The sequence below is a fragment of the Streptomyces sp. NPDC025273 genome, from assembly GCF_040638585.1.
In the GTDB taxonomy this organism is placed as follows: domain Bacteria; phylum Actinomycetota; class Actinomycetes; order Streptomycetales; family Streptomycetaceae; genus Streptomyces; species Streptomyces cinereorectus.
Map to the genome: position 1 here is coordinate 167,073 of NZ_JBEZYP010000005.1, position 182,347 is coordinate 349,419.

The 182,347-nt window shown below is 72.1% G+C and carries 174 protein-coding genes, 1 tRNA gene, 4 pseudogenes and 1 riboswitch; of the genes and pseudogenes, 87 read left to right on the top strand and 92 right to left on the bottom strand.

Annotated features, from left to right (window positions below):
- Positions 1-57 precede the first annotated feature (57 nt).
- Together AB0F38_RS11495 and AB0F38_RS11500 are read left to right on the top strand one after the other, a co-directional pair.
- Entirely contained in the window at positions 58-3,012 is a 2,955-nt protein-coding gene (locus AB0F38_RS11495; protein WP_361890241.1) for a BTAD domain-containing putative transcriptional regulator, read from the top strand.
- Between the two features lie 202 nt (positions 3,013-3,214).
- Positions 3,215-3,400: a hypothetical protein gene (locus tag AB0F38_RS11500; RefSeq protein ID WP_361890244.1), complete on the top strand. Its 186-nt coding sequence runs from the start codon at positions 3,215-3,217 to the stop codon at positions 3,398-3,400.
- A gap of 106 nt (positions 3,401-3,506) precedes the next feature.
- On the opposite strand, the gene AB0F38_RS11505 is transcribed toward AB0F38_RS11500, so the two are convergent.
- A complete protein-coding gene (locus AB0F38_RS11505) occupies positions 3,507-4,031 on the bottom strand; it encodes a hypothetical protein (RefSeq protein ID WP_361890247.1) in 525 nt (174 codons plus the stop codon).
- A 217-nt stretch (positions 4,032-4,248) separates the two neighbouring features.
- On the opposite strand from AB0F38_RS11505, the gene AB0F38_RS11510 reads away from it, so the two are divergent.
- A complete protein-coding gene (locus tag AB0F38_RS11510) occupies positions 4,249-4,902 on the top strand; it encodes a hypothetical protein (RefSeq protein WP_361890250.1) in 654 nt (217 codons plus the stop codon).
- Between the two features lie 30 nt (positions 4,903-4,932).
- Here the strand turns inward: AB0F38_RS11510 and AB0F38_RS11515 are convergent, their stop codons facing one another.
- Positions 4,933-7,293, bottom strand: coding sequence for a PQQ-binding-like beta-propeller repeat protein (locus AB0F38_RS11515; protein WP_361890253.1), 2,361 nt, complete (start codon positions 7,291-7,293; stop codon positions 4,933-4,935).
- Positions 7,294-7,486: 193 nt separating this feature from the next.
- Positions 7,487-8,302, bottom strand: a complete 816-nt coding sequence (locus tag AB0F38_RS11520; protein ID WP_361890256.1) for a VOC family protein — start codon at positions 8,300-8,302, stop codon at positions 7,487-7,489.
- Positions 8,303-8,681: 379 nt separating this feature from the next.
- On the opposite strand from AB0F38_RS11520, the gene AB0F38_RS11525 reads away from it, so the two are divergent.
- The 5 genes from AB0F38_RS11525 to AB0F38_RS11545 all read left to right on the top strand — a co-directional run bounded on the left by AB0F38_RS11525 (position 8,682) and on the right by AB0F38_RS11545 (position 13,056).
- Entirely contained in the window at positions 8,682-9,329 is a 648-nt protein-coding gene (locus tag AB0F38_RS11525) for a TetR family transcriptional regulator (RefSeq protein ID WP_361890259.1), read from the top strand.
- A gap of 155 nt (positions 9,330-9,484) precedes the next feature.
- Entirely contained in the window at positions 9,485-10,153 is a 669-nt protein-coding gene (locus AB0F38_RS11530; protein WP_361890262.1) for a pyridoxal 5'-phosphate synthase, read from the top strand.
- Positions 10,154-10,231: 78 nt separating this feature from the next.
- Positions 10,232-11,143, top strand: coding sequence for a zinc metalloprotease HtpX (gene htpX / locus AB0F38_RS11535; RefSeq protein WP_361890265.1), 912 nt, complete (start codon positions 10,232-10,234; stop codon positions 11,141-11,143).
- A 9-nt stretch (positions 11,144-11,152) separates the two neighbouring features.
- Positions 11,153-11,737, top strand: coding sequence for a hypothetical protein (locus AB0F38_RS11540; protein WP_361890268.1), 585 nt, complete (start codon positions 11,153-11,155; stop codon positions 11,735-11,737).
- 128 nt (positions 11,738-11,865) lie between these two features.
- Positions 11,866-13,056, top strand: coding sequence for an NAD(P)/FAD-dependent oxidoreductase (locus AB0F38_RS11545; protein WP_361890271.1), 1,191 nt, complete (start codon positions 11,866-11,868; stop codon positions 13,054-13,056).
- A gap of 214 nt (positions 13,057-13,270) precedes the next feature.
- On the opposite strand, the gene AB0F38_RS11550 is transcribed toward AB0F38_RS11545, so the two are convergent.
- The gene (locus AB0F38_RS11550) at positions 13,271-13,648 is read right to left on the bottom strand and encodes a DUF2809 domain-containing protein (RefSeq protein WP_361890274.1); all 378 of its coding nucleotides are present in this window, start codon (positions 13,646-13,648) and stop codon (positions 13,271-13,273) included.
- A gap of 99 nt (positions 13,649-13,747) precedes the next feature.
- Here AB0F38_RS11550 and AB0F38_RS11555 point away from each other — a divergent pair, with 99 nt between their 5' ends.
- A complete protein-coding gene (locus AB0F38_RS11555) occupies positions 13,748-13,882 on the top strand; it encodes a hypothetical protein (protein WP_361890724.1) in 135 nt (44 codons plus the stop codon).
- Here the strand turns inward: AB0F38_RS11555 and AB0F38_RS11560 are convergent.
- The 3 genes from AB0F38_RS11560 to AB0F38_RS11570 form a co-directional block, all read right to left on the bottom strand.
- Positions 13,879-14,394 carry an ATP-binding protein gene (locus tag AB0F38_RS11560; protein ID WP_361890276.1) on the bottom strand — a complete coding sequence of 172 codons (516 nt, stop codon included), beginning with the start codon at positions 14,392-14,394 and terminating at the stop codon, positions 13,879-13,881. The two genes, AB0F38_RS11555 and AB0F38_RS11560, sit on opposite strands and share 4 nt — an antisense overlap.
- A 561-nt stretch (positions 14,395-14,955) precedes the next feature.
- On the bottom strand, positions 14,956-15,486 hold the full coding sequence (locus AB0F38_RS11565; protein ID WP_361890279.1) for an EF-hand domain-containing protein: 531 nt from the start codon (positions 15,484-15,486) through the stop codon (positions 14,956-14,958).
- Positions 15,487-15,570: 84 nt separating this feature from the next.
- Positions 15,571-15,945, bottom strand: a complete 375-nt coding sequence (locus AB0F38_RS11570; protein ID WP_361890282.1) for an STAS domain-containing protein — start codon at positions 15,943-15,945, stop codon at positions 15,571-15,573.
- A gap of 287 nt (positions 15,946-16,232) precedes the next feature.
- On the opposite strand from AB0F38_RS11570, the gene AB0F38_RS11575 reads away from it, so the two are divergent.
- On the top strand, positions 16,233-16,853 hold the full coding sequence (locus AB0F38_RS11575) for a sigma-70 family RNA polymerase sigma factor (RefSeq protein ID WP_361890285.1): 621 nt from the start codon (positions 16,233-16,235) through the stop codon (positions 16,851-16,853).
- Entirely contained in the window at positions 16,850-18,070 is a 1,221-nt protein-coding gene (locus AB0F38_RS11580) for a zf-HC2 domain-containing protein (protein ID WP_361890288.1), read from the top strand. The genes AB0F38_RS11575 and AB0F38_RS11580 overlap by 4 nt, the downstream gene beginning before the upstream one ends.
- Positions 18,071-18,076: 6 nt before the next feature.
- Here AB0F38_RS11580 and purU read toward each other — a convergent pair whose 3' ends face one another.
- Together purU and AB0F38_RS11590 are read right to left on the bottom strand one after the other, a co-directional pair.
- On the bottom strand, positions 18,077-18,979 hold the full coding sequence (gene purU, locus AB0F38_RS11585) for a formyltetrahydrofolate deformylase (RefSeq protein WP_361890291.1): 903 nt from the start codon (positions 18,977-18,979) through the stop codon (positions 18,077-18,079).
- Positions 18,980-19,007: 28 nt separating this feature from the next.
- Positions 19,008-19,454 carry a hypothetical protein gene (locus AB0F38_RS11590; protein ID WP_361890691.1) on the bottom strand — a complete coding sequence of 149 codons (447 nt, stop codon included), beginning with the start codon at positions 19,452-19,454 and terminating at the stop codon, positions 19,008-19,010.
- Positions 19,455-19,628: 174 nt separating this feature from the next.
- Between AB0F38_RS11590 and AB0F38_RS11595 the strand changes: the two genes are divergently transcribed.
- Entirely contained in the window at positions 19,629-20,897 is a 1,269-nt protein-coding gene (locus AB0F38_RS11595) for an ABC transporter substrate-binding protein (RefSeq protein WP_361890294.1), read from the top strand.
- Between the two features lie 55 nt (positions 20,898-20,952).
- On the opposite strand, the gene AB0F38_RS11600 is transcribed toward AB0F38_RS11595, so the two are convergent.
- Positions 20,953-22,416, bottom strand: coding sequence for a hypothetical protein (locus AB0F38_RS11600; RefSeq protein WP_361890297.1), 1,464 nt, complete (start codon positions 22,414-22,416; stop codon positions 20,953-20,955).
- Between the two features lie 160 nt (positions 22,417-22,576).
- Entirely contained in the window at positions 22,577-23,959 is a 1,383-nt protein-coding gene (locus tag AB0F38_RS11605; protein ID WP_361890300.1) for a transcriptional regulator, read from the bottom strand.
- Between the two features lie 246 nt (positions 23,960-24,205).
- On the opposite strand from AB0F38_RS11605, the gene AB0F38_RS11610 reads away from it, so the two are divergent.
- Genes AB0F38_RS11610 through AB0F38_RS11620 form a run of 3 tightly spaced genes read left to right on the top strand, consistent with a single transcriptional unit; the run spans position 24,206 to position 27,404 of the window.
- The gene (locus AB0F38_RS11610; RefSeq protein WP_361890694.1) at positions 24,206-24,901 is read left to right on the top strand and encodes a bifunctional DNA primase/polymerase; all 696 of its coding nucleotides are present in this window, start codon (positions 24,206-24,208) and stop codon (positions 24,899-24,901) included.
- A gap of 38 nt (positions 24,902-24,939) precedes the next feature.
- Positions 24,940-25,770, top strand: a complete 831-nt coding sequence (locus AB0F38_RS11615) for an ABC transporter ATP-binding protein (RefSeq protein ID WP_361890303.1) — start codon at positions 24,940-24,942, stop codon at positions 25,768-25,770.
- Entirely contained in the window at positions 25,767-27,404 is a 1,638-nt protein-coding gene (locus AB0F38_RS11620; protein ID WP_361890305.1) for a transporter, read from the top strand. Before AB0F38_RS11615 ends, AB0F38_RS11620 begins: the two co-directional genes overlap by 4 nt.
- 29 nt (positions 27,405-27,433) lie before the next feature.
- Here AB0F38_RS11620 and AB0F38_RS11625 read toward each other — a convergent pair whose 3' ends face one another.
- Entirely contained in the window at positions 27,434-28,357 is a 924-nt protein-coding gene (locus AB0F38_RS11625; protein WP_361890308.1) for an alpha/beta hydrolase, read from the bottom strand.
- A gap of 605 nt (positions 28,358-28,962) precedes the next feature.
- Positions 28,963-29,655 (bottom strand): metal-dependent transcriptional regulator, encoded by a 693-nt coding sequence (locus tag AB0F38_RS11630; RefSeq protein ID WP_361890311.1) that lies wholly within the window; start codon positions 29,653-29,655, stop codon positions 28,963-28,965.
- Positions 29,656-29,853: 198 nt separating this feature from the next.
- Here AB0F38_RS11630 and AB0F38_RS11635 point away from each other — a divergent pair, with 198 nt between their 5' ends.
- Complete coding sequence (locus AB0F38_RS11635) at positions 29,854-30,609, top strand: SIS domain-containing protein (RefSeq protein ID WP_361890314.1); 756 nt, start codon at positions 29,854-29,856, stop codon at positions 30,607-30,609.
- Between the two features lie 61 nt (positions 30,610-30,670).
- On the opposite strand, the gene AB0F38_RS11640 is transcribed toward AB0F38_RS11635, so the two are convergent.
- Together AB0F38_RS11640 and AB0F38_RS11645 are read right to left on the bottom strand one after the other, a co-directional pair.
- Positions 30,671-32,065, bottom strand: coding sequence for a PAS domain-containing protein (locus AB0F38_RS11640; protein ID WP_361890317.1), 1,395 nt, complete (start codon positions 32,063-32,065; stop codon positions 30,671-30,673).
- A gap of 419 nt (positions 32,066-32,484) precedes the next feature.
- Positions 32,485-33,270: an SDR family oxidoreductase gene (locus AB0F38_RS11645; protein WP_361890320.1), complete on the bottom strand. Its 786-nt coding sequence runs from the start codon at positions 33,268-33,270 to the stop codon at positions 32,485-32,487.
- Between the two features lie 100 nt (positions 33,271-33,370).
- Here AB0F38_RS11645 and AB0F38_RS11650 point away from each other — a divergent pair, with 100 nt between their 5' ends.
- Entirely contained in the window at positions 33,371-33,976 is a 606-nt protein-coding gene (locus tag AB0F38_RS11650) for a TetR/AcrR family transcriptional regulator (protein WP_361890323.1), read from the top strand.
- Positions 33,977-33,980: 4 nt separating this feature from the next.
- Here AB0F38_RS11650 and pdxH read toward each other — a convergent pair whose 3' ends face one another.
- Positions 33,981-34,613 (bottom strand): pyridoxamine 5'-phosphate oxidase, encoded by a 633-nt coding sequence (gene pdxH / locus AB0F38_RS11655; RefSeq protein WP_361890326.1) that lies wholly within the window; start codon positions 34,611-34,613, stop codon positions 33,981-33,983.
- Positions 34,614-34,875: 262 nt separating this feature from the next.
- Here pdxH and AB0F38_RS11660 point away from each other — a divergent pair, with 262 nt between their 5' ends.
- Complete coding sequence (locus AB0F38_RS11660) at positions 34,876-35,985, top strand: citrate synthase 2 (protein WP_361890329.1); 1,110 nt, start codon at positions 34,876-34,878, stop codon at positions 35,983-35,985.
- Positions 35,986-36,146: 161 nt separating this feature from the next.
- On the opposite strand, the gene AB0F38_RS11665 is transcribed toward AB0F38_RS11660, so the two are convergent.
- From AB0F38_RS11665 to AB0F38_RS11675, 3 genes are all read right to left on the bottom strand, one after another.
- A complete protein-coding gene (locus AB0F38_RS11665) occupies positions 36,147-36,566 on the bottom strand; it encodes a GNAT family N-acetyltransferase (RefSeq protein ID WP_361890332.1) in 420 nt (139 codons plus the stop codon).
- 166 nt (positions 36,567-36,732) lie between these two features.
- Positions 36,733-37,047, bottom strand: a complete 315-nt coding sequence (locus AB0F38_RS11670) for a hypothetical protein (RefSeq protein ID WP_361890334.1) — start codon at positions 37,045-37,047, stop codon at positions 36,733-36,735.
- Positions 37,044-37,325: a hypothetical protein gene (locus AB0F38_RS11675; protein WP_361890337.1), complete on the bottom strand. Its 282-nt coding sequence runs from the start codon at positions 37,323-37,325 to the stop codon at positions 37,044-37,046. The genes AB0F38_RS11670 and AB0F38_RS11675 overlap by 4 nt, the downstream gene beginning before the upstream one ends.
- Before the next feature lie 197 nt (positions 37,326-37,522).
- On the opposite strand from AB0F38_RS11675, the gene AB0F38_RS11680 reads away from it, so the two are divergent.
- The 4 genes from AB0F38_RS11680 (at position 37,523) to AB0F38_RS11695 (ending at position 42,193) form a co-directional block, all read left to right on the top strand.
- Positions 37,523-38,347 (top strand): helix-turn-helix transcriptional regulator, encoded by an 825-nt coding sequence (locus AB0F38_RS11680; protein WP_361890339.1) that lies wholly within the window; start codon positions 37,523-37,525, stop codon positions 38,345-38,347.
- Positions 38,334-38,558 carry a DUF397 domain-containing protein gene (locus tag AB0F38_RS11685; protein WP_361890342.1) on the top strand — a complete coding sequence of 75 codons (225 nt, stop codon included), beginning with the start codon at positions 38,334-38,336 and terminating at the stop codon, positions 38,556-38,558. The genes AB0F38_RS11680 and AB0F38_RS11685 overlap by 14 nt, the downstream gene beginning before the upstream one ends.
- A gap of 593 nt (positions 38,559-39,151) precedes the next feature.
- Positions 39,152-40,138 carry a MarR family transcriptional regulator gene (locus AB0F38_RS11690; protein ID WP_361890345.1) on the top strand — a complete coding sequence of 329 codons (987 nt, stop codon included), beginning with the start codon at positions 39,152-39,154 and terminating at the stop codon, positions 40,136-40,138.
- Positions 40,139-40,414: 276 nt separating this feature from the next.
- The gene (locus tag AB0F38_RS11695; RefSeq protein WP_361890348.1) at positions 40,415-42,193 is read left to right on the top strand and encodes an acyl-CoA dehydrogenase; all 1,779 of its coding nucleotides are present in this window, start codon (positions 40,415-40,417) and stop codon (positions 42,191-42,193) included.
- A gap of 75 nt (positions 42,194-42,268) precedes the next feature.
- On the opposite strand, the gene AB0F38_RS11700 is transcribed toward AB0F38_RS11695, so the two are convergent.
- The 11 genes and pseudogenes from AB0F38_RS11700 to AB0F38_RS11750 all read right to left on the bottom strand — a co-directional run.
- The gene (locus AB0F38_RS11700; protein ID WP_361890351.1) at positions 42,269-42,862 is read right to left on the bottom strand and encodes a hypothetical protein; all 594 of its coding nucleotides are present in this window, start codon (positions 42,860-42,862) and stop codon (positions 42,269-42,271) included.
- 491 nt (positions 42,863-43,353) lie between these two features.
- Positions 43,354-43,947: a TetR/AcrR family transcriptional regulator gene (locus AB0F38_RS11705; RefSeq protein ID WP_361890353.1), complete on the bottom strand. Its 594-nt coding sequence runs from the start codon at positions 43,945-43,947 to the stop codon at positions 43,354-43,356.
- Positions 43,935-44,669: an enoyl-CoA hydratase family protein gene (locus AB0F38_RS11710; protein ID WP_361890355.1), complete on the bottom strand. Its 735-nt coding sequence runs from the start codon at positions 44,667-44,669 to the stop codon at positions 43,935-43,937. Before AB0F38_RS11710 ends, AB0F38_RS11705 begins: the two co-directional genes overlap by 13 nt.
- Positions 44,666-46,243, bottom strand: coding sequence for an AMP-binding protein (locus AB0F38_RS11715; RefSeq protein ID WP_361890358.1), 1,578 nt, complete (start codon positions 46,241-46,243; stop codon positions 44,666-44,668). Before AB0F38_RS11715 ends, AB0F38_RS11710 begins: the two co-directional genes overlap by 4 nt.
- Before the next feature lie 126 nt (positions 46,244-46,369).
- The gene (locus AB0F38_RS11720; RefSeq protein ID WP_361890361.1) at positions 46,370-47,536 is read right to left on the bottom strand and encodes an acyl-CoA dehydrogenase family protein; all 1,167 of its coding nucleotides are present in this window, start codon (positions 47,534-47,536) and stop codon (positions 46,370-46,372) included.
- Complete coding sequence (locus tag AB0F38_RS11725) at positions 47,533-49,479, bottom strand: biotin carboxylase N-terminal domain-containing protein (RefSeq protein ID WP_361890364.1); 1,947 nt, start codon at positions 49,477-49,479, stop codon at positions 47,533-47,535. Before AB0F38_RS11725 ends, AB0F38_RS11720 begins: the two co-directional genes overlap by 4 nt.
- Before the next feature lie 109 nt (positions 49,480-49,588).
- Positions 49,589-51,187: a carboxyl transferase domain-containing protein gene (locus AB0F38_RS11730; protein WP_361890367.1), complete on the bottom strand. Its 1,599-nt coding sequence runs from the start codon at positions 51,185-51,187 to the stop codon at positions 49,589-49,591.
- Positions 51,184-52,887, bottom strand: coding sequence for an acyclic terpene utilization AtuA family protein (locus AB0F38_RS11735; protein ID WP_361890370.1), 1,704 nt, complete (start codon positions 52,885-52,887; stop codon positions 51,184-51,186). The genes AB0F38_RS11730 and AB0F38_RS11735 overlap by 4 nt, the downstream gene beginning before the upstream one ends.
- Positions 52,884-53,690: a TIGR03084 family metal-binding protein gene (locus AB0F38_RS11740; protein WP_361890373.1), complete on the bottom strand. Its 807-nt coding sequence runs from the start codon at positions 53,688-53,690 to the stop codon at positions 52,884-52,886. Before AB0F38_RS11740 ends, AB0F38_RS11735 begins: the two co-directional genes overlap by 4 nt.
- 109 nt (positions 53,691-53,799) lie before the next feature.
- Complete coding sequence (locus AB0F38_RS11745; protein ID WP_361890376.1) at positions 53,800-54,195, bottom strand: cupin domain-containing protein; 396 nt, start codon at positions 54,193-54,195, stop codon at positions 53,800-53,802.
- 185 nt (positions 54,196-54,380) lie between these two features.
- A pseudogene (locus AB0F38_RS11750) lies at positions 54,381-54,516 on the bottom strand (signal peptidase I); the annotation flags it as partial.
- Between AB0F38_RS11750 and AB0F38_RS11755 the strand changes: the two are divergent.
- Positions 54,476-54,856, top strand: coding sequence for a VapC toxin family PIN domain ribonuclease (locus AB0F38_RS11755; RefSeq protein ID WP_361890379.1), 381 nt, complete (start codon positions 54,476-54,478; stop codon positions 54,854-54,856). The pseudogene AB0F38_RS11750 and the gene AB0F38_RS11755 sit on opposite strands and share 41 nt — an antisense overlap.
- A 7-nt stretch (positions 54,857-54,863) precedes the next feature.
- Here the strand turns inward: AB0F38_RS11755 and AB0F38_RS11760 are convergent, their stop codons facing one another.
- Both AB0F38_RS11760 and AB0F38_RS11765 read right to left on the bottom strand, forming a co-directional pair.
- Positions 54,864-55,031: a hypothetical protein gene (locus AB0F38_RS11760; protein WP_361890382.1), complete on the bottom strand. Its 168-nt coding sequence runs from the start codon at positions 55,029-55,031 to the stop codon at positions 54,864-54,866.
- A 16-nt stretch (positions 55,032-55,047) separates the two neighbouring features.
- Complete coding sequence (locus tag AB0F38_RS11765; RefSeq protein WP_361890385.1) at positions 55,048-56,013, bottom strand: EamA family transporter; 966 nt, start codon at positions 56,011-56,013, stop codon at positions 55,048-55,050.
- A 141-nt stretch (positions 56,014-56,154) separates the two neighbouring features.
- Between AB0F38_RS11765 and AB0F38_RS11770 the strand changes: the two genes are divergently transcribed.
- Entirely contained in the window at positions 56,155-57,048 is an 894-nt protein-coding gene (locus AB0F38_RS11770; RefSeq protein WP_361890388.1) for a LysR family transcriptional regulator, read from the top strand.
- A gap of 43 nt (positions 57,049-57,091) precedes the next feature.
- Here AB0F38_RS11770 and AB0F38_RS11775 read toward each other — a convergent pair whose 3' ends face one another.
- Entirely contained in the window at positions 57,092-58,891 is a 1,800-nt protein-coding gene (locus tag AB0F38_RS11775; RefSeq protein ID WP_361890391.1) for an LCP family protein, read from the bottom strand.
- A 435-nt stretch (positions 58,892-59,326) separates the two neighbouring features.
- Between AB0F38_RS11775 and AB0F38_RS11780 the strand changes: the two genes are divergently transcribed.
- The 7 genes from AB0F38_RS11780 (at position 59,327) to serC (ending at position 65,937) form a co-directional block, all read left to right on the top strand.
- Entirely contained in the window at positions 59,327-60,832 is a 1,506-nt protein-coding gene (locus AB0F38_RS11780) for an ATP-binding protein (protein ID WP_361890394.1), read from the top strand.
- On the top strand, positions 60,829-61,278 hold the full coding sequence (locus AB0F38_RS11785) for a roadblock/LC7 domain-containing protein (protein WP_361890397.1): 450 nt from the start codon (positions 60,829-60,831) through the stop codon (positions 61,276-61,278). The genes AB0F38_RS11780 and AB0F38_RS11785 overlap by 4 nt, the downstream gene beginning before the upstream one ends.
- Positions 61,275-61,646, top strand: coding sequence for a DUF742 domain-containing protein (locus AB0F38_RS11790; RefSeq protein ID WP_361890400.1), 372 nt, complete (start codon positions 61,275-61,277; stop codon positions 61,644-61,646). Before AB0F38_RS11785 ends, AB0F38_RS11790 begins: the two co-directional genes overlap by 4 nt.
- Positions 61,627-62,286: an ATP/GTP-binding protein gene (locus AB0F38_RS11795; protein ID WP_361890403.1), complete on the top strand. Its 660-nt coding sequence runs from the start codon at positions 61,627-61,629 to the stop codon at positions 62,284-62,286. The genes AB0F38_RS11790 and AB0F38_RS11795 overlap by 20 nt, the downstream gene beginning before the upstream one ends.
- Complete coding sequence (locus tag AB0F38_RS11800; protein ID WP_361890406.1) at positions 62,283-63,518, top strand: cytochrome P450; 1,236 nt, start codon at positions 62,283-62,285, stop codon at positions 63,516-63,518. The genes AB0F38_RS11795 and AB0F38_RS11800 overlap by 4 nt, the downstream gene beginning before the upstream one ends.
- Positions 63,515-64,723 carry a cytochrome P450 gene (locus tag AB0F38_RS11805; protein ID WP_361890408.1) on the top strand — a complete coding sequence of 403 codons (1,209 nt, stop codon included), beginning with the start codon at positions 63,515-63,517 and terminating at the stop codon, positions 64,721-64,723. Before AB0F38_RS11800 ends, AB0F38_RS11805 begins: the two co-directional genes overlap by 4 nt.
- 95 nt (positions 64,724-64,818) lie before the next feature.
- Positions 64,819-65,937: a phosphoserine transaminase gene (serC, locus tag AB0F38_RS11810; RefSeq protein WP_361890411.1), complete on the top strand. Its 1,119-nt coding sequence runs from the start codon at positions 64,819-64,821 to the stop codon at positions 65,935-65,937.
- A gap of 152 nt (positions 65,938-66,089) precedes the next feature.
- On the opposite strand, the gene AB0F38_RS11815 is transcribed toward serC, so the two are convergent.
- The 3 genes from AB0F38_RS11815 to AB0F38_RS11825 form a co-directional block, all read right to left on the bottom strand.
- Complete coding sequence (locus AB0F38_RS11815) at positions 66,090-66,524, bottom strand: DUF4259 domain-containing protein (protein ID WP_361890413.1); 435 nt, start codon at positions 66,522-66,524, stop codon at positions 66,090-66,092.
- Between the two features lie 10 nt (positions 66,525-66,534).
- The gene (locus AB0F38_RS11820) at positions 66,535-67,227 is read right to left on the bottom strand and encodes a class I SAM-dependent methyltransferase (protein ID WP_361890416.1); all 693 of its coding nucleotides are present in this window, start codon (positions 67,225-67,227) and stop codon (positions 66,535-66,537) included.
- Positions 67,228-67,382: 155 nt separating this feature from the next.
- Positions 67,383-67,916, bottom strand: a complete 534-nt coding sequence (locus tag AB0F38_RS11825) for a GNAT family N-acetyltransferase (protein WP_361890418.1) — start codon at positions 67,914-67,916, stop codon at positions 67,383-67,385.
- A gap of 195 nt (positions 67,917-68,111) precedes the next feature.
- Here AB0F38_RS11825 and AB0F38_RS11830 point away from each other — a divergent pair, with 195 nt between their 5' ends.
- Positions 68,112-68,513, top strand: a complete 402-nt coding sequence (locus AB0F38_RS11830) for a PPOX class F420-dependent oxidoreductase (protein WP_361890420.1) — start codon at positions 68,112-68,114, stop codon at positions 68,511-68,513.
- 49 nt (positions 68,514-68,562) lie between these two features.
- Here AB0F38_RS11830 and AB0F38_RS11835 read toward each other — a convergent pair whose 3' ends face one another.
- Positions 68,563-69,549, bottom strand: a complete 987-nt coding sequence (locus tag AB0F38_RS11835) for a WD40 repeat domain-containing protein (protein ID WP_361890423.1) — start codon at positions 69,547-69,549, stop codon at positions 68,563-68,565.
- Between AB0F38_RS11835 and AB0F38_RS11840 the strand changes: the two genes are divergently transcribed.
- Both AB0F38_RS11840 and AB0F38_RS11845 read left to right on the top strand, forming a co-directional pair.
- Entirely contained in the window at positions 69,548-70,306 is a 759-nt protein-coding gene (locus AB0F38_RS11840; RefSeq protein WP_361890426.1) for a GDSL-type esterase/lipase family protein, read from the top strand. The two genes, AB0F38_RS11835 and AB0F38_RS11840, sit on opposite strands and share 2 nt — an antisense overlap.
- Positions 70,307-70,410: 104 nt before the next feature.
- A pseudogene (locus AB0F38_RS11845) lies at positions 70,411-71,339 on the top strand (endonuclease/exonuclease/phosphatase family protein).
- Positions 71,340-71,475: 136 nt separating this feature from the next.
- On the opposite strand, the gene AB0F38_RS11850 reads toward AB0F38_RS11845, so the two are convergent.
- The gene (locus AB0F38_RS11850; RefSeq protein ID WP_361890428.1) at positions 71,476-72,705 is read right to left on the bottom strand and encodes a SpoIIE family protein phosphatase; all 1,230 of its coding nucleotides are present in this window, start codon (positions 72,703-72,705) and stop codon (positions 71,476-71,478) included.
- A gap of 125 nt (positions 72,706-72,830) precedes the next feature.
- Positions 72,831-73,532, bottom strand: coding sequence for a TetR/AcrR family transcriptional regulator (locus tag AB0F38_RS11855; protein WP_361890696.1), 702 nt, complete (start codon positions 73,530-73,532; stop codon positions 72,831-72,833).
- A gap of 264 nt (positions 73,533-73,796) precedes the next feature.
- Between AB0F38_RS11855 and AB0F38_RS11860 the strand changes: the two genes are divergently transcribed.
- Entirely contained in the window at positions 73,797-74,660 is an 864-nt protein-coding gene (locus AB0F38_RS11860) for an alpha/beta hydrolase (protein ID WP_361890431.1), read from the top strand.
- A 38-nt stretch (positions 74,661-74,698) separates the two neighbouring features.
- On the opposite strand, the gene AB0F38_RS11865 is transcribed toward AB0F38_RS11860, so the two are convergent.
- Positions 74,699-75,196: a hypothetical protein gene (locus AB0F38_RS11865; protein ID WP_361890433.1), complete on the bottom strand. Its 498-nt coding sequence runs from the start codon at positions 75,194-75,196 to the stop codon at positions 74,699-74,701.
- Complete coding sequence (locus AB0F38_RS11870; RefSeq protein ID WP_361890436.1) at positions 75,193-75,597, bottom strand: helix-turn-helix domain-containing protein; 405 nt, start codon at positions 75,595-75,597, stop codon at positions 75,193-75,195. The genes AB0F38_RS11865 and AB0F38_RS11870 overlap by 4 nt, the downstream gene beginning before the upstream one ends.
- Before the next feature lie 133 nt (positions 75,598-75,730).
- Here AB0F38_RS11870 and AB0F38_RS11875 point away from each other — a divergent pair, with 133 nt between their 5' ends.
- The 3 genes from AB0F38_RS11875 to AB0F38_RS11885 all read left to right on the top strand — a co-directional run bounded on the left by AB0F38_RS11875 (position 75,731) and on the right by AB0F38_RS11885 (position 78,710).
- Complete coding sequence (locus AB0F38_RS11875) at positions 75,731-76,624, top strand: NADP-dependent oxidoreductase (protein WP_361890439.1); 894 nt, start codon at positions 75,731-75,733, stop codon at positions 76,622-76,624.
- 68 nt (positions 76,625-76,692) lie between these two features.
- Positions 76,693-77,667 (top strand): prolyl aminopeptidase, encoded by a 975-nt coding sequence (gene pip, locus AB0F38_RS11880; protein WP_361890442.1) that lies wholly within the window; start codon positions 76,693-76,695, stop codon positions 77,665-77,667.
- 47 nt (positions 77,668-77,714) lie between these two features.
- Complete coding sequence (locus AB0F38_RS11885; RefSeq protein ID WP_361890445.1) at positions 77,715-78,710, top strand: aldo/keto reductase; 996 nt, start codon at positions 77,715-77,717, stop codon at positions 78,708-78,710.
- Positions 78,711-78,852: 142 nt separating this feature from the next.
- Here the strand turns inward: AB0F38_RS11885 and thpR are convergent, their stop codons facing one another.
- The 3 genes from thpR to AB0F38_RS11900 form a co-directional block, all read right to left on the bottom strand.
- Complete coding sequence (thpR, locus tag AB0F38_RS11890; protein ID WP_361890447.1) at positions 78,853-79,425, bottom strand: RNA 2',3'-cyclic phosphodiesterase; 573 nt, start codon at positions 79,423-79,425, stop codon at positions 78,853-78,855.
- Positions 79,426-79,560: 135 nt separating this feature from the next.
- Complete coding sequence (locus AB0F38_RS11895; protein WP_361890450.1) at positions 79,561-80,895, bottom strand: MFS transporter; 1,335 nt, start codon at positions 80,893-80,895, stop codon at positions 79,561-79,563.
- Positions 80,896-80,995: 100 nt separating this feature from the next.
- Positions 80,996-81,436: a MarR family transcriptional regulator gene (locus AB0F38_RS11900; protein ID WP_361890453.1), complete on the bottom strand. Its 441-nt coding sequence runs from the start codon at positions 81,434-81,436 to the stop codon at positions 80,996-80,998.
- Positions 81,437-81,570: 134 nt separating this feature from the next.
- Here AB0F38_RS11900 and AB0F38_RS11905 point away from each other — a divergent pair, with 134 nt between their 5' ends.
- Positions 81,571-81,786, top strand: coding sequence for a hypothetical protein (locus AB0F38_RS11905; protein ID WP_361890455.1), 216 nt, complete (start codon positions 81,571-81,573; stop codon positions 81,784-81,786).
- Between the two features lie 36 nt (positions 81,787-81,822).
- Here AB0F38_RS11905 and AB0F38_RS11910 read toward each other — a convergent pair whose 3' ends face one another.
- A complete protein-coding gene (locus AB0F38_RS11910; protein ID WP_361890457.1) occupies positions 81,823-83,283 on the bottom strand; it encodes an NCS2 family permease in 1,461 nt (486 codons plus the stop codon).
- 186 nt (positions 83,284-83,469) lie between these two features.
- Here AB0F38_RS11910 and AB0F38_RS11915 point away from each other — a divergent pair, with 186 nt between their 5' ends.
- A complete protein-coding gene (locus AB0F38_RS11915) occupies positions 83,470-83,760 on the top strand; it encodes a DUF2530 domain-containing protein (protein ID WP_361890459.1) in 291 nt (96 codons plus the stop codon).
- A 92-nt stretch (positions 83,761-83,852) separates the two neighbouring features.
- Complete coding sequence (locus AB0F38_RS11920; RefSeq protein ID WP_361890462.1) at positions 83,853-86,264, top strand: HAD-IC family P-type ATPase; 2,412 nt, start codon at positions 83,853-83,855, stop codon at positions 86,262-86,264.
- Positions 86,265-86,299: 35 nt separating this feature from the next.
- Here the strand turns inward: AB0F38_RS11920 and AB0F38_RS11925 are convergent, their stop codons facing one another.
- The 3 genes from AB0F38_RS11925 to AB0F38_RS11935 form a co-directional block, all read right to left on the bottom strand.
- The gene (locus tag AB0F38_RS11925) at positions 86,300-87,151 is read right to left on the bottom strand and encodes a DUF5707 domain-containing protein (RefSeq protein WP_361890465.1); all 852 of its coding nucleotides are present in this window, start codon (positions 87,149-87,151) and stop codon (positions 86,300-86,302) included.
- Positions 87,152-87,300: 149 nt separating this feature from the next.
- Positions 87,301-90,486 carry a molecular chaperone Hsp90 gene (locus AB0F38_RS11930; RefSeq protein ID WP_361890467.1) on the bottom strand — a complete coding sequence of 1,062 codons (3,186 nt, stop codon included), beginning with the start codon at positions 90,484-90,486 and terminating at the stop codon, positions 87,301-87,303.
- Between the two features lie 325 nt (positions 90,487-90,811).
- On the bottom strand, positions 90,812-91,744 hold the full coding sequence (locus tag AB0F38_RS11935; protein WP_361890470.1) for a DUF3027 domain-containing protein: 933 nt from the start codon (positions 91,742-91,744) through the stop codon (positions 90,812-90,814).
- Between the two features lie 451 nt (positions 91,745-92,195).
- Here AB0F38_RS11935 and AB0F38_RS11940 point away from each other — a divergent pair, with 451 nt between their 5' ends.
- The 4 genes from AB0F38_RS11940 to AB0F38_RS11955 are packed head-to-tail and all read left to right on the top strand — an operon-like array spanning position 92,196 to position 95,755.
- Positions 92,196-93,641, top strand: coding sequence for an MFS transporter (locus AB0F38_RS11940; RefSeq protein ID WP_361890473.1), 1,446 nt, complete (start codon positions 92,196-92,198; stop codon positions 93,639-93,641).
- A gap of 27 nt (positions 93,642-93,668) precedes the next feature.
- Positions 93,669-94,151, top strand: coding sequence for a DUF2771 domain-containing protein (locus AB0F38_RS11945; protein WP_361890476.1), 483 nt, complete (start codon positions 93,669-93,671; stop codon positions 94,149-94,151).
- Positions 94,152-94,179: 28 nt separating this feature from the next.
- The gene (locus tag AB0F38_RS11950; protein ID WP_361890479.1) at positions 94,180-94,890 is read left to right on the top strand and encodes a futalosine hydrolase; all 711 of its coding nucleotides are present in this window, start codon (positions 94,180-94,182) and stop codon (positions 94,888-94,890) included.
- The gene (locus AB0F38_RS11955) at positions 94,871-95,755 is read left to right on the top strand and encodes a 1,4-dihydroxy-6-naphthoate synthase (RefSeq protein WP_361890482.1); all 885 of its coding nucleotides are present in this window, start codon (positions 94,871-94,873) and stop codon (positions 95,753-95,755) included. Before AB0F38_RS11950 ends, AB0F38_RS11955 begins: the two co-directional genes overlap by 20 nt.
- A gap of 62 nt (positions 95,756-95,817) precedes the next feature.
- Here the strand turns inward: AB0F38_RS11955 and AB0F38_RS11960 are convergent, their stop codons facing one another.
- Positions 95,818-96,201 carry a cold-shock protein gene (locus AB0F38_RS11960; RefSeq protein ID WP_056797121.1) on the bottom strand — a complete coding sequence of 128 codons (384 nt, stop codon included), beginning with the start codon at positions 96,199-96,201 and terminating at the stop codon, positions 95,818-95,820.
- Between the two features lie 168 nt (positions 96,202-96,369).
- On the opposite strand from AB0F38_RS11960, the gene AB0F38_RS11965 reads away from it, so the two are divergent.
- Positions 96,370-96,606, top strand: coding sequence for a hypothetical protein (locus AB0F38_RS11965; protein ID WP_361890484.1), 237 nt, complete (start codon positions 96,370-96,372; stop codon positions 96,604-96,606).
- A gap of 9 nt (positions 96,607-96,615) precedes the next feature.
- Here the strand turns inward: AB0F38_RS11965 and AB0F38_RS11970 are convergent, their stop codons facing one another.
- Together AB0F38_RS11970 and AB0F38_RS11975 are read right to left on the bottom strand one after the other, a co-directional pair.
- Positions 96,616-97,236 carry a haloacid dehalogenase-like hydrolase gene (locus AB0F38_RS11970; protein WP_361890486.1) on the bottom strand — a complete coding sequence of 207 codons (621 nt, stop codon included), beginning with the start codon at positions 97,234-97,236 and terminating at the stop codon, positions 96,616-96,618.
- A 55-nt stretch (positions 97,237-97,291) separates the two neighbouring features.
- Positions 97,292-98,392 carry a hypothetical protein gene (locus AB0F38_RS11975; RefSeq protein WP_361890489.1) on the bottom strand — a complete coding sequence of 367 codons (1,101 nt, stop codon included), beginning with the start codon at positions 98,390-98,392 and terminating at the stop codon, positions 97,292-97,294.
- 64 nt (positions 98,393-98,456) lie between these two features.
- On the opposite strand from AB0F38_RS11975, the gene AB0F38_RS11980 reads away from it, so the two are divergent.
- Together AB0F38_RS11980 and AB0F38_RS11985 are read left to right on the top strand one after the other, a co-directional pair.
- Complete coding sequence (locus AB0F38_RS11980; protein WP_361890492.1) at positions 98,457-100,922, top strand: helicase C-terminal domain-containing protein; 2,466 nt, start codon at positions 98,457-98,459, stop codon at positions 100,920-100,922.
- Positions 100,923-101,056: 134 nt separating this feature from the next.
- Positions 101,057-102,700, top strand: a complete 1,644-nt coding sequence (locus AB0F38_RS11985) for a DNA repair helicase XPB (RefSeq protein WP_361890495.1) — start codon at positions 101,057-101,059, stop codon at positions 102,698-102,700.
- Positions 102,701-102,753: 53 nt separating this feature from the next.
- Here the strand turns inward: AB0F38_RS11985 and AB0F38_RS11990 are convergent, their stop codons facing one another.
- Entirely contained in the window at positions 102,754-102,945 is a 192-nt protein-coding gene (locus tag AB0F38_RS11990) for a hypothetical protein (protein WP_361890497.1), read from the bottom strand.
- Between the two features lie 360 nt (positions 102,946-103,305).
- On the opposite strand from AB0F38_RS11990, the gene AB0F38_RS11995 reads away from it, so the two are divergent.
- The gene (locus AB0F38_RS11995) at positions 103,306-105,390 is read left to right on the top strand and encodes a UvrD-helicase domain-containing protein (RefSeq protein ID WP_361890500.1); all 2,085 of its coding nucleotides are present in this window, start codon (positions 103,306-103,308) and stop codon (positions 105,388-105,390) included.
- Between the two features lie 43 nt (positions 105,391-105,433).
- On the opposite strand, the gene AB0F38_RS12000 is transcribed toward AB0F38_RS11995, so the two are convergent.
- The 5 genes from AB0F38_RS12000 to AB0F38_RS12020 form a co-directional block, all read right to left on the bottom strand.
- Positions 105,434-106,129, bottom strand: a complete 696-nt coding sequence (locus AB0F38_RS12000) for a copper homeostasis protein CutC (protein ID WP_361890503.1) — start codon at positions 106,127-106,129, stop codon at positions 105,434-105,436.
- A 171-nt stretch (positions 106,130-106,300) separates the two neighbouring features.
- The gene (locus tag AB0F38_RS12005; RefSeq protein WP_361890506.1) at positions 106,301-107,674 is read right to left on the bottom strand and encodes a lipase family protein; all 1,374 of its coding nucleotides are present in this window, start codon (positions 107,672-107,674) and stop codon (positions 106,301-106,303) included.
- Between the two features lie 91 nt (positions 107,675-107,765).
- Entirely contained in the window at positions 107,766-108,719 is a 954-nt protein-coding gene (locus tag AB0F38_RS12010) for a biotin-dependent carboxyltransferase family protein (RefSeq protein ID WP_361890509.1), read from the bottom strand.
- Positions 108,716-109,351 carry an allophanate hydrolase subunit 1 gene (locus tag AB0F38_RS12015; RefSeq protein ID WP_361890512.1) on the bottom strand — a complete coding sequence of 212 codons (636 nt, stop codon included), beginning with the start codon at positions 109,349-109,351 and terminating at the stop codon, positions 108,716-108,718. Before AB0F38_RS12015 ends, AB0F38_RS12010 begins: the two co-directional genes overlap by 4 nt.
- Positions 109,348-110,097, bottom strand: a complete 750-nt coding sequence (locus tag AB0F38_RS12020; protein ID WP_361890700.1) for a 5-oxoprolinase subunit PxpA — start codon at positions 110,095-110,097, stop codon at positions 109,348-109,350. Before AB0F38_RS12020 ends, AB0F38_RS12015 begins: the two co-directional genes overlap by 4 nt.
- An 89-nt stretch (positions 110,098-110,186) precedes the next feature.
- Here AB0F38_RS12020 and AB0F38_RS12025 point away from each other — a divergent pair, with 89 nt between their 5' ends.
- Positions 110,187-110,849 carry a hypothetical protein gene (locus AB0F38_RS12025; protein ID WP_361890515.1) on the top strand — a complete coding sequence of 221 codons (663 nt, stop codon included), beginning with the start codon at positions 110,187-110,189 and terminating at the stop codon, positions 110,847-110,849.
- Between the two features lie 92 nt (positions 110,850-110,941).
- A complete protein-coding gene (locus AB0F38_RS12030) occupies positions 110,942-112,228 on the top strand; it encodes a Cmx/CmrA family chloramphenicol efflux MFS transporter (RefSeq protein WP_361890703.1) in 1,287 nt (428 codons plus the stop codon).
- Here AB0F38_RS12030 and AB0F38_RS12035 read toward each other — a convergent pair.
- Together AB0F38_RS12035 and AB0F38_RS12040 are read right to left on the bottom strand one after the other, a co-directional pair.
- Entirely contained in the window at positions 112,170-112,451 is a 282-nt protein-coding gene (locus AB0F38_RS12035) for a DUF4031 domain-containing protein (RefSeq protein WP_361890518.1), read from the bottom strand. The genes AB0F38_RS12030 and AB0F38_RS12035 overlap by 59 nt on opposite strands.
- On the bottom strand, positions 112,448-112,816 hold the full coding sequence (locus AB0F38_RS12040) for a hypothetical protein (protein ID WP_361890521.1): 369 nt from the start codon (positions 112,814-112,816) through the stop codon (positions 112,448-112,450). The genes AB0F38_RS12035 and AB0F38_RS12040 overlap by 4 nt, the downstream gene beginning before the upstream one ends.
- A gap of 102 nt (positions 112,817-112,918) precedes the next feature.
- Between AB0F38_RS12040 and AB0F38_RS12045 the strand changes: the two genes are divergently transcribed.
- The 3 genes from AB0F38_RS12045 (at position 112,919) to AB0F38_RS12055 (ending at position 116,462) form a co-directional block, all read left to right on the top strand.
- Entirely contained in the window at positions 112,919-113,836 is a 918-nt protein-coding gene (locus AB0F38_RS12045; RefSeq protein WP_361890523.1) for a MurR/RpiR family transcriptional regulator, read from the top strand.
- Between the two features lie 84 nt (positions 113,837-113,920).
- Entirely contained in the window at positions 113,921-114,886 is a 966-nt protein-coding gene (murQ, locus tag AB0F38_RS12050; RefSeq protein WP_361890526.1) for an N-acetylmuramic acid 6-phosphate etherase, read from the top strand.
- A gap of 43 nt (positions 114,887-114,929) precedes the next feature.
- A complete protein-coding gene (locus AB0F38_RS12055) occupies positions 114,930-116,462 on the top strand; it encodes a PTS transporter subunit EIIC (RefSeq protein ID WP_361890529.1) in 1,533 nt (510 codons plus the stop codon).
- A gap of 115 nt (positions 116,463-116,577) precedes the next feature.
- On the opposite strand, the gene AB0F38_RS12060 is transcribed toward AB0F38_RS12055, so the two are convergent.
- Positions 116,578-117,183, bottom strand: coding sequence for a Uma2 family endonuclease (locus tag AB0F38_RS12060; protein ID WP_361890531.1), 606 nt, complete (start codon positions 117,181-117,183; stop codon positions 116,578-116,580).
- A 305-nt stretch (positions 117,184-117,488) separates the two neighbouring features.
- Here AB0F38_RS12060 and AB0F38_RS12065 point away from each other — a divergent pair, with 305 nt between their 5' ends.
- The 5 genes from AB0F38_RS12065 to AB0F38_RS12085 all read left to right on the top strand — a co-directional run bounded on the left by AB0F38_RS12065 (position 117,489) and on the right by AB0F38_RS12085 (position 121,402).
- A complete protein-coding gene (locus tag AB0F38_RS12065) occupies positions 117,489-118,262 on the top strand; it encodes a hypothetical protein (RefSeq protein ID WP_361890533.1) in 774 nt (257 codons plus the stop codon).
- 58 nt (positions 118,263-118,320) lie between these two features.
- The gene (locus AB0F38_RS12070; RefSeq protein ID WP_361890534.1) at positions 118,321-120,237 is read left to right on the top strand and encodes a hypothetical protein; all 1,917 of its coding nucleotides are present in this window, start codon (positions 118,321-118,323) and stop codon (positions 120,235-120,237) included.
- Positions 120,238-120,241: 4 nt separating this feature from the next.
- Positions 120,242-120,646 carry a DUF5955 family protein gene (locus AB0F38_RS12075; RefSeq protein WP_361890537.1) on the top strand — a complete coding sequence of 135 codons (405 nt, stop codon included), beginning with the start codon at positions 120,242-120,244 and terminating at the stop codon, positions 120,644-120,646.
- Positions 120,647-120,724: 78 nt separating this feature from the next.
- Positions 120,725-120,895, top strand: coding sequence for a hydrophobic protein (locus AB0F38_RS12080; RefSeq protein ID WP_361890540.1), 171 nt, complete (start codon positions 120,725-120,727; stop codon positions 120,893-120,895).
- 153 nt (positions 120,896-121,048) lie between these two features.
- Positions 121,049-121,402, top strand: a complete 354-nt coding sequence (locus AB0F38_RS12085) for a PRC-barrel domain-containing protein (protein WP_361890543.1) — start codon at positions 121,049-121,051, stop codon at positions 121,400-121,402.
- Positions 121,403-121,526: 124 nt separating this feature from the next.
- On the opposite strand, the gene AB0F38_RS12090 is transcribed toward AB0F38_RS12085, so the two are convergent.
- Together AB0F38_RS12090 and AB0F38_RS12095 are read right to left on the bottom strand one after the other, a co-directional pair.
- Positions 121,527-121,763 (bottom strand): hypothetical protein, encoded by a 237-nt coding sequence (locus tag AB0F38_RS12090; protein ID WP_361890546.1) that lies wholly within the window; start codon positions 121,761-121,763, stop codon positions 121,527-121,529.
- Positions 121,753-122,007, bottom strand: a complete 255-nt coding sequence (locus AB0F38_RS12095; RefSeq protein WP_361890706.1) for a hypothetical protein — start codon at positions 122,005-122,007, stop codon at positions 121,753-121,755. The genes AB0F38_RS12090 and AB0F38_RS12095 overlap by 11 nt, the downstream gene beginning before the upstream one ends.
- A 118-nt stretch (positions 122,008-122,125) precedes the next feature.
- On the opposite strand from AB0F38_RS12095, the gene AB0F38_RS12100 reads away from it, so the two are divergent.
- The 5 genes from AB0F38_RS12100 (at position 122,126) to AB0F38_RS12120 (ending at position 126,092) form a co-directional block, all read left to right on the top strand.
- Positions 122,126-122,968, top strand: coding sequence for a helix-turn-helix transcriptional regulator (locus AB0F38_RS12100; RefSeq protein ID WP_361890549.1), 843 nt, complete (start codon positions 122,126-122,128; stop codon positions 122,966-122,968).
- The gene (locus AB0F38_RS12105) at positions 122,949-123,212 is read left to right on the top strand and encodes a DUF397 domain-containing protein (RefSeq protein ID WP_361890551.1); all 264 of its coding nucleotides are present in this window, start codon (positions 122,949-122,951) and stop codon (positions 123,210-123,212) included. The genes AB0F38_RS12100 and AB0F38_RS12105 overlap by 20 nt, the downstream gene beginning before the upstream one ends.
- Before the next feature lie 191 nt (positions 123,213-123,403).
- Entirely contained in the window at positions 123,404-125,098 is a 1,695-nt protein-coding gene (locus AB0F38_RS12110) for a histidine kinase (protein ID WP_361890709.1), read from the top strand.
- A 93-nt stretch (positions 125,099-125,191) separates the two neighbouring features.
- Positions 125,192-125,845: a response regulator transcription factor gene (locus tag AB0F38_RS12115; RefSeq protein ID WP_361890553.1), complete on the top strand. Its 654-nt coding sequence runs from the start codon at positions 125,192-125,194 to the stop codon at positions 125,843-125,845.
- 19 nt (positions 125,846-125,864) lie between these two features.
- Complete coding sequence (locus AB0F38_RS12120) at positions 125,865-126,092, top strand: hypothetical protein (protein WP_361890556.1); 228 nt, start codon at positions 125,865-125,867, stop codon at positions 126,090-126,092.
- A gap of 139 nt (positions 126,093-126,231) precedes the next feature.
- Here AB0F38_RS12120 and AB0F38_RS12125 read toward each other — a convergent pair whose 3' ends face one another.
- The gene (locus AB0F38_RS12125; RefSeq protein WP_361890558.1) at positions 126,232-127,383 is read right to left on the bottom strand and encodes a DUF3103 family protein; all 1,152 of its coding nucleotides are present in this window, start codon (positions 127,381-127,383) and stop codon (positions 126,232-126,234) included.
- A 245-nt stretch (positions 127,384-127,628) separates the two neighbouring features.
- Positions 127,629-130,217 (bottom strand): glycoside hydrolase family 9 protein, encoded by a 2,589-nt coding sequence (locus AB0F38_RS12130; protein ID WP_361890561.1) that lies wholly within the window; start codon positions 130,215-130,217, stop codon positions 127,629-127,631.
- Between the two features lie 387 nt (positions 130,218-130,604).
- Here AB0F38_RS12130 and AB0F38_RS12135 point away from each other — a divergent pair, with 387 nt between their 5' ends.
- On the top strand, positions 130,605-131,645 hold the full coding sequence (locus AB0F38_RS12135) for a LacI family DNA-binding transcriptional regulator (RefSeq protein WP_361890563.1): 1,041 nt from the start codon (positions 130,605-130,607) through the stop codon (positions 131,643-131,645).
- Between the two features lie 28 nt (positions 131,646-131,673).
- Here the strand turns inward: AB0F38_RS12135 and AB0F38_RS12140 are convergent, their stop codons facing one another.
- Complete coding sequence (locus AB0F38_RS12140; RefSeq protein ID WP_361890566.1) at positions 131,674-134,460, bottom strand: glycosyl hydrolase; 2,787 nt, start codon at positions 134,458-134,460, stop codon at positions 131,674-131,676.
- 239 nt (positions 134,461-134,699) lie between these two features.
- On the opposite strand from AB0F38_RS12140, the gene AB0F38_RS12145 reads away from it, so the two are divergent.
- From AB0F38_RS12145 to AB0F38_RS12160, 4 genes are all read left to right on the top strand, one after another.
- The gene (locus AB0F38_RS12145) at positions 134,700-136,001 is read left to right on the top strand and encodes an extracellular solute-binding protein (protein ID WP_361890569.1); all 1,302 of its coding nucleotides are present in this window, start codon (positions 134,700-134,702) and stop codon (positions 135,999-136,001) included.
- Positions 136,002-136,157: 156 nt separating this feature from the next.
- The gene (locus tag AB0F38_RS12150) at positions 136,158-137,129 is read left to right on the top strand and encodes a sugar ABC transporter permease (protein WP_361890572.1); all 972 of its coding nucleotides are present in this window, start codon (positions 136,158-136,160) and stop codon (positions 137,127-137,129) included.
- Positions 137,126-138,031 carry a carbohydrate ABC transporter permease gene (locus AB0F38_RS12155; RefSeq protein ID WP_361890575.1) on the top strand — a complete coding sequence of 302 codons (906 nt, stop codon included), beginning with the start codon at positions 137,126-137,128 and terminating at the stop codon, positions 138,029-138,031. The genes AB0F38_RS12150 and AB0F38_RS12155 overlap by 4 nt, the downstream gene beginning before the upstream one ends.
- A gap of 45 nt (positions 138,032-138,076) precedes the next feature.
- Positions 138,077-139,480: a GH1 family beta-glucosidase gene (locus AB0F38_RS12160; protein WP_361890578.1), complete on the top strand. Its 1,404-nt coding sequence runs from the start codon at positions 138,077-138,079 to the stop codon at positions 139,478-139,480.
- Positions 139,481-139,592: 112 nt separating this feature from the next.
- Here the strand turns inward: AB0F38_RS12160 and AB0F38_RS12165 are convergent, their stop codons facing one another.
- From AB0F38_RS12165 to thrC, 5 genes are all read right to left on the bottom strand, one after another.
- Positions 139,593-140,102, bottom strand: a complete 510-nt coding sequence (locus AB0F38_RS12165) for a DinB family protein (protein WP_361890580.1) — start codon at positions 140,100-140,102, stop codon at positions 139,593-139,595.
- A 141-nt stretch (positions 140,103-140,243) separates the two neighbouring features.
- Entirely contained in the window at positions 140,244-141,866 is a 1,623-nt protein-coding gene (gene groL, locus AB0F38_RS12170) for a chaperonin GroEL (RefSeq protein WP_361890583.1), read from the bottom strand.
- A gap of 311 nt (positions 141,867-142,177) precedes the next feature.
- Positions 142,178-142,384, bottom strand: coding sequence for a cold-shock protein (locus AB0F38_RS12175; protein WP_003967346.1), 207 nt, complete (start codon positions 142,382-142,384; stop codon positions 142,178-142,180).
- Between the two features lie 449 nt (positions 142,385-142,833).
- Positions 142,834-143,109: a MoaD/ThiS family protein gene (locus tag AB0F38_RS12180; protein ID WP_361890585.1), complete on the bottom strand. Its 276-nt coding sequence runs from the start codon at positions 143,107-143,109 to the stop codon at positions 142,834-142,836.
- 28 nt (positions 143,110-143,137) lie between these two features.
- On the bottom strand, positions 143,138-144,436 hold the full coding sequence (gene thrC / locus AB0F38_RS12185) for a threonine synthase (protein ID WP_361890588.1): 1,299 nt from the start codon (positions 144,434-144,436) through the stop codon (positions 143,138-143,140).
- An 18-nt stretch (positions 144,437-144,454) separates the two neighbouring features.
- Positions 144,455-144,582: riboswitch (SAM riboswitch) on the bottom strand.
- A gap of 153 nt (positions 144,583-144,735) precedes the next feature.
- On the opposite strand from thrC, the gene AB0F38_RS12190 reads away from it, so the two are divergent.
- Both AB0F38_RS12190 and AB0F38_RS12195 read left to right on the top strand, forming a co-directional pair.
- Positions 144,736-145,686 carry a glucosyl-3-phosphoglycerate synthase gene (locus AB0F38_RS12190; RefSeq protein ID WP_361890591.1) on the top strand — a complete coding sequence of 317 codons (951 nt, stop codon included), beginning with the start codon at positions 144,736-144,738 and terminating at the stop codon, positions 145,684-145,686.
- 54 nt (positions 145,687-145,740) lie between these two features.
- Positions 145,741-147,117: a trehalose-6-phosphate synthase gene (locus AB0F38_RS12195; protein WP_361890593.1), complete on the top strand. Its 1,377-nt coding sequence runs from the start codon at positions 145,741-145,743 to the stop codon at positions 147,115-147,117.
- Between the two features lie 58 nt (positions 147,118-147,175).
- Here the strand turns inward: AB0F38_RS12195 and otsB are convergent, their stop codons facing one another.
- From otsB to AB0F38_RS12210, 3 genes are all read right to left on the bottom strand, one after another.
- A complete protein-coding gene (gene otsB, locus AB0F38_RS12200) occupies positions 147,176-148,024 on the bottom strand; it encodes a trehalose-phosphatase (protein ID WP_361890595.1) in 849 nt (282 codons plus the stop codon).
- A gap of 91 nt (positions 148,025-148,115) precedes the next feature.
- Entirely contained in the window at positions 148,116-148,358 is a 243-nt protein-coding gene (locus tag AB0F38_RS12205; protein ID WP_361890598.1) for a DUF3263 domain-containing protein, read from the bottom strand.
- Positions 148,359-148,368: 10 nt separating this feature from the next.
- Entirely contained in the window at positions 148,369-149,646 is a 1,278-nt protein-coding gene (locus tag AB0F38_RS12210; protein ID WP_361890600.1) for an extracellular solute-binding protein, read from the bottom strand.
- A gap of 181 nt (positions 149,647-149,827) precedes the next feature.
- On the opposite strand from AB0F38_RS12210, the gene AB0F38_RS12215 reads away from it, so the two are divergent.
- The 3 genes from AB0F38_RS12215 to AB0F38_RS12225 all read left to right on the top strand — a co-directional run bounded on the left by AB0F38_RS12215 (position 149,828) and on the right by AB0F38_RS12225 (position 153,032).
- Positions 149,828-150,760, top strand: a complete 933-nt coding sequence (locus AB0F38_RS12215; RefSeq protein WP_361890603.1) for an ROK family protein — start codon at positions 149,828-149,830, stop codon at positions 150,758-150,760.
- Positions 150,760-151,923: an N-acetylglucosamine-6-phosphate deacetylase gene (gene nagA / locus AB0F38_RS12220; protein WP_361890606.1), complete on the top strand. Its 1,164-nt coding sequence runs from the start codon at positions 150,760-150,762 to the stop codon at positions 151,921-151,923. Before AB0F38_RS12215 ends, nagA begins: the two co-directional genes overlap by 1 nt.
- 161 nt (positions 151,924-152,084) lie before the next feature.
- Positions 152,085-153,032 carry a 1-phosphofructokinase family hexose kinase gene (locus AB0F38_RS12225; RefSeq protein WP_361890712.1) on the top strand — a complete coding sequence of 316 codons (948 nt, stop codon included), beginning with the start codon at positions 152,085-152,087 and terminating at the stop codon, positions 153,030-153,032.
- A gap of 85 nt (positions 153,033-153,117) precedes the next feature.
- Here the strand turns inward: AB0F38_RS12225 and AB0F38_RS12230 are convergent, their stop codons facing one another.
- Both AB0F38_RS12230 and cdgB read right to left on the bottom strand, forming a co-directional pair.
- Positions 153,118-154,101: a carbohydrate-binding protein gene (locus AB0F38_RS12230; protein ID WP_361890609.1), complete on the bottom strand. Its 984-nt coding sequence runs from the start codon at positions 154,099-154,101 to the stop codon at positions 153,118-153,120.
- Positions 154,102-154,233: 132 nt separating this feature from the next.
- Positions 154,234-155,889: a diguanylate cyclase CdgB gene (cdgB, locus tag AB0F38_RS12235; RefSeq protein ID WP_361890612.1), complete on the bottom strand. Its 1,656-nt coding sequence runs from the start codon at positions 155,887-155,889 to the stop codon at positions 154,234-154,236.
- Between the two features lie 369 nt (positions 155,890-156,258).
- On the opposite strand from cdgB, the gene AB0F38_RS12240 reads away from it, so the two are divergent.
- Positions 156,259-156,765, top strand: a complete 507-nt coding sequence (locus AB0F38_RS12240) for a flavin reductase family protein (RefSeq protein WP_361890615.1) — start codon at positions 156,259-156,261, stop codon at positions 156,763-156,765.
- 11 nt (positions 156,766-156,776) lie between these two features.
- Positions 156,777-157,065: pseudogene (locus tag AB0F38_RS12245) on the top strand (TetR family transcriptional regulator); the annotation flags it as partial.
- 208 nt (positions 157,066-157,273) lie between these two features.
- Here the strand turns inward: AB0F38_RS12245 and arfB are convergent.
- Positions 157,274-157,708, bottom strand: coding sequence for an alternative ribosome rescue aminoacyl-tRNA hydrolase ArfB (gene arfB, locus AB0F38_RS12250; protein ID WP_361890618.1), 435 nt, complete (start codon positions 157,706-157,708; stop codon positions 157,274-157,276).
- A 172-nt stretch (positions 157,709-157,880) separates the two neighbouring features.
- Between arfB and AB0F38_RS12255 the strand changes: the two genes are divergently transcribed.
- Positions 157,881-158,456, top strand: coding sequence for a TerD family protein (locus tag AB0F38_RS12255; protein ID WP_361890621.1), 576 nt, complete (start codon positions 157,881-157,883; stop codon positions 158,454-158,456).
- A 279-nt stretch (positions 158,457-158,735) separates the two neighbouring features.
- Here the strand turns inward: AB0F38_RS12255 and AB0F38_RS12260 are convergent, their stop codons facing one another.
- The gene (locus AB0F38_RS12260; protein WP_361890715.1) at positions 158,736-160,094 is read right to left on the bottom strand and encodes a M1 family metallopeptidase; all 1,359 of its coding nucleotides are present in this window, start codon (positions 160,092-160,094) and stop codon (positions 158,736-158,738) included.
- Positions 160,095-160,387: 293 nt separating this feature from the next.
- Here AB0F38_RS12260 and AB0F38_RS12265 point away from each other — a divergent pair, with 293 nt between their 5' ends.
- On the top strand, positions 160,388-160,885 hold the full coding sequence (locus tag AB0F38_RS12265; RefSeq protein ID WP_033297163.1) for a hypothetical protein: 498 nt from the start codon (positions 160,388-160,390) through the stop codon (positions 160,883-160,885).
- 27 nt (positions 160,886-160,912) lie between these two features.
- Here AB0F38_RS12265 and AB0F38_RS12270 read toward each other — a convergent pair whose 3' ends face one another.
- Positions 160,913-161,614, bottom strand: a complete 702-nt coding sequence (locus tag AB0F38_RS12270) for a pentapeptide repeat-containing protein (RefSeq protein ID WP_361890624.1) — start codon at positions 161,612-161,614, stop codon at positions 160,913-160,915.
- Between the two features lie 99 nt (positions 161,615-161,713).
- On the opposite strand from AB0F38_RS12270, the gene AB0F38_RS12275 reads away from it, so the two are divergent.
- Positions 161,714-162,916 (top strand): NAD(P)-binding protein, encoded by a 1,203-nt coding sequence (locus AB0F38_RS12275; RefSeq protein WP_361890627.1) that lies wholly within the window; start codon positions 161,714-161,716, stop codon positions 162,914-162,916.
- A gap of 14 nt (positions 162,917-162,930) precedes the next feature.
- Here AB0F38_RS12275 and AB0F38_RS12280 read toward each other — a convergent pair whose 3' ends face one another.
- Together AB0F38_RS12280 and AB0F38_RS12285 are read right to left on the bottom strand one after the other, a co-directional pair.
- Positions 162,931-163,407: a GNAT family N-acetyltransferase gene (locus AB0F38_RS12280; protein WP_361890629.1), complete on the bottom strand. Its 477-nt coding sequence runs from the start codon at positions 163,405-163,407 to the stop codon at positions 162,931-162,933.
- 40 nt (positions 163,408-163,447) lie between these two features.
- Positions 163,448-164,356 carry an aminoglycoside phosphotransferase family protein gene (locus tag AB0F38_RS12285; protein WP_361890632.1) on the bottom strand — a complete coding sequence of 303 codons (909 nt, stop codon included), beginning with the start codon at positions 164,354-164,356 and terminating at the stop codon, positions 163,448-163,450.
- A gap of 95 nt (positions 164,357-164,451) precedes the next feature.
- On the opposite strand from AB0F38_RS12285, the gene AB0F38_RS12290 reads away from it, so the two are divergent.
- Entirely contained in the window at positions 164,452-165,852 is a 1,401-nt protein-coding gene (locus AB0F38_RS12290; RefSeq protein ID WP_361890635.1) for an FAD-dependent oxidoreductase, read from the top strand.
- A gap of 63 nt (positions 165,853-165,915) precedes the next feature.
- Here the strand turns inward: AB0F38_RS12290 and AB0F38_RS12295 are convergent.
- A tRNA-Thr gene (locus AB0F38_RS12295) sits at positions 165,916-165,990 on the bottom strand.
- A gap of 178 nt (positions 165,991-166,168) precedes the next feature.
- On the opposite strand from AB0F38_RS12295, the gene ugpC reads away from it, so the two are divergent.
- The 3 genes from ugpC (at position 166,169) to AB0F38_RS12310 (ending at position 168,710) form a co-directional block, all read left to right on the top strand.
- Positions 166,169-167,305, top strand: a complete 1,137-nt coding sequence (gene ugpC, locus AB0F38_RS12300) for a sn-glycerol-3-phosphate ABC transporter ATP-binding protein UgpC (protein WP_361890638.1) — start codon at positions 166,169-166,171, stop codon at positions 167,303-167,305.
- Positions 167,306-167,538: 233 nt separating this feature from the next.
- Positions 167,539-167,958 carry a hypothetical protein gene (locus tag AB0F38_RS12305; RefSeq protein ID WP_361890640.1) on the top strand — a complete coding sequence of 140 codons (420 nt, stop codon included), beginning with the start codon at positions 167,539-167,541 and terminating at the stop codon, positions 167,956-167,958.
- 32 nt (positions 167,959-167,990) lie between these two features.
- Positions 167,991-168,710: a nucleotidyltransferase family protein gene (locus AB0F38_RS12310; protein ID WP_361890643.1), complete on the top strand. Its 720-nt coding sequence runs from the start codon at positions 167,991-167,993 to the stop codon at positions 168,708-168,710.
- A gap of 69 nt (positions 168,711-168,779) precedes the next feature.
- On the opposite strand, the gene AB0F38_RS12315 is transcribed toward AB0F38_RS12310, so the two are convergent.
- From AB0F38_RS12315 to AB0F38_RS12355, 9 genes and pseudogenes are all read right to left on the bottom strand, one after another.
- Positions 168,780-170,378: a DoxX family membrane protein gene (locus tag AB0F38_RS12315; protein WP_361890646.1), complete on the bottom strand. Its 1,599-nt coding sequence runs from the start codon at positions 170,376-170,378 to the stop codon at positions 168,780-168,782.
- 182 nt (positions 170,379-170,560) lie between these two features.
- A complete protein-coding gene (gene rlmB, locus AB0F38_RS12320) occupies positions 170,561-171,517 on the bottom strand; it encodes a 23S rRNA (guanosine(2251)-2'-O)-methyltransferase RlmB (RefSeq protein ID WP_361890649.1) in 957 nt (318 codons plus the stop codon).
- 109 nt (positions 171,518-171,626) lie between these two features.
- Positions 171,627-173,027, bottom strand: coding sequence for a cysteine--tRNA ligase (gene cysS, locus AB0F38_RS12325; RefSeq protein ID WP_361890652.1), 1,401 nt, complete (start codon positions 173,025-173,027; stop codon positions 171,627-171,629).
- 54 nt (positions 173,028-173,081) lie between these two features.
- Positions 173,082-174,350 (bottom strand): MFS transporter, encoded by a 1,269-nt coding sequence (locus AB0F38_RS12330; protein WP_361890655.1) that lies wholly within the window; start codon positions 174,348-174,350, stop codon positions 173,082-173,084.
- A gap of 170 nt (positions 174,351-174,520) precedes the next feature.
- Positions 174,521-174,793: pseudogene (locus tag AB0F38_RS12335) on the bottom strand (ABC transporter substrate-binding protein); the annotation flags it as partial.
- Positions 174,794-174,834: 41 nt separating this feature from the next.
- Positions 174,835-175,317 (bottom strand): GNAT family N-acetyltransferase, encoded by a 483-nt coding sequence (locus AB0F38_RS12340; protein ID WP_361890718.1) that lies wholly within the window; start codon positions 175,315-175,317, stop codon positions 174,835-174,837.
- 237 nt (positions 175,318-175,554) lie between these two features.
- Positions 175,555-176,070, bottom strand: coding sequence for a 2-C-methyl-D-erythritol 2,4-cyclodiphosphate synthase (gene ispF, locus AB0F38_RS12345; protein ID WP_361890658.1), 516 nt, complete (start codon positions 176,068-176,070; stop codon positions 175,555-175,557).
- Positions 176,060-176,824: a 2-C-methyl-D-erythritol 4-phosphate cytidylyltransferase gene (ispD, locus tag AB0F38_RS12350; RefSeq protein WP_361890660.1), complete on the bottom strand. Its 765-nt coding sequence runs from the start codon at positions 176,822-176,824 to the stop codon at positions 176,060-176,062. The genes ispF and ispD overlap by 11 nt, the downstream gene beginning before the upstream one ends.
- A gap of 362 nt (positions 176,825-177,186) precedes the next feature.
- Positions 177,187-177,669 carry a CarD family transcriptional regulator gene (locus AB0F38_RS12355; protein ID WP_006380568.1) on the bottom strand — a complete coding sequence of 161 codons (483 nt, stop codon included), beginning with the start codon at positions 177,667-177,669 and terminating at the stop codon, positions 177,187-177,189.
- A gap of 620 nt (positions 177,670-178,289) precedes the next feature.
- On the opposite strand from AB0F38_RS12355, the gene AB0F38_RS12360 reads away from it, so the two are divergent.
- Positions 178,290-178,958: a DUF461 domain-containing protein gene (locus tag AB0F38_RS12360; protein ID WP_361890663.1), complete on the top strand. Its 669-nt coding sequence runs from the start codon at positions 178,290-178,292 to the stop codon at positions 178,956-178,958.
- 125 nt (positions 178,959-179,083) lie between these two features.
- On the opposite strand, the gene AB0F38_RS12365 is transcribed toward AB0F38_RS12360, so the two are convergent.
- Both AB0F38_RS12365 and AB0F38_RS12370 read right to left on the bottom strand, forming a co-directional pair.
- Positions 179,084-179,764 (bottom strand): response regulator transcription factor, encoded by a 681-nt coding sequence (locus AB0F38_RS12365; protein ID WP_014047499.1) that lies wholly within the window; start codon positions 179,762-179,764, stop codon positions 179,084-179,086.
- Positions 179,761-181,029: an ATP-binding protein gene (locus AB0F38_RS12370; protein ID WP_361890667.1), complete on the bottom strand. Its 1,269-nt coding sequence runs from the start codon at positions 181,027-181,029 to the stop codon at positions 179,761-179,763. The genes AB0F38_RS12365 and AB0F38_RS12370 overlap by 4 nt, the downstream gene beginning before the upstream one ends.
- Before the next feature lie 199 nt (positions 181,030-181,228).
- Between AB0F38_RS12370 and phoU the strand changes: the two genes are divergently transcribed.
- The 3 genes from phoU to AB0F38_RS12385 form a co-directional block, all read left to right on the top strand.
- Positions 181,229-181,906 (top strand): phosphate signaling complex protein PhoU, encoded by a 678-nt coding sequence (phoU, locus tag AB0F38_RS12375; RefSeq protein WP_267074430.1) that lies wholly within the window; start codon positions 181,229-181,231, stop codon positions 181,904-181,906.
- 167 nt (positions 181,907-182,073) lie between these two features.
- Positions 182,074-182,223 (top strand): hypothetical protein, encoded by a 150-nt coding sequence (locus tag AB0F38_RS12380; RefSeq protein ID WP_164494140.1) that lies wholly within the window; start codon positions 182,074-182,076, stop codon positions 182,221-182,223.
- A 51-nt stretch (positions 182,224-182,274) separates the two neighbouring features.
- Positions 182,275-182,347: hypothetical protein (locus AB0F38_RS12385; protein ID WP_361890721.1), on the top strand; the 73-nt coding region annotated here is incomplete at its 3' end.

A 182,347-nucleotide genomic window follows, 5' to 3' on the forward strand; every position in this document is an offset into this window, starting at 1 on the left:
GCAGGGCACAGAGCGGGTTCAGCAGCACCGGCGGGGCAAGCAGGACAGGGGGCATCAATGGACGGCGACAACGGACCTGTGCGCGTGCCGGACCAGCGCGCACCACGGGAACGCGCGGCCGGCGGCGAACTGCGCTTCGAGGTGCTCGGACCGGTACGCGCCCGGCGCGGCGGCCAGGTGCTCCCGTCCGGGTCGCCGCAGCAACGGGCCCTGCTGGCCGCCCTGCTCCTGCGCGACGGCCGCACGGCCACCGCGGCCGAGCTCATCGACGCCCTCTGGGGCGACGACCCTCCGTCCCAGGCCCTGGCGACGGTCCGCACGTACGCCTCCCGGCTCCGCAAGATCCTCGGCCAGGACACCCTGGTCAGCGAGTCCGGCGGCTACGCGGTCCGTATCCACCGCGAGGCCCTCGACCTCACCCACGCCCAGGACCTCGCCGCCGAGGCGGAGAAGGCACGCAGCGGCGGGGACCGCTGCCAGGCCCGCACCCTGATCAACAAGCTCCTCGGGCTGTGGGACGGCCCGGCGCTCGCCTCCGTCCCCGGCCCGTACGCGGACAACCAGCGCAGCAGCCTGGAGGAGTGGCGCCTGCAGCTCACGGAGACCCGGCTCGACCTCGACCTGGAGGTCGGCTGTCACGCGGAGGCGGTCTCCGAACTGACCGCGCTCACCGCGGCGCACCCCCTGCGCGAACGGCTGCGCGAGCTGCTGATGGTCGCCCTGTACCGCAGCGGCCGGCAGGCCGAGGCGCTCGCGGTGTACGCGGACACCCGCAGGCTGCTCGCCGAGGAGCTGGGGGTCGACCCGCGTCCCCAACTGGCCCAGCTCCAGCAGCGGATCCTGCAGGCCGACGAGGATCTGGCGCGCCCCGCCGACGAGCCCGCCCCGGCGCCCGCGCCGCTGCGCCCCGCCCAGCTCCCCGCCACCGTGCCGGACTTCACGGGCCGTGCCTCCTTCGTGCGCGAGCTGGGCGACCGGCTGGCGGCCTCCGAGGGCTCCGTCATGGCGGTCTCCGCACTGGCCGGCATCGGCGGCGTCGGCAAGACGACCCTCGCGGTGCACGTCGCCCACCAGGCCCGCCCGCACTTCCCGGACGGCCAGCTGTACGTGGACCTCCAGGGCGCGGGCGCCAGGGCAGCGGAGGCGGAGACCGTCCTCGGCTCGTTCCTGCGTGCCCTGGGCACCCCTGACTCCGCGATCCCGGACTCCCTCGACGAACGGGCCGCGCTCTACCGCTCCACCCTGGACGGCCGCCGCGTCCTGGTCCTCCTGGACAACGCCCACGACGCGGCCCAGATCCGCCCGCTGCTGCCCGGTACGACGGGCTGTGCGGCGCTGGTGACCAGCCGGATCCGCATGGTCGACCTGGCGGGCGCGCACCTGGTGGACCTGGACGTCATGTCCCCCGAGGAGGCCCTCCGGCTCTTCACCCGGATCGTCGGCGCGGAACGCGTCACCTCCGAGCGCGAGGCGGCCCTGGACGTGGTGGCCGCCTGCGGCTTCCTGCCGCTGGCCATCCGTATCGCCGCCTCCCGGCTGGCCGCTCGCCGGACCTGGACGGTCTCGGTCCTGGCCGCGAAGCTCGCCGACGAGCGCCGCCGGCTGGACGAGCTCCAGGCGGGCGACCTCGCGGTGAAGGCCACCTTCGAGCTCGGCTACGGCCAGCTGGAGCCCCAGCAGGCCCGTGCCTTCCGCCTCCTGGGCCTGGCGGACGGACCGGACATCTCCCTCGCCGCGGCGGCCGCCCTCCTGGATCTGGAGCCCCACACGGCGGAGGACCTGCTGGAGGCCCTGGTCGACACCTCCCTCCTGGAGTCGGCCGCGCCCGGCCGCTACCGCTACCACGACCTGGTGCGCCTCTACGCGCGTGCGTGCGCGGAACGGGACGAACAGCTGCCGGGGGAGCGGGAGACGGCCCTGTCGCGTCTGCTGGACTTCTATCTGGCGACCGCGGCGGGGGTGTACGCGCTGGAGCGGCCGGGGGACCGGCTCGCGGACCACCGGGAACCCACTCAATACGCCGGTCTCACCTTCGCCGACCGGCACGACGCGCAGGACTGGCTCTACACCGAGGCCAACTCCCTGCTGGCCTGCGTGCGTCAGTCCTCCGGCCGGGCCACGCTCCGCCGCGCGGTCGATCTGCTCTGGGCGGCCAAGGACCTGGCGGAGTCCGGGGCGAACTCCAAGCAGTACGAGACCGCGGCGACCGCCGTGCGTGAGCTGGCGCGCGAGATGGGCGACGACCGGGCGGAAGGGCGTGCCCTCACCACCTTGACCAATGTGCGGCTCGTGGCAGGCCGGTTCGACCAGGCCGAGCGGGACGCCCAGCGTGCCATGGTGCTCGCACGAGCCGCCGACGATCCGCTGCCGAACTGCTGGGCCCCCAACGACCTGGGGATCATCGCGCTCTATCAGAACCGCCACTCCGACGGGGAGGCGTACCTCCGGCAGGCCATCACGAACTTCCGGGCCGACGAGAACCGGCCCGGCGAGGCCAGCGCCCTGTGCAACCTCTCGCGTATCCATCTCGCGATGGGCCGTACCTCCAGCGCGGTGACCCTGGCCCAGCAGGGCATCGACATCTACGACGGCATGGGCCACGCCCTGCGCGGTGCCAACGGCCGGTACGCGCTGGGGCTGGCTCTCACCCAGCTCGGGCATCTCGCCGACGCCGCGGAGCGGCTCGCGGAAGCCCTGGCGGTCTTCCGTGACAGCAGGCAGCGGCTCTGGGAAGGCATGACGCTCTTCCGTCTGGCCGAGGTGGACCTGGCGGCACGCGTACCGGCGCAGGCGGCGGTCAAGGCCGAGCAGGCGCTCGCGGTCCTGCGGGGGATCGGCGGGGAGTGGCGGCGGGGCAACGTGCTCACGGTGCTCGGGAAGGCTCTGCGCGACATCGGCCAAGCGGGCCGGGCCCAGGTCTGCTGGCACGAGGCTCTGGTGATATACGAGGGCCTCGGCTCACCCGAGGCAGCAGAGGTGCGCACGCTGCTGACGCCCGCGGCCGCCGCCTGACGGTGCCGCGCGAGGCGTTCATCGTTCGTTTATCACGACCCGGCACTCTCGTCCTTGTCGATCCGTCGCGTCGGGGGGCAGGCGGGCCGGCACACGCCGCAGGGATAGGTTGAGCGGCCATGAAGGCCCGCCCGGGGACCCACGGGGGAGTTGCCGGGCGGGCCCGCCGAACGCAGATCAGCAATTCAGGGAGCTGAAGACGATGACTGACGCAAAGAAGAAGACCGTCGACGCCAAGCCGCTCGACAACCACGCCACCGGCGAAGAGGTGACGACGCTGGGCGACAACCACGCGACGGGTGGCGAGGTCAGGCTGCTGGACAACCACGCGACCGGTGGCGAGGCCAGGCTGCTGGACAACCACGCGACGAGCGAGCCGGCCAACTAGACCTCACCCGCGGGGGAACGGCCGCGGCGGCGCGGAGGGGGCGCCGTCGCGGCCGCCGCATGTCCGCGCGGGCTCGGGCCCCGCTGCCGCACCGCGGCCGGACCTGTCAGTAGCTGAGTTCCGCCGTGACCAGGCAGCGCTTCACACGGGACACCGAGCGCGGGCTGTCCATGCGGACCACCACGGTCTTCGCCTCGTCGTGGTCGAGCTCGACCGTGGCCTCGCCCGTGTCGACGGTCAGGCCGCTCGCGTCGACGAACGTCACGTCCACGTCGTAGGTGTGCGTGCCCGACGCGGTCGAGCGGATCTCCACCGTCGACGAGGTCACCGCCTTGCGCTTGCCCTTGCGGGGCTGGGCGCAGCGGATGACACGGGCGACGGGTGCGGCCGAGGCGGTCGTGCCGGGTGTCGCGTACGTGTCGCCGCCCGAGGAACTCGACGAGCTGTCGTAGTCGTCGTTGTCGTAGTCGTGGTAGCTGCCGTTGCTCTTCTCCGAGTTGGAGCAGCCGCCGCCCGAGCCGCTGCTCTTCCCGCTGCGGCCCTTGCCTCCGCTGCTGGAGGTCGAGAATCCGGTGAGCGCGAGCACCGCCACGACCAGAACCGCTGCGAACCTGATCCGTCGCCGCATCATCGTTGCAGCCCCCTTGTCGTTGTCGGCTCTCCTCGGCCCTCGCGCGGCCGCGCGGCACCGTGACGCACAGTTTCTCCCGTCCTGACCCCCGGCCCGGTCATGACCCTGTCACAGTCTGGTCATGGTCTCCGGATGGCAGGGGAGATCGGCCCGGCGTAGCGTCGGACCGGGGAGCGGTGCAGTTCCGTGCGTGGCGCGCAGGCCCGGGAGGCCGACCATGATCCGCAATGTCCTCGGCTCCGTCGTCGCTCTGCTGGGTGCGGCGGCAGCCGTACAGAGCCCCTTCCGCGGCTGGTACGACGACCGCCTCGGGCGGGACTACCGCGTCCAGGACCTGTTCGAGGGCATCAGCGACGCGTCGGCCGCCGTGCTGGGCTCCATCCTGCTGCCGTTCCTGTTCGCCGCCCTGGTGGCCCTGGTGGGCGTGGTGCTGCGTGCGCGCTGGGTGGTGGCCGTGGCGGGGCTGATCGTGCTCGGGTTCACCGGGCTGTGGATGGTCCGGCAGGGTCAGGCCGCCGGCGGCCTGACCGTCGACGGCGACGGTTCGGGGCTCGGGTGGGGCGTGGCGCAGGCGCTGGCGGGCGGGGTGCTGCTCCTGCTGGGAGCGCTGCTGATGTCCGGGCGGGGCGTACGGAGGAGGCACGGGGCCGATCCGTACCCCGTGCCGACCGACGCCCATCCCGACACCTGGCCCCCGACGCAGGAGCCGGGGCCGTCGGCGCAGACTTCGCCGCTGCCGGAGCCGGAGGCAGATCCGTACACGGGTCCGGGTCCGGGACAGCACCGGGCCCCGCGGTCCGACGAGGACACGGCCCCGTACCCGGTGGTGCCGGACGAGGACCGCGACCGCTACCACCCGCCGCACCCCTGAGGCGCTCCCCCGCCCGGGCGGGCGCGCCGGTCAGGTCCGGGCGCGGCCCCCCGTACCCGTCCCCTTCAGCGCGTCCAGCGCGTAGACGCACCGGTCTTTGCTGCACGCGTACACGACCCCCGCCTGTGCCACCGGAGAGCCCGTGATCTCGCCGCCCGTGGCGAGCTTCCAGCGCAGCTGGCCGCCTGCCGCGTCCAGCGTGTACAGCACGTGGTCCGCCGAGCCGAAGTGGACCCGGCCGTCCGCGACCACCGGTGCTCCCACCACGTCGCCGCCCGCCGCGAAGCGCCACTTGGGCGTGCCGGTCACCGCGTCCAGCGTGTACAGCGCACTGCCGCTGCCGACGTGCACATTGCCCGCCGTGACCAGCACCGGCTCGATGGTCTGCCGGGACTCCGTCGCGATCCGCCACCGGTCCTTGCCGGTCGACGCGTCCAGCGCGTACACGGTGCCGAGGTAGTCGGCGAGATACACCCCGCCCCCCGTGACCGCGGGTCCGGGCGCGAAGGCGGGCGGCGAGAGGAAGACGGCCGGCGACTCGAAATGCCAGCGCACCCGGCCCGAGACCGTGTCCACGGCCAGCACCCGGGTCCCCGCGGCGACGTACACGAAGCCGTCCGGAGCCGGCGTCACCCGTACCGGCACCCCGCCGCAGGAGGCCGCGTCGCCGATCGGGTACGACCACCGCTCCAAGCCGGTGCGGGCGTCGACGGCCCGCAGCCGCGCGTCCTGCCACAGGTACACCGTGCCGTCGTGGAGGACGGGCCCGGCCTCCGGGGTCTCGAAGTCCGTCTGGACGCCCCTGGCCTCCCACAGCTTCTCGCCGCTGGACGCCTCCCACGCCTGTACGCCGCCGCCCCGCGTCCCGGTCAGGACGGTGCCGCGGCCGGCCTTCAGGGAGTACACCCACGCGTCGGTCTGCAGCCGCCACCGCTCGGCCCCCGTCGCCGCGTCCAGCGCGTACAGGGACGGCCCGTCCGAGGCGTGGATCCTGCCCCCGTCGACGGCCATCGCCCAGGCCACGTCCCGGGTCTTGAACTGGCGCCGCCCGTTGCCCACGTCCAGGGCGTGGACCTCGAAGGACGTCACGTACAGCAGGTCGCCGACGACGACGGGCGTGCCCCACACGTCGTTCGACATGCGGAAACGCCAGGGCCGCCAGCGCTCCGGCGCGGCGGGCGACGTGTCGGGGGACGGCATGGGGGCGGGCACCGGAGCCGTCGGGTGACCGGCCGTGCCGTTCAGCCCGGCGGGCGGGCGGACCCAGCCGGTGGCCGGGTCCGCGTGCGCGGCGGCGGCGCCCCGTACGTCCACCGGGCGCGGGCCGGGACCGATGGGCACCTTCGCCCCGGGCAGCCGTACCGGACCGCCGTCGGGCGCCGGGGCGGGCGCGGTCCGCACGTCGCCGCGCCAGGACCCGTCCAGGTCGGCGCCCGGGGGCGGCTGCGAGGGGGGCGGCGGTACGACCACCGGAGCGGGCGGGGCTGCGATCGCGCGCCCGCCGCCCCGCCGCTGCTCGATCATCGCGGTCGCGACGGCCGGCAGCCACGCCGAGGCCGTACCGCTGTCGTCGCCGCCGGAGGCGAACAGGTGCGGAGCCAGCTGGGCCTGCAGGTCCGCCGGGCTGGGCCGCCGGGTCGCGTCCATCTGCATGCAGGACTCGATCAGCGGTCTCAGGTCGTCGGGCAGCCCCTCCGTGTCGGGTCCTTCCCGCAGCAGCATGAACACGGTCTCGACCGGGTTCGCCCCGTGGAACGGCGCGTGGCCGGTCGCCGCGAAGACCAGCGTCGAGCCGAGCGAGAAGATGTCGCTGGCCCCCGTCACGCTGCGCGAGTCGCGGGCCTGCTCGGGAGACATGTACGCGGGCGTGCCCACCGCGACGTTCGTCATGGTCAGCCGGGTGTTGGAGACACCGGAGGCGATACCGAAGTCGATCACCCGCGGCCCGTCCTCGACCACGAGCACGTTGGACGGCTTCAGGTCACGGTGGACGAGGCCGGCCCCGTGGATCGACTGCAGGGCCTCGGCGATGCCGGCGGCCAGCCAGCGCACGGCCTGGGTCGGCATCGGCCCGCACTCACTCACTATCTCCTCGAGCGAGGGGGCGGGGACATAGGCGGTCGCCAGCCACGGCACGGCCGCCCGGGGGTCGGCGTCCACCACGGCGGCGGTGTAGAACCCGCTGATGGCCCGCGCGGCCTCCACCTCACGTGTGAAGCGGACGCGGAACAGCTGGTCCTCGGCCAGTTCCGTACGGACCGTCTTGATCGCCACCCGCCGGCCGGAGGCCGATCGTGCGAGATAGACCAGCCCCATGCCGCCGGCGCCGAGTCGTCCCAGCACCTCGAACGGGCCGATCCGCCTCGGGTCATGCTGCGTCAGCTGCTCCACTTGCCTGCCACCTCCCCGTACGGGCCTCAGGAAAAGAGGCCCGCGAAATCCCGCCCTGTGCAGCGTCTCACCACTCGGCACCACCTGGCGGTGCGCACCCCGATTGTTCCTGGCTCGGGGCACGGTTGCGAACCCGGGTGCGGATCGGGGTGTCTTGTGGCACTCCATCCCTTTCAGGACAGCGCCCGGCCGGCTACGGAAGCAGTTCGGTCGGCTGCAGCACGGCGAAGACGGCACCCTGATCGTCCTGGAGGACCGCCATGCGCCCGTACGGGATGTCGAACGGCGGAGCCGAGATCCGGCCACCGAGACGTGCGGCGGTCTCGGCCGCCCTGACGCAGTCGGCCACGGCGAAGTAGCTGAGGAAGTAGCTGGGGAGCATCTCGGGGGACGCGTCCGTGATGACGCTGCGCCCGCCGACCGCGGTGTCGGGCCCCGGCTCGGTCCCCGCGGGGGACCACATGCGGAAGTCGGCCCCGGCCCCCGCCGCGCCCGGGTCGCCGCCCGACGCCTCGCCGAGGTCGAGATCCGTCCCCAGGAAGCCGAAGACCTCCTCGTAGAAGGGGTCGACGCGTTCCGGCTGCCGGGTGTAGACCTCGGTCCAGCAGAAGGCGCCCGGCTCGTTCTGCTTCTCGAAGCCGGCGCGGTCGCCCGCCTGCCAGAGGCCGAAGACCGCCCCGCCGGGGTCGGCCGCCTGGGCGAGGATGCCCGCCCTGCCCGCCCGCACCGGATCGGTGATCACCTGGCCGCCCGCCTTCCGGATCAGGGCGACGGTGGCGCGGATGTCGTCGGTGGAGAAGTAGACGCCCCAGGTGGTCGGCATGCGGCCGTCCTGCTTCGCGGCGAGCGCGGCGACGAGCTTGCCGTCGCTGTACGCGTCGGCGAACGGCATGCCGTCCCCGGCCCGGAAGGTCCAGCCGAAGAGCCCGCCGTAGAAGCGCTTGCCCGCTTCGAGGTCGGAGAGCTGCACATCCACCCAGCACGGCGCGGATTGCGCGAATGCGGCCATGACCCGGGTCCTTCCGTAGCGGTGACGCCCGTCACAGTCAACGTAACGTCGCACGCCGCGCGGCGCGCCCCGAGGCACTTCTCCCCACCGAAATAGAACATTCGCCCGAATCGTGAAGATTCCTCGCCCTCATGGACGGAAGTTGTCCACCGAAGTTATCCACAGGCTGTTGATAAGACCATCGCACCGGGATCGGCCGCCGAGGACGTCTCGCGGACCCCGCGGGGCCCCGGAGCGGGCCCCGGCTTCTGCCGGTAGCCGTCGTGAAGCCCACCCGCGCGCCACCGCGAAAACCGCTGCTCACCCCGCCCTCACTGGGGCGTTCCCCATTTGCAGTCGGCCAGATCGCGCTCCGATCCGCCCTCGGTAAGCTGACGGCATGACAGGACAAGTGCGCACCGTCGACGGCCGCGTGGCCGGTCGGCGAGGTCAGGCGACGCGGCAGAAGCTGCTCGACTGCCTCAGCGAAATGCTCAGCGCCTCTCCCTACCGGGACGTCAAAGTCATCGACGTGGCCCGGAAGGCAGGGACTTCACCCGCGACGTTTTACCAGTATTTCCCCGATGTCGAGGGCGCCGTCCTCGAACTCGCCGAGGAAATGGCCAAGGAGGGCACCGGGCTGACCGAACTGGTCGCCGGACGCTCCTGGGTCGGCAAGGCCGGCTGGCAGAGCGCCGAAGAACTCGTCGAGGGATTCCTCGACTTCTGGCGGCGCCACGACGCGATCCTCCGCGTCGTCGACCTCGGCGCGGCCGAGGGCGACAAGCGGTTCTACAAGATCCGCATGAAGATCCTCAGTTCGGTCACCGGTTCCCTGACGGAGTCGATCAAGGAGCTCCAGGCCAGGGGCAAGGTCGACAAGGACGTCAGCCCGGCGGCGGTGGCCGGTTCCCTCGTCGTCATGCTGTCCGGGGTCGCCTCGCACCAGAAGGGCTTCACCACCTGGGGCGTGAAGCAGGCCGAACTCCGCCCCAATCTGGCCCTGTTGGTACACCTGGGCATCACCGGCAAGAAGCCGGTCAGGTAGGCGCCTGCCAGGACTCCCGCATACGCCGGGCGCCGCAGGGACGTCCCGCGGTTCCCCTCGTCCTGTCTCACCGACGGCGGACCACCCGCGTGGTCCGCCGTCGGCGTTCCCGCACACACCGGGCGAACGGCCGCGCGACACGGTGGAATGGGTCCATGAGCGATGCACAGAAGGCCTTCCGCGACCTGCTCCACACCCAGCGGGTCTGGGACGTCCCCCTCCCCCGGTTCGATCCGTCCGACGCGCCCGCCACCCCGCTCGCCCTCTTCCACACCTGGTTCGCCGAGGCGGTGGCCGCCGGGCAGACGGAGCCGCACACCCTGACCCTGGCGACCGTGGACGCCGAGGGCAGGCCCGATGTGCGGACGCTGATCCTGCATGACGCGGACGAGCGCGGCTGGCACTTCGCCACCCACGCCACCAGCGAGAAGGGACGCCAGCTCGCGGCCCGCCCGCACGCGGCCCTCAACTTCTACTGGCCCGCCCAGGGCCGCCAGATCCGGGTACGGGGCACGGTCACGCCCGTGGGCCGCGCGGAGAGCCTGGCCGATCTGCACGCCCGGTCCACCGGCGCGCTGGCCGCCGCCCTGACCGGCTCGCAGAGCGAGGTGCTGCCCTCCTACGAGGACCTCGTCAGCGCCTCCGGAGCCGCCTGGGAACGGGCGCGGGCCGAGCCGGACGCCGAGGTGGCGAGCTGGACACGGTACGTGGTCGAGCCGCGGGAGGCGGAGTTCTTCCAGGGCGAGGCACAGCGACGGCACGTCCGGCTGCGCTACCGGCGGGAGGCCGGCGGCACCTGGACGCGCGAACTGCTCTGGCCGTAGTCACCGGCACGGAGCGCCTGACCGGTTCCGGCCGGGAAGGAGCACTATGGGAGGCAGGTGAGCTGTTGGGAGGCACCCATGGCACGAACCCGCTCCCGTTACGCCCCGGACCGCGGCCTGACCACCCGCATGGTGAGCACCATGTTCTTCATCGGTCTGCTGTACGTGGTCCTGGTGGGCGTCCTCCTCGCGGTCCTGCGCGGCGCCTGGCCGGTCGTCCTGGTGATCATGGGCGGCCTCTTCGTCGCGCAGTTCTGGTTCAGCGACCGCATCGCGGCCTACGGCATGGGCGCGCGCGTGGTCACCCCGCGGGAGGCGCCCGAACTGCACGGTGCCATCGACCGGATCTGCGCCCTGGCCGACATGCCCAAGCCCCGGGTGGCCCTCGCGCGGAGCGACGTACCGAACGCGTTCGCCACCGGCCGCAGCGAGAGGACGGCGCTGGTCTGCGCCACGACCGGGCTGCTGCGCAGACTGGAGCCCGAGGAACTCGAAGGGGTCCTGGCCCACGAGATGTCGCACGTCGCGCACCGCGATGTCGCCGTCATGACGATCGCCTCGTTCCTCGGGGTCCTGGCCGGCATCGTCACCCGGGTCGCCCTGTGGGGCGGTTTCTCCCGCAACAGCCGGGGCAGCGACCCGGCGGGCGTCATCATCATGCTCATCCCGTTGATCAGCGCGGTGGTCTACGCCCTGAGCTTCCTGCTGACCCGGCTGTTGTCCCGCTACCGCGAGCTGTCCGCCGACCGCACGGCCGCGCTGCTCACCGGCCGCCCCTCGTCGCTGGCCTCCGCCCTGACGAAGGTGACCGGCCAGATGGCCAGGATCCCCACGGAGGACCTGCGGAAGGCTCAGCCGTACAACGCCTTCTACTTCGTGCCCGCCTTCGCTGCCGGGGAGACCCTGGGCCGGCTGCTCTCCTCCCACCCGACGCTCGAACAGCGCCTGGACCAGCTGGCCCGGATCTCCGCCGGCCTGTCCCGTCCGTGAGGAGTTCCCGTGGGCCTGCTCGACAGCATCCTGGGCCGCAGGAAGCCGGCCCGCCCCGACCTCGACCAGCTCTTCGCCGTCCCGTCCGCGGCCCTCACCCTCCAGGCGGGCACCGGCCTCGCCCCCACCGGCGTGGGCTCGGTGTGCTTCGCGGGGGTGGAGGGCGGCACGTTCGCCCGTATCCAGCAGGACGTGCGGGATCTGCTCGACGCCGACACGGGGCGGGGCGGGGTCCCGGTGGAGTTCGGCCGGGACGCGTACGGCTACACCTGGCTGACCGCCCGCCAGCCCGCCGAGGACACGGCCTCCCTGGTCAACGACCTGCACGCGGTCAACACCCTGCTCCAGGACGGCGGCTTCGGCCCGCATCTGCTGTGCTCACTGATCGGCTTCCGCGACGCGGAGGGGCGGACACTGGCCCTCGTCTACCTCTACAAGCGCGGCACGTTCTATCCGTTCGCCCCGGTTCCGGGCGGCGGGGAACGGCGCGACAACCAACTGGAGCTCCGGGTCCGGGCGGTGCTGGGGGACGACCTCCGGGTGGAGAAGGACCTGGCCCGGTGGTTCCCGGTGTGGGGCGCGCCTGGGATGTGAACGGTCGCGTGCGGGTGCGGCCGGAAGCGGCCCCGGGCACACGGCAACCACGCATCCGTGATCAATTCGCAACCGATTCCGGCCTTGACCGAGACCCATCAACTGAACGCCGGATTACGCTCCGAACCATGTCAGACAGCACCTCCACCCCCGGTGGCCCCGTTCTTCCCGCTTCCATCGACCGCACCGACGACCGACCGGTGTACGTGATCGGCGGCGGTCCGGGCGGACTCGCCGCCGCAGCGGCCCTGCGCGAGCGGGGAGTACGGGCGGTGGTGCTGGAGAAGTCCGACGGCGTCGCGGCGTCCTGGCGCGGCCACTACGACCGGCTGCACCTCCACACGATCCGGCGCTGGTCGTCGCTGCCGGGGCTGCCCATGCCCCGTAGGTTCGGGCGCTGGGTGTCGCGCGACGACATGGTGCGCTACCTGGAGAAGTACGCCGAGCACCATGAGCTGGAGGTGGTGACGGGCGTCGAGGTGTCCCGGATCGACCGGGCCGCCGACGGGTCCGGCTGGCAGCTGAGCGCGACCGGGGGCCGGGTGCTGACGGGCCGCGCGGTCGTCGTGGCCACCGGCTTCAACCACACCCCGCGGATCCCCGACTGGTCCGGCCGCGACGGCTTCACGGGCGAGCTGGTGCACGCCGCGGCGTACCGCGCCCCGGCCCCGTACGCCGGCAAGGACGTCCTCGTGGCCGGCATCGGCAACACGGGGGCGGAGATCGCCGTGGACCTGGTCGAGGGCGGCGCCTCCAGGGTGCGGATCGCGGTGCGCACCACGCCGCACATCGTGCGCCGCTCGACGGCCGGCTGGCCCGCGCAGGCGACCGCCGTCCTGGTCCGCAGGCTGCCGGTCCGGCTCGTCGACCGTGCCGGGGACCTGATGTGCCGCGTCTCCGTCCCCGACCTCTCCGCGCAGGGCCTGCCCCGCCCGGACACGGGCCTGTACTCCCGGGTCAGGGAGGGTGCGATCCCGGTCCAGGACGTCGGGCTGATCGACGCCGTGAAGCGCGGCCGGGTGGTCCCCGTGGCGGCCGTCGAGTCCTTCGACCAGGACACGGTGGTGCTGGCCGACGGAACCCGGATCACCCCGGACGTGGTGATAGCGGCGACCGGGTACCGGCGCGCCCTGGAGGACCTGGTGGGGCACCTCGGCGTACTGGACGCGCGTGGCCGCCCGGTGGTGCACGGCGCCCGTGCGCCGGAGCAGGCACCCGGCCTGTACTTCACCGGGTTCACCAACCCGATCAGCGGCATGCTCCGCGAGATGGCCCTGGACGCCCGGAGGATAGCCAGGCGGCTGGCCGCGAAGGGCTGACGGCGGGAGCGCCGTCCGTCCGGGGATCAGGCGCGAGCGGTCAGGGTCTCGGGCCCGGGTGGCCGCGCCCACCGCGGGTGCCGGCTTCTCCACGGGCGTCGACGGGGACGGCGGCGGCATCGGTCGTCGGGTTCACGCGGACCAGCATCCCGGCGGCCGCGACCCCCTGCGAGTGGCTGGACAAACCCCTTCGCAGGGATCGGGCCAGGTGCGGTCAGCTGCGGGACCGCGACAGGACCGCCGTGTGGACCGCCCAGGCGAGGGCCGCTCCCCCCACGTACCAGAACAGGTCCGGGGCGTTGAACGTCGAGCCCAGGACGAGCCGTGCCACCGTGCTCTGCCGGGACAGGTCCGCGGGTATCCCCGTGAGCTGGGCCAGCTCGACCGCCCAGCTGAACGCCAGCGCGGCCCCGGCGGCCGTCAGCGGGCGCACCCGGGGAGCCAGCAGGACCACCACCGTGTGGATCAGCACGGTGTAGCAGGCGTCCCCGGCGTACTTGGCGAAGTCCCCGCCCGCCGCCGACCGGACGCCCAGCCCGGCCGCCACGGTCACGAGGGCCGCTACGGCCGCCACCGCCCGGGTGCGGGTCACGGAGGGAATGGATGCGCGGGCTGCCGGCTTCTCGTTCACAGCAGTGACATGTATCAGCTTCGAGTCGGTGGCAGCCAACCCGGGTGAACAGGAGTCCACATGCCGCACCTCGTCGTCGTCCTCACCCTCGACGGGCTGCTCCCCTTCGAACTGGGCATTCCGCAAAGGATCTTCGGCCGTTCGCCGAGCTCCGGTCCGGTCTACGGTCGCAGGCCGGGGGTGCTGGACGGCTAGGACGACGGGCCGGGGAAGGCCGGGGCGGCCCCGGACCGGACCCGGGGGGCCGCCGGCCTCGGGACGGGCCCGGTCTTCGGGTCGCCCGGCTGCTCCTCGACCAGCGGGACCAGCACCGGGCCGGTCCTGTCGATCTCGCACCAGATCCGTTTCCCGGCGCCCTCCGGCTGCCAGCCCCAGCGGTCCGCCAGGCCGTCCACCAGCTCCAGGCCGCGGCCGTTGGTGTCCCCGCCCTCCGCGTGACGCGGCCGGGGCGGGCGGCAGCTGGTGTCGGCCACCTCGACCCGTACCGTCCCCGACCCCGTCGGGCCGAACAGCATCCGCAGCACGGCCGGGCATCCCGTGTGGACCACCGCGTTGGTGACGAGCTCCGAGATCAGCAGGACGACCGTCTCGGCGAGCGGCTCGTCCTCCATCCCGGACCCGGTCAGCCGCGACCGCGCCCATCTGCGGGCCCGCCCCACTTCCGCGGGATCCGCCCCGACCTCCAGCTGAACCTGAAGCACCTGCACCGCTCACACCATCCGAACCGGCGGACACATCGCCTAGCGCCTCCTCAGGGTCACGGAACGTGACTCCCCTACGGGACAGCATGGTTGACGTACAGTCACCGCAACAAGCGCTTCGGGCATATTCCATCGCGAAGGAGTACGCGTGATGCATACTGTGCGACGCGCGCTGCGGAGAGTCGAACAGGAATCCGCCGAAGCCCCGGGGATCGACCTCCCGGCAGGCCCTGCGCAGCTCCGTGCGCCACGAGCGAGGCACCGCCTCCGGTCCGGAGCAGCCCCACGGACCACATCCGGAACCTCCGGTTCCAGAACCACTCGCATCCCACGGAGCGTACCCGAGCAGGGCCTCCGACTCCGCCCGGTGACGGGTCACTCCGGGGACACCGCCGGGCATCCGCGCCGCCCGGCTGCGCTGCGTCACCCCGCGCCGGCACCGCCCGCATGCCTCCGGTCAGCCATGACGCCGTGCGGGCAGCCGTGCGGGCCGGTCCGGGAGAGACCCCGGCCGGCCCGCACGGCGGCACGAACCGCCGGTGCCGCCGGTCGTGTTGCGCGCCGGGGCTACGCGTCCGGTTCGATCACGGTGACGTACGCGGCGAACGCCGCGACCGCGTCCGCTTCGGCGACCGTGCCGTCGCCGTCGGTGTCCAGACTCCGGGCCGCGATGCTCGCCACGTCGTCCCCGGCCCCGAGAACCCGCAGCGCCCGCTTCACCGCGGCGACCGGGGCCGTTGCGGACCCGTCGGCCTCCCCGCCGCCCGCCACGGCGATCGCCGCGCGCAGGAAGGGCCTGGCGATCTCCGCGAAGCGCCCGGGGTTGTCGCGCAGCCGCTTCACGGCTCCGCCCACGAACTCCTCACGGGTGACCCGCTGGTCCCCGTCCACGTCGGCGATGCCCGCCATGCCCTGCCAGAAGGCCTCGGCACCCGTGTAGAGGGCCTGGCCCTTGTCGCAGCGGGCCGTCGTACCGAATTCGGTGAGCAGACGGGCTGCCGCGGCGTTGAAATCGGCGCGATCGATGTAGCCGTTGCCGTCCTGGTCGAAGGCGGCGAAACGATGTGCGATCTTGCGCTCGTACTCTGCGCTGTCCATGCGGGGAGCGTACGACGCCGAAGGGCGTCACGTGTCACTAACCCCCGTCGCGGCATCCGAACCGGGTACCGGCCCGAGGTGTGTTCAGGCGGAGAGCGGCCGGGATTCCTCGTCGGTGGCCGACGCCGCGTCGGCGTACACCTCGAAGAGTCTGCGCACCCCCAGGGCGCCGAGCACCTTGTTGACGTGGGAGCCGTCCACCGCGCCGCGGGCCGGGAGGATCAGCCGCAGCCGGCCACCGCAGGACTTCATGAGGCGGCGGGAGGCGATCAGGACGCCCACGCCGCTGGAGTCGCAGAAGAGGACACCGGAGAGGTCCAGGACCACGTCGTGCTGCCCCTCGGCCACCGCCCCGTGGACGGACTGGCGCACGACGGGTGAGGTCACCAGATCGAGTTCACCGCGTATCCGCAGCACGGTCCACGCGCCCTGCTCGGTCTCGTCCACCTTCAGCGTCACGCGACTGGAACCTCTCGTCCGGGGATCCGGAGGATCCGGAAGTTTCCGTTCCCCCTCGCGGCTGCCCCTCTCGCAGGTCCGTGAAACTCCGGCCCGCTCATCGGCGCGGCGGGATTCATCCGGGATTGACCGCTCGAGACCCGTTTACCCGGCCAGGAATCGGCAAGGCGCACCCTGTTCCCTATCATCCAGCGCCGCACGGGGGACGTACTTGGCGCAAAGGTGCGTGCCCGGCGGACCTCGCCCACTACATTCGAGGTGACGAGGGGCACAGGGCTGGGGGCTGGATGGCGAAGGACGCACCACCGCGCTGGGACCGCCGGATGCAGCAGCGACTGACGCGCGGCGAGGCGGCGGCACTCGGCGAGCTCTACGACCGTTTCGCGCCGCTCGTGCACAGTCAGGCCCACCGCATGCTCGACGACGAGGACGCCGCGGACCTGGTGACCCGCGAGGTCTTCGGCTTCATCTGGGAGAACCCGGGCGCGTACGACCCAAGGCGGGGCTCGATGAGGTCCTGGGTGGCGTGGCTCACCCACCGCCGGTCCGTGCAGCGGCTCCGCGGGACGCACGGCGGGGACGCGGACGATCCCGCCACGGACCTCCGGGACGAGCCCGGCTCCGGCACACACGCTCGTGAGCAGGAGCAGGAGCTGGAGCACCTGGTGCGCAGGGCCACCGCCGCCGCCCGCGCCGACTACATCGTCGCCTCCATGCCCGCACCGCTGCGCGCCGCCCTGGAGCTCGCGTACGTCCATCGCCGGGACTACCGGCAGACCGCAGCCGACCTCGGCGTGACCGGCGAGGAGGCCCGGCGGCGGCTGCGCCTCGGGCTGCAACTGCTCTCCACCGCGAACACCGGCCCGCAGGCCGGCTCCTCGCCTCCCGGATACGGGCACACCCCATGAGCGGCGGCACCGACGGCACCGGCCGTGACGACGGGTTCCCGGGCGTCCCGCGCATACCGGGACCGCGGGCCCCCGCGGACGACCGTGCGTACCTGCCGGCTCCGCCCGCCGCCCCGGGCCTGTCCCACAAGGTGCTCACCTCGCTGCTCGGCGCCTGGGCCCTGGCCGCCTGCTCCACCGAGGAGACCGCGGCGGTCGAGGCGCACCTCACCTCGTGCGCCCCCTGCGCGCACGAGGCGATGCGGCTGCGCGACGCCGTGGGACTCCTGCACACCGACGGCAGCCTGGATCTGGACCCGATGCTCCGCACCCGGGTCCTGGAGAGCTGTCTGGGCCGTCGCCCGCCCAGGATCCCCGTGCCGTCCTGGGCCGCACCGTACGACGCGGAGACGGCCAGGCTGGACGCGCTGCTCCGGGACATCGGGGGCTCCGAGTGGCATGCGCCGGTCCGGCTCAAGTGGTTCGAGGGTGACCGGCAGACCGGCCGCAGGACGACCGTCGCCGGGGTCATCGGCCATCTGACGGCCGTCGACGGCCTGGTCTCCACGGCTCTGGGTCTGGACGACCCGCTCGGAAGCGGTGACAAGCCCCTGTCACCGACCGAGCGAACCGAAACGTACTGGTCAACCGCTTACCCGCCACTCACCCGGGCCGTCCGGGGGCCGTGGCGCGACCAGAGCCACGCCCTCGTGCGCACGGTGTCGTTCGCCGGACGGGGTGTCGCGGAGCTGTCCGTCCCGTACGGGGACCTCGCCCTCCCGTTGCGGGACTCCCTGCTGGAGCGGGCCTTCGAGTGCTGGGTGCACGGCGGCGACATCGCCGACGCGGTGGACTACCCGTACGAGCCGCCCGCCGCGGCCCACCTCCACCGGATGATCGACCTCGCGGTGCGGCTGCTGCCGGCCACGTTGGCGGAGCGCCGCCGCGCCGGGCCGGCGGGGGCGGCCCGTCACCTCATCACGGCCGGGTCCCCGGGCCGCTCCCTGCATCTGGAGGTCGAGGGCCGGGGCGGCGGCGACTGGTACATCGCGCTGGACCCACCGGCGGCGGCCGGCTCCCCCGACCGCACGGTGGCGCACGTCGCGCTCGACGGAGTGGAGTTCTGCCGGCTGGTCGCCGGGCACGTCCCTCCGGTGGAGGCGGCGGCGGGGCAGCAGGGCGACCGCCAGGCGATCAGCGACGTGCTGTTCGCCGCGGCCTCCCTCAGCAGGCTGTGAATCCGGCTACGCGAAGACCACCGTGCGGCGGCCGTTGAGCAGGATGCGCCGCTCGGCGTGCCACTTGACCGCGCGAGCCAGGGCCTGGCACTCCACGTCACGGCCGACGGCGACGAGCTGGTCCGGTGTGACGCCGTGCCCGACCCGCTCGACCTCCTGCTCGATGATCGGCCCCTCGTCGAGGTCGGCGGTCACGTAGTGCGCCGTCGCACCGATCAGCTTCACGCCGCGCGCGTGGGCCTGGTGGTACGGCTTCGCGCCCTTGAAGCTCGGCAGGAAGGAGTGGTGGATGTTGATGATCCGGCCGCTGAGCTGCTTGCAGAGGTCGTCCGAGAGCACCTGCATGTAGCGGGCCAGGACGACCAGCTCGACGTTCTCCCCGCGCACCAGCTCCAGCAGCCGCGCCTCCGCGTCCGCCTTGTTCTCCCGGTTCACCGGGATGTGCCGGAAGGGGATGCCGTACGAGGCGACGAGCTCGGCGAAATCCGTGTGGTTGGAGACGACGGCGACGATCTCGACCGGCAACGCACCGATGCCGGACCGGAAGAGCAGGTCGTTGAGGCAGTGGCCGAACTTGCTGACCATCAGCACGACCCGCATCCGGTCGGACGAGCGGTGTATCTGCCAGTCCATCCGGAAGGAGTCGCCGATGGCGGCGAAGCCGGCCCGCAGCTTGTCCACGTCCACCGCGACGTCGGCCGAGAAGTGGACGCGCATGAAGAAGAGCCCGGTGTCGTGGTCGCCGAACTGCTGGCTGTCCTCGATGTTGCAGCCCGTCATGAAGAGATAGCTCGACACGGCGTGCACGATGCCCTGTTTGTCGGGGCACGAGAGGGTGAGGACGTACTGCTCGGCGGTGGCCTCCGAGGCAGCGGCGGGACGGGGTACGGCAGGCTGCGGCGCGGTCATCCCCGTAGGGTGCCACAGGTGCCCGGCCTCAGGCCGATCCGGTCACGATGCGGAGCACGTCGAGGGAGCGCGGCGGAATGTCCGGGTCCTCCGCGTCGTTGGTGGCGAGCATCACATGGGCCTCGCGGGCGGCCTGCACGGCCTCCGCCCAGCCGTGGTGCTCCAGATAGGCGGAGACGGGGGCGTCCGCGCCGACCTGGTGCATGATGCGCAGCACGCGCAGGGCGGCGACGTCCACGAGGGCGGCCTCGGCGGAGTCACGGAAGATCGTCCCCACGTATTTCTCGGCGGACCAGTTGTCCAGCCAGGTGTCCTCGACCAGGCGGTACACGGCGTCGGTGACGTCGCCGTACCCGGGGCGGCCGGCCAGCCAGCACTCGTGGTGGAAGACGGGGTCGGAGAGCATGTGCAGCGCCGAGCGCACGTTGCTGCGCCAGCGCCACCACGGCATGTCGTTGAGCGGCATGCCGCCCATGGTGGAGGAGCGACGGCCGCGACGGGAAGAGTTCTCCGAACCTTGCTGCACGGTTGTCGATCGTACGTTCCCTTTCACTGCCCGCGCACTGCCCCCCGCATTTCACCTTCACGTCACCGAGCGTTGAACGGAGCACACTGCGGCGTTACACCAGGCGCGGAAAAGTTCATGACCATGACCGGATGGCGACGCCTCACCTCTCCCCGCCCCTACAGACTTCTCACAAGTACGGCGGCGGCCGGCGCCCTGCTCATGACCGGCTGCGGTGTCCTGCCTGGAGTTCCGGGGGGCTCCAGGGACACCGTCACCGTGATGACCTGGGCTCCCGACACCCCGGGGGCCGCCGTGAACATGGCGGGCATGCCGGCCATGGCGCGGACCTATGCCCGCTGGATCAACGAGCAGGGCGGGATCGACGGGCACGAGCTGCGGGTGCTCACCTGCAACGAGACCGACAGCCCGACCGGGGCGTCGAAGTGCGCACGGCAGGCGGTCGAGGAGGACGTCGTCGCGGTCGTCGGCTCGTACAGCAGGTACGGGCGGGCGTTCCTGGCCCCGCTGGAGGCGGCCGGGATCCCGTACATCGGCGGGTACGGCGCCTCCGCCGACGAGTTCACCAGCTATCTCTCCTACCCCGTCAACGGCGGCCAGTCGGCCCTCCTCGCGGGCAACGGCAAGCAGCTGGCGGCCAGTTGCGACCGGGTCTCGCTCGTGCGGCCGGACTCGCTGGTCGGCGACGGCATGCCGGGCCTCGTCGATCTGAGCCTCACCCGGGCCGACCGCCCCGCGTCGTTCGACATCAGGGCGCCGGAGGAGGCCACGTCGTACGACTCCCAGGCGGCCAAGGCCCTTCAGGAGGCGGGCGACGGCTGCGTGACCGCGGTGCTCGGCAGGGGCACGGAGACGTTCTTCGACTCGTTCCGCCGTCTCGAACCCGAGGACAGCGGCGTGCGGATCTCGTCCGTGCTCGGCAGCGTCGGACAGCCGCTCATCGACCGCACCGGCGGCCGGAACAGCCCGTTCGAGGGGGCGTACGTCACCGGCTGGTACCCGGAATCGGGCGACGCCCGCTGGAAGCCGATGCGGCAGGTGATCCGGAAGCACGCGTTCGGTGACAACCGGATCGACCCCGAGGACACGGGCGTTCAGACGACCTGGATCGCGTACACGGCGCTCAAGGCGGTCATCGAGGCGCTGGACCAGGAGACGATCACGGCGGGCGGTGTCTCCGTCAGCCTCAACCGGGGCACCGAGGTGGACACCGGGGGGCTCACGCCGGTCCTGCGCTGGCGCTTCCAGGACACGGTCGGCTCGGCCGCCTATCCGCGCATCGTCAACGGCCAGGTCACGTTCCAGGTGGTCCGCGAGGGACGCCTGGTCGCCGACAGGAAGGGCTTCGTCGATGTCACGGAGACCCTGGTGGACGCCCGCATCAGGGGCTGATCCACCCGCACCGAACGGCCTCCGCTCCCCCGAGGGGCGGAGGCCGTTCGGTGCGTCAGAGGTCGGTCGGGGCGCGCTTCGTCAGACCGTACTTCCCCGCGATGGAGTTCCACAGCCCCGAGGCCTTCTGCTTGGCCCGGGTGGCCTCGCCGCTCGACGCGTTGGCCCTGGCCGTCGCGTCGGTCGACCGGGCCTTGCCGCCCTTGCAGACCTTCTTGTTGTTCTTGGCCTGGACGGCCCAGGCGGCGTAGTGGTCGTCGGCCTCGGCCGAGGCCTGCCAGGCCTCGGTCAGCGAGGACTTCAGCTCGGCGTGGGCGGGCAGCCTGTCGATGGCGAGCCCTTCGAGCCGGGTCACCAGATCGCGGCGCTGCGTGGCGGCGCCCCGCAGATCGGTGGCCGCCTGGTCCAGCGCCTGACAGCCCTTGATCTTCTCGACGGCGCTGATCACCGCCGCGCGGCTGTTGTTGCTGTCGGCCAGCAGCTTGTCGAGTCCCTGGGCCTGCGGCTCGGCGGGGTCGGCCGCCGGGGCGGAGGCCTCGCCCGCGGATGAACTCTGCGCGGCCACCGGCTGCTTGTCGTCTCCGGGCTTCTCGTCGCCACCGCTCATCAGGGCGCCCGCAGCCAGTCCGACGACAGCGCAGCCGACGACCACGGCGGCGATCAGCGGGATGTGCGAGGACCGCCTGCGCGGCGTTCCGCCGCCCCCGTGTTCCTCCTGGGTGCCCTGGACCCCTTGCAGCCCCGACGTGAACGGCTGCGCCCCCTGGGGCGGCTGCTGCCCACGCGCGCCCCGGTGCTGCTGGTACGGCTGGTGCGGAGGCTGCTGGTGGGCGGAGCCGACCTGGGGCATCTGCTGCGTGGCGCCCGCGGGCTCGTCGCTGCGGAACAGGCTGTCGAATTCGGCGGGCGGCTGCCGGTCGCCGGGAGGGCCGGGCCGGATCCCGTACGGAGCGCCGCCGGGCACCGGGGGTATGTACTGGGTCGCGTCGGCGTCGGCCGCCTGCGCCGACGGGGCCGGCTGTCCGAGGTACTGGGTGGACTCCGCGGGGCGCTCCGGCGGCATCCCGCCGGGCACGGGGGCGATGTACTGCGTGGCGTCCGCGTCCCCGCCCGCCGCCGTGCCGGGTACGGCCTCCGGCGGCAGTGGCTGGGCGTACGGCTGCTGGTGCCCCTGCTGGTACGGGTCCTGCGGGGACGCGTACGGCTGCTGCGGGGGCGCGTAGGACTGCTGCGGGCCCTGCGGGGACCCGTACGACTGCTGGGGCTGGTACTGCCCGTACGCACCCGGCTGGTGCTGCTCGGGCGGCAGCTGCCCCGGTGCGCGGCCGTCCTCGTGCGCGGCCGGCCCCCAGGGCCGGTCCCACGGCTGCCCACCCGCAGGGGCGGCCTGACCGGCCGCCTGGCCGCCCGCGGTCCCCCCTGTGGTCCAGGGGGAGCCGCCCTCCGCGGGCAGCACGACACCTTCGTGCGCGGGCCGTACAGCAGGGAGCTGCTCGTCACCCTGTCCGCTCTGCGTCACCGGGACTCCTACGTGTGAACCAACGGAATCGTCGGCTCACGCTACCGGGTGGCCACCGCCCCGCGCCAAGCGCCCGAGGGCGCTCACCACCCCTCCACACGGCGGGTGGCACGCGGCGCACCTCCGGCGCCGTTCACGGTCGGTCCATGAAATCGGCAGCTCAGGCGGCCTGTAGCTCCATCCGCGCACCGAACTCCCGGACCGCGGGCGTCTCCTCGTACGGCGCGAGCCGCTGCTGGAGGTCATCAAGATATTCGACACCGCGGCTGGACCGCACCGTGCTCAGCAGCTCCATCGCCCGCAGCCCGGTGTGGCACGCCTGCTCCACCTCGCGCTGCTGCACCTGCGCCGTGGCCAGCAGCACCAGGCCGATGCCACGGCGCCGGGTCCGGGACTGCGGGAGGGCCGCGAGGGCCTCCTCGGCCCGGCGCGCGGCCGGCTCCGCCTGCCCGAGGTCGCGGTGGCAGTGCGCCAGCTCGTCCGCGAGATAGCCGGCGTCGAAGTGGGCGATCCAGGAGGGGTCGTCGCCGGTGTCCGGGTCGGACTGCTCCAGGGCGGCCAGCGCCCGGCCGGCCACCACCTGGCACGTACGGGCGTCCCCCATCAGCGCGTGGCCACGGGCCTCCGCGGCGTGGAACATCGCCTCCGCGCGCGGCGTCACCCTCCCCCGCGCGCCCTCCTGCGCGGCCCGCGCCAGCTGGGCGATCTCCCGCGGATTGCCGAGCTGGGCGGCGAGATGGCTCATCGAAGCGGCCAGCACGTAACCGCCGTACGCCCGGTCGCCCGCGGCCTGGGCCAGGCGCAGTGCCTGGATGTAGTACCGCTGGGCCAGGCCCGGCTGGCCGGTGTCGACGGCCATGTACCCGGCGAGCTCGGTGAGCCGGGCCACCGCGCCGAACAGCTCCCTGCCCACCGATTCGCGGTACGCCCCGGAAAGGAGCCCGGACACCACGCTGTTGAGGTAATGGACCAGGACGGGCCGCACGTGTCCGCTGCCGAAGCGGTGGTCCAGGTCGACGAGCGCGGCCGTCATCGCGCGCACCGCCTCCACGTCCGGCATCCCGACGCGGGCTCCCGCGGTGCGTTCCACCTGCGGGTCGGCGCCCGTGATCAGCCAGTCGCGGCTGGGCTCGACCAGCGCGGACGCGGCCACCGCCGAGCCGGACAGCAGATCGCGGCGGCCCACGTCGCTGCGCCACAGCTCGCAGACCTGCTCGATCGCGCCGAGCACCGTGGGCGCGAACTGCAGGCCGACACCGGAGGCCAGGTTCTTGCCGTTGGCCATGCCGATCTCGTCGATCGTGACCGTACGGCCGAGCTTGCGGCCGAGTGCCTCGGCGATGATTCCCGGTGCCCTGCCGCGTGGTTGCTGTCCGCGCAGCCAGCGGGCCACGGAGGTCTTGTCGTAGCGGAGGTCGAGCCCCCGCTCGGCCCCGACCATGTTGACGCGGCGGGCGAGGCCCGCGTTGGAGCAGGCGGCCTCCTGGATGAGCGTCTGGAGCCGTTCGTTCGGCTGGCGGGCGACGAGAGGCCTGGCTGCCATGTTTCCCCCTGGGACCGCAGTGATCGATGGAGGGATCACTGCCCGGCATATGGATGAGAAATGCGCATATTCATCTGTATTGGGTACGCGTGGTGGTGCGTTGGCACAGTCCTGCAAGTGGTTACCCGCCCCTCGGGGCACCGCCTCACGCGCGCCCCCGCCCATGCCTCCGTGCGCCCCGCGTGCAGGTTCGTTCCGCCGTGACCGGCGGCCGTGCGCCCGTAACCCCCGGTGGCGACGGAAGTTGTGCTGTTCGTGGAAGAGACCATCGGAGTGACGGAAGCCACGCAGGTCGCACACGTCCCCCGGCAGCGAGGTGAGCAACTGCTCGGCGCCGCGGCGTGGTACGCGGAGGTGCGGCACTGGGACGTGTTCCCCGGCACCTGGCTCGAGACGGTGGACGGGGCGGAACGCTGCTCGTGCGGGGACGCCGGCTGCGCCTCCCCCGGAGCCCATCCCAGCCGTCCCGACTGGGCCGGCCAGGCCACCGGCAGTGCCGCGGCCGCCCGCCGGATGTGGTCCCAGCACCCCAGGTCCTCCGTGCTGTTGCCGACCGGCCGGTCCTTCGACGCACTCGACGTACCGGAGTCCGCGGGCTTCCTGGCCCTGGCCAGGACGGAGCGGATGGGCCTCCCGCTGGGCCCGGTGACCCGCACCCCGGACCGCCGGATGGTGTTCTTCGTGCTGCCGGGCGCCGCTGCCACCGCCCCCGGCCTCGTCGGCCGGCTGGGCTGGGACGTGGGATCCATCGACCTGGTGGGGCTCGGTGAGGGCCATTACGTGGCAGGGCCGCCGACCCGCGTCGGCGGGCGCGGCGCCGTGCAGTGGGCGCGGCGCCCGACGCCGACGAACCGGTGGCTGCCCGACGTGGAGGAGCTGATCAGCCCGCTCGCGTACGCCTGCGCCCGGGAGGCGGCGGACACCCGTACGCGCCTTTCGTAGGGTGGTCCCCACACGTGGGGATATCGAAAGGCAGTGCCATGCCGGACCAGGCGGACAGCACGGGCGGGACGACCGGGACGGGCGGTGACGGTGCTTCCATAGCGCCGCCCGCCGTGCGGGTGCGGGGACTGTGGAAGCGGTTCGGGGATCAGATCGCGGTCTCCGGGATCGATCTGGAGCTGCCCGCGGGCAAGTTCATCGGCCTGGTCGGCCCCAACGGGGCGGGGAAGACGACCACGCTCTCGATGGTCACGGGACTGCTCAGGCCCGACATGGGGAGCATCGAGATCGGCGGTCACGACGTGTGGCGGGACCCGGTCGCGGTGAAGGCCCGGATCGGGGTCCTCCCGGAGGGGCTGCGACTGTTCGAACGGCTCTCGGGGCGTGAACTCCTGGCGTACACCGGCCGGTTGCGGGGGCTGCCGGGCGCCGAGGTCGACAAGCGGACCACCCAGCTGCTCGATGTCCTCGATCTGGCGGGGGCGCAGCACAAGCTGGTCGTGGACTACTCGACCGGGATGCGCAAGAAGATCGGGCTCGCGGCGGCCCTGCTGCACAATCCCGAAGTGCTCTTCCTCGACGAGCCGTTCGAGGGAGTGGACCCGGTGTCGGCACAGACGATCCGCGGGGTGCTGGAGCGGTACACCCGCTCCGGCGCGACCGTGGTCTTCTCCAGCCATGTGATGGAGCTCGTCGAGTCGCTCTGCGACTGGGTGGCCGTCATGGCGGCGGGCCGGATCCGGGCCCGGGGCACCCTCGCCGAGGTGCGCGGCGACGCGTCCTCGCTGCAGGACGCGTTCCTCGAACTCGTCGGCGCGGGCGCCCGCGACACCGGGGAGACCCTGGACTGGCTGGGCGGCACCCGGTGACCGTCCTCGACAGCCCCGCGGGGCACGACGCGGTACCGGCGGTGCGGGGCCAGGGCCTCGTGCCCGTCTTCGTGCGGCTCAAGCTGGCGCTGCTGCGCAACGGGCTGCGCCAGTCGTCCGGGCGGCGGGCGGTCTACATCACGTCCCTCGTCGTCACGCTGCTGTTCGCCGCGGGCCAGGTGGTCGGGCTGGTCGCGCTGCGCGGCCATGCCCAGGCGGAGACCCTCGTGGTGTTGCTGACCGCCGTGGTGGCGCTGGGCTGGGCGGTGATGCCGTTGTTCTTCCCGAGCGGCGACGAGACCCTCGACCCGAGCCGGCTGGTCATGCTTCCGCTGCGGCCACGCCCGCTGATCGGGGCACTGCTGGTGTCCTCGCTGATCGGTGTCGGACCGCTCTTCACGTTCGCCCTGGTCCTCGGTTCGGTGATCGCGGTGGGGCGGGGCGCGGCGGCGGCGGTGGCCGCGGTCGTCGCCGTACCGCTGACGCTGCTGGTCTGTGTGGCGCTGGCCCGGTCCGTCGCCACGGCCAACGTCCGGCTGCTGACCTCCCGCAAGGGGCGCGATCTCGCGCTGCTCAGCGGGCTGGTGATCGCGGTGGGCATCCAGTTCGTCAGCTTCGGTGCGCAGCGCCTGGGGCGGGCGGGCGGGCTGTCCTCGCTCGAACCGCTCGCGGACGTGGTCCGCTGGCTGCCGCCGGCCTCGGCGCTCGGCGCGGTGGGGTCCGCCTCCGAGGGGGCGCACGGGGCCGCCGCCGGGCAGCTGCTGCTCTCGGTGCTCGCGCTGGGGGCCTTGTTGTGGCTGTGGCAGCGGAGTCTGGCGAAGCTGATGACCTCACCGGACGGCTCCACGATCGCCGCTGCCGGCCGCGACGCCGGACCGGATCGCTCCGGACTCTTCGCGCTGCTGCCCGGGGGACGCACGGGGGCGGTGATGGAGCGCAGTCTGCGCTACATCGCCCGGGACCCGAAGACGAAGGCCACGTGGGTGGCGGCACTGGCGGTCGGCCTGATCGTGCCGGTGCTCAACGCGGTGCAGGGATCCGGCTCGGTCTACCTCGCCTGCTTCGCGGCCGGGATGCTCGGCATGCAGATGTACAACCAGTTCGGGCAGGACACCTCCGCCTTCTGGATGGTGGCGCTGTCGATCTCGTCCGCCCGGGACGCCTACGTCGAACTGCGGGCGCGGGCCCTGGCGCTGCTGCTGATCACCCTGCCGTACACGGTCCTGGTGACCGCGGTGACGGCGGCGGTGCTCGGGGACTGGGCGACCTTGCCCGCGTCCATGGGGCTGTCCTTCGCCCTGCTCGGCGCGATGCTGGCGACGGGCGCGACGGCCTCGGCGCTGTTCCCGTACTCGATCCCGCAGGAGGGCGCGTTCAAGAACGTGGCGCCGGGGCAGGCGGGACTCGCCTGGATCTCCATCCTCGGCGGAATGGTGGCGTGCGCCCTGCTCTGCGCGCCGGTGATCGGGCTGACGGTCTGGCTGCATGTGGCGGATCTGCGGGGCTGGTTGTGGCTGCTGCTTCCGGTGGGAGCGGTGTACGGAGCGTTCCTCGGGTGGCTGGGGGTACGCGTGGCGGCGCCGCGTACGGCGGACCGGCTCCCGGAGATCCTGGCGGCCGTCAGCAAGGGCTGAGCGGGCGCCCGGGCCTTCGGGGCCGGGGCCTACGGGATCGCCGGGTCGTGGGCCGACGGGTCCCGGTCGTCCGCCTCTCCGTCGTCCCGGAAGTCCTCGGCGAGCTGCTCCAGGAACGGCTCCACCGCCGTGCGCCAGCCCTCCGGCTGGTCGTAGTGGACGAGGTGACCGGCGTCGGCCACCTCCGCGTACTGCCCGCGCGGCAGGACGCGGACCATCTCCTGGGCCTCCGCCCGGCCCAGCTCGCCGTCGATCCCGCGCAGGACCAGGGTGGGGCACCGCACCTGCGCCAGCTCCTCCCAGTGGGCGTCGTGGACCCAGGTGGCCCGGGAGCGGAGCATCTGCGCGCGGGAGAAGACGGGCCGCCAGCCGTCGGACCGCTCGGCCATCACCTCGGCGAAGAACTCGCCGCGGGAGGGGTTGGGCCGCTCCACCCAGGGATCGTCCTCGCCGAACCACTTCCGTACGTCGGCGAGGGTCGCGAAGGGGACCGGCCACGCGTTGAACCAGTCCTCCCATTCGCGCTGCGAGGCGGCCCCGAGCGCGGAGGCCCGCATGTCGCAGATGATCAGGGCCTTCACGAGGTCCGGGCGCTTCGCGGCGAGCTGCCACGCGGTGAGCGCGCCCATCGAATGCCCGATGAGGACGACGGGGGCGAGACCGAGCTGTTCGATCGCCGCCTCGGCGTCGGCGACGTACGCGTCCCGGGTGTACGGACCCTCGGCCGGCTTGTCGCTGCGGCCGTGGCCCCGCTGGTCGAGACCGACCGGGCGGTGACGCTCGGAGAGCCAGCGGGCGGTGGAGGCCCAGTGCGCGGACCGGCCCATCAGCCCGTGCAGCAATAAGACCCCGGGGGCGCGCCCGGCCTCCGCGCGCCCTTTGGGCGAGTCGGCGAACTCCCAGGCCGCGAGGCGTACGCCGTCGGATCCGGTCACATCAATGCGCCGCACCATAGGTTCTGGCACCCCCTTCTGGTTCTCGATCACCGTGTGGTCGCCTCCGCCAGACTATCGAACCTTTATTCGAACAACGGGGTTCGGCTCGCAAGATCCCACGTACGAGTGACACCACTCCAGGATTGCCGCCCGCCGCCGGGGGGAGATCTTCTCCAGGAAGCGGACCGCTCGGGGACAGGGGTCCGCGGAAGCTGACCTCGAGAGCTCGGGGCTCCGGGTCAGCACAGGGGAGGAACGGCCCCGGCACCTTCGGGCGCCGGGGCCGTTCCCTGTTCCGGAGCGGATCGGTCGGCGCGCACGCCGGACCGTCGGGGCATCTCGCCGGCCCCGTACGGCGATGAGGACGGCCGGGAGCCCGGCAGCCACCTCACGGTGCACATGCCAGTACGACGGGCGCATTCCCCGCTCCCTCCCCGACCGCCCGGCAGATGCTGCCGGCACTCTCAGGTCATATGCCTGGCCACAGCCTGGCACGCGATTCGCCCGGCCGCTGCGATTCCGGACGGAAAACGGAAAGCGGGCGCAATCGGTTCACATCTGCACGTGCATCTGCACCGGTGCCTGCAACTGCGCCCGGACACCGGTGGCCGCATCGGGGTGGATCAGCGCTTCGCGACGAAGACGTGCGAGGCGACCTCGGCGTCCAGCTCCGCCGCCTCTCCGCTGGAACCGACCAGCACACCGCCGGCCGACTCGGTCACGCTGACGACCGATCCGGGCTGCACACCCGCGCGTCGCAGCGCGTACATCAGCTGTGCGTCGGTCTGGATCGGCTCACCGATCCGGCGCACCACCACGGTCTTGCCCTCCGACCCGGGGTCGAGCTCGGACAGGCTCACCATGCTCTCGTCCAGGAACGGATCGGCCTCGGCCTTCTCGCCCAGCTCCTCCAGACCCGGGATCGGATTCCCGTAGGGGGACTCCGTCGGGTGCCGCAGCAGCTCCAGGACGCGGCGCTCCACGGCCTCACTCATCACGTGCTCCCAGCGACACGCCTCGGCGTGGACCTGCTCCCACTCCAGGCCGATCACGTCGACGAGCAGGCACTCGGCGAGACGGTGCTTGCGCATCACCCGCGTCGCGAGGCGCCGCCCCTCCTCCGTCAGCTCCAGATGGCGGTCGCCCGCGACCTGGACCAGCCCGTCCCGCTCCATGCGCGCCACCGTCTGGCTGACCGTCGGACCGCTCTGGTCCAGCCGTTCGGCGATCCGGGCGCGCATCGGGACCACGCCTTCCTCTTCGAGCTCGAGGATGGTGCGGAGATACATCTCCGTTGTGTCGATCAGTCCGGACATACGTGCCCCTCGATGCTGTGACATGAAAATCGTCGTGCGATGGCCCTCAGCCAATTCTGACGCATACGGCCGACAACCGTGCCGTGCCGTCGGAAGCATCTCGGCGGGAGCGGTGCCGGGCGGTTGACAGGTCACCGGTCCGGACCGCAACGTGATCCGCGGCACGGACACCCCACCCCCGCAGGAAAGGCCTCCTCGATGAGCGACAGCAAGCTCGCCGGTCAGTTCTTCGACGCCGCGATCGGCCTGCTGGAGCGTGTGCGCGACGAGGAGGCCGGATCCGTCGCGGCAGCGGGCGCCGCCATCGCCGACACGGTCGCCGCGGGCGGCCGGCTCTTCGCCTTCGGCGCCGGGCACTCCTCGCTGGCCGCGCAGGACGTCGTCTACCGGGCGGGCGGGCTCGCCCTGATGAACCTGCTCGCCGTGCCCGGCACGCTCGGCGTCGACGTCATGCCGGCCACGCTCGGTTCCGCGCTGGAGCGGGTGGACGGGCTGGCCGGCGCGGTGCTCGACTCCAGCCCCGCGAGGTCCGGCGACCTCCTCGTGATCATCTCCCTGTCCGGGCGCAACGCACTGCCCGTGGAGATGGCGCAGAACGCCCGGGCGCTCGGCCTGACGGTCATCGGGGTCACCTCGGTCGCGTACGCGACGGGCACCCGGTCGCGGCACGTCTCGGGAGGGTTCCTGCGGGACCACTGCGACATCGTGCTCGACAGCAAGATCGCGATCGGCGACGCGGAGCTGACCGCGGAAGGCGTCGAGGCACCGTTCGCGCCCGCGTCGACGGTGGTCACGAGTGCGCTGATGCAGGCGATGGCCGCCGCCGCCGCCGAGGAGCTGGTCGCCCGGGGGATCGAGCCGCCGCTGCTGCGGTCGGGGAACGTGGACGGCGGGCACGAGTGGAACGGGCGCGTGATGCGCGAGTACGGGGACCGGATCTTCTACCGGCACTGAGTGGCGCGCGGGCGGGGTCGCGCGGGTTCCGTCCCCGGACGCCCGGGCCCGGGGCGCGGGCTCACGGCCCGGGCCGGCCGGGGTCGCCGAAGCCGGTCGTCAGCTGGGCCAGGTCCACCGCCGAGGCGACCCGGACCGCCACGCTCTCCGCGTACATCGCGTCCGCGCGTTCGAACGCGCCGCGGTGCGCCGCGCGCAGGAACGTCACCACGCCCAGCGTCCGCCCCCGGCTCCGCAGCACGGCGCACAGGGCGTGCACCGCGTCGCGGGGCCACTGGCGCTCCACCGCCCACGCCTCGCCCGCACCGGTCCGCGCACTGGCCCGGACCGACCCCGTGCGCTCCACCGCCTGCAGGGCGGGGTGCCCCGCCCCGTACCGCGCCGGGAGCGCGCCGCCGGGCACCGGCAGGCAGGGACCCGGCGCGTCGGACGGCGTCGCGGCGGCCCGCACCAGCCGCTCCCCCGCCAGCAGGTCCACCACCACATGGTCGGCGAACCCGGCCAGGGCGTAGTCCAGCGAGGAGGTCGCGGCCTCCACGGGGTCCTCGCACTCGGCCGCCTGGCGGGCCGCCCGGTGCAGCTGGTTCGACCGGAAGCGCACCCGGTCCGCCTCCTGCTCCGCGAGCTTCGCCGCCGTCACGTCCCGGAACAGCCAGCCGACCCCCAACGGAACCGGTTCTTCGGCGAGCGGCGAGGCCAGCCGCAGGAACCCGCTGCGCCAGCAGCGCCGCCGGTCGCCCTCCGCCGTCCGCAGCGTCACCCACAGCTCCGCCGGAGCGGACGGGGCTCCCTCGGCGAGCACATGCTGCAGCGCGCCCTCCAGGTCCTCCACCCCCTGCACGAGGAGCTCACCCAGCGGGCGCCCCAGCAGCGCCGTACGCCCGGTGCCCAGTGCCCGGGCCGCGTAGGAGTTGACGACGGTGGGCCGCAGATCGACGTCGACGAGGACCACCCCCCACGACGCCTCCTCGAACAACGCCTCGCTCAGCGCGATGGACCGCTCCAGGTCGATCTGCGCGTGCACCTCGCTGAACGCGCAGTACACCCCGGCCGGCTTGCCGTCCTCGCCGCGCACCCCGGACGACTGGGTCCGCACGAGCACCCTCCCGCCGTCCTTGCGCAGCAGCGCGAATTCGTGGACCTGCCGGCCGGGAGCCTCCATCGCGGCCATCAGCCGGCCCTGCACGTCCTCGGCGTCCGCACTGCGCACCGCCCATCCGGCGAACCCCGTCCGCCCGACGGCCTCCGCGGCGGACCAGCCGAGAATCCGCTCGGCCTCGCGGTTCCAGTGGGTGATCGCGCCATGCGCGTCGAACGCGCAGAGCGCGGCGTCCATCCCGTCGAGCAGCGCCGCGAGCAGCCGGGACCCGGGGACCGGCACTGCCGGGGGCTCGCGCCCGGGGTCCTCGTCGGGCCCGACCGCGTCCGTGGTGCCGCTGCTCCTGGAAGCACTCACTCCGTACCTCCCGCAGGACCTGTTCCGCATTGCCGCACGTCAGACCATTGAACTCGAACGTGAGCCACCGCACAGCCACTTCCCGGAAATCCGGTGTCCACCCGCCCCGTTAAATCACTTGTGCCCCCCGGGCGGGAGTTCCTAGGCTGTGGTCACACGTTGAAAGGAGGTGATCCGAAAAGTGCAGTCTTATCGGATTCGTGAGGTGGCTGCGGGCTGACAGCCCGTCGTCGCACCTGGTGCACCTCGGCGGACTGTCTGCCGAAACCCAAGCAGTCACCGACCCGCAGGCTCGCCGGTAAGTCCGGCCGGCCCCTCCGTGAGGAGGGACCAGAGCCTGCGGGTTTCCGCGTTCGTGAGGCCGGGGACCGCCGGGCTCTCGCCGTCCGGAGTGCCGGTACCGCCCGGACCGGCCGGTGTCAGTACTGCTCGGACTGGCCGCCGTCGATCGGGATGACCGTGGCGTTGATGAAGCCGGACTCCTCGGAGAGCAGGAACGCGACCAGGTCGCCGACCTCCTCCGGCCTGCCGAAGCGCTTCATCGGGTTGACGCTGACGAAGGCCTCGCCCGCCTGCTCCCAGTTCTCCGGGTCCAGCTGCTTGAGCGAACCCTCGACCATCGGGGTCATGATCGCGCCGGGGGCTATCGCCTTGACGGTGACGCCGAACCGGCCGTACTCCACACCGGAGTTCCGGGTGAGGCCGACGACGCCGTGCTTGGCCGCCGCGTAACCGGACTGGTTGCCCACGCCCCGGATACCACCGACGGAAGCCGTGTTCACGACCGAGCCGGAGCCCTGGCCCTTCATGACCGGGAGGACGTACTTGAGGCCGAGGAACACTCCGCGGAGGTTGATCGACACGACGCGGTCGAACTCGTCGGTGCCGAAGTCCTGGGTGAGGTTCTGCTTGCCCTCGATGCCGGCGTTGTTGAAGAAGCCGTCGATACGCCCGTAGGCCTCGACCGTGGCGGATACGTACCGCCGCGCGTCGTCCTCGGAGCTGACGTCGGCGGTGATCCGCAGGACCTCCGCACCGGGCGCCGCCTTCTCGACCTCGGCCGCCGTGTCCGCGAGGCCCTGCTCGCTGACGTCGACGAGGGCCAGCCGGGCTCCTTCGGACGCGACCCGCAGGGCCGCCGCTCGGCCGAGGCCGGAGCCGCCGCCGGTGATGAGGACGACCTTGCCGCTGAACCGGTCTTCCATGACTGAAACCTCCACACTGGATGCGAATGTCAATAGACTAGACAGTCCGTACAGTCTCATTATTCCGGCCGTGCCCGCCCGACCCGCCTCCGGAGGTCCCATGAATGATCCTTCCGCCGTCCCTCGCCCCCGGCGCGGCCCCCGGCGCGACCCGGACGCCCATGAGGCCGTCCTGGCGGCGACGCGCGAGCTGGTGGCCGAGCTCGGCTACAAGGGCGTGACGATGGACCGCATCGCCTCGCGGGCCGGGGTGGCCCGGATGACGGTCTACCGGTGGTGGCCGAACAAGGCGGCGGTGATCACCGAGGCGGTCGCGGACAGGCTCGCTCCGGGGCCGGCTCCCGACACCGGTGACGTGCGCGAGGACGCGCTGCTCTGGCTGCGCGGTCTGGTGCGGACCCTGACCCTGCTCGGCGACCCCAGCGTGGTCACGGGTGCGCTGACCGAGCGCGGGGAGGCCGGGCGGGCCGATCTGCGGGACCTGCTCAGGGCCCACTCCGAACCGGCCTCGCGGCTCCTGCGCAAGGGCGTGGCGCAGGGCCTGCTGCCGCGGGACCTGCCGGTGGAGGCGGTCGTGGACAGCTGGGTGGGGTACGTCGTGTACCGCACGGTGTTCCTGGGCCAGGAGATCACCGAGGCCGGCCTCCTGGACCTCGTACGCCTGCTGCCGCCGCCTCCCGGGGCGTCCGGGACCGGGGCGGGCTGAGGGGTCAGGGGCAGAGCCGCTCCACGCGCCATTCGGCGGCCGGGCTGTCGCGCACGTACCGCAGCCGGTCGTGCAGCCGGTTCTCGCGGCCCTGCCAGAATTCGATCGTGTCCGGTACGACGAGGAAGCCGCCCCACTGCGGGGGTGCCGGGACCTTCTCGCCCTCCGGGTAGCGGGCGGCCAGCTCCTCGTAGTGCCGCACCAGCTCCTCGCGCGAGCCGATCACCGCGGACTGCTCGCTCGCCCAGGCGCCCAGCTGGGAGCCGTGCGGGCGGACACGGAAGTAGGCGACCGTCTCCTCGCGGCCGACACGGGCCGCGGTGCCGGTGACGATGACCTGGCGGGCCAGCGGGTGCCAGGGGAAGAGCAGTGAGACGTACGGGTTCGCGGCCAGCTCGCGGCCCTTGCGGGAGCCGTAGTTGGTGAAGAAGACGAAGCCGCGGTCGTCGTAGTGCTTCAGCAGCACCGTGCGGGAGGACGGCCGGCCGTCGGGCGTGGCCGTGGAGACCACCATCGCGTTCGGCTCGTGGAGCGCCCCGCCCGCGGCGACCTGCCGGAACCAGTGCGCGAACTGGTCCATGGGGTCGGCGGCGAGGTCCTTCTCGGTGAAGTCCTCGGAGCGGTACTGCTCGCGCATCGCGGCCGGATCGGTGGTGCAATCGGAGGCAGAGGCGTGAGAGGAGGCGGAAGCGGAGGACGGAGTGGCATCAGCTGTGGGCACGAAGGCCATCCTGCCGCAGCGGGCCGTACACCGGTGGGGAGGGGCCCGGCCCGGCCGCCCGCCCCGGTGCCGGGAGGCTGTGCGGGACGTCACCCTTCCCCGCATCGTGGGAAGCCGCCAATATCGTGGGCAGGCCCGTGTGGCCTGCATACACCCGCCGAGCCGAGGGAGCCGCCCGATGTCCGACTTCGTACCCGGACTTGAAGGAGTCGTCGCGTTCGAGACGGAGATCGCCGAGCCCGACAAGGAAGGCGGCTCGCTCCGCTACCGAGGCGTCGACATCGAGGACCTCGTCGGCCACGTGTCGTTCGGCCATGTGTGGGGGCTGCTGGTGGACGGGGCGTTCAACCCCGGGCTGCCGCCCGCCGAACCGTTCCCCATCCCCGTGCACTCCGGCGACATCCGGGTCGACGTGCAGTCCGCGCTCGCCATGCTGGCGCCCGTGTGGGGCCTCAGGCCGCTGCTCGACATCGACGAGGAGACCGCGCGCAACGACCTGGCGCGGGCGGCCGTGATGGCCCTCTCGTACGTCGCGCAGTCGGCGCGCGGCCAGGGACTGCCGATGGTCCCGCAGAGCGAGATCGACAAGGCGCAGTCCGTGGTGGAGCGGTTCATGATCCGCTGGCGCGGTGAGCCGGACCCCAAGCACGTCAAGGCCGTCGACGCCTACTGGACGTCGGCGGCCGAGCACGGCATGAACGCCTCGACGTTCACCGCCCGGGTGATCGCGTCGACCGGCGCGGACGTGGCGGCGGCGCTGTCCGGTGCGGTGGGCGCGATGTCGGGTCCGCTGCACGGCGGCGCCCCGTCCCGGGTCCTCGGCATGATCGAGGAGATCGAGCGGACCGGCGACGCCACGGCGTACGTGAAGCAGGCCCTGGACAAGGGCGAGCGGCTGATGGGCTTCGGGCACCGGGTGTACCGGGCCGAGGACCCGCGGGCCCGCGTCCTGCGGCGTACGGCACGCGAGCTGGCCGCGCCGCGCTTCGAGGTGGCCGAGGCGCTGGAGAAGGCCGCGCTGGAGGAGCTGCACGCCCGCCGCCCGGACCGGGTGCTGGCGACGAACGTCGAGTTCTGGGCGGCGATCGTGCTGGACTTCGCCGAGGTCCCGGCGCACATGTTCACGTCGATGTTCAGCTGTGCCCGTACGGCGGGCTGGTCGGCCCACATCCTGGAGCAGAAGCGGACGGGCCGCCTGGTGCGCCCCTCGGCGACGTACGTCGGCCCGGGTGCGCGGGACCCGCGGGAGATCGCGGGGTACGAGCAGCTCGCGGACCTGGGGAACTGAGCGGGAGCGGGGCGACGGGGGCGCGGAGACCGGCCGTCGCGGACAGCGCGGCCGCGTTCATCCGTTCCGCCCCCTCGCCCGGTGCCCTCCGGCACGGCACCTTCGCCCTCGCCTTCACGCGCGGACGGACACCCGGGCCCGATGACCGGGAACGCCATTGATCAGACCGTGCGGTGCATGCCCACCGAGGCCGGCGCGGTCGGCTTGAAGCCGAACTTCTCGTAGAGGAATCGGGCGTCACCGTCCGCGATCAGAGAAACGTACGCACCTTCAGGGGCTCGGTGCTCAAGCTCCTGCACGAGCTCGCCCATGATCCGCCTGCCCAGCCCGCGGCCCTGATGCTCCGGCAGGACGCAGATGTCGACGATCTGGAGAGCACACCCGCCGTCACCGATGACGCGGCCCATTCCGACCGGCTCCTCCTCGTGGAGCACCGTCACGGCATGCCAGGTGTTCGGCAGTCCGATCCGGGCGGCCTCCGGCGTCTTGGAGCTCAGCCCGGACTCGGACCGCAGCCGGAGATACGTCTTCACCGAGGGCGTCTCGGCCCGAATCTCGTAAGGATCAATACCCGTGTTCACCTGCTACAGATTACGGGTGCGGCAGGCGAACGCAAAACGCTCCGGCCCCAGCCCCTCATGTCCCGCCCTCCGGGCCTCGGCCCCGGACCGTTCCGTCTCATGGGTTCCGGTCGCCGCAGGCCGACGGACGGGAGCACGCGGGTCCGGGAGTGCTATTGACGTACCGTCATCTCCCGGCCGGGTCATCGACGCCCAGGCAGTCATCCAGCCGTCGCCCCCGGCTCTCGGCCACGCGCCGCACGTCACCCAGCGATTCGGCCAGGCGGCAGGCGAGGTAGTGCACCTGGGCGCCGGTCGACCGCCGGTCGGCCAGCATGTCCGCCGCGTGACCCAGGAGTTCCCCGGCCATGGACAGCTGTGCGCACTCGACCCGGTCAGCCATCCGCGACACCTTGCCCGACCCGTCCCCGAGGAGATAGCAGGGCTCACCACTCGTCGTCGTCCACGGAAGCAGCCGCGCCTCACCGGAGCTCGTCCTCACGCCGCGACACCCCATCCGTGCGTGGCGACGACAAGCACCCGTCGCCGCCTCAGCTCCGCGAGTTCGCGCGCCGCCCGCTCCCTCTCGTACGCCAGGTAGTACGGGCGCACCAACGGGCTGTCCTCACCGCGCGGCGGAGACTCCCCGGTGCAGCGGGCCGTCACACCGCCCACGTATGCACAGGTGTACCGGTAGACGTACGCACCCCGGCGCCACCCCGCGCCGGGCACGAGCGTTCTCACCAGCATCGCGAAGAACCGGGCGATACCGTCTGCCATGTCTGCCTGCTTTCCTCGGGTCGACCATGTCCCCGGGCCGCTTCCACCGGCCGCGGGGGCGCTTTCGCGGGCACGCCACACGAAGGAGCGAACAACCACGCTCCGTGCCCGGCTCTTCACAGCATGGGATCACCGCTCGCTACGCTGCCAGGGGTCTGCGCTTGACAGCGCGCCTGTCATCCCCGGGAGTTGGTCATATGGCGTCGCATCACAGGCCGCGCACGGCACGAGCGAAGTACGGCGAGGAGCTACGGCTCAGGCGCCTGGCGGCCGGCCTGACCCAGGAGGCACTGAGCGAGCAGATCGTGTGCTCGCCGACACTCATCAGCCACTTCGAGGCCGGCCGCCGGCTACCGAGCCCGGACGACGCCCAGCGGATCGACCGCGCGCTGGCGACCGACGGTTTCTTCGCCCGGTGGCTGGAGGATCTGGACACCAAGTTCGTCGACCACTTCGCGGCGGTGGCCGAGCTGGAACGGCAGGCGACCGAGATCCGGCAGTTCGGCCTCACACTCGTGCCGGGCCTCCTGCAGACGGACAGCTACGCGCGGGCGCTCTTCCGCGCCTACCGGCCCAACCACCAGCGCGAGGAGCTTGACAGAGACGTCGTCATCCGAACCGAACGCGCCCGCATTCTCGACAGCGCGCTGCGCCCTGTCGTCTGGACGATGCTGGACGAAGCCACGCTCCGCCGTCGGATCGGCGGCGCCCATGTCATGGCTGAACAGCTGAACGCTGTGGCTGACTTGGCCGACGCAGGCCGGATTCGACTGCACGTGGTGCCGTACGAGACCGGGGCACACGCGCTCCTGCAAAGTCTGGTCACCCTGCTGAGCTTCGCGGATTCGGCCCCCGTGGCCTACGTAGAAGGCTTCCGCACAGGGCACTTGATGGACGATCCCGCACTGGTGAGCGCCAGTCAGACGGCCTACGCTCTTTCGCTAGGCGACGCGTTGTCGCACAAGGATTCACTGGCTCTGGTCAGGGCCGCAGCGGAGGAACACGAACATGCCCAGCACTGAGCGTACGGTCGCCGATTCCTCCACCCTCTCCGGGTGGCACAAGTCCAGTTACAGCGGTGGTGACCAGGGCGAATGCCTCGAAGTGGCCCGCGGCTACGACGCCGTCCCCGTCCGGGACAGCAAGGTCACCGACGGACCGACCGTGGTGGCGTCCGCGGCAAGCTGGTCGGCCTTCGTCACCGCCGTCAGGAACGGCTCACTCGACGTCTGACAGCCGGACAGGACCCGCTCAGCCGAGAATCCCGGATCGCGGGGCCGGACACGGCGCGGGCTCAGCACGTCGTCCTCGCCGCTGAACAACGGCTCGGCTATACGTATCTTTCGGTGATGCCTTCGCCAGGTCTCGAAGCCGGTCATCCACGGCCGTACCCGCCCCGCCTTGCTCAGGCACCCGCCACGCCCAGCTCCTGCACGGCCTTCGCCGCCCGTCCGTGCCTCCGGCTCCGACGCACAGGGCCGTCCGACGCTCGGATCTCGCGTCGCGGGACCCGAGCCCCGGGGACGCCCGGTTCACTCCTCAGGGTGTATGTGGAGACGTCCGCGCCCGAAGCTTGAGCTTCGGGCTCCGGGAGTCGGGACGCGGGCTCCGGGATGCGAGCGCCTTCCTGTAACCGGTAAGGAAAAGAAGGGGTTGGGGAAACCCTCCCCCACCTCCCTGACCCGTCACGGCCAGCAAATATGACTAATCGTGGTCGAGTTGCGGCGAAGCGTCACGACTGCTTACCGTGCGACCGAACGAACGACCCCGACGCGGTGTTGACGCACCGGCCGGGGTCTCACCCCACGATCGAAGAAAGCGATCCCGTGGCTACCCAGCACACTAGCGCCGCCCCCCGCACCCCCGCACTCTCCCGCCCGTACCCGATGGCCAAGCCCGGTTACGGCAAGCGGTCCATGCCGGACCAACCTGCTCCACACGCCGAGGACTTCGCGCTCCTGCCGGCCCGCGAGCGGTACATCGCCGGGTTCGTCGACCACCTCCCGGACGGCGCGTCCATGGACGTGAAGAGCCTCGCCAAGCAGCTGCCGCTCTACGGCCAGCAGGCGGTCGGCTCGGCCCTGAAGGCCCTGTCCGTCGCCGGGCATCTGCGGCGCGTACGGTGCCTGGTCGGCGAGGGCGACCAGGTCCGCTGGGTCTTCCGGACGTTCTGGTCCCGTACCGCCCGCGACAACGAGTGGTGGGGCTCCTACCTCGCCGACGAGGGCCGCGAGCCCGCGCCGTCCGCCGTCGCGCCACCGCCCTGGGTGCCCGCCGAGGAGGAGCCTGAGGCCTCGCCCGCGACTCCGGCCGTACCGCGGCAGCGGATGGCGGAGCCGGGCCCTGCTCCCGATGCCCCCTCGCCCGCCTACCTGGCTCTGGCACGGCTCGGCCGGACCGAGCCGCGCCTGGTCCTGTCCGCCGCCGACTGCGCGGTCCTGGAGGCACGGGCCGCCGAGTGGCTGGACCGGGGCGTCGACACCGACTACCTGACCCGGGCCCTCACCGCCCGGCTCCCCGCGCAGGTCGACTCACCCGTCGGGCTCCTCCGCCGACGTCTCCACGACAAGATTCCGCCACATGTGCCCCCGGCACCTGCGCCGTCCGTGCCCGGGGAGCCCGTCCACCGCACCCTGCCGGAATGCACCAGGTGCGGCGCGCCCGGGCGCCCTGAGGCCCTCCCCGACGGCCTGTGCCGCGCCTGCCACCGCCCCGACCCGACGGAGCCTGTCGCCGCACCCCTCGCAGGTCTCGCCGCGTCGGACGTCCGCGCCCGTGCGGGTCACGTCCGCGAGCTGCTCAGGGCCCGCTGAGCCCCTGCCGCCGGATCGCCCCCGGCGTCCCCGGGTGAACGCGGCGACCTGATGCGGCACTGACACGCGGGGAACGGAATCCGCCCCGCCCGACAGCGGCTGACGGCCGCTCATGTCCCGTGCCGGAACCAGCCATTTGCTCAGTATCCGCAGCGCCGGGGTCCCCACGAAGTCCAGCGGAAGCCGCCCCCGACGCCTGTCCGCCGTTGCAGCAAACTCGCCAATCGTGCGCTTCGTCACGCTGCGGCAAATGATCACTACGGCTAGCTTTTGGATGTGATCCCCCTTCAGATCGACCGCACCGAGACCCCGCTCGCCGAGCTCACGGACCTCCTCTTCGCGCACCGACTCGAGTCGGTTCACGGACGATGGAGGCAACTCTTCGGCTCCGCCCCGTTCGCGTTCAAGGAGGGCCTGACCCATCAGGAGCGCATAGCGCTGTCCTACGACCGCCTCAGGCTGGTCAACGCGGCCGTGGACGGTCCGCAGGACCTGGTGACCGACCCCGTCGAGCTCACCGCGCTCCACGAGTGGGCGGGCATCGTCGACCCGGGCATGGCGACCGTCGCCAGCATCCACTACAACCTGTTCCTCGGCAGCCTGCTGGATCACGACCGGGCAGGGCGCGATCTGTCCGAGTACGTCCGGGCGGATCGCATCGGCACCTTCCTGTGCACCGAGCTCGACCACGGCAACGACGCCGCGCAGATGGAGACCACGGCCACGCTCGACCGTTCGTCGGGCGGCTTCGTCCTGAACACGCCGACGCCCGGGGCAGCCAAGTACATGCCCAACACCGGCCCCACCGGGGGAGCGAAGAGTGCCGTCGTCGCGGCACGCCTGATCATCGACGGCGCTGACAACGGTGTCTTCCTGTTCCTCACTCCGCTGAGCGACGAGGAAGGACGTCCGCTGCCGGGAGTGGACGTGCGTCCGCTGCCCCAGGCGGCCAGCAGCCCCGTCGACCACTGCACCACGGTCTTCAGTGACGTCCGCCTCCCCCTCGACGCCCTCCTGCAGGGCGACCACGGGCGCCTCACCCCGGAAGGCGAGTTCGACAGCTCCCTGGGCAGTCCCCGCAAACGGTTCCTGCGCTCCATCGGACGCGTCACGATGGGCAAGCTGTGCATGAGCGCCTACAGCCTGGGCGTGACGCGCCATGCGCTGACCGTCGCCATGCGCCACGCCCACACCCGGGTCACGTCCGGGATGACCAGCGGCCAGAAGGTGCCGCTGATAGCCCACCGCAGTCACCACGCCCCCCTGCTCGACGCGGTGGCGACCACCTATGCCGCCACGCTGCTGCACCGGTCCGTCGTGCAGCAGTGGACCTGGGCCGATGACGCCGACCGTGAGGACCTCGAGCGTCTGACGGCCATCAGCAAGGGCTGGATCACCTGGCAGGCCCGTGCGGTCATGACCGAGTGCCGTGAGCGGTGCGGTGCCCAGGGGCTGCTGCTGGCCAACGGCATAGCGGGACAGCTCGCGGCCAACGAAGGGACGATCACGGCCGAAGGGGACAACAAGGTCATCTGGGTGAAGGCCGCGGGCGAGATGCTCCTGGGCGGCTTCGCCCCGAAGCCGCCCAGCGAGATCGCGCCGGAGCATCGCGCGCTGACAGATCCCGAGCACCTGCAGGACCTCATGGCCGACCTCGAACGCATATGGCACGCACGCGCGCGCAAGCGGCTCCGGGAGCGGGCGGCCTCGCCCATGGCCCGGTGGAACGCCGCCGTCACACCGGCTCTGCACCTGGTCGACAGCCACGTCCACCGGCTGGCCGGTGAGGCGCTGCTGACCGCCCTGAGCCAGGCCGGCTCCCCCTCCGCCCGCGATCTCCTCGGCGGCCTGCACGCCCTCTTCGCGCTGCGCCAGGTCGACGCGCACAGCGGAGACCTCCTGGCCGAGGGCCGCCTGACGGCCGCCCAGGTCCAGGAGCTCCCCGACACCGTCGAGGCCGTCGTCGCCGCTCTCGAACCGCACGCGCTCACGCTCACCGACGCCTTCGCGGTGCCCGAGTCACTCCTGAGCACCTATCCCATGCTCAGCACGTGAGCGGGAGGCGGAACTGACACGGCACAGGGAGCCCGCACCGGCCGTCGCACCCCACCGGCGGCCGGTGCGGACCGGTCAGAAATAGAGCGCCCGGTGCATCACGTACGTGAATCCGTCACCCGCGCTCAGAGTGCGCACCATCCGTTCGCAGAAGGTCTCGTACTCCGCCTCCTGCGTCCCGTCGAGGGAGATGGCCGTCGCCGGGCCGGCGGGTGCCGCCTGCCGCAGCGATCCCAGGAGGCGGGCAGGGGCCTGGATCTGCAGGATGTCCAGTACGCGGCGGAAGTTGTCCACCACGTTCTGGCCGTGTTCCGCGATCTCGCCGAGCGCGCGGGCCAGTGGCCCCTCCTCGGACTCCGCCTCCACCAGCAGACCGTGACAGGCCCTCAGCCCCTTGATGCTCTCCGCGCTCATCCGGACGGCATGCAGGCAGGTCAGTGGCGCACCACCCCGGCCGCGGAGCGTGTACCCCTCCGGATCCTGCCACTGACGGGTCCTGCCGGCCGCCCTCTGCTGCCAGTGGAGACGGGGAGGCATCCGGCTCTGGATGTCTCCCCAGCTTTCGTAGGCGGAGCGGATGATCTCTGCCTGTCCAGGGGGAAGGTCGCGCAGGTAGAAGTAGTACAGCGAATGGAGAAGCGGTTCCTCCATCGCCAGGAATCTGGTCATGAAGACGGGGTCTTCCGGCACCAGGACGTGCATCAAGCTCCTTCGGTCCGCCACGCTCGGAAAGGGCGGCCAGGGCCTTCACCCCGGCATACGAGACCGTCGGCGCACGGGATGGACGTGTCGTGTCCCTCCGCCAGGGTGCCCCAGGGGTGTGCGGCACCCTGCGGCCCCGAGGCGGACCCGCCGGTCTGCCGTGTCCGGGGAACCGGGTCACGGCCGGCGTGGACGCGGCACCTCTCGCCGTCCTCGCCCGGGACCACCGGCCCGACGCCCGCGGACAGCTCTTCGGGGAACGGCTGCATGCCTCATGAGCTGGGATGACGGTGTTCCGCCAGGACCACGTCAGGCACGGCCGGCACGGCACTCGTGGAGATGATCTTGCCATGCCGGACGGGCGGTCCCCGCCACGTCCGACGACCGGAACCTGACGGCGTACGGCGGACCGGCCCCGGCAGGGCCTCGCCCTCCCGGCGCGCCCCACCCGGCTCGGGTCAGCCCAGGGCGTCGTCCAGCAGGGCCGCCCACTGGGCGACGACCCTGCGGCGGCGGGCGGTGTCGTCGGTGAGGACGTTGGCGAGGCCGAGGCCGCGGGCCATGTCGAGGAGGCCCTGGACCGTCTCGCGGACTCCGGGGCGGGTCTCGTCGGCGCCGAGGAGCTCGACGGCGATGCGGTGGGTCTCGCGGCCGACGCGGGCTTCGAGTTCGGTGACGCGGGGGCGGAGCGGTTCCTCGTTGGAGGCGGCGACCCAGAGCTGCAGCGCGGCGCGGAAGAGCGGTCCCGTGTAGAGGTCGACGAGAGCCGCGAGGACCGCCGCCCGGTCCTGGACGGGCAGGGCCAGCAGGGCGGCTGAGCGCTTCTCGGCGACGTACTCGACGGCGCCGGTGAACAGGTCCTCGCGGGTCGGGAAGTGGTGCTGCGCGGCGCCGCGCGAGACCCCGGCGCGTTCGGCGACGACGGAGACGGTGGAGCCCGCCCAGCCGTGTTCGGCGAGGCAGGCCACCGCCGCGTCCAGCAGCCGTTGGCGGGTGGCGCGGCTGCGGTCCTGTTTGGGGGACTTGGGGGTCGTGGGGGTCACAGCAGCCATGCGGGATCCCGTCGTTCCAGGAAGGCCGTCATCCCCTCCCGTGCCTCGTCGGAGGCGAAGAGTGCCGCGGAGCGGGCGATGAGGTCTTCGGCGTACTGATCGAACGTCACCAGCACACTAGCCGTGACCAGCTCCTTCGATGCCGCCAGCCCCTGGGGGGAGGCTCTGCGCAGTCCGTCCAGTACCGGTTCGAGCGCCTTGTCCACGTCTTCGGCGGCGAGACTCACGAGGCCGGTCCGGGCGGCTTCCGCCGCGTCGAAGCGCTCGCCGGTGAGGTAGTAGCGGGATGCCGCACGGGGGTCCAGGCGCGGCAGCAGCGGCAGGGAGATGACGGCGGGGGCGAGGCCGAGGCGCGACTCGGTGAGGGCGAAGGAGGAGCCGGGGCCCGCGACCGAGATGTCGCAGGCCGCGAGGAGTCCGAGGCCGCCTGCCCGGACGTGCCCGGTGACCCGGGCGACGACCGGTTTGGGCAGGGTGATGACGCGTCGCATGAGGGCGACGAAGGCGTGCGGGTCGGCCGGTGCGGTGAGGTCGGCGCCCGCGCAGAACGTGTTGCCGGTGTGGGTGAGGACCACCGCCCGTACGGTCTCGTCCGCCGCGCAGGCGTCCAGGGCGTCGGCCAGCCCGGACACGAGCCGTGCGCTCAGGGCGTTGCGGTTGGCCGGGGAGTCGAGCGTGAGGGTGGTGACGCCCCGGTCGTGGGTGGGTTCGGCGAGGGTCATTGCTTCCTCTCCCGGTCGCGCAGTTCCCGGCGCAGGATCTTGCCCGAGGCCGCGCGGGGTACGGCCTCGATGAATTCGGCCTGTCTGACCTTCTTGTACGGGGCGACGCGCTCGGCGACGTACGCCATGACGTCGTCGGCGGTGAGGTCCGGCGCGGACGGCCGGCGCACGAGGTAGGCCTTGGGGACCTCGTTGCCGTCGGCGTCCCGGACGCCGATGACGGCGGCGTCGGCGACCGATGCGTGGGTGAGGAGGAGCGCTTCGAGTTCGGCGGGGGCGACCTGGTAGCCCTTGTACTTGATGAGTTCCTTGACCCGGTCGACGACGAAGAGCCAGCCGTCCGCGTCGACGCGGCCGACGTCCCCGGTGTGCACCCAGCCGTCGCCGTCGATCATGGCGGCGGTGGCGTCGGGGCGGCCGAGGTAGCCCTTCATCACCTGGGGGCCGCGGATGAGGATCTCGCCGTCGGTGTCGATGCCGAGGTCCGTCCCGGGGTCCTCGATGGACACGATCCGCATCTCGGTGCCGGGCAGCAGCTTTCCGACGGCTCCGGGCGGCGGGTTCTCGGCGTCGAGGGGCACGACGTGGGTGCCGGGCGAGAGCTCCGTCATGCCGTACGCCTGGCGTACGGGCGGCACGCCGAGGCGGGCGGAGCAGGCTTCGGCGAGTGCCGCGTCCAGGGGGGCGGCGGCGCTGACGACGTACTCGAGCGAGGACAGGTCGTAGGCGCCGACGGCCGGGTGCTTGGCGAGGGCCAGGACGATCGGCGGGGCCACGTACAGGCCACTGATGCGGTGCTCCTGGATGGCGCCGAGGAACTGGTCGAGCTCGAAGCGGGGCAGCACGACGACGGTGGCCCCGCAGCGCAGCGGGACGTTCATCAGGGCGGTCAGCCCGTAGATGTGGAAGAAGGGGAGGACGGCGAGGATGCTGTGGCCGGGCCCCATGGGGATGAAGGGGCGCAGCTGCTCCAGGTTGGTGGCGATGGAGCGGTGGGTGAGCATGACGCCCTTGGGGGTGCCGGTGGTCCCTGAGGAGTACGGGAGCGCGGCGACGTCCTCGGCGGGGTCGAACGCGATGCCGGGCTCCGGGGCGGTGGAGCCCAGCATGTCGAGGACGGAGGTGTGGCCCTCGGCCCGGTCGCAGACGAAGATCTCCTGGATGCCGCCCGCGAGTGCCGCCGCCCGGCGGGCGACGTCGAGGAACGGGGACACGGTGACGATCCAGCGGGCGGCACAGTCCTTGAGCTGTTTGGCGAACTCCTCGGCCGTGGCGAGCGGGTGCACGGTGGTGACGGAGGCTCCGGCGCGCGTGGCCCCGTAGAAGACCGCAGGGTAGGCGATGGTGTTGGGGCTGTGCAGGGCGAGGACGTCGCCCTTGCGCAGTCCTGCCCCGGCGAGGTGGGCGGCGATGCGGCGGTGGAAGGTGTCGAGCTGGGCGTAGGTGACGGAGAGGCCGTTCGTGCCGTCGATCAGCGCGACGGTGTCTCCGAAGGCCGCGGCCCCGCCGAGGACCGCCTCGTGGATGGGTGTGTCGAGGGCCGGAACGTCTGCGTACTCACTGTGGAACACCATGGTGGTCCCCTGTCGTCGCGGTGCGGCGGGCACGGCGCCCCGTCGGGAGCGGGGCCGCCGTGCGGGTCTGCGGTGTCGGAATCGCCCTTGTCGGTACGGAAGGGGGAGACCCCGGACCGTGCGTCGTCAGTACGACTTCGGGAGCCCCAGCGACTGGTGGGAGACGTAGTTCAGGATCATCTCCCGGCTGACGGGCGCGATGCGGGACACGCGTGCCGCCGTGACCAGGGAGGCGAGGCCGTACTCGCGGGTGAGGCCGTTGCCGCCGAGGGTGTGGACCGCCTGGTCGACGGCCTTGACGCAGGCTTCGGCGGCGGCGTACTTCGCCATGTTGGCCGCCTCGCCGGCGCCCGTGTCGTCGCCGTCGTCGTAGAGCCGCGCGGCCTTCTGCATCATCAGCCGGGCGAGCTCCAGCTCGATGTGCGCCTGGGCCAGCGGATGGGCGATGGCCTGGTGGGAGCCGATGGGGGCGCCCTTCCAGACGGTGCGGGTCTTCGCGTAGTCCACCGCCCGCCCGACGGCGTACCGGCCCATGCCGATGGCGAAGGCGGCGCCCATGATGCGCTCCGGGTTCAGGCCGGCGAAGAGCTGGAGCAGGCCGGCGTCCTCCTCGCCGACGAGCGCGTCGGCGGGCAGCCGTACGTCGTCGAGGACCAGCTCGAACTGCTTCTCGGCCGCGTACAGCTCCATGTCGATCGCGGTGCGTTCGAAGCCCGGGGCGTCACGCGGGACGATGAAGAGGCACGGCTTGAGCTTTCCCGACCTCGCGTCCTCGGTACGGCCGACGACGAGGGTCGCGTCGGAGATGTCGACGCCTGAGATGAAGACCTTGCGGCCGGTGAGGATCCAGTCTCCCCCGCTCGCGCGGCGGGCCGTGGTCGTGATGCGGTGCGCGTTGGATCCGGCATCGGGTTCGGTGATGCCGAAGGACATGGACCGCGTGCCGTCGGACAGGCCGGGGAGCCACGTCCGCTTCTGGGCCTCGGTGCCGAAGCGGGCGATGACGGTCCCGCAGATGGCGGGAGAGACGACCATCATCAGCAGGGGTGATCCGGCGGCGCCGAGCTCCTCCAGGACGATGGAGAGTTCGGCCATGCCGCCGCCCCCGCCGCCGTACTCCTCGGGGAGGTTGACGCCGAGGTAGCCGAGCTTGCCCGCCTCGGCCCACAGTTCGCGGGGGTGTTCGCCCTCGCGGGCGAGGGCGGTGGAGTACGCGCGGCCGTACCGCGTGCCGAGCGCGGCGACCGCGGCGCGCAGCGCCTTGTGCTCTTCGGTTTCGAGGACGGTGCTCATGGGGTCGTTTCCTCCTGGTGCGCGGGGGCGTCCTGTACGACGGCGAGCAGGGCACCGACCTCGACCTGGAGGCCGGGGGCGGCGTGGAGCGCGGTGAGGGTGCCGGAGGCGGGGGCGAGGATGCGGTGCTCCATCTTCATCGCCTCCAGCCAGATCAGCGGCTGCCCGGCCTCGACGTCCGAGCCCGGTGCGAGGCCCTCCGCGAGGCGGACGACGGTGCCGGGCATGGGGGCGAGCAGGGAGCCCGGTTCGGTGCGTTCGGCGGGGTCGGTGAAGCGGGGCAGGACGGTGAAGGTGTACGCGCCCGCGGCGCCGTCCACGTAGGCCCGCCCGTCGTGGACGGCGACGGTGAAGTGCCGGGTGATGCCGTCGGCTTCGAGGGTGACGTGGCCGGGTGCGGCGGCGACGACACGTTCGCCGGTCTCCGGCCGGAGGCCCTCGCGTCCGGCCCGGTAGGCGATCTCGTACACGGTGCCGTCCGGTTCGCTGCGGTAGCTCGCTGTCCGGGGGCCCGAGGCGAGGTTCCGCCAGGCGCCGAAGCGGGCGGTTCCGGTGGCGGGCCGGGTGGCGGCACGGGCGAGGGCGGCGGCGGTGGCGGCGAGGCGGCGGCCGTCCTCGTCCTCGGGCCGGGTGAGTGTCGCGAGGTGCCGGTCGTAGAAGCCGGTGTCCGGGCGGGCTCCGGCGAAGTCGGGGTGGCGCAGGGACCGTACGAGCAGGTCGCGGTTGGTGACCGGCCCGTGGATACGGGCTCGTTCGAGGGTGCGGGCGAGGAGGCGTACGGCTTCGGGGCGGGTGGCGGCGTGGGCGACGACCTTGGCGAGCATCGGGTCGTAGTGCACCCCGATGGTGTCGCCGCCGGTGTAGCCGGTGTCGAGCCGCAGGCCGGGACCGTCCGGGACGTCCAGGGTGTGCAGGGTCCCGGTCTGCGGCTGCCAGTCCGCGGCGGGGTCCTCGGCGTAGAGCCGGGCTTCGACGGCGTGTCCGTGGGGTGCCGGAGGTGCGGCGGGCAGCGGTCCGCCCTCCGCGACGCGCAGTTGCAGGGCGACGAGGTCGAGCCCGAACACCGCTTCCGTGACGGGGTGTTCGACCTGGAGGCGGGTGTTCATCTCCAGGAAGTACGGGCGTCCCCCGGCCGATACGAGGAACTCGACGGTCCCCGCGCCCCGGTAGCCCACCGCCTGGGCGGCGGCCACGGCGGCGTCGTGCAGCCGCCCGCGCAGTGCGTCGTCGAGCCCCGGTGCCGGGGCCTCCTCGATGACCTTCTGGTGGCGCCGCTGGAGGGAGCAGTCGCGGGTGCCGAGTGCCCACACCGTGCCCTGTGCGTCGGCCATGACCTGGACCTCGACGTGCCGGCCGCGTTCCACGTAGGGCTCGGCGAAGACCTCGCCGTCCCCGAAGGCGGAGGCGGCCTCGGCGGAGGCGGCCGTCAGCTCCCCGGGCAGATCGCCGAGCGCGCGTACGATCCGCATCCCGCGTCCGCCGCCGCCCGCCGCGGCCTTGAGCAGCAGCGGCAGATCACCGGCGGTCGCGCCCGCGGGGTCGACGGGTGCGAGGAGCGGTACCCCGGCGGCGGCCATGAGTTCCTTGGCCCGGGTCTTGGACGCCATCAGTTCGATGGCCTTGACCGGCGGCCCCACCCAGACGAGCCCGGCGTCCTGCACCCGCTGGGCGAAACCGGCGTTCTCGGAGAGGAAGCCGTAGCCGGGGTGCACGGCGTCGGCGCCTGCCGTGCGGGCCGCGGCCACGACGAGGTCGCCGCGCAGGTAGGTGTCGGCGGGGGACGCCCCGGGCAGCCGTACGGCGGTGTCCGCCTCCCGGACGTGCAGGGCTCCGGCGTCCGCGTCCGAGTACACGGCGACGGTGGCGATGCCCAGCTCGCGGCAGGTGCGGAAGATCCGGCAGGCGATCTCGCCCCGGTTGGCGACCAGGAGCGAACGAATCATGGCTGGCAAGAGAAGACCCTTTCCACTGGAACAACGGGACCGTCGACCGAGGAACCCGTGCGGCGAGCCCCTCCGCAGGAGCGGCGGCGGTTCGGCCGCAGGGGCCGCCTCACATCCGGAAGACGCCGAAGCCGCCGCGGGCGCCCTCGACCGGTGCCGTGTGGATCGCGGACAGGCACATCCCGAGGACGGTCCTGGTGTCGCGCGGGTCGATGACCCCGTCGTCGTACAGCCGCCCGGACAGGAACATGGGCAGGGACTCGGACTCGATCTGCTGCTCCACCATGGCGCGCAGTGCGGCGTCGGCCTCGTCGTCGTAGGGCAGGCCCCTGGCGGCGGATGAGGCGCGGGCGACGATGGACAGCACGCCCGCGAGCTGCTGGGGGCCCATGACGGCGGACTTGCTGCTGGGCCAGGCGAAGAGGAAGCGGGGGTCGTAGGCACGGCCGCACATGCCGTAGTGACCGGCGCCGTAGGAGGCGCCCATGAGGACCGAGAGGTGCGGGACCCTGGAGTTCGACACCGCGTTGATCATCATCGCGCCGTGTTTGACGATGCCGCCCTGCTCGTACTGCTTGCCGACCATGTAGCCGGTGGTGTTGTGCAGGAAGAGGAGCGGGATGTCGCGCTGGTTGGCGAGCTGGACGAACTGCGCGGCCTTCTGCGACTCCTCGCTGAAGAGCACGCCCTGGGCGTTGGCGAGGATGCCGACCGGGTAGCCGTGCAGCCGTGCCCAGCCGGTGACGAGGCTGGTCCCGTACAGCGGCTTGAAGGCGTCGAAGTCCGATCCGTCGACGAGCCGGGCGATGACCTCGCGCGGGTCGAAGGGGATCTTGAGGTCCCCCGGCACGATCCCGATCAGCTCGTCCTCGTCGTACTTCGGCGGTTCGGCGGGCGCCGGATCGGCGTGCGCCTTGCGCCAGTTGAGCCGGGCGACGACGCGGCGGGCCTGGCGCAGCGCGTCGTGCTCGTCGAGCGCGAAGTGGTCGGCGAGTCCGGAGGTGCGGGCGTGCATCTCGGCGCCGCCGAGCGATTCGTCGTCGCTCTCCTCACCGGTGGCCATCTTGACCAGGGGCGGGCCGCCGAGGAAGACCTTGGACCGCTCCTTGATCATCACTGTGTGGTCGGACATGCCGGGGACGTACGCGCCGCCGGCGGTGGAGTTCCCGAAGACGACGGCGACGGTGGGGATCCCGGCCGCCGACAGCCGGGTGAGGTCGCGGAACAGCGCGCCCCCCGGGATGAAGATCTCCTTCTGCGAGGGCAGATCGGCGCCGCCCGACTCGACGAGGCTGACACAGGGCAGCCGGTTGGCGAAGGCGATCTCGTTCGCCCGCAGGGCCTTCCTCAGCGTCCACGGGTTGGAGGCGCCGCCGCGTACGGTCGGGTCGTTGGCGGTGATCAGGCACTCGACCCCCTCCACGACCCCGATCCCGGTGACGAGCGAGGCGCCGACCGCGTAGTCGCTGCCCCAGGCGGCGAGCGGGGACAGTTCCAGGAACGGGGTGTCCGGGTCGATCAGCAGCTCGACGCGCTCGCGGGCCAGCAGCTTGCCGCGCCCGCGGTGCCGCTTCACGTACTTCTCGCCGCCGCCCGCCAGGGCCCTGGCGTGCTCGGTGTCGAGCTCGGCGAGCTTCGCGAGCATGGCCTCGCGGTGGGCGGCGTACTCGGGTCCGGCGGTGTCGAGTGCGGTGGGCAGGACGGTCATGCGGTCACCTCCGGTTCTTCCAGGAGCGCTGTCGGGACGGGGAGGTGCCGGGAGCGCAGCCACTCCCCCACCGCCTTGGCCTGCGGATCGAAGCGGGCCTGTGCGGCGACGCCCTCGCCGAGGAGGCCGTGGACGACGAAGTTGAGCGCCCGCAGGCCGGGCAGGACATGGCGTACGACGGTGAGCCCGGCGGTCTCCGGGAGCAGTTCCCGCAAGCGCGCCACGGTCAGCTCGTGGGCCAGCCACCGCCATGCGTCGTCGCTCCGCACCCACACACCGACGTTGGCGTCGCCGCCCTTGTCGCCGCTGCGGGCCCCGGCGACGCGGCCGAGGGGGACGGTGCGGACGGGGCCGGCGGGGAGGGGCTCGGGGAGGCCCGGTTCCGCGAGGGGCGCGAGCTTTCTGCGGGGCCCCTCGGCGGGGACGGCCAGCCGCTCCCCGTCCGGCAGGACGGCCACGTGCCCGACCTCTCCCACCGGTACGTACCGGGCCTCGAACACCCCGTACGGGGCGCCCTTTCCCGGTGGGGCGGTCAGGTGGAAGCCCGGGTAGCTGCCGAGGGCCAGCTCGACGGCCGCCCCGGACACGGCACGGCCCACCGTGTCCGCGTCCCGGTCGCGTACGACGAGGCGGAGCAGGGCACTGGCGGTCTCCTCGGTCGGGGCGTCGGGCCGGTCGGTACGGGCGAGCTCCCACCTCACCTCGGCGGGCTGCCGCTCCCCCCGGGCGAGCGCGTCGGCGAACTGCTCCTTCACGAGCCTCGCCTTGGCCTCGATGTCGAGACCGGTCAGCACGAAGACGACCTCGTTGCGCCAGCCTCCGAGGCGGTTGAGCCCGACCTTGAGCGTGGGCGGCGGGGCCTCGCCCCGTACCCCGGAGATCCGTACGCGATCCGGCCCGTCCCGCTTCAGCCGTACGGTGTCGAGCCGGGCGGTGACATCCGGTCCGGCGTACCGGGCCCCGGCGGTCTCGTACAGCAGTTGGGCGGTGACCGTACCGACGTCGACGACGCCTCCCGTGCCGTGGTGCTTGGTGATGACGCTCGACCCGTCCTCGTGGATCTCGGCGAGCGGGAAGCCGGGCCGGCGGACGTCGTGCGCACCGAAGAACGCGTAGTTCCCGCCGGTGGCCTGCGTCCCGCACTCCAGCACGTGCCCGGCGACGACGGCCCCGGCGAGGGCGTCGTGGTCCTCGGGCGCCCAGCCGAAGTGGGCCGCGGCGGGTCCGGTGACGAGGGCGGCGTCGGTGACGCGCCCGGTGACGACGACGTCGGCCCCGGCGCGCAGACAGGCCGCGATGCCCGCGCCGCCGAGATAGGCGTTGGCCGTGAGGAATCCGTCGGGCGCGGGGAGGCTGTCGCCCTCGACGTGCGCGACCCGCACGGGTAAGCCCGCCCTGTCGGCCAGTGCCCGTACGGCGTCGGCGAGCCCGGCCGGATTGAGCCCTCCGGCGTTGGTGACGATCTTCACGCCCCGCTCGTGGGCGAGGCCGAGGTTCTCCTCCAACTGCCGCAGGAAGGTGGTGGCGTAGCCGCGGGTGGGGTCCTTGAGCCGGCCGCGGCCCAGGATCAGCATGGTGAGTTCGGCGAGGTAGTCCCCGGTCAGGACGTCGAGGGGGCCGTCGGTGAGCATCTCCCGCACGGCGTCGAACCGGTCGCCGTAGAACCCGGAGGCGTTGCCGATCCGCAGCGGCCCTGTCATCGCTCCCCCCGCGGGGGGCGACCGGGGCCGGTGGGTCCGGCGAAGGCCTGCGCGATGTCCAGCCAGTGACCCGCGTCGGCCCCCACGGCCTCCAGGGCGAGGTCGTCCCGGTGGGCACGCTGGGTGACGAGCAGGCAGAAGTCGAGCAGGGGCCCGGTGACACGCTGGGCGGCGTCCTCGGGGCCGTACCCGGTCACCTCGCCGTCCGGTCCCGTCAGCTCCACCCGGAACGGCTCGCCCGGCGGCTGCTCCCCGCGCACGAAGTAGGCGTAGTCCCGGGCCCGTACCCCGATCCTGGCCACGTGCCGCAGCCGCGCGGTCGGCTTCCGTGTCACCCCGAGGGCGTCGGCGACGTCCTGCCCGTGGGCCCACGTCTCCATGAGCCGCGCGGTCGCCATCGAGGCGACGCTCATGGGCGGCCCGTACCAGGGGAATCTGGCCCCGGCAGGCGCCTCCCGCAGTGCCCGGTGGAGCCGCGCCCTGTCCTGACGCCACTGCGTGAGCAGAGCTTCGGGCGGCAGGAGGGCGACCCTCTCCTCGGCTTCCTCGTCGACGAAGGTCTCCGGGGCGGCGATCGCCTTGTCGGCCTCGGCGGCGAAGGAAGCGGGCTCGGTGACGGCGATCAGCGCGACCTCGTCGGTCCAGTTCAGGTGGGCGATCTGATGGGCGACGGTCCATCCTTCGGCCGGTGTCGGCCCGGCCCATGCTCCGGCGCTCAACCCGGCGACCAGCAGGTCGAGTTCGTCGCTCTCCTGACGCAGGTCGTCGAGCACGGCGACGGTCACGGCTGCGGCATCGGACACGGTGCGCTCCCTCGGGGCGTGGCGGTGTGCCCCGGAGCATGCCAGCGCCCCAGAAAACAAGCAAGCATGCTTGCATCATTCATTTTCGGGGGCGGGACGGCGTGCCCGGTCAGGTGGCGAGCGGGTGCCCGGTCGTCGCGTCCACGTGGTCCGGGATGTCGTCGTGCCGATCGCCTACGGTCGGTGTCCCGGCGGGCTCGAACATCAGGATGGCGGCGCCGGACGGAGCGGACGGCTTGTGCTCCACACCCCGGGGGACGGTGAAGACGGCGCCCTTCGGGAGGTGGACCGTGCGCTCCCCGGCGGGCTCCCGCAGGGCGATGCGCAACTCCCCGTCGAGGACCAGGAAGAACTCGTCGGTGTCCTCGTGGACGTGCCAGAGGTGCGTGCCCTCGACCTTGGCGATGCGGACGTCGTAGTCGTTGACGCGCGTGACGATGCGGGGGCTCCACAGGGCGTCGAAGGAGGCGAGGGCCTTGGCGAGGGAGATGGGTTCGTTGCTCATCCGTCCATCGTCGTCCGGTCCGGCGGCCGGCACGAGTGCCAGGCATCGCCTGTGACGAAAAAAGCGAACCGCTCGCAATGCCTTGGGCACCGGACATTCCCGGAGAGGCGATCCCCCGGTCAGGCGCCGCCGGTCACCCCGCAGCCGGGGACGGACGGCCAGCACCACGGACTCCTCCCCCGCGACCAGGAGTGGTCGACGCCCCGGCCCCACAACGTAGTCACCCTGCCGGCCCAGCAGGACGCTTCGCCCGGGGAGCTCCACGCGGAACCGGCCGCCGATGAGGACCAGCAGGGCCGTACGCTCCTCGCCGGTCACCCACCCACCGGGCACACCGCTCGTCGTCACCGAACTGGATCACTTGGTGCACCGGGACCTCGGCTTCCCGGCCGCGATGCAGGTGATGGAGGCGCTGAACTCCCGCATGGCCGACGGCCAGTACAGGCTGGCCGAGCTTGAGCCCGCAGACCTCGGTGCGGCGCATCAGGTGCGCCACGAGTACGAGGGGCTGAGGCTGGATCTCGCGGATGCGGTGGGCGGCGTCCTCGCGGACCGGTACAGGACCGATCGCATCTTCACCCTCGATCAGCGCGACTTCCGGGCCATCACACCCCTGACGCCCGGATTCGCCGCGTTCCGCATCCTGCCCTTCGACGCCTGAGCCACGCCTACTCGGTACGGTCGCCCTCGGCCTGCGAGGGTTCGGTCCGCGGGACGTCCGGGTGGGCCTCGGAGGCCGTGCCGCGCATGGAGGGCTCGTCGCGGTCGCCCTCGGCCTGCGAGGGGGTGTGCGAGTAGAGCCCGTCGTACTCATCGGTTCCCTTCGTGGATCCCATGGGCGGGCCTCCTTCCTCAGGTCCCTTCCATCGTCCCTCTCCGCGACGCGGCGCGCACCGCGCCCATGCTCGCTCCGATGACCAGCGCGATGGCCAGGGCGTCGGTCGTGGACAGCGCCTGGTCGAGGAGGAGGAAGCCGGCCGCGGCGGCGATGGCGGGTTCCAGGCTCATCAGGATCGCGAAGGTGGGGGCGGGCAGCCGGCGCAGGGCCATGAGCTCCAGGGTGTACGGGAGGACCGAGCTCAGCACGGCCACCGCCGCGCCCAGCGCCAGCGTGGACGGGACCAGGAGTTTCGAGCCGGCTTCCATGATGCCGAGGGGCAGCGAGAGGACCGCCGCCACCACCATCGCCAGGGCCAGACCGTCGGCCTGCGGGAAGCGGCGGCCGGTGCGCGCGCTGAAGACGATGTACGCCGCCCACATGGCGCCGGCCCCCAGTGCGTACGCCGCTCCGACCGGGTCCAGCCGGTCGAATCCGCCGCCGCTCAGCAGGACGACGCCGCCGAGGGCCAGGCCCGCCCAGACGAGGTTGACCAGGCGACGGGAGGCGACCACGGAGAGGACCAGCGGGCCGAGCACCTCCAGGGTGACGGCGGCACCCAGCGGGATGCGTTCGGCTGCCTGGTAGAAGAGCGTGTTCATGGCACCCATCACGACGCCGAAGGCCACCACGGTGCCCCAGTCCGCGCGCGAGTGGCCGCGCAGCTTCGGGCGGCAGACGACCAGCAGGACGAGCGCGGCGGCGGCGAGGCGCAGGGTGACCACGCCGAGCGCGCCCGCCCTCGGCATCAGCAGAACCGCGATCGCCGCTCCGAACTGCACGGACAGCCCGCCCGCGACCACCAGCGCGACCGGCCCGAGGGCCGCCCGGCGGGCACCTGACGGGCTCGGGCCGCCATCGCCGGGCCCGTCGAGCGCGGACACCGCCTCCGGTACGGCGACGGCTGCGGCCGGCTCTGCGGCACTGCGCGGGTCGTTCACCTGACACCTTTCGGGAAGTTCACTGGATTGAACTGCGAGGTCCACAATACGGCACCACCGTCGCGCCCCTCCCCCACTCACCGTAGAGACACGCGCGCCTCGCGTGAAATGCCGATTGCGCTCCCGTTATGCTCCCCACGCATGAGCGCAGGACAGGGTGGCGGCAAGGGTGGCGGACGCGGTATCGAAGTGCGCCACCTCCGGGCCTTCCTCGCGATCGCGGACGAGGGCAGCGTCACCCGGGCCGCCACCCGGCTCCGGCTCACCCAGCCCGTCGTCTCCCGGACGCTCGCGGCTCTGGAGAAACACCTGGGCGTGCGGCTCGTCGACCGGTCCACGCACCACCTCGCCCTCACCCCCGAGGGTGTCGCCTTCCGGGACAAGGCAGCCGCCGCGGTCGGCGCCTTCGACGAGGCCGTGGGGCCGGAGCGGCTGCGCCACCGACCGCTGCGGCTCGGGCACGCCTGGTCGGCGTTCGGCCCGTACACCACGCCGCTCCTGCGGACCTGGCAGCGGCGCCACCCGCTGACCCCGCTCGAACTGCGGCGGATCGACGACCGTACGGCGGGGCTGACGCGGGGCGAGGTCGACGCGGCGCTCCTGCGCGGGCCGGTGGACGCCCCGGGGCTGGTCACCGAGGTGCTGTTCACCGAGAACCGGGTGGCGGCCGTCGCCGCCGACGGGCCGCTCGCCGCCCACCGGTCGCTGTCGCTGGCGGACCTGGCCGGGGACGCCGTCGTCCTGAACACCGTCTCCGGCACCACCACGCTCGACCTGTGGCCCCGGCAGGCGCGGCCCGTCTCCACGCTCACCGTCGCCAACACCGACGACTGGCTCACCGCCATCGCCGCGGGGCGCGGGGCCGGGGTCTCCGCCGCGTCCACCGCCGACATGCACCCGCACGCCGGGGTCGCCTACCGGCCCCTCGACGACGCCCCGCCGCTGCCCGTCCTGCTGGCCCGGCGGGACGGGCCCGGCCACCCCGCGCTGCCGCAACTCGTGGCGCTCGCACGGGAGATCGTCGACCGGAAGTGAAAGACCGGTCCGGGCCGGCGGGGCCGGGGCCCGCGCGGACGCGCTACTTCGCGCAGACCGCCTTGTCGGCCTGGACCTGCTGGATGTCGGCCGGGGCCTTGTCCGGGGCCGCGAGCGGAGTGCCCGCCTCCTTGAAGTCGGGGCCCAGGGTCAGCATCATCGGGTCCATCTCGCCCGCGTCCGTCGTCGTCGGCTTCATCACCGAGGCCGACAGGCCCATCAGTGCGGCCAGCCGGCGGGCCTGGTCCGCCTGGTTGGGGGCGTAGACGAGCTGGGTCTTCTTGACGTTCTCGGGGGCGTTGGCCTTGTTGGTGGACTTCAGCACGCCCTCCTCGTTCTGCAGCCAGTCCAGGGCGTTCTGCGCGGACCCGCCCGGGGCACCGCCGTTGTAGACATCGACCCGCACGTCCGCCGGGTCGGCCATCTCGCCCTTCAGCTTGGCCGCCGCCTCGGCCTTCGCCGCGGCCTTCTCCTGCTTCTCCACCGCGGTGAAGGAGACGTCCTCGCGCATCATCGAGAACACCTGCGGGGCCTTGGACTTGTCGAGTATGACGGTGGCCTTGTCGTTCGGGTTGTCCAGCACCGGCACCGTGGTGAACGTGATGTTCTTCGGGTCGACCGAGGCCAGTTCCATGCCCAGTTTGCGCAGCTCGTTTATGTCGGCGATCTTGTCGTCGACGGTGAGTGCCTTGGTGGCCGCCTCGGCGAGACTCCACATCTTGGTGGGGCTGGTCAGGGTGTCGTTGGACTTCAGCTTGCGCATGAGCGATCCCAGGAACTGCTGCTGGAGCTCGATACGGCTCAGGTCGCTGCCGAAGCCGACGGAGTACCGGGTGCGCAGGAAGGCCAGCGCCTGCTCGCCCTGGAGGGTGTGCTCGCCCTTCGTGAGGTTCAGGTGGGACTTCTCGTCGTTGATGTCCTTGTCGAGGCAGATCTCCACGCCGTCGACGGCCGTGGTCAGGGTCTTGACCGCGTTGAAGTCGGCCACCATGAAGTGGTCGACCTCCATGCCGGTCAGCTCCGTGACGGTGCGCATGGTGCAGCTGGGGGTCCGCTCGGCCTGCCCGAGGCTCGTGTTGAAGCGAGCGCCGTCGGTCCCGGGGATGTCCTTCGTCGAGCCGTCGCTCTGCGTCGTCGGGCAGTCCGGGATGGCCGCCACCAGGTCACGCGGAATGCTCAGCGCGGTGGCGTTCGTACGGTCCTTGGAGACGTGGAAGAGGATCGTGGTGTCGGCGTGGCCGGCGCTCTCCTTGTCCCCGTAGCCCTCGTTGCCCGCACCGGTCCGCTTGTCCGTCCCGATCACCAGGATGTTGATGGCCCGGTCCTTGCTGAAGCCGCCGGTCCCGGCCCCGTCGCTGGAGACGGACGTGATGTTGCCGTTGAAGTGCTCGTACACGAAATAGCCCGTGGTCCCGACACCCACCAGCAGGAAGGCCAGTACGCCGCCGGTCCACACCAGGGCCTTCTTCTTGCCGGACTTCTTCGGCCTCGTCCTGCGGCGCCCCGTGGACGCCGCGGCGACGCGGCCTGCGGCGGACCGGTTCGCGGCCCGGCCGCCCGGCTTCCGCTCCGGCTGCGGGTCGTCCTCGCCGCCGCGCGCGTCGGCACCCCTGCGCCCGGTGCGCTGCCCCGGGACGGAGGGCCGCCCGCCCGGGGGCGGCGTCGCGGGCTTCGAGCGGCGACGCGGCGACGGCGGGGCCGAAGTGCCTCCCGGGGAGGACGGTGCGGCTGATCGCCCTGCGGAGGGAGTCAGTCGCAGTTCGTAATCACCGGTGTCCGGGTTGAGTACCCACTGGTCTGCGGGGTCGATTCCCTCGTCCCGCCCACGGCCTTGCGCGTCCACGGTTGCCTGCGTCCTCCGTCGGGGCCCACACGGCGCCTCCCCCTTCAAGGCGCGCGGCGTGTCATACGGCAGTGCGCGACCTCGGCGGGTCGGCTGCACCGGACCGCTCACATTAGCTGGCCACCCGCTCCTGAGCGACGATCGTGATAAACCAAACGCCCCGCAGGGTACATACCGTCACATATGGCACACATTCCCCGCCCGTAGCCCCGGTTCACCCCCGGGACGGCACCCACAGCACTCAGCCAGAGTCGCCTTCAAGCCAAATTTGAAACAGAAGTGGCCACAAGGAATCCCCAAACAACTTGCCAATTCTCCTATAGTTGCCATGACTTGATCAGGAACAATCAGCTCCAGTTGTGGCCCTATCGTCACGGCCGCCCCGAGTGTCCCGATTGTCCCTTCCCTTTGAACCGTCCGCCCCGAGGACTCCGATTGCGCCCTTCACTCCGGCCGACCGCACTCGCCCTGCTGATCTCAGCGGCCGTTACCGGTTCCCTGTGCCTGTGGGCGGTCGCCGCCGCTCCCACCTCGGTACGGACCCCGCTGTCCTGGGGGGCGAGCGCCGCCGCCGTACTGCTGTGCGTCGCGGTGGCCGTCACCGTCCACACGCTCGCCACCGCACGCAATCTCCGCGCGCTGCGGGCCGCCGACTCCGAACGCTTCACCGCCGAGACCTCCCGGCTCGTCTCGTCCTCCGCCGCCGAGGCACAGCGCTTCACCGCGGAGACGGCCCGGATCAGGGCGGCCGCCGCCGCCGAAACCGCCCGGGTCACCGCCGAGGCCAACGGCCTGGTCGCCCGCGCCACCGAGGAGGCCGCCGAGCAGACCCGCCGTCTCACCGCGGAGGTCGAGCGGCTCACCGCCCGGGCCCGGCGCAGTGAGACCGAGCGCTCCGCGGCGGTCGCCGCCTGTGCCAACGCCGCGGGCCGCATGCAGGCCCTGGCCACGAGCATGCTGGCCGACCTGCGCGAGATGGAGCACCGGCACACCGCCGAGGACGTGCTCGGCGACCTGCTGCACCTGGACCACCGCACCGCCCAGGCGGGCCGCCTCGCCGACTCCATCGCCGTGCTGACCGGCGCCCGCTCCGGGCGCCGCTGGGCGAAGCCGATCGTCATGGAGTCGATCCTGCGCGGCGCGATGGGCCGGATCGGCAGCTACCAGCGCATCCGCCTGCACTCCACCAGTGACGTGGCGATCGCCGGTCACGCCGCCGAGGGCGTCATGCACGCCCTCGCGGAGCTCCTCGACAACGCCGCCAACTTCTCGCCGCCCACCGCCGAAGTGCACGTGTACGTCGAGGAGGTCCCGGCCGGCATCGTCGTCACCGTCGAGGACAGCGGTCTGGTGATGAGCGACGTGCAGCTGCGCCGCGCGGAGCGTGCCGTGTCCGCCGAGAACCAGGACCTCACGGGTCTCTCCGGCACCCGGCTCGGCCTCGCCGTCGTCGGCCGGCTGGCCCGTAAGCACGGTCTGACCGTCTCCTTCCGGCCGTCGGCGCGCGGTGGTACGGGCGCGCTGATGATGCTGCCGCAGGAGCTCATCTCCCGTGCCCCGGTCCCCGCCCCGGCCGCCGTACCGGCCCCCGCACCCGCCCCGGTGGCCGGCCGCCCCGAGCCGGAGCCGGACCACATGACGGCCGCCGCACCGGGCTCCCCCGGGACCGTGACCGGGTCCGCGCCGGAACCCGCGTCCGGGCCGGAGTCCGCGTCCGAATCCACCGGTGCCGTGCCCCAGTTCGGCGACAGCGGACTGCCCAAGCGCCGCCGCGGCCGCACCCTGGCCGCCGCCGAATCCCGTACCGGCAATGCCACCCCCGGCGGCGCCGACTCCCCCCGGCCCCGTGCCACCGATCCGAAGGTCCAGGCCGCGCGCTTCAGCACCTTCAGCCAGGCGGTACGAGCCAACTCCCCGCACCCGGAAGGCAACACCCGATGACCGCGACCACCGACGAGAAGCTCAACTGGCTGCTGGAGGGGCTCCTGGACCGCACGCCCGGCGCCCGGCACGCCCTCGTCCTGTCCCGGGACGGCCTGAAGCTGTGCCGTACCCCCGAGCTCTCCGTCGACCAGGCGGATCAGCTGGCCGCGATCTCGGCCGGGATCCAGAGCCTGTCGCACGGCGCGTCCATCGAGTTCGGTGACGGCACCGGCGGCGTACGGTCCGCGATGGCCGAGTTCTACGGCGGTGTGCTGTTCATCGTCGAGGCGGGCGCGGGCGCGCACCTCGCGGTGGTCGCCGCCGAGGACTCCGACGTCGGCCTCGTCGGCCACAACATGAGCGAGCTCGTCGAGCAGCTCGGCGAGTACCTCGTGGCCCCGCCGAGGACCCCCGCGGAGGCGGACGGCGCGGCGGCCCCGACCACGGAAACCGCGAACGTATGACGTCGGCGCCGCGCCCCCGCCCCGGACGCGACGACGATCCGGACCGGCTGTACACCCTCACGGGTGGCCGCAGCCGGTCCGACTCGGCCGCGTTCGACCTGGTGACGCTCGTCGTCGCCGAATGCGATCCGAACCCCGGGATGCAGTCGGAACACGTCGCGATCCTGCGGATGTGCCAGCGGCCCACCGCGGTCGTCGAGATCTCGGCAACCCTGAACCTGCCCGTCAGCATCGTGCGCATCATGCTCTGCGACCTGCTCGACACCGGCCGGATCAGCGCCCGCCACCCCCGTACTGCCCGTGTCGCGGACCGGCTCCCCGACACCGACACCTTGGAACAGGTACTCGTTGGACTCCGCAACCTCTGACCGTGCCGCCCTGCAGGCGACAGCCGACAACGGACTGAAGATCGTCGTCGTCGGCGGCTTCGGGGTCGGCAAGACCACCATGGTCCGTTCCGTGAGCGAGATCCGTCCGCTCAACACCGAAGAGACCATGACCCGCGCGGGCGAGGCCGTCGACCACCTCGACGGCGTGCAGTCCAAGACGTCCACCACGGTCGCCTTCGACTTCGGCCGGATCACGCTCGACGCGCACTCGGTCCTCTACCTTTTCGGCGCTCCCGGACAGGAACGCTTCTGGTTCCTGTGGGACCGCCTCTTCTCCGGGACCCTGGGCGCCGTCGTCCTCGTCGACACCCGGCGGCTCGCCGACTCCTGGTACGCGATCGACCGGCTGGAGCACCACGGCACCCCGTTCATCGTCGCGTGCAACGACTTCGGCGGACCGCTCCACTCCGAGCAGCAGATCCGGGAGGCCCTGGACCTCTCCCCCGACGTCCCGCTCGTCGAGTGCGACGCCCGGGACCGGTCCTCCAGCAAGTACGTCCTGATCACGCTCGTCGAACACCTCCACGCACTCTCCGTCGCCCGTGCGAAGGCCGCGGACGCGGCCCCGGCGGGAAGCCCCGCCCCGGCGGCCGCAAAGACCCCGGAGCCCACGCTGTGACCCAGTGCCCCGTGCCCCACGGTTCCATACCCCTGTCCGGGCCACGGTTCCAGACCGACCCCGTGCAGCTGTACCGGGACATGCGCCGCGACCACGGCGCGGTGGCCCCGGTCGTGCTCGACGGCGGCATACCAGCCTGGCTGATCATCGGTTATCGCGAACTGCACCAGGTCACCGGAGACCCGGTGCTCTTCAGCCGGGACTCGGACCTGTGGAACCAGTGGGACAACATCCCGGACGGCTGGCCGCTGCTGCCGATGATCGGCCGCAAGCAGCCGTCGATCCTCTACACGGTCGGTGAGCGGCACACCGTCCGCGCGGCCATGATCAGCAACGCGCTGGAGGCAGTCGACCCGTTCGCGCTGAAGGGGTACGCGGAGGACTTCGCCGACAGCCTCATCGACCGGTTCTGCGCCACCGGGCGGACCGACATCATCGCCGAGTACGCGATGCTGCTCCCCGCCCGCGTGCTCGCGAAGCTCTACGGGTTCAGCGACGAGGTCGGGGCGCCGCTCGTGGGGGCGCTCAACGACATGATCGACGGCCGTGAGCGGGCCCTGGCCGGCCAGCAGCACCTGGGCGGGGCCATGTTCCAGCTCCTGGCCGACAAGCACACGGAGCCGGGCGACGACGTCGCGACCAGGATGCTGGACGCCCCCGGCGGCTTCACCGACGAGGAGGTCGCCCAGGACCTCATGGTCATGATGGCGGCCGGCCACCAGCCGACAGCCGACTGGATCGGCAACTCACTGCGTCTGATGCTGACCGACGACCGCTTCGCCGCCTCGCTCTCCGGCGGACGGCACAGCGTCGCCGAGGCCATGAACGAAGTGCTCTGGGAGGACACCCCGTCCCAGAACGTGGCCGGCCGCTGGGCCTCCCGCGACACCCACCTCGGCGGACGTCACATCCGCGCCGGCGACATGCTGCTCCTCGGCATCGCCGCGGCCAACGGCGACCCCCAGGTGCGCACCGACGGCTCCACGCTGACCGGCGGCAACAACGCCTTCCTCTCCTTCGGCCACGGGGAGCACCGCTGCCCGTTCCCCGCCCAGGAGACCGCCGAGGTCATCGCCCGCACGGGGATCGAGGTGCTCCTGGACCGGCTTCCCGACATCGACCTCGACGTGCCCGAGGACCAGCTGACCCGGCGCCCGTCCCCGTGGCTCCGCGGGCTGACCGACCTGCCGGTGCACTTCACCCCGACCCCCGCACTTGGAGGCCAGAAATGACCCGGATCGTCCTCGATCCCTTCGTCGCCGACCTCGACGGCGAGAGTGCCGCGCTGCGCGCCGCCGGGCCACTGGCCGAGGTGGAGCTCCCCGGCGGGGTGCACTGCTACGCGGTCACCCATCACGCCGAGGCACGTCAGCTGCTCACCGACAGCCGTGTGGTCAAGGACATCAACGTCTGGAACGCCTGGCAGCGCGGCGAGATCCCCATGGACTGGCCGCTGATCGGCCTGGCCAACCCGGGCCGCTCCATGCTCACGGTGGACGGCACGGAGCACCGCAGGCTCCGCACCCTGGTCGCCCAGGCGCTGACCGTGAAGCGCGTGGAGCGGCTGCGCGAGGGCATCGAGGCGCTGACGAACGCGAGCCTGGACCGGCTGGCCGCGCTGCCCGAGGGCGAGCCCGTCGACCTGAAGGCCGAATTCGCCTACCCGCTGCCCATGAACGTCATCAGCGAGCTGATGGGCGTGGACGCGGCCGACCACCCGCGGCTGAAGGAGCTCTTCGAGAAGTTCTTCTCGACGCAGACCCCGCCGGAGGAGGTGCCGCAGATGATGGCGGACCTCGGCTCCCTCTTCACGAAGATCGTGGACGGCAAGCGGGCGAACCCGGGCGACGACCTGACGAGCGCGCTGATCGCGGCCTCCGAGGACGGCGACCACCTCACCGACGAGGAGATCGTCAACACGCTGCAGCTGATCATCGCGGCCGGTCACGAGACCACGATCAGCCTCATCGTCAACGTCGTGGAGGCGCTCCAGACCCACCCCGAGCAGCGCGAGCGCGTACTCGCCGGGGAGGTGCCGTGGGAGAACGTGATCGAGGAGACCCTGCGCTGGAACTCCCCGACCTCGCACGTCCTCATCCGGTTCGCGACCGAGGACATCGAGGTCGGCGACCGGGTCCTGCCCAAGGGCGAGGCGCTGATCGTCTCCTTCGGCGCACTGGGCCGCGACGAGCGGCAGTACGGGCCGACCGCGGGTGACTTCGACATCACCCGCTCCCCGAACCGGCACATCGCCTTCGGCCACGGCCCGCACGTCTGCCCCGGTGCCGCGCTGTCCCGGATGGAGGCCGGGGTGGCCCTCCCGGCGCTGTACGAGCGCTTCCCCGAGCTGGATCTCGCGGTACCGGCCTCCGAGCTGCGCAACAAGCCGATCGTGACCCAGAACGACCTGCACGAGCTCCCGGTCGACCTGGGCTGAGGGCCGCGCACACACTGTCCACGAGCCGTGACGCTCGCGTCTCATCCGACGGACACGGTCCTCGACCCGACCCCGGAGGGACTACGCTCCGGCTCGTGGCCGACATCCAGATTCCCGCTGACATCAAGCCCGCCGACGGCCGTTTCGGCGCCGGACCCTCCAAGGTGCGGACGGAGGCGCTCGACGCGCTGGCCGCCACGGGCACCTCTCTCCTCGGTACGTCCCATCGCCAGGCCCCGGTCAAGAACCTGGTCGGCGAGGTGCGTGACGGTGTACGCGGCCTCTTCTCCCTCCCCGAGGGCTACGAGGTCGTCCTGGGCAACGGCGGGTCCACCGCCTTCTGGGACATCGCGACGCACGGTCTCATCGAGAACAAGTCCCAGCACCTGAACTTCGGCGAGTTCTCGTCCAAGTTCGCGAAGGCCGCCAAGCTCGCCCCGTGGCTGGCCGACCCCACCGTCATCGCCTCCGACCCGGGCACCCACCCGGACCCGGAGGCCGAGGCGGGCGTCGACGTATACGCCTTCACCCACAACGAGACCTCCACCGGTGTCGCCGCCCCGGTCGAGCGGGTCACGGGCGCCGACGAGGGTTCACTCGTCCTGGTGGACGCCACCTCCGGCGCGGGCGGCCTGCCGGTCGACATCACCGAGACGGACGTCTACTACTTCGCCCCGCAGAAGTCCTTCGCCTCCGACGGCGGCCTGTGGATCGGCGTGTTCTCCCCGGCGGCCCTGGAGCGCGCCGCACGTGTCCACGCCTCCGGCCGGCACGTACCGGAGTTCTTCTCGCTGCCCACGGCGATCGACAACTCCCTGAAGAATCAGACGTACAACACCCCGGCGCTCGCCACGCTCTTCCTGCTGAACGAGCAGCTGAAGTGGATGAACACCCAGGGCGGCCTGGACTTCACCACCGGCCGCACGGCCGCCTCGTCGCAGCACCTGTACGGCTGGGCCGAGAAGTCCACCTACGCGAGCCCGTTCGTCACCGACCCCGCGAAGCGCTCGCAGGTCATCGGCACGATCGACTTCGAGGAGGGCATCGACGCGGCGGCGGTCGCCAAGGTGCTCCGTGCCAACGGCATCGTCGACACGGAGCCGTACCGCAAGCTGGGCCGCAACCAGCTGCGCGTGGCGATGTTCCCGGCGATCGACCCGGCGGACGTCCAGGCGCTGACGGCCTGCGTCGACTACGTGATCGACAAGCTGTAACCCCTGCGCGCACGAGACGGCCCCGCACACCTGAGGCGTGCGGGGCCGTCTCTGCGTCACTCGACCGGGTGGCGCACCGCCTGCGGGACGAACCGGGGCGCACCGTCCTACGACGATGGTCTCGACACCAGCCCATATGTGTCGGTGCCGGGTCACCCGGCCGGCGTCCGGAGCCCCGCTCCCCCCGCCAGGACCTCGCGGAGGGCGAGCACCCCCGCACGCCACTGATCGCCCTCCCCCGCCTCCGCCCAGAGCTCCAGCACCTCGGACTCGTCGGCGACGACCCGGTCCAGGGCCAGCACCGCCAGCGGGCCCAGGTCCTGGGCGAACGGGGGCAGGGGCTCATCCGGGCCGTACACGGTGTCCACCGGTGCGCCGCCCGGCCTTCGGGCCGCGAGAAGCGCCGCCGCGGCCACCGCCACGACTCCGTCGTCGGCGTCGAGGTACTCCTGCGGCCCCGTACGGACGACGACCGTCAGCGCCTCCCTGATCACGCTCTCGCGCTTGTCGGACGGCGCGTCGTCGAGATTCCCGGCGAAGTCCGCGGCGGTGTCGCTGTCGAAATGACCCATGCCCCAGGTCCCCATCAAAGCCCCCTCAGTCGGTGTCCCCATCCTCCCGCCCACCACTGACAATCGGCTTCCGCGCCAGCAGGAAGGCCTGCCCGCTCGTCTCGGGGAAGTCGCCCTCCTCGTCGATCTCGCGCACCACCCGGGCGTTCATCGTCAGCCCCGCCGTGATCAGCAGCTCGGCCATCCACTCCGGCCGCCGGCGGCGGAAGTCGAGGTCGATGTCGTGCCCGAACGCCTCCGTCCGGCGCAGCACCCCGTCACCCGCCTGGAAGCCCAGCAGGAGGTGGCCGCCCGGGGCGAGCACCCGGAAGAACTCGGCGAACACACGCGGTAGTTGATCGTCCGGTACGTGGATCGTGGAGTACCAGGCCAGCAGTCCGCCGAGGCCGCCGTCCGGCAGGTCGAGGCCGAGCATGGATCCTTCCTCGAACCGCAGTCCCGGATGGTCCCGCCGGGCGGCGGCCAGCATCCCCGGGGACAGGTCGATGCCGAACACGTCGACCCCCAGTCCGTGCAGATACCCCGTCACCCGACCCGTGCCGCAGCCCACATCGGCGACGGGCCCGCCGCTTCTGTCCCGCACGAGTTCGGCGAACGCCACCAGTACGGCCCGGTCGAGGGGCTTGGCGGCCAGTTCACCCCGGAAACGGGTGGCGTATGCGTCGGCGATGGCGTCGTACGACGCCCGGGTCGTCTGCAGGAAGTCGAATGCGGTCACGGTCAGGCACTGTAGTGGGGAGGGGGCGGCTTCAACTCCGGTACCGGAACGGCCCGATGCGCGACGGACACCTCGGACGAGGAGGCGTCCCGTCCCCGGGCCCGACACCGGGCGCCGCCCGCACCCCCTCCGCCGGGGCCTGCGGAAATAACCCGTCAGACCCGTCCCGGTCCCGGGCGTGGCGCGTCCACGCGCCACCGCACCTCACCGTCCTCCCACTCGTCCGTGGGCAGCAGTCCGGCTGCCGCGGCGACGGCGGCGGACGCGCCGTGCTCCGGGTGGATGTGGGCGATCACGGTACGGACCGCTCCCCCGTCCAGCAGGTGCCGGACCAGGCCGGTGGCGGCCTCCTTCGCGTACCCCCGGCCCTGCCGGCCGGCTCCCACCACCCAGGCCACCTCGGCCCGCGAACCACGCACGGTCGCCTGTACGTAGCCGGCCAGGCGGCCGTCGGCGCGGACCCGGAGCACCCAGTTCCACCACCGTTCGGCGGGGTCGGGGGAGCCCGCGCTCCGGCGCGCGTAGCGGGCGCGCAGGGTGTCCGCGTCCTCCGGGGCACCTCCCGTGTACGCGTGCAGGGAGGGGTCCGCGAGAACGGTGGCCATCTCGTCGGCGTACGCGGTGTCGAGCGGCAACGCGTCGAGGCGTTGGGTGGAGAAGGGGGCGGGCCCGGTGGTCGTCGTCGGCATAGGGTGCCGACCCTATGCCGGGGCCCGGCCGGTCAGCGGCCGAGACGCTGGAACCTGCGTACGGCCGGCGGCAGGGTGGCCAGGCCGAGCCGCCTGTCCCCCGTGCACCCCGTAACGCCCCCGGCGGCCTCGAAGCGCTCCTACGGGAGCACGCGCGGAAATGACGCGGCACTCGATCCGTGGACCATGGGAGGTATGGACACGATCCGCGAGCTGGAGCCGTTCGTGAAGCAGTACGCCGTCCTGCTCAGCTCCCGGCGGCAGGACGGATCCGAGGTCCACACCCCCGTCAGCATCGCCGTCGAAGGCGACCACGCCTACATCCGCACGTTCTCCTCGGCGTGGAAGGTGGACCGGATGCGCAACCATCCGAGGGTGCGGATCGGCCCGTGCACGGTGGGCGGCAGACCGACGGGGCCGCAGATCGACGCCCACGCCCGTCTGCTCCAGGCCGGTTCGCGGGAGAACACGCACGCGGCGCGGATGCTCTCGCGCAAGCACCCGGTCCTGCACGGCGTGGTCGTACCGCTGGTCCACCGGGCGAAGCGGGACCGGACGCTGCACTACGAGCTCCGCCCCGTCACCGACGAGGACTGACCCGCGACCGCCCCCGCGCAGGACCCGCCGCCGACGGTCCCGGGCCGTTTCACCCCTCGCCGCGCCGCCGCTTGACGCCGATCACGGCCAGCACGACGAGGCCCAGGAGCACGGCGCCCCCGGTCACCCCGACGTTTCCGGTGCCTTCGCCGCCCCCCGCGTCGGAGGAGGGCCCGCCGCCCTCCCGGGACGCCGCCTCGCCGCCGTTCCCGCCGCCCTCGACGTCCACCCGGACCACTTCGCTCCGCTCCCCCTCGGAGCCGGACATCAGCGCCGAGCCGTCCGCGGTGAACGTCACCGACTCGGACTGCCCCTGGAGCGGCACGCTCACCCGGTGGTCCGCACCGAGCCGGCCGTCCTCGAAGGCGTAGCCCCGGGTGCTGAAGTACGAGCGCAGCACCAGGTCCTTCCCGTCCGGCGAGAACGCCCCGTCCGTCACCCACGGCACCTCGCCCACCCGCCGGAACACGTTGGCCCCGCCGGTGGTCAGCTTCGCGGGACCCTCGTAGAGACCACCGCCGTCCTCGTTCTTGGAGGCGATGTACACCCGCCCCGTCTTCGGGTGGACCATCAGCGCCTCGGCGTCGCGGGCCCCGTCGGCGTACTTCACGTCGAACTGCGTGGCCCGCACGGTGGCGTCGCCGAGCCGCTCCGGCTCGGGGAAGCGGTAGATCCAGACGTGGTCCCAGGACCCGTCGAGGTTGTCGCCGATGTCGCCGACGTACAGATTCCCGTCCGGGCCGAGCGAGATCGCCTCCACGTCGCGGGGCTCCCCCACCCCCCGCATGGTGATCGTCGCGACGGTCTTCCCGGTCCGGGAGTCGACGGCGTAGACGTACGGCCCGTCCTCGCTGTCGTTGTGCGTCCAGTAGACGCCGGGGTGGAGCCGGCTGGCCGCGAGGCCGCTGGACTCGGTGATCCGGGGGTCCTCGATCGTGAAGGTCCGGTCGGCCCCGTCCCCGTCGTCCGCCACGGCGGGCACCGCCCCGGCGAGGAACAGGAGGGTGGCGGCAGCGCAGACAGTCAGCGATCTCATGGCACAAGTGTCCACTGTCACGTATCAGGCCGGAGTGGTGATCGGCCATGATGTCGCCATGCGTTTTCTCTTCGTCGGCGACTCCATGACCATCGGGCGTGCCGGCGATTTCACCTGGCGTTACCGCATGTGGCAGCACCTCGAAGCGACCCTCGGCGAGGGCGGGTACGCCATCACGGGACCGCGCACCGAGCTGTACGACACCGACGCGAACGCCCCTCTGTCCCACGCGTACGGCGACCCGGCCTTCCCCGCTGCCGCGAGGCGGCACCTGGCCGGCTGGGGCGAGGGCTGGCTCCACATGGCCCCGGTCGTCGCGGACGCGGTCACGGCCACCCGCGCGGACATCCTGCTCGTCTCGCTCGGCCTGATCGACCTCGGCTTCTACACGGACAGCGACCGGACGGCCCGCACCGCACGGGCCTTCATCGCCGCGGCCAGGTCGGCGAACCCGCACGTCAAGATGGTGCTGCTCCCCGTGATACCGAACATACGGGCCGAGTCCGACGCCCCCTTCGCCGACGAGTGCGACCGCTTCAACACACTGCTCGCCAAGGCGGTCTCCGACCTCGACGATCCGCGTTCCCCGCTCCTGCTGGCCTCGCACCCCACGGGCTACGACATCCACACGGACACGTACGACGGCACGCACCCCGGCCCCAGCGGCGAGCACAAACTGGCCGCGGCCTTCGCGGACGCGATGCACCAGGCGTGGGAGGTGGGCGGCCCGTACGCCGGAACGCCGGCCTACGCCTGAGCCACGGCCGGGCGGGCGTCCGGAACCGGGCCGGTGACCACCGCGTCGTCGTCACGTGCGACGTCGTGCCGTCCGGCACGGTGTACGGGGACCCGGGAGGGGCGATGACGAAGCCGCAGAACAGCAGAGCACCGTGGAGCGGGCGGCGGGGGCGGGTCCTCGGGGTGCTCTCCGCCCTGATCGCCCTCCTCCTGGCCCTCCACTCCGTGGTCCCCGGCAGTCCCGGGCACGTGGGCAGCCTCCTCGAAACGTTCCTGCCGTGGCTGGGCCTGTCCGTCCCCGTCCTGCTCGTCCTGGCCGTGCTGCGCCGCTCGTACGTGGCACTGGCCGCGACGCCGCTCCGGCGGCGCGCTGCTCCCCGGCGACGACTCCCCGCACACGCTCACGGTGCTCCAGCACAACGTCAGCGACGAGAACCCCGATCCGGCTGGTACCGTGCGCACCCTGCTCGGGGCCGACGCCGGCCTCGTCGCCCTGGAGGAGCTCACGCCCGCGGCCCTGCCCGCGTACGAGGCCGCCCTGTCGGCGGACTACCCGCACCACGCGACCCGAGGCACGGTCGGGCTCTGGGTCGAAGTACCCCCTGTCCGGCCTACGCCAGGTGGACATCAGGCCGAAGTCCTTCGGGGACGGCTGGGACCGCGGCCTGCGGGCGACCGCCCGGACGCCGCGGGGCGAGGTCGCCGTGTACGTCGCGCACCTGCCCTCGGTCCGGCTGGGCCTGAGCGGCGGATTCGGTGCCGGCCCGCGGGACGAGAGCGCGGTCCTCCTCGGTGCCGCCCTCTCCGCCGAGCCGCTGGACCGGGTGATCCTCCTCGGGGACCTCAACAGCACCCTGGACGACCGCGGCCTGGAGCCGGTCACCTCGCAACTGAACCAGCCGGACTCCGACTTCGCGTTCAGCTGGCCGGCGAGGCTGCCCCTGGCCCGGATCGACCAGGCCATGGCCCGGTCGGCGACGGTCACCCACATCTGGACACTCCCCGCGACAGGAAGCGACCACCTGCCCGTGGCCGCCCACATCAGGTTCTGACCCGCGTGTCCGGACGATCGCGCGTGAGGGGCCGACCACCGCAGCCGGGCGCCGCCTGGGCTGGCAGGGGCTCCGCCGGTCATCCACCACGATCGGGACCCCTGCGCCGTCCGAAGAGGTGCCGCGGCCGGCAGGGTCAGAGGCGGAGGACGACCAGCGCGGTGTCGTCCGTGTTGCCGCCCGGCGGAATGAGTTCTGCCAGGAGGGCGTCGGCGAGGGAGTCCGGAGCGGCCGCCGCGTGCCGGCCGAGACAGTCGACGAGCCGCTCGAGGCCGGTGTCGATGTCCTCACCGCGGCGCTCGACGAGTCCGTCGGTGTAGAGGACGAGGGTGGCGCCCGCGGAGTAGGTGACTTCGGCCTGGACGCGTGGAAGGTGTTCGACACGGGCGCCGAGCGGCGGGTCGGTGGCCCGGTCGAGGAACTCGAAGGTGCCGTCGGCATGGAACAGGACGGGCGGCGGGTGACCTGCGCTGCTGTACGTGACGGTACGGCTGCCGCGGTCGATCACCGCCTGCAGAGCCGTGGTTGATTCGGCGCCTTCCACCGAGCGGGCGTAGAGGCCGAGCGCGTCGAGGGCCGCTGCCGGGCCGTCGGCCACGCGCACGGCCGCACTGAGTGCGCTGCGGAGCTGCCCCATGACGCCGGCCGCCGCCAGACCGTGGCCGACGACGTCCCCGACCGCGACCGCGAGGCGCGCGCCGGGGAGTTCGGCCAGGTCGTACCAGTCGCCGCACACGTTCAGCGACCCGACCGCGGGCCGGTAGCGCACAGCACCCCATCGCGGGCCGAGCGGTCCGGGCAGCGGCAGCATCGCGGCCTGCAGGCTCAGGGCGACCTCGCGTTCCCGGGCGTGGGACCGGCGCAGCCGCTCGTTGACCTCCTGGAGTTCCCGGGCACGGGTGTACAGCTCGGCCTCCAGCGCCCTGGCCCGGTCCCCGCCGTTTTGGCCGCCACGGGCACGGATCAGTTCGGTGACCTCCTCCACCCGGTGCAGCAGCAGCGCCACCCGCCCGTCCGGACCGGGGACAGGGGCGTTGACCGGGCTCCAGTACCGCTCCTCCCATTCACCGGGGCGGTCGGGGCGCTCGACGTCGTAGCGCTGCAGCGCCATGGCGTCCCGCTCGCCGGTGGCAGCCACCCGCAGCAGCGACGCCCGGAGGTTGCGCATGCCGGACGCGGCGGGATCGTTGGGATTGTCGGGGAACACGTCGAACAGATAGCGGTCGATGACCTGGTCACGGGTGCGCCCCGACATCCGCAGGAAGGCCTCGTTGGCGTCGGCGTACACCAGGTCGGTGCTGAGCAGGGCGACCGCGCCCGGCATCGCCTGGAACACCGCCTCGTAGTCGATCCCGAAGTGCTTCACGACGCCTCTCGCCCTTGGCGCGCCGACGGTCCGAAGCCACCGGCCACACCGAACACCCACGGGCTCCCGACACGACCGTGGCGACCCGACCACAGCGTGCCCCGTCGGCCGTCCCGAGCGTTCCATTACGCCGACGGCGGCATGTCACCTGCCCCGGACCACCGCGCGGCCGCCCCGGGTCGCGTGCTCTCCTGCCCCGCCTCCCTCCCCAGCATCGCCAGCCCCAGCTGGGTCAGTTCCGCCGACACCTCGTCCGGCCGGGCCCTTCGGGGGCGACGGCTGTGGTGGGCCATGAGCTCGTGCACCGTGCCGACCATCACCATCACCACCACCCGGTGGTCCCGCTCCTCCGCCTCGCCGCGCACCGCCGCCCGCTCGGCCTCACCGGTCAGGAAGTCGGCCCACAGGTCCCGCCACCGCTTGCAGTGCGCGTCGACGGCCGGGCTCACCCCCAGCACCTCGACGAACGTCACGCGTGCCTCGCGCAGGTCCCGGGTCACCGCGGACACGTACGCGTCGAAGAGGATCCGGAACCGCCGCTCCACCGGGCAGTCATCCATCCCCTCCGACAGCAGGGCCCGTTCCGCCGCCCGCAGTCCGCTCGTCGTCACCTGGTTGTGCAGGGTGATCAACACCCCCTCCCGGGAGCCGAACTCCTCCCAGAGCACCTCCTCCGGGACTCCGGCCACCTCGCACAGCGCCTGCTCCGACGTCTGCGCGTAGCCGTAGACGCCGAACATCTCCAGCCCCGCGTCGAGGAGCTGCTCTCGGGCCCGCACGCGAGCCCTGTCGACGGTGCCGGTCAGCTGATCCACCGGGACATCCACCACGGATCCTCCTTCGTCTGCCACATATCCGAGTGTCGCGGCGGCGGCTGAGCGGGGTCGCGAGCGCGGAAGAGGGCTTCGTCACCTCTGCATGGCGCGTGCGCCATTGTTCTCACCATCGCCCGGCCCTGTGTTCCGCCGCGCCGTCACATCGGCAAGACCACCGGTACGAGAACCTCTGATGCCGAGAGGACCGCCGATGAGTTTCCGGCCCCGCCCGGGTCTCCCCCTCCGAGGCGGTCACCAGCTACCCCGGAGGGAAATATGTCCACACATGAGCGAGCGGTCGAGTCCGAGGTCCGGTCGGACGACGGCACGACGATCGCCTTCGAGCAGTCCGGCCGTGGGCCCGCGGTGGTCCTCGTGTCCTCGGCGCTGGCCGACCGCTCCGACACCAGGAAGCTCGCGGGCATACTCGCCGGGCACTTCACCGTCATCAACTACGACCGCCGGGGCCGGGGAGCCAGCTCCGACGGCGCGGCGTACGCGGTGGAGCGCGAGGTCCAGGACATCGCGGCCCTGATCGCGCACGCGGGTGGCTCCGCCTCCCTGTTCGGCAGCTCCTCCGGTGCGGTCCTCGCGCTGCGCGCCGCCGCCGCAGGCCTGGGCGTCGACCGGCTCGTACTCCACGAGCCGCCGTTCTCCGTCACCCCCGAGGCCTTCGGCCCGCCCGTCGGCTTCGCCGGGCACATCGACGCGCTGCTCGCCGAGGACCGGCGGGGCGAGGCCGTGAAGGCGTTCATGGTGCAGGCCCAGAACATGCCCGCGCTCATGGCCGGTTCCATGCGGCTGATGCCCCGCGTCTGGCGGACCCTCACCGGCATGGCCCACACGCTGCCCTACGACCTCGCCGTCATGGGCGACACCCAACAGGGCAGGCCGCTTGAGCGGCGGCCCTGGTGCGCGGTGAAGGCCCCGGTCCTGGTGCTGACCGGTTCCAGGAGCCCGCAGGGATTCGAGCGGGCCGCGCGGGCGCTGACCGAGGTGCTCCCGGACGCCCGTCACCGCAGGCTGAAGGGGCTCAACCACGGGGCGGTCGTCATGGCGCCCAAGAAGATCGCCCCCGAGATCATCGGATTCCTGCAGAACCGTCCGGTACGCGGACGGCACGGCGTCGGGCGCGAGTGAGATCGCCTCAGCCCGGGAGCCACACCCCGGCCGTCCGGTCAACGCTCCGGGTACGGCTCCCCGCAGGCACTGCAGAACGCGGGATTCCGGTCCGCCGACAGCCGCCCGCACCCCGGGCAGACCAGGTCCAGCATGCACGGGGCCTCGCCGCCCTCGTGCGCCGCCGCCGGGGCCCGGACGGCCGGTTTGATCATCAGCCCGGGACGGCGGCGGTGCACCGTCAGATACGTCAGCCCCTCCGGCCCCGCCTCCAGGGCGCGCCGGGAGGTGCGGGGCAGCCAGGTGACCATGGTCGGGGCGAGGTCCAGGGTGTCGCCGCCCGTACGCAGGCTGCCGCCGCCCGCGAGGACGACCAACAGCACGTCCAGGAGGTCCTCCTGGTGCTCACCCACCCCGGCGTTCGGTGGCAGGTGCACGACGTTGGCGTCCAACTCCCGCCCCTGTTCGGCGAGATGCCACAGGGCGCCGCGTTCGCCGGGAGCGGCGGAGGCGAGCAGATCGTCCAGCACGGCCAGCACCCGCGGGGTGGCGTTCATGCCGCGGCCTCCCCGTCGTACCGCTCACGGGCCTCATGGACCTGGTCGAAATGGGTCTCCGCCCAGGTCTTCACCGCGAACAGCAGATCGCTCAGGCTGCGCCCGAGCTCCGTCAGTTCGTAGTCCACGCGCACGGGAACGGACGGCGTCACGGTGCGTGTGACGAGGCCGTCGCGCTCCAGCGAGCGCAGCGACTGGGTCAGCATCTTCTGGCTCACCCCGGCGATCCTCCGGCCGAGGTCGCTGTAGCGCATCGGACCCTCGCGCAGGGCGCTGACGATGAGGCCGACCCACTTGTCGCCGAGGCGGCCGAGCAGCTGGTTGGTCGGGCATTCCCTGAGGAAGGCGTCGTACGCGGACCGGGCTTCCTCGCGGCGCTGGGCCGCGGTGCGTGTCGCCATCTGCTGCTCCGCTCCTACCGGTGGGTGGCCTACGCACCTCGAAGTACGTACTTACCGAAAGAGAGTAACTCTTCCTAGGTTTGTGGGGCGGGAGAAACCCGCACCGTTCGCGGGGATCCAGGGAGATATCGACATGCGTGCTGTGGTGGTAAGGACGTTCGGCGGACCCGAGGTCGTGGAGGTCGTGGAGAGCGCACTGCCCGAGCCGGGTCCGGGCCAGGTGCGGATCAAGGTGGCGGCGGCGGCCCTCAACCCGGTGGACGCGGCGTACGGCGCCGGCGTCCTCGTCCCCCTGCCCGGGAGCGGTCTGCTCGGGCTCGGCTGGGATGTGGCGGGGACGGTGGACGCGGTGGGCGCGGGGGCGGCGTTCGCCGCCGGGGCCGAGGTGGTGGCGCTGGCGTACGGGCCGGCGCCGGTCAAGGCCCAGGCCGACTACGTGGTGGTGGACAGCTCGGCGGTCGCGCCCGCCCCGGCCTCGGTGGACGCGGTCCGCGCGGCGACCGTGCCGCTGAACACCCTGACCGCCGCGCAGGCACTGGACCTGCTGGACCTGGCCCCCGGATCCACGCTGCTGGTCACGGGCGCGGCGGGTGCGGTCGGCGGATACGCGGTGCAGCTCGCCCACCGGGCCGGGATCACGGTCGTCGGGGTGGCCGGAGCGGCCGACGAGGAGCTCGTACGGTCCTTCGGCGCGGACCGGTTCGTCGAACGCGGCCTGCCGGCAGGCCCGTTCGACGCGGTGCTGGACGCGGCCGTGCTGGGCGCCGACGCGCTGGCCCAGGTGCGGGACGACGGCGACTACGTGGGCGTCATCCCGCAGGCGGCCCCTCCGGGCGTGCGGGGCATCCGGGTCCAGGTCGTGGAGGTGGCCGCCGACGGCAACCGGCTCGCCAAGCTGGTGGAGCTGGTCGACGCGGGTGTCCTGACACCCCGGGTGGCGCGTACGTACCCCCTGGAGCGGGCGGCCGACGCGTACCGCCGTCTCGCGGAGGGCGGCGCACGGGGGCGGCTCGTCCTGGTGCCCTGAGAGCTAGGCTGATCCCCTTCACGCGCCGACCGCGCACGCCGGCGCCGCCGAGCCGAGGGGACGCCACCGTGGACCGCGAGCCGGACCGGAAGTACCCGCCGATCGAGCCCTACGACCGGGGCATGCTCGACGTCGGCGAGGGCAACCTCGTGTACTGGGAGGTCTGCGGGAATCCGGCCGGCAAGCCCGCCCTCGTCGTCCACGGCGGCCCCGGCTCCGGCTGCGGGCCCCGGGCCCGCCAGTACTTCGACCCGGACCTGTACCGGGTGGTGCTCTTCGACCAGCGCAACTGCGGCCGTTCCACCCCGCACGCGAGCGACCCGGCCGCCGACATGCGGCACAACACGACGGCCCACCTGATCGCCGACATGGAGCGGCTGCGCACCCACCTCGGCATCGGCACATGGCTGCTGTACGGGGGTTCCTGGGGCTCCACGCTGATCCTGGCGTACGCCGAGCAGTACCCGGAGCGGGTCTCCGAGATCGTGATCCCGGCGGTGACGACGACCCGGCGCAGCGAGATCGACTGGCTGTACCGGGGCGCCGGACAGATCTTCCCCGAGGCCTGGGACCTGTTCCGGGCGGGCGTCCCGGAGGCGGAGGGCCCGGGCGGCCTCGTCGCCGCGTACGCCCGGCGGACGGAGAGCCCCGACCCTGACGTACGGGCCAGGGCGACCGCCGACTGGTGCGCGTGGGAGGACGCGGTGGTCTCGACGGAGTCGTACACCGGTCCGTCCCCGTACAGCGGGCGGCCCGGCCGCGACCGGATGGCCTTCGTACGGATCTGCGCTCATTACTTCGCGCACGCCGCATGGCTGGAGGAGGGACAGCTGATCCGCGACGCGGACCGCCTCGCCGGCATCCCCGGGGTGCTGGTGCACGGCCGCTTCGACCTGGGCGGACCGCTGACCACCGCCTGGGAGCTGGCGAAGGCCTGGCCGGACGCGGAGCTGACCGTGATCGACGGCGCGGGCCATCTGGGCGGCCCCGCGACCAGCCGTGCGGTGCTCGCGGCGCTGGACCGGTTCGCGCGGCGCGCCTGAGATCACCTCTTGCTTCGAGTGCGCTCGAAGGCGTTGGCTTGGGGAGCATGAAGTACACGCAGCTCGGACGCACCGGACTCAAAGTCAGCCGCCTCGTCCTCGGGACGATGAACTTCGGCCCCCAGACCAACGAGAGCGACAGCCACGCCCTCATGGACGCCGCCCTCGAAGCGGGCGTCAACGTCTTCGACACCGCGAACGTCTACGGCTGGGGCGAGAACAAGGGCCGCACCGAGGAGATCCTCGGCACCTGGTTCGCGCAGGGCGGCAGCCGCCGCGACAAGGTCGTCCTCGCCACCAAGGTCTACGGCAACATGGCCGCCGAGGGCGACGCGTGGCCCAACTACGACAAGCTGTCCGCCGTCAACATCCGCCGGGCCGTCGACGCCAGCCTCAAGCGCCTCCAGACGGACCATATCGACCTGTACCAGTTCCACCACGTCGACCGGTCCACCCCGGTCGAGGAGATCTGGCAGGCCGTCGACGTACTGATCCAGCAGGGCAAGATCCTGTACGCCGGGTCGTCCAACTTCGCGGGCTACAAGATCGCCCAGGCCAACGAGGTCGCCAAGCAGCGGGGCAGCTACGGCCTGGTAAGCGAGCAGTGCATCTACAACCTGATGGAGCGCGGGGCCGAGATGGAGGTCATCCCGGCCGCCCAGGAGTACGGCCTCGGTGTCATCCCGTGGTCGCCGCTGCACGGCGGGCTGCTCGGCGGCGCGATCCGCAAGGAGCGCGAGGGCGGCGGCGCCCGGTCCACGTCCGGCCGGTCCGCCGAGGCGCTGGCCGACCCCAAGGTGCGGGCCCAGGTCCAGGCGTACGAGGACCTGCTGGAGAAGCACGGCCTGGAGCCCGGCGAGGCCGGTCTTGCCTGGCTGCTGACCCGCCCGGGCATCACGGGTCCCATCTCCGGTCCGCGTACCCGGGAACAGCTCGACTCGGCACTGCGCGCGGTGGAGCTGGAGCTGTCGGACGAGGTGCTGACCGCGCTGGACGAGATCTTCCCCGGCCCGGGCCCGTCGCCGGAGAACTTCGCCTGGTGACCGGTTCGCGCGCGTCCGTCCTCGGCGGGCTCAGCCCCCGAGGGCGGACGCCGCCGCGACGACGACGAACATCAGTACGAGCACGGCGGCCATGATGCGGTTTCTGGTCTTCGGGTCCACCCGACGAGCGTAACCGGCCCGCTCAGCGCCCCAGCGGCCAGGCCCGCACCACCTCGTACCGCGGCTGCTCCCCCGGCACCCCGTCCACGGGCAGGTGGCTGCGTACGAGACTGAGCTCCCAGGCCTCCCAGTGCATGCCCTCGAAGCCGGCCAGGGCCTCGGTGAACGGCGTCAGATCGGCATGGTCCCGGCTGCGTGCCAGAGTGAGGTGCGGGATGTAGCGGCGGTGCTCCTCCATCGACACCCCGGCCCGGCGGGCGGCGGCATCGGTCCGCTCGGCCAGCAGCCGCATCGTGTCGAGCCCGCCCGCGGCCCCCGCCCACAACGCCCGCCCGTCGAACCTGCCGCTGCCGTGGACGCGCAAGGGGAACGGCTCCGTCCGGTGCGCGGCCCGCTCCATCCGGCTGTACAGATCGGGCAGCACCTCCTCGTCCACGCTCCCGAGGAAGGCCAGCGTGTAGTGCCAGCCCGCACGCGCGGTCCAGCGGAGGTTCACGGCGCCCGGCACGTCGTGCAGCGGGGCGACGGCCCGGGCCAGCTCCTCCACCGCGGGCGCGGGCGGCAGAACGGCGGCGAAGAGTCTCTGGCTGCTCATACGGCGAGTGTCCCAGCGTCCCGACGTGTCCCGGGTACCGGGCCCGTCGTCGGCAGACCGGCGACCTCCCCCGCGACCGATACGGGAACGCCGCCCTCTCCGGCGAGGAGGAGGGCGGCGTTCGTGGCCGGCGGTTCAGGCCGCCGTCGCGAGCTCCCGGCGCGGGACGAACCGCACGTGCGGGCGGCCCGGGCGCAGGTCGACCTTGAGGCGCAGGTCTCCGACACGGGTCAGGGCGAAGCCCACGCCCAGCGCGGCCAGCACCGAGATCGCCCCGCCGGCCGCCATGCCGGTCCGGGCACCGTAGACATCGCTGATCCAGCCGACGATCGGGGCGCCCACCGGCGTGCCCCCGGCGAAGACCATCATGTAGAGGCTCATCACCCGGCCCCGCATCTCCGGGTCCGCGGCCATCTGGACGCTCGTGTTGGCGCTGATGTTGGTCGTCAGGCCGATCATGCCGATCGGGACGAGCAGCAGCGAGAACAGCCAGACGGACGGCGCCAGCGACGCGGCGATCACCAGGACACCGAACAGGGTTCCCGCTGCCACCAGCATCCTCAGCCGTGAGGAGCGGCGGCGGGCGGCGAGCAGGGCTCCGGCCAGGGAGCCGGCCGCCATCAGGATGTTGAAGAACGAATACATCCCGGCGCCGCCGTGGAAGATCTCGTCCGCGAAGGCGGTCAGCCAGATCGGGAAGTTGAAGCCGAACGTGCCGACGAAGCCCACCAGGACGATCGGCCAGATCAGCTCGGGCCTGCCGGACACGTAGCGAAGGCCCTCGCGCAACTGGCCCTTGGCGCGCTTCACGGTCACGGACGCGTGGAGCTCTCTCGTACGCATCATGAGCAGGCAGACGAGCGGGGCGACGAACGACAGCCCGTTGAACATGAAGGCCCAGCCGCTGCCGACCGTGGTGATCAGGACACCCGCGACGGCGGGGCCGATGAGCCGGGCGGACTGGAAGTTCGCCGAGTTCAGGCTGACCGCGTTGCGCAGCTGCGCCGGGCCGACCATCTCGGACACGAACGACTGGCGCGCCGGGTTGTCGACCACGGTCACCATGCCGAGCAGGAACGCGATCAGATAGACGTGCCAGACCTCGACGACGCCGGAAAGGGTCAGGACGGCGAGTGCGATACCGCACAGGCCGAGCGCTGCCTGGCTGATGAGCAGCAGACGCCGCTTCGGGAGCCGGTCGGCGATGACGCCGCCGTACAGGCCGAAGATCAGCATCGGGAGGAACTGGAGGGCCGTGGTGATGCCGACGGCCGTGGCGGACCCGGTGAGGCTCAGGACGAGCCAGTCCTGCGTGATGCGGGACATCCAGGTACCGGTGTTGGAGATCACGGCGCCCGTGGCGAACAGGCGGTAGTTACGGATCTTCAGCGACGAGAAGGTCCCGCCGGTCTTGCTCTCGTGGGTGGAAGTCGGTGCGGGGGCGGAGTCTGCTCCGGATCCCGTACTCAAAAGAGTTCGCCTCCTCGGGCGTATACGACGTACGTGCTGACGAGGACGTGACGGCGGGCGCTACGGGCTGCGGACCGCGGGCCTGCGCGCGCCCGTCGGGTCAGAGGTGGGCGAGCTTCTCCAGCACGGGCGCGGCGGCCCGCAGCTTCTCCCACTCGTCCTCGTCCAGGCCCTCGGCGAGGTCGGCCAGCCAGGCGTTCCGCTTGGAGCGGCTCTCGGCGAGCATGGCTTCCGCCTGCTCGGTCCGGCTGACCATCTTCTGCCGACGGTCATCGGGGTGCGGTTCCAGTCTGACCAGCCCCTTGGCTTCCAGCAGCGCGACGATGCGGGTCATCGACGGCGGCTGCACGTGCTCCTTGCGGGCCAGCTCACCGGGGGTGGCGGAACCGCAACGGGCGAGCGTGCCCAGCACCGACATCTCGGTGGGGCTCAGCGACTCGTCGACGCGCTGGTGCTTCAGGCGCCGGCCCAGCAGCATCACGGCGGAGCGGAGGGAGCTCACGGCGGCGGCACTGTCACCGTCGTGGATCAGGTCAGGCATGTTTATTAGCGTAACTCATTAGCTTCACTAAAGACCACTCGGTGGTACACGCGCGAGAAAACGAGCACCCGAACGAGTGAATACAAGGCGGAAACAACCCCGAAACGACCACATGTGCCGCGACCCTGCTTGGCATGGGATCGACAGTGCTCAGCCTGCGCGTAGACGGTGAGCTGCTCGACCGGCTCCGCAAGCACGCAGCCAGACGCGGCATGAGCGTCCAGGACTACGTGGTCCGGACGCTCGTCCGCGACGATTTCGACGAGCGCTTCAACGCCGCCGTCGACGAGACCGAGAAGTTCTACGGGGCGGACCCCCGTCACGCGGACCCGGCCGACCGGGTCACATGACGGAGGCCCGCCCCGTAGGGGTGGGAGCCCGGGACGCTACGAGGTGAGGCCGAGCGCCGGCATCGCGTAGTAGAAGACGAAGACCGCCGAGACCGCGTACATGGCCACCGGGACCTCACGCCCGCGGCCCGCCACCAGGCGCAGCGCGGAGAAGGCGATGAAACCGATGCCGATGCCGTTGGTGATCGAGTACGTGAGGGGCATCATCAGCATCGCGAGGAACGCCGGGATCGCGAGCGTGAAGTCGCTCCAGTCGATGTCCCGCACGGAGCCCGCGAGGATCAGGAACCCGACCGCGACCAGCGCCGGAGTGGCGGCCTGCGAGGGGACCATCGTCGCCAGCGGCGTCAGGAACAGGGCCACCGCGAAGAGCAGACCGCTCACCACGCTCGCGAGTCCGGTACGGGCGCCCTCGCCGACGCCCGCCGTGGACTCCACGAAGCAGGTCGACGCGGAGGAGGAGCTCGCGCCTCCCGCGGCGACGGCGACGCCGTCGATGAACAGCACCTTGTTGATGCCCGGGAAGTGGCCGTCCTTGTCCATCAGCTTCGCCTCGTCGCCGACGCCGAGGATGGTGCCCATCGCGTCGAAGAAGCAGGACAGCAGCACGGTGAAGACGAAGAGGACGCCGGTCAGCAGGCCGACCTTGCCGAAGCCGCCGAACAGGCTGACCTGGCCGAGCAGTCCGAAGTCCGGGGAGGCCACCGGATTGCCGGGCCACTCGGGGACGGTCAGCCCCCAGGCGCCGGCCGGGAGGTCTCCGGCCGCGTCGATGACCAGCGCGACGAGAGTCATCGCGATGATGGAGATCAGGATCGCGCCCGGCACCCTGCGGACGATCAGCGCCAGGGTCAGCAGCGTGCCGATGACGAAGACCAGGACGGGCCAGCCGTTGAGGTGACCGTCGTTGCCGAGCTGCAGGGGCACGGTGGTGTGCGCGGCGTCCGGGATACGGGAGACGAAGCCGGAGTCGACGAGCCCGATCAGCAGGATGAACAGGCCGATCCCGATCGCGATGCCCTTGCGGAGCGACTTCGGCACGGCGTTCATCACGCGTTCGCGCAGTCCGGTCGCGACGAGCAGCATCACGACGATGCCCGCGAGGACCACCATGCCCATCGCGTCGGCCCAGCTCATACGGGGCGCGAGCTGGAGGGCGACGACGGTGTTGACGCCGAGACCGGCGGCGAGCGCGATCGGCACGTTGCCGATGACGCCCATCAGGAGCGTGGAGAACGCGGCCGTCAGCACGGTGGCCGTGACGAGCTGGCCGCCGTCGAGCTGGTGCCCGTACATGTCCTTCGCGCTACCCAGGATGATCGGGTTGAGCACGATGATGTACGCCATCGCGAAGAACGTGGCGAAGCCACCACGGATCTCGCGGGCGACCGTCGACCCCCGCTCGGAGATCTTGAAGTAACGGTCCAGGCCGCCGGAGGGCTGCTGCGGAGCCGGGGGCGGCGTGGGGTCGACCGGAGCGGTGGCCGAGGGGGACATGTATGACCTTCAGTCGTGCATCGATGGAGTGAAAGCAGTCAACTTTGGATGTTCGTACGAACAATTCAGGACATCCATAAGCAGATTCAGTATGAATACATAAGCCAAAGATCGCTATCTCCGCGCGTAGACCCTTGGGCCGTCCGGCTCGGCAGCCCCTGCGGACCGGGGCCCTAGACTGAGCCCATGGAGAAGTGGATCCCGAAGCACGAGGCACCCGAGCCCCTGGAGGGCCCCGTCGTCGCCACCGTCACCGGCGGCACGATCCTCTGGTTCGTCCTCTTCCTCGCGCAGCTCCCCTTCTACGGTTGGTTCGACGAGCACGGGCACACCTGGTGGGTGTGGACCTGCCTGGCCGGTGCCGGACTCGGACTGATCGGCATCTGGTACGTCCGGGGGCGGGACGCCGCGATCAGGCGGGCCTCGGGCGCCACGGCCGGACCGTCCGCCGCCGGGGACGGCGGCGCACCGCGCTGACGTACGGCCACGGGACCGCCCCTCTCGGCCCCCGGCCGGGTCTTCGGACCCCCGGTGGGTGAATCACCGCCTCCGCCCGTACCGTCGACTCCATGACGCAGCGGGCACTCGATTCCTCCGGTGAGCAGCCGGACCCCGGACACCTCTCCCCACCGCCCGCACCGCCCGGAGGTCTGAGCACCGCCGAGGTCGCCGAGCGGGTCGCGCGCGGCGAGGTCAACGACGTACCGGTGCGCTCGTCCCGCTCCGTCACCGAGATCGTCCGCGCGAACGTCTTCACCCGGTTCAACCTGATCATCGGCGTGCTCTGGGTGATCATGCTGTTCGTCGCGCCGATCCAGGACAGCCTCTTCGGCTTCGTGATCATCGCCAACACCGGCATCGGCATCATCCAGGAATGGCGCGCCAAGAAGACCCTGGACAGCCTCGCGGTCATCGGCGAGGCGAAGCCCACGGTGCGCCGCGACGGGGTCTCCGCCGAGGTCTCCGTCTCCGAGATCGTCCTGGGCGACCTGGTCGAGCTCGGCCCCGGGGACAAGGTCGTCGTCGACGGCGCCGTCGCCGAGGCCGACAGCCTGGAGATCGACGAGTCGCTCCTGACCGGTGAGGCCGACCCCGTGATCAAGCGGCCCGGCGACCCGGTCATGTCCGGCAGCTTCGTCGTCGCGGGCGGCGGGGCGTTCACCGCCACCAGGGTCGGCCGCGAGGCGTACGCCGCGCAGCTCGCCGAGGAGGCCTCCCGCTTCACCCTCGTCCGGTCCGAGCTGCGCAGCGGCATCAGCACCATCCTCAAGTACGTGACGTGGATGATGGTGCCGACCGCGATCGGGCTGATCATCAGCCAGCTCGTCGTCAAGGACAACGACTTCAAGGAATCGGTCGCCCGCACCGTCGGCGGCATCGTCCCGATGATCCCCGAGGGCCTCGTCCTGCTCACCTCGGTCGCCTTCGCGATCGGCGTCATCCGGCTCGGCCGCCAGCAGTGCCTCGTGCAGGAGCTGCCGGCCATCGAGGGCCTGGCCCGGGTCGACATCGTCTGCCTGGACAAGACCGGCACCCTCACCGAGGGCGGCATGGACGTCACCGAGGTCCGGACGCTGAACGGCTCCGACGAGGGGTACGTCCACCGTGTGCTGGGGGCCATCGGCGCGTCCGACCCGCGGCCCAACGCCAGCCTCCAGGCCATCATCGACGCCTACCCGCCCGACGGCGAGGGCTGGGACGTCACCCATGCGGTGCCCTTCTCCTCGGCCCGCAAGTACAGCGGCGCCGAGTTCACCGAGAGCGACGGGAACGCGTCCGCCTGGCTGCTGGGCGCCCCCGACGTGCTGCTGGGCGCCGACGACCCCGCACTGACCGAGACCGTGCACCTCAACGAACAGGGGCTGCGCGTCCTCCTCCTGGCCCGGGTGCGGGACGGGCTGGACGCCCCGGACGCCGCCGCGGGGGCCGAACCCACCGCGCTGGTCGTCCTGGAGCAGCGGCTGCGGCCGGACGCCGGGGAGACCCTGGGTTACTTCGCCGAGCAGAACGTCGCCGCGAAGGTGATCTCCGGCGACAACGCCGTCTCCGTCGGCGCGGTCGCCCAGAAGCTCGGCATGCCGGGCGCCGAGCACACCCTGGACGCCCGCCGGCTGCCCGCCGGCCGCGACGACATGGCGACGGCCATCGAGCGGAACGCGGTCTTCGGCCGGGTCACCCCGCAGCAGAAGCGGGACATGGTCGCGGCCCTGCAGTCGCGCGGCCACACGGTCGCGATGACGGGCGACGGGGTCAACGACGTGCTCGCGCTGAAGGACGCCGACATCGGGGTCTCGATGGGCTCGGGCTCCGAGGCGACGCGTGCCGTGGCCCAGATCGTGCTGCTCGACAACAGCTTCGCCACGCTGCCGTCGGTCGTGGCCGAGGGCCGCCGGGTCATCGGCAACATCACCCGGGTCGCCACACTGTTCCTGACGAAGACCGTCTACTCGGTGCTGCTGGCGATCCTGGTGGTCTGCTTCCAGGTGGAGTACCCGTTCCTGCCGCGCCACCTGACGTTGCTGTCCACGCTGACGATCGGTGTCCCGGCGTTCTTCCTGGCGCTGGCACCCAACAAGGAGCGCGCCCGGCCCCACTTCGTGCGCCGCGTCATGCGGTACGCGATCCCGTCCGGGGCCATCGCGGCGGCGGCCACCTTCACCACGTACCTGGTGGCCCGGCACCACTACGCCGGTACGGGAGCGCTGGACGCCGAGACGAGCGCGGCGACGCTCACGCTGTTCCTGGTCTCGATGTGGGTCCTGGCGATCATCGCCCGCCCGTACACCTGGTGGCGGGTCGCCCTGGTGGCGACGATGGGCCTGGGGTTCCTGATCGTGCTGGCCGTGCCGTGGCTCCAGGACTTCTTCGCGCTGAAGCTGGTGGGGACGACGATGCCGTGGGCCGCGGTGGGGATCGCGGCGGCCGCGGCGGCCGTCCTGGAAATGGCCTGGAGGCTGGTCGGCCGCCGCTTCCCCGCATAGGGCCTTCAGCGGGCCCCGACTGCTACGTCGACCGACTACTGCACGTCGACGAAGTCACCCGCGGCCGTGACGGTCGGGGTGGTGGACGTACCGGCGAAGCTGTAGCGCCAGTAGCCGTCCACGGACGCCGTGACGGTGGTCTTCAGCGCACCGGTGCTGCTCGACTTGATGGTCTTGACGGTGGTGTAGGTGGTGCTGGTCTTCTTGCGGAACTGCAGCTTGACGGCCTGGCCGGCGTAGCCCTTGTACGTACCGGTCTCCCAGTTGGCACGCGACAGCTTGCCGGTGACCGTGATGGTCCTGCCCTTCTTGACGGGCTCCGGGGCGGCGTTGACGGTCACCTTGGAGAGGCGCTGGAGCCTCGTCTTGGCGAAGGCGTCGTTCTGGACGACCTGGCCGTCGTTGCTGAGCACCGCGGCGCCGACCTTCCAGGTGGTCGCGTCGGAGTTGATCAGCCACGCCGGGTCGACGGTGACCGTGAGGGTGCAGGTGGAGGTCGTGGCGTTGGCCGCCTTGCACGAGGCGGCGTCCTCGTTCTGCGAGAAGCCGAAGCTGTCCTCGGACTCCAGGTCACTGCCGATCCACAGGATCGTGCCGGCGTCGGCGATGCCCGAGTCGTCCGTGGCCGTGATGGCGACGGTGACCTTCTTCGGTGCGGTGGTGCCCACGATGATGGGCTTGCCACCGTTCACGACGGCCTTGGTGATCGTGAGGTCGCCGTCGGCGGTGACCGAGCGGGCGGCCATACGCCCGTTGGACTGCTCCGGGGCGGAGAGCCCGAAGTCAGGCGTCCAGGTGCGGCCGTCGTCGGCCTGCGCCGCCGGAACGGCGAGAGCGGACAGGGCCAGGGCGCCGGAAACAGCGGCGACAGTGGCGCGAATACGCATGTGTTCCCCAGTGGAGAAGGGGGCCCGTGGCAAGTAATGAGGCCTACGGTCCCCATGTGGTCTGCGAGTCTGGTGACTCGTCAGATCAGACGGGTTTCACATGTGAATGGTTGTGGGACAAAACGACTTTCCTGTGAAGATCACAGAACTCAGTCGAACCAGCGGTCCCGGGCCAGCTCCTCGGTGCGCGAAGGATCCTCCAGCAGCGCGGCCACCTCGAAGCGGCGCGGCCACTGGCCGGCCGCCCACGCGAGACCCGCCGCCACACCCTCCAGCGTGGACGCGTGGACCACCCCGTCCTGGGTGCGGCGCCAGTCCAGCTCGACCCCGCCCGCGCGCAGTTCACCGTGCTCGACGTACGTGTCCGGGGTCCCCGCACCGAGCAGGATCCGCACCGCCTCGGGCACCCGGTGCTCCTCGCCCTCCGTCGTCACCTCCGCCTCGATGCTCTCGCCGAGCCGCCGCACCTGGAGCAGCTCCGCCAGCTCGGCCGCGCGGGCCGGGGCCACCGGCAGCAGCGGAAGCCCCGCGGTCAGCGGCAGCACGTCCGGCGCGTCGGCGATGACGGCGTCGGAGGCGTCGACCACCCGCACCTCGTCGTCGACGACGGCCCGCAACTCGTCGGGCAGCGTGACCTGGTCGGGGTCCAGCTCGGCCAGGGCCGTGTAGAGCGAGTGCAGCTGCACGGGGCCGACAGGGCGGTCCTCGTCCGCCAGCCGGCCCAGCAGCTCGGCCGCGCCCCCCGGCTCGTCCAGGAGGGCGGCCACCGACGTCCGTACGCCCAGGGCGCGCAGCACCTGGGCGTCGTCGAAGCCCGTCGCGTCGACGGAGTCGTACAGCCCCGCCAGGCGCGGGTCGCCGCCCGCCGCGCGCAGACCTGCCGGACGGCGGCCGTCGAGCACGGGGTGGTCACGCAGCCACCAGGCGGTGTAGGGACGCACGGACTGCGTCGTACCGTCCGGGAGCAGGACGCGTACCGGCTGGGTCAGCGCGTCGCGCAGCGGCGGGCGGGCGAGCATCGCCAGCGCCTGCGGCCAGGCGTCGTCGTCGACGAGGTCCAGATCACGCACGGCGACGAGCTCCGTGGCGACGGGCGGCACCGGTGTGTCCGGCAGCTGGTCCAGGACGTCCTCGCACCACACGTCGACGGCGTCGAGCAGCCCGGCGTCGTCCGGCTCGGCGAAGTCGGTGTCACGGGGCTCCAGTTCGTCCGGGTCCAGGACCACGTCGGTGGCCCGTACGAGGGCGAAGGTGGCCAGCACCCCACAGGCGGTCAGCGGCCGCTCGCCCCAGCGACCGGCCAGCTCCGCGTCGCACAGGGCGAGTTCACCCTCGCGCATGACCTGGGCGAACGGGCTTCCGGGCAGCACGAGTTCACCCGCGGGCGCGGGTTCGCCGTCCTCGTCGGGCAGTGCGAGGGCACCCAGCCAGGGCTCCTCACCGGGGTCGAGATCCGCGTCCCGCACCAGTGTGAGGACGGTCTCGACGAGCTCGTCCCCGTCCAGGGCGTCCTCGTCCCAGATCTCGCCCGCGTCCAGCGAGCCCGCCACGGCGGCACGGACCTGCGGGGTCGTCAGGACGGCGCGAGGAGTGGCGGGCAGGGCGCCCAGCTTCTCCAGCAGCGGATGGGCGGCGTCCGGGTGGGCCACCTTCAGCCCGAGCCGGGCCAGCCGGGCGAGGACCGGGGCGGTCAGCGCGTCGGGGAGCGGAAGGAGGACCTGCCGCGGACCGATGGCCGTGCGGGGCGCGGCGTCGGCGGCCCCCTCCCCGGCGAGCGGCACCGGAAGCCCGGAGAGGCGGTCGGGGTCGACGCCGGACAGGCTGTCGTACAGCCGCCGCCACCAGTCCGCGGCCCGCTCCAGACCGGCCAGGCGGTCGATGGCCTCGGTCAGCGGGACGCGGGCGACTCCGAGCGTGCGGAGCTCCGTACGGCGCTCCAGGCCCGCCGGCAGCAGGCAGGGCAGGACCTCGGCGAGGACCCGTACCGTCTGGGCACCCACGCCCTCGACGACCTCGGCCTCGATGGGCCGCAGCGCGCTCGTCGCCGGGCGGGGCGCCCCCGCTCCGGCGTCCTCCCAGTCCTCCCACGCGGGCTCGGCGGCCGGATCCCGGGGCGCGGCGGGCTCCAGGAACGCGATCCGCGGCAGCCGCTCCAGGATCGCGGCCCGCAGCGCACCGTCCAGCGGCCCCTTGCCGAGCGGGCCGGGCACGAGCGCGATCGTGGCGACCGACACGGGCTCCCACCCGGCGAGGAGCTCCGCGTACGCGTCGGCCGCGCGCTGCACCAGGAAGTCGGTCAGCGGGCCCGGCGCGGGGTGGCGGCGGGTGGTGTCGAGCGGCAACGAGGCGATGAGCAGCGCGGGTACGCCGAGGGGCTCGTCGGTGGGCGTCGGCGCGTGCACGACAGGAGCGGTACGGGGGTTCTCGGGCGCCCCGTCCTGGCCGACGGGCACGGCCCACGTGACCGACCAGTGCGGCCGCAGCCGCTCCTCGACGGGGCGGTCGGCCAGCAGGGAGGGCTCGACGGGCCCCTGGCGGGCGACGGTGCGCCAGCGGTGGAGCCCGTGCGCGGAGTCCTCGACGTGCGTGTACGGGCCGTGCTGCGAGCGGTGCAGCGTCCGCACGCCGTCCGGAGTCTCGATGACGACCTCGTCGAGGCCGGGAAGGGTGAGCAGGAGCGCGTCGTCGACTCCGGCGAGCAGCCGCCCGACGAGGTCCTCGGCGACGCCGTCGCGGAGCGGCAGGACGACGACCGTGTCGTACCCGTCGGGCGCGGTGCCTTCGGCGGGCAGCGGGAGCCGGAGCAGCGGGACGTGGCCGTCGCGGCGGCGGAGCTCGTCCCCGAGACCGGGGCTGCCGACGGCGGCCTGCCGGGCGAGGTCGCGGGCCTCCGCGAGGGACCAGCGGACGCCGCCGTGCCGCCCGATGACAGCGGGCTCGTCGGTGACCGCGAGCACGGCGGCGAAGCCGACGCCGAACCGTCCGACGGACGACTCGTGGCCCTCGCGCTTGGCCGAGGCCCGCAGCGTGCTCAGCGACTCGACGCCGGTCGCGTCGAGGGGTGCGCCGCTGTTGGCGGCGGCGAGGACGGCGGGACCGTCTCCCGCCGCGTGCAGGGTGAGACGGAGCCGGCCGGGGACTCCCGCGCGGGCGGCGGCGTCGGCGGCGTTCTGGGCCAGCTCGACGACGAGACGGTCCCGGTAGCCACCGAGGACGAGGTCCTCCTCGGCGTTGGCGTCCTCCCGGAAGCGGGCAGGACCGGCGCCCCAGGCGTCGAGCACGCCGCGCCGCAGCCGCGCCGTCCCGAACGGATCGGCCCCCTCGGTCGCATTCATGCTCACGCTCGTAACTCCGCTCTTCCGGTGACCCGTGACGCCCAGTGTGCGCCCGAAGGTACCGCGAGCGGAGCCGCCTCCACGGGCAGGGCGCCGGACGGGACGGATCCGGCCGCACGGCACAACGGGCGGGGCAGGCCCGTCAGCCGGACCGGACCGGGGCACCCCGAAAAGCCCGTCCGGCGCTCGGGGACAAGTCCGTGACCGCCGGGAAGGCCCGGACCGGAGCCCCACCGAGCCCGTCCGGCGCCCGCCGTCACCGGGGCGCCCGGGACCCTGCGATGCCCGGGCACCGCGAGCCCGGACCCCACAGTGGCCAGGAGCGTCAGGAGTGGCCCAGATCCTCCGTCGGCCCGTCCGCCTGGGCCGGCACCGAACCGGAGTCGTCCGCCGGACGCAACTGGTAGTCGTCCACCTGCAACGTGTCCAGCGCGTGCGGCGTCGGCTTCGCCTTCGGCATCACCGCGGCCTCGGAGTGCCCCCCGCAGCCGTAGGCCAGCGAGACCACCCGGCCGTCCGCCGGAGCGAACTCGTTCGCGCACACCCCGAAGGCCTGCTTCAGCGAACCCGCCATCGGCACCAGGAACGCACAGGTGACGCAGGACGCCGGCGCGGCCTGCGCCATCGGCGTCTTCGCGCCGAACTCCTCGTCCCACCGGTCCGCCGCCAGCCGCAGTCCGTACCGGGACAGCACCCGCGCCCGCCGCGTGCCGAGCTCCTCCGCGACCGAGGCGATCGAGCCGCGGGTCGTCACCGCGGGCCGGATCGTCAGCTCCGCGTCCTCCGCGTCGATGAGGGCCGCGAGCTCCTGGGACACCTCGGAGACCGCCGAGTTCGGCAGGGGCTCGTCCTCGCCCGTGTAACCGGGCTCCAGGCGCGGGTCCTCCGCCTCGGTGGGCAGCAGGTCGCCGGGTCCCATGTCGCCGGGCCGAAGCCGCTCGCTCCAGGGCACCCACTCGGGGGCGAGGAGCGCGTCGGACCCCGGCAGCAGCACCGTTTCGTCAAGGGTGACGTTCTTGGCGCGGGAGGCCCTGGCGACCGTCACCGCCCAGCGCCAGCCCCGGTATCCGGGCTCCTCGCACGCGAAGTAGTGCGTGACGACCCGGTCCCCCTCGGAGACCAGGGCCACATGTTCACCGACCTCACCGGGCCAGGCGGCTTCCTCGGCCGCCTCGCGCGCGAGGTCTACCGCCTCGGCACACAGACGGTCAGGGGCGGGGGTACGGGCCGTACGGCTTCGCGTCGTCGCAGCACTCACAGGTCTCGCTTCTCTCCATACGCCGTCTCACGAGCGCGCCAGCAGCCCATCGATGTCCGATTTCAGCCATGACAGTCGTGGGCGGAGCGGACCTGGGGGCCGCGTCGACGTCCACACCCGTTGTGCCTGCCTCGGGCGCGCCTTCTGCCATCCATTCTGCGGGATCGCGGAGAGGCGCGCGGCCAAGAACAACCGCTGGTGGCGCGTGAGTGCACGCTACCCTCTCCGCCGCCCCGCGCCCACCTGCCCGTCCCAAACAGGACCGGAACAGTTCCGGATCCACGACCGGGCCGGGGCGGAGAAGGGCGGACCGGGCACGGCGACCCCCCTGCTCCACGTGCCCGGTCCGCACGCCCGTCCCCCGCCGGATCACTCACCCGTAGGGGAGTCCCTCGCCGCGCCCCGGCCCGATCATGGTTCGGGACGGCGGGGCGTGGGGCACTATGACCACGTGGCTGCCGCCAGGTCCTCCGACGGGTCCGGCCCGCTCCGCAGAGGGGGCCGGGCGATGGGCCGTGCCCTGCGGGCCCCGTTCACGGGCACCGCGAAGGGGATCCGGAAGGCGACCCACGCCCATGGGGCCGGCGAGTCCGGCCTCGGCAAGCTCATCGAGCTGCACGCGGTCAACGGGGCGGGTGACGTCATGATCACCGTGGCGCTCGCCTCCACCGTGTTCTTCTCCGTGCCGACGGACGAGGCGCGGGGCCGCGTCGCCCTGTACCTCGCCGTCACGATGGCCCCCTTCACCCTCCTCGCCCCGGTGATCGGCCCGCTCCTGGACCGTCTGCCGCACGGCCGCCGGGCCGCGATGGCCGGTGCGATGTTCGCCCGGGCGGTGCTCGCGATCACCATGTCGGGGGCGGTCGCGACGGGCGGCCTGGAGCTGTATCCGGCGGCGCTGGGCGTCCTGGTGTCCTCCAAGGCGTACGGCGTCGTGAGAAGCGCCGTCGTACCCCGGCTCCTGCCACCACGCTTCTCCTTGGTGAAGGCCAATTCGCGGGTCACCCTGGCCGGCCTGCTGGCGACGGGGGTGGCGGCCCCGATCGGGGCCGGGCTCCAGATGATCGGATCGGCCTGGCCGCTCTACGGCGCCTGTGTGATCTTCCTCGGCGGGACGGTGCTCGCCTTCACCCTGCCGCACAAGGTCGACTCCGCGAAGGGCGAGCGCAAGGCCCGCCTCGTCGTCCCGCACGGCGAGGAGGTCCCCCCGGCACCCGGCCCGGGCAGCACGAGGGCCGACGGGGGGAGGAACGGCAGGAACAGGAGGAGGAACGGGAACAAGGACGCCCGGGAGAGGCCTCCGGGGCTGCGGTCCGTCGGGCCGTCCGTGCTGCACGGCCTCCAGGCGAACGCCTCGCACCGCGCCCTCTCCGGTTTCCTGATCTTCTTCCTCGCGTTCCTGCTGCGCGAGCACCCGCTCGCCGGGCAGAGCGCCGCCGTGTCGCTCGGCATCGTGGGCGTCGCGGCCGGGGTCGGCAACGCCTGCGGTACGGCGGTGGGGTCCTGGCTCAGGGCCCGTGGCCCCGAGGTGATCATCGCGACGGTTCTGGGGCTCGCCCTGGGCGTCGCCGTGCTCGCCGCCGTGTTCTTCAGCACCCTGATGGTCGCCGCGCTGGGCGCGGTCGCCGGATTCACCCAGGCCCTGTCGAAGCTGTCGCTGGACGCCATGATCCAGCGGGACGTGCCGGAGGAGGTGCGCACGTCCGCGTTCGCCCGGTCCGAGACCCTTCTCCAGATGTCCTGGGTGGTCGGCGGCGCCATCGGTATCGCCCTCCCCCTCAACGGATCACTCGGCATGTCCGTCGCCGCCGGCATCCTCGCCCTCGGCGCCACCGCCTCCGTACGGGGTCTCCTGGGCGCCGCGCGGCGCGGCTCACCGCACCCCCGCGTGGCATGAGCGGTGACGACCGATAACCTTCGGCCCATGACCGTTCCGTTCTTCTCCGGTAAGAGCCGTCGAATCGGCGTCGCTCTCGGTGCCGTGTCCGCGGGGCTCCTTGTCCTGTCCGCCTGCGACAAGCCGACGCCGCTCGCCACCGTGACGGTCGGCGACAACTCGGTGAGCACCGAGGCCACCTGTTACAACGACGGCAAGGCCCTCAAGGAGTCCGAGATCCAGGGCTGCCTCAACAAGAAGGCGGAGAAGTCCGTCAAGGTCGCGATGGACGACAAGGTCCGCTTCGGCGTCGACCCCGAGATCGCCGACCACGGCTGGACCCTGTTCATCAACGGCCAGCAGGCCGAGCAGGAGCCGTACAAGAAGACCTACCGCTCGATCCCCGGCAGCGCCTTCTTCGCCAGCCAGACCGGCGAGCAGGCCGCGTCCAAGACGCAGATCAGCATCGTCGAGGCCAAGGGTCAGAAGCTCACGGGCGTCTGGCACTTCGAGCTCAAGAAGACTTCCTGATCCCCTGAACCCCTGAAGGACCACCGCTGTGCGGGTGCTCGTCGTGACCGCCGTCCCGGCCGAACGGGACGCGGTCACGCGCGCGTTCGGGGGGACGCCGCGGGTGCGTGAGGTGCCGGGCGCCCAGGTGCACCGCGCCGGTCCGTTCGACGTCCTCGCAGGCGGCGCGGGTCCGGCCGCCGCGGCGGCGGCCGCCGCCTTCGCGCTCGCCTCCGCACCTCCCCGCGAGCCGTACGGCCTCGTCGTGTCGGCGGGCATCGGCGGCGGCTTCTCCCCCGTCGCACCCGTCGGCACCCTCGTCGTGGCCACCGGCATCGTCGCCGCCGATCTGGGCGCCGAGACCCCGGACGGCTTCGTGCCCGTCACCGCTCTCGGCTTCGGCAGGGACACGTTCCTGCCGCCCGCCGCCCTCGTCCGGGACGTGGTCGAGGCCACCGGCGCCGTGCCCGGCCCCGTGCTCACCGTCTCCACCGTGACCGGCAGCGCCGCCCGCACCGCCGCGCTGCTGACCGCGCATCCCGGGGCGGTCGCGGAGGCCATGGAGGGCTTCGGCGTCGCCGAGGCCGCGGCACGGCTCGGCGTACCGGTGCTCGAGATCCGGGCCGTGTCGAACGCCGTGGGCCCGCGCGACCGGGACGCCTGGCGCATCGGCGAGGCCCTGGCCGTGCTCACCGAGGCGTTCGGGAAGACCGCACCTGTAGTGGAAGGCTGGACCCACCATGACCGACACCGTGACTGACTCCGCAGCGGCACCGGGTGCGAAGCTGCGGATCGCCTTCTCGCCGTGCCCGAACGACACCTTCGTCTTCGACGCCTGGGCGCACGGAAGGGTCCCCGGCGCGCCCGCCCTCGATGTCACCTTCGCCGACATCGATCTCACCAACGGCATGGCGGAGCGCGGAGAGTTCGACGTGCTGAAGGTCTCGTACGCCGTCCTGCCGTGGGTGCTCGACGAGTACGCCCTGCTGCCGTGCGGCGGCGCGCTGGGGCGGGGCTGCGGGCCGCTCGTCCTCACGAAGGGGCCGGGCACGGACCTGACGGGCAGGACGGTCGCCGTGCCGAGCGAGCGCTCCACCGCGTATCTGCTGTTCAGGCTCTGGGCGGCGGAGAGGGTGCCGGGCGGTGTGGGCAAGATCGTCGTCCTCCCGTTCGACGAGATCATGCCCGCGGTACGCGACGGCCGGGTGGACGCCGGCCTCGTGATCCACGAGGCCCGCTTCACGTACCGGAACTACGGCCTCCACAGCCTCGCCGACATGGGCGAGCACTGGGAGTCGACCACCGGCCTGCCGATCCCGCTCGGGGCGATCATCGCCAAGCGGTCGCTGGGCGGGCGGATGCTGCAGGATCTGGCGGACGCGGTCCGCACGTCGGTGCGGATGGCCTGGGACGACCCGGAGCAGTCACGTCCGTACGTCCTGGAGCACGCCCAGGAGATGGACCCCGCCGTGGCGGACCAGCACATCGGGCTCTACGTCAACGAGTTCACCGCGGACCTCGGCGAGAACGGCTACGCGGCGATCCGCGGCCTGCTGACCCGTGCGGCGGCCGAAGGGCTCGTACCGCCGCTGGGTCCGGACGCGCTGTCCTTCGGCGCCCGCTGACCCGACGGACCGCGCCCGACGGCGGCCGGACCGCGCGCCGGGCGGCGGCCGCCCCGGCCGGCTCAGACGTCGAGCTGGTCAGCGACCGCCCTCAGCAGGCCCGCGATCTTCGCACCCGACGCCTTGTCGGGGTAGCGGCCCCGCTCCAGCATCGGCGTGATGTTCTCCAGGAGCGTCGTCAGGTCCTGCACGATCGACGCCAGCTCGTCCGGCTTGCGCCGCTGCGCAGCCGCGACGGACGGGGTCGGGTCGAGGATCACCACGGAGAGGGCCTGGTCACCGCGCTGGCCGGCGACCACACCGAATTCGACGCGCTGACCGGGCTTGAGGGCATCCACACCGGCCGGGAGTACGGACGAGTGGACGAAGACGTCGGCTCCGTCGTCGCGCGAAAGGAAGCCGAAGCCCTTTTCCGAATTGAACCATTTGACCTTACCCGTGGGCACGTCTGTCCTCGTCCTCGTACTCGTCGGTGCGCGGCGGAGCCGCGGAAACGGCTCCGGATAGCAGTACAGCGGGTCTCCACGACCCGCCTGTCCCAAGGCTAATGGCCCAGGGGCCGGAGACACGACGTCGCCGATCGGTTCCGCCGAGGTGGGAACTACCCTGGCCGGGTGACTACTACTCCTTCCGGCGCCGGCGACCGGCTCGTACAGGTCGGCGCGATCGTCTTCTTCATCGGCGCACTGGCCACACTGGTCACCGTGGCCCCGCTGTTCCTGGGTACCGATCCGTTCCCGTCCGTCGCTTATGCGGTGTGCATGCTGATGGGACTGGGCTTCCTCATCGCCGCGGCGGGGGTGGTGCGGTCGGTGTGGATGAGCTCCCCGAAGCGCACCGCCACCCGCTAGGCGGGCCCGTCAGCGACCTCCCGCGAAGGTCCGCAGCCACTCCGGGAACGCCGTGAGATTTGGCAGGATCACGTCGGCACCGGCCGCCCGCAGCGCGTCCGCGTCGCACGGTCCCGTCGTGACGCCGACCGACACGGCGTTCGCGGCGCGTGCCCCGCGCACGTCCCCGGTGTGGTCCCCGACGTAGACGTGGGCGCCGTGCTCCAGGAGCGCCTCCGCCTTGCCCTCGGCCCAGAGCCCGCCGATCAGCGCGTCCGGCTCGATACCCAGATGGGCGAGGTGCAGCTTCGCGTTCGGTTCGTACTTGGCCGTGACGACGAGCGCGCGCCCGCCGAGGGCCTGTACGGCCTCGACGGCCTCGCGGGCGCCCGGGAGCGCCGTCGTCGGTGTGATCGCGCGGTCGGGGTAGATCTCGCGGTACCGGTCGGCGGTCGCCGCGATCATCCCTGCCGGGAACCACCGCGCCAGCTCGTCCTCGAGCGGCGGGCCGAGCCGGCTGACGGCCAGGTCGGTGTCTATCGCGTACCCGGTCTCGGCGGACAGGGCGAGGTAGGCGGCCCTGATTCCGGGCCGCGAGTCGATGAGCGTCATGTCGAGGTCGAAGCCGACCGTCGGGGCGTGTGAGGGCATGGAGCCATTGTGCCGAGGGGCCGGCCGATGCCGGCCCCGACGCAGCCCGCGCCCCTCACCCCCGCAGCCGCCGCGCACGCCACACCAGGTACACCGCCGACGCCACCGCGGCCGTGCGCAGGACCACCGGCCAGGCCTCGGTCATCGCGTCCCCCATCGCGCCCTGCGCGAGGGGGCTGCCCCAGCGGCCCGTCATGCGGCCCCACAGCCAGACGAAGGCCCCGGCCACCACCACACCCGGCAGGCCCATCGCGATCCACTTCGCCTCCGCACGCGAGATCCGCCGCGAGCTGTACGCCAGCAGCCAGCCGGCCGCGAGGGCGATCCATGAGCCCAGCACCGCCCCGGCCACCAGCAGGGCGGCGGCCAGAAGCAGGAACGGGTTTCCGAGGCCGGTCCTCCCGGCGGGTGCCGGGGCGGGAGCAGGCGCGGCGGCGGGCCCGCGGCGGCGCAGCCGCAGCCGCCGGGGGGCCGGGGCGGCCTCCTGCCCGGTCGCGTCCCCCGCCGCGGGCTCCGCATCCGGCGCCGGCTCGTCGACCGGCCGCCGGGGACGCAGCAGCTCCGGGCTCTCCAGCCCGCCCACGAACCCCAAAACGGCCGTGCCCGGATCGCCCTCGCCGAACGGCCCCGGCTCGATCCGCCACCACTCGGGCTCCCCGGAAGGCGTGCCCGCCTCGTCCATCCCCACCATGTGCGGCGCCGAGGCGGACGGCCAGCCGGGCACCGGGCCCTCGGCCCGGGCCTGCTCCCCGACCTGTTCCCCGGTCTCTTCCCCAGCCTCTTCCCCGGCCGGGCCGGCGTCCGACGCGCCCTTACGCAACGCGTCTTTCCGGAGCATCCCCCGCCGGGGCCGGGGCACCACGCGCGGCCTCACGGCGACCGCCTCCGGCTCGGCCGGCGGGGTGGGCGGCTCCACCGGTCCGTCGCCCGGCCCGGCAGCCGCGGCCACGAGTTCGTCCGGTGCGCCCAGCCGGCCGAGGATGCGCCGGACCACTGCGGGAGAGTCCGAACCGTTCGTCCCGCGCTGCCGGTCGATCTCGCCCCGCAGCGTCGCGACGAGTCTCATCCGGGCGCCCGAGGACAGCTGTTGCTGCTGCGCCAGGTCACCGATCCGGCTCAGATAGTCGTAGACAAGCTGGTCGCTCTCGATCCCCACGCGTTGGTTCTCCCTCTACCCGCCCTGCCCCGACGGTAGCGTTCCAGGGGCTACCGTGGGACGGATGGGGACGACCACACCACCGCGCACGCTCGCCGAAGCCCTGCGCGCCCGGGGCGACGAATCGCTGGCGGGGCTGCTGCGTGCCCGCCCCGACCTGCTCAGCCCCGTGCCGAACGACATCACCCAGCTTGCGACGCGGGCCGGCACGCGGGCCTCCGTCATCCGTGCGCTGGAGCATCTCGACCGGTTCTCCCTGCAGACCGCCGAGGCGCTCGCCGTGGCGCCCGACCCCGCTCCCTACGAGGCACTGCTCGCGCTCCTCACCGGTGACGGCGAAGGGGACGGCGACGGGCGCGACGACGCCGGTGCGGCGATCACCGCCGCGCTGCCCGCCGCGCTCACGACCCTGCGCGAACAGGCCCTGGTCTGGGGCGAGGACGCACGGCTGCACCTCGTGCGCACCGCACGCGAGCTGCTCGCCCCGTCCCCGCAGCACCCGTCCCCCACCGGTCTCGGCCCGACCGTCGCCGAGGCGACGGCCGGGATGTCGCCGGGCAGGCTGCAGGAGATCCTGACCGCCGCCGGCCTGCCGGCCACCCATGACCCGGTCTCCGCCGTCGCCTCGCTGGCCGGTCTCTTCACGGACCGGACCAGGATGGCCGCGCTGCTGGACACCGCCCCCGTCGAGGCGCTGTCCGTGCTGGACCGGCTGGTGTGGGGCCCGCCGTACGGGGAGGTCACCCCGAATCCCGCCCCGCCCGTCCGATGGCTGCGCGACCGCGGCCTGTTGCTGCCCGTGTCGACCCGGACCGTGGTCCTGCCGCGCGAGGCCGCGCTGCACCTGCGGGCCGGCCGTGCCCACCGCGTACCCGAGCCCGTGCCGCCGGCCCTCGTGGCGGCGGCCGAGCGCGATCCCCAGGCCGTGGACGGAGCGGCGGCCGGCCAGGCCTTCACCGCGCTGTCCACCATCGAGGAGCTGCTGAAGCTCTGGAACAACGGCGGCCCGGCCATCCTCCGCGCGGGCGGCCTGAGCGTGCGCGAACTGAAGCGGGTCGCCGGCGCCCTGGACGTGTCCGAGCCGGTCGCCGCCTTCTGGGTCGAACTCGCCTACGCGGCCGGACTGCTGGCCGCCGACGGGGAGACCGACGAGCGGTACGCGGCGACGCCCGCGTACGACGACTGGCTCGAACTCCCCGCCCAGGACCGCTGGACCCGCCTCGCCGCCGCCTGGCTGGCCGCCACCCGCACCGCGGGCCTGGTCGGCGGCCAGGACGCCAAGGGCCGGGCGCTCTCCGCGCTCGGCCCCGAGCTGGACCGCTCGGCCGCTCCGGAGGTGCGCCGCCGGGTGCTGGCCCTGTTCGCCTCGCTCCCCCCGGGCACCGCACCCGACCCGCAGACCCTGCTGGCCCGGCTCCGCTGGGAACGGCCGCTGCGTACGGCCGCGTCCGGCGGGGCCCCGGCTTCCGGCGACATCTCCGACCTGCGCTCCCGGCTCGCCCTGTGGACGGTCAACGAGGCGGAGCTGCTCGGCGTCACCGGCCGCGGTGCCCTCTCCTCCCAGGCCCGGGCGCTTCTCGAACAGGGCCCCGGCGAGGCGGCCGCCCGCCTCGCCCCGCTCATCCCCGAGCCCCTCGGCCACGTCCTGCTCCAGGCCGACCTCACGGCGGTGGCCCCCGGCCCGCTGGAACGCCCGCTCGCCGAGATGCTCTCGGTGCTCGCGGACATCGAGTCCAAGGGCGGTGCGACGGTCTACCGCTTCACCCCCGGCTCCGTACGCCGGGCCCTGGACGCCGGCCAGGCCGCGTCCGACCTGCACACCTTCCTCGCCACGCACAGCCGTACGCCGGTGCCGCAGCCGCTGAGCTACCTCATCGACGACGTGGCCCGCCGGCACGGCCATCTGCGGATCGGCGCCGCCTCCGCGTACGTGCGCTGCGACGACGAGGCCGTCCTGAACGAGATCCTGGCCGACAAGCGCTCGGCCACCCTGCGGCTGCGCCGGCTCGCGCCGACCGTCCTGGCCGCCCAGACCGACCCGGGCTCGCTGCTGGAGGGTCTGCGCGAGATGGGGCACGCCCCGGCCGCCGAATCCGCCGAGGGCGATGTGCTGATCACCCGCGCGGGCGCCCGCCGCACCCCGCCCCGTACGGCCCCCGTCCCCGTCCCCGAGGGCCCGCCGGTCCCGGACACGACGCTGCTGAGCGCCGCGGTGCGGGCCATCAGGGCCGGTGACACGGCGGCGCGGGCCGTCCGCAAGGACACCCCGGACACGGCGGCGGCCGGCTCGCTGCCCCGCACGACTCCCGCCGAGACGCTCGCCACGGTGCAGGCCGCCGCGATGACCGGGTCCGCGGTGTGGATCGGCTACGTCAACGCGGACGGCGCGGCCAGCCAGCGGGTGATCGCCCCGGTCAAGGTCGAGGGCGGCTTCGTCACGGCGTACGACCACACGGCCGACGAGGTCCGCACGTATCCGCTGCACCGGATCACGGGCGTCGCGGAGCTGGCCGACGACGCGACCCCGTAGCCGACGGGCCCGGCGCGGAGGGCGCCCGACTGATCGGTCACACGACTCACCCGCTCACGCCCCCGATGCGGCACACTGGACGTTTGGCCGTGCGCACCCGGGCGGCCACCCCACACCGGAAAGAGCCGACGCGCGTGAGCGGACCCCTCATCGTCCAGAGCGACAAGACGCTGCTCCTCGAGGTCGACCACGACCGGGCGGATGCCTGCCGTCGCGCGATCGCCCCGTTCGCGGAGCTGGAGCGTGCGCCCGAGCACATCCACACCTACCGGGTCACCCCGCTCGGCCTGTGGAACGCCCGCGCCGCGGGGCACGACGCCGAGCAGGTCGTCGACGCGCTCGTGGAGTACTCGCGCTACCCCGTGCCGCACGCGCTCCTCGTCGACATCGCCGAGACGATGGCGCGGTACGGCCGCCTCACCCTGTCCAAGCACCCGGTGCACGGCCTGGTGCTGACCTCCAACGACCGGCCGGTGCTGGAGGAGATCCTCCGCTCGAAGAAGGTCCAGCCGCTGGTCGGGGCACGCCTCGACCCGGACACCGTGGCCGTGCACCCCTCCGAGCGCGGGCAGATCAAGCAGACGCTGCTGAAGCTGGGCTGGCCCGCCGAGGACCTCGCCGGGTACGTCGACGGCGAGGCGCACCCCATCGAGCTCGACCAGGACGGCTGGGCGCTGCGCCCGTACCAGAGGCAGGCCGTCGAGGGCTTCTGGCACGGCGGCTCCGGTGTCGTCGTCCTCCCCTGCGGTGCCGGGAAGACGCTGGTCGGCGCGGGCGCGATGGCGGAGGCCAAGGCGACCACGCTGATCCTGGTCACCAACACCGTCTCGGCCAGGCAGTGGAAGCACGAGCTGGTGAAGCGGACCTCGCTGACCGAGGACGAGATCGGCGAGTACAGCGGTACGCGCAAGGAGATCCGGCCGGTCACCATCGCCACGTACCAGGTGCTGACGACCCGCCGCAAGGGCGTCTACCCGCACCTGGAGCTGTTCGACTCCCGGGACTGGGGTCTGGTCATCTACGACGAGGTGCACCTGCTGCCCGCCCCCGTCTTCAAGTTCACCGCCGACCTCCAGGCCCGGCGGCGCCTCGGACTCACCGCCACCCTGGTGCGCGAGGACGGACGCGAGTCGGACGTCTTCTCCCTCATCGGTCCCAAGCGGTTCGACGCGCCGTGGAAGGAGATCGAGGCGCAGGGCTACATCGCGCCCGCCGACTGCGTCGAGGTCCGCGTCAATCTGACGGACTCGGAACGGCTGGCGTACGCGACGGCGGAGGCCGAGGAGAAGTACCGGTTCTGCGCGACGACCGCGACGAAGCGCAAGGTCACCGAGGCGCTCGTCCGCAAGCACCAGGGTGAGCAGACCCTCGTCATCGGGCAGTACATCGACCAGCTCGACGAACTCGGTGAGCACCTGGACGCCCCGGTGATCAAGGGCGAGACCAGCAACGCGCAGCGCGAGAAGCTGTTCGGCGCGTTCCGTGAGGGCGAGATCAGCGTGCTGGTCGTGTCGAAGGTGGCGAACTTCTCGATCGACCTGCCGGAGGCGACGGTCGCCATCCAGGTGTCGGGAACGTTCGGCTCGCGCCAGGAGGAGGCGCAGCGGCTCGGCCGGGTGCTGCGGCCGAAGGCCGACGGGCACGAGGCGCGGTTCTACTCGGTGGTCGCCCGCGACACGATCGACCAGGACTTCGCCGCCCACCGCCAGCGGTTCCTGGCCGAGCAGGGGTACGCGTACCGGATCGTCGACGCGGACGAGCTGCTGGCGGACAGCTGACCCGGAGGCTGCCGGACGGCCTCGGCCGCCCGGCCGGTGTTCGTCGGACGGCCTCAGCGGTGCCGGCGGACGATGCCCGCCTCCTCGGCGTACTCACCGAGGACGGCCACTCCGAAAGCGGTGCGCGCGAAGACGCCGACGGCGCGCACCGCGTCGCCGAGGCGGTGGCTGCGGGGGTGACCGGTGGCCGCGGTCGCGCCGTGCGCCGGGCCGGTCCTGCGCGGATTCAGATGGACGGTGCTCATACGTCCATGGTGCGCCGCCCCGGCCCGTGGCGGCGTCGCCCTGCGGACGGAAGCGCGCGGGGGCCCGGGTAGCTCCCAGGTCGCACCCCGTCCCCTACGGGACGTACACACACCGCCCTTATTCGTTCGACGCCGCGCACCGCGGTCGATACAATCGCCGGTCTGCCCGCCTCCCGCACCGTGGTACCGGTCCGCCTCCCTGAGCGGCCGGCAGCCGGGGGAGCGCCGCCGACCGGACGGAAACCGGCCGACAACAGCCGTACGCACCCGTCCGCGTGCGCGCCTGTGAACGTCCCTGAGCGGACCGGGCCCCCCGTGGGCCGGTCCGCCGTCCTGCGTCGAAAAGCCGGAGGCAACACCGTGCCCGCGCACGAAGAGACAAGCGAAGACACCAGCGGAGCGACGAGCGGTCCACTGGCCGGGGAACGCGCCCACCTCGCCGGTTCCCGCGCCGCGCTGCGCGCCATGCGTGAGGACGTGCAGGCCCTCGACATCCGCGACGTCACGGCGAACTGGGTCAACGCCGCCGTCCTGCAGGCCCAGATCGACGACCGCATCAAGGCGCTCGCCGACCTCTCCCACACCCCGCTGTTCTTCGGCCGCCTGGACTACCGGCACCCGGTCGGCGCGCGGGAGGCGGAGGGGGCCGAGGGCGAGCAGTTCTACATCGGGCGTCGCCATGTCCACGATGCCCACGGCGATCCGATGGTCATCGACTGGCGTGCCCCGGTCTCCCAGCCGTTCTACCAGGCGTCCAGGAACAACCCGCTGGGCGTCGACCGGCGCCGTCGCTTCGGCTACACCGGCGGCGAGCTGACCGCGTACGAGGACGAGCACCTCACCGACCCGGCGGAGACCGACCGGACGAGCAAGCTCCTCCAGGCGGAGATCGAGCGGCCCCGCGTCGGTCCGATGCGCGACATCGTGGCCACGATCCAGCCGGAGCAGGACGAGATCGTCCGCAGCGGTCTCGGCGGAACGGTCTGCGTGCAGGGAGGCCCCGGCACGGGAAAGACGGCCGTGGGCCTGCACCGTGTCGCCTACCTCCTGTACGCGCACCGCGAGCGGCTCGCCCGCACGGGCACCCTCGTCATCGGCCCCAACCGGTCGTTCCTGCACTACATCGAGCAGGTCCTGCCCGCGCTGGGCGAGCTGGAGGTGAAACAGGCCACGGTCGAGGACCTGGTGACGGCGCGGGTGGAGGTGCGCGCCGCGGACGAGGCCGCCGCCGCCGTGATCAAGGGCGACGCCCGGATGGCCGAGGTCCTGCGGCGCGCGCTCCGCTCGCACGTGACCCCGCCGACGGAGGGGGTCGTGGTGGTGCGCGGCTCGCGGCGCTGGCGGGTACCGGTGTACGAGATCGAGGAGATGGTGGACGAGCTGCTGGCCCGCGACATGCGTTACGGCGCCGCCCACGAGGCGCTCCCGCAGCGCATCGCGCACGCCGTCCTCGTACGGATGGAGGAGGCGGGCGAGGCTCCGGACGACCGCGTGCAGAACGCGGTGGCGCGCACTCCCGCGGTGAAGGCGGCCGTGAAGGCGGTCTGGCCTGCGGTGGACCCGGCGAAGCTGGTGCTGCGGCTCCTCTGCGACCCCGGCTTCCTGGCGGTGCACGCTGAGGGGATCCTCAGCGAGGACGAACAGAAGCGGATCGTCATGGCCAGGCCGGCCCGCAGCGTGAGGTCGGCGAAGTGGTCGGCGGCGGACGCCGTCCTGATCGACGAGGCGTGCGACCTGGTGGCCCGTACGCAGTCGCTGGGCCACGTCGTCATCGACGAGGCCCAGGACCTGTCCCCCATGCAGTACCGGGCGGTGGGCCGCCGCTGTTCGACGGGTTCGGCGACGGTGCTCGGCGACCTGGCCCAGGGCACGACACCGTGGTCGACGGAGAGCTGGGCGCAGGCGTTGTTCCACCTCGGCAAGGCGGACGCGGTGGTGGAGGAGCTGACCGCCGGCTTCCGTGTGCCGCGCGAGGTGATCGCGTACGCGTCCCGGCTGCTCCCCGCGATCTCGCCCGGTCTGGCCCCCGTGGAGTCCGTACGTGAGACGCCCGGCTCGCTGGCCGTACGGGCGGTGGCCGGCCCGGACGCGCTGGACGCGGCGGTGGTCGCGGCGTGCGAGGAGTCGCTGGCCCATGAGGGTTCGATCGGCCTGATCGCCGCCGACGCCCGTGTCCCGGCGCTGGCCGGCGCGCTGACGGCGGCCGGCCACGCCTTTCTCTCCCCCGGCGAGGAGACGACGGCCGCCTCGCGCCTGACGCTGGTCCCGGCGTCGCTGGCCAAGGGCCTGGAGTACGACTACGTGGTGCTGGACGAACCGGCCGCCGTCGTCGACGGCGAACCCGACGAACGCACGGGGCTGCGCCGGCTGTACGTGGCCCTGACCCGAGCGGTCTCGGGCCTGGTGGTCCTGCACGCGGCTCCGCTGCCGGAGGCGCTCGGGTAGGTTGCGGCCCGGGGTCACCCGCCGGTCCGGGCTCCCGGCGTCCTCAGCCGTCGAGCGCCGCGCGCCACTCCCGTACGGCGGCGGCGTCCACCGGGCCCGTCCAGCCCGCCGGACGGGCGGCGCCACCGATGTGGAAGGCGTCGATGCCGCCGGCCACCAGGCGGGGCAGGTGTTCCAGGCGGAGCCCGCCGCCCACCAGGATCCGCGGCTCGTAGCCGGGCTGTCCGCAGGCCGCGCGGGCCGCTTCGGCCAGCAGGACCGGGATGCCCTCGTCGACGCCCTTCGCCGAGCCCGCCGTCAGGTACGTGTCCAGGCCGGGCAGTTCCGCGAGGTGCTTGCGCAGGGCCTCGCGGTCCGCGGCGCGGTCGATCGCCCGGTGGAAGGTCCACCGGCAGCCGTCCAGCTCGGCGACGAGGCGCTCGACGGCCACCAGATCGACGTGCCCTTCCCCGTCGAGGAAGCCGAGCACGAATTCCTCGGCCCCTTCCGCCCGCATCTCGCGCGCCTTCTCCACCAGCTCGTCGATGTCGCCGACCGCGAACCCGTCCGCGATCCGGAGCATCACGCGCAGGGGGATGTCCACGGCGGACCTGATCTCCGCGACGGTCTTCGGGGAGGGGGTCAGGCCGTCCGCGGCCATGTCGGTGACCACTTCGAGGCGGTCCGCACCACCCGCCCGGGCCGCGACCGCGTCCTCCGCGTCGAGAGCGATCACCTCCAGGACTGCACGGTTGCTCATGAGGTTCCATTCCTTCGGAGCGGCTACAGGTCTAGTCCAATAACCAGCCTACGGGTCAGCTCCGGAAGGCGCAGCACCCTGTGCGGACGCGAGGGTGTGAAAGACCCGCGAGGCCGTCGGCGCGTCCATGGAACGGACGCGGCGACTGCCTCGGGCGGGCGGGCGGCCCGGTCAGGGCTGGAGGGGCATCGACCAGCAGTTGGAGGTGACGGCCCGGCCCGCCAGACGGTCCGTCAGCCAGGACACGGCGCTGCCCTGGTCGGTGAGGAACGGGGCGAGGTGATTGGTGAGGAGCTTGTCGCCGAGGTCGGGCAGGACGACGGCCTCGTAGGTGACGTTGCCGCCCTTGCGGCACCAGTCCACGGCCAGCTGCCGGGCCTGCGCGTGCCCGACTATGTCGTCCTGGACGCCGGTGGCCAGACGGACCGGGCCGGCCGGCTTCAGCGTGCCGATGCGCTGCGCCGCGAGAACGGCCTGCAGCTTCGGCTCGGCCGCGATGAGATCGGCGAGGGGCCTGCCGTCGGCGGTCCACTTCCTGCTGTTCGTGAAGCCGTACCTGAGGATCGCGTCACCGACGCACATGGTGGACGTGTCGGCGAGCGCGGCCTTCCCCGCGGCGTTGGTGCGGGCGTCGACGACGGCCCGGAGGGACGGGTCGTTCTGGACGAAGCCGTTGATCGACCAGCCGAGAGCTCCGGCCAGGGCGCTGCCGTCGATGCCCTTCATGACCTCGGCCAGGTCGGCGGGCGGCGCACCGGCGTAGGTGCCGGCCAGCTTGACGTCGGGGGCGTACGAGGGCTGCAGTTCGGCGGCGGCGGCGCTGGCGCCGCCGCCCTGGCTGTAGCCGTACAGGCCGACGCGCGACTCGGTGGTGACCGATGCGCCGGACACGTCCTGTGCCGCACGGGCCGCGTCGAGCAGGGCGTGGCCCTCGTCGACACGGTTGACGTAGGTGTGGAGCCGGTCGGTCGCGCCGAGGCCCGCGTAGTCGGTGACGACCACCGCCGCGCCGGTGGCCAGGAAGCGGTAGACCGCCAGGTTGTCGTAGCCGATGGACAGGGTGCCGTCGCCCACGGTCAGCGGGTGCTCCAGCGCCAGCGAGGGTGCGCACTGGTCGCCCTGGCCCATGGTCCCCGAGGCGAGCGCCACCAGCGGACGGGGGCCGCCGCCCTTCCAGGCCGCCGCGGGTTCGATGTAGGCGCCGGTGACCGCGACGGGCAGGCCGTTGGCGTCGGTGGACTTGTACATCAGCCGCGTCGCCGTGCCCGGCAGCGGGCGGCCGTCCAGACCGGGGAGGCTCAGGCCGAGGGGCAGCGGCTGCGTGCGGACGAGGGCGCCGTCGGCGGAGGGGAGCTCCGCGGGCGGGTCGTAGAAGGCGGGGATGGTCACGCCCCGGGACACCACCGGCTCCGAGCCTGTGGCGACGGGTGAGGCGTGGGCGGGTACGGCGCAGGCGGCGACACAGGCCGCGGCGGCGACCGCGGCGGCCGCCAGCCGTCCGGCCCCGCGCACTGCCGGGCGGTGGGGGGTGGGGGGACTGCTCACGGTCGAGCTGGAACGGACGGTCCTGCAGGAACTCACGGCTCACTCCCACGCTCTGCTCAGGTGAAGGTGAGCGAAAGCTAGCACCGAGCGGTTACCCGAGGTAACTCACCGGTAAGTTACGCTTCGGTAACGTCAGTGGGGGCCGCCGCCCGGTGCTCGGCCGCCCGCTCCCCCTGGTGAGCGCCCAGGCCGCCACGAACCGTACGGGCGTCCCGGGGACCGCCTGCGCCGCCGCTGCCAGCGCCGCCTCGGCGACCACACCGACGACCGGGTAACCGCCCGTCGTCGGATGGTCGTTGAGGAACACCACGGGCCGCCCGTCCGGCGGCACCTGGACGGCACCCAGCACGATTCCCTCGCTGGGCAGTTCCCCGTCCCGGGAGCGTCGCAGCGCCGGTCCCTCCGTACGCAGTCCGATGCGGTTGCTCCGCTCCGAGACCCGGTACACGGCGGTCGTGAGCGTACGCAGGGCGGCGGGCGTGAACCAGGTGTGGCGGGGGCCCGGGTACAGGGGCAGGACCAGCTCGGCGGGGGCGCCCGGCCAGGGCACGGCGCCGGCGGGCGGGCAGGGGCTCCCGGGCCCGACCGGGAGGACGTCGCCGTCGCGCAGCACCGGCGGGCCGAGCCCCGAGAGCAGGTCGGCGGACCGGCTGCCCAGCACCGGCTCCGGCACCAGTCCGCCGCCGAAGGCCAGATAGCTGCGGAGCCCGTGCACCGCGGGCCCCGCCTCCAGCACCGCTCCGGCCGGTACGCGCACGGGGGCGCCCCAGGCCACCGGCCGCCCGTCCACCGTGACCCGGCAGCCCGCCCCGCCGACGACGGCGGTCACGGACCGGGCGCCGGACAGGCGGACCGCGCAGCCCGTGAGCGTGGTCTCCAGCACCGCCGCGCCGGGCGCGTTGCCGACGAGCCGGTTGGCCAGCCGCCGCGCGGGCCCGTCCAGCGCCCCGGCCCGCGGCACCCCGAGATGCGCCCAGCCGGTCCGTCCCCCGTCCTGCACCGTGGTCAGCGCCCCCGCCCGGACGACGTGGAGCCCGGGGCTCACCCGTCCACCCCCGCCACCACGAAGCGCACCCGGGCACCGGGCCCGAGCAGCGCCGCCGGTTCGCGTCCCGGGTCCCACAGGGCGGCCGGCTCCGGCATCCGGCCGACGATCTGCCAGCCACCGGGCGACGCGCGCGGATAGACCCCCGTGTACGGCCCGGCGAGGGCCAGCGCACCGGCGGGCACCCGGGTCCGCGGAGTGGCACGGCGCGGTACGTGCAGGTGGCCGGGCAACCCCGTGAGGTAGCCGAACCCGGGCGCGAATCCGCAGAAGGCCACCCGGAACTCCGTAGCGGCGTGGAGGCGCGGCACGTCGGCGACCGTGACTCCCCACATCGCGGCGACCTCGGCGAGATCCGGGCCGTCGTAGACGACGGGGATCTCGACGGCCTCGCCGGCGCCCCGGCGCAGCGGCGGGATCTCCCAGGTCAGCAGCCGCTCGGCCAGCGAGCGGTCCTCGACCCCGTCCAGCAGCACCGTCCGGGCACCGGGGACGATCTCGCGGACGGCGGGCAGGCCACCGTCCGCACGGCGGCGCAGCAGCTCCGCGTGGAAGGCCTCCGCGTCCTCGCCGGAGGGCAGCTCCACCAGCAGGGCCCGGGGGCCGGCCGGCAGGACCCGTACCGCGCTCACGCGAACGCCCGCACGGACACGCCCGCGTCCTCCAGTGCCGTCCGGATCCGCCGGGCGAGCGCCGCGGCCCCGGGGGTGTCCCCGTGGACACACAGCGACCGCGCGGCGACCGGTATCCGGCTCCCGTCCACGCCGGTCACCGTCCGCCCGACGGACATGCCGACGCTGCGGCGTACGACCTCGTCCGCGTCGTGCAGCACCGCGCCCGCCTCGCCGCGCGGCACGAGCGTGCCCTGCGGGGTGTACGCGCGGTCGGCGAACGCCTCCGTCACCGCCGTCAGGCCCGCCGCCTCCGCATGGGCCAGCAGTCGCGACCCCGGCAGTCCGAGGACCGCCGGACGGCCGCCCGCGAGCAGGACGCCCTCGACGACGGCGGCGGCCTGGCCGTCGTCCCACACGACGCGGTTGTACAGGGCGCCGTGCGGTTTCACGTACGAGACGGTGGAACCCGCCGCCTCGGCGAAGACCCGCAGCGCACCGATCTGGTACGCGGTCTCGGCAGCGAGCTCGCCGGCCGGGACGTCCATGGCCCGGCGCCCGAACCCCGCCAGGTCGCGGTAGGAGACCTGCGCCCCGATCCGCACGTCCCGGGCCGCCGCCAGGTCGCAGACCCGGCGCATCACGGAGGCGTCCCCCGCGTGGAAGCCACAGGCCACGTTGGCGCTCGTGACACAGGTCAGCAGCGCCTCGTCCTCGGTGAGGGTCCAGCGTCCGAACCCTTCGCCGAGGTCCGCGTTGAGGTCCATCGGGTACATCGGGTCCGTGTCCGTCACGGCCGCACGCTAACCACCGGCGGCCCCGCACGACAAGGCCGGGCACGTTCTACAGTCGCCTCATGACCGACGCCCTCACGCTCCGTACCCGCTGGCAGGACGCCCTCGTCGCCGCCCGGGGCGGGGCCCCCGGCCCCGACCCGGCGCCGTACGCCGACAACCTCCTGGCACGCTGGGCGGAACCGCAGCGGCGCTACCACACCACCGCCCATCTGACGCAGGTCCTGGACCACGTCGACCTCCTCGCCGGTCATGCCGGTCATGCCGGTCATGCCGGTCACCCGGATCTGGTGCGCCTCGCCGTCTGGTTCCACGACGCGGTCTACCGTCCCGACCGCACCGAGAACGAGGAGCGCAGCGCCGCCCTCGCCGAGCGGGCCCTGCCGGAGGCCGGTGTCCCCGACGCCGGCGTGGCCGAGGTGGCCCGGCTGGTCCGGCTCACCGTCACCCATGACCCGGCGGCCGGCGACACCGACGGGGAGGTGCTGTGCGACGCGGACCTGGCGGTCCTCGCCGCGGGCCCCAAGGAGTACGCGGCGTACGCGGCGCAGGTGCGGGAGGAGTACGGCTTCGTCCCGGACGACGCCTTCCGTGAGGGCCGGGCGGCCGTCCTGCGGCAGCTGCTGGGCCTGCCCCGGCTGTTCCGTACGCCCCACGGGGCCGCGGAGTGGGAGCCGCGGGCCCGGCAGAACCTGACGACGGAGCTGGAGCTGCTCACCCGCTGAGCCGGGGGAGCGCCCCCAGGCGCCGGGGAATGCCGGGGATGGGGACGCTGTTGGTCAGAGTCATGCCCGACTCCGCTCCCGGCCGCCCCCGTATGCCCTTGGCCGTATACATCCTCGGCCTTTCGGTCTTCGCTCTCGGTACCAGCGAGTTCATGCTGTCCGGGCTGCTGCCACCGATCGCCGACGACATGCAGGTGTCGATTCCGCAGGCCGGACTGCTCATATCCGCCTTCGCGATCGGCATGGTGATCGGTGCCCCGCTGCTGGCCGTGGCAACGCTCCGGCTGCCACGCCGCACGACGCTCATCGCGCTCATCTCCGTCTTCGGCCTGGGCCAGATCGCGGGTGCGCTGGCTCCGACGTACGAGGTGCTCTTCGTCTCCCGGGTGGTGAGCGCCCTCGCGTGCGCGGGCTTCTGGGCGGTGGGCGCGGCGGTCGCCATCGCGATGGTGCCGGTGAACGCCCGGGCCAGGGCGATGGCCGTGATGATCGGCGGACTGTCGATCGCCAACGTGCTGGGTGTACCGCTGGGCGCGTTCCTCGGGGAGAGCTTCGGCTGGCGCTCGGCGTTCTGGGCGGTGGGCGCGGCGTCCGCCGTGGCCCTGGTCGGGGTCGCCACCCGCATTCCGCGTATCGCGCTGCCCGAGGAGAAGCCGCGGCTCAAGCGGGAGGTCGCGATCTACCGCGACCGCCAGGTGTGGCTGTCGATCGTGATCACGGCACTCGCGGCGGGCGGTGTCTTCTGCGCGTTCAGCTATCTCGCGCCGCTGCTGACGGATGTCGCCGGGCTGAGCTCGGGCTGGGTGCCGTGGGTGCTCGCGCTGTTCGGGGTCGGTGCGGTGATCGGGACGACGATCGGCGGGCGGGTCGCGGACGCGCACCTCTTCGGGGTGCTGCTGAGCGGCATCGCCGCGTCGACGGTCTTCCTGGTGGCGCTGGCCCTGTTCGCCTCGAACCAGGTCGCCGTGATCGTCCTGGCGTTCCTGCTCGGACTGTCCGCGTTCTACACGGCCCCGGCGCTCAACGCCCGGATGTTCAACGTCGCGGGCATGGCCCCGACGCTGGCCGGTGCGACGACGACGGCCGCGTTCAACCTGGGCAACACGAGCGGCCCGTGGCTGGGCGGCACGGTCATCGACGCGGACTTCGGCTTCCGGGCGACGGCCTGGGCGGGCGCCGCCATGATGGTGGTCGGCCTGGCGGCGGTGGCGCTGTCGATGCGGCTGGGCGGCGGCGGTGCGCCGTCCCGGCGGATCGCGGGCGCGATCGCGAGGAGTGCGGGCACCGAGGCCCGGGCGGGCGCCGGTGCGCCCGCGCAGGTCACCGCGGACCGAGCGGGGCAGGCCGCCCCTTCGGGCGCCGTAGCCCCGCGGCGGTGAGCCGGCGCACGATCTCCTTCGATCCGACCTCCTGGGCCCCTGCGCGCACCGCGTCCGCGTAGTGCGCCTCGGGTACGTCGTAGTGGTCGCGCTCGAACGCGCGCGGCGGGCAGCCGATCGCGGCGGCGAAGGCGTGCAGCTCCTCGAACGACACATCGCTGACCAGGTGCGACCACAGGCGGCCGTGCCCCGGCCAGGTGGGCGGGTCGATGTAGACGGTCATCGGCCGGGCACCCCGGCGAGCGCCCCCACGGGCGCGACGGACACCGTCGCCTTCGTGCAGACCCAGTGCGGGTCGGGGCCGAGCTCCGGCTCGACCTCCAGGGCGTGCGGGCCGTCCTGCGTACACACCGGGCACAGCGGCCAGCGGCCGTAGCGCTCCAGCAGCGCGTCCTGCACGTCCTGGGCTATCAGTCCGGTGACGAAGGACGCACCCTCGGGCCACTGCTCGACCCACCAGCGCCGGTGGGTCACCGCGTCCTCGACCAGCGACACGATCTCGGCCTCGGCCACATCGCCCGCGACGAGGTCGGCCATCACGAGCGCACGGGCGGTGTGCAGCTCCTGCTCCAGGGTGTTCGGCTCCATGGCCCCATTGTCACCCGGGCGTACGGACCCCGAGCTCGATCCTCCGGCGGCGGGGACCGATGGGGGGTTGACGGGCCTCCGTCGTGAAAATATCTTTCAAATGTGACCAATGACGTGAAGGAAAGTTTCAGCACTGATTCCCCGCCCGCGCCGGCGGCACTCGCTGCCAAGGTGCGGACCCTCGCCCCGTCCATGACCCGCTCCATGCAGCGGGTCGCCGAAGCCGTCGCGGGGGACCCCGCCGGGTGCGCCGCCCTCACCGTCACCGGTCTCGCCGAGCTCACCGGCACCAGCGAGGCCACCGTCGTCCGCACCGCCCGCCTCCTCGGCTACCCCGGCTACCGGGACCTGCGTCTGGCACTGGCCGGGCTCGCCGCGCACCAGCTGTCCGGCCGGGCACCGGCCGTCACCGCCGACATCGCGGTCGACGACCCGATCGCCGACGTCGTGACGAAGCTCGCCTACGACGAGCAGCAGACCCTCGCCGACACCGCCGCGGGCCTCGACACCGTCCAGCTCGGCGCCGCGGTCGCCGCCGCGTCGACCGCCCGCCGCATCGACATCTACGGCGTCGGCGCCTCCTCCCTCGTCGGCCAGGACCTGGCGCAGAAGCTGCTCCGCATCGGTCTGATCGCGCACGCCCACATGGACCCGCACCTCGCCGTGACGAACGCCGTGCAGCTCCGCTCCGGCGACGTGGCCATCGCGATCACCCACTCCGGCTCCACCGGTGACGTCATAGAGCCGCTCCGCGTCGCCTTCGACCGCGGCGCGACGACGATCGCGATCACCGGACGCCCGGACGGACCGGTCTCGCAGTACGCCGACCACGTCCTGACCACGTCCACCGCCCGCGAGAGCGAGCTGCGGCCCGCCGCCATGTCGAGCCGTACGAGCCAGCTCCTCGTCGTCGACTGCCTGTTCATAGGCGTCGCCCAGCGCACGTACGAAACGGCCGCTCCCGCCCTGGCCGCCTCGTACGAGGCACTCGCCCACCGCCACAGCCCGCGCAGCCGCTGACCGCACGGCCGCCCTCGCCCGTATCCGCCCCGCACCCGCCCCCGCAGAACCGCACGAGACCGAGAAGGCAGAGCAGCTGTGTCCATGACCCCCACCGACGCCGGCGACGAGGCCGCGACCCCCGACGGATACGGCGAGCTGCGCGCGCAGCTCGCCACCCTCACCACCGAGGCGTTCCGCCCGGAGCTCGCCGAGATCGACCGGCTCTCCACGCAGGAGATAGCCCGGATCATGAACGGCGAGGACGCGACCGTCCACGCCGCCGTCGCCGAGAGGCTGCCGCAGATCTCCGCCGCGATCGACGCCACCGCCGAGCGCATGGCGCGCGGCGGCCGGCTGATCTACGCGGGCGCCGGCACGGCCGGCCGCCTGGGCGTGCTCGACGCCAGCGAGTGCCCGCCCACCTTCAACACCGACCCGTCCGAGGTCATCGGCCTGATCGCGGGCGGCCCGTCCGCGATGGTCAAGGCCGTCGAGGGCGCCGAGGACAGCAAGGAGCTGGCCGCCGCCGACCTGGACCGGCTGGGCCTCACCGCCGACGACACGGTGGTCGGCATCTCCGCCTCCGGCCGTACGCCGTACGCCATCGGGGCCGTCGAGCACGCCCGCGCCAAGGGCGCGCTCACCCTCGGCCTCTCCTGCAACGCCGGCTCCGCACTCGCCGCGGCCGCCGAGCACGGCCTGGAGATCGTCGTCGGCCCCGAGCTGCTCACCGGCTCCACCCGCCTGAAGGCGGGGACGGCCCAGAAGCTCGTCCTGAACATGCTCTCGACGATCACGATGATCCGGCTCGGCAAGACGTACGGGAATCTGATGGTCGACGTGCGCGCCTCCAACGAGAAGCTGCGCGCCCGCTCCCGCCGGATCGTCTCCCTGGCCACCGGCGCCGGTGACGAGGAGATCGAGGCGGCGCTCGCCGCCACCGACGGCGAGGTGAAGAACGCCATCCTCACGATCCTGGGCGAGGTCGACGGCCCCACCGCCGCCTCGCTCCTGGCCGACTCCCACGGCCACCTCCGCGCCGCCCTCGCGGCCGTACGCACCACCTGACGCACCGCCTGCACCACTCCCCGCACAGCAAGGCACCACTCACATGGCTACTGAAGACAAGAACCGCGCCACGGCCGCCGCGATCCTTCCGCTCGTCGGTGGCGCGGCGAACGTCGGCTCGATCGCCCACTGCATGACCCGGCTCCGGCTGGGCCTGCACGACCGCTCCCTCGTCGACGAGGAGGCCCTCAAGGCCGTCCCCGCCGTGCTGGGCGTGGTCGAGGACGACACGTACCAGATCGTCCTCGGCCCCGGTACGGTCGCCCGGGTCACCCCGGAGTTCGAGCGGCTGGTCGAGGAGGAGCGCGCCCTGGCGCCCCCCGCCGTCCACACGTCCGGGGAGCTGGCGGCGCAGGGCGCGGCGATCAGGGCGCAGCAGAAGGCGCGGAACGCCACCCCGCTCAAGCTGTTCCTGCGGCGGATCGCGAACATCTTCGTCCCGCTGATCCCGGCGCTCATCGGCTGCGGCATCATCGCCGGCCTCAACGGCCTGCTGGTCAACCTCGGCCGGCTGACCTCGGTCACGCCCGCCCTGGCGGCGATGGCCTCCGGCTTCATGGCGCTGATCGCGGTCTTCGTGGGCTACAACACGGCGAAGGAGTTCGGCGGTACGCCGATCCTGGGCGGCGCGGTCGCGGCGATCATCGTCTTCCCGGGTGTCGCGAACATCGACGCCTTCGGCCAGACCCTCTCCCCCGGCCAGGGCGGCGTCCTCGGCGCGCTGGGGGCCGCGGTCCTCGCGGTGTACGTGGAGAAGTGGTGCCGCCGCTGGGTGCCCGAGGCCCTGGACGTCCTGGTCACCCCGACCCTGACGGTCCTGATCTCCGGCCTGGTCACGATCTTCGGCCTGATGTACGTGGCCGGTGAGGTCTCCTCCGCCATCGGTACGTTCGCCGACTGGCTGCTCTCCACGGGCGGCGCGGGCGCCGGCTTCCTGCTCGGCGGCTTCTTCCTGCCCCTGGTGATGCTGGGCCTGCACCAGGCGCTGATCCCGATCCACACGACCCTGATCGAGCAGCAGGGCTTCACGGTCCTGCTCCCGATCCTCGCCATGGCCGGCGCGGGCCAGGTCGGCGCGGCAGCCGCGGTGTACCTGCGTCTGCCGCGTAACGAGTCGATCCGCAGGACCATCAGGTCCGCCCTCCCGGCCGGTCTCCTGGGCGTCGGCGAGCCCCTGATCTACGGCGTCTCGCTCCCGCTCGGCCGCCCGTTCGTCACGGCCTGTGTCGGCGGCGCGTTCGGCGGCGGCTTCGTGGGCCTGTTCAACCAGCTCGGCGACTCGGTCGGCTCCACGGCCATCGGCCCGTCCGGCTGGGCCCTGTTCCCGCTCCTGGACGGCAACCACGGCCTCGGCCCGACGATCGCGGTCTACGCGGGCGGTCTGCTGGTCGGGTACGTCGCCGGGTTCGTCGCCACGTACTTCTTCGGCTTCAGCAAGGCCCTGCTGGACGAGTTCGACGTCCCGCGGGAGCCGGCCCCGTCGACGGTCGCCGCGCCCGGCACCGCGACCCCGGGCCGGACGCCCGACGACCCGGCGCCGGGCGACTCCCCGACGAGACAACCCGCGGGGGTCTGAGCCCTCTCGCCCCGCCGGGCCACCACCGGCGGCAGGACGGAGGCGGGGGTCAGCCCCCGGGCAGACCCCCGCCGTTCGGCCGCCGGGCGGCTCACGGCCCGGCACGCGCGACGGCTCAGGCGGGGAAGTCCGCCGTGGGCAGCGCGACGCCGAAAGGCGCGGGAAGCGCGAGGGGCTTACCGAACGGCACAGGGTCCGAGTGCTTGTACGTCCCGTCCTCGTTCGGCTCGGTGAACAGGGTGGCCATCGCCCCCCGTGTGTCGAACCGGTCGATCAGCAGGTACATCGGCACCCCCGCCCGCGCGTAGGCCCGGTACTTCTTCGTCCTGTCCTCCCGGGCGTTCCCCTTCGACGTGATCTCGACGATCAGCAGCGCCTCCGCCGCGTCCATCGGGTCGCTGCTCTCCGGGTCGGCGGCCGCGATCAGCTCCGTCGGCATCACGACGAGGCCAGGGACGTAGAGCTTGTCGAGCGGCGCGACGTGCACACCCAGGGTCTGGTAGATCTCCAGCTCCACGGGAAGGTTCGTGTAGAGCCTGCGCCGCACCTTCGCGGCGATGCCGTTGTGGTGCGCATGAGGCGGCGGTACCAGGACGATCTGCCCTTCGTCGATCTCGGCGCGCCACCCCTCGGGCACGTCCAGTTCCTGCCAGGTCCGCAGCAGGTAGTCCCACGGGCGGCCTTCAGAGCCCTGATCGTTATCGATCATCGCGGCGGTCATCGCGGGTCCCTTCTCCGGTGGCCTGACAGGGGAGCGTAGATCGACGTGCGTGCGGCGGTCCGCCGCTCCCACCAGCGTCCCACGACCGGGTGAGGCACGCACCGATCCCACGGCAGGTGTCCCGCATGGCGCCGCGGCGACCGCCCCCTTCCTGCCCGGCTCCCGCAAGGGCGGCGCCCCCATCACGCCGGGAGCCCCCGGGCCGCGCGGCCGATGCCCCACCTTCGGCCAGAATCACGGGACTTCGCACATCCGACGGCGATGAGGGGAAGAATGGGGGTGCTTACTGGCGACGGGGGTTGCGCATGGGTGAAGCAGACAGAAGTGAACCGATGCGCTGGGACGAACAGGCCCGTGGCGGCGCGGGGGGATGGGTCCGTGGCGCGGAGGAATCACCACGCCCGGACGCCGACGTGCCGGGGCCGCGGGTGCCGACGAAGCTCGTCCTCATGGCCGTCGGTGGTGGCGTGGCCGTAGCGGCCCTGGTCCTGGCCGCCTCCTTCCTCTTCGCCTCCTCCGACACCGACGACTCCGCTCCGGCCTCCGGCGCGTCCTCACCCCCGGCGCCCGCCGCCACGGGCTCCGTGGCGGGACAGGCCCCGGAGCGGACGGAGGCACCCGCCACCGGCGAGGATCAGGCCGCGGCCGTGGACGCGCTGCTGGAGAAGAGCAAGAGCGATCGCAGCACGGTGCTCGCGGCCGTGGGGAAGGTGGAGGCCTGTGCCTCCGCCGCGTCCGTCGTGAGCGCGGGCGAGGCCCTGGAGGCAGCCGCCGCCCGCCGCGACGACCTGATCGCCCGCCTCGACGGACTCGCCCTGGACGAGATCTCGTCGGGCCAGGAAGCCGCTCACAGTCTGCGGGTGGCCTGGAAGCACTCGGCGGACGCGGACCGGGCCTTCGCCGCCTGGGCCGACGACGCCGCCGGGTGCACTCCCGGCCGGGTCGCCCGCGGCCCCTCGCACACCCGCGCCGCGGACAGCAGCGCGCTCGCCACCGCCGCCAAGGAGGAGTTCCTCCTCGTGTGGGCCGGCATCGCCGGGCGCTACGGACTGCCGACGCGCGACGCCACCCAGATCTGACAGCCCGTCCGGCTCCACGTGTCATCCCCTTGTCCGTCCCGACGGAAGGCCGACTCCTTTGACGACCCAGCCGAACGGTCCCGAGCCCGGCCCCGTGCCCGGTCCGCGCGCGGACCCGCTGCCACCGGTCGTGCCGCTGCTCGATCCCCGGAGCAGGCTCGGCATGCTCATCCGGTCGCAGGCCGGCAACCCGCCGGGTGATGCCACCGCCTACCTGCTCGGGGCCGCCCACACCGACCGGTCCTTCCGCAACGCGGTGATCACGGAGCTGGCCGAACACCCACACCGCATCCCACCGCCGTCGTACGGGGTGGACCTGGCCGCCGTCCTCAGGGAGTGCTTCCTCGCACGACGGCAGGCGGCGATCCGCGGGGCCTTCCTGCTCGGCCTCCCCGTGCTCCTGGCACCCCTCGACGTGGCGGGGGCGCTCATCACGGTGGCGCTCGTCCTCTACATCCGCTTCTTCCTGTACGTCGTCCGAGGGCTCGCCGGCTTTCTCACACCCCGCACGGAGCCGGGGAACGCCCGGCCCGCCGGAGCGGGCCGCGTCATCAGGGCACTCCTCTTCCTGTTCGTCAGCGTGTACATCGCCGGACAGGTGGTGACCTCCGTGGCGGCCCTGTTCGCCGAAGGGCTGTTCATCAGCAAGTCCGTGTGCCGGTACGACGAGGCCGGCGAATACTCCTGCGTCAGCGAGTCCGAGCTGAACCTCACCCTTGTCGCCGCCGTGCTGGTCCTGGTGGGCTGGCTCGTGGTGGCATCGGTCTTCCACCACCGCAGCACCCGGCTTCTGCACCAGTTCGCCACGGGCCGTACTCCGGTGCGCCCGGATCCCGCCGCGCACGCCGCCCGACTGGCCGAGCTGCGGCAGCAGCAGGCCGACCCCGACATCGTCTTCAGCGACTACGCCCCGTTCGTCGGCGCGGGGATCGAGCTGGACCACTGGTCGTTCGCCATCGAGCTCACTCCCGACGTGGACCACAAGGCGGACGGCACGGCTCCCGGCCGGCCGGCCGGCTTCACCGTGCCCGACATCCACGCGCGGATACGGAGCGAACTGCTGCGGCTCGGCGAGGGCGACGCGTACCCGGGTGACCGGATGCACGACATCCGTGTGGACGACTACATCGTGAAGAGCGGACTGCGCCTGGGCCCGTCGACGGACTGGAGCGGCACGGGCCCCGGTTCGGCGTTCCTGGAGCTGGCGCCGGAGGCCCGGCGTGAGGCCGTCGCACAGCTCGGCGGGGCGCCCGACGCCCCCGCTCCCGCGACCTGGTGGCCGGACAGTCTCGATCTCGCGGCGCAGGAGCGCCTGCGTCACTACCTGACGGTCCGGGTGGGCAGCTGGGGGAACGAGGTCGTCCTCACCGTCTTCAGCAGGGTGCAGGTGCAGGGCGGCCTGCTGTTCCTGGAGTCCCGCGCGTTCCTGCTGCCTCCGATCGCCCGCGCCTTCCACTCCCTCGACGAAGTGACGCCTCCCGACAGCGTGTGGGACTGGTTCGAGCTGGTGCAACGCGCGTCGGCGTCGGTGTTCACCCTCGTGTCCGACGCCCCGAACGACCTCTTGCGCATCTCCCGGACCGCCGGTCGGATCGGTCGCTCCCGCGTCTGGTACGAGCACATGTGCGCGACCGACCAGGTGGTCGATCACGGCCCGAAGTGCTCGGTGCGCGAGCTGGCCGCGGAACCCACCTTCCAGCAGCTGTTCCAGGAGATGGACATCCAGCGCTTCCTGAAGAGCATCCAGGCGAGAACGCTGACCGCGGTACGCGGGAGTCTGCGCGACGCGGGATACGCGACCGGCGAGTACAACGCCCGGGCCAACATCGTCTTCGACCACTCGGTGCACGTCAGCGGGACGGTCAACGGCACCGTCCAGTCGGGCAACAACGCGCGGGCGAACCACCAGACGATCACCACACCACAGCCGCACGTCGGTCCGAGGCCCGACAGCGGTTCCACACAAGGGAGCTGAACGAATGACGATTCCGCAGGACGGCAGCACGCGCAGCGTCAACGTCTCCGGTGGCACGGTCAACGGCATCATCCAGACCGGCGACAACAGCCAGGCGGACATGGTCCAGCACGTCGGCGTCCGGGCGACGGAGACTCCCGAGCTCGCACAGCTGCGGCAGGCCGTCGAGGAGCTCCGCCTCCAGCTCCGGGCCTTCGCTCCCGGGGAGCTGCCTCCCGGAGCCGCGGCGGACGCCGAGTCGGCACTGGCCGAGATGGAGGAAGCCCTCCCCTCCTCCGGCGAGGCCGATGAGCCCGCGCGGGGCCGCGTCCGGCGGGCGTTCTACGCGGTCTCCGGCGCCCTCGCCTCCGTGGCAGCGCTGACCGAGGCCGTCGAGACCCTGCGCAGGGCATCGGCTCCCTGGTTCTGAACACGGTGAAAGAACCTCGCAACCACCTGGTGTAGGGAAATGATTCAGGGGCACCAGAGGCTTCGGAGGTTGATAACAATGGTTCCCCTGCTTCTCGTTCTTCTGCTCGCCCTGATCCTCTTCGGTGCCGGATTCGCACTCAAGGCACTCTGGTGGATCGCAGTAATCGTTCTCGTGGTCTGGCTGCTCGGATTCATCGTCCGCCCGACCGCGAGCGGTGGCCGACGTGGCCGGTGGTACCGCTGGTAGAACACCTTCACCAGCACTGATGATGCGGGTGGACCCGGAGCGACATATCCGGGCCCACCCGCATTCTTTTCCCGCCGATCCATATGCGTGCACCTCCGAAACGGGGGCACACGATCTGCACAACACGCATTACCGTCGCGAAAGGAGCCAATGATGACTGACCATCTTTGGGGCTACCGGCCGACGAGCGGTCACACCGCCGGCGCCGATCTGACCGGTTATTCGGTCGAGGCGACGGACGGCAGTGTCGGAAAGGTCGACAAGCATTCCGACGAGGTGGGCGCGGCCTACCTGGTCGTCGACACCGGTGTCTGGATCTTCGGCAAGGACGTCCTGCTGCCTGCGGGCACGGTCAAGGCCATCGACATCGAACACCGGAAGATCTTCGTCGACCTGACCAAGGACCAGATCAAGGACTCGCCCGAGTTCAACCGGCACCGGCATACGGACGACCCGGGCTACCACGCCCAGCTCGACAGCTACTACACCAGCTACCGCCTGATGTAGCGCCACCCGCGCCGCCGGCCGGAGGCGGGGACCGGCCCGGACACACGGGCGGGTCCCCGCCATTCAGCTGTCCCGCGGACACCCGGGGCCGCGCACCTCGAGGTCACGGCCGGCGTACCGCCCCTCACCGCGGCAGCTGCCCTTCCCGGTTGATCTCCGTCACCCGGGCCCGGAGCACGAGCCCCGGCGGAGCCGGCCGGACGGCCTCGGGCGGGCAGTCCCACTCCGCACCGCCCCCCGGCGGACGCAGCTGCACGTACGGCCCGACGTGCCCCATCACCCGGCCCACCCGACCGTCCCGGACGTCCATCGCGAACGAACCGGGCTCCGGCCTGCACGGCTCAAGTCCTTCAACTGTCATGAGCAGCCGCCGCTTCCCGCGTCTTGTCCTCCAGCGCCGCACTCAGCCGCAGCGCCACGTCGATCGTGCACCGGCCGAGGTCGACCAGCGGGGCCGGCTCGTCGCGCGCACACGACACCGGATCGATCCGCAGTGACGGCAGCTTCACGCCGACCCCGGCGAGACCGGCCCGCAGCCGCGCCACCGCATCCTCCGCCGCCCGCACTCTGCCCGCTGCTTCTCTGCGCCGTTCCGTAGCCGTCATCATGATCTTCCCCATTTCCACGCTGAGTAGTTGCTATGCCTACCCAGCGTGGCCAATTCGTCGCTACCGTGGAAGAGGTGCAGTTCCAACACCCGCACGTGTGTCACAGGGAGTCGCCATGCCCGGGCCGAAGAAGCTCGATCCCTCGTCCTCCCCGCGCGCCCTGCTCGGCGCCGAACTCCGCCACAGGCGGGAAGCCGCGGGCCTCTCCCAGGAGGAGCTGGGCATACCGCTGTTCGTCAGCGGCTCCTTCATCGGCCAACTGGAGGCGGGCACGCGCCGGATGCAGGCGGACCAGGCCCAGAAGCTGGACGAGGTGCTGGCCGCGGACGGGTTCTTCGCGCGGAACTGCGCCGCGCTGAAGCAGTCGAAGTACCCGGACCACTTCGCGGAGGCCGCAGAGGCGGAGGCGGTCGCGGAGACCATCCGGGAGTACGCACCCCAGCTGATTCCCGGGTTGATGCAGACGGAGGCGTACGCACGGGCGGTGTTCCGCGCCTACCAGCCGACGGCCACGGAGGACGTGATCGACTGTCTGGTGGCGTCTCGACTCGACAGAGCCAAGCTCCTGGCCGACCCGACAACGCCCATGTTGTGGGCGGTTCTGGATGAGGCGGTCTTGCGCCGGAAGTCGGGCGGAGCTGCGGTGATGACCGGGGCCCTGGGACACGTGGCGGCGCTGGCCCGCCAGCACCGAGTGATCGTCCAGGTGCTTCCCTTCTCCGCTGGAGCGCATATGGCCCTCGCAGGCCAGCTGAAGCTGATGTCGTTCCCCGACGCACCTCCGCTCGCCTACCTCCAGGGCCTCAGCACCGGACACTTGCAGGATGATCCGGCAACCGTCCGGCACTACGAGCTGACCTACGACCTGGTAGCGGCCAGCGCGTTGTCCCCGGAAGCGTCCCTGGCCCTGATCGAGTCGGTGGCGGAGGATTACGCACATGAAGATGAGCAGCTCTGACTACGACCTGTCCACAGCGATCTGGCACAAGTCCTCGTACAGCGGCGGAGACGGCGGCGACTGCCTCGAAATCGCCACCTGGCGGAAGTCCTCGTACAGCGGAGGGAGCGGCGGCGACTGCCTCGAAGTCGCGGACGGCCACCCCGGCGTCGTCCCCGTCCGCGACTCCAAGATGACCGACGGTCCGGCGCTGCTGTTCCGGACCGACGCGTGGGCCGCCTTCGTCAGCGGCCTCAAGCGGTAGGTTCCGCGACTTTCGTCGTCGGCCGCCGCGACCAATGGCCACAGCGGCGTCCGGCCGGGGGTCTCTACCGTGGGCGCGTGACTCGTGTCGAATCCATGGCCCCAGCGACCCCGACCCCCCGGAGCCCGGCGGTGAGGGCGCTGCGGGCGTTCCGGCCGACCGTGCCGGGGCGGGCCCTCTTCGCGCCCGGAATGTGGCCCGTCGGGCGCATCGTGGGCGAAGTGCTCCTGAGCGTGACGCTCGCGATGCTCGGGGCGGGCGCCGGGCTCCTGGACGACCAGGGCGCCGTGCAGACCGTCTGCGTCGGGCTCGGGGCCGGGTTGTTGTCGCCCCTGCGTCGGGTGCTCCCCGCGTCGGTGCTGCTGGCGACCGCCGTCGGCTCCATCCCGTTCGCCGGTCTCGCGCCGCTCTTCCTCGTCGTCTCCTGGTCGGCCGGACGGCGGATCGAAGGACTCGGCAGGGCAGCCGGTGTCTTCGCCCTCGCCTACGGTCTCACCCTCGGCATGACCGCCCTGTGGGAGCCGCACCTCTCGCTGCCGCTCCTGGTCTTCAGCGGACTGTTCCTGCTGGTGGCGCTCATCGTGCCGGGTCTCGCCGGGCGTTACTGGTCACAGCGCCGCACGTTGACCGACACACTCCGCGAGTACAACGCGCAACTCCTGCGCGAGCGCGCGATGATCGCCGGGCACGCCCGGATACGGGAGCGTCAGCGCATCGCGCAGGACATGCACGACAGCCTCGGCCACCAGCTCGCGCTGATCGCCGTGCACACGGGCGCGCTGGAGGTGGACCGGGAGCTGACCGGCCGGCAGCGCGAGGCCGTCGGGGTGCTGCGCGAGGCGTCGGTGGCCGCGATGCACGAACTGCGCGACGTGGTGGGCGTGCTGCGGGACGGCGCCGACGCACCCCGCGCCGGGGGAGCCCCGCAGGCCGCCCACCCGGACGACGAGGATCCGGGGACACCGTCCCGCGGGGTGGCCGGCATCGACACCCTGGCCGAGTCGTCCCGGAAGGCGGGGGCGGCCGTGGACGTGCGGCGCTCGGGCGGGGTGCGGCCGCTCGCCCCGACCGCCGACCACGCGGCGTTCCGCGTGGTCCAGGAGGGCCTGACCAATGCGCACAAGCACGCTCCCGGGGCGCCGATCACCATCGGGTTGCGGTACGAGCCGGACTCACTGGTCGTGGAGGTCGCCAACGGTCCGGCGGTGGAGCCGGTGAGCGGCAGTGTGGCGAGCGGCTGCCAGGGGCTGACCGGGCTGGAGGAACGAGCCCGGCTCGTCGGTGGCATGGTGCACGCGGCCCCCACGGCGGACGGCGGCTTCCGGCTGGCGGCCGTCCTGCCCTACACCTCGCCCGGTGACGGTTTCCCCAGCCCGCCGCCCGGTGAAGCCATGGCGACGTTCGTCGCGCCCGCGGACGACTTTCGGGCGCAGAGTTCCGCGGGCTCCGGCGGAGAGAGTGATCCGGTCACCGACTGGAACGGTTTCCCGAAGGAGTTGGCCAGGACCATGAGCAGGACCAAGAGGGGCAGCGGCATAGTCATCGGCTGCGGGGTGGCGGCACTCGTCGTCGTGCTGCTGGTGATCGCGATGGTCGTCGGGGGGATCTTCCTCGTACGGGAGGCGGACACGGCCATGATCGAGCCCAAGCAGTACGACGCCGTGAAGGTCGGACAGTCCGAGGCGGAGGTACGCGGTCAACTGCCGAGCGGCGACTCGTTCCTGAACAGCGGCGCGGGCAGGGGAGCGCCGCCCGAGCCGGAGGGGGCGACGTGCCTGACGCTCCTGTCCACGGAGTTCGGGAGCAGCTGGGACGCGGAGCCAATGTTCCGCTTCTGCTTCGCGGGCGGCAGGCTGATCGAGAAGAAGTCCTTCGAGACGAGCTGAGGACACCTGCCCGGGTGCCCGGGCCGGGCGCGGGATCGGGGATGATGGGCCGGTGCGCGCAGGTGTGACCGCTCAGGACCGTTCGGGAGAGTCGTGATCAGGGTTCTTGTGACGGACGACGAGCCGCTCATTCGCGCGGGCATCAGGATGATCCTCTCCTCGGCCGACGACATCGACGTCGTCGCGGAGGCGGCGAACGGCCGTGAGGCGGTCGAGCTCGCCCGGGCCCGGCGCGTGGACGTGGCCCTGCTCGACCTCCAGATGCCGGTCATGGACGGGCTGACGGCCCTGGCCGAGCTGCGTCGGGCCGCGCCCGAGGTGCGGGTGCTGATACTGACGACGTTCGGGGAACGGCACAACGTGCTGCGTGCCCTGACCGAGGGCAGCGCGGGCTTCCTCCTGAAGGACTCCGCGCCCGCGGAGCTCATGCGCGCGGTACGGGCGGCGGCGGCCGGAGAGGCGTACCTGTCGCCCGGCGCCACCCGGCACGTCGTGGACTCGCTGGCGTCCGGCGGCACCGCCCACCGCGCGGAACAGGCCCGCCGCCGGCTGGAGAAGCTGACGGAACGCGAACGGGACGTCCTGGCCCTGCTGGGCGAGGGCCTGTCCAACGCGGACGCCGGTCAGCGGATCCACATGAGCGAGGCCACCGTCAAGGCGTACGTGAGCCGCATCCTCGCCAAACTGGAGTGTGAGAACAGGGTGCAGGCCGCACTCCTGGCCCGGGACGCGGGCCTGGGCGCGTAGGCCGGGCCCGGTCCGTCCGGTGTCCGTCCCGCTGCTTGAGGGTGCCGCCGCCCTCAAGGAGCGGACCGGCGGGCGAGGCGTGTCCGCGTACGTCGGGGCCCTCGTCCGGCGCCGGTCGGAACGCGAGGTCCTGCGCGGACTCATCGACGACGCCGAGGCCGATCAGGGCCACGCGGACCGGGCGGGAGTCGAGGTGAGGCGGGCGCCTGCGCGAGGCAGCACGACAGACCCGGCGGACGCCTCGTGACGGGGACGGTGCCCTCCACAGGGCGGATCGCGCCGCTCTTCGCGTACCGCGCGGGCCTTGTCCCTCGGCGCCGTCCGGCCGGCCCCCGGGGGAAGGACCGGCCGGACGGACAAGGACGGGTTGCCTCGCGCGTGCCGGGTCAGAGCCCCGACACGTAGTACGGGGAGACGTTCATCCAGCCGTTCGCCGCCGCGCCGTTGCGGGTGCCGCTGGAGGTCTTGGCCAGGGTGTACCAGGAGTCGACGTAGTCCGGGTCGTCGGTCCACCAGGAGGTGGGAATGGCGTCCATGAGCGCGTCGACGAGCGGAATGTACACGCCCTGGTCGGTGATCGTGAGGAGGATCGCGGCGATGCTCTTGGCGAGCGCCTGGTAGTTGGTGTCGCCGTCGTCCTCCATCATGACCGCGTCGGCCATGTTGTATTTGTAGTTCGACCAGTTCACGAGGACCTGGTTCGGGTAGTACGTGGTGCCGCCCTCGTTCAGGTACGGCATCTCGACGGTGTCGACACGCGCCTTGCCGTCCTGGCCGAAGCCGGTGACGAGGGTGAAGATCTCGGCGTCACCCTTGATCCACGGCTCCTGCACGTCGGAGATCCGCACCGAGTTGATCAGGGTGGTGTCGATGCCCGCCACGGCCGTCGAGGCGAGGGTGTTCACCTCCGCGGCCGGGGCCGGGACCTCGAGCCCCTTCGCCGCCAGGGCTTCGCGGAGGACCTCGAGCCCCGCGGTGACCGCCTTGGCGCCGTCGATGTCGACGAGGTAGACGGGCTGCTCGGGGATGGTGTCGACGGCCAGCTCACGGGCGGTGCCCGCGCTGTCGTACGCGGTGAACGTCGCGGTGTCGTCGGACGGGGCGGCGGCCACCAGCGGGGTCTCGCCCCCGGCGAGCCGGGCCTCCATCGACGGGTGCGCCAGCCCGACGCGCAGCAGCGAGCCGGTGTCGCCGCCCAGGCCCTTCGCGGTGGCGACGCCCCGGTCCGCCGTGGCGATCGACGCGGCGAGACTCTTGCCCCTGGCCGTGGTGGAACGGCTGGTCAGGGCCCGCAGGTCCACCGAGTCGGCGGCCAGCGCGGCCGACCGGACCTGTCTGTTCCAGGCCGGATCGGCGAGGGAGGCGGCGAGGGTGCGCGCGGTCGCGTCCTCGATGCCGGCGACCGACGCCGCCGGTACGACGGCGGACCGGGCCGCGTCGTCCTGCGCTGCCAGCGCGGTGCCCTGCAGGGGTACCAGGGCCGTAGCGGCCAGCACGGCCCCGATCAGGGTGGTGCGCAGCGGCATGGATGTACTCAAGGCTGTCTCCTGATGACTGGGTGGAGCACAACGGGGGTGAGCGGGTCCGGTCATCTATGCGGGTAGACCCGCCTGAATAGATGTACATGCCTACACCCGTCCAAACCGCGCCGGTCGAAGATTTTGTCTTTCAATTACCCATCGGTACACGCCCGTTGGCGTTTCGATGAGGACGCGTGACGCCCGGGTGCGGGGTCCGCCGTGAGGCGGCCCGCACCCGGGCGTGACCGTGCGTCCCGGGTGGATCAGCTCGTCGCGCAGGAAAGGCCGTTGAGCTTGAAGGTGCGGGGGTCGGACGCCGTACCGGAAGCCGTGGTGTTGAAGCCGAAGTCGACCGTGGCACCGGGTGCGATCTCCCGGTTCCAGGACAGCGGCCGGGCGCTGAGCGTCCTGCCGTGCTGGTCGAATTGGGCGCTCCACGTGTGGCTGACGGCCTGCTCGCCGGGCATGAGCCAGGTCAGCTGCCAGGGCGAGACCGGCTCCGAGCCGGTGTTCCTCAGCTTCACCGTGACCGTCGAGCCGCTGGTCCAGGGGTGCGAGGTGTACGAGACCTCGCACGTGCGCGACGCGGGCCGGCGTCCGTCGCCCGCGTCGTCCAGATACGAGGCGATGAAGGCCAGGGGCGCGTTCCAGTTGATGGTGACCTCGTTGGTGGCCCAGGAGCCGATGTCGTCGAGATAGCACATCGCGGGTGCGCAGCCGCCCAGCTTCTCCACGGCGACCGGGTCACCGGCGGCGACGGCCGTGAGGTTGGGGCCGCCCGCGATCGAGCCGGCCGGCGGGTGGGGCAGGTCCGGGTCGCTCTGGTGCGCCCAGAAGCGGTGGTGCTGGTTGCGGGAGTCCCGCTCGCCGTAGCCGGTGACGTACGACTGGTTGAGGGGATTGCGGCCGAGGAGGTAGTCGGCACCGCGCAGCACCGCGTCCTGGTACGCGGCCCTGCCGGTGAGGTCGTGGGCCGTGGCCAGCACGATCATGTTGTTCAGGACCTGGCTGTTGGAACCCCAGACGTAGTCCTCGTCCTTCGGGGCGTACGGGAGCCCGTACACCTGTGCGCGGGACTGCGCGGCGTATCGGTCGGCGGCCTCGGTGACCACGGAGCGGACCTCACCGAGCTGGTCCGCCGTCAGGCCGTTCGGCACGGTGGCCAGCGTGAGCACGCCCAGTCCGCCGGTGGAGCCCCACGAGATGCCGCCGCCGGCGGGGAAGACCGCGTCGGTGTCGCCGTGCAGGGCGGAGGAGAGCACGGCCTGGCGGAACGCGGCCTCGCCCGTCGTGGTGAACAGCTCCGCGGCGGCCCAGTAGAACTCGTCCGAGACGTCGCCGTCGCTGTACGCGCCGCCGCCCGTGCCGTCGTTCGGGTCGGCGAGGACGTCCGGGTGCGCCTCGGCCGCCGCCCAGGCGGTCCGGGCGGCTTCCAGGCAGCGGGCCGCGAAGGCCGCGTCGTACGGGGCGTAGAGCCGGGCGCACTGGGCGGCCGCGGCGGCCAGGTTGAGCGTGGCCGCCGTCGAGGGCGGGTGCAGCTCACGCTGCTGGGGGTCGAGGTGCGGGGCCAGCGGCAGTCCCGTCCATGCGGCGTCGTGCATCTTGTGGTGGGCCATCCCGGCCAGCGGCTCACCGGCCGGCACCTGCATCCGCATCAGGAACTCCAGCTCCCAGCGCGCCTCGTCGAGGATGTCCGGCACGGCGTTGCCCTGCTCGGGCACCCGCAGCGCGCCGTCCCCGAGCTCCGCGGACTCGGCGTCGTCGGCGGTCAGGGTGCGCTCGTACGTGGCCATGAGCTGGGCCACCGAGATCCCGCCGTTGACCACGTACTTCCCGTGGTCACCCGCGTCGTACCAGCCGCCCGACACATCCAGCCGGTAGTCACAGACACCGGGCTGGCAAGGGACGTCCCTGTCGCCCTTGTTGGGCGCCACACCGATGTGTCCGGCCGGCCGCGCGTAGGCGTCGCCGACGAGGTCCGCGTCGATGGGGATGCCGCTGCGGTTGTGGTAGAAGTACGCCAGCGCGTCGGAGCGCAGACTGTCGTACAGGTCGGCCCGCAGGGAGAACGGCTCACTGGCCCGGCCGTCGATCTCGACGGTGTAGCCGTCGCCGACGGTGGTGAGGGCGCTGAAGTCGAACGTGTGAACCTGCTGGCGGGAGCTCGGGTCCTCCCCCCGCGGGACGGTCGTGCCGGTGGCGGCCGTCGTACCGTCGGCGGTCTTCACGGACCAGGGAAGCGGTTGGCCGGCGTCGGTGACCACCGTCCCGTTCTTGGGGCCGTGGGGCAGGTACCCGACCTGGTTGACGCGGACCGGCGACCCGGTGTCCGGCTCGTACACGGGCGGCTCGGCCCCGCCGCGCAGCGACACGTCGTCCAGGCAGAAGGTGGTCGCGCGGTCGCCGCCCCCGATCTGCAGGGCGAGCTGGGCGCCCGGACGGTCGGCCGCGGCGGTGAAGACATGGGTGACGGTCACGGCGTCCGGTCCGACCGGGTCGGCGGTGGCCAGCTCCGTGGCGTACGGCGCGGTGGCCTCCTGGACCCGGGTCTGGACGGTGAGGGGCTGGGTCGACGTGGCCGTGTAGCTGAGCGTGTAGGCCTCACCCGCGACGATCGGGATGTCGTTCTGGCCGATGATGACGTCCCACGGGTCGGCCGTCCCGGCCGGGACCGCTGCACAGAGCCGGCCCTCGGTCACGGCGCCGGAGGTGTTGGCCGTCCACCACCAGGGAGCGGTACCGGCGGCGAAGTCACCGTTGGATATCTGTTCGGGGCCGGGTTCCGCCTCCTGGGCACCGGCCGTGCCGGGCACCGCCAGCGCAGCCGCGAACAGTAAGGCGGCGGCTGACATCCCGAACACGCGTCGCCCGGGCCTGGGGCGGACGCGCACGGGCCGTGCGGAGAGTGGTGAGGCATTCACCGGTAGGGCCTTTCGTCGACAGGGCGCGGATGGCATGGGAGCCGGGAGCGGAGCGCCCCGAACGATGGGAGCGCTCCCATTCGCATTGTGGAGGGGGATCGCTTGTTCCGCCAGGGTCATGACAGAGAATGTCCGGGAGCGGCGCCGTCCGGCCCGGGCGAGCCTTCCGCGCCTTGATCGCAAGCGCGACGGGACGCGACGGGAGGCGCCGTTGGAAGCGCTCTCAGCCCTGTGACGGACCCCGGCGTTACGCTGTACGCGATCCCGGCGGTGTCCCCTCTGTCCCGTGCCGCCGCCCAGCCATGAGGAGCGCACGCCGTGCCTGAGCAGCACCCCGGGTCCCGGCCCACCCTGGAAGCCGTCGCGGCGCGGGCGGGGGTGTCGCGAGCCACCGCGTCCCGGGTCGTCAACGGGGGTGACGGGGTGCGCAAGCCGCTGGTGGACAAGGTGCGCCGGGCGGTCGAGGAGCTCCAGTACATCCCGAACCACGCCGCCCGGACGCTGGTCACCCGGCGGACCGGGGCGGTGGCCGTGGTCATCGCGGAGCCGGAGATCCGGATCTTCTCGGACCCGTTCTTCTCCCAGCAGCTCCGGGGCATCAGCAAGGAGCTGGCGGCCCATGACACCCAGCTGGTGCTGCTGATCGTGGAGGGGCCCGCGGACTTCGACCGGATCGCGCGCTACCTGTCCGGCGGCCATGTCGACGGAGCCCTGGCCTTCTCCCTGCACACCGACGACCCGCTGCCCGCGATCACCCGGCGGGCCGGGGTGCCCACCGTGTACGGGGGCCGGCCGAGCTGGACCGCGGGCCCCGGGGAACAGGCCGTGCAGTACGTGGACGCCGACAACCGGGGCGGGGCGCGGGCGGCCGTGCAGTATCTGCGGGGGCTCGGGCGGGAGCGGATCGCGTACATCGGAGGGCCACCCGACCAGACCTCGGCCATGGACCGGCTCGACGGCTACCGGGACATCCTGCTGGAGACGGACCCGACGCTCGTCGCCGAGGGGGCGTTCACCGTGGAGAGCGGGGCGCGGGCGATGTCGGAACTGCTGGAGCGGCGGCCCGATCTGGACGCGGTGTTCGCGGCCAACGACCTGATGGCCTCGGGGGCCCTGCGGGTGCTGCGCGAGCGCGGGATCGCGGTGCCCGAACAGGTCGCCATGGTCGGATTCGACGACATGGACTCGGTGGCCGAGGCCACCGACCCGCCCCTGACCACCGTCCGCCAGGACATCGAGGGCATGGGCCGGCTGATGGCCCGGCTGCTGCTGCGCGGCCTGGACAGGGACCGTACGGGGGCCGACCGCCCCGACTCGGTGATCACCCCGACCACACTGGTGCGGCGGGCCTCGGCCTGAGAGGCCGGGACCCGCCGCACCGGGACCCTCAGACGTACGGGATCTTCACGACCGCCGCGTCCGTGCCGGTCTGCACCTGGGACGTGCCGTTGCCCAGCGCGTTCCAGATCTCCAGGCGGACCGTTCCGCCCTTGAGGTTGCCCAGGCTTCCGGTCACCGCCGTGGTGCCCACCGCCTGGGTGTACTCCTCCCACCCCGCGACCGGGTCGGTCGCGAAGTAGCGGAAGGTCTCGGCCCGGTCGAAGGTGCCGTCGCCGGTCAGGTCGTAACTGACCCTGACCTGCGGGGCGAGACCCACCTTCGTACCCGCGTCGACCCGCAGGCGGAATGCGGTGGACGCGCCCGCCGCGAGTGTCCCGTCGACGTTCTTGATCTCGTAGACCGTCGGCTTGTACGGCGTGCCGTCCCGGTTGACGCCGTCGGCCGAGGCCAGCGTGTCGGCTCCCGCCGCGCCGTCCGTGGCGGTGGTGAGGATGCCGCCGGACTTCAGCCGGAAGGTGTTGCCCGTGGACGGGCCCGGCTCCTCGGGATCCGGGTCCGGGTCGCCGCCGCCGGTACCCGTGCCGGTGGCCGTGGAGCGGGCCGGCACCGAGAGGGTCGCACCGTCGGAGAAGGTGACCGTGCGGGCGGTGGAGCCGTGGTTGTGGGCGGTGTAGGTGCGGACGCCGTTCCTGGTGAAGACGGCCGACGTCGGGATGTTCCCGCTGACGGTCAGGTCGGGGGCGCCCACGCTGTCGAGCGTGGTGATCCAGTGGTACGTGTGCGCCTTGGACTCACCCTGCTCCGGGGTGTAGCCCGCGTTGCCCGCGTCCCACTTGGCCTTGGCCGCCGCCGGATCGGCCAGCGACTCGAACTCCCACAGGAGGTCGCGCCACTCGACGGCCGGGCCGCCGTTCTCCCGCTCCATCTCGGCGATGTTGCGCTTGATGGCGGCCTTCTCGCGGGCCAGGTGCAGCGAACCGCCCGTGACGGGCAGGACGTTGATGCCGTGGATCTCCTCCGGGTTCGCGGTCCACCAGGTGGAGTACGCGCCACCGCTGCCCCAGACCATGCCGACCGTGTCGTGCCCGAAGGAGCCCGGGAAGACCTGCTGGTCGGCGTCGAACCAGTACTGCGTGATCGCTTCCGACTCGGTGGTCAGCAGGTAGCTGCCGAGGTCGCGCAGCCCGGTGTCACCCGTCGCGGCGCCCCACAGGACGAGTCCCGCGCTGAGGTTGACCGACTCCGACGAGGACTCCTGGTTGTTGCCCGCCGCGAAGCCCTGGTGGCCGGAGGCCCAGCTGTGGCCCGCGTACACGTCGAAACCGCGCAGGAACGGGTACGCGGCGTCCGTGCGGCTGGGGTTGGCGGCGTCCCGCACCAGCGTCTTGACCATGGCGCCCCATGCGGAGTCGGCGGCCCACGCCTGGTCGTACTGGGCGACGATCGCCGCCGCGTACACGTAGTAGCTGTAGTGGAAGTGGTGGTCGTTCAGCTCGGTGTCGCTGCCGTACGAGGCCGGGTAGCCGGTCAGCGTCTTCCAGTCCTTGTCGTAGCTGAACTCGCTCGCACCGCCCGCCGTGAACCACTCCTGGAGGCGGCCCTTCATCAGGCCGAGCAGCTTGTCCCGGATGCCCGGCTGGCCGATCTGGTCGGCGACGGGCACCAGCTGGGCGAGGCGGCCGAGCGCCTTGCCGGTCCAGTAGGTGTCACTGGCCCCGGAGAACGGGTCGGAGGCGTTCGCCACCTCGTTCAGATAGCCGGTCAGCCGGGCCTTGTCGACGCCGCTCGACGCGGGCAGGGCGGGCAGCACACCGGAGTTCTTCTGGCTGGTGCTGAAGGAGGCGGACTCCCGCACCTTCATGGTGCCGCGCGGGGAGACGTACGTGTACGGCGTGAGCGCGTCGGAGGTGTGCAGCCACTGGTGGCGGTACAACGCCTGGAGCGTGCCGCGTTCGGTGCCCTCCTTGGCCTCCGTGGTCAGGCTGTACGTCGCCTTGACCGTGCCGCCGGTGGACTCCCAGGCCACCTTGGACCCGGTGACGAAGCTGAAGGCGTACTTCCGGTAGGTCGCGAGCGCGTCCGTGGACGGCAGCACGGCGAGCGAGAAGTAGTCCTTGCCGCCGAGGCCCGCGGTGATCGTGGAGCCGGAGACCGCCCAGTCGCTGCCGGTCGGGGCGAACAGGGCGTAGTGGTGGCCGGCGACCGTGATGCCGAGGACGTTGCCGCTGTCCGCGAAGACGGTGGGTGTGCCGGCCGTGGTGATCCGGGCGTCGCCGCCGGAGCCCTTGGCGTACACGAAGGGCATGCCGTGCCCGATGGTCGTGCGCAGCGTACGGGTGCCGTCCGACCAGTACGGGGTGACCGTCCAGTCGGACCAGGCGTCGGCCTTGGTGTCCGGGGAGTTCAGGCCGTTGAGGCCGACGGTCAGGTCGGCCTTGTGGGCGTACTCGTACTGGCGGCCCCCACCGACGACCGCCGGGGTGGTCGGGTAGCCGACCTCCAGCCCGCCGGAGGTGGCCTGGTAGGTCAGCGGGTGTCCGTACATCGGGGTGGAGTACGGGTTGTCGCCGTAACGCTGGTAGGCGAGGGAGGACCACCAGTCGTTGGTCGGGACCGGCTTGTCCTTGGCCGCCGCCGTGAGCTTGGGCGTGACGGGGGCGCCGGTGTTGGTGGTGGGACCGGAGGTACCGGCGGGGCGGCTGTCGCTATAGCTGCCGGAACCTGCGGGGATCGTGGCGGCTGCCGCCGGGGACGCGGCAGGGCCCAGGCCCACGGCGGCCAGGGCGATGGCAAGAACCGTCGCCGCTGCTGGTCTGGAGAGGGAGGCTCGCACAGGAAGCACCTCGTCATGGGGGGTCGGGAGCGCATTCGAGAGCGCTCTCAAGTGCCAAGGAACGTAAAACTTCTGAAACCCGAGTGTCAAGAGAACTGACACAGAACGTAGTTGGAAGCAACACGAAGCCGTTATGCGTTCGAGTCTTGACGGGGAGAGAGGCCTGGGGGACGCTCCAGACGCAGGTTTTGAGAGCGCTCTCAGGCGCTCGGTTCATCCCGGAGCCAGGGAGGCTTCCCATGCCCATCGCCCGAGCCGCCAAGAGAGCCACCGTCCGCGTCGGCGCGGTCGTCCTCGCCGGAACGCTCCTCGCCGCCTGTGGGTCCGGTACCTCGGACTCCTCCGGCAGCGCGAACGGGGACGTGACGCTGACCGTCGACCTCTTCGGATCGTTCGGCTACAAGGAGGCCGGGCTGTACGCGGAGTACGAGAAGCTCAACCCCGGCGTCACGATCAAGCAGACCGACACCGAGGACGAGGCCGACTACTGGAAGTCGCTCCAGACCCGGCTGGCCGGCGGCGGCGGGCTCGCCGACGTGCAGGGCGTCGAGGTGGGCCGGATCGCGTCGGTGACCCAGCAGCAGGCCGACAAGTTCCAGGACCTGAAGGAGTTCGGCGCGGACGGGCTCAAGGACCAGTTCGCCGACGCCAAGTGGTCGGCTGCGACCACGAAGGACGGCAAGGTCCTCGGCCTCGGCACCGACGTCGGGCCGGAGGCGATGTGCTACCGCACCGATCTGTTCGAGCAGGCCGGACTGCCCACCGACCGCGAGGAGCTCGCCCAGAAGTGGTCCACCTGGGACGGCTACCTGGAGCTCGGCAAGCAGTACAAGAAGAAGGCCCCCGCCAGGAGCGCCTGGCTGGACAGCATCGGCAGCCTCTACTCGATCATGATCGGCCAGCAGGAGGAGCGGTACTACGACGCCTCCGGCGAGCTGATCTACGAGAACAACCCGGCGGTCAAGGAAGCCTGGGACACCTCGGTCGAGGCCTCCCGGGCCGGGCTGAGCGCCAAGCTCGACCAGTGGTCGCCGCAGTGGAACCAGGCCTTCTCCGCCGGTTCCTTCGCCACCATCCCGTGCCCCGCCTGGATGCTCGGCTACGTCAAGGGACAGGCCGGTGACGCGGGCAAGGGCAAGTGGGACATCGCCAAGCTGCCCGGCGGCGCGGGCAACTGGGGCGGCTCGTACCTCTCGGTCCCGCGCGCGGCCGAGCACAAGAAGGAGGCGTACGAGCTGATCAAGTGGCTCACCGCCCCCGAGCAGCAGGCCAAGCTCTTCCGGAAGCAGGGCAACTTCCCGTCCTCGACGGGCGCCATCGAGCAGGTCTCCGACGCCACGGACCCGTACTTCTCCGACGCGCCGATCGGCCGGATATTCGGTGACGCGGCCAAGGCGTCCCCGGTCCAGGTGCTCGGTGTGCACGACCAGAACGTCGCCCAGCAGCTGACGAACGCGCTGAGCGAGGTGGAGCGCAAGGGCACGTCGTCGGACAAGGCGTGGGAGACGGCGAAGAAGGGCGTGGCCAACGTGATCGGCTGACGCCCGGTCAGCACAGCTCCGGGACCACGGCTCTCCGTCACCGCGCCGGGGCCGGTCCGCCGCACCACCACGGCGGACCGGCCCCCGGCCCCGTGACCGCCTCCCCCGGCCCGACTCCCCCGACTTCCCGCCCGTAACTCCCCGAAGGGCCGCACCGTGTCCCTCACCGCCACCGCGAAGGCGCCGCCCCGGGCGCCCGGAAACGGCTCCGACGACGGTCGGGCCGCCTCCCTCCGGAGCACCTGGCGCAGGCTCTCCCCGTACGCCTACATCGCGCCGTTCTTCACCCTCTTCGCCGCCTTCGGGCTCTTCCCGCTGCTCTACACGGCGTTCGTCTCGCTCTACCGGGTCGAACTCCAGACGAGCGGCGACATGGAGTGGCGCGGCATCGCCAACTACACGGCACTGTTCACCGACGAGTACTTCTGGACCTCGCTGCGCAACACGTTCACCATCGGCGTGCTGTCCACCGTCCCCCAGCTCGCCATGGCCCTCGGCCTCGCACACCTGCTCAACTACAAGCTGCGCGGGCGCACCTTCATCCGTACGGCCATCCTGCTCCCGTACGCCACCTCGGTGGCCGCCGCGACGCTGGTGTTCGCCCAGCTCTTCGGGCGTGACTTCGGGCTGATCAACTACGCGCTGGGGCTGGTCGGGTTCGGCCCCGTGGACTGGCAGACCGGCACGGTCGCCTCGCAGATCGCCGTCTCCACCATCGTCGTCTGGCGCTGGACCGGCTACAACGCGCTGATCTACCTGGCGGGCATGCAGTCCATCCCGGGTGAGCTCTACGAGGCCGCGGAGATGGACGGGGCTTCCCGCTGGCGCCAGTTCGTCCATGTCACGCTGCCCGGTCTGCGGCCCACGATCGTCTTCACGGTGATCGTGTCGACGATCGGCGCCACCCAGCTCTTCGGGGAGCCCCTGCTCTTCGAGGGGTCCGTCTCCGGCGGAATCTCGCACCAGTACCAGACCCTCGGCCTGTACATGTACGAGCAGGGCTGGGGCTTCTTCCACCTGGGCCGGGCCGCCGCCATCGCCTGGGTGATGTTCGTCCTGATCGTGGTGCTCGTCGGGGCCAACGCCCTCCTCGTGCGCCGCCGTGCCCGTAAGGAGGCCGGCCGATGACCACGCTCGCCGCACAGCCGACCACGCCCGAGACCCTGCCGCCCACGCCCCCGGCCGGCCGGCGCGCGAAGCCGCGGGGAGCACGGGGCATGCACGGCGGCTGGCTCTCCTACCTGATCCTCGGCTTCGCGCTGCTGATCTCGGCCTTCCCCTTCTACTGGACGATCGTCGCGGCCAGCCGCTCCAACGCGGACCTCGCGAAGGTGCCGCCCTCCCTGCTGCCCGGCCCGAACCTCATCAGGAACTTCGAGGCGGTGCTGGAGGAGGCCGCGATCGGCAAGGCGCTGCTGAACTCGTTCATCGTGTCCGGCTCCATCACGGTCGGCACCGTGCTGTGCTGCACCCTGGCCGGATTCGCCTTCGCCAAGCTGCGCTTCAAGGGCCGCGGCGCGTTGCTCACCCTGACCATCGGGACGATGATGATCCCACCGCAGCTCGGCGTCATCCCGCTGTTCATGCTGATCGCGGAACTGCAGTGGGTGAACCAGCTCCAGGCCGTGATCCTGCCCGGACTCGTGTCGGCCTTCGGGGTGTTCTTCATGCGCCAGTACCTGGTGCAGTCGCTGCCCGACGAGCTGATCGAGGCGGCCCGTGTCGACGGCGCGTCGACCGCGCGCATCTTCTGGTCCATCGTCATCCCGGTCGCCCGGCCCGGCATGGCGGTGCTCGGCATGCTCACCTTCATGACCGCGTGGAACGACTTCTTCTGGCCGATCATCGCGCTGTCCTCGCAGGAGCCGACCGTGCAGGTCGCCCTGCGGCAGCTCGGCGGCGGCTACGTCCACGACCAGTCGGTCATCATGGCCGGCACGCTGCTCGGCACCCTCCCGGTCCTGCTGGTCTTCGGCCTCCTCGGCCGCCAGATCGTCGGCGGCATCATGCAGGGAGCCGTCAAGGGCTGAGCCCTCCTCCCCACCACCCCACCTCACCTCCTGGAGTGCCTGTCCATGACCGCTGTTGATGCCCGCCCCGACACCGTGACGGGGCTGCGGTTCCCCACCGGATTCCGCTGGGGGACGGCCACCGCCGCCTATCAGATCGAGGGAGCGGCCACCGAGGGCGGCCGCACCGAGTCCATCTGGGACACCTTCAGCCGTACCCCCGGCAAGGTCCGCAACGGCGACACCGGCGACATCGCCGCCGACCACCTGCACCGGATGCCGCAGGACGTGGCGCTGATGAAGGAGCTCGGCGTCACCGACTACCGCTTCTCGGTGTCCTGGCCCAGGGTCCAGCCGACCGGCCGGGGCCCCGCCGTCGAGTACGGCCTCGACTTCTACCGGCAGCTCGTCGACGAGCTCCTGGACGCCGGCATCCGGCCCGTCGCGACGCTCTACCACTGGGACCTGCCGCAGGAGCTGGAGGACGCGGGCGGCTGGCCCGAGCGCGACACGGCGCACCGGTTCGCCGAGTACGCCGGGCTCGTGGCCCGCGCCCTCGGCGACCGGGTGGCCACCTGGACGACGCTCAACGAGCCCTGGTGCGCGGCCTTCCTCGGATACGGGAACGGGGTCCACGCCCCCGGCCGTACGAGCGACCTCGCGGCCCTGCGCGCGGCCCACCACCTCAACCTGGCGCACGGCAGCGCCACCGGCGTGCTGCGGAGCCTGCTGCCGTCCTCCTCCGAGGTCTCGCTGACCCTGAACCTGCACGCCCTGCGCCCGCTGACCGGCACTCCGGCGGACCACGACGCCGTCCGCCGGATCGACGCCGTCGCCAACCGGATCTTCCTGGACCCCGTCTTCCACGGGCGGCTGCCGCAGGACCTGGTCGAGGACACCGCGCCGGTGACCGACTGGTCCTTCGTCCGGGACGGCGACCTGGAGGTGATCTCCGCGCCACTCGACTCCCTCGGCATCAACTACTACTCCCCCAGCGTCGTCTCCGCCGGTGTGTCCGAGTCCCCGTCCCCGTGGGCCGGCGCCGAGCAGCACGTGACGTTCACCCCCGCGGACGGGCCCCGCACCGCGATGGACTGGCCGGTGGACGCGGACGGCCTGTACGAGCTCCTGTCCCGGCTCCGCGAGGAACTCCCCGGCCTGCCGCTGATGGTCACCGAGAACGGCGCCGCGTACGAGGACTACGCCGACCCGTCGGGCCAGGTCCACGACCCGGAACGGGTGGCGTACCTGGACGCGCACCTGTCGGCCGTACACCGTGCGATCGGCGACGGCGCGGACGTACGCGGGTACTTCCTGTGGTCGCTGCTGGACAACTTCGAGTGGGCGTACGGCTACAGCAAGCGGTTCGGCATCGTCCACGTCGACTTCGCGACCCAGCGCCGCACCCCGAAGGACAGCGCCCGCTGGTACGCGGGCGTCATCGCGCGCGGCGGTCTCGACCGCCGCTGAGGTCCCCGCCACCCCTAGGGCGGGCCGGTGACGCGGCACCGCTGTGGCCCGCGGCCCTCGTCAGGGGGTGCGGGCCACACTGGGGACGCGCGGCGGCCCGGATCCCGGAGCCTCAGGCCCCCACGGTCCCGTCGACGCCCTCGCGCAGGAAGTCCGCGTGCCCGTTGTGGCGGCCGTACTCCAGGAGCACGTGCACCATCGCCATCCGCAGCGACACCTCCTTCTGCCAGCGGGGCTGGAAGCCCAGCAGATCCAGGGACCCGGCGTCCCGCTCGACGCGGCGCGAGTTCTCCACCTCTGCCTCCCAGGCGCCGAACGCCTCCTGCCTGGTCGAGGCGCTCGCGTCGTACGCGGCCTGGAAGTCGATCCGGTCGGACCAGAGCATCGGCGCCTCGTTGTCCTCGAACACGCGGCGGAACCAGGCCCGTTCGACCTCGGCCATGTGCCGCACCAGCCCGAGCAGCGAGAGCCTGGACGGGGGCATCGACCGCTGCCGCAGTTCCTCGTCGTCCAGTCCTTCGCACTTCATGGCCAGGGTGGCGCGGTGGTAGTCGAGAAAAGCCCGCAGAGTCTCGCGCTCGCTGCCGGAGCTGGGCGGCCCTGTCCGGGAGTCGGTCGTCACCGGTGCGCGCTCCTTCTGGGTGGGTGCACGGGGCCATCAGTATCCGGTACCGCCCCGGCCGGGGAACGACGCCGGCCCCCGGGACGGATCCCGGGGGCCGGCGTCGAACAGGTACTGCGTGGAGCCGCTGATCCCGAGGGATCAGAAGTCCATGTCACCGCCCGGCATGCCGCCCGGAGCGGCCGCGGAGGCCTTCTCCGGCTTGTCGGCGATGACGGCCTCGGTGGTGAGGAAGAGCGCGGCGATGGACGCGGCGTTCTGCAGGGCGGAGCGCGTGACCTTCGCCGGGTCGATGATGCCCTCGGCGATCATGTCCACGTACTCGCCGGTCGCGGCGTTGAGGCCGTGACCGATCGGCAGGTTGCGGACCTTCTCGACGATGACGCCACCCTCGAGACCACCGTTGACGGCGATCTGCTTGAGCGGGGCCTCCAGCGCGAGCTTGACGGCGTTGGCACCGGTGGCCTCGTCGCCCGTCAGGTCGAGCTTGTCGAAGACGGCCGAGGCCTGGAGCAGAGCCACGCCACCACCGGCGACGATGCCCTCCTCGACGGCGGCCTTGGCGTTGCGCACCGCGTCCTCGATGCGGTGCTTGCGCTCCTTGAGCTCCACCTCGGTGGCGGCGCCGGCCTTGATGACGGCCACGCCGCCGGCCAGCTTCGCGAGGCGCTCCTGGAGCTTCTCGCGGTCGTAGTCCGAGTCGGAGTTCTCGATCTCGGCACGGATCTGCTTGACGCGACCCTGCACCTGGTCGCTGTCGCCGCCACCGTCGACGATCGTCGTCTCGTCCTTGGTGATGACGACCTTGCGGGCGGTGCCCAGCAGGTCCAGGCCGGCGTTCTCCAGCTTGAGACCGACCTCCTCGGAGATGACGGTGCCACCGGTGAGGATGGCGATGTCGCCGAGCATGGCCTTGCGGCGGTCACCGAAGCCCGGAGCCTTGACGGCGACGGACTTGAAGGTGCCACGGATCTTGTTGACGACCAGGGTCGACAGGGCCTCGCCCTCGACGTCCTCCGCGATGATCAGCAGGGGCTTGCCCGACTGCATGACCTTCTCCAGCAGCGGAAGGAGGTCCTTCACGTTGCTGATCTTGGAGTTGACGATCAGGATGTACGGGTCGTCGAACGACGCCTCCATACGCTCCATGTCGGTGGCGAAGTACGCCGAGATGTAGCCCTTGTCGAAGCGCATACCCTCGGTGAGCTCGAGCTCCAGACCGAAGGTCTGGGACTCCTCGACGGTGATGACGCCTTCCTTGCCGACCTTGTCCATCGCCTCGGCGATCTTGGCGCCGATCTCGGTGTCGGCGGCGGAGATGGAGGCCGTCGAAGCGATCTGCTCCTTGGTCTCCACGTCCTTCGCCTGCTCCAGCAGAGCGGCGGAGACGGCCTCGACGGCCTTCTCGATGCCACGCTTGAGAGCCATCGGGTTGGCACCCGCGGCGACGTTGCGCAGGCCCTCACGGACGAGCGCCTGGGCGAGAACGGTGGCGGTGGTCGTACCGTCGCCGGCGACGTCGTCCGTCTTCTTGGCGACCTCCTTGACCAGCTCCGCACCGATCTTCTCGTACGGGTCCTCGAGCTCGATCTCCTTGGCGATGGAAACACCATCGTTGGTGATCGTGGGCGCGCCCCACTTCTTCTCGAGGACGACGTTTCGGCCCTTGGGGCCGAGGGTGACCTTGACGGCGTCGGCGAGCTGGTTCATCCCGCGCTCGAGACCGCGCCGTGCCTCCTCGTCGAACGCGATGATCTTGGCCATGTGAAGTGGTCCTCCCGGACAGGGGTGGATTTCTCCGGACCGAGAGGCGCCCGCGACGGACGGCCAGCGTGCTCTGTGGTTCCTTGCCCCACAGAGCCTGCGGGCCTCACCGGCCCGGTCCAAGTTCTGTCACTCTCACCTGGAGAGTGCTAACGCCAATGATTAGCACTCGACCCCTGCGAGTGCAAGCGTCACCCCCGTCCGTGGACAGCGGCGAGGGGGCACACGGACGCACGCAGGGCCCGTACCCCCCTCTTCGGAGGTACGGACCCTGCGTGCGTGAGTAGTGTCGTTGGCCGACCGCGCCGAGCTCAGCCGACGGCGAGCTTGACCATGTCCGCCTGCGGCCCCTTCTGGCCCTGCGAGATCTCGAATTCAACTCGCTGACCCTCTTCGAGGGTGCGGTACCCGTCCATCTGGATCGCGCTGTAGTGGACGAAAACATCCGCACCACCGTCGACCGCGATGAAGCCGTACCCCTTCTCCGCGTTGAACCACTTGACGGTGCCCTGAGCCATGCCTAACTCCCCTATTACTGGCCCTTGCGCAGGTCCGCACTTCGCGGGCCCGGGTCAGAACTCACCCTCCGACAGGAGAGGGTGGCGTGCGCCGGAACGCGTCGACCGCGGCTGAATGTATCTGCCCAACTGCCCTCTGCAACAGGTCAATCGGACGAGAATTCTGGGCACGCCTGAACACCCGGATGGGGAGGACCCGTGATGTTCCTGGGCAAGTCGGGCCGGGCAAAGGCCACTTATGCCGCAAAGAGTTCACGTACTTTGGCTGCTTCTTGTCGCGACCGGGCGCATTCTCATATGCGGGCGGCACGGGCAGCTGAGGGGGCTTCCCCAACTGTACCGTGCTCAACCCTGCAGAATTGCCCCCTCCGCTTCTCTCGCGGAGGGGGCAATGATGTTCACCACGCGGTCGGGCGGAACCCTCGGGCCCCGCGCGCCGCGTCCGGGGGTCAGCCTCCGGCGACGGCGGGAATGATCGAGATGCCGGCGCCGTCCGGGGTGGCCGCCTCCAGGCCGCCCTCGAACCGCACGTCGTCGTCGTTGACGTACACGTTCACGAAGCGGCGCAGCTTGCCCTGGTCGTCCAGGACGCGGGCCGCGATGCCCGGGTGGTTCTTCTCCAGGGACGCGATGACCTCGGAGAGGACCGCTCCCTCCGCCGGGACCTCGGCCTGACCGCCCGTGTAGGTGCGGAGGATGGTGGGGATGCGGACCTTGACGCTCATGTGGATGCCTTCCTTCGGTCTCGGGTGGTCAGTTGGCGGCGGCGAGGCCCGCGGCGCGGAACGCCTCCAGGCTGGGCCGGATCGTGGCCGCCAGGCCGGTCGTCGGGGCGACGGCGTCCAGCGTCTTCAGCCCGTCACCGGTGTTCAGGACGACGGTGGTCAGGGTCGGGTCGAGCAGGCCGGCCTCGATCAGCTTCTTCGTCACACCGACCGTCACACCGCCCGCGGTCTCCGCGAAGATGCCCTCGGTGCGGGCCAGCAGCTTGATCGCGTCGACGACCTGCTCGTCGTCGACGTCCTCCACGGCGCCGCCGGTGCGCCGGGCGATGTCCAGGACGTAGGGGCCGTCGGCCGGGTTCCCGATGGCCAGGGACTTGGCGATCGTGTTCGGCTTCTGCGGCCGCACGACGTCGTGGCCGGCCTTGAACGCGGTGGAGACCGGGGAGCAGCCCTCGGCCTGGGCACCGAAGATCTTGTACGGCCTGTCCTCGACCAGGCCGAGCCTGATCAGCTCCTGGAGACCCTTGTCGATCTTCGTGAGCTGTGATCCGGACGCGATCGGGATGACGAGCTGGTCGGGCAGCCGCCAGCCGAGCTGCTCGCAGATCTCGTACGCCAGGGTCTTGGAGCCCTCGCCGTAGTACGGCCGCAGGTTGACGTTGACGAAGCCCCAGCCCTCACCGAGCGGGTCCCCGATGAGCTCCGAGCAGAAGCGGTTGACGTCGTCGTAATTGCCCTCGATGCCGACCAGTTCACCGCCGTACACCGCGGCCATGACGACCTTGCCCTGCTCCAGGTCGTGCGGGATGAACACGCAGGAGCGGAAGCCGGCGCGAGCCGCGGCGGCACCCACGGCACCGGCGAGGTTGCCGGTGGAGGAGCAGGACAGAGTGGTGAATCCGAAGGCACGGGCGGCCTCGACGGCGATCGCGACGACGCGGTCCTTGAAGGAGTGCGTCGGGTTGCCGGAGTCGTCCTTGACGTACAGGCCACCGGTGACGCCCAGCTCACGGGCGAGGTTGTCGGCCTTGACCAGCTTCGTGAAGCCGGGGTTGATGTTGGGCTTGTCCGCGACGTCGGAGGGAACCGGCAGCAGCGGCGCGTAGCGCCAGATGTTGTCCGGGCCTTCGGCGATGCGCTTCTTCAGCTCTTCGGGGGAGCCGCTCGGCAGGTCGTACGCCACTTCGAGCGGCCCGAAACAGGACGCACAGGCGAAGATGGGACCGAGCTCGAAACGCTCGCCGCATTCGCGGCAGGAAAGCGCTACGGCGGGACCGAGGTCCACGGCGGAAGAATTGTTGTTCGTTGCAACTGTCTGCACGGCCATGATGGCGGAGGCCCTTTCTCCTCATCTTCCTCGCGACGTATTTCGCCACAAGACGGAATTGGCACCTTCCCCACCGTGACCTCGCGGTCGGCAGGAGGGTTGCCGGGACTTCAACGGGCCGTTCCCTCAGTCCCTCTGGATGAGCGCTATGGCACCGGACCATCGATCCGGGCATTTATTCGCGGACCGACCCCGACATGCGAGGGCCATCCGCGTTGTTCAAGACTGTAACCGAAGCCCCGGGCGAGGGAGAGAGTCGTCCGAACCGCGAGATGGATCACAGACAGGGAGTACCGACCGTGCTGGAAGAGGTGGAACGCTGGCTGACCAGGCGTTCCTGGTCGGTCGCCGACCGCCCGGTCGAACGGCTCACGGCCGCGCGGGCGAGGGATCCGCACCGTGCCGGTGTGAGTGTCGTGCTGCCCGCGCTGAACGAGGAGGCGACGGTCGGCGCGATCGTCGCGGAGATCCGGCGCGAGCTCATGGAGAAGGTCCGGCTCGTCGACGAGCTGGTCGTGATCGACTCCGGTTCCACCGACGCCACCGCCGAGGTCGCCCGGCGGGCGGGCGCCCGCGTCGTGCACCGGGACGCGATACTCCCGTCCCTGCCCGCCGTCCCGGGCAAGGGCGAAGTGCTGTGGCGGTCACTGCTGGTGACCAGCGGGGAGATCGTCTGCTTCATCGACGCGGACCTGAGGGACTTCTCGGCGGACTTCGTCTCCGGGATCGTCGGCCCCCTGCTGACCGACCCCGAGGTGGAGTTCGTCAAGGCCATGTACGACCGGCCGTTGGGAGACACCGCAGGCCAGGGAGGCCGGGTCACCGAGCTCGTGGCGCGCCCGCTGCTCAATCTGCACTGGCCGCAACTGGCCGGATTCGTCCAGCCGCTCGGCGGCGAGTACGCGGCACGCCGCTCCCTGCTGGAACGGCTCCCCTTCCCCGTCGGTTACGGGGTCGAGCTGGGCCTGCTCGTGGACGCACTGCACACGGTGGGCCTGGACGCGCTGGCGCAGGTCGACGTCGGCGTACGCAAACACCGGCACCAGGACGGCCAGGCGCTCGGCAGGATGGCCGCGGCGATCTACCGCACCGCGCAGCTGCGGCTCTCCCGTGGGCATCTGGTGCGGCCCTCGATCACCCAGTTCGAGCGGGGCGCGGACGGCTTCGTACCGCGCACCCACGCGGTGGACACGCAGGAGCGGCCGCCGATGCGGGAGATCGCGGAGTACGCGTCCCGCCACGCGGCGTAGCGGTCGGGGCGGCCGCACGTTTGGCGGCTCCCCGAACGGGCTAGATTCGGGTACATGGTCTCCGAGCACGCTGCCCAGGTCCTCGTCGCGTCCAACCGCGGCCCGGTGTCGTACGCGCTGCGTGCGGACGGCACGCTCGACTCGAAGCGCGGCGGGGGCGGTCTCGTCTCCGGCCTCAGCGCCGTCGAGGACAAGATGTGGGTGTGCGCCGCCCTGGGCGACGGCGACCGCGAGGCGACCCGGCGGGGCGTCTGCGAGCCCGGTGTCCGGATGCTCGACATCGACGCCGGAGTCCATGCCGACGCGTACAACGGCATCGCGAACTCCGTGCTGTGGTTCGTCCACCACATGATCTACGACACGCCGGTGGAGCCCGTCTTCGACGCGGAGTTCCGCCGGCAGTGGGCCTCCTTCGAGGCGTACAACCGGGCCTTCGCCGAGGCGCTCGCCGAGGAGGCGGGCGTCGGCGCGGAGGTCCTGGTGCAGGACTACCACCTCTCGCTGGTGCCCGGCATGCTCCGCGAGCTCCGCCCCGACCTGCGGATCGGTCACTTCTCCCACACCCCGTGGGCACCCGTGGACTACTTCCGGCTGCTGCCCGACGACATCGGCGAGCAGCTGCTGCGCGGCATCCTGGGCGCCGACCGGGCCGCGTTCCTGACCCGCCGCTGGGCGGACGCGTTCATCAGCTGCTGTACGGAGATCCTCGGCGGCACCGGCCGCACCCGGATCGGGGTGCACGGGCTGGGCGCCGACGCGGACTTCCTGCGCCGCCGCTCCCACGAGGCGGACGTGGACGAGCGGATGGCGACGCTGCGGCGGCAGGTGGGCGCCGGGCGGAAGACGATCGTTCGGGTGGACCGCACGGAGCTCTCCAAGAACATCGTGCGCGGCCTGCACGCCTACCGGGCCCTGCTGGAGGAGCGCCCCGAGTGGCGCGAGCGGGTGGTGCACGTGGCGTTCGCCTACCCCTCCCGGCAGGACCTCTCGGTGTACCGCGACTACACGGCGGAGGTCCAGCGGGTCGCCGACGGGATCAACGAGCAGTACGGCACCCCGGACTGGACCCCGGTCCTGCTCCAGGTCGACGACGACTTCGCGCGCTCGCTGGCGGCGTACCGGCTGGCGGACGTGGCCCTGGTCAACCCCATCCGCGACGGCATGAACCTGGTCGCCAAGGAGGTCCCGGTCGTCTCCGACGACGGCTGCGCGCTGGTCCTCTCCCGGGAGGCGGGGGCGTACGAGGAGCTGGGCGAGGACGCGATCGTGGTCAATCCGTACGACGTGTCCGCCACGGCGGCGGCCCTGCACGAGGGGCTGACGATGGACGGCGACGAGCGGGTCGCCCGCACGAAGCGCCTCGCCGCTGCGGCGACTTCGCTGCCGCCGCAGCAGTGGTTCCTGGACCAGCTGGACGCGCTGCGGGGTTAGGCCTCCCGGCCGGACCGGGCCGGGTCCTCGCGGTCCCGGCCCGGTCCGGCCGGGTGCCCTAGGACCTCTCCAGGTGCTGGGCGAGGGCCGCGAGCAGGCCCACCACCGCTGCCGGGCCCGGCAGCGACAGGTCGGCGCGCCGGGCGAGTTCGGGGACCTCGGTGCCGCTGCAGACCAGCAGGCCGGCGGTGCCCGCGGTGCGGAGCTCCTCCACCGCGGCGTACGCGGCGAGGTCACCGAGGTCGTCGCCCGCGTACAGGACGGACTCGGCGCCGGTCTCCCGTACGTACTCCGCGAGCGCGACGCCCTTGTCCACGCCCGGCGGGCGCAACTCCAGGACGAGGCGGCCCGGTTCGACGATCAGGCCGTGCCGGGCGGCGAGGCTGCCGAGCGGGCCGCGCAGGGCGTCGAAGGCGGCCTGCGGTGCGGAGGCCCGGCGGGTGTGGACGGCGACCGCCCGCCCCTTCTCCTCGATCCAGGTGCCGCTCCCGGCCCCGGTCCGCTCCAGCACCGCGGGCAGCTCCGCCAGGGCGGCCGCGACGCCGGGGTGCGGGTCGGGGGCGTGCACGGTGGCGGTGACGGCGTCCCAGCGTTCGGCGCCGTAGTGCCCGAGGACGACGAGGTGGTCCAGGCCCGGCACCCCGGCGAAGCCGCCGTAGCGGACCGCGACGTCGGCCGGGCGGCCGGTGATCACGGCGACGGAGGCGACCCGGGGTGCGAGCGCGGAGAGAGCCGGGACCGCGCCCGGGTGGGCGCGGGACCGCTCCGGGTCGGGGACGATGTCGGCGAGTGTGCCGTCGAAGTCGAGCGCGACGACGGCCCGGCCGGGCCGGGCGAGGAGTGCGGCGAGGCCTTCACGGCCGGCCTGGGTGGACGGGGTCGGCAGGGGGTGGTCCGGATTGCCCATGCCCCGAGCGTATCGGGAGGCCTCTTCGGCGGTCCGGAGCCGGAGGTCCGGACCACGCCCTGGTGTGCGGGACTCCGTGCGGGCGGGCGCCTCAGCGCCGGCCCCGCCTCGCGTCCCGGACCCGCCGCAGGCGGTTCACCGTCACCGGGTCCTCCTCCAGCGCGCGGCGGTCGTCGAGGAGGGCGTTGAGGAGCTGGTAGTAGCGGACCGGCGACATGCCGAGCTGCTCGCGTACAGCCCGCTCCTTCGCACCGGGGCCGGACCAGGAGCGCCGCTCCACGGCCAGGACCGCGCGTTCCTGGTCGGAGAGCGGGGCGGCGGGGTCGGCGGTCATATCAACCAACCTACTCCGCGCTCTCCACCTGCCGCGCCAGCCCCGAGATGTCCCCGAGCACGCTCTCCGGGTTGCCGTTCGGCTCGACCGCGGTGCCGATCTTCTCCTTGATCGACTCGCTGGTCTGCGCCCAGGAGGTCTTGCCGAACGGGTACAGCGTGGAGTTCGGCAGCGCCGCCAGGAACGCGTGCAGCGCCTCGTGCTTCCCGTCGGACTCCATCGCCAGGGACGCGCTGCCGGTGACCGGGAGCAGGTCGTACCGGTCGGCGAAGGCCATCACGTTGTCGTCCGTGTACACGAAGTCGAGGAACGTGCCGATCTCCTCGCGGTGCTCGTTCTGCTTGAAGCCCATCATCCAGTCGGCGACGCCCATGGAGCCCTCGGTCGGCCCGTCGCGCCCGGGCAGCGGCACCATGCCGACGTCGATGCCCTTCTTCTCGGCCTCCTGCATCAGCGTCGGGTGGCCGTTGAGCATGCCCACCTCGCCCTTCGCGAACGCCTCGAACGCCTTCGCCCGGTCGAGCTCCCCGGGGGCGACGGGCCCGGTGAGGCCCTTGCCCACGAGGTTGTTCTTCAGCCAGTTGAAGGTCTCGACGTTGGCCGGGGAGTCGATGGCGTAGTTGCCGACGTCGTCCGTGTAACCGCCGCCCCCGCTGAGCATCCACATCAGGGTCTCGGCCTGGGACTCCTCGGGGCCGAGCGGCAGGGCGAAGGGGTACGTCACGCCGCGCTGCTTGAGCGCGGCGGCATCGCTCCGGATGTCGTCCCAGGTCTGCGGGGCGTCGATGCCCGCCTTGGAGAACAGTCCCTTGTTGTAGAAGAGCAGCCGGGTGCTGGCCACGAACGGCAGTCCGTAGAGGCTGCCGTCGACCTTGCCCGCGTCGCTGAGCGAGGGCAGGAAGTTCGACTCGGTACGGATCGCGAGCATCTCGTCGGAGGTGTAGAGCTTGCCCGCCTTGGCGTAGTCGGCGTACGCCCCGATCTGCGCGATGTCGGGGGCCTCGCCGGCCTTCACCATGGCGGCGACCTCGCGGTCGACGTCCTTCCAGGAGTGGACCTCTACATCGACCTTGATGCCGGGGTTGGCCTTCTCGAACTTCCCCGCGACATCGCTCCAGTACTTCTCGGAGCTGCTCGCGGCGTCGGTCCCGTAGTCGGCCGCGACCAGCTTCAGGGTGACCTCCCCCGAGCCGCTCCCCGTTCCGCAGCCCGACAACGTTGCCGTCATGCCGAGTGCGGCTATCGCCGCGGTCAGACCCACAAAGCGCCGCTGCACAGCCCTGTCCATCCCTACATCGGTTCCTGCCGGTCACGTCCGTCGGTGACCGGCGATCCTGCCTCACGACCGCACGGAGGTCTACACCACCGCCGTATCGATTCGGCAATCTAGCAGGGTCATTTTGTATGCATGCTCAACAAACCACGATAGTGGACTAGACCTTTTAGGGGTGACGGGCGAAACTGTCCCCGTGAGACACGTCATCGCCCTCGATGTGGGCGGCACAGGAATGAAGGCCGCACTGGTCGGGGCCGACGGCACCCTGCTCCACGAGGCGCGCCGGGCCACCGGCAGGGAGCGCGGCCCGGAAGCCGTCGTGGAGACCGTCCTCGGCTTCGCCGCGGATCTCCAGGCGCACGGCAGGGACCGGTTCGGCGAGGGCTGCGTGGCCGCCGGGGTGGCCGTGCCCGGGATCATCGACGCGGAGCGCGGGATCGCGGTCTACGCCGCCAACCTGGGCTGGCGGGACGTGCCCCTGCGGACACTCGTCGGCGAGCGGCTCGGCGGCATACCCGTGGCGCTCGGCCACGACGTCAGGACCGGCGGCCTCGCCGAAGGGCGGATCGGCGCCGGCAAGGGAGCCGACCGCTTCCTGTTCGTGCCGCTGGGCACCGGAATCGCCGGCGCCATCGGCATCGCGGGCGGCATCGAGGCAGGAGCCCACGGGTACGCGGGCGAGATCGGCCACGTCGTGGTCCGGCCGGACGGCCCGGACTGCGGATGCGGTCAGCGCGGCTGCCTGGAGACCCTCGCCTCCGCGTCCGCGGTGTCCCGGGCCTGGGCCGCCGCCTCCGGGGACCCGGACGCCGATGCCGCCGACTGCGCGAAGGCCGTGGCGTCGGGCGACCCCGCGGCACTGCGCGTGTGGGAGGACGCCGTCGACGCGCTCGCCGCCGGACTGGTCACCGCGCTCACCCTGCTGGACCCCGGCACGCTCATCATCGGTGGCGGTCTGGCCGAGGCGGGGGAAACGTTGTTCACACCACTGCGTGCGGCCGTCGAGGAACGGGTCACGTTCCAGAAGCTGCCCCACATCGTCCCGGCGGCCCTCGGGGACACCGCCGGATGCCTGGGCGCAGGGCTGCTCGCCTGGGATCTTCTCTCCACGGAGGTATCCGACTGATGGCCGGACGCGCAGACAGCACAGTTCTCGCAGGTGCCCGGGTGGTGCTTCCCACCGGGACCGTCGAGGACGGCCGGGTGATCGTCGAGGGCACCCGGATCGCCGGCAGTACGCCGGAGGGCGCCCGGACCGTCGATCTCTCGGGCCACTGGGTGGTCCCCGGTTTCGTCGACATGCACAACCACGGCGGCGGCGGCGCCTCCTTCGCCACCGGCACCGCCGAGGACGTCCTCACCGGCGCCCGGGTGCACCGCGAGCACGGCACCACGACCGTCGTCGCCTCCACCGTCACCGGCGACATGGACTTCCTGGCCCGGCAGGCCGGGATGCTCTCCGAGCTGGTGGAGCAGGGCGAGATCGCCGGCGTCCACTTCGAAGGGCCCTTCATCGCCCCCTGCCGCAAGGGCGCCCACAGCGAGGAACTGCTCCGCCACCCCGACCCCGCCGAGGTCCGCAAGCTGCTCGACGCGGCACGGGGTACGGCGAAGATGGTCACCCTCGCCACCGAACTGCCGGGCGGCATCGAGTCCGTGCGGCTGCTCGCCGAGCACGGGGTCATCGCCGCCGTGGGGCACACGGACGCGACGTACGAGCAGACCATCGAGGCCATCGAGGCGGGCGCCACGGTCGCCACGCACCTCTTCAACGCGATGCCCGCGCTCGGTCACCGCGCACCCGGTCCGGTCGCGGCCCTCCTGGAGGACGAGCGGATCACCGTCGAGCTGATCAACGACGGCACGCATCTGCATCCCGCCGCCCTGGAGATGGCCTACCACCACGCGGGCGCCGACCGGGTCGCGCTGATCACCGACGCCATGGACGCGGCCGGCGTCGGCGACGGCCGCTACCAGCTCGGCCCGCTCGCCGTCGACGTCACGAACGGGGTCGCACGCCTGGTCGAGGGCGGCTCCATCGCGGGCTCCACCCTCACCCTGGACACCGCGTTCCGCAGGGCCGTGACGATCGACCGCATCCCCGTCGACGACGTCGTACGGTCCATCTCCGCCAACCCGGCCCGGCTGCTCGGCCTGTACGACAGGGTCGGCTCGCTGGACCCGGGCAAGGACGCCGACCTGGTGGTCCTGGACGCCGACTTCGCGCTCAGGGGCGTCATGCGCCGGGGCGAGTGGATCGTCGAGCCGTCCCTCGCGCGGACCGGATGAAGGCGTCCTCCCGTTGACAGGGCGCTGAACACGTAACGAAGAGACGGCGGTTGTCCCGGAGGGCTGGGACGGCCGCCGCCTCTTTGGCATGATCACCCGGGCGGCGCCGCGGAGGAGACGGCGCACAGGACGAACGACCAGGGAACCGGAGGCCGGTGCGGGTGATACTGACCGTCACGCTGAACACGGCACTCGACCTGACGTACGCCGTCCCCGCCCTCGTCCCGCACACCAGCCACCGGATCAGCGAGATGTCCGAACGCCCCGGCGGCAAGGGCGTCAACGTGGCCCGGGTGCTCTCCGCGCTGGGGCACGCCACCGTGGTCACCGGCTTCGCCGGAGGCACCACCGGAGCCGTCCTGCGCGACCTGCTCGGGAACCTCCCCCGCCACGCCACCGACGCACCGCTCACCGAAGCCCTCGTCACCGTCGCCGGGAACACCCGCCGCACCACCGCCGTCGTGGACCGCGCCACCGGCGACACCACCCAGCTCAACGAACCCGGACCGCACATCGGCGCCGACGAGTGGGCCGCGTTCCTGAGGACGTACGGCGAACTGCTCCCCGGAGCCGACGCGGTCGCCCTCTGCGGAAGCCTGCCGCCCGGCATACACGTCGGCGCGTACGCGGAGCTGATCCGCCTCGCCCGCGCGGCCGGCGTCCCGGCGCTCCTGGACACCGGCGGCGAACCGCTGCGCCGCGGCATCGCCGCCCGCCCCGACCTCGTCAAGCCGAACGCCGACGAGCTCGCCCGGCTCACCGGCGCCCGTGAACCCCTGCGCGCCACCCTCGACGCCCGCCGCCGGGGCGCCCACAGCGTCGTGGCCTCCCTGGGGGCGGAGGGGCTGCTCGCCGCCACGCCGGACGGCATCTGGCGGGCCGCGCCGCCGTCCGCCCTGCGGGGCAACCCGACCGGCGCGGGCGACTCCGCCGTCGCCGGGCTGCTGTCCGGGCTCGTGGACCGGCTGGACTGGCCGGACCGGCTGGCCCGCGCGGTGGCCCTCTCGACGGCGACCGTACTGGCTCCGGCGGCCGGTGAGTTCGACCGCGCGGCCTACGCGGACCTGCTGCCCCGCGTCACCGTCGAACAGCACGCGTCCGCGGCCTGAGCGTCCCCGGGCGGGCAGGAAACACCACGTCCCGGCTCGCACGGGGCGAAGACCGGGACGGTGGTGGCGTTCCGCTCGATCAGCTCTACTTGACGTGACCCGACTTCAGCGACAGCTGGTCCAGGTTGGCGTCGCACTGGTCGCCCTCGCGGCACGACAGCATGAGCGTGTTCGACCCCTTGTCGAGCTGCACGTACGCGAACGTGGTCGTCCAGCCCTTCTCCAGATCGCCCTCCGCGGCGTGCGCGAAGTTCTTCATGTTGATGGAGCGGGGCTCCTCGTCGTTGACCGTGAGGGACGTCTTGGCGTCCTTGCCGGGCACGCCGTACGTCACGTAGAGCGTGTACGGGCCGCTCTCGGGCACGTCGACCGTCCAGGCCGCCGAACGGCCGACCTGGTTGAGGTTGATGTACTGGCCGTTGGCGCTCTTCGCGCCCTTGACCGAGTTGTCCAGGGCGGCCGAGCCGCCGAGCGTCAGCGTCGCCGCGTCCTGCTCGGGGAGCTCGACGGGCTCCTTGGACGGCTCGGTGGACTTCTCGGGCTCCGGTGACTCCTTGACCTCACCCGCCGGACCGGACGACGTCGAGGCCTCGTCCTTCTTCTTGTCGGCGGAGTCGTCGTCCGTCATCAGGGCAGCCCCGATGCCGATGAGCACGACCGCGACCACGGCGACCGCCGCGATCAGCAGCGCCTTGGTGTTGGGACCGCCCCGGCCGGAGCCCGCGCCCCTGCCGCCGCCGTGCGGCGGCACCGGGCCGGTGGGCGCGCCGCCGGGGTAGGTCTCGGGCGCCGCGTACTGCGGGTTCGGCCGGCCGTTCTGCCCGTGCTGCGGCGGCGGGGACTGCTGGCCGTACACCTGCTGCTGCGGGACCTGCCCGTACTGGCGCTCGCCGACGGTCCGCACCTGGTTGTACGAGGTTCTGGGCACGCCGGGCTGCGCGACGGGGCCGGGGTAGCCGTAGCCGCCCTGGCCGGGCGGCTGGGCACCTGCCGCCCGCCCGTCCTCGTACAGGTAGCCGAACGGATCGTCGTCCTCGGGCTTGCTCGCGCCGTTGTTTCCGGCCGTCATCCCTGGGTCACTCCTCACCATGTCGCCAGCCGTCGCCGACCGGCCGAGCCTACCCCGAACGGAGCACGCGACGAATTGCCGTCGACCCACCCGGAAGCCGGGCGGGCCACGGGGACAGCCGGGGCGTGAACGTCAGCCGGCCCGGCGGTGAACCTTCGACCGGGACCGCTTTTCCACGTACATCCGCTGGTCGGCGGAGCGCAGGATCTCTTCCACGGTCATCCCGCACTCGGCCCAGCCGATACCGAAACTCGCCCCGACCCTGACGGCCCGGCCGTCCACCCGGATGGGCGGAATGATGGCATTACGCAAGCGTACGGCCAGATCTGCGGCATCTGCCGCCCCCAGACCGTCCGCGAGGACGACGAATTCGTCACCGCCGAGCCGCGCGACGGTGTCCCCGTCGCGCACACAGGTGGTGAGCCGCCGGGCGACCTCGATGAGAACCGCGTCACCGGTGTGATGTCCGAAACGGTCGTTGATGGACTTGAAGCCGTCCAGGTCGCAGAAGAGCACCGCCAGCCCCTTGGCCCCGTCGTCCCGCTCCATGTCGGGCGCCACGACGTGCACGTGGTGGTCGTACGGACCGATGTCCGGGACCGCTTCCGCCTCGTAGCCGTCCGCGCGGTAGCCGTGCCCGGCCGGCGCCTCGTCCCCGTACGCCGCGTCCAGCGCCTCTATCGCGGTGGTGGCGACCGAGTGAGGCCTCTCACACAGCCGGTCACTGAGGCGGGAACGCAGCTCGGCACTGTTGGGGAGGCCGGTGAGCGCGTCGTGCGAGGCACGGTGCGCGAGATTGAGCTCGTTGCGCTTGCGCTCCTCGATGTCCTCGACGTGGGTGAGCAGGAAGCGCGGACCGTCGGCCGTGTCGGCGACGACGGAGTTGCGCAGCGAGACCCAGAGGTACGTACTGTCCCTGCGCCCCAGCCGCAGCTCCGCCCGGCCGCCTTCCGCGGAGGTGCGGAGCAGGGTGCCGATGTCCTCGGGGTGGACGAGATCGGCGAAGGAATAGCGGCGCAGCACGGAGGCGGGACGGCCCAGGAGACGGCAGAGCGCGTCGTTGGTGCGCAGCAGTCTGCCGTGCTGGTCGCCGCCCATCTCGGCGGCGATGGCCATGCCGCTGGGGGCGTACTCGAACGCCTGACGGAAGGATTCCTCACTGGCCCGCAGCGCCTGCTGCTCTCGCTCGAGTCTGACCAGGGCGCGCTGCATATTTGCTCGGAGCCGTGCGTTACTGATCGCAATGGCTGCCTGGGAGGCGTACATCTGCAGGGCTTCCCGGCCCCAGGCGCCGGGCCGGCGGCCGTTGCGCGGCCGGTCGACGGAGAGGACACCCAGGAGGTCCAGACCTCCCCCGGAGGCGTACATGGGGGCGTAGAGACGGTCCAGGGGGTGCCACTCGTCCTCGAAGCGCGGCTCGGGGCCCTCGGTGTGCCACTGCGGCACGTCGTCGTCGAGCAGGACCCAGCCCTCGGTGTGCGGTATGAACCGGAGGCCGTCCCAGGCCTCACCCATGGACAGCCGGCGCTCCCAGGAGTCGCGGGAGCCGACTCGACCGGTGATCAGGGCCTCCGCCGCGGAGTTTCCCGCGAGGGCGGCGACGACGAGGTCGCCGTCGGGGCGGACCAGATTCACACAGCCCAGTTCGTAGCCGAGGCCGGTGACGATGCCGTCGGCCACGGTCTGCAGCGTGTCCGCCAGACTGCGCGCCGTATTGAGGTCAGCGACGGCCTGGTGCAACTGCCGCATGGTCGCAAGGCGGACATACGGCTCCGACTCGGCCTCCATCGCTCGCACTCCCCGAGACCTCGACAGCAACTCCAGGCTTCATATCGACGTACGTAATTGCAGTGTCACACTCACTGAATCACAGTGAGCTTCGCACCCGGTACACAGGGTCAACAAATAATGCGCTCTGTGATTCAAGTCACAACAGGCGGTAAAGGAGGCGCAGTTGTCCCGTGTGGCCCGCCATCCCTTCCTGTTCGCAAATCCACTCCGCCGGGACCCGCCGCCGGGACCCTGGTCCGGGAGTCCTAGGACCCGGCTGGTCCTCCGGCCTGATGCGACGGCGCGGCGTCCGGCGCTAGCGTGCCCGGTGTGCTGCACAGGACTCCCCCCACCCCGCGACCGGAAGCCGTCCCCCATGCTGAGGGGGTGAGCAACGACGAATTCCGCGCCGCCCTGGCCCGCCTGGCCGCGGGCGTGGTGCTGATCACCGCCCAGGAACCGCCGCTCGACGAGCACGGGCGGGGCGAGGACGTCGGAATGACGGCGACCGCCTTCGTCTCGGTCTCCCTGGACCCGCCGCTGGTCATGGTGAGCCTGCGCAACGGCTCACGGATGGACGACCTGCTGGCAGAACAACCGCTGTGGACGGTGTCCGTACTCGCGGAGAGCCAGCGGCACATCGCGGGACGCTTCGCCATGAAGGGCCGGATCAGCGACCGGCTGCTGTTCGAGGACGTCCCCTACATCCGTGGAGAGGTGACGGGCGCGCCCCTCGTGGGCGGGGCACTCGCCACCCTGGAGTGCCGCACCGAGCAGCGGGTCCTGGCCGGCGACCACACGCTGGTGATCGGCCGCGTACTGACCGCCTCGCTGCCGAGCGCGGACGGCGAACCACTGGCGTACTTCAAGGGCCGCTACCGCAGGCTGGGCTGAGGAGGCGTACGGCCCGAGAGGCCGTCACCGACCTCATCCACATGCTCTCTCCGAGGGACCCCACCGCGACCTGGTCCTCACCCAGGGGCTCTCCACCCTTGCCGCCCGGAGTACCGGAGGCTGACCCAGGCGTGGATGCCGCGCAGCCGGCGCCTCCTCGAACGACACTTCGACGCCGCCACGGCCCGGCAACTGGACGCGCTCATCGAGAGGCTGACCCTGCACCGCGCCCGGGACGACACACCTCACGACCGTGAGCTGACGCGCCTGGCCGTCGCCCGGCTCACCACCGCGGCCTGACCGGCTCACCCTCGCGGCACGGCCGCCTCGGAGCGGCCCATGGGGCGCGGACCTGACACCACGCCCCGCGGGCCTCGGCGTGCGGGCGGATTCCTCGGTCAGGTCCCCGGATCGCCGGTCGCGGCCGCGATACGGGAGGGGTCAACCGGTCCGGTCGGACGGAGGACGGGAGGGGTCAACCCGTCCGGTCGCGCGGAACCCGGGGGATCTACCAGTCGCGGCCGGAGCGGCCGCGCTTCGTGTCGCCGCGCTGCTTCTTCTCCCGCAGCCGGCGCTCGTTGATGCCCCGCGGGATCTTCTTCTTGAGGCGCGGCTTCGGCGGCGGCGCCGTGGCCTCCGCCAGAAGCGCGGCCAGCCGCACGGCGGCCGTCTCGCGGTTGCGCCACTGGGAGCGGTGCTCCGAGGCGCGTACCGCCAGGACCCCACCCACCAGCCGGCCCGCAAGACGCTCCAGCGCCCGTGCCTTCCAGACCTCTGGCAGTGCCTCGGTCGCCGCCAGGTCGAAGCGGAGCTCCACCTGGGAGTCGCTGGTGTTGACGTGCTGCCCACCGGGCCCGGAGGACCTCGAGAAACGCCACATGAGCTCGGCCTCCGGCAGGGAGACCGAACCGCGGATGACGTAGGGCCCGGACATGACACCCATGTTCCCTGCCCCGCAGCCCGTTCGTCACCTTGTTTTGCGAGCATTCGGTCAGAAGTTCGGTAAAGAAAGTAAAGCGGGCAGGAACCTCGTGGCCCACTGCCTGCGTTAGGACGGGTGACGGTAGCTTTCGTGATGGCACGAAGCCCGCACACGACGAGGAAAGGGACTTCCCATGGCAGTAAGCCTGTCCAAGGGCGGCAACGTCTCGCTCACCAAGGAGGCCCCGGGCCTGACCGCCGTCACGGTCGGCCTCGGCTGGGACGTCCGCACCACCACCGGAACCGACTTCGACCTCGACGCCTCGGCGATCGCCGTCAACACGGCCGGCAAGGTCTACTCCGACGGCCACTTCGTCTTCTTCAACAACAAGGCGACGCCGGACCAGACCATCGTCCACACCGGTGACAACGTCACGGGCCAGGGCGAGGGCGACGACGAGCAGATCAACGTCAACCTGTCCGGCCTCCCGGCGGACATCGACAAGATCGTCTTCCCGGTCTCCATCTACGACGCCGAGACCCGCAGCCAGAACTTCGGCCAGGTGCGCAACGCGTTCATCCGCATCATCAACCAGGCCGGCGGCACCGAGCTCGCCCGCTACGACCTGAGCGAGGACGCCGCCACCGAGACCGCCATGGTCTTCGGCGAGCTCTACCGCAACGGTGCCGAGTGGAAGTTCCGCGCGGTCGGCCAGGGCTATGCCTCGGGCCTGCGCGGCATCGCGCAGGACTTCGGCGTCAACCTCTGACGTAGCCGCTGATCCACGGGATCCCCCGGCCTGTCCTCGCGTCCTGGTGATCGTCGCAACAACCCCGGTCAAGGGGCGTCGACGGACGGCGGGATGCGCAGGAACAGAGGCCGGGGGACGGCAGGCTCGCCCGGGAGCGGCATGCGTGCTCCCCGCTCATGGAGCAGGGCTGCGGCACCCGGGAAGCGGCCGGGATCGTCGGCGTCGACGAGCGCGCCGGTGAGCGGTGACGCGACGGCCGGACTCGACGTGGAGCAGCCCGTACGGAACGGAAGCCGGTCAGCCCCGGGCGGGCCGGCTCCTGCCGTTGAGCCAGGTGTCCCACAGCTCCGTCAGATCCAGACCGGATTCCCGCTCCGCGTATGCGGTGAAGTCGTCCGTCGACGCGTTGCCGTGCCGGTGGGCCTCCAGCCAGCCCCTGACGAGGCCGAAGAAGGCCTCGTCGTCGTCCATCTCCTCCCGGACCCGGTGGACGACCATCGCCCCGCGCCCGTACACCGGAGGCCGGGACAGGTCCGCGGCACCGGGCGGACGGCCCGCCGGGAAAGCCCAGTTCGCCTCGTCCTCGTACGCCTCGTCGAAGTGCTCCCGCACCGCCGCGCCCCCGTGGCCCTCGCTCCAGAGCCATTCCGCGTAGGTCGCGAAGCCCTCGTTGAGCCACATGTCCTGCCAGCTCGCGGGCGTGACGGAATTGCCGAACCACTGGTGGGCCAGCTCGTGGACGAGCAGGCCGGCATCGGGCGGCCCGGGGAAGAAGGGCCGGTTCTGCGTCTCCAGGGCGTATTCCGCGTCCTCGTCCAGGCCGACGATCGCCCCGGTCGACGCGAAGGGGTACGGCCCGAACGTCCGCACCCCCCACTCCATGACCTCCGGAATGCGGGCCAGCACGGCGGCACTCGGCCCGGCGGCCTCCGGATGCACGGCGGTGACCACGGGCAGGCCGTCCGGAGTGACGTCGTGCCTCAGCGTGTACCGGCCAACCGCGACGGTCGCGAGGTAGCTCGCCATGGGTTCGCGGGTGCGCCAGTGGAACACCGTGCGCCCGCCGGCCGTGCGACGGGACGTCAGTTCCCCGTTGGAGACGGCGGTCTGCCCGTCGGGGACGGAGATCCGGACGTCGTACGAGGCCTTGTCGCCCGGGTGGTGGTTGCCCGGGAACCACGCCGGGGAACCGGCGGGCTCCCCGAGCGCGACCGCCCCGTGCTCCGTCCTGAGCCAGCCCTCCCGGGACCCGTCCGCATCGGTGACGGTCCGGGGGGCACCGGAGTAGCGGACGACGGCGCGGAAGGTCCGGCCCGTGCGGAGGCGGTCCTCCACATCGTCGTCCGGCCGCAGCGTCAGCTCGCCGCCCGCCCGGTTCACGGAGGCCGGCCGCCCCTCGACGGTGGCCGACCGGACGTCGAGCCCGGTGAGATCCAGGTTGAACGCGCTGAGGTCCTGGGTGGCCCGGGCGGTGATCACCGCCGTGCCGCTCAGCTGCTCCGACGCGGTGTCGACGTCGAGGGCCAGGTCGTAGTGCGTGACGTCGTAGCCGCCGTTGCCGAGCCGGGGGAAGTACGGATCGCGCAGCCCGGCGGCACCCGGAGTGCCCACGACCCCGCCCCGGCCCGCCGTGCAGGTGGTGGCGAGGGTGATCACGGCGAGCAGCAGGGCTGCGCCGGGCACGGTGCGGCGTGCCGCTGTTCGCTGATCCACACCGGTGATCCTATGCAGGCGAGCGGAGCGCCGGCCTCCGCCGCGGCCCACCGCGGACGGCCTCGCCTTCGAGCGGGGACCCGGACGGCACGGGGACGAGCACCGCGGCCTCCTCCCCCGAGACCGGCGTGGGCGACGGCGTCACCGAGGCTGTGCGCAGCGCACTCGGCTGCGGCCGAACGGACCGGGCCGCCCGCCCGGCGCGGGTCGCTCACCGGGCATGACACCATCGAACCGTGCTCGACATCGGCTACTCCCTCTCCCGGCGCTTCCCGGACCCCCCGCAGACCGACTACCGCCGCGCGGACGTCCACGCCCTGCGGCACGATCTGTTCTCCGGCGACGTCTACCTCGCCGATACCAAGGCGGACCGCGAAGTATCCACAGCCTGGGGATGGGTGCCCGTCCTCGACTTCGCCTGGGCACTCTGCGACATCGTCGAACAGATCGACCGGGACCCCCGTGGCAACCGCTCGCACCGCCAGCAGTACGCCGAGCTGGACTTCACCGAATCCTCCGACCGCATGCTCTTCGAACGCCGCTTCGGCTGGGTGGACGTCGAAGCCGACTGGATGCCCGGCGACGAGCCCCCGCTCACCTTCAGCCACTCCCTCCTGCGCCGCGAGGCCCGTGACTTCCTGCACGACCTGATCGCCGACCTGGCCGACATGCACGAGGGCCTGGCCGACAACCCCGTCGTCTGGGACCTCCAGGCCCGCTTCCCCCGCCTCTGAGACCCGGCACCCGTCCGGGGACAGCCCTTAGGCCTCCACCCGCACCCCGATCTGCGCGGCGAACGCCGGAGCCAGCTCCATCAGCTGGGACGGACTGATGACCGCCCCCGCGAGCCGCTCCACCCCCCGCGCGATATCGAGCTCGGCCACCGTCCGCAGATCGACCGACTCCATCCGGACGGCGCTGAAGTCGGCCCGCTTCAGCACGCAGTCACGGAACTCCACCCGCACCAGCCGCGCGTCACCGAAGTCCGGCTCCGACAGCACACAGCTCTCGAACACGACGTCCGTCAGCCGCGCCTTGCGCAGATTCAGGTAGTCGATCTTCCCGCCGCGGACGAGCACCCGCTCCAGCACCGCCCCGTGCAGCTGCACCCCGCCCAGCCGCGCGTCCACCACCTCCACATCCCGCAGCGACGCCCCCGCGAGATCCGTGCCCACGCCCCGTACGCCCGTCAGCACCGAGTCGATGAACCGGGCCCGCACCAGCTCCGTACGGTCCAGGGCACACCCCCGCAGCTCACAGTCCATGAAGCGCGCACCGGGACCCGACGCGTCCGTGAGGTCCGTCTCCTCGAAGCACACGCCGTCGTAATCCCCGTCCGGCTCCAGCCCCTGCCCGTCGTACGCGACGAGCGGGGGCAGCCGGACCTCCGGCCGACGGACCTCCGCCACCTCGTCCTCCGCACCCCTGCCGCCCGTGTTGCCTCTGCCCGCCATGCCCCCCATGGTGACGCACACCACTGACAACACCAGGACCCGATGTCACAGAACCACCCCGGCCGGCCGTCCCCTGCACACAAGCGCCCACCGCGAGGAGACACAGCCATGCAGCGCATCCACATCATCGGCGGCGGCCTCGCCGGACTGGCCGCGGCCATCACCGCCGCGGAGTCACGGGCACCCGTCACCCTGTACGAGGCCCACCACACCCTCGGCGGCCGGGCCAGGACCGCGGAAGGCCCTTACCGCACCAACGAGGGACCCCACGCCCTGTACCGCCGCGGACCCCACTGGACCTGGCTCGAACGGCGCGGCCTCCTCGGGCCGATCGCCTCCGTACCGCCCCTCGAAGGCACCCGCTTCCTCTTCCACCGCAACGGAGCACTGCGCAGGACCCCGCCCCTCGCCCTGCTCCGCCTCGCCCGCCGCAGCACCCGCCGCGCCCCCGTCGACACCGACTTCCACAGCTGGGCCGCCGCACGGGCAGGCGAGGAAGGCGCCCGCTCGGCCGCCCACTACATGGGCGTGGCGCTCTTCCACCACGACCCCGGATCGCTCTCCGCCGCCTTCGTCCAGGAACGGCTCCGCCGCGCCACGGCCCTGCCGCCCGAAGCCCGCTACCCCGCCGGCGGCTGGACCGAGATCGTCGAACGGATGGCCACCCGCGCCTGGAACCTCGGCGTACGCATCGAAACGGCCGAGCGCGTCGGCACCAGCACCCTGCGGGACCTCGCACGCAGCGGCCCGGTGATCGTCGCCACCCACCTCGCCGCCGCCCGCACCCTGCTCGACGACCCCACCCTGACCTGGGAGAGCGGCCGGACGGCTCTGATCGACCTCGCCGTACGCACCCGGCGCGGCGACCCGTTCGTCCTCTCCGACCTCGACGCCCCGGGCTGGATCGAACGGTTCACCGCCCAGGACCCCACCCTCGCTCCCCGGGGCGAACAGCTCGTCCAGGGCCAGATCCCCCTCGCCCCGGACACCCCGCGCGCCGATGCCCTCCACCGCGCCGGACAGCTCCTCGACCTCGGCTTCCCCGGCTGGCGCGACCGCACCACCTGGCGCCGCGACTCCCTCGCGTCCGGCCGCACCGGCGCCGTCGACAAACCCGGCACCACCTGGCGCGACCGCCCCGCCGTCGACCGCGGCAACGGAATCCTCCTCGCCGGTGACCAGGTCGCCGCACCCGGGCTGCTCAGCGAGGTCTCGTTCCACAGCGGCATCGAAGCAGCCACCCTGGCCCTGGCCCAGCTCGGGAAGGCGGCACGGCCCACGAACCCGGGACGTGACCTCCAGCGCCCCTGAGTCCCGGCCCCGGCTCAGCGCCCCCCGAGCCCGGCCAGCGCCCCGTCCGTCAGCCGGTACACCGTCCACCCGTCCTGAGGGCGCGCACCCAGCGACTCGTAGAACGCGATGGACGGGGCGTTCCAGTCCAGCACCGACCACTCCAGACGGCCGTACCCCCGCTCCACACAGATCCGCGCCAGCTCCGCGAGCAACGCCTTGCCGTGCCCACCACCACGCCGCTCCGGACGCACGTACAGATCCTCCAGGTACACCCCGTGCACCCCGCGCCACGTCGAGAAGTTCAGGAACCACAGAGCGAACCCGACCACCTCACCGTCCTCGTCCGACACCGCGATGTGCGCATACGCCGCGGGCCGCTCCCCGAACAGCGCCTCACGCAGCTGTTCCTCCGTGGCGTTGGCCTCGTCCAGGGCCTTCTCGTACTCGGCCAGCTCACGGACCATGGCGTGGATGGCGGGGACATCAGCGGCAGTAGCTCGACGAATCATGAGGGCAGCGTAGACACACGGCCCCCGGGTGACCCACGCGTCACCCACGCCCCAGCAGCTGCCGGGCGATCTCCGCATGATCCGGCGGCAACCGCCGCCCCCCGCCGCGGATCCACAGCCCGTTCTGCAGCACCCGCCCCAGCGTCCAGGCCCTCGCCCGCTCCCGGTCCAGCCCCAGCACCCCTGTCAGCACATCGAACCGCCACAGCACGTCCGAGGCGTCGAACCGGTTGTCCAGCGCCGGAAACAGCTCGAACCCCGGGTCCCCCGCCACCGGCTTCGGGTCCAGCGCGACCCACTCCCCCGCCCGGCCCTCCTCCGCGCGTCCGGCCAGGATGTTGTCGTAGTGCAGATCCCAGTGCAGCAACCGGCCCCCCGGCTCCCCCGCCACCTCCCGCACCGCCGCCGCACAGTCCAGCAGCAGCCGCCGCTCCCCCTCGTCCGCCAGTACCCGGGAAGCCTCCGGCGCCGCCTCCAGCATCCGCGCGGCCATGTCCCCCAACCGCCGCACCCCCTCCGGCGCCGGTACGGCCACCAGCCGGGCGGACAGCTCCGCCAGCACCCGCACCGCCTCCCGCACATCCGCCACCCCGGTCAACGGGCGCCGTTCGTCCAGCCGCTCCAGCAGCATCGCCCCGGTGGTCTCGTCGTGCGCCAGCAGCCCCACCACGCCGGCGCCCGCCGCACCCCAGGCCCGCAGCGCGACGGGCTCACCCACCGTCTCCTCGTTCACCTCCTGCAACTTCAACGCCGCGCGCCGACCGTCCGCCACCCGCACCACGGGAAGCACCAGCGCGCACATCCCGTGCAGCGCGGGACCGTCCCGCCGCAGCCCCCACTCCTCCAGGAACCGCCCGGCCAGCCCCGGCAGCGTGGCGACGAACGCCCGCCCGGCCGCACCCCTCAACTCCGACTGCGCAGCGACAAGACCCTCAGGAACCTCGATCACACCCCGAGCCTAGGAGCAGACCGCACGACGAAACCCCCGGTCGCGCAGTAACGTCCCCTCAGCGACTCGGCTGCACAAGGACAAGCAGGGGACACATGAGCACCGTCAGCACCGTCAACGGCGGCATATCGTTCTGGTACGCGGACGAGGGCACCCCCGCCCCCCGCGAGCCCCTGCCCGGCGACACCACCGCCGACGTCTGCATCGTCGGCGGCGGCTACACCGGACTCTGGACGGCGTACTACCTCAAGAAGGCGGTCCCCTTCCTCAACATCACCGTCCTCGAAGCCAAGTTCTGCGGCTACGGCGCCTCCGGCCGCAACGGTGGCTGGCTCTACAACGGCATCGCGGGCCGCTCCCGTTACGCGAAACTCCACGGCCATGAGGCCGCCGTCCGCCTCCAGCGGGCCATGAACGACACCGTCGGCGAAGTCATCCGCACCGCAGCGGACGAGGGCATCGACGCCGACATCCACCACGGTGGCGTCCTCGAGATCGCCCGCACCCCCGCCCAGCTGGCCCGCCTCAAGGACCTCCACTGCGTCGAGATCGCCTTCGGCGAGACCGACCGCGTCCTGCGCGGGGCCCGCGAGACGGCCGAACGCGTCCGCGTCACCGGTGCCGTCGGCTCCACCTGGACCCCGCACGGCGCCCGCCTGCACCCCGCCAGACTCGTCAAGGGCCTCGCGGACACCGTCGAAGCCCTCGGCGTCACCCTCCACGAGTCCACACCCGTCACCGAGATCAGGCCCAAGCACGCCATCACCCCCTACGGCACGGTCCGCGCCCCCTACGTCCTGCGCTGCACCGAGGGCTTCACCGCGGGCCTCAAGGGCCACAGACGCACCTGGCTCCCCATGAACTCCTCCATGATCGTCACCGAGCCCCTCCCCCAGGCCCTCTGGGACACCATCGGCTGGGACGGCCGCGAAACCCTCGGCGACACGGCCCACGCCTACATGTACGCCCAACGCACCGCCGACGACCGCATCGCCCTCGGCGGCCGGGGCGTCCCCTACCGCTACGGCTCGGCCACCGACAACGACGGCCGCACCCGGCCCGCCACCGTCGAAGCTCTCCGCGACCTCCTCGTCCGCTTCTTCCCCACCACCGCGGGCACCCGGATCGACCACGCGTGGTCAGGCGTACTCGGCGTCCCCCGCGACTGGTGCGCCACCGTCACCCTGGACCGCTCGACCGGCCTCGGCTGGGCCGGCGGCTACGTCGGCTCCGGCGTCGCCACCGCCAACCTCGCCGCCCGCACCCTCCGCGACCTCATCCAGCAGGACTCGGGCCAGGCTGGCCCCACCGACCTGACCACCCTCCCCTGGGTCGGCCACAAGGTCCGCCGCTGGGAACCGGAACCCCTCCGCTGGCTCGGCGTCCACGCCCTCTACGCGGCCTACCGCACAGCCGACCGCCGCGAAGCGACCTCCCCGCACACCGGGACGGACCGCATCGCGAAGGCGGCGGACCGGATCTCGGGGCGGCACTGACCACAGGGCCACGAAAATGCCCGGTCCGGCTGGGCTCTCGCCAACCGCCGGACCGGGCAGGTGAGCCCCCTGTCGGATTCGAACCGACGACCTACGCATTACAAGTGCGTTGCTCTGGCCGGACTGAGCTAAGGAGGCATGCGGAAGCAGTGTAACCAACACCGCGACCGCATCCCGCGCAATATCCGGGACCCCGGATCTACTGACAGATCCGGAAACGCCAGGTAGCGTCACGTCAGGCCCACTCAAGTGGACCAGACCACTCCCTTACTCGGATCGTCCGGCACGTTCCTGCCGGTGAAGGAGAAGATTCAGCATGGCCAGTGTCACGTTCGACAAGGCGTCCCGCGTCTACCCCGGCTCCACGAAGCCGGCCGTGGACCAGCTCGAGATCGACATCGAAGACGGTGAGTTCCTCGTCCTCGTCGGTCCTTCCGGCTGTGGCAAGTCGACCTCCCTGCGCATGCTCGCGGGTCTCGAGGACGTCAACGGCGGCGCGATCCGCATCGGCGACCGCGACGTCACGCACCTGCCGCCCAAGGACCGGGACATCGCCATGGTGTTCCAGAACTACGCGCTCTACCCGCACATGTCCGTCGCGGACAACATGGGCTTCGCGCTGAAGATCGCCGGGATCAACAAGACGGAGATCCGGGCGAAGGTCGAAGAGGCCGCCAAGATGCTGGACCTCACCGACTACCTGGACCGGAAGCCGAAGGCGCTCTCCGGCGGCCAGCGTCAGCGTGTCGCGATGGGCCGCGCCATCGTGCGTGAGCCGCAGGTGTTCCTCATGGACGAGCCCCTGTCGAACCTCGACGCCAAGCTCCGTGTGTCGACGCGTACGCAGATCGCTTCGCTGCAGCGCCGCCTCGGCATCACCACCGTGTACGTCACCCACGACCAGGTCGAGGCCCTCACCATGGGTGACCGCGTCGCGGTCCTCAAGGACGGTCTCCTCCAGCAGGTCGACTCGCCGCGCAACATGTACGACCGCCCGGCGAACCTCTTCGTCGCCGGCTTCATCGGCTCCCCGGCGATGAACCTCGTCGAGGTCCCGATCACCGACGGTGGCGTGAAGTTCGGCAACAGCGTCGTCCCGGTCTCCCGTGCGGCGCTCTCCGCCGCCGCCGACCGCGGTGACCGTACGGTCACGGTCGGCATCCGTCCCGAGCACTTCGACATCGTCGAGCACGGCGGCGCCGCCGCGCAGACCCTCACCAAGGGTTCGGCCGACGCCCCGGCCGGTCTCGCCGTCTCCGTCAACGTCGTCGAGGAGCTCGGCGCCGACGGTTTCGTCTACGGTGCCGCGCAGGTCGGTGGCGAGCACAAGGACCTGGTCGTCCGCGTCGGCGGCCGCGCCGTGCCGGAGAAGGGCACCGAGCTGCACGTCGTGCCTCGCCCGGAGGAGCTGCACGTCTTCGCGACGTCGACCGGTGAGCGCCTCACCGACTGACGACGCCGTCCCCGCTGCACGGCGGCCCCCGCTCCTCGACGCAGGTCGGAGCGGGGGCCGTTCGCGTGGTGGGCGGCGGGGACGGGTTTCGGACCGGCGGACGCCACATACCCCGGCACTTCGGTCAATTCACTCCGGCTCGTCAACCCGCGATTCGAAAGGACCCCTCGAACCATCCCCCGTGAGAGTGACTGAATGTCGCCCATTCATCACTGAACGCTACGCTCGCCTGCGTGACCCACACCGCGCGCCGAATCGGCCGAACCCTCGCTCTCGTACTGCCCGTCGTCATGGTCCTCTCCGGGACCCTCGCGGTCACCCGCGTGTCGTGGTCGGCGCACAACACCGAGTCGCAGCTGCTGACCGCTGCCTCCGAAACCACCCTGTCCAAGCGCGCCAGGACGCCGCGCGCGCCGCAGGACGTCCTGCGCGACAAGCTCCTCGTGGAGATGCGGGAGAAGGACCCGGGCGTCGCGCTCACCGAGCTGCAGCGCGCCGTCGAGGCACGTCCGTCGATGGCCAGGCACTGCATGTCGATCGCGAAGGCGCTGGGCAAGGCAGCCGTCGACCAGTACGGGCCGACGCGCGCGCACCGTTTCTCCCGTCCGGTCTGTGACACCTCGTTCGCCTCGGGCGTGGCACAGTTCAGCTGATCCCCCATGAGGCACGGCATATCGTGCCTGGCATGCATACGTATCCGACGCAGGCCGTGATCCTGGCGGGTGGCCAGGGCTCGCGGCTGCGCCCGTACACCGATGACCGTCCCAAGCCGATGGTCGAGATCCCGGGAACCGGGACCCCGATCATCGGCCATCAGCTTGCCTGGCTGGCCGCCGAGGGTGTCACCGACGCCGTGATCTCGTGCGGCCATCTCGCCTATGTGCTGCAGGAATGGCTGGACTCGGCCGATCTTCCGTTGCACGTCACGACCGTCGTCGAGACCGAGCCGCTGGGCCGGGGCGGCGGTCTGAAGTACGCCGCGGCACGGCTGCCCGAGCCGTCGGAGCCCTGGTACGCGACCAACGGCGACATCTGGACGCGTTTCTCGCTCCGGGAGATGGCCGCGTTCCACGCCGAGCGGGACGCCACGGCGACGCTCGCGCTGGCCCGTCCGCGGATCCCGTGGGGTGCGGTGGAGACGGACGCGTTCGGACACATCACCGACTTCATCGAGTCGCCGCCTTCGCCGTACCTGATCAACGCGGGGGTGTACGTCTTCGCGCCCGGGTTCACCGCGTTGCTGCCGGACATCGGGGACCATGAGCGGACGACGTTCCCGCGGCTGGCCCGGGAACGCAGGCTGGCGGGGTTCCCTCTGCCGCACGGCGCGTACTGGCGGGCGATCGACACCGCGAAGGACCTCACGGAGGCGGCCAGGGAGCTGGGCGCCCCGCAGAGCGGCTGAGGGGCACTCCACACGGCGAGGGGCGGCCACCGGATGCCGGTGGCCGCCCCTCGCTGTCCGGGGGGTCGGTCAGCCGAGCAGTCCGCCGATGGGGTTCTGGCCCGCGCCGCCGGTCGAACCGCCGTCGGTGGATCCGCCGTCCGAGCCGCCGGTGCCGCCACCGGAGCTGGTGCCTCCGGAGGAGGTGGGGCCCGAGCTGCTGGTCGGAGGCTCCTGCGGGGTCGTCTCCTGCGCAGGCTGCCGGCCGGTGCCCTGGGTCTGGCTGGGCTGCCCGGTGCTCGCCCCGGTCGCCTGGCCGGATTCACGGACGGAGTCGGAACCCGGGGCGGATTCCCCGGCCGACGGCGCGCTCGCGGTACTGGACGGGGTCGCTTCCGGGCGGCGCTGCTCAGGGGTGCGGGACGGCTTGCCCTGGTCGGTGTTCTCGTCGTCGGGGAGCGGGGAGCCCGGCAGCTGGTTGGTGGGGTTGCTGTCGGGGCCGGGCACGGTGACGACCTCGGTGGACCGGACGGCGCCGCCGATCATGGCGCCGACCAGCAGGGTCAGCCCGACGACGACGGTGGCCACGACCGCTCCGCGGCGCAGGACGCGGCGGCGGAGGTCCCAGATCGCGGAGCGCGGGCCGAGCCTGCGCCAGGCCTCTCCGGCGAGGCGCCCGTCGACGGAGTAGACGGGGGCGCCGGCGATGACGAGCGGGCTCCAGGCCGCCAGGAAGATGATGTCGGGCGCGTCGTACGCGGCGACGCTTCGCCAGCTGACCGTGACGAGGAGAGCGGCGCAGAGCAGTGCGCCGAAGGCGGCGGCGACGCGCTGCCAGAGGCCGAGGACCGTGAGGACACCGACGACGACCTGGAGGAAGGCGACGGAGAGTCCGGTGCCCACGGGGTGGGTGAGAGCGAAGTCGCGGAATGGTTCGGCGAAGGTCCAGGGGTGCAGCGAGGTCAGCCACTTGACCATGGAGCCGCGGTCCCCGCCGTCGAAGTAGACGGGGTCGGAGAGCTTGCCCATGCCGGCGTAGATGGAGAGGAAGCCGAGGAAGACGCGCAGCGGGAGGAGGACGACGCCGAGGTTCATGCGGCGGCCGGGGAAATAGGCGTGCCGCACGTCGTCGTTGGCGTGGCGCCGTTCCCCGGCGGTGGTGTCGTCGGGGCTCTCGTCGTCGTACGTGGCGTGAGGTGCCCGCGGGTCGTTCTCGACGGGGTCGTAGGCGCCGACGGCCCGCCGCATGGGGGGCAGCAGCGGACCGCTCCGGCCGGGTCCGGAGCGGGGGGAGACGACCACGGGGTTGGGCTGGGTCTCGTCGAGGAGCGGGATGACCTGCGTGCCGCCGCCCGTGCCGTCACCGTGGCCGCCGCCGGGGCGTACGTCGAGGTGGCCCGCGGTGGAGTTCCGTACGGCCTGCAGGAGTCCGGTCGCGCCGGGATCGCCCGGCTCCGACCTGCCGCTCCACACGACGGGCGCCCGCCTGCGGCCGCCCGCGCCACTCATGGCGGGGATCCTGACCGGTCCGGCGGAGGCCACTGACCGCAGACGTGTGCGCTGGCCCGGGGCGAGCTGCACCCGGAAGCTGGCGTGGCTGACGATGACCTGCGCGGGGTCGCTGTCCACCTTCGTCATGCTCAGGGCGGGTTGGTCGTCGAACCGAGGCGTTCTGGTGTCCACACTCATCTAACCGAGTGATGTGTGATTAGGACACTGCCTTGACACGTCCGAAGTGTCCGAGACCCGTCAATAGTCTGTGACGGCGTGCGGCTGCCCGTGGTTCGGGGGCTCCGTCGGGACCGTGACGCGTGGACGGGGCGCGTACTCCGTCCGGCCCGGCGCTGTGCTCCCGGGCCGGACGTGGCGGGTCACGCGCGGCGGCGTGCGACCTCGTACAGGACGATGCCCGCGGCGACACCGGCGTTCAGGGATTCGGCGCCACCGGGCATGGAGATGCGGACCCGGTAGTCGCAGGTCTCCCCGACGAGGCGGCCGAGGCCCTTGCCTTCGCTGCCGATGACGATGACGACGGGCCCGGCGAGGGCTTCGAGGTCCTCGACTGTGTGTTCGCCGTCGGCGGCGAGGCCGACGACGGTGAGGCCCGCCTTCTGGTAGCCCTCCAGGGCCCGGGTCAGGTTGGTGACGCGGGAGACCGGGGTGCGGGCGGCGGTGCCGGCGGAGGACTTCCAGGCTCCGGCCGTCATGCCGGCCGCGCGGCGCTCGGGTACGACCACGCCGTGGCCGCCGAAGGCGGAGACGGAGCGGACGATGGCGCCGAGGTTCCGCGGGTCGGTGACGCCGTCGAGGGCGACGATCAGCGGGTCCTCGTTGTTGTCGTACGCGGCGGCGGTGAGGTCCTCCGGGTGCGCGTACTCGTACGGCGGGACCTGGAGGACGAGGCCCTGGTGGTTCAGGCCGTTCGTCATCCGGTCGAGCTCGGGGCGCGGGGCCTCCATGAGGTTGATGTTGCCGCGCTCGCCGGCGAGCTGGAGGGCCTCGCGGACCCGCTCGTCGTTGTCGATGTACTGCTGGACGTAGAGGGTGGTCGCGGGGACGCCGTCGCGCAGCGCCTCGAAGACCGGGTTGCGGCCGACGACCATTTCCGATGTGCCCTTGGCGCCACCACGGCGGGGGGCTGGGCGGCGGGCCGCGGCCTGCTTGGCCTGGGCGTTCGCCACCCGGTTCTTCTTGTGTCCCTTGCGGACGGAGGCGGGCGGCGTCGGTCCCTTGCCTTCGAGACCACGGCGCCGCTGGCCACCGCTGCCGACCTGCATGCCCTTCTTGTTGGACGTGCGGCGGTTCCTGCGCTGGCTGTTCCCGGCCATGACCTACCTGTTTCGTTGCTTCAGAAAGACGTGTCTCAAGTGAAAGTGTGCCGCCCGGACGGCCGGGCGGCACAGTGCGCTGCTCACGCGGGGTGCGAGGGGGATCCGCTCAGCGCGGGCCGAGGGTCCACCGGGCTCCGCCGGGGCTGTCCTCGATGACGAGGCCGGACTGGTTGAGCTGGTCGCGGATGGCGTCGGCGGCGGGCCAGTCCTTGCGCTCGCGTGCCGACTGGCGCTGGTCCAGGACGAGCCGTACAAGGCTGTCGACGACACCGTGCAGGTCCTCGCCGTGGTCGGTATCGCCCGCCCAGTGGGCGTGGAGGGGGTCCAGGCCGAGGACGCCGAGCATGGCGCGCACCTCGGCGAGGCGCGCGACGGCGGCTTCCTTGTCGTCGGCGGCGAGGGCGGAGTTGCCCTGCCGGACGGTGGTGTGGACGACCGCGAGTGCCTGGGGGACGCCGAGGTCGTCGTCCATGGCCTCGGCGAACGCGGGCGGCACCTCGGAGGCGGGGGCGACCTCGCCGCCCGCCTTCTCGATGACGCGCTGGACGAAGCCCTCGATCCGTGCGAACGCGGACTCGGCCTCGCGCAGTGCTTCCTCGCTGTACTCGATCATGGAGCGGTAGTGCGGGGTGCCCAGGTAGTAGCGCAGCACGATGGGCCGCCACTGCTTGACCATCTCGCTGACCAGCACGGAGTTGCCGAGGGACTTCGACATCTTCTCGCCGGCCAGGGTGACCCAGCCGTTGTGCACCCAGTACGTCGCGAACTCGTCGCCGAAGGCCTTGGCCTGGGCGATCTCGTTCTCGTGGTGCGGGAAGATCAGGTCGATGCCGCCGCCGTGGATGTCGAAGGCGCTGCCGAGGTACTTGTGCGCCATGGCGGAGCACTCCAGGTGCCACCCGGGGCGGCCACGGCCCCAGGGGGTCTCCCAGCTGGGCTCGCCCGGCTTGGCGGCCTTCCACATGGCGAAGTCGCGCTTGTCCCGCTTGCCGGTCTCGTTGTCGCCCGAGGGCTGGCGCAGGTCGTCGAGGTCCTGGTTGGAGAGCTCCAGGTATCCCTCGTACGAGCGCACGTCGAAGTAGACGTTGCCGTCGGCCTCGTAGGCGTGGCCGCGCTCGATGAGGCCGCGCATCATCTCGATCATCTCGGTGATGTGGCCGGTGGCGCGCGGTTCGTACGTGGGCGGGAGGCAGCCCAGGGCGTCGTAGCCGTCGTTGAACGCGCGCTCGTTCTCGTAGCCGATGGACCACCAGGGGCGGTTCTGCTCGGCGGACTTCTTGATGATCTTGTCGTCGATGTCGGTGACATTCCGGATGAACGTCACGTCGTACCCACGGTATTCGAACCAGCGGCGCATGATGTCGAAGTTCAGTCCGGACCTGATGTGCCCGATGTGCGGGGCGGCCTGGACAGTCGCGCCACAGAGGTAGATCGAGACACAGCCCGCTGTGAGCGGGACGAAGTCACGGATCTGCCGGGCGTTGGTGTCATGCAGGCGAATAGTCACCCCTCAAGGGTAGTGGGCCCGCACCAGTGCCCAGCGCCCCCTGTGGAAAACGTGTCACAACCGATCGGAGACGGTTCCCTCCGGCGTCGGCGTCCGCGCGCCGCGGGGCAGGGTCAGGGCGAGTGCGGCACCGGCGAGGGGGACGGCGGCGAGCGTGGTCCACAGGACGGGTCCCGGGGTGCTGAGGAGCGCGCCGGTGGCCGCGCTGCCCACGAGGACGGCGAGGCCGGAGACCGAGGACAGGGCTCCCGTGGCGAGGCCGAGCCGACGGTCGTCGACCAGGTCGGGCACGAGTCCCCGCGCTGCGGGGATCAGCAGCATCTGGCCGAGGGTGAGCAGGACGACGAGGGTCGCCGCGGGGAGCAGCCCGGCGGGTCCGGCGGGCGTGAGGGGTACGGCGGCGAATCCGGCTGCGACGACGGCGAGCCCGGTGACGAGTGCGGTGCGCGGTGCGATGCGGCGGGCCGACCAGCGGGTGAGGGGCAGTTGGGCGCCGACGACGAGGAGGGAGGAGAGCGCGAAGAGTCCGCCGATGGCGCTCTGCGATCCGGTGGCGTGTTCCACCTCGACGGGCAGGGCGAGGTAGAGCTGGTTGTAGGAGACGAGGTAGGTGCTGTAGGCGAGGCACAGGAGGAGGAACGGGCGGTTGGCGAAGACGTCGCCGGGGAAGCGGCCGCGTCCGGGCTCGCGGACGGTGGTGCGGGGCCGGTGCGGCATGAGGCGGGCGTGTCCGGCCAGTACGCCGGCGAAGACGAGGGCTCCGGCGAGGCAGGCGGCCGTGAATCCGCCGCCCAGGAGCAGGAGGAGGGTGCCGAGCAGGGGCCCGAGGAAGGCTCCGGCCTGGCCGGAGGCGAAGAACACGGCGAGGACCTGGGCGCGCGGGGTGCCGGTGTCGGCCTCGTGTGCGACGGCGGCCCGGGCGGTCTCGGACTCGACGGCGGGTGAGAAGAGTGCCGCGGCGAAGCCGATGAGGAAGACGGCGCCGATGACGGTGGCGGTGGAGCCGGCCAGGGCGAGCCAGCAGAATCCGGCGATGCGCAGGACGCATCCGGCGAGGACGACCGGCCGGGGGCCGTAGCGGTCGGTGAGGGCGCCGCCGACGACGAAGAGCCCCTGCTGGCTGAAGGTGCGCAGTCCGAGGACGAGGCCGACGAGCCAGCCGGCCATGCCGAGTCCGTCGCCGAGGTGGGCGGCGAGGTAGGGCAGGACCGCGTAGAAGCCGATGTTGAAGGCGAACTGGGTGACGGTGAGGAGCCGGAGGTAGGGGGTGAGGCGGGCGGGGCGGTTCTTTCCGGTCAGGCCGCGTTCCGGGTGCGTGGTCATCGGCGGCGGCCACCGCGTACGGCTGCCGAGGTGAGCACCGCGAGTGCGCCGAGGACGGCGAGGGCGGCGGCGGGAGCGAGGACGGCCCAGGGGGCCCGTTCGGCGTAGGGCATGTTCTCCGAGAGCATGCGGCCCCATTCCGGTGCCGGGGCCTGCGTCCCGAGGCTGGCGTTGTCCCGCTTCCAGGAGGCGGCGAGCGCGGGCTCGGGTATGCCGTTCGGGTCGAGGGTGGTGAGGCCTTCGATCACGGCGAGCCGGCTGAGGGAGATCGCGTCGTCGCCGTACGGGGTCATGGCCTGGGCGGGTGGGAAGGCCATGACGGCCCGCAGCCGGCCGCTGCCCCCGGAGGCTTCGTCGCCGCTGGAGGAGCAGGCGGCGAGAGGAAGCAGAAGGGCTGCGGCGATCACCGGAAGGGGTGAACGGCGGCTTCGGAACGGAGGCATGACGGAACGTTATATGAAAATAATTATCATCTGATAGCGAGTCACGCGGCGACCGGCGCGGGCATCGGCAGTTCGAAGTGGATGATCCCCTGCCCACCACCGGGCAGGTCACGCTCGTCGCACACCTCGTACGCCGTCGACCGCCAGAACGGCTCGGCACCCGGCACGGCCGGATCGGTGTGGAGGTAGAGCGAGGTGTAGCCGCCCGCCCCGGCGGCGAAGGCCCCGAGTTCCCGTACGAGCCAACGGGCCAGGCCGTGCCGCCGATGCTCAGGGCGTACGTAGATCCGGCACAGCTGGGCGGTCGTGCCGGAGGGGAAGCGGTCGGCGACCCACTGCGGATTGGGCGGCGCCAGAGGACCGCGGTCCCGCACCGCACCCGTCGCGACGATCTCGTCACCGTGCCGCACGACCAGCAGCGTGCAGCGCTCGGGCCTCAGGTAGGCGCTCTCCGGGTCGATGATGTCGGCGTGCCAGCGCGGTACGTAGCCGGAGCCCAGGTCGCGGTAGACGGTGTCCAGCATGACCGCCCGCGCGCCGCCGAGGTCCTGTTCCGTGGCGGTCCGCAGGACGTAGCCGCCCGTGAGGGGACAAGGATCCGGCACCCGCGTCGCCCCGGCGGTCGCACTCACCACTGCCGCCCACCCTTTCCCGGCCCCACGGGCCCTTCATGTCGCACCACTTGCCGCACCAGCGTACGTGCGAGTGATGTGCAACAAGGGCCCGGGGTGGTGCCGGGCCAGGTGGGCGGCCCGGAGAGGTCAGCCGGCGGTGCGGTAGACCAGGGCGGTCGCGATGCCGGCGAGGCCCTCGCCCCGCCCGGTGAACCCCAGACCGTCGGACGTGGCGGCGGAGAGCGAGACGGGGGCGCCCACCGCGTCGGACAGCACCTTCTGGGCCTCGTCGCGCCGCTTGCCGATCTTCGGTCGCAGGCCGACGACCTGGACGGCGACGTTGCCGATCCCGAAGCCCTCGGCGCGCACGATCCGGGCGGCCTCGGTGAGCAGGGCGACCCCGGAGGCGCCGGACCACTCGGGGCGGCCGGTGCCGAAGTGCCGGCCGAGGTCACCGAGCCCGGCGGCCGAGAACAGGGCATTGCACGCCGCGTGCGCCACCACGTCGGCGTCGGAGTGGCCGGCCAGGCCGGGGCCCTCGCCCTCCCACAGCAGCCCGGCGCACCAGAGCTCGCGGCCCTCCTCGAAGGCGTGGATGTCCGTCCCGATGCCGACGAGCGGGATCACGGGTGCCGGGGCCTGCCACACGCGCTCAGAATCCATCGTTCGCCCTCCGGCGTGCGAGAACCGCTTCGGCCAGCACCAGGTCGAGCGGCCGCGTCACCTTGAACGCCTCCTCGTGCCCCGGGACCACCACGACGGGCGCGCCGAGGCGTTCCACCATGCCCGCGTCGTCGGTCGCGCCCTCGCCGTCGACGGCCACCGTCTCGTGGGCCCGGACCAGCGTGTCCCGGTCGAAGCCCTGCGGGGTCTGGACGGCGCGCAGCCTGGCCCGTACCGGGGTCGAGAGGACGGGTTCGGGCTCGCCCGGCGCGCCGGGTCCGACTTCCTTGACGGTGTCGGCGAGCGGCAGTGCGGGAACGACGGCGGGTGCCCCGTCCCGTACGGCCTCGACGACCGCGTCCACGGTGTCGACGGGCACCAGGGGGCGGGCCGCGTCGTGGACGAGGACGACGGAGACGTCCTCGGGCAGGGCGTCGAGGCCGAGCTTCACGGACTCCTGGCGTGTCGCACCGCCGGGGACGACGAGGTAGTCGGTGCGCTCCGGCAGCGAGTGGTCGGCGATGAGGTTCTTGACCTCGTGCGCGCCGTCCGGGGGCGCCACCACCACGACCAGGGTGACGGCGCGGGACGCGGCCATCGCCCGCACGGCGTGGATCAGCATGGGGGTCCCGCCGAGTGCGCGCAGCGCCTTGGGGGTTCCGGGGCCGAGCCGGACGCCGCGGCCGGCTGCGGGGATCACCGCGGCGGTGCGGGAAGGGCGCGTTTCAGCAGGCGTGGGGGGCATCGGTGACATCGGTTGCACTCCGAAGCTTCGGCAGGTTTGTTTCCACGGCCGACATGGGTATGGCCCCAGCGAGCCGGGCGCGACGCCCTGACCTGACCGGGACCCCTTCCGTGACCCCTGGTCGGGCAGGCCGCAGCGAGGGCTGGGTTGAGCTTGCTGAGGAGAAAGGCGCGGATCCGACGGGATCCGGCCGGATCCCGTCGGTCACCAGCAGGATTCCCGAGGGATCCCTGGATGCCTCGACGAGGATCGGAACATGCCGCAGCGCCCGACGACTTACCGTGGGAGACGGTTGGTCAGCGGGCACCGCGGCACATTCTTCAGACCGGCGTGGTCCGGATTCCGGTGCGATCCGGATACCGGCGTCATCTTCAGGACGCGAGGACCTCGTCGAGCAGGGCCTCGGCCTTGTCCTCGTTCGTGTTCTCCGCGAGGGCGAGTTCGCTCACCAGGATCTGGCGGGCCTTGGCGAGCATGCGCTTCTCACCTGCGGAGAGTCCGCGCTCGCGCTCACGACGCCACAGGTCACGCACCACTTCGGCGACCTTGATGACATCGCCGGAGGCGAGCTTCTCGAGATTTGCCTTGTAGCGTCGGGACCAGTTCGTCGGCTCTTCGGCGTACGGCGCGCGCAGCACCTCGAAGACCCGGTCCAGCCCCTCCTGCCCGACCACGTCACGCACACCGACGAACTCCGCATTGTCCGCCGGCACACGAACCGTCAAGTCGCCCTGGGCGACCTTGAGCACCAAGTAGGTCTTGTCCACGCCTTTGATCTGGCGAGTTTCGATAGCCTCGATCAGCGCGGCCCCGTGATGGGGATAGACCACGGTGTCGCCAACCTTGAACGTCATGTGACAGGTACCCCTTCCGTGGCTATCCAGAGTAACACGAGAACGGCTTCTCCTGAATGGCGTTTTCGCAGGTCAGGGCATATCTCGGGGCTTGACAACAGCAACACGAACGTGCTGCGGAAGACCTCGGGGGGAGGATATTCGCAGGTCGGAGTGGGCGCGCGGTCGAGCTGAAACACGTGCGTCACACGGACCGGAAGCGACTCAGAAGGGGCTGAACGTCCCGTTTTGCCGGATTACAGATCTGAACTTTGCGTACTCCGTTCGGACATCGATCACTCGTACGGCCCTTAGTCTCGATGGCCATTGAAATTGATCAACGGCCGACCGGCGGGTGGATTATGCGCAAGGAATGCGCCACCGCCGGGAGAATTGAGCACACACCGATCGCGCACCGATCCACGCACCGATCGGACGTGTTTTGTGAACGCGGTGCGAATCGGCTCGTCCGGACCGGCTGTCAGGTCGGGCGCCCGTAGGGGCGGGTCGGGTGCGGGCACGGGAGGGCGGCTCGGTAACCTGACTCCGCTGACACACACTTAGGGCGGCTTCACGTCGCTCGGCCTTCCCGTCCGCAGAGTCCGAAGCCCGCAGTCCGAACGTTCAAGGAGTTGCCCGCCGTGAGCCGCAGCCTTCGACACGGCGCCCTCGCCGCCACTGCCCTCGTGTTCTCGATCGCCTCGCTGTCCGCGTGCGGTGCGGGCAACAACGCCGAGACGCTCCAGGTCCGGCCGGACAACGCAGCGACCGTTGTCGACCAGATCAAGATCCAGAACGCGAACGTCATCATCCAGCCGGAGCCGGGTGCCGAGGGGCCTGCCGTCGTCGCCGCCACGCTGTTCAACGACGGCCCGAAGCAGGAGGTCCTGGAGGCCGTCACCCTGCCGGGCACCGGCGCCACGGTGAAGCTGCAGGCCGCCGAGGGCAAGGGGCCGGTCGTGATCCCGGCCGGCGGACGCGTCATCCTGGGCGGCAAGGGCAACGCCTCCGCCGTGATCGAGAACGGCGGTCAGGCCGGGCGCGCCGGCGACGTCCAGAACGTCGTCTTCGGGTTCAGCGAGACCGGCGACGTCCGTCTGGGCGCCGCGATCGTCCCGGCGACCAGCTTCTTCGAGGACTTCGGCCCGAGTGCGCTGCCGGAGCCGAAGCCCACGCCCTCGGCGGAAGCCTCCGAGACGCCGGGCGAGCCGTCGGGCACCCCGGCGGAATCCGAAGCGGGCGCCGCGGCCGGGTCCGAGGCCGGGAGCGGCACGTCCACGCCGTCGGACGAGGCGTCCGCCTCGCACTGACGCACGGTGCCGCGAAGGGGCGCCTCCGGCAGGAGGCGCCCCTTCGCACAGCGGTGTCGCGGCCACCGGCCCGCGCGGTCCGGCCCGGGTGCCGGGTGGTGCGCGTCCGGTCCCGCGGTGCCGGTTTACGGCTCGAACTTGTAGCCCAGCCCCCGCACCGTGACCAGGTACCTCGGCGCACCCGGGTCGGGCTCGATCTTGGCGCGGAGACGCTTCACGTGGACGTCGAGGGTCTTGGTGTCGCCCACGTAGTCCGCACCCCAGACCCGGTCGATCAGCTGCATACGGGTCAGCACGCGGCCCGCGTTGCGCAGCAGCATCTCCAGGAGGTCGAACTCCTTCAGCGGGAGGTCGACCTTGCCGCCGGAGACCGTGACGACGTGGCGGTCGACGTCCATCCGGACCGGACCCGCCTCCAGGGCCGCCGGAGTGACCTCCTCCGGCTCGCCGCGGCGGCGCAGGACCGCACGGATGCGGGCCACCAGCTCCCGCGAGGAGAAGGGCTTGGTCACGTAGTCGTCGGCTCCTATTTCCAGGCCGACGACCTTGTCGATCTCACTGTCCTTCGCGGTGACCATGATCACCGGAACGTTGGACCGGACACGCAGCTGCCGGCAGACCTCCGTACCGGGCAGGCCCGGCAGCATCAGGTCCAGCAGCACGAGGTCGGCGCCGTTGCGCTCGAACTCGTCGAGGCCGTCCGGGCCGGTGGCCGCGATGGCCACCTCGAAGCCCTCCTTGCGGAGCATGTAGGACAGGGCGTCGCTGAAGGATTCCTCATCCTCGACGACAAGCACTCGGGTCACGGAAGAGCCTCCGGGGCAGGAAATGGTTCAAAAGTATCGGTCTCGTAGGGCCCCTCGTCGTCAACGGTGCCGTTGACGATGAGCGGTCCGCCGGTGGTGCGACCCCGTACGACGCCCGATTCGGGCAGTCGCAGGGTGAAGGTGGAGCCCTGTCCCTCCGAGCTCCAGACAGTGACCTCCCCGCCGTGCGAGGCGGCCACGTGCTTGACGATGGCGAGGCCGAGACCGGTGCCACCGGTGGCCCGTGAGCGGGCCGGGTCGACGCGGTAGAACCGCTCGAACACCCGCTCGCGGTCCTTCTCGGAGATGCCGATGCCCTGGTCGGTCACGGCTATCTCGATCAGATCCCCGCCGGGTGCGACCAGCCGCCGGGCAGCGATGCCGACGCGGGTACGGGCGGGGCTGTAGTTGACGGCATTCTCCACGAGATTGCCGAGAGCGGCCGCGAGCTGACCGCGGTTTCCCCAGACGAAGAGGTCCGCGGTGCCGCCCGATGCCATGGTGATCTGCTTGGAGCCGGCCTGCTGACGGCACCGGTCGATGGCCTCCGCGACCAGCTCCTCCACCCGGACGGGTTCCGCGTCCTCCAGCGGGTCGTCGTTCTGCACCCGGGAGAGGTCGATGAGCTCCTGTACGAGGTTGGTCAGGCGGGTCGCCTCGATCTGCATGCGTCCGGCGAACCGCTCCACCGCCTCCGGGTCGTCGGACGCGTCCATGACGGCCTCGGAGAGCAGCGAGAGCGCACCGACCGGGGTCTTGAGCTCGTGGCTGACATTGGCCACGAAGTCGCGCCGTACCGCTTCTATGCGGCGGGCCTCCGTCAGGTCCTCGACGAGCAGCAGCACCAGCCGCGACCCCAGCGGAGCGACCCGGGCCGAGACGGCGAGTGCCTCGCCCCGTCCCGTACCGCGCCGGGGGAGATCCAGTTCCCCCTGGCGTATCTCGCCGTCACGCCGGGTGTCCCTGGCCATGTGGAGCATCGGCTCGACCGACAGCCGTCCGCCCCTGACCAGTCCCAGCGCGTACGCGGCGGAGCTGGCCTTGACGACGCTGTCGCTCTCGTCGAGCACGACGGCGGACGAGCTGAGCACGGAGAGGACGGTGTCCACCCCGGGAGGCAGGGGTGCGTTGGTGTCGGGCCGCAGGGACGTACGCGTGGGGCGCTTCTGCTCGCGTTCACTCCAGCGGAACGCCAGCATCGCGATCACGCCGGTACACAACCCGGCAATCGCAGCGGCTGCGGCCACTGCCGCGTTCACGTCCATGCTTCAAGGTTATGCGGGCACGCCGACACTCTCCCAGCCATCCGGGTGGCATCTCGAACACTCGTCGCCCAGAGTTCACCGAGGGGATAGTGCTGGTTCATTTCGGGGGCCGGATCCCGACGCGTTGGCCCCGCACCGTGGGAGCGTGGGGGTCGGCCCAGAGACCCCGGCCTCAGTAAGGATCTGGAGAGGGACTTCCATGCGCGACGCTTATCACGAGGAACTCGATTCGATCGGCGAGGACCTGGTCGAGATGGCCAGGCTCGTCGGATCGGCGATCGGACGAGCCACGACGTCCATGCTCGACGCCGATCTCAAGCTCGCCGAGAGTGTGATCGCCGCGGACCAGAAGGTCGACGACCTGCAGCACGACCTGGAGGCGCGGGCCATCGCACTGCTGGCTCGCCAGCAGCCGGTCGCGACCGATCTGCGGATCGTGGTCACCTCGCTGCGGATGAGCGCCGACCTGGAGCGCTCGGGCGATCTCGCCCAGCACGTCGCCAAGCTGGCGCGGCTGCGCTTCCCGGAGTCGGCGGTGCCGCACGACCTGCACGCCACCATCCTGGAGATGGGGCAGCTCGCGCAGCGGCTGATGGCGAAGGCCGCGGAGGTCATCATCACGAAGGACGTCGACCTGGCGCTCCAGCTGGAGCAGGACGACGACGAGATGGACCTGCTGCATCGCACGCTGTTCCAGCACCTGATGGACGACCGCTGGAAGCACGGCATCGAGACGGCCGTCGACGTGACGCTGCTCGGCCGCTACTACGAGCGCTTCGCCGACCACGCCGTATCGGTCGCCAAGCGCGTCGTCTACCTGGTGACGGGTGAGCACGCGGACGAGATCCAGGCGGCGGCGCCGGTAGAGGGGGCGTAGGGGCGCAACGGGCGCTTGGGGGTAGCACGTTTGTCCCAGCGCGCGTGCGCCGTTGATGCGCCCGCCGGGTTGGGCATCCAATGGGTGCGAGGGCGGCACGGATGCCGTACGCCCCCGTCGTACGCGTACGTCGTACGCCGTCGAGTCGTACGCCCTGAGGAGGGACCATGGCCGATTCCCCCATGACCGAACCCCAGCAGGAGACCCCGACCGAAGTGGTGCATCTGACCGTGCTCGGCGCCTGCGGCTGCGGCTCGGGCTGCGGGTGCGGCTGCCAGTCCGGCGCGCCGTGCCAGTGCGGTGGATGTTCCGGCTGACCGGATACGTGCGGTGGTGCCGTGCGGTCCGCGCCTTTCTCGCTCCGGCATGTGCAGATCACGCACCTACCTGGCCTGTTGCAGCACGAGGACTACGCTCGCGCAGTCTTCGCGGAGGCGATGC

Bases quoted from the DNA above. Each gene is read 5' to 3' on its own strand.
- AB0F38_RS11495 (WP_361890241.1), top strand. From the start codon at position 58: ATGGACGGCGACAACGGACCTGTGCGCGTGCCGGACCAGCGCGCACCA.
- AB0F38_RS11500 (WP_361890244.1), top strand. From the start codon at position 3,215: ATGACTGACGCAAAGAAGAAGACCGTCGACGCCAAGCCGCTCGACAAC.
- AB0F38_RS11505 (WP_361890247.1), bottom strand. From the start codon at position 4,031: ATGATGCGGCGACGGATCAGGTTCGCAGCGGTTCTGGTCGTGGCGGTG.
- AB0F38_RS11510 (WP_361890250.1), top strand. From the start codon at position 4,249: ATGATCCGCAATGTCCTCGGCTCCGTCGTCGCTCTGCTGGGTGCGGCG.
- AB0F38_RS11520 (WP_361890256.1), bottom strand. From the start codon at position 8,302: ATGGCCGCATTCGCGCAATCCGCGCCGTGCTGGGTGGATGTGCAGCTC.
- AB0F38_RS11525 (WP_361890259.1), top strand. From the start codon at position 8,682: ATGACAGGACAAGTGCGCACCGTCGACGGCCGCGTGGCCGGTCGGCGA.
- AB0F38_RS11530 (WP_361890262.1), top strand. From the start codon at position 9,485: ATGAGCGATGCACAGAAGGCCTTCCGCGACCTGCTCCACACCCAGCGG.
- htpX (WP_361890265.1), top strand. From the start codon at position 10,232: ATGGCACGAACCCGCTCCCGTTACGCCCCGGACCGCGGCCTGACCACC.
- AB0F38_RS11545 (WP_361890271.1), top strand. From the start codon at position 11,866: ATGTCAGACAGCACCTCCACCCCCGGTGGCCCCGTTCTTCCCGCTTCC.
- AB0F38_RS11555 (WP_361890724.1), top strand. From the start codon at position 13,748: ATGCCGCACCTCGTCGTCGTCCTCACCCTCGACGGGCTGCTCCCCTTC.
- AB0F38_RS11565 (WP_361890279.1), bottom strand. From the start codon at position 15,486: ATGGACAGCGCAGAGTACGAGCGCAAGATCGCACATCGTTTCGCCGCC.
- AB0F38_RS11575 (WP_361890285.1), top strand. From the start codon at position 16,233: ATGGCGAAGGACGCACCACCGCGCTGGGACCGCCGGATGCAGCAGCGA.
- AB0F38_RS11580 (WP_361890288.1), top strand. From the start codon at position 16,850: ATGAGCGGCGGCACCGACGGCACCGGCCGTGACGACGGGTTCCCGGGC.
- purU (WP_361890291.1), bottom strand. From the start codon at position 18,979: ATGACCGCGCCGCAGCCTGCCGTACCCCGTCCCGCCGCTGCCTCGGAG.
- AB0F38_RS11590 (WP_361890691.1), bottom strand. From the start codon at position 19,454: ATGGGCGGCATGCCGCTCAACGACATGCCGTGGTGGCGCTGGCGCAGC.
- AB0F38_RS11595 (WP_361890294.1), top strand. From the start codon at position 19,629: ATGACCGGATGGCGACGCCTCACCTCTCCCCGCCCCTACAGACTTCTC.
- AB0F38_RS11605 (WP_361890300.1), bottom strand. From the start codon at position 23,959: ATGGCAGCCAGGCCTCTCGTCGCCCGCCAGCCGAACGAACGGCTCCAG.
- AB0F38_RS11615 (WP_361890303.1), top strand. From the start codon at position 24,940: ATGCCGGACCAGGCGGACAGCACGGGCGGGACGACCGGGACGGGCGGT.
- AB0F38_RS11625 (WP_361890308.1), bottom strand. From the start codon at position 28,357: ATGGTGCGGCGCATTGATGTGACCGGATCCGACGGCGTACGCCTCGCG.
- AB0F38_RS11630 (WP_361890311.1), bottom strand. From the start codon at position 29,655: ATGTCCGGACTGATCGACACAACGGAGATGTATCTCCGCACCATCCTC.
- AB0F38_RS11635 (WP_361890314.1), top strand. From the start codon at position 29,854: ATGAGCGACAGCAAGCTCGCCGGTCAGTTCTTCGACGCCGCGATCGGC.
- AB0F38_RS11645 (WP_361890320.1), bottom strand. From the start codon at position 33,270: ATGGAAGACCGGTTCAGCGGCAAGGTCGTCCTCATCACCGGCGGCGGC.
- AB0F38_RS11650 (WP_361890323.1), top strand. From the start codon at position 33,371: ATGAATGATCCTTCCGCCGTCCCTCGCCCCCGGCGCGGCCCCCGGCGC.
- pdxH (WP_361890326.1), bottom strand. From the start codon at position 34,613: ATGCGCGAGCAGTACCGCTCCGAGGACTTCACCGAGAAGGACCTCGCC.
- AB0F38_RS11660 (WP_361890329.1), top strand. From the start codon at position 34,876: ATGTCCGACTTCGTACCCGGACTTGAAGGAGTCGTCGCGTTCGAGACG.
- AB0F38_RS11675 (WP_361890337.1), bottom strand. From the start codon at position 37,325: ATGGCAGACGGTATCGCCCGGTTCTTCGCGATGCTGGTGAGAACGCTC.
- AB0F38_RS11680 (WP_361890339.1), top strand. From the start codon at position 37,523: ATGGCGTCGCATCACAGGCCGCGCACGGCACGAGCGAAGTACGGCGAG.
- AB0F38_RS11685 (WP_361890342.1), top strand. From the start codon at position 38,334: ATGCCCAGCACTGAGCGTACGGTCGCCGATTCCTCCACCCTCTCCGGG.
- AB0F38_RS11700 (WP_361890351.1), bottom strand. From the start codon at position 42,862: ATGACCAGATTCCTGGCGATGGAGGAACCGCTTCTCCATTCGCTGTAC.
- AB0F38_RS11705 (WP_361890353.1), bottom strand. From the start codon at position 43,947: ATGGCTGCTGTGACCCCCACGACCCCCAAGTCCCCCAAACAGGACCGC.
- AB0F38_RS11710 (WP_361890355.1), bottom strand. From the start codon at position 44,669: ATGACCCTCGCCGAACCCACCCACGACCGGGGCGTCACCACCCTCACG.
- AB0F38_RS11715 (WP_361890358.1), bottom strand. From the start codon at position 46,243: ATGGTGTTCCACAGTGAGTACGCAGACGTTCCGGCCCTCGACACACCC.
- AB0F38_RS11720 (WP_361890361.1), bottom strand. From the start codon at position 47,536: ATGAGCACCGTCCTCGAAACCGAAGAGCACAAGGCGCTGCGCGCCGCG.
- AB0F38_RS11725 (WP_361890364.1), bottom strand. From the start codon at position 49,479: ATGATTCGTTCGCTCCTGGTCGCCAACCGGGGCGAGATCGCCTGCCGG.
- AB0F38_RS11730 (WP_361890367.1), bottom strand. From the start codon at position 51,187: ATGACCGTCCTGCCCACCGCACTCGACACCGCCGGACCCGAGTACGCC.
- AB0F38_RS11735 (WP_361890370.1), bottom strand. From the start codon at position 52,887: ATGACAGGGCCGCTGCGGATCGGCAACGCCTCCGGGTTCTACGGCGAC.
- AB0F38_RS11745 (WP_361890376.1), bottom strand. From the start codon at position 54,195: ATGAGCAACGAACCCATCTCCCTCGCCAAGGCCCTCGCCTCCTTCGAC.
- AB0F38_RS11755 (WP_361890379.1), top strand. From the start codon at position 54,476: ATGAGGACCAGCAGGGCCGTACGCTCCTCGCCGGTCACCCACCCACCG.
- AB0F38_RS11760 (WP_361890382.1), bottom strand. From the start codon at position 55,031: ATGGGATCCACGAAGGGAACCGATGAGTACGACGGGCTCTACTCGCAC.
- AB0F38_RS11770 (WP_361890388.1), top strand. From the start codon at position 56,155: ATGAGCGCAGGACAGGGTGGCGGCAAGGGTGGCGGACGCGGTATCGAA.
- AB0F38_RS11785 (WP_361890397.1), top strand. From the start codon at position 60,829: ATGACCGCGACCACCGACGAGAAGCTCAACTGGCTGCTGGAGGGGCTC.
- AB0F38_RS11790 (WP_361890400.1), top strand. From the start codon at position 61,275: ATGACGTCGGCGCCGCGCCCCCGCCCCGGACGCGACGACGATCCGGAC.
- AB0F38_RS11805 (WP_361890408.1), top strand. From the start codon at position 63,515: ATGACCCGGATCGTCCTCGATCCCTTCGTCGCCGACCTCGACGGCGAG.
- AB0F38_RS11815 (WP_361890413.1), bottom strand. From the start codon at position 66,524: ATGGGGACCTGGGGCATGGGTCATTTCGACAGCGACACCGCCGCGGAC.
- AB0F38_RS11825 (WP_361890418.1), bottom strand. From the start codon at position 67,916: ATGCCGACGACGACCACCGGGCCCGCCCCCTTCTCCACCCAACGCCTC.
- AB0F38_RS11830 (WP_361890420.1), top strand. From the start codon at position 68,112: ATGGACACGATCCGCGAGCTGGAGCCGTTCGTGAAGCAGTACGCCGTC.
- AB0F38_RS11840 (WP_361890426.1), top strand. From the start codon at position 69,548: ATGGCACAAGTGTCCACTGTCACGTATCAGGCCGGAGTGGTGATCGGC.
- AB0F38_RS11835 (WP_361890423.1), bottom strand. From the start codon at position 69,549: ATGAGATCGCTGACTGTCTGCGCTGCCGCCACCCTCCTGTTCCTCGCC.
- AB0F38_RS11860 (WP_361890431.1), top strand. From the start codon at position 73,797: ATGTCCACACATGAGCGAGCGGTCGAGTCCGAGGTCCGGTCGGACGAC.
- AB0F38_RS11865 (WP_361890433.1), bottom strand. From the start codon at position 75,196: ATGAACGCCACCCCGCGGGTGCTGGCCGTGCTGGACGATCTGCTCGCC.
- AB0F38_RS11870 (WP_361890436.1), bottom strand. From the start codon at position 75,597: ATGGCGACACGCACCGCGGCCCAGCGCCGCGAGGAAGCCCGGTCCGCG.
- AB0F38_RS11875 (WP_361890439.1), top strand. From the start codon at position 75,731: ATGCGTGCTGTGGTGGTAAGGACGTTCGGCGGACCCGAGGTCGTGGAG.
- AB0F38_RS11885 (WP_361890445.1), top strand. From the start codon at position 77,715: ATGAAGTACACGCAGCTCGGACGCACCGGACTCAAAGTCAGCCGCCTC.
- thpR (WP_361890447.1), bottom strand. From the start codon at position 79,425: ATGAGCAGCCAGAGACTCTTCGCCGCCGTTCTGCCGCCCGCGCCCGCG.
- AB0F38_RS11900 (WP_361890453.1), bottom strand. From the start codon at position 81,436: ATGCCTGACCTGATCCACGACGGTGACAGTGCCGCCGCCGTGAGCTCC.
- AB0F38_RS11905 (WP_361890455.1), top strand. From the start codon at position 81,571: ATGGGATCGACAGTGCTCAGCCTGCGCGTAGACGGTGAGCTGCTCGAC.
- AB0F38_RS11910 (WP_361890457.1), bottom strand. From the start codon at position 83,283: ATGTCCCCCTCGGCCACCGCTCCGGTCGACCCCACGCCGCCCCCGGCT.
- AB0F38_RS11915 (WP_361890459.1), top strand. From the start codon at position 83,470: ATGGAGAAGTGGATCCCGAAGCACGAGGCACCCGAGCCCCTGGAGGGC.
- AB0F38_RS11920 (WP_361890462.1), top strand. From the start codon at position 83,853: ATGACGCAGCGGGCACTCGATTCCTCCGGTGAGCAGCCGGACCCCGGA.
- AB0F38_RS11925 (WP_361890465.1), bottom strand. From the start codon at position 87,151: ATGCGTATTCGCGCCACTGTCGCCGCTGTTTCCGGCGCCCTGGCCCTG.
- AB0F38_RS11930 (WP_361890467.1), bottom strand. From the start codon at position 90,486: ATGAATGCGACCGAGGGGGCCGATCCGTTCGGGACGGCGCGGCTGCGG.
- AB0F38_RS11945 (WP_361890476.1), top strand. From the start codon at position 93,669: ATGACCGTTCCGTTCTTCTCCGGTAAGAGCCGTCGAATCGGCGTCGCT.
- AB0F38_RS11955 (WP_361890482.1), top strand. From the start codon at position 94,871: ATGACCGACACCGTGACTGACTCCGCAGCGGCACCGGGTGCGAAGCTG.
- AB0F38_RS11970 (WP_361890486.1), bottom strand. From the start codon at position 97,236: ATGCCCTCACACGCCCCGACGGTCGGCTTCGACCTCGACATGACGCTC.
- AB0F38_RS11980 (WP_361890492.1), top strand. From the start codon at position 98,457: ATGGGGACGACCACACCACCGCGCACGCTCGCCGAAGCCCTGCGCGCC.
- AB0F38_RS11990 (WP_361890497.1), bottom strand. From the start codon at position 102,945: ATGAGCACCGTCCATCTGAATCCGCGCAGGACCGGCCCGGCGCACGGC.
- AB0F38_RS12000 (WP_361890503.1), bottom strand. From the start codon at position 106,129: ATGAGCAACCGTGCAGTCCTGGAGGTGATCGCTCTCGACGCGGAGGAC.
- AB0F38_RS12020 (WP_361890700.1), bottom strand. From the start codon at position 110,097: ATGGACCTCAACGCGGACCTCGGCGAAGGGTTCGGACGCTGGACCCTC.
- AB0F38_RS12025 (WP_361890515.1), top strand. From the start codon at position 110,187: ATGACCGACGCCCTCACGCTCCGTACCCGCTGGCAGGACGCCCTCGTC.
- AB0F38_RS12030 (WP_361890703.1), top strand. From the start codon at position 110,942: ATGCCCTTGGCCGTATACATCCTCGGCCTTTCGGTCTTCGCTCTCGGT.
- AB0F38_RS12035 (WP_361890518.1), bottom strand. From the start codon at position 112,451: ATGACCGTCTACATCGACCCGCCCACCTGGCCGGGGCACGGCCGCCTG.
- AB0F38_RS12040 (WP_361890521.1), bottom strand. From the start codon at position 112,816: ATGGAGCCGAACACCCTGGAGCAGGAGCTGCACACCGCCCGTGCGCTC.
- murQ (WP_361890526.1), top strand. From the start codon at position 113,921: ATGACCCCCACCGACGCCGGCGACGAGGCCGCGACCCCCGACGGATAC.
- AB0F38_RS12055 (WP_361890529.1), top strand. From the start codon at position 114,930: ATGGCTACTGAAGACAAGAACCGCGCCACGGCCGCCGCGATCCTTCCG.
- AB0F38_RS12060 (WP_361890531.1), bottom strand. From the start codon at position 117,183: ATGACCGCCGCGATGATCGATAACGATCAGGGCTCTGAAGGCCGCCCG.
- AB0F38_RS12065 (WP_361890533.1), top strand. From the start codon at position 117,489: ATGGGTGAAGCAGACAGAAGTGAACCGATGCGCTGGGACGAACAGGCC.
- AB0F38_RS12075 (WP_361890537.1), top strand. From the start codon at position 120,242: ATGACGATTCCGCAGGACGGCAGCACGCGCAGCGTCAACGTCTCCGGT.
- AB0F38_RS12080 (WP_361890540.1), top strand. From the start codon at position 120,725: ATGGTTCCCCTGCTTCTCGTTCTTCTGCTCGCCCTGATCCTCTTCGGT.
- AB0F38_RS12085 (WP_361890543.1), top strand. From the start codon at position 121,049: ATGACTGACCATCTTTGGGGCTACCGGCCGACGAGCGGTCACACCGCC.
- AB0F38_RS12090 (WP_361890546.1), bottom strand. From the start codon at position 121,763: ATGACAGTTGAAGGACTTGAGCCGTGCAGGCCGGAGCCCGGTTCGTTC.
- AB0F38_RS12095 (WP_361890706.1), bottom strand. From the start codon at position 122,007: ATGACGGCTACGGAACGGCGCAGAGAAGCAGCGGGCAGAGTGCGGGCG.
- AB0F38_RS12100 (WP_361890549.1), top strand. From the start codon at position 122,126: ATGCCCGGGCCGAAGAAGCTCGATCCCTCGTCCTCCCCGCGCGCCCTG.
- AB0F38_RS12105 (WP_361890551.1), top strand. From the start codon at position 122,949: ATGAAGATGAGCAGCTCTGACTACGACCTGTCCACAGCGATCTGGCAC.
- AB0F38_RS12110 (WP_361890709.1), top strand. From the start codon at position 123,404: ATGTGGCCCGTCGGGCGCATCGTGGGCGAAGTGCTCCTGAGCGTGACG.
- AB0F38_RS12130 (WP_361890561.1), bottom strand. From the start codon at position 130,217: ATGTCAGCCGCCGCCTTACTGTTCGCGGCTGCGCTGGCGGTGCCCGGC.
- AB0F38_RS12145 (WP_361890569.1), top strand. From the start codon at position 134,700: ATGCCCATCGCCCGAGCCGCCAAGAGAGCCACCGTCCGCGTCGGCGCG.
- AB0F38_RS12155 (WP_361890575.1), top strand. From the start codon at position 137,126: ATGACCACGCTCGCCGCACAGCCGACCACGCCCGAGACCCTGCCGCCC.
- AB0F38_RS12160 (WP_361890578.1), top strand. From the start codon at position 138,077: ATGACCGCTGTTGATGCCCGCCCCGACACCGTGACGGGGCTGCGGTTC.
- groL (WP_361890583.1), bottom strand. From the start codon at position 141,866: ATGGCCAAGATCATCGCGTTCGACGAGGAGGCACGGCGCGGTCTCGAG.
- AB0F38_RS12175 (WP_003967346.1), bottom strand. From the start codon at position 142,384: ATGGCTCAGGGCACCGTCAAGTGGTTCAACGCGGAGAAGGGGTACGGC.
- AB0F38_RS12180 (WP_361890585.1), bottom strand. From the start codon at position 143,109: ATGAGCGTCAAGGTCCGCATCCCCACCATCCTCCGCACCTACACGGGC.
- thrC (WP_361890588.1), bottom strand. From the start codon at position 144,436: ATGGCCGTGCAGACAGTTGCAACGAACAACAATTCTTCCGCCGTGGAC.
- AB0F38_RS12195 (WP_361890593.1), top strand. From the start codon at position 145,741: ATGGTCTCCGAGCACGCTGCCCAGGTCCTCGTCGCGTCCAACCGCGGC.
- otsB (WP_361890595.1), bottom strand. From the start codon at position 148,024: ATGGGCAATCCGGACCACCCCCTGCCGACCCCGTCCACCCAGGCCGGC.
- AB0F38_RS12205 (WP_361890598.1), bottom strand. From the start codon at position 148,358: ATGACCGCCGACCCCGCCGCCCCGCTCTCCGACCAGGAACGCGCGGTC.
- AB0F38_RS12210 (WP_361890600.1), bottom strand. From the start codon at position 149,646: ATGGACAGGGCTGTGCAGCGGCGCTTTGTGGGTCTGACCGCGGCGATA.
- nagA (WP_361890606.1), top strand. From the start codon at position 150,760: ATGGCCGGACGCGCAGACAGCACAGTTCTCGCAGGTGCCCGGGTGGTG.
- AB0F38_RS12230 (WP_361890609.1), bottom strand. From the start codon at position 154,101: ATGACGGCCGGAAACAACGGCGCGAGCAAGCCCGAGGACGACGATCCG.
- cdgB (WP_361890612.1), bottom strand. From the start codon at position 155,889: ATGGAGGCCGAGTCGGAGCCGTATGTCCGCCTTGCGACCATGCGGCAG.
- arfB (WP_361890618.1), bottom strand. From the start codon at position 157,708: ATGGGTGTCATGTCCGGGCCCTACGTCATCCGCGGTTCGGTCTCCCTG.
- AB0F38_RS12255 (WP_361890621.1), top strand. From the start codon at position 157,881: ATGGCAGTAAGCCTGTCCAAGGGCGGCAACGTCTCGCTCACCAAGGAG.
- AB0F38_RS12270 (WP_361890624.1), bottom strand. From the start codon at position 161,614: ATGGGGGGCATGGCGGGCAGAGGCAACACGGGCGGCAGGGGTGCGGAG.
- AB0F38_RS12275 (WP_361890627.1), top strand. From the start codon at position 161,714: ATGCAGCGCATCCACATCATCGGCGGCGGCCTCGCCGGACTGGCCGCG.
- AB0F38_RS12280 (WP_361890629.1), bottom strand. From the start codon at position 163,407: ATGATTCGTCGAGCTACTGCCGCTGATGTCCCCGCCATCCACGCCATG.
- AB0F38_RS12290 (WP_361890635.1), top strand. From the start codon at position 164,452: ATGAGCACCGTCAGCACCGTCAACGGCGGCATATCGTTCTGGTACGCG.
- ugpC (WP_361890638.1), top strand. From the start codon at position 166,169: ATGGCCAGTGTCACGTTCGACAAGGCGTCCCGCGTCTACCCCGGCTCC.
- AB0F38_RS12310 (WP_361890643.1), top strand. From the start codon at position 167,991: ATGCATACGTATCCGACGCAGGCCGTGATCCTGGCGGGTGGCCAGGGC.
- AB0F38_RS12315 (WP_361890646.1), bottom strand. From the start codon at position 170,378: ATGAGTGTGGACACCAGAACGCCTCGGTTCGACGACCAACCCGCCCTG.
- rlmB (WP_361890649.1), bottom strand. From the start codon at position 171,517: ATGGCCGGGAACAGCCAGCGCAGGAACCGCCGCACGTCCAACAAGAAG.
- AB0F38_RS12330 (WP_361890655.1), bottom strand. From the start codon at position 174,350: ATGACCACGCACCCGGAACGCGGCCTGACCGGAAAGAACCGCCCCGCC.
- AB0F38_RS12340 (WP_361890718.1), bottom strand. From the start codon at position 175,317: ATGCTGGACACCGTCTACCGCGACCTGGGCTCCGGCTACGTACCGCGC.
- ispF (WP_361890658.1), bottom strand. From the start codon at position 176,070: ATGGATTCTGAGCGCGTGTGGCAGGCCCCGGCACCCGTGATCCCGCTC.
- ispD (WP_361890660.1), bottom strand. From the start codon at position 176,824: ATGTCACCGATGCCCCCCACGCCTGCTGAAACGCGCCCTTCCCGCACC.
- AB0F38_RS12355 (WP_006380568.1), bottom strand. From the start codon at position 177,669: ATGACGTTCAAGGTTGGCGACACCGTGGTCTATCCCCATCACGGGGCC.
- AB0F38_RS12370 (WP_361890667.1), bottom strand. From the start codon at position 181,029: ATGGACGTGAACGCGGCAGTGGCCGCAGCCGCTGCGATTGCCGGGTTG.
- phoU (WP_267074430.1), top strand. From the start codon at position 181,229: ATGCGCGACGCTTATCACGAGGAACTCGATTCGATCGGCGAGGACCTG.
- AB0F38_RS12380 (WP_164494140.1), top strand. From the start codon at position 182,074: ATGGCCGATTCCCCCATGACCGAACCCCAGCAGGAGACCCCGACCGAA.